The following is a 226,745-nucleotide window of genomic DNA, read 5'->3' on the forward strand; positions in this document are numbered from 1 at the left end:
ACGACGCGCTCAAGGGCGGCGTCATCAAGGCCGCCGGCCTCGACGTGCTCGACAAGGAGCCGCCGACGGAGGTCCACAAGCTGTGCTCGCTGTCCAACATCGTGATGGCGCCGCACATGGCGGGGGTCACGGCGGAGGCGTCGGCGCGCATGGCGCAGGCCACGGTGCAGAACGTGCTCGACGTGTTCGACGGCAAGCCGAACCCGGACAACGTCGTGAACAAGGAGGTCCTGAAGCGCTGACGTCGGCGCCGCCCCGGGGCGGCGCGGCGGCGCCCGGGACGGTCCGACCCGGGCCCGCGCCGCGAACCCGCCGTCACTGCGGCTTGTAGCCGATGCCGTCGATGATGCCCTTCCATCGGGCGAGGTCCGTGGACATGCGCTCGCGCACCTGCTCGGGCGTCGACGTCTCGACGTCGAGGCCGAGCCCGACCAGCCGCTTGACGATCTCCGGCAGGGCGAGCACGGCGCCCAGCTCCTTGTTCCAGGCCTGCACGATCGCCGGCGGCGTCTTGGCGGCGGCGAGGAAGACGTACCAGCCGAGGATGTTGAGCTTCGGGTAGCCCAGCGCCGTGCCGGTCGGAATCTCCGGCGCCGCCTGCGTCGGCTTGAGGCCGGACGTCATCAGCACCTTCACCTTGCCGGCGCGGTGGTGCTCCAGGAAGTCGGTGATGCCGCCGCAGCCGGCGGCGATGTGGCCGCCCTGCAGATCGGCGATCAGCGGCGCCGCGCCGCGGTAGGGAACCGGCTCCAGCGGAACGCCGATCTCGCGGCCGACCATGACGCCGAAGAAATGCGTGAACGAGCCCAACGCCGTCGTGCCGAAACTCTGGCGCGTCGGGTTCTTCTTGAGCCACTCGATGTACTCGGCGAAGGTGTTGACGCCCAGCGTCGGCGACACGCAGAACGCGGTCTGCACCGTGCCCGCGAGCGTCAGCGGCGCGAAATCCGTCAGCGGATCGAACGGCACCGACGCCATCGTCAGCTTCTGCACGATCGTGGCGCTGGGGATGTAGATGATCGTCGCGCCGTCGGGCGGCGAGTTCTTGACCGCCTCCGCCGCGATCGTGCCGCTGGCGCCCGCCTTGTTCTCGATCAGCACGTTGCGGCCGGTCCGCTGCTTCAGCGGCTCGGCCAGCAGGCGCGCCATCACGTCGGTGCCGCCGCCGGCAGGGAAGCCGACGAGGATTTTCAGCGTGCCTTCCGGCAGACCGGTCTGCGCCGCCGAGACGCTCGGCAGCAGCGGCGCGGCCAGCGCGCCGCCGACGATCGGCAGCGCGCGGCGCCGGGTGATTCTGTTCGCCATCGTCCGTTTCCCCTCCAGTCGTTCTTCCCGTCGTCCGACGTCGGCGGCTCAGCCGACGAGGCTCCAGGCCAGCTCCGCCCGCTCGCGCGCGGCGCCGCCCATCTTGATCGACTCCGGCGACGAGGCGTTGCCGTCGAGTCCGCGCCGGTAGACGCCCTGCGCGATCGCCGCGAGGCGGTACAGCGAGAAGGCGAGATAGAAGTTCCAATGGTCGATCCGCGCCCGCCCGGTGCGCCGGCAGTAGGCGGCGACGTACTCGGCCTCGGTCGGATGGCCGCTGGCCGCGAAATCGACCCGCGCGTAGCCGTGCGGCGGATCGGCCAGATGATAGCCGAGGCAGTTGTAGGCGAGGTCGCACAGCGGATGGCCGAGCGTCGACAACTCCCAGTCCAGCACCGCCACGACGCGCGGCTCCTCGGGGTGGACCACGATGTTTCCGAGCCGGTAGTCGCCGTGCACGATCGTCGTCGGGTCCTCGGCCGGGATGTTCTCCGGCAGCCACGCCGAGAGCCTCTCCATCGCCGGGATGTGCTCGGTCTTGAGCTGCTCGTACTGCTTGCTCCACCGCGCCACCTGGCGCTCGACGTAGCGGCCGGCGCGGCCGTAGTCGCCGAGTCCGACCGCGGCGGGATCGACCTTGTGCAGCCGCGCCAGCACGTCGTTCATCGAGTCGAAGATCGCGCCCCGCTCCGCCGGGCTCTGCGCCGCCATCGCCGGATCGCCGAAGATGCGGCCTTCGACCGCGTCCATGACGTAGAACATCTGGCCGATGACCGACTCGTCCTCGCACAGCAGCCGCGCCGGCGCGACCGGCACGTCGGTCGCCGCCAGCGCGCTGATGACGCGGAACTCGCGGTCGACCTGGTGCGCGGAGGCGACCAGCGCCCCCGGCGGCTTCTTGCGCAGCACCAGATCGTGCCGGCGGCCGCCGATGTCGGCGGCGAGGAAGAACGTCGGATTGGAGTGGCCGCTGTCGAACTGCCGGACCTCCAAGCCGCCGCGGTAGCCGTCGATGCGGCGGCGGAGATACGCGTCCAGCGCCGCCGCGTCGAAGCGGTGCCGGTCCATCACGGGCATGGTCGAAGCGTAGACGGGCACCGCCACCTCGGTCGCGCGCGCCGGCGGGAGGCCGACGGCTGCGGCACGCTACGGGTCGGCGACGACGGCGGCAAACGCCACGAACGCCGACCCAGCCTGCGCCGGACGCACGGCATCGGCCGGACGCCGCGCGCGGCCGTTGACGCTTTCGGCTCCCTGAGCGGGTCGCGGCAACCATGCCGGAAGCGCCGCAACATGGGTCTTCGGATGGTTGGGCTCGCGCGTCGAGGCCGCGACCGTGACGCTCGACAGCGAGCAGGCGCTGGCCTGGACGTCGGCCTATCTCGACGCCGGCCACCGGCCCGACGCGCTGGTGCGCGCTGGCGTCGGCGGCGTCGCGGTTGGGCAACGACCCCCACAATCAGGAGATCGCGCTCTGCATGCTGGAGGATTTCGGCAGGAGCCGCGCGCCCGACAAGCGCCGCCTCGCGCTGGCCGCGGCGAAGCACACCGCGCGGCACCGCAAATACGGCGATCCGCTGGACTGCGCCCGGCGTTTCGGCGCGGCGATGGGCGTCGGGGGTCTGGGCTGACCGGGGTTGGTGAGCGCGGAGGGGATCGAACCCTCGACCCTCTGATTAAAAGTCAGATGCTCTGCCGCTGAGCTACGCGCTCGTCCGGACCGGCGCGGGCGGCACGCCGCGCGTCGGGCGCTGCCGTATAGGGTCCCGGCGCCGATTGGTCAATGCGCCGGCCCGAGGCGCCGGCGGGCGTCAGTTGACGCCGGTGCCGCCGGCGAATTTGGCCTTCAGCCGCGCGAACACCTTGGGCGAGACGAAGCTCGACGTGTCGCCGCCGAGCCGCGCGATGTCCTTGACCAGGCTGGAGGAGATGAACTGGTGGCGGTCCGACGCCATCAGGAACACGGTCTCGACGCCGGGCTCCATGCGGGCGTTCATGTTCGCCATCTGGATCTCGTACTCGAAATCGGACACCGCGCGCAGACCGCGCACGATCACGGTGGCGCTCTGGGCCTTCGCGAAATGCACCAGCAGCCCGGTGAACGGCACGATCGAGATGCGCGCGCCGATCTCGGCCGGCTGGTCGGCGATGACCTCGCGCAGCATCTCTACCCGCTCCTCGAGGCTGAACAGCGGACCCTTGCCGATGTTCATGGCCGGCGCCAGAACCAGCCGGTCGACCACCCTCATGGCGCGGCGCACGATCTCGGCGTGGCCGCTGGTGATCGGATCGAAGGTCCCCGGATAGATGCCGATACGGTCGCCCGCCATGTTTCCCCCCGCCGTGTTCCGGCGATTTATGATGCGCTGCGGGACGGGACGTTAGCCGCAATCGCGGGCTTCCACCAACCCGTTTGCGGCGACGCAGCATGCGGGGAACGCAGGGCCGGACGCGCCGATGGCCGCCGGAATCAGGCCTCGGGGGCGTCCTCGGCGGGAGCCGCCGCCTCGCCGTCGTCGACGATGCGCGCCACCGACACCACCTTCTCGTCGTCGGCGACGTTGACGATGCGCACGCCACGGGTGTTGCGGCCGGCGATGCGGATGCCGTCGACGGGGCAGCGGATCAGCGTGCCGCCGTCGGTCATCACCATGATCTGGTCGCGCGCGTCGACCGGGAAGGCCGCGGCGACCGTGGCGCCCCTCGGCAGGTTCATGAGATCGACGCCCTTTCCGCCGCGTCCGGTGACCCGGTACTCGTAGGCCGAGGTGCGTTTGCCGAAGCCGTTGGCGGCGACCGTCAGCACGAAGTCCTCGCGCGCCGCCAGCTCGGCGTAGCGTTCCGGCGTCAGCGTGACCTCGGCGGCGGCGGCCTCCTCCGCGCCCTCCTCGCCGGCGCCGTTCACGGGCTCCTCGACGGCCGCCTCGTCGCCGTTCTCCTGCTGCCGCGACAGGCGGGACTGGCGCAGATAGGCGTCGCGTTCCTCCGTCGTCGCCCGGCCGCTGTCGAGCAGCGTCATCGAGATGACCTCGTCGCCGTCTGCCAGGGCGATGCCGCGCACGCCGGTCGAGGCGCGGCTGGCGAACACGCGCACGGCCGAGACGGGAAAGCGCATCGCCTTGCCCAGCCGCGTCGCAAGCAGCACGTCGTGCCCGTCGCCGCACACCTGCACGCCGATCAGGCGGTCGCCGGCATCCTCGCCCTCGAACTTCATGGCGATCTTGCCGCCCTGGTTGACGCTGGTGAAGTCCGACAGCTCGTTGCGCCGGATGCCGCCGCGCGCCGTCGCGAACATCACCTGCGACGTGCCCCAGCTCGCCTCGTCCTCCGGCATCGGCATGACGGCCGAGATCGCCTCGCCGTCCTGCAGCGGCAACAGGTTGACGAACGCCTTGCCGCGCGCCTGCGGCGCGCCCAGCGGCAGGCGCCACACCTTGAGCTTGTGCACGATGCCGCGGCTGGTGAAGAACAGCACCGGCACGTGGGTGTTGGCGACGAACACCGTCGACACGAAATCGTCGTCCCGCGTCGCCATGCCGGAGCGGCCCTTGCCGCCGCGGCGCTGCGCCCGGTACGCCGCCACCGGCACGCGCTTGACGTAGCCGCCGTGGGTGACCGTGACGACCATGTCCTCGCGCTGGATCAGCTCCTCGATATCGGTCTCGAGCTCGTCGTCGACGATCTCGGTGCGACGGGGCGTGGCGAAGCGCTCGCGGATCTCGACCAGCTCCGAGCGCATCAGCGCGTAGAGCTTCTCGCGCGACGCCAGCAGCTCGAGGTACTCGCGGATGTGGCCCGCGACCTCCTCCAGCTCGGCCGCGATCTTGTCGCGCTCCAGTCCGGTGAGGCGCTGCAGGCGGAGCTCGAGGATGGCGCGGGCCTGCGCCTCCGACAGGCGGTAGGTGCCCGCGTCGGACACGACGCGGCCGGGCTCGTCGATCAGCGCGATCAGCGGCCCGACGTCGCGCGCCGGCCAGTCGCGCGCCATCAGCCGTTCGCGCGCGGTCTGCGGGTCGGGGGCGCGGCGGATGGTGTCGATCACCTCGTCGATGTTGGCGACGGCGATCGCCAGACCGACCAGCACGTGGGCGCGGTCGCGCGCGGCGGCGAGATCGTGCTTGGCGCGCCGCGTGATGACGTCCTCGCGGAAGCGGATGAACGCCTCCAGCAGCTCCTTCAGCGTCATCAGACGCGGACGGCCGCCGTCCAGCGCCAGCGCGTTGACGCCGAACGTCGTGCGCAACGAGGTGTGGCGGAACAGCTGCTTCAGCACGACGTCGGCCATCGCGTCGCGCTTCAGCTCGATGACGACGCGGACGCCGTCGCGGTCGCTCTCGTCGCGCACCTCGGAGACGCCCTCGACCTTCTTCTCGCGCACCACCTCCGCGATGCGCTCCATCAGGCGCGCCTTGTTCTCCTGGAACGGCACCTCGTCGACGATGATCGCCTCGCGGCCGCCGCGCATCTCCTCGATCCGCGTGCGCGCCTGCACGACGATCGAGCCGCGGCCCAGCTCGTAGGCGGCGCGGATGCCGTTGCGGCCGACGATCAGCGCGCCGGTCGGGAAATCGGGGCCGGGCACGATCTCGATCAGGCGCGACACCGGGGTCGTGGGGTCGTCGATCAGCGCGCAGCAGGCGTCGATCAGCTCGCCGAGATTGTGCGGCGGGATGTTGGTCGCCATGCCCACGGCGATGCCGCCGACGCCGTTCGCCAGCAGGTTCGGGAACCGCGCCGGCAGCACCGTCGGCTCGCGGCCCTGGTCGTCGTAGTTCGCCTGGAAGTCGACGGTGTCCTTGTCGATGTCCTCGAGCAGCGCCTCGGCGGTCTTGGCGAGGCGCGCCTCGGTGTAGCGCATCGCCGCCGGCGGATCGGCGTCCATCGAGCCGAAATTGCCCTGCCCGTCGATCAACGGCAGGCGCATCGAGAAATCCTGCGCCATGCGGACCATGGCGTCGTAGATCGCGCTGTCGCCGTGCGGATGGTATTTGCCCATCACGTCGCCGACGATGCGGGCCGATTTGCGGAACGGTTTGGTCGAGTCGTAGCCGCCCTCGCGCATCGCGAACAGGATGCGGCGGTGCACCGGCTTGAGACCGTCGCGGGCGTCCGGCAGGGCGCGCGCCACGATCACGCTCATCGCGTAGTCGAGGTAGCTGCGCCGCATCTCCTCTTCGATCGTGATCGGCGCGATATCGCCACCCGGCGGCGGTGAGGGCGGCGGATCTTTCGTATCTGTGGCGTCTGTCACGAGGCGGGCAACTCGGCTGATTCTCGGGCCGTCGGCGCGGCGTTCCGGGGGTCGCGGCGCGGTCGGCGGATGCCGTTCACGACGAACGCCGGCAACCTAGCAAATCCCCCTATCCAAGCAATCGAATTCGGCGCTCGAAGTTGGAATATAAGACTTTGTTTTCACTGATAAATTCGGCCTCTTTTCGCGGCCTTTCCACCAGCCCGGAACAGCCGGTCAAAACCGCCGTTTGGTGACCCCCCGGCGCGCGTCGCCAAGTCGTGAATCCGCCTTACGTCACGGGTCGTTCCGTGTAGCCTCCGCACCCGGGATCCATGGAGCCAGAATGCCCTCGCAGCCCCCCACCATCGTCGTGTTCGATCTCGGCGGCGTCATCGTCGACTGGAACCCGCGCTACCTGCTGGAGAAAGTCATCCCCGAGCCGGTCCGGCTGGACCGCTTCCTGCGCGACGTGCTGTCGACGCCGTTCTTCCATGTCCTCGACAAGGCGCGCGACTCGCGCGCCGCCGTGGCGCCGGCGATCGCCGCCTTCCCCGAGTTCGCGGCCGAGATCGCGGCCTATGTCGACCGCTTCCCCGAGACGATCCTCGGCGAGATCGCGCCGATGGCGGCGTTGGCGTTGCGGCTGCGCGACGCCGGCGTGCCGATCTACGGGCTGACGAACTGGGCCGGCGACACCTACGACCGCTGCCGGCCGCACCTGCCGACGCTCGACGCGATGCGCGACATCGTCGTGTCGGGCCACGAGGGGATCGCCAAGCCCGATCCCGCGATCTTCCGGCTGAGCTGCGCGCGCGGCGGCTTCGCGGCCGCCGACGCCGTCTTCATCGACGACAACCGGGTCAACGCCGAGGCCGCCAGCGCGTTCGGGATGCGCGGCGTGCACCACCGCGCGCCGGACGCCACGATCGCGGCGCTGCGCGCGTTAGGACTGCCGGCGTAGGCGTCGGCGCCGCGCCGACGGGCAAGGCGATTACGTCCCGCGTAATTGCCTGCATCCGCCGTCCACGACACGATCGCCGCGTCCATGCAGGAGATCGCGCATGTCGGGAACCGCCAACATCGTCGTCGTCGCGCTGCTCATCGCGATCGGCGGGCTGAACGTGCTGCCGGGCGTGGTGCTTTTCGCGCCGGGGCGCGCCGCCGACCTCTACGGCATCGACCTCGCCGACGACGCGCTGTCGGTCGTCATGCGCCATCGCGCCGCGCTGCTGGCGCTGGTCGGACTGGCGTTGCTCTACGCCGCCGCCGAGCCGTCGGCGCGGTGGCCGGCGATGGTCGCCGCCGTGGCCAGCAAGCTCGTGTTTCTCGGCCTCTACGCCGGCGCGGCGGCGCCGGCGTTGCGCAAGATCGCCGTCGCCGACGCGGCAGCGCTCGCCGGCCTCGCCGTGGCCGCCGCGCTGATGGTGTTCGCGGGTGCGTCCGCCGGCGCCGCGAAGGCGTCCTAGAACGGGATATCGTCGTCGAGGTCGCCGCCCTTGCCGCCGCCCCGCGCCGGCGCGGGGCGCCCGCCGCCCGACGACGATCCGCCGCCGCCGGACGCGCCACCGTACTCGTCGCCGCCGCCACCCGCGCCAGCGCCCTCGGCGCGGCCGTCGAGCATGGTGAGCTGGCCGCCGAAGCGCGGAATGACGACCTCGGTCGTGTAGCGCTCCTGGCCTTCCTTGTCGGTCCATTTGCGGGTCGCGAGCTGGCCCTCGAGGTAGACCTTCGAGCCCTTGCGCAGGAATTTCTGAGCGACCTCGCCGATCTTGTCGTTGAAGATCACGACGCGGTGCCACTCCGTGCGCTCCTTGCGCTCGCCGCTCGCCTTGTCGCGCCAGTTCTCCGACGTGGCCACCGACATGTTCACGATCATGCCGCCGCTCTGCATCGTCTTGATCTCGGGGTCGCGCCCGAGATTGCCGATGAGAATCACCTTGTTGACGCTGCCGGCCATCACCGCCTCCGCATTCCCGGAGCGACGCCGCGCCGCTCCTACCGCACGGCGCGCACCCTACGCCGGACGCCCTGTGGGCAACCACCGATTTCCGGTTGCGGCCGCCGGTGCGGCGCGGAGCCGGCCAAGCCCCTGGACCGGCACGATTTCCGTCGTCCGCGATCCGGGCGCGCCGCGGAACGGGTGGCGCCGGCAGACTTCCGCGACGGCGACATCGCACACAAAATGCGCACGGCTGCCGCGCGATCGGACGGGGTGACGCGGCCCGACGGCGGCCCTTAATCTCCGATCGACGCGACCCGCTCTCATTCGCAGGATCCGATGGCCGCTTCCGACCGCGCACCGTTCCACTCGCCGCTGGCGACCCGCGCCGAGGCCTACGTCATGCTTGGCGGCGCCGCGCTGATGATGACGCTGGCCATGGGCATGCGTCAGAATCTGGGCCTGTTCCAGACGCCGGCCTCGAAGGACCTCGGCATCGCCATCGCCGATTTCGCGCTGGCGATATCCGTCCAGCAGGTGGCGTGGGGCCTGACCCAGCCGATCGCCGGCGTGCTGACCGACAAGTACGGCACGCGCTGGGTGGCGTTGACGGGCTGCCTGATGTTCATCGCCGGCCTGGCGCTGACGGCGATGGCGCAGGGTTCCGGCATGATCGTGGTCGGGTCCGGCGTGCTGATCGGCGCGGCGCTGTCTTGCACCTCCTCCGGCGTGACCGCCAACATCGCCGCCCGGGTCGTGGCGCCGGGCCGCCGCACCTTGGCGTTCGGCATCGTCTCGGCCGCCGGCTCGGTGGGCAGCCTCGTCACCGCGCCGCTGGCGGCCTACATCATCGATGTCGACGGCTGGCGCGCAGGACTGTGGGCGTTCGCGATTCTGGCGCTGGCGATGCTGCCGGCGGCGTGGATGGGCGGCCGCGCCGACCGCCTGCCGACCGGCTTGCCGCAGGACAAGGCGCTGACGCTCGGTGGCGCCTTGAACGAGGCCCGCCGGCACTCCGGCTACGTGGTGATGGCCGCGGCCTATTTCGTCTGCGGCCTGCAGCTCGTGTTCCTGACCACGCATCTGCCGACCTACCTCGAGGCCTGCGGCATGGACCGGTCCTACGGCGCCACGGCGCTGATGCTGATCGGCGGCTTCAACATCGTCAGTTCGTGGGGCTGCGGCTACCTCGGCGACCGCCTTCCCAAGCGCTACCTGCTGGGCACGCTCTACATCCTGCGCTCGCTGACCCTGGGCGCGTTCTTCCTGTTCCCGCCGACGCCGGTCACCGTCGTGATCTTCGCGATCACCATGGGCGTGCTGTGGCTGGGCGTCATCCCGCTGGTGAACGGCCTGGTCGTCGACATCTTCGGCCTGCGGTATCTGTCGACGCTGACGGGCATCGCCTTCCTCAGCCACCAGACCGGCTCGTTCCTCGGCGCCTGGGGCGGCGGCTACATCTTCACCGCGCTGGGCTCCTACGACATGGCGTGGAAAATCGGCGTCCTGATCGGCCTGCTCGCCGGCACCATGCAGCTGCTGATGAACGACAAACCGACCCCGCGCATGGCGGCCCAGCCGGCGGAGTGACCTTCCGCGTCCAAGAGCGGCAGGACAGGCCTGTTTCACCAACTTCCAAAGTGGACGATCCTGCATTATAATCGACATTATAATGTGAGGAGTGTCGCCATGCTCAAGGTCAAGGTCACGACAGTCGGCAGCTCGATCGGAATCGTGCTGCCGCGTGAGGTTTTGAACCACCTGAAGGTCGGCAAGGGGGACACGCTGAGCGTGGTGGAGACCTCGAAGGGCGTAGAACTCAGCGCCTACGATCCCGAATTCGAGGCGATCATGGAATCCGCGCGGAAGGGCATGCGCAAGTACCGCAACGCCCTGCGCGAACTGGCGAAATGACCGGAATCGTCCGGATCTGGCGTTGGCTCACGCTCGAGAGCGTCCTCGCGATGCACGATGAACAGATCGCCGATCACGGTGGCGGGACCGGCCTGCGCGACGCGGGCCTGCTCGAATCCGCCCTCGCCAAGCCGATGCCTCTCGCCACGTACGGCGATCCGGACGCGGCGGCGCTGGCCGCCGCCTACGCGTTCGGCGTCACGCGCAACCACCCCTTCGTGGATGGCAACAAGCGCACGGCGTTCGTCGCGGCGTACGCGTTCCTAGCCCACAATGCCCACGATCTCGACGCGACCGAGGTCGACGCCGTGCTCGCGTTCACGGAACTGGCGGCCGGCCGGATCGACGAGGAAACGCTCGGCGCCTGGTACCGCAAGCACATCCGACCCGCGACGTAACCGTCTGTGGATAGCTTCCGCGACAAGAACATGGCGCGAACGGCCGGCGCGCGGATAATGCGCGTCCCCGTCCTCCGCCCCAGGCCGCCCGCGTCCCGATGAGCAAACAACCGCCGGCTTTCCGCAGCGCCGCCGAGCCGCACCGCTTCATCTCCGTGCGTGGCGCGCGGGAGCACAACCTCAAGGGCGTCGATGTCGACCTGCCGCGCGACAAGCTGATCGTGATCACCGGCCTGTCGGGATCCGGCAAGTCGTCGCTGGCCTTCGACACGATCTACGCCGAGGGCCAGCGGCGCTACGTCGAGAGCCTGTCGGCCTACGCGCGGCAGTTCCTCGAGCTGATGCAGAAGCCCGACGTCGACTCGATCGAGGGCCTGTCGCCGGCGATCTCGATCGAGCAGAAGACGACGTCGCGCAACCCGCGCTCGACCGTCGGCACCGTCACCGAGATCTACGACTACCTGCGCCTGCTCTACGCCCGGGTCGGCGTGCCCTACTCGCCGGCCACCGGCCTGCCGATCGAGAGCCAGACCGTCTCGCAGATGGTCGACCGCATCAAGACTCTGCCCGAGGGCACGCGGCTCTACCTGACGGCGCCGGTCGTGCGCGGCCGCAAGGGGGAGTACCGCAAGGAGCTCCTGGAGTGGCGCAAGCGCGGCTTCCAGCGCGTCAAGATCGACGGCAGGTTCCACGAGATCGACGCCGCGCCGGCGCTCGACAAGAAGCTCAAGCACGACGTCGACGTCGTGGTCGACCGCATCGTCGTGAAGCCCGACCTCGGCAACCGCATCGCCGATTCGCTGGAGACCGCGCTGGAGCTGGCCGAGGGCCTCGCCGTCGCCGAGAACGCCGACACGGGCGAGCGCACGGTGTTCTCCGCAAAATTCGCCTGCCCGGTCTCCGGCTTCACGATCGAGGAGATCGAGCCGCGGCTGTTCTCGTTCAACGCGCCGCAGGGCGCCTGCCCGGCCTGCGACGGACTGGGCGTGAAGATGTTCTTCGATCCCGACCTCGTCGTGCCGGACGACCGGCTGTCGCTGTCGGAGGGCGCGGTCGCGCCATGGGCGGATTCGTCGTCGCAGTACTACGCGCAGACGCTGGAGAGCCTCGCCAAGCACTACAAGTTCAAGATGACGACGGCGTGGCGCGAGCTGCCGGCCAAGGCGCGGCAGGCGATCCTGCACGGCAGCGGCGCCGAGGCCGTGGTCATGCGCTACGACGACGGCATCCGCCAGTACCAGACGACCAAGCCGTTCGAGGGCGTGATCCCGAACATGAGCCGCCGCTGGAAGGAGACCGACTCGTCGTGGGTGCGCGAGGAGCTGCAGCGCTTCCAGAACGAGCAGCCCTGCGAGACCTGCGGCGGCGACCGTCTGCGACCGGAGGCGCTGGCGGTCAAGATCGGCGGCCTCAACGTCAGCCAGGTGACCCGCTTCGGCATCGGCGACGCGGTCGAATGGTTCGCCGGCCTGCCGGAGAAGCTGACCTCGAAGCAGCGCGAGATCGCCGCCCGCATCCTCAAGGAGATCAACGAGCGGCTCGGCTTCCTCAACAACGTCGGCCTGTCCTATCTCAACCTCAACCGCGCCTCCGGCACGCTGTCGGGCGGCGAGAGCCAGCGCATCCGGCTGGCGTCGCAGATCGGCTCCGGCCTGACCGGCGTGCTCTACGTGCTGGACGAGCCGTCCATCGGCCTGCACCAGCGCGACAACGACCGGCTGCTGAAGACGCTGACGCGGCTGCGCGATCTCGGCAACACGGTGATCGTGGTCGAGCACGACGAGGACGCGATCCGCGCCGCCGACCATCTCGTCGATATGGGACCGGCCGCCGGCGCCCATGGCGGCCGCATCGTCGCCGAGGGCACGCCCGCCGAGGTCATGCGCAACCCCGAGAGCCTGACCGGCCAGTACCTGTCGGGGTTCCGCCAGATCGAGGTGCCGCGCCAGCGCCGCCGGGGCGATCCCAAGCGCACGCTGACGATCCGGGGCGCGTCCGCCAACAACCTCCAGGGCGTCACGGCGCGTTTCCCGCTGGGTACCTTCATCTGCGTCACCGGCGTGTCGGGCAGCGGCAAGTCCACCCTGATCGTCGAGACGCTGTACAAGGCGCTGGCCAAGCGGCTGAACGGCGCGCGCGAGACGGCGGCGGCGCACGAGCGCCTCGACGGCGTCGAGCACCTCGACAAGGTGATCGACATCGACCAGTCGCCGATCGGACGGACGCCGCGCAGCAACCCCGCGACCTACACCGGCGCCTTCGGGCCGATCCGCGACTGGTTCGCGCAGCTGCCGGAGTCGACGGCGCGCGGCTACAAGCCGGGGCGCTTCTCGTTCAACGTCAAGGGCGGCCGCTGCGAGGCGTGCCAGGGCGACGGCATCATCAAGATCGAGATGCACTTCCTGCCCGACGTCTACGTCCAGTGCGACGTCTGCAAGGGCCGCCGCTACAACCGCGAGACGCTCGAGGTGCTGTTCAAGGGCAAGTCGGTCGCCGAGGTCCTCGAGATGACGGTCGACGAGGGCTGCGAGTTCTTCAAGGCCGTTCCGGTGATCCGCGACAAGCTGCTGACGCTGCAGCAGGTCGGCCTCGGCTACATCCATATCGGCCAGCAGGCGACGACGCTGTCGGGCGGCGAGGCGCAGCGCGTGAAGCTGTCGAAGGAGCTGTCGCGCCGCGCCACCGGCCGCACCCTCTACATCCTCGACGAGCCGACCACCGGCCTGCATTTCGACGACGTGCGCAAGCTGCTGGAGGTGCTGCACCGTCTGGTCGAGACCGGCAACACCGTGCTGGTGATCGAGCACAACCTCGAGGTCATCAAGACCGCCGACTGGATCGTCGACCTCGGCCCCGACGGCGGCGCCGGCGGCGGTCGTGTCGTGGCCGAGGGCACGCCGGAGGACGTCGCCGGGGTCGCCGAGAGTTTCACCGGCCAGTACCTTGCGCCGCATCTGCGCCGGACCGCGCCGCCCGCGTCGACGCCGGCCCGCAAGCGCGCGTGACGACCGGGCGGCGTCCATGGCCCTCCGCATCGGCGACCTCGATCCGACCCACGCCGGCGCCGCGCACGCGTTGACGACGGCGGTCGGCTGGACGCACCGGCTCGAGGACTGGGTGTCCGCGCTCGCGGTCGGCCGTGGGCTGGGCGCGTTCGACGACGACGGTACGCCCCGGGGCGCGCTGATGTGGTTCCCGTACGGCTCCGCCTTCGCGACGATCGGCATGGTGGCGGTCGATCCCGCGGTCCATCGCGGCGGCGTCGGCCGCGCGCTGATGGACCGGGCGGTCGCCGACGCCGGCGGCCGGTCGCTGATCCTGGTGTCGACCGCCGCCGGCCGCCGGCTCTACGAGTCGCTGGGTTTCCGCGTCATCGGCGCCAACGCCGCGCATGTCGGCGTCGCCGCGGCGACCGCGCCGGCCGATGGCGTCGAGGCCGGCGGCGCCCACGACACTCCCGCGTTGGTCGCCCTCGACGCCGCCGCGCAGGGCTATCCGCGCGAGGCGCTGGTGTCGGCGCTGGCGCGGGACGGCGAGATCGCGGTGGTGCGCGAGGACGGCGTCCCCATCGCCTTCGCGATCTGCCGCCTGTTCGGCAAGGGTCGCCAGGTCGGCCCGGTGATCGCCCGCGACGAGGGCCAGGCGCGCCTTCTGATCGCGTGGTTTCTGGCGCGCCATGCCGGCCGGACGCTGCGGATCGACGTGCCCGCCGACCATCCCGCGCTGGCGGCATGGCTCGTCGGACTCGGATTCCCGCGCGGCGGCGAATCGCCGTTCATGGTGCGCGGCGACGCGCCGTCGCCGACGGGTCCGGCCCGCCGCTACGCGCTGGTCAGCCAGGCGATGTGCTGAGCCGTCGGTTCGATCCGCTGTCGATTCCCTCCGGCGTCGCGCGTCTCTAGGATGACCACCACCGAGGGAGACCGGACATGGCGAAGTTCATGCTGCTGCTGCGCGACGATCCCAAGGCCTTCACCGCGCTGTCGCCGGCCGAGATGCAGGCGATCATCGGAAAATACCGCGCCTGGGCGCAGGGGCTGCGCGAGCGCGGCCAGCTCGCCGGTAGCGACAAACTGCGCGACGACCCCGGCAAGGTGCTGCGCCACGCCGGCACGCGGGTCGCGGTCAAGGACGGCCCCTACGCCGAGAGCAAGGAGCTGATCGGCGGGTACTTCGTCGTCGAGGCCGCCGACTACGCCGCCGCGGTCGAGATCGCGCGGGAGTGCCCGCATATCCGGCCCGGCGCGACGGGCACGATCGAGGTCCGGCAGATCCAGGAGATGTGAGCGTGGCGGGACCGGCGCCGGAGGCCATCGGCGCGCTGGTCGACCGCCTGTTCCGCCGTGAATCCGCCCGCATCGTCGCGACGCTGGCCCGGGCCCTGGGTCCCCGCCATCTCGACGTCGCGGAGGACGTCACGCAGCAGGCGCTCCTGCAAGCGCTGCGGACATGGCCGTTCCGCGGCGCGCCCGACGACCCGGCGGCGTGGCTCTACACGGTGGCGCGGCGCCTGGCGGTCGACGCGGCGCGGCGCGACGCGATCCTCCGGCGCCACGCGGACTCCATCGAGCGGGAGCTGTCGGCGCGCGCGCCGGCGGCGCCGGAGGCGCGATTCGCGGATGAACTCGCCGACGACGAGCTGCGCCTGCTTTTCATGTGCGCCCATCCGGCGCTGTCGGCCGAGATGCGGTTGGCGCTACTGCTGCGCACGGGCTGCGGCCTGTCGACCCGCGAGATCGCCGCCGGGCTGCTGCGCGAGGAGGCGACGGTGGCGCAATGGCTGGTGCGCGCGCGGCGGCGCGTCCACGAGCGCGGGCTGGCGCTCGACATGCCGTCCGCGGCCGAGCTGCCGGCGCGCCTCGCACCGGTCCTCGACGCGCTCTATCTCGCGTTCAACGAGGGCCACGGCGCCAGCGGCGGCGAGGCGCTGGTGCGCGCCGACCTGTGCGGCGAGGCGGTGCGGCTGGCGCGGCTGCTGGCCGGCCATCCCGTCGCCGGCAGGCCGGAGACGCAGGCGCTGGCGGCGCTGCTGCTGTTCCACGCCGCGCGGCTGCCGACCCGCGCCGACGGCGCCGGCGAGATCGTGCTGCTGGCCGAGCAGGACCGCGCGCGCTGGGACCACGCCGCCATCGCCGAGGGGTTCGCCCGGCTGGAACGCGCGGCGGCCGGCGCCCGGCTATCGGAGTTCCACCTGCTGGCGGGCATCGCCGCCGAGCACGCGCGCGCCGCCACCTTCGCGGCGACCGATTGGCGGTCGATCCTCGCCTACTACGACGCCCTGATCGCGGTCGCGCCGTCGCCGGTGCACCGCCTGAACCGCGCCGTGGCGCTGGCCATGGCCGACGGCCCCGCGGCCGGACTGGCCGAGGTCGAGGCGCTGGTGCGCGAGCCGGCACTGACCGGGTACTTCCTGCTGCCGGCGACGCGCGGCGAACTACTGCGCCGGCTCGGCCGGGACGCCGAGGCGGCGGACGCCTTCGCCGAGGCGTCGAGGCTGGCCGCGTCCGCGCCGGCGCGCCGCTTCCTGGACCGCCGGCGCGAGGCGCTCGGCGCCGCCTAGGCCTTGGCCGCGACGATCTCGACCTCGACAAGCATCTCCGGCGCGGCCAGTCCGCTGACCAGCACCAGGGTCGAGGCCGGATACGGATCGTGGACGTACTTGTCGCGCATCGAGCGGTAGGTACCGATGAAACGCCCGTCGGTGAGGTAGGCGTTGACCTTGATGATGTCGGCGTAGCTCATGCCGGCGTTGCGCAGGATCGCGCCGATGTTCTTCCACACCATGTCGCACTGCTTCTCGATGCCGGCCGCGATCTTGCCCTTCGAGTCGACGCCGACCTGGCCGGAGACGTAGAGCAGCCGGCAGCCGGGCGGCAGCTCGACCGCGTGGCTATATTTGCCCGCGAGGGCGACGCCCTTCGGGTTGTGGCGCTTGAACGTCATTTCTGGTTTTCCTCCCCGTCGTCATGAAGGCGGCCGCCGGCTTGGGTCCCGGACTGGTTGCGCCCCGGACTTCGCCGGACTATCTGTGCGCCGTAACGCTCCACCACGCATGACCGAACGGGGATGTAAGCCGTGTCGCGGGCCTTGATCAACCCCGTCCATGTCGTCGGCGGCGGCCTCGCGGGCAGCGAGACCGCCTGGCAGCTGGCGCGCGCCGGCATTCCCGTCGTCATCCACGAGATGCGGCCCGCGCGCGGCACCGAGGCGCACCTCACGGAGTCCCTGGCCGAGCTGGTCTGCTCCAACTCGTTCCGCTCCGACGATTCCGAGCACAACGCGGTCGGGCTGCTGCACGAGGAGATGCGGCGCGCCGGCTCGCTGATCCTGCGCGCCGCCGACACGCACAAGGTCCCGGCCGGCGCCGCTCTGGCGGTCGACCGGCACGGGTTCTCGGCCGCCGTCCAGGCCGCGCTCGAGGCCGAGCCGCTGGTCGAGATCCGCCGCGCCGAGATCGCCGGCCTGCCGCCGGCGGAATGGGACAGCGTCGTCGTGGCGACCGGTCCGCTGACCTCGCCGGCGCTGGCGGGCGCCATCCTCGGGCTCACCGGCGCCGACAACCTCGCCTTCTTCGACGCCATCGCGCCGATCGTCCACAAGGACAGCGATCGACTTCGGCGTCGCCTGGTTCCAGTCGCGCTACGACAAGCCCGGACCCGGCGGCACCGGCGCCGACTACATCAACTGCCCGCTCGACCGCGACCAGTACTTCGCCTTCATCGACGCGCTGATCACCGGCGAGAAGACGGAGTTCAAGCAGTGGGAGAAGGACACGCCGTACTTCGACGGCTGCCTGCCGATCGAGGTGATGGCGGAGCGCGGCCGCGAGACGCTGGCGCACGGACCGATGAAGCCGGTCGGGCTCACCGACCCCCGCACCGGGCGGCGCGCCTTCGCGGTGGTGCAGCTGCGCCAGGACAACGCGCTGGGCACGCTCTACAACATCGTCGGCTTCCAGACCAAGCTGCGCCACGGCGAGCAGACGCGCATCTTCCGCATGATCCCCGGTCTCGAGAAGGCGGAGTTCGCCCGCCTCGGCGGCCTGCACCGCAACACCTTCCTCAACAGCCCGCGCCTGCTCGACGGCGCGCTGCGGCTAAAGGCCGATCCGCGTCTGCGCTTCGCCGGCCAGATCACCGGTTGCGAGGGCTACGTCGAGAGCGCGGCCATCGGCCTGCTGGCCGGCCGCTTCGCCGCCGCCGAGCGCCTCGGGCGACCGGTCGTGGCGCCACCGCCGACGACGGCGTTCGGCGCCATCCTGCGCCACATCACCGGCGGCGCGGTGGCCGACACGTTCCAGCCGATGAACGTGAATTTCGGCCTGTTCCCCGATCTTCCGGCGGTGCCCGGCGCGAAGCGCCCGCTCCGCGGCAAGGAGAAAAAGCTGGCGCTGACGCGCCGCGCGCTGGCCGATCTCGACGCGTGGCTGACGCCGGCGCGGGCGGCGGCGGAGTAGCGGCGCTGCGGACGCGCGGAGGTCGCCATGACGGATGAAGCGCCGGCGCCCCCGCCCAGCGACGTGGCGTTCACGCCGTCGGTCAAGGCGGCGCAGGAGCGGCTGGGATCGCGCGCGCACCATCTGCGGCAGGAGCGCGACCGCCCGTGGGCGACCGGCGTCACGCCGAACCTCGCGGAGTTCCTGGCATTGGTCGACACGTTCTTCCTCGCCACCGCGACGGCCGCCGGCCAGCCCTACATCCAGCACCGCGGCGGGCCGCCCGGTTTCCTGAAGCCGCTCGACGGCCGCACGCTGGGCTTCGCCGATTTCCGCGGCAACCGCCAGTACGTCACGGTCGGCAACCTCGCGGAGAACGACCGCGTCCACATCTTCATCCCCCACCATGCGACGCGGCAGCGCATCAAGCTGTGGGGCGGCGCGCGCATCGTCGAGGACGATGCCGACCTGATGCGCCGCCTCGCCGTGCCGGGCTACGACGCCCGGATCGAGCGCGCGGTGCTGTTCACGGTCGAGGCGTGGGACGTGAACTGCCCGCAGCATATCGTCGCGCGCTACAGCGAGGCGGAGATCGCGCCGGCGGTCGACAAGCTCACCGCCCGCATCCGCGAGCTGGAGGCGGAGAACGCCGCCCTGCGCGCGGCGATGCGCGAACCGGCGCCGTAGCCGACGCCTTCACGGCCCGCCGCGCCGCGTCAGGCGCAGCGCGAGTGGCCGCAGTTGAGGCAGACGTCGCAGCCCTCGCGGTGGGTCAGCGCGGCGGCGCCGCATTGCGGGCACTGCGCGAAGCCGCGCGGCGCGGCGGCGCCTTCCGGGCCGGGCTCGCGCGCGGGGGCGCCGGCGACCAGCGCGATCTTGGCGTCGGCGGGATCGGCGGCGAGCGGCTTCTGGCCCGGCGACAGGAACCCGATCTCGACCATGTGGCGCTCGATCACCGCGCCGATCGCGGCCAGCAGGCTGGGCACGTAGCGGCCGTCCATCCACTGCCCGCCGCGCGGGTCGAACACCGCCTTCAGCTCCTCGACCACGAACGACACGTCGCCGCCCCGGCGGAACACGGCGGAGACCATGCGCGTCAGCGCCACGGTCCAGGCGTAGTGCTCCATGTTCTTGGAATTGATGAAGATCTCGAACGGCCGGCGGCGGCCGTCCTGCACGATGTCGTTGAGCGTGATGTAGATGGCGTGGTCGCTGCCCGGCCATTTGATCTTGTAGGTGCTGCCCGGCAGCTCCTGCGGCCGCTCCAGCGGCTGGGCGATGTAGACGACACCGTCGCGGCTCGCGGGCTTGACCGGGGGCGCGGGCGGCGATCCCGCGGACGGCGCCGCGACGGTCTGCAGCACCGCGCCGGTCACGGCGTTCGGCCGGTAGGTCGTGCAGCCCTTGCAGCCCGCGCGGTACGCCTCGGCGTAGACGTCCCTGAACGCCTCGAACGAGATCGTCTCCGGCAGGTTGATGGTCTTGGAGATCGAGCTGTCGATATGCTTCTGCGCCACCGCCTGCATCGCCAGATGGGCCTCCGGCGTCAGGCCCTGCGCGTCGACGAACGCCGCGGTGGGCACCGCGTCGGCGCCGCGCAGGTGGCGGTAGAGGCGCAGCGCGTAGTCCTCGACCGTCTCCGTCGTCCTCGACCCGTCGGGCTGGATCACGGTGCGGGCGTGCGCGAAGGCGAACACCGGCTCGATGCCCGACGAGACGTTGTCGGCGACCAGCGAGATCGTCCCGGTGGGCGCGATCGAGTTCAGGAGCGCGTTGCGGATGCCGTAGCGGCCGATCGCCGTGCGCACGTCCTCGTCGAGACCGCGCACCGTGGCGCCGGCGAGGAAGCGCGCGCGGTCGAACAGCGGGAACGATCCCTTCTCGGCCGCGAGGTCGGTCGACGCGAGGTACGAAAGGCGCCGCAACGCCGCCAGCCATTCCCCGGTCAACCGCACCGCCTCGGGCGAGCCGTAGGCGACGCCGCACATGATCAGCGCGTCGGCCAGCCCGGTGACGCCGAGACCCATGCGGCGCTTGGCGCGCGCCTCCTCGCGCTGCGACTCCAGGGGAAAGCGCGACAGGTCGATGGCGTTGTCGAGCATGCGCACCGCGAGCGGCACGAGCTCCTCCAGCACCGCCATGTCGAGCGCGGCGTCCGGCGCGAACGGCCGCGCCACGAGCCGCGCCAGATTGATCGACCCCAGCAGGCAGGCGCCGTAGGGCGGCAGGGGCTGCTCGCCGCAAGGATTGGTGGCGCTGATGGTCTCGCAGTACGCGAGGTTGTTGGCGCGGTTGATCCGGTCGATGAAGATCACGCCCGGCTCGGCGACGTCGTAGGTCGCGCGCATGATCCGATCCCACAGCGCGCGCGCCTTGACCGTGCGGAACGTCCGTCCGCCGAAGCTCAGCGCCCAGTCGGCGTCGGCGTCGACCGCCGCCATGAAGGCGTCGGTCATCAGCACCGAGAGGTTGAAATTGCGCAGCCGGCCGGGCTCGCGCTTGGCGTCGACGAACGCCTCGATGTCGGGGTGGTCGCAGCGCAGCGTCGCCATCATGGCGCCGCGGCGGTGGCCCCGCGCTCATGATCGTGCGGCACATCGCGTCCCACACGTCCATGAAGCTGAGCGGGCCCGAGGCGTCGGCGCCGACCCCGCGCACCGGCGCCCCGCGCGGCCGCAGGGTCGAGAAATCGTAGCCGATGCCGCCGCCCTGCTGCATGGTCAGCGCGGCCTCCTTGAGGCTCTCGAAGATGCCGCCCATGTCGTCGGGGATCGTCCCCATGACGAAGCAGTTGAACAGCGTGACGTCGCGGCCACTGCCGGCGCCGGCCAGGATCCGGCCGGCGGGGATGAAGCGGAAGTCGCGCAGCGCGCCGTGGAACCGCTCCGCCCACAGCGCCGGGTCGCGCTCGCCAGTCGCCAGCGCCGTCGCGACGCGCCGCCACGTGTCGTCGACATCGTTGTCCACAGCGGCGCCGTCACCGGCCCGCAGGCGGTACTTCATGTCCCAGATCCGGGTCGCGATCGGGGCCGGGGTCAGAGGGCCGTCGCCCATCGAACGCTCCATGGCGCGGAAACGCGCGACCGGCATGAGTCCGGACGCTTCGTTTCGATGTATTCTAGGTTACGAGGGAGATTAAGCGTACGCCCATGAGGCGGCGTGGTCAATAAAAGTTTCCCGTTTTGTTCTTTTGAGGGCGCGAATTATCAACAGAGTGCGAAGTCGCAACTCGTTGATGAACGGTCGTTTTCCAGAGGCGTCCCCAACGTTTCCCACATCGCGTCGCCGGCTACCGCGTCCCGCTACCGACGTGTCCCGGAACCCGCCGCGAGGCGGCGCGAGCCGGCCTCGATCCGCTCGCGCAGGGTCTCCATGAACGCCTCCCGGCGCAGCCCTGGCGGGATCGGCGGCAGGATTTCGACCTCGATCAAGCCCGGCTTCTTGAGGAAGGTGCGGCGGCCCCAGAACAGCCCGGAATTGAGCGCTACCGGCACGACCGGCAGCTTGAGCTGCGAATACAGCGCGGCGACGCCGGGCTGGTAGGGATGGTCGGCGCCGACCGCCGTCCGCGTTCCCTCGGGAAAGATGAGGATCCGCCGTCCGCCGTCGGCGGCGGCGCGCGCGTCTCGCAGGATGGCGCGCAGCGCCGCCGTCCCCGCCTTGCGGTCGATGCCGACGTTTCCGGCGCGCCACATCATCCAGCCGACGACGGGAATCAGGAACAGCTCGCGCTTGAGCACGATGGCGGCGTCTGGAAACACGACGTTGAACGCCAGCGTCTCCCAGGTCGACTGGTGCTTGGCGGCGACGATGTACGGGCCGTCCGGCAGCCGCCGCGCGCCGTGCACGACATGCCGCAGTCCGCAGGTCCAGCGCAGCAGCAGCAAGGTGCCCCGCACCCAGAGGCGCGCGTAGGCGCGCACGGCCGGCGCCGGCAGCAGCAGCACCGGCAGTCCGACGACGGCCAGCAGCGCCGACCACGCGTAGAAGCCGGCGTTGAAGAGGAGTGATCCGAGATGGTTCATGGCCGTCGCGATCCTAGAGCGCCGGCCGGCGCGCCGCCATCACCCACCGGCGCCGCCGAGATAGGCCGCGACCGCGGCCGCGAGATCGGCGTGGACGGCGACCGGCAGCAAATCGGCCGGCACGCCGGCGGCCTGCGTGGCGGCACCTTTGCCGGTGCGCACCAGAACGCGCGGACAGCCCGCCGCCTTCGCCGCCTGGAGATCGCGCAGATCGTCGCCGATCATCGGCGTCTCGGCCGCCGACGCGCCGAACCGTCGTAACGCCTCGCGCAGCATGCCGGGGTTGGGTTTGCGGCGTTCGCCGGCGCGGTCCGGCGGGTCGACGCATTCGAACACGGCGTCGAGCCGCGCGCCGGCCTCGCGCGCCAGACGTTCGCGCATCTCGAGGTGGATGCGGTCGAGCATGTCCTGGCCGATCACGCCGCGCCCGACGATGGACTGGTTCGTGACGACGGCGACGCGCACGCCGGCCTCGTTCAGCCGCGCGATCGCCGCGGCGGCGCCGGGGATGAGGATCAGCTCGCCCGGCGTCTTGACCGAGTCGGCCCGGTCGACGTTGATCGTGCCGTCCCGATCCAGAAGCACCAGACGGGCCATCCCCGCTCCGTTGTTGTATGGCCATTTCTGGTCATCTACATTCCGGCCAGCAATAAATCTGGTATCGTCGCCCGATGCAAATCACCTGCCCGAACTGCTCGGCGCGCTACATGGTCGATCCGGCGGCGATCGGCGCCAACGGCCGCACGGTCCAGTGTTTCCGATGCGGCCACAAGTGGTTCGAGCGGCCGGCGAGCGCCAAGCCGGCCGACACCGAGGCGGGCGCGACGGCACCGGAACGTCCGGGAGCGCCGCACGCCGCCGAGAAGGCGGTTCCGGACGTCGTCATCCGCCCGGCGAATCCGGCCGAGGCGCCGTCCCTGCCGAGCGTCGCGGTAGAGGAGCGCGGAACGCCGGGTTGGCTCAAGATCGTGATCGGCGCGCTGGTCCTGCTCGCCCTGATCGGCGCCGCCGGCTACCTGCTGCGCAACCAACTCGGACCAACGGGCGGGCAGGCGCCGGGCGCCACGACGGGCAAGAGCGCGAAGACGCCGCCGGGCGGCGGCCCGTGCGCGGCGCCGGGCATCGTGGTCAAAGCCCCCGCCCAGCACGCCTCGATCGAGATCGTCGGCGCCAAGGCGACCGCGATGGCCGGTCCCGACGGCGGACAGACCACGGTGGTCGGCGGCGACATCCTCAACACCGGCGGCGCCGACGTGATGATCTGCCGCCTGTGGTTCGTGTTCAAGGACGGCGCCGGCAAGCCGATCGCGGAGAAGAACTACGCTCTGGCCGAGGGGATCGTGGCGCCGGGCGGCCGCGCGCCGTTCGAGGTCAAGGTCTCCGACGCGCCGAACGGCACCGTGAGCTTCGACCTCGTGGTCGAGGCCGGCGGCTGATCCCAGCCGCGTCCATGCCCGCGCCCGACGCGATCGCCGTCCGCATTCCCGCCGCCGAGATCGCCGCGCGCGTCGAGGCGCTGGCCGGCGAGGTCCGCGCCGCGCTGCCCGACGACACGCTGATCGTGCCGATCCTGACGGGCAGCTTCATCTTCGCGGCCGACCTGGGTGCGCGCGCGCTGGCGCGCGCCGGCGCCGACTGGCCGCTCGATTTCATGACCCTGTCGAGCTACGGCGCCGGCGTGGACTCGCGCGGCCATGTGTCGGTGGTGCGCGACCTGCGCGAGGACGTCGCGGGCCGCGCCGTGCTGATCGTCGAGGACATCCTCGACACCGGCACCACTCTGGCCTTCGCGCGCGACCTGCTGGCGGCGCGCGGCGCGCGCGAGGTGCGGATCTGCGCGTTGCTGGACAAGCCGGCGCGCCGCCGCGTCGAGGTCGCGGCCGATTTCACGGGCTTCCAGATCGGCGACGAGTTCGTGGTCGGCTACGGCCTCGACCACGCCGGCCGCCACCGCGGTCTGCCGTATATCGGGGTCGTCGGGGGCTGAGAGCCGTCGCCGGCCGCCGTCTCAGAACTGGCGCAGCAGGCGGTCGATGTAGTCGAGCTCCGGCTTCGGACGCTCCGGCTCGCCGGCGCGCCGGCGCAGCTCCTCGAGGATCTCGCGCGAGCGCTGGCGGTCGATCCGGTCCGGCACCTTGATGTCGTCGGTGTCGATCGCCTCGCCGTAGTTGCCCTCGGCGCGGCCGAACGGATCGCGGCTCTGCGCCTGCGAGCGCTCCTCGACCTCGCCGCGATCCTGCTGGTTGCCGGGACCGCGCTGCATGCGCTCGGCCATCTCCGACATGCCCTGCTGCAGGTTCTCGAGCGCGCGCCGCTGGGCGCGGGCGGCGCCCTCGAAATCGCCGCGCCGCAGCGCCTGCTCGGCCTCGCGCATCGCGCGCTCGCCGCGGCCCAGCGAGTCCGGCACGTTGCCGTCGCCGAACCGGCCCATGAAATCGCCGAGCTGGCCGCGCAGCGCCTCCTGCTGGCCGCGCTGGCCCTCGCCCTGGCCGCCGCCGGGCTGCTGGCCGGGATCCTGTCCGCGCTGTCCCTGCTGTCCGCGCTGACCCTGCTGCCCGGGCTGCTGCTGGCCCTGCTGTCCGGGCTGGCCCTGCCCGCGCTGCTGGCGTTCCGACTCGTTGAGGAGGCGGTTCTGCTGGCGCGCCATGCGGTCCAGCTCGTTCATCATCTGGCGGTTCTGCTGGCCCTGCTGCCCCTGCTGGCCCGGCTGCTGACGGTCGGACAGCATCGGGCGCATGTTCTCCATGTCCTTCAGCATCTGCTCGAGCATCCGCTTGGCCTCGTCGCGCTGGCCGTTGCGGGCCATCTCGCGCGCCCGGTCCATCTGGCTCTGCATGTCCTGCGAGTTCATCTGGCGGTCGGGATCCATCTGCTCCGCCTCGCGCATCGCCTTCTCGCGCTCGGCCGGATCCTTCATCCGCTCGGCGAACTCCCGCATCATGCGGTCCATCGCCTCGCGCAACTCCTGGATCAGACGCTCGATCTCCGGATCGGGCGCGCCGCGGTCGAGCGCGTCCTTGAGCTCGCGCTGGGCGTCCTTGAACTCGCGTTCGGCGTCGCTCATGCCGACGCCCTCGACGCGCAGCGCCACGTCCCACATCAGCTTCTGCGTCTCGAGGATCGACTCGGCCTTGCGGTCGGTCGCCAGACGGTTCGCGGCCGTGCGCAGTCCGAGATGGACGACGGTGTCGCCCTTGTAGTCGGCCGGCTTCATGTTGAGCAGCAGCAGCCCCTGCGCCGCCGCCATGCGGTTGCCCTTGGGGTCCTGCGACAGGCCCTTGCGCAGCGCGATGATGCGCCGCGCCACGGGATGCGAGAAGCGGCGCTCCGGCAAATTCGCCCGCGCGGTGCCGCTGCGGCCTTCCTGGCCGGCGCCGTCGGTCGCGACCAGCTCGACCACCACCGGAAGGCCGGCCCACGGATGCGCCGTCAGGTCCTGGCGGACCGAATCCTCGATCCGCGCGCGGCCGGCGCCGGCCGCCGGCAGGTCCAGCGCCAGCCATTGCGGCTCGTCATCATTCACGAAGCCGGTCAGGGCGCTGCCGTGCAGCCGCAGGCGCGCGCCGACCGAGGCGACGCCGAAATCGTCGGCGGCGACGTAGTCGATGCGCAGCTCGCGGCGCTCCGTGCCTGCGGGATCGCGCAGGAACTCGACGGTCGGCGGCAGATCGCCCTGCAGGCGCAGCGTCCAGCGCGCGCGCTCGCGGCCGCGCACCACGACGGCGAGCGTCTCGCCCGCGTCGATCGTCGCCTCGACCTGGAACTTGGCGCCCGAGACGGCGGAGAACGCGGTCTCCTTGTCGTCGATGCGCAGCACCGGCGCGTCCTTGCCCGGCACGTTGTCGACGAAGCCGGTGATCTTCGAGCCGGCCGGCACGCGCAGAATCCTGCCCGCGTCCTTGGCGTCGAGATAGATCGGCGCCTTGCGCGTATGGGCCGGCGGCGACACCCAGAGCTCGACCAGGATCGGCGGCGGCGGCGGGAACGCCGGACTGACGGCGGTCACCAGACGGTCGGTGCGCCAGCCTCCGGCCGACACCACCGCGACGATCAGCAGCAGCGCCGGCACGAGGCGCAGCGCGCGCGAATCGAGCGCGGCCACGCCGGGCCGCGGCGCCTTGTTGCGCAGCGCCGCGAGGCGCTCGGCCTCGCGCCGGCGGTGCGCCGCCCATAGCGCCGCCGAGAACGAGTCGTCCTTGCCGACGGCCTGGCTGTCGTCGAGCGCCGTCAGCGGCCGGTGGGCGACGCCGCTATCGACCTCGAGCCGGCGCTGCGCGGCCTCGCGGCCGGGCCAGCCGACGCCGCGGAACAGCCACCACGTGCCGCCGACGAGCGCGGCCGCGAGCGCCACGAGAAGCGCGGTGTGGGTCCATGGTTCAAGGCCGGAGAACAGGTCGAGATGCGCGGCGGCGAGGAACAGGGCGATCGCGGCGAGCGCCGGCAGGATGCGCGGCCACACCGCTTCCCAAGCCAGCGCCCAACGCGCCAACGCCACTTTCCGGGCGACGCCGGAGGGCGGTGTCGGGGGCGACGGGGCGATCGGCATCGCGTCCTACTCCTCGGTCGGCGCCGTCAACTTCCAGTCGATGGACGGCCCAGCCGACTCCGACGCTGACGATCAACCATGGCGCTTCGATGGCATGCAAAATCCGATCCGCACGCCACACGAAAGAGTAACATTTTTGACGACCGCTCGGCCAGCGGTCGCGATCACAAAGAAGTGGCGTCGCGCCGGGGCGATAACGCCAGATATTCCATGGCCTTAGGGAGCCGCCTCGACATCCAGGCGGACGGATCTAGCGGCCGCCGGCGGCGAGTCCAGGACGCGCTCGACGCGCCTGCTGCCACCCGGCGCCAACGGCGGCGCCGCGAGCTCCAATCGGCGCTCGGCGATCGTCCGGTCCTCGCCATCGAGGAACAGGACGCGGATCGCCGCCACGCAGGCCGGCACGAGGCCGGCGTTGATGATCGTGGCCGCGACGCGCAGGCGGGGTGGCGTACCGGCCCGCGGCTCGATCCGGACGCCATCCAGAGCCACGACGGCGATCGTGGACGGCGGATCCGCCAGCGCCTCCGGTGCCGTCGTCTCGACGGCGAATTCGAGCGCCTCGGTAGCCACGACGGGGCTGGAGATCCAGTGCCGGAACGAGGTCCGCGCGCGCGGCGCGATGGCCGCGCCGGCGAGCGGCACCCAGCGTCGGGCGACGACGGCGCCGGTGGCGTCGCGGAAGTCGATCCGCAGCGCGCCCGGCTTCGCCGCGGCCACGCCGACATTGGCGATGTCGCCGACCACGAGCAACGCCGTCGATGGCGGCAACGGTCCCGCCGGCGGCGGCTCGAGCCGGACGCCCTCGAGCTCGAAGCGCGGCCCGACCGCCGCCGGCGCGCTCGACGCCGGCGGCGCGATCTGCGGCGGACCCTGCGGCACCTGCGCCTGCGCCGCCGCGACGGCTCCCGACGCCGCGAGGAGCAGCGGCGCGAGGCGGCGCGCGACGGTGCGGCGCATCGCGTCGCCGGCCTACGCCAGCCAGTCGGGGACGCGGTCCGCGGCGATCAGATCCTCGACGGTCTGGCGCGGACGGATCACGGCGTAGCGGTCGCCGTCGACCAGCACCTCCGGCGCCATCGGCCGGGTGTTGTAGTTCGACGCCATCACCGCGCCGTAGGCGCCGGCGGACTTCACCGCGACCAGATCGCCGGCCGCCAGCGGCGGCATGGGACGCTTCTGCGCGAGGAAATCGCCGGACTCGCAGATCGGCCCGACGATGTCCGTCACGATCTCGGCGGCGCCGGCGCGCGGCTCGGCAACCGGCAGGATGTCGTGCCACGCCTCGTAAAGCGTCGGGCGGATCAGGTCGTTCATCGCGGCGTCGACCACCACGAAGGTGCGCGCCACGCCGGGCTTCACCACCACGACCTCGGCCAGCAGCGCCCCGGCCTCGCCGACCAGGCGCCTGCCGGGCTCGAAGGTCAGCGCGCAGCCCATGCCGCGCGTCTCCTCGCGCGCCATGTCCATGAACGCGCGCGGCGGCAGCGGCTGCTCGGCGCGGTAGCGGATGCCGAGCCCGCCGCCGACGTCGAAGCGCGCGATCGCATGGCCGTCGGCGCGCAGTTCCTCGATCAGCGCGCGCACGCGGCGGATCGCGGCGCGGTAGGGATCGAGCGAGACGATCTGCGAGCCGATGTGCATGGCGACGCCGACCGGCTTGAGGTGCGGGCGCGTGGCCGCGTAGGCGTAGGCCTCGCGCGCCAGATCGATGTCGATGCCGAACTTGTTCTCCTTGCGGCCGGTCGTGATCTTGGCGTGCGTGCCGGCGTCGACGTCGGGGTTCACGCGGATCGCGATGTCGACGTGCCGTCCCAGCGCAGCCGCGACGGCCTCCAGCATGTCGAGCTCGGCGCGGCTCTCGACGTTGATCTGCCGCACGCCGGCCTCCAGCGCCGCGCGCAGCTCCGAGGCCTTCTTGCCGACGCCGGAGAACACGATGTCGCGCGCCGCGACGCCGGCGGCCAGCGCGCGCCGCATCTCGCCCTCGGACACCACGTCGGCGCCGGCGCCCAGCGCGGCGAACGCCTTGATCACCGCCAGATTGCTGTTGGCCTTGACCGCGTAGTGGATCTCGCCGTCGAGGTCGCCCATCGCGGCGGCGAAGGCCCGGTAGTTCCCGCGCAGCGCCGCCAGCGAGTAGACGTAGGCCGGCGTGCCGACCTCGCGCGCGATGCGCGACAGCGCCACGTTTTCGACGACCATCTCGCCGTCGCGGTAGATGAAGGGGTCCATCGGGTGTTCCGGATCAGGTCTTCGGCGTCGCCGGCGGCGGCGCCACCTGCCACGGCGTCGGCTCGGGCGCGGGATAGCTGCGGGTCGGCGCCTGTTTGCCGCTCGGCGGCTCGGGTTCGCCCTTCTTGCCGCACGCCGCCAGCGCCAGCGCCGACAGCAGCAGGAGCGACGCGGTCCGCGGGGTCACGGCGGCGCCCTCAACGCCGCGGCCCGCCGGCGCCGAGGAAGCGCTTGCGCGCCGCCGCCGCCGCCTTGCGGACGTTGGCGGGCGCGGTGCCGCCGAAGCTCGTGCGCGCCGCCACCGAGGCGTCGACCGTCAACACACGGTACACGGCGGGGGTGATCCGCGGCTCGACCGCGCGCATCTCCTCCAGCGACAGGCCGGCGAGATCGACGCCCCGCGTCGACGCCGCCGCCACCAGCCGCCCGGTGACGTGGTGCGCCTGGCGGAACGGCAGGCCGACCGCGCGCACCAGCCAGTCGGCGAGGTCGGTGGCGACCGAGAAATCGGCGCCGGCCGCCGCGCGCATGCGGTCGAGGTTCGGCTTCAGGTCGCGCGCCATGCCCGCCATCGCGGCGAGGCCGAGCTCGAGCGAGTCGGCGCAGTCGAACACCGGCTCCTTGTCCTCCTGCATGTCCTTGGAATAGGTCAGCGGCAGGCCCTTCATCACGACCATCAGCGTCGCGAAGTCGCCGAGGATGCGGCCTGTCTTGGCGCGCACCAGCTCGGCGGCGTCGGGATTGCGCTTCTGCGGCATGATCGAGCTGCCGGTGGTGAAGGCGTCCGACAGCGCGATGAAGCGGAACGGCGCGCTGCACCAGATGAAGATCTCCTCGGCCAGGCGTGAGAGATGAACGGCGCAGATAGACGACGCGGCCATGAACTCCAGCGCGTAGTCGCGGTCCGACACGCCGTCGAGCGAGTTCGCCATCGGCCGGTCGAAGCCCAGCGCCTTCGCCGTCATGTGCCGGTCGATCGGATGCGGCGTGCCGGCGAGCGCGGCGGCGCCGAGCGGGCTCTCGTTCATGCGCGCCCGGCAGTCGGCGAAGCGGCCGCGGTCGCGGCCGAACATCTCGACATAGGCCAGCAGATGGTGGCCGAACGTCACGGGCTGCGCCGTCTGCAGGTGGGTGAATCCCGGCATGACGGCGTTCCAGTGCCGCTCCGCCTGCTCGATCAGCGCCGCCTGGAGGTCGCGCAGCAGCGCCTCGGCGCGGTCGACCGCGTCGCGCACCCACAGCCGCACGTCGAGCGCGACCTGGTCGTTACGCGAGCGCGCGGTGTGCAGGCGCCCGGCGGCGTCGCCGATCAGCTCCGTCAGCCGGCCCTCCACGTTCATGTGGATGTCCTCGAGCCGCGTCTGGAACCGGAACCTGCCGGCGTCGATCTCGGCCTCGATCCGCTTCAGTCCGGCGACGATGGCGCGCCCGTCGGCCGCCGTGACGATCCGGCGCGCCACCAGCATGCGGCAATGCGCGATCGAACCGGCGATGTCCTGGCGGTACATACGCTGGTCGAAGCCGATCGAGGCGTTGATCTTCTCCATGATCTCGGCCGGGCCGGCGGCGAAACGGCCGCCCCACATGGCGTTCGATCCGGCCTTGCCGGCGCGCCCCTTCGGCGCCGCGGCGGCGCGCGGTTTCGTGATCTTGCGGAGGGCTTGTTGCGGCTTACGGGTCATGACGCTTTCGCGGAAAACGCTTAGGATGGGCGTTATGGCACAGCTTGACGGTCGTTTCCTACCTCGCAGGCGGCGCGTCGTGGCCGCGCTCGCCACGCTCTGGGCGGCGCCGGCGCTCGCGTCCGAGCCGACCCGCCCGCCCGCCACCGGCGCCATGTCGCGCTTCGAGGCCGCGTCCGAGCGCCGCCCGGCGCCGGCGTTCGCCTACCTCGACGCCGCCGACCGCCAGGAGTCGCTGGCCGGGCTGCGCGGCAAGGTCGTGCTGGTGAATTTCTGGGCCACGTGGTGCGTGCCCTGCGTCAAGGAGATGCCCGGCCTAGACCGCCTCGCCGGGCGGATCGGGCCGGAGCGCTTCACCGTGCTCGCGCTGTCGCTCGACGGCCCCAGCCGGCCGAAGGTCGCGCCATTCATCGAGAGCAAAGGGCTCAAACGCCTCGAGGTGCGGTTCGACGCGCGACGCGCCGCCTTCACGGCGCTCGGCGTGTCCGTCCTGCCGACGTCGGTGCTGTTCGACGCCGAGGGCCGCGAGGTCGGCCGCTTGGTCGGCGACGCCGAATGGGACTCGCCCGAGGCGGAGGCGCTGGTGCGCCACGTGCTCGACGCGCGTTCCTGAGCGCGGCCGGGAGGCGCGGCGTTGGCGCGCATCCTCTTCGCGTGGGAGCTCGGCGGCGGCACCGGCTACGCCGACCGCCTGCGCGCCATCGCCGACGCCGTCGCGCTGGAGGGCCACGAGCCGGTGTTCGCGATCCGCGACCTGATCGGCACGGCGGAATTCTTCCGCGACCGGCCGTGGATCGTGATGCAGAGCCCGCTGGCGGTCGGCCAGCTGCATCCGACCAATCCCAATTTCGTGCCCGGCAGCTACGCCGACCTGCTGGCGGTGAACAACTTCCTCGACCCCGAGCATCTCTACCGCCTCGTCCACGCCTGGCAGATGCTGTTCCTGGCGCTGCAGCCGTCGTTGATCGTCGGCGAGTACGCGCCGGTCGCCACCGTCGCCGCGCACGGCCGCATCCCGATGATCGTCACCGGCCACGGCTACCTCGTGCCGCCGGTGGAGCGGCCGGAATTCCCGATCTTCGACGCCGGCGCGCCGCGCTTCGCGCCGCAGGAGCGGCTGGTGGAGACGATGCGCGCGGTGCAGCGCCGGCTCGGCGGCGCGGTCGCCGACACGTTGACGGAGGTGATCGGCGGCGCCCGGCACTTCGTGACGTCGTTCGCCGAGACGGATCCCTACGCCGCGTTCCGGCTGCGCGCCCACGCCGGCCCGCTCGAACGCTACGACCCGCCGGAGCCGCCCTCGGGCCCGCCGTCGTTCCACGCCTACCTGTCGGCGTCGCATCCCCGCATCCGCATGCTGCTGGAATCGCTGGTCGAGAGCGGCGTGCGCGGCGGCGCCTACATCAAGCGCGCCACACCGGAGATCCGCCAGTACCTGTCCGAACGCGGCGTCACCGTGTACGATCGGCCGCCGCCGCTGGCCGAGGCGGTCAAGGCGGCGTCGGTCGTCGTGCACCACGGCGGCGCATCGACGCTCGCCGCCGCGATGGGCGCGGGCCGCCCGCAACTGCTGTGGCCGGAGGTCGCCGACCAGCAGGTGTCGGCCAACACCATCGACCGGCTGGGGATCTCGGTGCACGGAAGGCGCCGGCTGCACAACGCCGCGCAGGCGTCGGCGGCGCTGCGCGAGATGGCGCAGAGCGGCGAGGCGACGACCCGCGCCATGGCGTTGGCCCGCGACATCCAGAGCCGCGGCGAGCACGGCAGCCTCGGCGCCATCACCGCCGCGGCGCGCGAGTTCCTCGGCTAGGTCGTTCGTCGCGCGTCTGGATGTTCCCCGTCATCCCCGGCGCAGCGAGGGATTTTTCCGCCGCGCGAAGATCCCTCGCTGCGCCCGGGATGACGGCCGGAAACGAGCGCTTCCGCGCCGGTGGCGCGCGCCCGGCTCAACCCGTCGGCGTGTCCGCCGGCGCGATGGATCGGATGATCGAGGCGTCGAGCGCCTCGTAACCGCCGTAGCCTATCGTCTCGTAGAGCTCACGCCGAGTCTGCATGCGCCCGACCACGTTCTGCGCGCCGTCGTCGCGCGCCAGCGCGGCGTAGAGATCGGCCTGGGCGCGCGCCGCCATCCGCAGCGCGCTGACCGGCCAGATCACCATGCGGTAGCCCATCGCCTCGAACTCGCGCGCGGTGAGGAACGGCGTGCGGCCGAACTCCGTCATGTTGGCGAGCGCCGGCGCGTCGACGGCGCGCGCGAACTCGCGGAACGACTCCGCGTCCGGCAGCGCGTCGGCGAACACGGCGTCGGCGCCGGCGGCGAGGTAGCGCCGCGCCCGCGCGATCGCGCCGTCCAGCCCCTCGCCGGCGGCGGCGTCGGTGCGCGCCACGATCCGCAGATGGCGGCGCGCCTTCGCGGCGGCCGCGATCTTGGCGGCCATGTCGTCGACCGTCGCCAGCCGCTTGTCGTTCAGATGCCCGCACTTTTTCGGCAGGATCTGGTCCTCGATATGGACGGCGGCGGCGCCCGCATCCTCGAACGCGCGCACCATGTGCATGACGTTCAACGCCTCGCCGTAGCCGGTGTCGCCGTCGACGAGCACCGGCAGGCCGGACGCCCGCGCCACCTGGCGGATGAAGAAGCAGACGTCCTCGATGGTGATGATTCCGAGGTCGGGCAGACCCATCGACGCGCTCATCGCCGCGCCCGACAGATACAGCGCCTCGAAACCCGCGGCCTTCGCCTGCAGCGCCGCCAGACCATTATGGGCGCCGGGCAGGCGCAGGATGCCGGGGCGCGCCAGCAGCGCGGCGAACCGGTCGCCGGCCGCTATGGAGGGCGCGTCGGCGCCGACGAGATACGTCATGGGGGCCTCCCGGCGCGGCGTCCGGGCGGCGGTGCGCGCCCGGACGGGACGCGGTGCGCGTTCGCGCGCGGACGCGCCTCAGCGCGTCGGGACCGGCTTTTCGCCGCGGTAGTCGTAGAACCCGCGGCCGGCCTTCTTGCGGCCGAGCCAGCCGGCCTCGACGTATTTCACCAGCAGCGGGCACGGCCGGTACTTGGAATCCGCGAGGCCCTCGTAGAGCACCTGCATGACCGACAGGCAGGTGTCGAGGCCGATGAAGTCGGCGAGCTGCAGCGGGCCCATCGGGTGGTTGGCGCCCAGCCGCATCGCGGTGTCGATCGAGTCGACGTTGCCGACGCCCTCGTACAGCGCGTAGACGGCCTCGTTGATCATCGGCAGCAGGATGCGGTTGACGATGAAGGCCGGGAAGTCCTCGGCGTTGGCCGGGGTCTTGCCGAGGCGGATCGTCAGGTCGCGCACGGCCCGGAACGTCTCCTCCTCGGTGGCGATGCCGCGGATCAGCTCGACGAGCTGCATCAGCGGCACCGGATTCATGAAGTGCATGCCGATGAACTTGCCCGGACGGTCGGTGACCGAGGCCAGGCGCGTCACGGAGATCGACGAGGTGTTGGTGGCGATGTAGGCCGCCGGCGGCAGCGCCGGGCAGAGCTTCTTGAAGATCTCGCGCTTGACCTGCTCGTTCTCGGTCGCCGCCTCGATCACGAGGTCGCAATCCTTGAAGATCGCGAAATCCTCTCCGGCCTCGATCCGGCCGATCGCCGCGTCGCGCTCCTCCGGCTTGATCATCGACCGGCCGATCTGGCGGTCCATGTTGTGGCCGATGGCCTCGATGCCGCGTCTGGCGCGGGCCAGGTCGACGTCGACCAGCTTCACGCTGAGGCCCTTGAGCGCGCAGACATGCGCGATGCCGCCGCCCATCTGGCCGGCGCCGATCACGCCGATCCGCTGGATCATCTTCCTGCTCCCGCGATAGCGGTCCGGGCCGGGCGCCGCGCCCCGTCCGCGGCCGCGCGTCACTTCTTCTCGATGGCCGCCGTCAGCTCCGGGATGATCTGGAACAGATCGCCCACCAGGCCGTAGTCGGCGACCTGGAAGATCGGCGCCTCCTCGTCCTTGTTGATGGCGACGATGGTCTTGCTGTCCTTCATGCCGGCGAGATGCTGGATCGCGCCCGAGATGCCGATGGCGATGTAGAGGTCTGGCGCCACCACCTTGCCGGTCTGGCCGACCTGGTAGTCGTTGGGCACGAAACCCGCGTCGACGGCGGCGCGGCTGGCGCCGAGGCCGGCGCCGAGCTTGTCGGCCAGCGGCTCGAGCAGCTTGTTGAAATTCTCGCCCGAGGCCAGGCCGCGGCCGCCGGAGATGACGATCTTGGCGCTGGTCAGCTCCGGCCGCTCGGATTTGGACACCTCGGCGCCGACGTAGGAGGACAGGCCGGCGGAGCCGGTGCCGCCGACGCTCTCGACGGCGGCCGAGCCCGCGCCGGGCAGCGCCTTGAAGTTGGTCGGGCGCACGGTGACGATCTTGATCTTGTCGGTCGCCTGCACGGTGGCCATGGCGTTTCCGGCGTAGATCGGCCGCACGAAGGTGTCGGGCGACACGACCTGCACCGCCTCGGAGACCTGCGCCACGTCGAGCAGCGCCGCGACCCTGGGCATCAGGTTCTTGCCGACGGTGTCGGCGGCCATCACGACGTGGCCGTAGCCGGCGGCGAGCTTGACCACCAGCGGCGCGATATCCTCGGCCACCCAGTTGGCGTAGGCCGCGTCCTCGGCGTGCAGCACCTTGGCGACGCCCGCGACCGCGGCGGCGGACTGGGCCGCGGCGGCGGCGTTCGAGCCGGCGACCAGGACGTGGACGTCGGCGTCCATCTGCGAGGCGGCGGCGACGGCGTTGGCGACGTTGGCGCGGACGGCGGTGCCGTCGTGCGCGGCGACGACGAGGACGCTCATCTCAGATCACTCCCGCTTCGTTCTTCAGCTTGTCGATCAGCTCGGCGACGGTCTTGACCTTGATGCCGGCCTTGCGCGTCGGCGGCTCCTCGACCTTGAGCGTCTTGATGCGCGGCGCCACGTCGACGCCCAGCGACTCCGGCGTGTGCGCGTCGATCGGCTTCTTCTTCGCCTTCATGATGTTCGGCAGCGAGGCATAGCGCGGCTCGTTGAGGCGCAGGTCGGTGGTGACCACGGCCGGCAGCTTCAGCTTCACGGTCTCCAGGCCGCCGTCGATCTCGCGCTTGACCTCGATCGAGCCGTCGCCGACCGCCAGCTTGTTGGCGAAGGTGCCCTGCGACCAGCCCAGCAGCGCCGCCAGCATCTGGCCGGTCTGGTTGCTGTCGTCGTCGATCGCCTGCTTGCCGACGATGACCAGCCCGGGCTGCTCCTTGTCGACCACGGCCTTCATCAGCTTGGCGACGGCCAGCGGCTGGAGCTCGGCGTCGGTGTTGACGTGGACGCCGCGGTCGGCGCCCATCGCCAGCGCCGTGCGGATCGTCTCCTGGCACTGCTGCGGGCCGGCGCTGAACGCGATGACCTCGGTCGCCTTGCCCTGCTCGCGGAGCCGGACGGCCTCCTCGACGGCGATCTCGTCGAAGGGGTTCATCGACATCTTGACGTTCGCCGTCTCGACGCCCGTCTTGTCGGCCTTGACGCGGATCTTGACGTTGTAGTCGACCACGCGTTTGACCGCGACCAGCACTTTCATCGTTTCGCCGCTCCGGACGGAATTCCAAAGGCGTTTGGTCTAGGACGCCGGCGCGGCGACTGTCAAGCCGATGCGGCGGCGCACAAAGACCCCAGCGCCCCGCGAAAGATCAGGCATATCAACGCTTTGGCCGCGCGCCGGCCGACACGCGCGAATGGCTGACGTTCGCCCGTGGCGGGCGGCCTCAGCGGTTCTGGCCCGGCACCCAGAGCACGTCGGCGGCGCCCTTGTCGTTGAGCCAGCGCGCCATCACGAACAGATGGTCCGACAGACGGTTGATGAACTGGATCGCCTCGGATCCCACCGCCTCGGTCTCGGCCAGCGCCGTCATCTCGCGCTCGGCGCGGCGCACGACGGTGCGGGCCAGATGCAGATACGCAGACGCCGGCGAGCCGCCCGGCAGCACGAACGATTTCAGCGGCGCCAGCTCGGCGTTCATGGCGTCGATCTCGCGCTCCAGCCGCTGGACCTGCGCCGCCACGACGCGCAGCGGCTCGAACTCGAGCTTCGCGCCCTCGTCCGGCGTGCACAGATCGGCGCCGAGGTCGAACAGGTCGTTCTGGATGCGGCCGAGCATGGCGTCGGCCTCGCCCGCGGTGTGCTGCCGCGCCAGGCCGATCACGCCGTTGGCCTCGTCGACCGTGCCGTAGGCGGCCACCCGCGGATCGTGCTTGGCCACCCGCCGGCCGGTGCCGAGCGAGGTCTTCCCCTTGTCGCCGCCCCGGGTGTAGATCCGCGTCAACTGGACCATCGCGCCCTCCGCGCCGTCAGGCGTTCTTGAGGAAGTACCAGAGGATGATGAAGCCGACGGCGGCGAGTTGGAGCCGCACGCGCCACCACATCATCCGGTTGCCGGCGCGTTTGCCCTCCATGCCGTTCTGGCCGGAGCGCGCCATGCCGATGAAGATCGACGCCAGCGCGCCCAGCATGCTCAGCCCGGCGAAGATCAGGGCGATGTAGGACAGGGCTTTGGCCATGCGGCCCTCCGGTGGCGGGACGGGCGGCGTCGCGCGCCGCGCCGTCCGCATATGGCGCTTCGGGGCGGCGCTGGCAATCCGCCCGGGTCAGCCGATCAGGCCCGGCAGCGCGCGCATGTCGTCGAACAGCTCGGCGCCGGCCGCCGCCAGCGCGGCGGCGTCGTTGTTGGGATTGACGTAGCCCAGCACGCGCATGCCGGCGGCGCGGGCGCCCGACACGCCGGGCACCGAATCCTCGACCACGACGCAGTCCGCCGGCGCGTAGCCCATCCGCGCGGCGGCGTGCAGGAACAGGTCGGGCGCCGGCTTGCCGCGCTCGACCATGGCGGCGACGTAGATCCGCTCCGCCCCGAAATGCGGCAGCAGCCCGGTCTCGTCGAGATGGCGCCGCACGTCGTCGTACAGCCCCGACGACGCCACGCATTTGGGATGCGGCAGCGCCGCCAGCGCGTCGGGCACGCCGGCGATCACCTCCAGCCCCTCCGTCGCGAACAGCCGGTCCGTGGCGGCGAACACGCGGGTCAGAAAGTCCGCCGGCAGCTTCGCGCCACGCTCCGCCTCGAGGATCGCGAGGCAGTCCGGCAGCGGCCGCCCCATCAGCCGGCGCGCCACGTCGCCCGGCGTCCACTTCACGCCGACGGCGCCGATCGTCTCCGACCAGGCCCGGTTGTAGAGCCGCTCGCTATCGATCAGCGTGCCGTCGCAGTCGAAAATAATGAGTCCCGCCATCGCCGCTCCTGTCTACAGCACGGCGCGGGTGGCGCAACCGCCGCGCCGATCGGGGCGCGGACGCGCTAGACTTGCGACAATCCAAAGGAGCGACGGGCATGACCGATGTCGTCGAATTGACGGAGGGCCGCGGCGAGCTCGCGCGCGCCGTGCTCTCGGATCTGCCGGAATGGTTCGGCCGGCCGGACGCGCTTTTGGAGTACGTCCGCGCCGCCGACCGCCAGACCATGCTGGCGCTGCGGCTGGACGACGGCCGTCCTATCGGCTTCCTGTCGCTGCGCGCGCATTCGCCGGTCTCCTCGGAAGCCTACGTGCTCGGCGTCATGCGGCGCTGGCACCGGCGGGGCCACGGCCGCCGGCTGTTCGACGCCGCCGCGCGCCTTCTCGCCGCGCGAGGCGTGCGCAACCTCACGGTCAAGACGCTGGCGGCGGACCACCCCGATCCGCACTACGCCGCGACCCGCGCGTTCTACGAGGCGCTGGGATTCGAACCGCTGGAGGTCTTCCCCGATCTGTGGGGCGCCGGCACGCCGTGCCTGCTGATGCTCAAGCGCCTCGAGGCGCCCGCGCGCTAGACGTCCAGCAGGCGCGGCAGCTCGCGCATGTCGGTGAACACCAAGCCGCCGGCCGCCGCGAGCCCGTCCCTGTCGGCGTAGGGCGCGCCGGCGTAGCTCAGCACCCGCATGCCCGCGGCGACGCCGGCCTGCGTGCCGGCGACGGAATCCTCGACCACGACGCAATCCCCCGGGGCCGCGCCCATCTCCTCGGCGGCGAACAGGAACAGATCGGGGAACGGCTTGCCGCGCGCCACCTGCGTGGACGAATGGATGCGGCCCGCGAAGCGGTCCCACAGGCCGGCGGCGCCCAGCGTGATCCGCATCTTGCCGATCTCTCCGGACGAGGCGACGCAGGTCCGGTGCTCCGCCAGCTCGACGGCGTCGATCGCCATCTCCACGCCCGGCACCGCGGCGACGCCCTCGCGCCGGAACGCCTCGAACGTCTCCGCCTGGAGGCGCTCGACGAAATCCGCCGGCAGCGCGCGGCCCAGTTCGCGCTCGACGATCTCGACGCAGGATCTCATCGACCGCCCCACCAGCCGCCGCATCGTCTCGGCCACGTCCCACGCCAGCCCCTCGCGGTTGAGCGCGGCGGCGAAGCAGCGGTTGGAGAGCGGCTCGGTGTCGACCAGAACGCCGTCGCAGTCGAAGATCACGAGCATCGCGGGCCATCCATGGCGGCGGGATGCGGTGGCGGCGGCGTCGACGGCATGGCCCGCTTCTAGCACGACGGCTAGACTCGGGAAATTAAGAGGTGGAGGGATCGTGACCGGGGATCTGAAAACGCGGATCGCGCGCGTCGCGCACGCCGCCTACGCGCAGCACCGCGAGCTGTGCGGGGTGCCGGCGATGGCCGCCGGCGTCGTCGTCGACGGCGAGCTGGTGGCGTTCAGCGGCTTCGGCGCGCGGCGCCACTCGCTGTTCCGCATCGCCTCGATGACCAAGAGCTTCACGGCGGCGGCGGCGCTGACGCTGCGCGACGAGGGCCGGCTCGACCTCGACAGGCCCATCGCCGACTACGCGCCGGAATTCGCCGGCCTGCGCGGCCCGACGTCGGATTCGCCGGCGATCACCACGCGGCATCTGCTGTCGATGGCGTCGGGCCTCGCCACCGACGATCCGTGGGGCGACCGCCATCTCGACATCGCCGACGCCGCGCTCGACGCTGTCGTGCGCGCCGGGCCGCTGTTCGCCGCGACGCCGGGGACGGTGTTCGAGTACTCCAACCTCGGCTACGCGCTGATCGGCCGCGTCATGCACCGCGCGTCGGGCGCGCGGCCGCAGGAGCTGATCACCGAGCGGCTGCTGCGGCCGCTGGGGATGACGCGCACCGTGTGGGAGGCCAAGGACGCGCCCGCCGGCACCGACGTGATCGTCGGCGTGAGGTCGGACGATGGCGCGCCCGAGCCGACGCCGCGCGACGGCGGCCTCGCGCCGATGGGCGGGCTGTGGTCGACCGTCGCCGATCTCGCGAAGTGGGTCGACTTCCTCGCCGACGCGTGGCCGGCGCGCGACGGCGCCGACCGCGGGCCGCTGTCGCGCGCCTCGCGACGCGAGATGCAGCGGATCGGGACGGCGGCCGAGCCGTTCGAGTCGCGCTCCGCCGACGGCACGACGTGGCCCTTCACCGGCGGCTACGGCCTGGGGCTGCAGATCGGCCACGACGCGGCGCTGGGCGAGGTGGTCGAGCATTCCGGCGGCCTGCCCGGCTACGGCTCCAACATGCGCTGGGTGAAGGGCACGCGGCTGGGCCTGATCGCATTGGGCAATTCGACCTACGCGCCGATGCGGCTGGCGACGCGGCGCGCGCTCGCCGCGCTGGCCGCCGCCGGGATCGCGCGCCGGCCGGCGATCACGGCGCCGCCGGCGCTGGTCCAGGCCGGCACGGCGTTGTTCGCCCTGTTGATCGACTGGGACGCCGCCCGCGCCCGCGCCCTGTTCGCCGACAACGTCGCGCCCGACGACAAGCTGGCGCGGCGGCAGCGCCGCGGCGGCGCTGATCACCCGTCATGGCGCGTTGAAGCTCGCGCGTGTCGAGGCCGTGTCGCGCACCAGCGGCCGCATCGTCGCCCACTCGGCGACGAGCGAGATCGTCATCGGCTTCCAGCTCGCGCCCGTGGGAGGCGTGCAAAGATACGACCTGCCCGGCTAGCCGCGTGTGGTAGCGACCTATCGCGCCACCTGCGCGGCCTCGTAGCCGAGGGCGGCCTGAACGCCGGGGCGGGCGGCGCAGCGCGACTGGTAAGCTTCGATCGCGGCGTGCATGGACGTGTCGATCCCGACGCGCGCGGCCAGCGTCAGCCACCAGAACAGATACGCGTCGGCGACCGTGAACGCGCCGCCAACCAGATAGTCGCGGTCTTTGAGGCCGTCGGCGACGATTTCCAGCCGCTTGGGCGCGGCGGCCCGAGCCGCGGACCTGGCCGCGTCGTCGCTCTCGGGCGTGAACATCATGTAGAAGACGCGCTTGTGCATCTCCGTGCCCACGAAATTCAGCCATTCGATGACGCGGTAGCGCTCGTCGGTCCCGAACGCCGGGCACAGGCCGCTCTCCGGCTTCAGGTCGCCCAGATACTGCAGGACGCTCGGCCCCTCGGTCAGCACGCTGCCATCGTCGCGGCGCAAGGTGGGAACCGCCCCCTTCGGGTTGATGTCGAACAGGCTACCGCCGCCCTCGATCTCCTTCGTCGACAGGGTCACGCGCCGGAGCGTCACCGGAATGCCGGCCTCGCGGCAGACGATGTGCGACGCCAGCGAGCAGGCGAACGGCGCGTAGAAGAGTTCCATGACGGCGTCTCCATGATTGGCATATATTATGTTCTTTTTAGTACAAAACTGTTCAGCGCGGGTCAAGAATTATATTCTTACCGGTACAGAATGAGGCGACGACATGGCACGGCCCCGATCCTTCGATTTCGATGAGGCGCTCACCGCGGCGACCCGGGTCTTTCTGGCGCACGGCTTCGATGGCGCCACCCTGGACGACCTGACCGGCGCGATGGGCATCAACAAGCCGAGCCTCTACGCCGCCTTCGGCGACAAGGAGGCGCTCTACGCTAGGGTTCTCGAGGGCTACGCGGCGATGGCGAAGTCGGTCATGGAGTCGGCGCTCGACGCCGGCGACACTCTGGAGCACGCCGGACAGCGCCTGCTGTCGGGCGCCATCGAAGTCTATGCGCCCGCCAAGGGCGACCATCTCGGTTGCCTGATCGCCACGACGGCGACAACGGCCGCGGGCTCGAATCCCGCCGTCAGGGCCGCGCTGTCGGCGTTCCTGTCGGACGTCGACCAGTTGATCAGGGCGGCGATCAAGCGGCGCTTCGGCGGCGAACTGGCCGAAGGAAGCGTGGCGGCGGCGGCCGACGTGCTGAGCGCGGCGATGTACTCGATCGCCATCCGCGCGCGCGCCGGCGCATCGAGACGACAACTCTCGGCGATCGCGGAACGCGCCGTCGCGACGATGGGCATGATCGCGAGAACGCGCGCCTGACCGGGAGGCGCGCCCATCCCGGGGCCGGCGCGAGGAGCGACGAGTCCGACACCGGCGTAGCCCTATCGTCGCGAGCGCAGCGCGGATCTCTTTGGGACCGCCGGCGTCTTCTTGAGCCGGCGAGACGCCGTCGCTCCCAGGAAGGCAGGTGCGTCCGACTAAACGCTCGCTTCTCTAGTTCCGCCCGTCGATCAACCCGCGGCAGACGACCTGGGCCTGGATCTCGGCGGCGCCCTCGAAGATGTTGAGGATGCGCGCGTCGCACAGCACGCGGCTGATCGGATACTCCATCGCGTAGCCGTTGCCGCCGTGCACCTGCAGCGCGTTGTCGGCGTTGGTCCACGCCACGCGCGCGGCCAGCAGCTTGGCCATGCCGGCCTCGATGTCGCAGCGGCGGTCGCCGTCCTTCTCGCGCGCCGAGAAATAGGTGAGCTGGCGCGCCACCATGGTCTCGACCGCCATCCACGCGATCTTCCCGGCCACCCGCGGGAAGGCGTAGATCGGCTTGCCGAACTGCGTCCGGTCCTGGGCGTAGCGCAGGCCCAGCTCCATGGCGCACTGCGCGACGCCGACGGCGCGCGCCGCCGTCTGGATGCGGGCGCTCTCGAACGTCGCCATGAGCTGCTTGAAGCCGTTGCCCTCCTGCTCGCCCAGCAGGTTCGCGGCCGGCACCTCGAAGCCGTCGAATCCCAGCTCGTATTCCTTCATGCCGCGGTAGCCCAGCACCTTGATCTCGCCGCCGGTCATGCCCTTTGCGGGGAACGGCTCGGCCTCGGTACCGCGCGGCTTCTCGGCCAGCAGCATCGACAGGCCCTGGTAGCCCGGCTTGTCGGCGTTGGTGCGCACCAGCATCGTCATGATGTCGGCGCGCGCGGCGTGGGTGATCCAGGTCTTGGCGCCGTTGACCTTGTAGACGTCGCCCTCGCGCGTGGCCCGCGTGCGCAGGCTCGCGAGGTCGGAGCCGGTGTTGGGTTCGGTGAACACCGCCGTCGGCAGGATCTCGCCGCGCGCGATGGCGCCGAGATACTTGGCCTTCTGCGCGTCGGTGCCGCCCAGCCGGATCAGCTCGCCCGCGATCTCCGAGCGCGTGCCCAGCGAGCCGACGCCGATGTAGCCGCGCGACAGCTCCTCGGTGACGACGCACATCGCCAGCTTGCCCATGCCCAGCCCGCCCCACTCCTCCGGGATGGTCAGGCCGAACACGCCCATCTCCGCCATCTTCGACACCACCGGCATCGGGATCAGCTCGTCGCGCAGGTGCCAGCCATGGGCGTGCGGCAGCACCTCCTCGCCGACGAAGCGGCGGAACTGGTCGCGCACCATCTCCAGCGCCTCGTCGTCGAGGCCCAGCGCGCCGAAATCGCCGGTGTCGAGCGCGTCGGTCAGCAGCTCGGCGATGCGCTGGCGCACGACCGCGGTGTTGCCGCCGGCGGCGAGACGGCGCGCCGCGGCCGTCTCGAACGGACGCAGATCGGCGTCGGTCAGGCCGAGATCGGCCGGCCGCAGCACCTCGACCTGGCTGATGGCGATGCCGCCCGCGAGCTGGTTGAGATATTCGCCGAAGGCCGCCTGGAGGATCAGCTTCTCCAGCTCGCCGAGACGGCCGGCCTCGGCCAGCGCGCCGGCCCAGCGCCGCATCTGGCGCAGGCCGGCGACGTAGGTGGCGATCCAGGCATAGCCGTGGGCGGCGAACTGCTCGCGCTCCAGCAGCTTGGCATCGACGCGGCCCTGCGGCGCCACCAGCCGGCGCACGGCGGCGCGGGCGGCGGCGTCGAACGCCTCGGCGGCGCGCTCGGCCTCGGCGCACAGCGCCAGCAGATCGGGAAGGACCGGCGGGTCCATGGCGGCGGGCATCTTCTCGGCGACGGACATCGGCGGACTCCGGAGGCAAAAACGATTCGCGCTGTCGTGCGACGGTCGGGCGCGGGGGAAAGCCCCTCATCCGCCCTTCGGGCACCTCCCCCGAAGACGGGGGAGAAGGGAAAACGCGGCGGCCACCCCTTCCCTTCTCCCCATCGACGGGGAGAAGGAGGGACACGGGCGGCCATACCCTCTTCCCTTCTCGTCCGTCTTCGGGGGAGAAGGTGGCGCGCAGCGCCGGATGAGGGGTCTTCGCGCGCCCTACTCCTCGAGCGCGTCCTCGACGGTGCGCAGGCCGGGGCGGCGGGCGGTGACGAGCACGGCCATGTTCCCGGGCTTGTGCTGGTTCTTCCACATCTTGGTGTGGGCGCGCGGAATGTCCTCCCAGGCGAAGACCTCGCTCATGCAGGGATCGACGCGGCGCTCGATCACCAGCTGATTGGCCTGGCTGGCCTGCAGCAGGTTGGCGAAGTGGCTGCCCTGGATGCGCTTCTGGCGCATCCACACGAAGCGCGCGTCCATGGTGAGGTTGTAGCCGGTGGTGCCGGCGCAGAACACCACCATGCCGCCGCGCTTCACGATGAAGCACGACACCGGGAAGGTCTGCTCGCCCGGGTGCTCGAACACGAAGTCGACGTCGTTGCCCTTGCCGGTGTGCTGCCAGATCGCCGCGCCGAATTTGCGGCACTTCTTCATGTACTCGGCATAGCCCTTCTGGTCGTCGACGTCCGGCAGCTGGCCCCAGCAGTCGAAATCGTTGCGGTTGATGACGCCCTTGGCGCCCAGCGACATCACGAAGTCGCGCTTGCTCTCGTCGGAGATCACGCCGATGGCGTTGGCGCCGGCCGCCGCGATGAGCTGCACCGCCATCGAGCCGATGCCGCCGGCGGCGCCCCACACCAGCACGTTGTGGCCCGGCCGCAGGATGTGCGGGCGGTGGCCGAACAGCATCCGGTACGCCGTCGCCAGCGTCAGGACGTAGCAGCCGCTCTCCTCCCAGGTCAGATGGCGCGGGCGCTGCATGAGCTGGCGCGCCTGCACGCGGCAGAACTGGGCGAACGATCCGTCCGGCGTCTCGTAGCCCCAGATGCGCTGGCTCGGCGAGAACATCGGGTCGCCGCCGTTGCACTCCTCGTCGTCGCCGTCGTCCTGGTTGCAGTGGACCACGACCTCGTCGCCGACCTTCCACCGCTTCACCTTGGCGCCGATCGCCCAGACGATGCCCGAGGCGTCGGAGCCGGCGACGTGGAACGGCTGCTTGTGCACGTCGAACGGCGAGATCGGCAGGCCGAGCCCGGCCCAGACGCCGTTGTAGTTCACGCCGGCGGCCATCACGAGCACCAGCACCTCGTCCTCGCCGATGGTGTGGGTCGGCACGACCTCGAGCTTCATCGAGTCCTCGGGCGGCCCGTGGCGGTCGCGCCGGATGGCCCACGCGTACATGTTCTTCGGCACGTGGCCGAGCGGCGGGATCTCGCCGACCTCGTAGAGGTCCTTCTTCGGACGATCCGCCGTCGGATGCGGAACGGCCGACACGACGGCCAAAGCTGCGCTCATCTACGAACCCTCCGGAACGACAGACGCCGGCTCGAAAATCCTTGAGCAAGGCGTCTTATGCTGCGTTGCACCTTAGCGGGATCAAATTTATGACGCAACGCACAAGATCGTAAAAGATCAAACGCCGCAGTTCGATGATAATATTATTGCGCAGATGGCATTTTTCCGCACCGCGACAATGGGATGCGCCGCGACGCAGCATCGCCGCGCGACCGCCGACCGGCCGTGTCCGCAATTGCACGGCCGCCACCTCGGCGAACTTCTACGATGCCGGCGTGCGCACCATCGAAGACAAAGCCTTCCTGCTCCTGATCGTCGCGGTGTCGCTGGCGTTACTGTGGGTCGTCTGGTCGTTTCTCGGCGCGATCCTCTGGGGCACGATCATCGCGATCCTGTTCGCGCCGCTGTGCCGGCGGCTGACGACGGCGTTCGGGGACCGGCGCAATCTCGCGGCGCTCGCCACGGTCGCCGCCATCGTCGTGATCGTGATCCTGCCGATGACGCTGATCGGCGCGTCCCTGATCCGCGAGGCGTCCGGCGTCTACGGACGCATGCGGACCGGCGAGCTGGATGTCGCCCTATCCATCCAGCGGGTCCTCGACGCCCTCCCCGCGTGGGCGACCGGCCTGCTCGGCCATCTCGGCCTCGAGAGCCTCGACGCGATGCGCGAGAGGCTGTCCGAGAACCTCATGAAGGGCGGCCAGTTCCTCGCCGAACGGGCGCTCGGCGTCGGCCAGAGCGCGTTCGACTTCGTCGCGAACCTGTTCGTGATGCTCTATCTGCTGTACTTCCTCCTCCGCGACGAGGCCGCGCTGTTCGCGCGGATCAAGGGCGCGATCCCGCTGCGCCTCGAACTGCAGCGGGCCCTGTTCCTGAAGTTCACCGTCGTCATCCGCGCCACCGTCAAGAGCGACCTGCTGGTCGCGATGCTGCAGGGCGCGCTCGGCGGCGCGATCTTCTGGGCGCTCGGCATCGGCGCGCCGCTGCTCTGGGGCGTCGTGATGGCGTTCCTCTCCCTGCTTCCCGTCGTGGGCGCGGGGCTGGTCTGGGCGCCGGTCGCCATCTACCTCCTGGCGACCGGGGCGGTGTGGCAGGGCGTGGTCCTGATGGCGTACGGGGCGCTCGTCATCGGCCTCGTCGACAATTTCCTGCGTCCGATCCTGGTCGGACAGGACACCAAGATGCCGGACTTCGTCGTGCTGATCTCCACGCTCGGCGGGCTCGCGACCTTCGGACTCAACGGATTCGTCCTCGGGCCCGTGATCGCGGCCCTGTTCATCGCCGTCTGGGACATCGTCTCCGCGACCCGGCGGGAAGCGCGGTCCGACGCCACCCCCGGCTGAACGACGGCGTCGCCAGCGGCGCGCACCGCGTTGGACCGCGCCGCGCGGCCGCGCCACACTCCCGAGGATGGAGGGTGGCGGCGATGGCGCGCGTTCAACTACAGGAATCCGACATCGTGGCCGCGATGTGGCTGCATCTCCGGCCCGGTCGCGTCCTGGCCGTTCTTCTGCTCGCCATGTCGGCGCTCGTCGTGTGCGCAACGGCGTTCAGCTTCTGGACGTACTACCGGCACGACGTCGATCCGGGCGCCTCCTCGCCATGGGACGCCATGCCCGGCTACGGCGTGGTGCTGGCGCTCGTGGTGGTCCTGATCCTGTCCGTGCGCTGGCGGGCGCGGCGGGCGTTCCGGCAATCGAAGCTGCTGCGCGATCCCGCCGACATCGAGTGGGACGACACCCGTCTCACCTTCCGTTCGGATGTCGCCCGCAGCGCGATCCCGTGGGGCGACTACGTGAAGTGGAAGGAGAACGATCGGCTGTACCTGATCTACATGTCCGACCAGCAGTACCACGTCATCCCCAAGCGGATCTTCGCGACGTCGGAAGTGGAGCGGTCGTTCCGCCAGCACCTCGACCGCATCGGCGCGAAGCAGCGCGCCTAGCCGCGCCGGCGCATTCGGCGATTCTCCGGCTGGCGGCGATGCCCTACGGCGCTTTGGAATCGGGCCTGCGACGCTGGGTCTTTAGCGGGGCGGCGGTCTGGAATATTCGCCGTCTTGGACGCCTTCCTCGCCCGACATGGGAATGAAAATCAGTGTCAGTCCTTCAAAAATTGAGGAGCGATTCCTTCGTTTTTTTCTTTAAGTCGCCTAACGGACTCGGAAATTTCGGCAACTGACTTCGTATTAAACTGATACGCGCGTCCACCCTCGACTACGCCGCGTCGCCATTGTGATTCGTTTGCAGAAACAGGAATTCCAATCACGCTAAAGACAGCGTTTAGCACACAAGAAACCTCGTTCGATTCTAATCTATTCTTGTCTACATATATTACCGCACCATTTATGGGCGGGCCCATAGCGGAGCGAAACTGAAGCGCCACACCGACACATCCTTCGGTGTGGTGAACGACATGAGGCTGCACAGAAAAGAACTCCCTTATGTTCTCCAAGAGCCGCAAGTGATCGACAACAGCGGACGTTTCCAGCGGGCTCATGTACATGACCGCGATCTGAAATCTGATTCGTTCATTTGGGTCGACGCCGCGCGTTCCGGGCACTATCGTCGCACCAAGTGGCGATAGCACCATGTTAACTAAAGGCGCCAACGCGATTGCGCGTTCATTGGCGATTTTCACCCAAACCTCAAGCGGAGCTACCTCAGCTCGGGCGGTCAGCGGATATACTGCAAGAACAAGAGGAGTTCGCCAGGGGGAGATATCGAGGCGCGACGGCTGTGGTGAAGGTATTGTGGTGCTGACTGGCGCTTGAGCTCGCGCGAGCGGGCACAAAGCCATCATGAATATCAGATGATACATTGCGAATACTTTGACGAATCGTCTCATTCTCACTGATGTTCTCCGCATCTGCGTGGACGCCATGTATTTTGTATAGCGTTCCGCTGCCTTCTATTCGCAAATCTCGCCGTTCATGATGTCGGTTCGAATCGTACACATGGCAGGGGCTGACTCACGGTGCGCAATGATGACAACCGTCCGCTCCTTCGCAATCCTCGCCATGTCCTGCCGCATGATCACCCCTGTCTCCACGTGCAGCGCGTTCTTGGCATCGTCGAAGATCAAGGCGCGCGGGCCCATCAACAGCGCCCGCGCGATGGCGATGCGCTGCCGCTGGCCGCCGGGCAGGTTCCTCCCTCGCTCCTCAATCTGCGTGTCGTAGCGTTCGGAAATCTGGAGGATGAACTCGCGCGCGCCGGCCATCGATAGCGGCGTGGATAGCCAAGCATGGGGGCGATGGCGAGCGACCGGGACAACGCGGCCTCCGGGACGGCGGTGCGTGCGGACCGTAGCACCGGCCGATGCATGCGGAGGGCCGCGGGTTCGATCATCGGCGCCCCCGTGGAGAAGCGCCGTCCCGCGGGTCCGGCCCCGATCCTCCCCATCGAAGGACCCGCTTCGCGCGCCCGGCGCCGGGCCCCGCGCGCGAATTGCGGTTTTCCCCGGCGCCCCCGATGCCGTACGGTCGCACGCCATCTTCCAACCGAAGGATCCGACATGACCGCCCCCGAACGTCTCCGCGCCCTGCTCGCCGCCCCCGGCTTCGTCACGATGCCGGCGGTGTGGGACGGCATCAGCGCCAAGCTGGCGGCCGGCGCCGGATTCCAGACGGCGTTCCTCTCCGGCTCCTGCGTCGCGGCCAGCCGGCTGGGCGGACCCGACCTCGACCTGGTGTCGTTCGGCGAGATGTTCGACTCGTTCAACATGGTCCACGCCGCGGCGCCGAACACGCTCGTCCTGGCCGACGGCGACCACGGCTACGGCAACGCCATGAACGTGCAACGCACCGTCGCCGCCTACGGCCGCGCCGGCGCCGCCGCCGTGCTGATCGAGGACAAGATCACGCCGCGCGCGCTGACGGCGGCGGGCAAGCCGTGCCTGCCGCGCGAGGAGGCGCGCATGAAGATCCGCGCCGCCGTCGCGGCCGCGAAGGAGTCCGGCATCTGCGTGCTGGCGCGCACCGACTGCCGGCCGACCCAGGGCATCGACGAGGCCGTGGCGCGCATCGAGATGTACGTCGCGGAGGGCGCCGACATCCTGTTCCTCGACTCGCCCGAGGACGACGCCGAGATCCGCCGCGCCGTCGCCGCCGCCGGCGGCCGGCCGTCCTTCGCCGTGCTGTCGCCGGGCGCGCCGCGGTCGACGCCGTCGCGCGCGCAGGCCGCGGCGCTGGGCCTGAAGATCGGCACCTATCCCACGGGCATGCTGTCGCCGGCCATCGCCGGCATGAAGGCCGGGCTGGCGGCGCTGGTCGCCGGCGAGGCCGCCTCCACGACCGCCCTGCCGCCCGCCGAGCTGCGCGACACGCTCGGCTACGGCGACTACGACACCCACGCCAAGCAGTTCATCGCCAAGGCGTGACGTCGGGGTTCTCGCTCGCCGTCGCCGCGGCGGGATGGATGGCGCCGCATCCTCCCTCTCCACCGCGCAGCGGGGGAGAGGGAAGGGGCCCATGCGAAGCATGGGAAGGGTGAGGTGGTCGCGGGATCGGGCGTGGTCGTGATCGAGTGGCAGCGCGCCTCGATATCGAACGCCTGTGGATCGATGAAACGTCGCTATCTCGGGCAGGTCGACCCGCTATCGGCGCTTCTTCCGCTCCGACCACCACCTCACCCTCCCACGCCTTCGGCGCGGGCCCCGCCCTCTCCCCCGCTACGCGGCGGAGAGGGAGCGCGCAGGGCCGTCCCTACTCGATCTTGACGTCGGCGGCGGTGATGACCTTGCCCCACTTCGCGATCTCGGCGTCGAGGAAGGCGGCCGAGGCGGCGGGGTCGTAGCCGGCGGCGAGCACGCCCAGCTCGACCAGGCGCTTGGCGACGTCCGGCCGCTTCAACGCCTTGGCGGTCTCGGCCGACAGGCGCTCGACGATGTCCTTGGGCGTACCGGCCGGCGCCAGATACATCGCCCAGCTCGACGATTCGATCGGCGGCCCGCCGTTCTCGACGATGGTCGGCACCTCGTCGGCGCCGGGCACGCGCTCCTTCGACAGCATCGCCAGCGCGCGGATCTTGCCGGCGCGGACCTGCGCCATCACGCCGGACGGCGAGTCGATCAGCATGTGCAGGTTGCCGGCGACCAGGTCGGCCAGCGCCGGCGCGGTGCCCTTGTAGGGCACGTGCGTCATCTCGATGCCGCAGACCTGCTTCATCAGCTCGCTGGTCAGGTGCGCGGCGGCGCCGACGCCCGACGAGCCGAACGACACCTTGCCGGGATTGGCCTTGGCGTAGGCGATCAGCTCGGGCACCGACTTCACCGGCAGCGCGTTCGCCACCGTCAGGATCAAGGGCGCGATGGTGACCAGCGAGATCGGCGTGAAGCTCTTGACCGCGTCGAACGGCAGCCTGCCCTTGTACAGCGTGGCGTTGGCGGCGTGGGCCGCGATCACCGTCAGCATCGTGTAGCCGTCGGGCGGCGCCTTGGCGACGATCTCGGCGCCGATGATCGAGTTGGCGCCCGGCTTGTTGTCGACCACGACGCTCTGGCCCAGCGCGTCGGCGACGTGCGCCAGCGGGATGCGCGTCGACAGGTCGGTGAACCCGCCGGCCGTGTACGGCACCACCCAGCGGATCGGCTGCTTGGTCGGCCACGCGCCCTGCGCGCCGGCCGGCGCCGCGCCGGCCATCGCCAGCGCGCCGCCGATCATGATGTCCCGACGCCTCAATCCCGTCATGCCGTCCCTCCCTCGGCACGTGGAGCCCGCGCCGTGTGCGGCGGCGACGATAGCAGACGGCCGCGGCGAGGCGGAAGCGCGGGAACGCCGCCGGTCCGGCGGCGTTCATGGACGACGGCGCGACGCGGGTGTCGCCGCCGGCACGGAGCGAGGACCCCATGGCCCGTCAGAAGAACGAAGGCGAAGGCAACCGCACCGCCGCGCGCGAGTTCAACACCGCGCAGGCCGGCTACGCCGCCTCGGGGAAGTGGAAGAAGGCCGGCAAGGACGCCGCCGCCGCGCTCGACGGTCCCGAGGGGACGGCGCTGCGGGCGGCCGAGACCTCCACCGGCAAACGCGGCGCCAAGCCGCGCAAGCCGCCGGCGCGCGGCTAGGTCCCGGGCGCCGCGCCGGATCGCCGCTCCGCCCGCCGGCGCGTCAGCGGGCTTTGCGGACGCGCAGGAATGCCGCGCGGTCGGCGGGACGCTCGATGTGGCCGGCCAGGCGGCGCCAGAGATCCTCGGCGTCGGCCGCGGCGGCGACCTCGCGCCGCACCAGCACCTTGGCGATGGGTCCGATGGAGCGCGCGAGATCCCTCTGCGCGAGGTCGAGCTCGGCCTGGGCGACGGCGACCGCCGCGCTCGGCGTCGCCACCGCCGACGGCATGCGCACGATCGACGCGGCGGACGCGGCGACCACGCTGGCGCGCATCGGATCGAACATCTCGCGCAGGAACGCCGCCCGCGACTCGGGCTGCTCGATGCTGTCGCTGACGGAGCGGCAGAGCTGCTCGAACGACGTCGCGCGACCGCTGGCGGTGCGCACGATGTGGCCGGCCATCGGCCCGACGTAGCGCGCCAGCCGGCGCTCGACCTCGGCGATCTCCGTGATGGCGGCGGCCGCCGCCGGCATCGCGGCGGGCGCGGGCGCGTGCGGCAGCACCACGGTCTCGGCGTCGCCCCTCGGCGCCACCGGCCGCACGCCGCGCAGCGCCTGGTCCAGCGCCGCCGACATCGCCGCCGCCGTCGGGAAGCGCGACGCCGGGTCGCGCGCCAGCGCCACGTCCATGAACGACACCAGCGCGGGCGAGACGTCCGGCAGATGCCGCCCCAGCGGCACCGGCGCGCCGTTCTGCAGCAGGTGCGCGATCTCGTGGAAATTGCGGCCGGGGAACGGCAGCTCGCCGGTCAGCAGCTCGTAGAGCACGGCGGCGGTCGAGAACAGGTCGCTGCGGGCGTCGACCGCCTCGCCGCGGCACTGCTCCGGCGACATGTAGTTGGGCGTGCCGATCAGCGCGCCGGCCTGGGTCAGCGACGAGCCGCCGATCCGCGAGATCCCGAAATCGGCGACCTTCACGCGGCCGTCCGCCGTCAGCATGACGTTGGGCGGCTTGATGTCGCGGTGCACGACGCCCTGGCCGTGGGCGCAGGCCAGCGCGTCGAGCATCTGGCGCACGATGGCGCCGGCGCGATCGGCCGCCATCGGCCGGCCGCGCTCGATGATCTCGCCGAGGTTGCGGCCGTCGACGAACTCCATCGCGAGGTACGGGTTGTCCTCGTGCAGCGCGAAATCGTAGACGGCGACGATGTTGGCGTGGGCGCAGCGGCCGGCGGCCTGGGCCTCGCGCTGGAAGCGCTCGACGTAGTCGCGCCGCTCGTCGCCCTCCAGCAGGTCGGCGCGCATGATCTTCAGCGCCACCGGCCGGTCGATCATCGGATCGTGGGCGCGGTAGATCACGCCCATCGCGCCGCGGCCGATGGTCGACTCGACGACGTAGCGTCCGATCCGCGCCGGTGCGGGTGCCTGCGCCATCGCCGCCCTAGCCCAGCATCTTCATCGCGTTGGCGAGGCTGCGCCGCATGCGGTTGAACGATTCCGACAGCGAGGCGATCTCGTCCTTGCCGTGGACCTCGATCTCCGGCGCCTCCATGTTGCCGAGGCTGATGTCGTTGGCCGTGGCCGAGATGGCGCGCACCGGCTTCACGATGACGTAGTGGAGCAGCAGGTTGAGCAGCAACGTGACGACGGCGAACACCGCCGCGATGCCGCCGACGTAGAGCACCATCAGCTTGTCGACCTGCCGCGTCGCCGCCGCCATCGGCACCGAGGCGATCTGCGCGCCGATCGTCTCGTTGAGCTTCCAGCCGAAGCCGTTGGCCGAGCCGTAGAGGTCGATCATCGGCTGCGGCGCCTGCGCCGCCGTGGTGTGGCAGGTCAGGCAGGCCGCCGAGGTGATGCGCAGCGGCCGCGACAGCGACAGGATCGCGCCGGTCGGCGTCTCGCGGGTGGAGACGAACTCCTTGAGGTTCGGATCGTTGCGGAACTGCTCGATGATGTCGGCCTCCCAGTCGGTCGCGCGGTCGGCCGGGTTGGTCGGGTTGAGCGCCGCCTCCTTGTAGCGGTAGTCGGGGAACTGCGGCTGCATCGAGCGCCACACCGTCTGCGCGGACCACGACGGCACGGAGTGCGGCAGGAAGCGCGTCTTCAGCTGCTCCTCGAGCAGCGGCGCGACCTCGGTCGAGGTGTAGCCGCGCACCGCCGCCGCCTGGGCCAGGATCATCGCCGCGTCGCGCAGCGCCGCCTGGCGGCCGCTCTCGCGCAGCACCTGGTTGGCCATCAGCGCCGCCAGCCCGAGACCGACCACGAACGCCGCCGCGAGCATCAGGTTGAACTTGGTCTTGAGTCCCATCGCGCGGTCCCTCCTAGCGGGCCGACAGCAGGCGGCCCGCCTGTTCCGGCGTCAGCCGGCCGGTGGGTTGTTCCATGAGCTGCATCTGGTAGCGCCGGATGGCGGCGCGGGTGTCGCCGCCGAACACGCCGTCGACCGGCGCGGCGTAGTAGCCGAGGCGGCCCAGCGCCTCCTGCACCTTGCGGCGGTCCTCCAGCGTCATCGCGTGCTCCTCGGGACCCAGCGGCGCGGCGGCTGGCGCCGGGGGCGCGGCCGGCGCGGGCGTCGGCGCGGTGGCGGGCGGTGTCGACGCGGCGGCGGGCGTTGGCGGCGGGGGCGGCGGCGTCGCGGCGGGCTGGGTCGGCGTCGCGGCCGGCTGGGTCGGCGCCGGGGCCGGCTGGGTGGCGGCGGCCGGCGGTGGCGCGCTCTGGCCGACCAGCGGGCCGGCGACCTTGGGCGCGCGCGCCACCGCGATAGAGGTCGAGGATCCTGTCCCCAGCAGCTCCTGCACCGCCGACACCAGCGCGCCGTTGTCGAGCGTCGGCCGGCCGAGCAGCGCGACCAGCGCCTGCGCCAGCAGCGTGCCGGTCGTGTCGGCGCCGGACTGGATCACGGTGATCGCGGCCAGGCCGTCGATGGCCGCGGCCTGCGCGACGGTGTCGAAGCCCGCCGGCTTGGCGCCGCCCGCCTGGGGCGCGACGTCGAGCGCCACGACGGCGGTGCCCGCCTTGCCGCGCACCAGCGTGTCGTACAGCGTCTTCGCCAGGATGCCCTGCGTGAAGACGTCCGTCGGCCGCTCGAGCGTGACCGACACCGGCAGCAGGAAGGCCCGGTCGTTGAGGCTGGCGCCGCGGGCGCAGACGTAGATGAACGCGGTGGCGCCGGGCGCCTTGGCGAGGCGGGCGCTGAAATCGCCGACGGCGGCGTCGAAGCTGCCGGTCGTCACATCGGTCCGCGTCACCACGTCGTAGCCGACCGCCCGCAGCTTGTCGGCCATCGCCTTGGCCGCCGGACCGCAGGCCGGCGCCGGCGGCAGGGTTGTGTAGGCGCCGTTGCCGATGACCAGCGCGATCCGCGCCGTCTGGGCCGCCGCGGGCGCCGGGATGGCGAGCGCCGCGAGGCCGGCGGCGACGCCCGCCGCGACCCACGATCGGATCGAACCACCAGAGCCCCGTGACATCTGAACCTGTTCCCTCAAAGTTCCGCCGTGTGGCCCCGTCGGACCGGCCGGAATCCGGCATGGCCGATCGGGTACTTCCTCAAGCGCATCAACTATATACAGGATAATTGCTGCTATCGCACTTGAGATACGGAAGACCGCGTGCGGCCGCCGGCCGACCCCGGCGGGGTCGAACGCCAACCGTCGACCGATGCCCGCGGATCATGGCCGCGTGGCGGCTGGATCGCGTCGTGCCGCCGAGTTGGCGATCTTCACGTCGAACACGCCGCAGGCGATGCGTCCGCCACCGCCGCCCAACGGCTGCGGCTTGTCGTCGAAATTGTCGCCGTTGGCGTGGATGATCAGCGACCGGCCGCGCAGATCGGCCACCTTCAGCCGCGGCGCCAGCAGCTTGGCCGAGGCGGCGCCGTCCTTGTCGGCCACGAGCGGAGGCAGATCGCCGAGATGGCCGTCGTGCTGGTGCGGCCCGCGGTGCGCCTTGGTGCCTTTGGGGTCGTAGTGGCCGCCGGCGGCGAGGCCGGGCACCATCTTGCCGTCCTGCGCGGCGGCGGCGCAGCTCGGATTCTCATGGACGTGGAAGCCGTGCGGCCCCGGCGGCAGGCCCTTCAACTTCGGGTCGATCGCGAGGCCGTGCGGGGTGTCGGTGAACACCACCGTGCCGAGCGGCGCGCCGGAACCCTTCTCCGAGATCTCGATCACCGCGACCGTCGTGCTCTGTTGCGCCGACGCGGTCCCGGCGTAGGCCGCGAGCGCGCCCGCGATCAGGGTCGTCATGGAAATGCGCATGGTCGTCTCCTTCGGATCGGACGGGCGTGTCGCGTTCAATGAACACCGGGGACCATCGGATATTCCGCCGGGCCCGCCGCGCCGTCGCGATTCCGGCCGGCGCCGGCCACCTGCGCGCGGCGATGTTCGTCGTCTCCTCCCTTCTCCCTCGGAGACGCGGGAAGACGGGAGGAGAACGCGGCATCTCCGCCGCCGCGGACGCAAACGGGGCGGAAGGCCGTCGCCTTCCGCCCCGGCCGTCGTCGAAGGCGACGCTAGGCCGCGCGGTCGCGGCGCGCGCGCTCGAGCTCGGCGTCCGTCGGCTGGTACGCCGGCGCGTCGGGATCGAACGTCTTCCAGCCGCCCTTCATGTACTCGCCCCGGCGGATGGCCGGGTCGATCGGCTTGTAGCGGTCCAGCGCGGCCTTGGCACGGCCGACCAGGTCGTCGCGGACGCGCGCGGTCACGAGCGTGCCGCCACGACGGATCGACTCCGAGTAGACGTGCGCGTGCTCCTCCGGCTCGCCCGAGTCGATCAGCGCGCCGACGATGCCGCCGGCGGTCGCGCCGGCCGCGACGCCGACCGCGGTCGCCGCCAGCCAGCCCGCCGCCACGACCGGCCCGAGGCCGGGGATGGCGAGCAGGCCGAGGCCCGCGAGCAACCCGGCGCCGCCGCCGATGGCGCCACCGACGCCCGCGCCGGCCGCCGCTTTCGACGTCTCGTCGACGTCGGCGCGGCCGGCGCTGACGTGGCGGTTGGCCACCATGCTGATGTCGGCCGACGGCACGCCGTCGGATTCTAGCGCCTGCACCGCCGATTTGGCCTGCTCGTAGGTGTCGTAGACGCGGCTCACTGTTTTCATGGGTCTGATCCTTTCAGCGCATCGCGCTTGCTAGCTGGCGGGCTGGCCGACGACGTTGCCCTTGAAGTCGACGGCGATCGAAACCGTCTTGCCGTCCTGCGTGGCGGTGCCCCGCCAGATGCCGTCGGCGTCCTTGGCCAGCGCCGACACGCCGGCGTAGCCCTCGGCCGCCGCGCGGTCCCTGGCCTGCGCCTCGGTGAAGCTGTTGGCGCCCTTCAGCGGCGCGCCGGCGTCGACCGTGCGGCGCGCGAAGACGTCGGCCTTGCAGGAATCCATGAACGCGGCCTGCGTCAGCCTGCCGTCGGCCGGCGGCGCGCGGTCGCGGATGCGCATCGCGGCCGTGTAGCGCGTGGTCTCCATGTCGGACAGGACGCCGTCGGCGTTGACGTCGGCCTTCTTCCACATGTCCTGGCACTCCGCGTCGGTCGCGGCGTAGGCGGCCGGCGCGAGGCAGATCGCGGCGACGGCGGCGATTCCGAGAATTCGTCTCATACTTCTTCCCTCCGGTGAGAACGGTCCGAGCGGACAGCGCGGCCTGTGCCCGACCCAACGTCCGGTCGCGCCGGTGGTTCCGGGGCAGGAACCACCGCGGGGACGTGGCGTTTCGATCCAGTGGCGCCCCGCGCCGGCAACCCGAGGGGACGTGAGCGCATGCCCTCCACCGTCGAGCGCGTGGCGAGGAACACCAGGGACGGCGCGAACCAGCGCATCCGTCGGCGCACCGCCGAGCGGCTCGCGCACTACATCGCCCACACGCGCGAGATTCCGCGCCGCCTGCGCGAGCTCGACGCGGAGTGGGACATCGAGCGCGTGCTGGAGGCGAACGCCGCGTCCGTCACCCTGGCCGGCGTCGTCCTCGCGGGCCTCGACCGCCGCTGGCTGGCGCTCCCGGCGCTGGTCGCGGCGTTCCTCTTCCAGCACGCCGCGCAGGGATGGTGTCCGCCGCTGCCGGTGCTGCGCGAACTCGGATTCCGCACCGCGCGCGAGATCGAGATCGAGCGAGTCGCGCTCAAGCTGCTGCGCGGCGATTTCGACGTCGACACGGTCTCCGGCACCACGGCCGAGAACGCCGAGGCCGCGATCGCGGCGGCGACGGCGTGACGCGCGCGACCACGGAGGCTTCGATGGAAGACCGGATTCTCGCGGCCCTCGCCGCGCTCGGCGGACCGGACCGCGGCGTCGTGCGTCAGCAGGCGTTGCGCGAACGCATCGGCGCCGCCGGGGCGCGGTCGGCGCGCCTCCTCAAGGCGCTCGCCGACGACCGGCTGCTGACGATCGACGACGACAGCGGCGACCTGCGCATCACGGCGGCGGGCCTCGCGCGCACCACGCCACCCACCGCCGCCGCCGCACCGCCGCTCGACTCGGGAATCGCCGCGGCGCGGTGCGCGCTACCGACGGCCGGCGGCGGTTCGGCGCGTGCGGCGACCGCCGCGGCCGCGATGCCGGCGGCGGACCCGGTCGCCGCTCCCGCGCTCGGCGCCGGCCTCGCCTCCGCGCCGCAACCGCCGCCACAGGCGACGTGGCCGATGTCGATGATGGACGCCGCGCGGCCAGCGCCGATCCCCGCCCCCGGAACCGAACCCGTGATGGGCCGGCCCGGGCAGACGACGGGGCGCGCGAAGCCGAAGCCGTCGTAGATGCGCGCCACGCGTACGCCCGCGGCGCGTGAGCTCGATTTGCTCGCTCCGCTTGCGGGGCGAGCAAATGGCAACAACCGTGCCAATCGCTTTGACCCACCGCGCACGGCACCTCCGGTTTTTCCGGAGGATGACCCACACCGCTTCCTATAAGACGATTTCCGGTCCTATAGGACGCGCCCGCCGTCCTGCCCGGATCGTGTGACCCGCCTATGGGCGCATCACACGGCGTTCCCGCCACATTTCCGCCACGCGCCGATTGGCCGCCTCGGTCCTACTTGCACACCGCGCGGACGGCGGTCCATTCGCGGGCGGTCATGACCGGCAGGCCGGTCGGCGGCCGGCGCGTCGTCTCCATGCGCTCGCGGGTCGGCGGGTGGGTCGAGAAGATGCCGGCCTCGGCGGCGGCGTCGCGTTCGCGCCGCTCCGTCTCGGCCTTGGTCTCCTTGCCGTCCTTGCCGCTGCCGGGCCGCGCCGGATCGGCCTTGGGATCGGTCTTGCCGCCGGCCTTGACCGGCGGCCGGTTCTGCATGTCCAGCAGCTTGCCGAAGAAGCCCGACAACCCGTCGGCCCGCATGCCCAGCTTGTCGAGCAGCTCCAGCGCCGTCTTGTCGGCCTGGCGCTCGGCCTCGCGGCCGTGGCGCAGCGCCAGCAGCACGCCGCCGGCGCCGCCGACCATCGACAGGTCGCCGGAATAGCCGCCGGTGACGAGGCGCAGCGCCATGTCGAAGCCGTAGGCGCGCAGCAGCGCCTGCATCGAGTGGTGGTGCACGATGTGGCCGAGCTCGTGGCCGAGCACGCCGGCGACCTCCTCCGGCCCGGCCGCCTTGTCGATCAAGCCCGAGAAGACGACCATGCGGCCGCCGGGCACGGCGAAGGCGTTGACGACCTTGTTGCTGACCACGGTGACGTCGACCTTGCGGTCGTAGCTCGAGACCTGCTGCAGGCGGTCGACGAGGAGCTGCAGCGCCGCCAGCCCCTCGGGATTGCGGCACTGGCGCATGTCCGCGATCATCGAATCGACCACGGAATCGCCCAGCGAGCGCTGCCAGGCGTGCGGCACGAACGGCGCGGCGTAGTGCGGCGCGGTCTCGAGGGCCACGGCGAAGGCGCCGATCGTGGCGGCGATTCCCAGGGCGAGGCCGGCCAGCGCCGGCGCGATGCGGGTGCGCCGGGGCGCGACGCGGGCGAGGTTCGCCGTCAGCCCGGCGATCGCGCCGCGCAGCTCGGAATCCTCGACCGCCAGCCGCGCGCCGGGCTGTCCCGCCCACACCATCAGCGCGTGCGGCTCGTGCTCGGCGTCGGAGGCGACCTCGATCTCGCCGGACGGCCAGCGCGCCAGCACCTTGCCGTCGGGCGCGACCGCGAACAGCTCGGTCGGCGTGGCGCGCACCGAGACCTCGTGCGCGACCGGATGGTGGCCGTCGTAGAAGCGGGCGTTGGTCGGAATGGTGTCGGTCATGGCGGCCTCCGCCGCGTCACACGATGCCGGTGTCGAACAGGTCGAGCAGGCCCTCGCCCATCGCCGGTCCCTGCGCCATGGCCTGCGCCACGGCCCCGGTGTCGATGCGGCCGTAGATCCAGAACTGGCTGGCGACCAGCTTGGCCGAACGGTGCAGCACCCACGGCCAGCCGAAGCCCAGGGTGAACAGCAGGATCACCCAGTTGAAGACGATGAAGCCCCACATCTGCCATGTGGTGACGCCGGTGCCGAAATACACCCGGTCGTGCCAGGCGCGCGACACGACGTAGCGCATCGAATAGGCCTGGTACCAGCAGCGCAGCGGCAGGATCAGCACGCCGATCATGGCGTAGAGCGCGATCGCCACCAGGAAGATGACGATCAGCGTCATCGGCGTGGGGTGCGCCAGCCGCTCCTGGATCGCCTCCCATCCGCCGAGCCGCTCGATCAGGTCGGCGAACCCGCCGATGATGGCGATGGTGACGCCGATCAGCACCATCCAGGCGAGGATGTTGAGGAAGTAGAAGCCGATGAAGCGGCCGTAGATGTCGCCGGCGTTGCCGGAGAAGCCGAACTTGAGCTGGCCGTAGGTGGCGTTGGCGACGCGGTAGCGCGTGGTCACGATGTCGACGATCGGCGTCAGCAGGCGCATGCACAGCGCGTTGGCGAATCCGAGGCCGATCGACATGCCGGCGTATTTCCACGCCGAGCCGCCCATGCCGGCGCGGATGCCGCGCCAGCGCGTGCGGCTGAGCTTGTAGCGCATGCCCGCGTACTGGCCGGCGGCCAGCAGCGGATAGCCGACCAGGATCAGCGTCCAGGTGACCACGTCGGCGGCGTCGACCGTCTGGAGGATGTTGTCGCGGCCGAACAGGTAGAGGCCGCCGACCAGCAGGCCGCTGCCGAGCAGCAGGAACCCCATGCCGGTGAGGAAGCCGAGGAACAGTTCGACGCCGCGGCCGCGGTATTCGAACCGGTCGCCGACGATGGAGAAATGCGACCACAGGTACCGCCGCACGCGGGTGCGCGCCCAGAACCGGTAGACGCCCAGTGTCAGCATGGTGAGCAGCAGGGCGCGCAGATAGACGAGGTAGAGCTCGCCCAGCTTGCCGTCGTACTCCAGCTTGACCGCCGGCACCGGCTCGGGCGGCGGCTGCGGCGCGGCGTAGCCGTAGGGATAGGGATACTGGCCGGGGTACCCCGGCCCCTGCGGCGGGTAGTAGCCCATCGGCGGCGCCTGGCCGGGATAGACCGGCGGCGGCACCTGCCCGGGCTGATACGCGGGTGGCGGCGGCACGGCGGGCGGATGCGCCGCGTATTCGGGCGCGTAGCCCGGCGGCGGGGCGGCGCCGGCGTGCGGCTCGGCGGCGTAGGCGTGCGGACCGATGGCGTAGGCCTGACCCGGTGGGGTCCCTGCCCGGCCCATGGCGTGCCCTGCGGGGCGCCCGGCGCGCTCGCCGGCGTCGCGCCCGCCACGCGGGTGGCGGCATCGTCGGCGGGAGCCGCGGCGGCCAGCGTCGCGGCCGAGGCGGACGGCGCGGCCGGCGTCAGCCATTGCGGGCCGGCGGGACCGGCCGGTGGCGGCGTGCCGCCCGGGGGCGTCGATGATGAATCCGTGGTCACGCCCTTGTCCCATTCCGCGAAGCGTCGCGCATGATCGCGCAGGCGGCGCGGCACCACAACAGCGCGTCGCGGGCGGCGCCGTGACGACGCGCGGCCCGCGTCGTCTCCGCCGCACGTGCGAAGGATCGGGAAGTTACAGAATTCGCCATTCCACGGGCAACATATCGCCAATCATGTTGCATCGCAGCACGAATCGACGTAGGCGTGGTGCCGGACTTCTTTCCGACCTTCGGGGCCTGCGACCATGACCGACGCGAAACCCACCGCGGCCGCCGCGACGAAGGATCGCCCATGGTTGATCCGGACCTATTCCGGACACTCGACGGCGAAGATCTCCAACGAGCTCTACCGCAAGAACCTGGCGCGCGGGCAGACCGGGTTGAGCATCGCCTTCGATCTGCCGACCCAGACCGGCTACGACAGCGACCATCCGCTGGCCAAGGGCGAGGTCGGCAAGGTCGGCGTGCCGGTGTCGCATCTCGGCGACATGCGGACGCTGCTCGACGGCATCCCGCTCGACCGCATGAACACGTCGATGACGATCAACGCGCCGGCCGCCTGGCTGCTGGCGCTCTACGTCGCGGTCGCCGAGAAGCAGGGCGTGCCGAGGGCGGCGCTGCAGGGCACGACGCAGAACGACATCGTCAAGGAGTACCTGTCGCGCGGGACGTACATCTTCCCGCCCGAGCCGTCGCTCAAGCTGACCGCCGACACGATCGCGTTCTCGGTGCGCGACGCGCCGAAGTGGAACCCGATGAACGTGTGCAGCTACCACCTGCAGGAGGCGGGTGCCACCCCCGTGCAGGAGCTGGCCTACGCGCTGGCGGACGCCGTGGCCGTGCTCGACACCGTGAAGGCCGCCGGACAGTTGACGGCGTCGGAGTTCCCGCAGGTGTTCGGGCGCATCAGTTTCTTCTGCAACGCAGGCGTCCGCTTCGTGACGGAGATGTGCAAGATGCGCGCCTTCGCCGAGCTGTGGGACGAGCTGGCGCTGAAGCGTTATGGCGTCGAGGATCCGAAGCACCGTCTGTTCCGCTACGGCGTCCAGGTCAACTCGCTGGGCCTCACCGAGCAGCAGCCCGAGAACAACGTCTACCGCATCCTGCTGGAGATGCTCGCGGTCGTGCTGTCGAAGAACGCGCGCGCCCGCTCGGTGCAGCTGCCGGCGTGGAACGAGGCGCTCGGCCTGCCGCGGCCGTGGGACCAGCAATGGTCGCTGCGCCTGCAGCAGATCGTGGCGCACGAGACCGATCTGCTGGAGTTCGGCGACATCTTCGACGGCAGCGTCGAGATCGCGCGCAAGGTCGGCGAGCTGAAGGACGAGGCGCGCGCCGAGCTGGCGCGGATCGACGCGATGGGCGGCGCGGTCGCCGCCGTCGAGGCCGGCTACATGAAGCAGCGCCTCGTCGAGTCCAACATGCGCCGCATCGCCGCGATCGAGAGCGGCGCGCAGACCGTGGTCGGCGTCAACGCCTTCACCGAGGGCGAGACCTCGCCGCTGTCGGCCGGCGAGGGCGCGATCCTCACCGTCGATCCGGACGTCGAGCGCGAGCAGGTCGGCCAGCTCAAGGCGTGGCGCGCGGCGCGCGACGCGGCGGCCGCCGGCGCCGCGCTCAAATCGCTGCGCGACGCCGCGCGCGAGGGACGCAACGTGATGGAGCCGTCGATCGCCTGCGCCCACGCCGGCGTCACGACGGGCGAGTGGGCCCAGTGCCTGCGCGAGATCTTCGGCGAGTACCGCGCGCCGACCGGCGTCGGCCGCGCCGCCGCGCTGGGCGGCGACACGCTCGAGCCGGTGCGCCGCGAGGTCGACGCGGTGTCGAAGTCGCTCGGCCGCCGCGTCAAGATCCTGGTCGGCAAGCCCGGACTCGACGGCCACAGCAACGGCGCCGAGCAGATCGCCGTGCGCGCGCGCGACTGCGGCATGGAGGTGGTCTACGAGGGCATCCGCCTGACGCCCGCGCGCATCGTCAACGCCGCGCTCGAGGAGGGCGTGCACGTCGTCGGCCTCTCGATCCTGTCGGGCAGCCACGTGCCGCTGGTCGCCGAGGTGATGGCGGGCATGCGCGCCGCCGGCCTCGCCGACGTGCCGGTCGTGGTCGGCGGCATCATCCCGCCGGACGACGCCGACGCGTTGCGCAGATCCGGCGTGGCCCGCGTCTACACGCCCAAGGACTACGACATCACCGCGATCATGAAGGACATCGTCGGCGTCGTCGCCGCCGGCGCCCGCAAGGCGGCGTAGCGCGCGGCGTCCGCCGCCCGCTCTTGCCAAAGCCGGCGGGAAGCGGAACCATCGCCGGCGGTGGCGTCGCCGGACCGCCGCCCGCCGGGAGTCCGAGAGCATGACCAGCATCACGCGCCGCGCCGCCCTCGTAGGGACCGCCGCCATGCCCTTCGCGGCGGCCGCGCAGGCGAAATTCCCCGAGCGGCCGATCAAGCTGATCATCCCGTGGGCCGCCGGCGGGCCGGCCGACGCCGGTTTCCGCATCCTGGCGGAGTCCGTCTCGACGGAGCTGGGACAACCCGTCATCGTCGAGAACAAGGCTGGCGCCTCGGGCATCCTCGGCGCGATAGCCCTTCAGGACGCCAAGCCCGACGGGTACACGATCTCGCAGATGCACATGAGCGTGCTGCGCCAGCCGCTGCTCAACAAGTCGCTGACCTACCACCCGATCAACGACCTCACCTACATCCTGCAGATCACCGGCTTCACCATGGGCGTGGTGGTGAGGGCCGACGCGCCGTGGAAGACGCTGCCCGAGCTGCTGGCGCACGCCAAGGCCAATCCCGGCAAGCTGAACTACGGCACCTTGGGCATCGGCTCGACCCAGCACCTCGCCATGGAGCGCGTGGGGATGATCCAGGGCCTGAGCTGGACGCACGCGCCCTACCGCGGCACCGCCGACACGCTGCGCGCCCTGCTCGGCGGCGAGATCGATTTCGCGTCGGAGGCGTCCGGCTGGGCCCCCATGGTCCGGGCCGGCCAGCTGCGGCTGCTCGCGGTCTTCACCGCATCGCGGGCCAGCCGCTTCCCCGACACGCCGACCGTGCGCGACCTCGGCATCGACGTCGCCGTCGACTCGCCGGGCGGGCTGATCGGTCCGCGCGGCATGGATCCCGCCGTCGTCAAGGTGCTGGCCGACGCGTTCCGCGCCGCGGCGCGGAAGCCGGCGCATTTGAAATTCCTCGACAACATGAATCAGCCGCTGCTGTTGCAGGACGGCCCGGCCTACCGCGACCAGATGGCGCGGACGCTCGAGGAGGAACGCGAGCTGCTGCGCCGCCTGAACCTGCTGCCGGCGTAGCGCGAAGAAGGAGGCCGCCATGGGCCAGTCGACGATCCCCGTCCTCGATCTCGCGCCTTTGCGCGAGGGCCGTCCCGGCGCGCTCGACCGACTGGGCGACGAGCTGCGCCGCGCCTTCACCGAGGTCGGCTTCTACTTCGTGCGCAACCACGGAGTCGCGCAGGACCTGCTCGACGCGACTTTCGCCGAGGCCGAGCGCTTCCACGCCCAGCCGCTCGACGCCAAGCTGGCGATGAGGATCGACGAGCACAACATCGGCTACATGGGCATGCGCGGCGCGACGACGCGGGTGAACGCGGTCGGCGCGGTGGCGCTGCCCAACGCCAACGAGGCGGTGTTCTTCAAGCGCGAGCTGCCGGCGGACCATCCCGACCTCGTGGCCGGGCTGCGCTTCCGCGGCCGCAACCGCTGGCCCGCCCTGCCCGGTTTCCGCGAGCGGATCCTGGCGGCGTGCGACGCGTTCGAGGGACTCGCGCTCTCTCTGCTGCCGATCTACGCCCGCGCGCTGGGGCTGCCGGCCGGCCATTTCGCGCGCTTCTTCGTCGATCCGATGTACACGCTGCGGATGACGCACTATCCCGAGCAGGAACCGACCGCGCCCGAGAACGAGTACGGGCTGGCGCCGCACCTCGACACCAGCTTCATGACGATCCTGGCGCAGAACCGGATCCCCGGCCTGTCGCTGCGCCTGCCCTCGGGCGAGTGGATCGACGCGCCGGCGCCCGAGGGCGCGCTGCTGGTCAACGGCGGCATGATGCTGCGCCGCTGGACCGACAACCGGTTCCTCGCCACGCCGCACCGCGTCGTCAACCGCTCCGGCCGCGAACGCTACGCCATCCCGTTCTTCTTCGACGCCAACTACCACGCCACCATGACGCCGATCGCCGCAGATGGCGGCGCCGGCCGCGAGCCGCCCATCACCTATCCGGGCTTCATGACCGGCTACCAGCGCGCCAATTTCCACCACGCCGCGGTCGACGGGAAGAAGCTGGAGCTACAGGGGGCGTGAGCCGCCGCGGAGCGCAGGACGTCCCGGAAGGAGCGCCATGACGCACGGGCACGCGCGCATCTGCCGGGGTTGCTGGGACCAGATCCGCGTGCCGGTGCCGCTGCGCGGCGCGCTGTCGATCCCGTTCCGCGTGTTCGGCATCCGCCCGAGCCGCATGAACCCCGACACCTGCACGATCTGCGAGCTCGGCTTCAAGACGGTGATGCGCGCCCGCAAGGTCACCATCGACGCCACCGTGCTGTTCGCCGACCTGCGCGGCTACACCGCCCTGTCGACGTCGATCTCCGGCGACGCGATCTCCAGCCTGCTCGACGAGTTCTACGACGAGTGCGGCGCCGCCATCTGGAACCACGACGGGCTGCTCAACAAGACGATCGGCGACGCGGTCATGGCGGTGTTCAACTTCCCGATCCGGAACGAGGGCCACGCCCGCCAGGCGGTGCTCGCCGCGCGCGAGATCCAGCGCCGCTGGACCGCGCGGCGGGCGGATCTCGCGGCGGCGGCCGGCGTCGCCGCCACCGAGCTCGGCGTCGGGATCGGCATCCAGACCGGCGAACTCAGCTTCGGCGAGTTCGGCCGCACCCACCGCGACGTGACGGCGATCGGCACCGTGGTGAACACCGCGGCGCGCGCCCAGGCGGCCGCCGACGCCGGCCAGATCCTGGTCACCCAGGCGGTCCGCGACCGCGCGCCGGACGAGCTGGCGGGGTCGCGGGCGAACGCCTACCGGCTCAAGGGCTTCGACGCGCCCCTCGAGCTCTACGCCGCCTGACCGGGTCCGGACGTGCCACCGCGTCTGCAGATCGAGTTCAAAACAGTGTCAAGAAGGCCCGAGCGCTTTCGTTCAGGTCTGCCGCTCCTCACATCTCCAGCACGATCTAGCGGGAGAGGGAGAGCACGGCGCAGGTCGAAGTAACAACTAAGAGCTTTTCCAGAACCGCTGGCGATCCTCCAACCCACAGCATATCGTCATCAACCAAGGCTACGCCGAACGCTTGGCGACACCTGAACAAGATTTCCGGCCGCCACCGGAGGGGTGAACTTTACGGTTGCCGCCTATCGTTTCCCGAACAGCCTCAGCATAGCGGCGAACGCCAGCATCGTAATTCTTAGCCTTCGGCCAATCGTCTAGGATCTTCCCTACCTCCCGAGCAAGAAGCTCTCGATCAGCAAGCGTCGGCTTCTTCGCCATTACGACTCCCCTTCTGTGTACAAATTGTACACCACACTATATGTAGCGTCTACGCTTCGATTGAGGCACTATGCTGGCCGGACTGCGGAGAACTCGTGTCGGCGGAGCGAGCGCTAGCTTGGCGCATCGATCCATCGTGGCAAACTTTTGAGACGCACCGGTCGACAGGCTCCGAGTGTGAATTTTGGAGTTGTACCACCATCTTGCCGCCCATCAAGCGTCGTCTGCTCAGCCACTGACGAGGCCAGCGACAAAACCAATCCATGACACCCAGCAGGCATCTGCAATTCCTTCGCTACATCACCCGCCTGCTTCCACAATGATATGGTGCGTGACATTGCCTCACCCGGCATCGTTGAACGCGCGATCATACCCAAACTGGTGAGAGTGAGGACGGAGCTACCTGGATCATCGGCCAGCACTGACGCGTGTCTGCCCGGCCAGCGGCGCTCAAGCTGCGGTCCGTCCATCAACAAGACCACAACCAAGCTTGGACCGACTGAGTTGATGATCGGAAGTACAGGATCCAGTCGCGCGAGATCCTCACAGATTAAGACTGCGAGGCTCGCCCCCCGCCTGACGACCGAGAAAACGCACTCTCGCGAGGAAACTCCGATTCGTTCCCACCAGTCTAGGTGCGGATCAAGAGTATGCCCCAAATGATAGCGCCGGATCTGCCCTGAATCGAGCCGCCACCGGTGGTGCTTCGATTGAGTCCACCCCTGATACGGCCGATCGTTCACATAGCGCACGGTCAGCGCCGAGTTCTGGCCGGCACTTTTCGAGTTGCGGCCATGCTTAATCTCCGTGGCTCCCGTTACAAATAGTTCCAGACCCTTCACGCGGCGAGGCAATTCGAACGCAACTTCCATCGCAAAATCTGTCGGCAGTGCGCCTTCCGGTAGAACGACACCGTGGATATCACCTGACTCGCGCCGAGCCTCGTCAACAAGCGTCTTGATAAATCTTACAAACTCAACGGGCTTCACCGCTTTCAACCACGTCGGAACAACCTCAAAGAATCCATAACCTCCATCGACGTCAGTCTTTGCTGCCCTGAAGGCGTTTCCCGAGACGACAAATGGATATGGGATCAAGAGCAAGTTTAGAGGTTTCGCCGTTTCATCCGACGGATGACCAAACAGCCACGAAGTGCAAACAGCTGTTTTTGCAGGTAGCAGCGCTAGATTGTGAGATAGCGCACGCAGGGTATATCCTACTCCCGGCGTATTTGTTTTTGGCTGCACACATGCTCTCGCAGGCGGCACCGCCCAACAGAGGCTGTGCGGAATAGGAAGCCATGATCTAGCGGTCCGCCGCCCGTAGTACCTCTGTGTCTGCTCCATGACCGCACGTGCAAACACGAGTCGCCTTGCATGGACTTCCGACAACTTCTTCGGCGAACGATTCGGCGCGCTTCCGCGGATTCGGCTTGGCGTATAGAACCATCCGAGCTTCGTTATCGCAAAGCCAATGCCCTCGCATGCTTCGTCTGCGATTGCGAGCAGTTCAAGCGCGCATCGCGCCAACGGCAGATGTGCATCATCGATATCCGCCCGTCTATACTGGGCAACCAAGCGCTTCCATAGCTTCTGCACGCTGGGAGGAGCAGTCCAAAGAGACTGCCACTTCACAGCGCTGCGCTTAATCCGCCGACGCCACTGATCGTCGAATATACCCGGTCCTTCGCCGCCATCATTTATGCTTGGCGCAGCGTATCCACCAGTAACCTCCAAAATAGAAGCTGCGACAGCAAAGACGTCCGGCGGCCAATCCGGACATGAGTCCCAATCCGATCGCTTGCGATCTGGATTGGTGCCGTTTGGGAGCAGATACGCAATCAAATCAGCCGCAATTGCCATACGATTGTCACCCGCATAGGTTACCCAATCGTGTGACACACAACTTTCATTGTCCAGCAATTTCTGATCGCGCTTGAGATCGACAGCTCAGGTCGCTTCACGCAATCGAGTGCACCGGCGGCCCTACTCACAAGGTATGGTCAGGGCCACACTGCAGTTCGCTCATGTATTCCGCTACGGCGCGATGTCGAGGCCCTTGTAGAGCGCCGCGGCGTAGTTGCCGTGGGCGCGGACGTTCTTGATCGACTTCTTCGCCACGAGATGCAGGCGGCCGTGCACCACCGGCAGCATCAGCGCCTCGTCGTGCACCAGCTGCTGCACCTTGAAGAAATTGGTCCGTCGGTCGGCCTCGGTGATCGAGCCGCGGCCGGCGTCGAGCAGCGCGTCCGTCGCCGGGTCCGCCCACATCATGCGGTTCGGCACCGGGCGGTTCTTGGAGTGGTAGTAGAGGTACATCTGGTCGCCGGCCGAGGTGTACGGCACCGACAGCGTCCAGATGTCGTAGTCCTGCTGCGCGATCTTCTGGAAGAACACGGTCGGGTCCCACATCTGGATCTTGATGTCGACGCCGACCTTGCGCGCCGCGCCCTGCAGCACCTCCGACAGCTTCGGGTTCTGCCCGACGGTGTAGGAATAGAGCAGCAGCTCGAGCTTCTTGCCGTCCTTGTGGCGGAAGCCGTCGGCGCCCATCGCCCAGCCGGCGTCGTCGAGCAGCTTGCGCGACAGCGCGGGATCGTACTTCGTGAGCCCGTCGAGCGTCGCCGGGTTGAAATCCAGCGCCTGCTCGGCGACCAGGGAGCGCGCCGCGACCGCCTGGCCGAAGAAGATCGCCTTGTTGATCTCCTCGCGGTCGATCAGATGGCTGAGCGCGGCGCGCACGCGCTTGTCGCGCAGGTGCTCGCGGGTCGTCTTGAAGCCGTAGTAGTACATCGAGAAATAGGCGTCGGGCTCGTAGACCGACAGGTTCGGCGCCTTGCGGAAGGCGTCGATCGCCTGCAGCGGGTTCCAGTGGCAGAAATCCGCCTGGCCGGCGAGCATCGCGGCCATCCGCGTGGTCTCCTCCGGCACGATGCGCCAGATCATGCGCTCGTACTTGACCGGCCCGGGGTTCTTGTAGACGGCGGTCGGGCCCCATTTGTAGGCGTCGTGGCGCTTCAGCACGAGCTCCTTGCGCGGCTCCCACCGCTCCCAGCACAGCGGCCCGGTGCCGTCGAAGCCCTTGACGCCGAAATCGGCGCCGAGCGCGTCGACGTTGTCCTTGTTGATGATGGTGGCGGCGAAGTTCGTCAGGTCGACCAGCAGCTCGGCGTGCGGCCGCTTGAGCTTGTAGACCAGCGTGTGCGGATCGGGCGCGGTCAGGGAGTCGATGTCGCCGAGGCGCCAGTAGAACGGGTACCTGGCGTCGGGGTTGGCCAGCCGGCTGAACGAGTAGATGACGTCCGCCGCGGTGAACTTCTTGCCGCTGCAGAACGTCACGTCGTCGCGCAGCTTGAAGGTGTAGGTCAGGCCGTCGGCCGAGCGGTCCCACGACTTCGCCAGCAGCGGCTTGACCGCCTTCAGATCCCAGTCGAGCGCCACCAGCGTGTCGCCCATCATGTACATGGGATGGCCCATGCCGCTCGACGTGTTGGTGTGCGGATCGTATTTCGGCGCGTCCTGCGTGCGGATGTTCACGAAGGTCTGCGCGGCGGCCGCGGTGGCCGCGAGGGACAACCCGAGCGCCACCGACGCGGCCTTGATCATGCGCGTGATCGACATTCCCAACCCCTTCGACATCGTTCGACCGGCGCTTCCGGCGCGCCGTTGCCGCCAGCCTAGAACGGCCGGCGGATTCCGCAAAGCGGCGGCGGAGCGCCCGCCGTCAGCGCAGGAAGTCCGGCGAGATCAGCGACGGCAGGAAAAGCGACGCCGCCGGCCACGCGATGACCAGCGCCAGCACCAGCAGCATCGGCACCAGCATGATCATCGTGTCCTTGATGGCGTCGCGCACGCGCATGCCCGCCACCGAGCAGGCGATCATCAGGCACAGCCCGTAGGGCGGCGTCACCAGCCCGAAGGCCAGCGACACGATGCCGATCATCGCGAAGTGCACGGGGTCCATCGCGACGCCCTTGGCCAGCGGCTGCAGGATCGGGCCGCAGATGATGATCGCGGGGATCGCGTCGAGGAAGCAGCCGACCACCAGGAACACGAAGGCGATGAAGAAGCCGACGCCGTAGAAGCCCATGTTCCACGAGCGCACGTCGGTGAGGATCGCGTCCGGGATCTTGTAGTAGGCCAGCAGCCAGCCGAACATCGAGGCGGTGCCGACGCAGAACAGCGCGACGCCGGCCAGCTTGCCGGTGTCGAGCAGCGCGCCGTAGAGGCCCTTGAGGTCCATCTCGCGGTAGACGATGAACGACAGCGTGCCGGCGTAGAGCACGGCGATGGCCGCCGACTCGGTCGCCGTGAACCAGCCGAAGATCTTGCCGCCGATGATGATGACCGGCGTCATCAGCGCCAGCGACGAGTGCGCCAGCGCGCCGGTGAACTGGCTCCACGTCGCGCGCGGGTAGGTGGGGTAGCCGCGGCGGACGGCGTAGGCGTGGACGGTCGCCATCTGCGCCAGCCCGATCAGCAGTCCGGGCACGATGCCGGCGAGGAACAGCGCGCCGATCGATGTCGTCAGGATGCCGCCCCACACGATCATCAGGATCGACGGCGGGACGATCACCGCCAGCACGGCCGACACGGCGGTGATGGCGACGGAGAAGCTGTCGTCGTAGCCCTCCTTGCGCTGCGCCTCGATGAAGAGCTTGGACTGGCTGGCGGCGTCGGCGGTCGAGGAGCCGGAGATGCCGGCGAAGAAGATCGACAGCACGACGTTGATCTGCGCCAGCCCTCCGGGGAAGTGCCCGACCATGGTGCGCGACAGCTTCATCAGCCGGTCGGTGATGCCGCCGGTGTTCATCAGGTTGGCGGTCAGCAGGAAGAAGGGCACCGCCAGCAGGATGAAGGAATTGTAGGCGTTGAAGGTCTCCTGCGCGAGCGACATGACCGACAGGCGCGGCTCGATCGCCAGGATCGGCAGGCACGCCAGCCCGAGCGCGAAGGCCACCGGCACGCGCAGGAACATCAGCAGGAAGAACAGGCCGAAAAGGACGATGGCCGCCTGGCCGGGCGACAGGACCGCGCCGGTCACGCGCGCGCCCCGGCGATGACCGCGAGGTCGTCGCGCATCTGCGGTCCGAGGAACACCAGCCACGTGAAGCCGGCCACCGGCCAGGCGACATGGATCAGCCACAGCGGCAGCTCGGCCAGCTCCGAGATCCGGTTCCACGCGAATTTCGTGAACTCGTAGCCGGCGACGATGAACACCAGGGCCAGCGCGAGCACGCCGATCCGGCCGAGCAGGCGCGCCACCGCCTCGCCGCGCGCGCCCATGCGCGGCCAGACGTCGACCTCGAAATGGGCGCTGTCGCGCACGCCGACCATGGTGCCGATCATGATCGTCCAGATGAACAGGAAGCGCGCCATCTCCTCGGTCCAGATGTAGTGCGGAATGATCGCGGTGAAGCGCGAGAAGATCTGCAGGCTGACCGGCAGCACGAGGATCGCGACCGCGAACACCAGCGCGTGGTCGAGGGCGCGGCCGTAGACGGCGGCGACCCGGCGCCAGAGGCCCGGCGGCCTGGGGACTTGGATTGTCATGGGGTTCCGGAGCGCGGACGCGGTGGCGCGGCCCCGCCGCGCGGGCGGCGGGGCCGGCGGCGCGGCGTCAGACGGCGTTGATCTGCGCGTAGATGCCCTCGGCGCCGATCTCCTTGGCGTAGGTGGCCATCACCGGGTCGACCAGCTTCTTCATCGCGTCGCGGTCGGTGAACGGCACGCGCTTGAGCTTGCCGGCCTTCTCGAGCGCGTCGAGCTTGGTCTTCTCCTCGCTCGACTCCAGCGCGCGGCCGAAATCGCCGGCCTCGGCGCCCGCCTTGACGATCGCTTCCTGGAGCTCCTTCGGCAGCGTCTTGAGCGTCTTCACCGAGAAGCAGATCGGCCGGATCGAGACCGCGTGCTCGGTCAGGTTCAGGTGCGGCGCGACCTCGTAGAACTTCATCGCCTCGACGCCGGCGGCCTCGTTCTCGCCGGCCTGGATGACGCCGTTCTGGATGGCGTTGTAGACCTCGTTGTAGGCGATGACGGTCGGCGACATGCCGGCGGCGGCGAAGGTCTTGGACCAGATCGGCGCGCCCTGGACGCGCACCTTCAGGCCCTTGATCTCGGCCAGGTTCCGCACCGGCTTGTTGGCGAAGATGTTGCGCACGCCGCCGCCGGCGTGGCCGATCAGCATGACCTCGGCCTTCTGCGCGATCTCGTCGGCGATCGGCTTGAGCAGGTTCTTGCCGACCACGGCGTTCATGTGCGCGATGTCGCGGAACACGAACGGCGCGTCGATGAACGGCGCGGCCTTCGCGAAGGTCGACATGTGGGCCGGCGAGACGATGGCGTAGTCGACCGCCTTGCCCTGCGCCATGTACTCGAAATACTGCTTCTCGAGCCCGAGCGAGGAGTTCTTGTGCAGCGTGAAGTTGACGGGCTTGCCGTAGTACTTGACCACGAGCTCGCTGAAGCGGACCAGCGCCTTGGTGAAGGCGTGGTCGTCGTTGAACTGGACGGCGCCGTTGAGCGTCACCGGAGTCTGGGCCCGGAGCACGGCGGGCGCCGCGATGGCGGCCGCGCCGGCGGCCGCGAGAATTTGTCTGCGCTTCATCTGGTGTTTCCTTCCCGGGTGGCGTGCCCGTTCGCGGGCGGCCTTGCCGGCAGTCTGGTCCGAAGCGCGAACCATTCGCAAGCCGAAACGCGCGCGTGCGGCGCGCTCACGGGTCGCGCAGGACGCAGGTCGCGGTGGCGTGCAGCACCGGATCGACCACGGCGTGGCTGAACAGCCACGCCTCGGCGTGCAGCGAGGCGCGGCCGCGGCGGATGACGCGGGCGATGGCGAGGGTATCGGCCGGCTGGGCCGGGCGCAGGAACGTGGCGTTCAAGGTCGAGGTCAGCGCCAGCCGCGCGCCGCCGGTCGCGGCCACGGCGGCGGCGAAGACCGCCGTGTCGGCGAAGGATAGCAGCAGCGGGCCGGAGAAGATTTCGCCGGGGCCGACGAAATCGGCCGCGAACGGAAACCGCAGCCGGACGTCCTGGTCCTCCGCCTCCTCGACGACGACGCCGTGCCGGTCGCGCGCCGGCAGCGCGCGCTCGAGCAGGGCCTGGAGCTCGTCGGCGGTCATGGCCGCCGATATCGCATGGAAAGACCGCGGCGCGCCATCGTATGGTGCGCGCCGCCCCGACGGATCCCCGCCGATGTCCTTCCTCGACCACATCGAACGCTGCAACGCGCACGACCTGTCGCAGTTCGCGCCATGGCGCATCGGCGCCACGCCGGCGGGGTGGGTGCACCGCGATTTCGCGCCCCATCTGGCGTCGCCGGGCTCGCCGTTCCGGCGCGACGGCGCCGGCTGGCGGCTCGACGACGCGTTGACGACGCCGGTGGCGCGCACCCGCGCGGTCGAGGCGTTCCTGCTGACGCTGCGCGACCGCGGCCTGGTCGAGGCGTGGCGCGGCGAGCGCTATCCCGTCACGCCCGATCTCAAGGCGACGCCGCTGATGGACATCGAGCGCGCCGCCGCGCCGCTGTTCGGCGTGCGCGCCTACGGCGTGCACCTCACCGGCTTCACGCGGCGCGCCGACGGGCTGCGCATCTGGGTGCCGCGCCGGGCGCGCGACAAGCCGACCTACCCCGGCATGCTCGACAACACCGTCGCCGGCGGCCAGCCGACCGGGCTCGGGCTGATGGAGAACGTCGTCAAGGAGTGCGGCGAGGAGGCCTCGATCCCGCCGGAGATCGCGCGCCGCGCCGTGGCCGTCGGCGCCATCACCTACTGCCACCAGTCCGGCGCGCAGCTGAAGCCCGACGTGCAGTACGTGTTCGACCTCGAGCTGCCGGCGGACTTCACCTGCGCCGGCAACGACGGCGAGGTCGAGTCGTTCGAGCTGTGGCCGGCGCGGTCCGTGTACGAGCGCGTGCGCGACACGATGGACTTCAAGTACAACTGCAACCTCGTGCTGATCGACTTCTTCGTGCGCCACGGCCTGATCGAGGCCGACGACCCCGACTATTTCGCGATCGTCTCCGGCCTGCGGCGCAACGCCCATGGTCCCGGAAGGTGAGCGGCGCGGCGCCGCGGCCTATGGACTCGCGCCGGAGCGCGCGCGATAAGCGGCCGGTTCCTCCGACCGCCCGGACATGACGACCGCACGACGCGCCACACCCGACACGACGACGCCGCGGCGGGCGCTGGCGTCGTGGCTGGCGCTGTTCGCGCTGACGCTGCAGGTCTTCGCGCCGGTGGCGCACGCCCGTGCCCTGCTCGGCCTGAGCCAGGCCGCGCCCGACGGCTACATGGTGGTGTGCTCGGCCGATGGGCTGAAGGTGGTGCGCACCGACATATCGGCCGCGCCCCAGGACGACGACGGCCGCATCGTCGGCTTCCACCTGCCCTACGACGTCCACGCCAAATCGGCCAAGCACACCTGCTGTCTCGCCGCCGCGATCGCGGCGGTCGCGCCGGAAGCGCCGGCCGCCATCCGGTCCGACGACGGGCCGTCGAGCGCGGCGGCGATCCCGGCCTCCGCGGCGACGGCCGATCGCGGGCCGGCGCCTGAGCGTCCCGGCCACCCGCGCGATCCGCCCGCCGTCCATCCCACGAGCCCTTCGTAGCGCCACCGGCGGGAGCATCCGGCGGGGCGCGCGTCCCCCGTCCGATGGAGATCCACCCATGTCGCCGCTCCTTCCGCGCGCGCTTTCCGCCGCCGTCCTGTCGTCGTCGCTCGTCCTCCCCGCCGCCGCCCATGTCGTCGCCCATCCCGATGAGGGCGTCGCCGGCGGCTATTTCCGCGCCGCGTTCGCCGTCACCCACGGCTGCAAAGGCTCGCCGACCGTCGCGGTGACGATCCGCGTTCCCGCCGACGTGCTGTCGGTGAAGCCGCGGCCGAAGGCCGGTTGGACGATCGAGATCGTCAAGCGTCCCGTCGATCCGCCGGTCGAATCCGGCCACGGCTCCGCCATCCGCGAGACGGCGGCCGAGGTGACCTGGCGCGGCGGTCCCCTCGACGACGCGCATTTCGACGATTTCACGCTGTCGATGCGCCTGCCCGCGAAGCCCGGCGAGACGCTGTACTTCCCGGTGGTCCAGACCTGCGCCTCCGGCGCCCACAACTGGACGACCATCCCGGCGGCCGGCCAGGGCTGGCACGACGTGCCCGAGCCCGCTCCGTTCGTGAAGCTGCGCGCGCGTTGAGCGTGCCGCCGGCCATCGCCTCGGACCAACCCCATCGCCGGACGACACGCCGCCCGTGGCCAGGCGCGACGCACGTCCCTACCCGCCGGTGTCAGTCCGCATGTCCGACCAACCGTACGCCCCGCGGCGCGCCAGCGGCGACGTCCGCGCGATGATCGCCGGCGTCGTGTCGCTCGGCGCGCCGGCGGGCGCCCAGGCGGGCTGGGCGTTCGACAAGGGGCCGGGCCTGCGCCTCGACGCGCGCGATCTGTTCAAAAAGGCCCACGTGTCGAACACCGGCGTCCGGCCCGTGGCCCTGGCGACCGACGCGCTGTACAATTCCGTCGAGGGTCGCGCGGTGTTCGTCGGCCTCGGATTCAAGTGGTGACCGCGATTCCCCTGGGTGAAGCCCCGCTCGACGGACGCGCCGTCCGTCCGGTCGAGACCTCGTTCGCCGCCTATCTCGCGTCGGCGGGCGCGGCGCATCTCGTCGTGGCCGCGGCGCTGCTGGCGGCGCCATCGCCACGCGTGACGGCGACGCCCGGCGACGAGCCCGCCATCGAGGTCGTGATGGCGGAGGCGCCCGCCGAGCGCGCGCCCGCGCCGTCGTTGGAGGCGGCGCTCCGCGAGGTCGCCACCGAGACGCCGCCGCCGGTCGACCTGACGCCACCCCCGCCGCCGGCGGCGCCCGTGGAGCCGCCACCGCCGCGCGCGGACATCCAACTACCGCCGCCCGTGGAGCCGCCGCCGCCGGTGTTCGAGCGCGTCGAGCCGCCGCCACCGCCATCCGCGGAGATCGATCCACCGTTGCCCGAGCCGCCGCCACCGGTCGCGTTCGAGCCGCCGCGGCCGCGGACACCGCCACCTGCGCGGCCGCCGGTCGCCGCCGCGCCGCCACCCAGACCGGCGCCACCACGCGCGGCCGCCGCGCCGGCGCCCGCGACGACGCGCGAAACCGCAGCGGCGCCGGCCACGAGCGCCGGGACGCCGACCGTCGCGCCATCGGCCGAGATCCAGATGAACTACGCCGCGCTGCTGCTGCAACGGCTGCAGCGGTACCGCGAGTACCCGCGCGCCGCGCGCCAGCGCGGCGAGGAGGGCCGCGTCACGCTGCGCGTCGTGATCGGCGCCGGCGGCGCGCTGGTCGACGTCCAGGTCCAAGGCGGCAGCGGCTTCGCCGCGCTCGACGCCGCCGCGCTCGACATGGCGCGGCGCGCGGCGCCGTTCCCGCCGCTGCCGCCGGCGCTCGGCGCGGCGCAGGCGACCTTCGTCGTGCCGGTGGTGTTCGCGCTCAACCGGTAGACCACGAAAAAGGGCCGCGCGAGGCGGCCCTTTCCGGTCGGGACGTCGCCGCCCCTCCTAGTTGTGCTTGGCCACTTCCATGCGGCCGATCTGGTCGCGGTGCACCTCGTCCGGACCGTCGGCCAGACGCAGCGTGCGCTGGTGGGCGTACATGTTGGCGAGCTTGAACACCTGGCTGACGCCGCCGGCGCCGTGCAGCTGGATGCAGCGGTCGACCACCTTCGACGTGATGTTCGGCACCGCCACCTTGATCATCGCGATCTGCTGGCGGGCTTCCTTGTTGCCGAACTTGTCCATCGCCCACGCCGCCTTGAGCACCAGCAGGCGCGCCATGTCGATCTCCATGCGCATGTCGGCGAAGTGGGCGCGGCTGACGCCCATCTCGGAGATGCGCTGGCCGAACGCGACGCGCGACTTGGCGCGCTTGATGGCCATCTCCAACGCCCGCTCCGCGACGCCGATGGCGCGCATGCAGTGGTGGATGCGGCCCGGCCCGAGCCGCCCCTGCGCGATGTCGAAGCCGCGGCCCTCGCCCAGCAGCATCGCGCTCTTGGGCACGCGCACGTTGTCGTAGATGACCTCGGCGTGGCCGTGCGGCGCGTCGTCGTAGCCGAACACGTGCAGCATCTGCACGATCTTGATGCCGGGCGTGTCACGCGGCACGACCAGCATCGACTGCTGGCGGTACGGCGGCGCGTTGGGGTCGTTCTTGCCCATGAAGATGATGACCTTGCAGCGCGGATCGCCCATGCCCGACGACCACCACTTGCGGCCGTTCAGCACGTAATGGTCGCCGTCGCTCTCGATGCGCGACTCGACGTTCTTGGCGTCCGACGACGCCACCGCCGGCTCGGTCATCGCATAGCTCGAACGGATCTCGCCGGCGAGCAGCGGCTTCAGCCACTTCTCCTGGTGCTCCTTGGTGCCGTAGCGCGCCAGCACCTCCATGTTGCCGGTGTCCGGCGCCGAGCAGTTCGTCGCCTCCGACGCCAGCTTGGAGCGGCCGAGGATCTCGCACAGCGGGGCGTAGTCGAGGTTCGACAGGCCCATCGTGCCGTGCGCGTCGCCGGTCTCGCGGTGGGCCGGCAGGAACATGTTCCACAGGCCGCGCTTGCGCGCCTCGGCCTTGAGCTCCTCCATCACCGGCGGCAGGTTCCAGCGGTCCTTCGCCTTCTCCATCTGCTCTTCGTAGACGGGCTCCGCCGGATAGACGCACTCGTCCATGAACTTGGTGAGCTTCTCGGCCAGCTCCTTCGTGCGGTCCGAGTATTCGAAATCCATCGCCATCGTCGCTCTCCTCCCGGCCGATCCACGCGGTCCACACGACCGCCGGCCGATCCTCTCTGTTCTCAACGGCCGGACTTTATGCCGAATCCCCACGCTAAATGAACGATGATTTTTTGCAGGGGTGCCTCCGGGGAGACGCTCCGGACCGTCACGCGGATGCCACGTACCGCGTCGCGGAACGAGGCCACCAGGGATGCCTACGCCTCGCGCACCGGACGATGCGCCAGCCACAGCCCCAGCGCGAGGCAGGCGAGCGCGGCGGCGAACAGCGGCGACAGCCGCTCGCCGAGGAAGATCCAACCGAGCGCGGCGGAGGTGACAGGGCCGAGCGCGATGAACACGGTCACCCGCGTCGGCGTCGTGTGGGCGAGCGCCCACAACCACAGAAAGTAGCCGACGCCGCTGGCCAGCCCGATGAACAGCACCGCCAGCCATGCCGTCGTCGTGAACCGCGGCCAATGGTCGAAGAACCCCTCCAGCCCGGCCAGCGGCGCCAGGAAGGCGATCGACGCCAGCATCGCGAAGGCGCCGACCTGCAGTGTCGGATATCGGCGCACGTAAGGCCGGTAGAGGACGCTGCACACCGCGCCGCACAGCGCGCTGGCGAACACCGCCGCCTCGCCCCACCAGCCGCCGCCGCCCGGCGCCAGCGCCTTGTCGCCCAGCGCCAGGCCGACGCCGGCGAAGGTCAGCGACACGCCCAGCGTCTTCGCCAGCGTCAGGCGCTCCATGCCGGCGGCGGCGGCGATCACCATGGTCAGCAGCGGAAACGTCGCGAAGATCAGCGCCGCGCGGCCCGACGGCATGAACCGCAGGCCCCAGTTCAACAGCGCGATCAGCACGCCGAACTGGACGATGCCGAGCAGCGCCACCGGCACGATGTCGCCGCGCGCGAAACGCGTCCGCGGGATCGCCGCCGCCATCGGCAGCAGGCAGAGGACGCCGACGACGTAGCGCAGCAGCGCCAGCGCCGCCGGGGTCGTCTGGTCGATGGCGTGGCGGCTGGCGACCATGGCGGCGCCGACCAGCACGCCGCTGCCGGCGGCGGCCCACGCCGCGCGCGCGGCGCTCACAGCGGCTTGTCCCAGGTCTCGCCGACCAGGTCGCAGCCGAACTTGTGGTAGGGCTCCTCCGCCACCAGCGCGTAGCCCTCGCTGGCGTAGATCGCGCGCGCCGCCAGCAGCACGTTGTTGGTCCACAGCGTCATCTTGCGGTAGCCCGCCGCGCGCGCGAACCGCTCCGCCTCGCGCACCAGCCGGCGTCCGAGGCCGGTGCCGCGCGCCTCCGGCTCCACCAGCACCAGCCGCAGCCGCGCCACCTCGTCGCTGTCGCGCACGACGAAGGCCGAGCCGATCTGGCGGCCGTCCTTCTCGGCGATCCACGACGCCTCCCGCGCCGGGTCGAAGCTCAGGATCAGCTTGGCGGCGATCTCCGCGACCAGCGCCTCGAACTCGTGGTTCCAGCCGAACTCGCGGTGGTAGAGCGTGGCGTGGCTGGCCACGACCCAGCCCATGTCGCCGATTCGGTGCGGCCGCAGCACGAAGGGCTCGCGGGCGGGCCCACCGCCCAGCAGGCGCTCGATCGTCGCCATCGCGTCCAGCAGCGTCCGCTGGTCGCCCTCGGCCAACGCGCCGAGCACGGCCGTGAACTCGCGCTGCGAGGCCTTGTCGAGCGGCGCGAAAGCCTTGCGACCGGCGCGGGTCAGGGTCAGCAGGCTGCGGCGCGCGTCGTCGGCCGCCGGACGCCGCGTCAGCAGCCCGCGCTGCTCGAAACCGCCGAGGATGCGGCTGAGGTAGCCGGCGTCGAGGCCGAGATCGCGCGCCAGACCGGTGGCGGTGGTGTCGTCGCGGTGCGCCAATTCGTAGAGCACGCGCGCCTCGGCCAGCGGGAACGGGCTGTCGTTCAGCCCCTCCTTCAGCACGCCGATGCGCTGCGTGTAGAAGCGGTTGAAACGGCGCACGGCGCGGGCGCGCGCGTCCAGCATTTCGGCGTCCATGACGGGCCTCCCGACCGTGGGATGGCGACTGTCAATCGATCATTTGACTATGTCAACTATATGCGGCCCGGCGGCTTCCGCCTTCCGGCCGCGCGCCGGGGCGGCTGGACGACGGGCGCGGGCGCCCGCTAAATGCGGCGGAACGAGAACGAGCGATCCCGGGAGCGACGAATCCATGACCGCGGCCGATCTGCGCCAGGTGCCCTTCAAGCCGATCGATTTCCTGCCGCGGGAGATCGACGTCGACCGCCGCGACGACGGCACGCTGGTGGTGCGCCACCGCCATCCGCTGATGCCCTACGAGCGGCACGTGACGGCGTTCCTCGCCAAATGGGCCGCCGAGGCGCCGGACCGCGTGTTCCTTGCGCAGCGCCGCGGGCCGGACCGCCAGTGGCTGAAGCTCGCCTACGCCGAGGCCAAGCGGCAGGTCGACGCCGTGACGCAGGCGCTGCTCGACCGCGGCGTCGGGCCGGACAAGCCCGTCATGATCCTGTCCGGCAACTCGCTGGAGCACGCCGTCCTGACCTTCGCCGCCATGCAGGCGCGCGCGCCGGCGACGCCGGTGTCGCCGGCCTACGCGCTGCTGAGCAAGGACTACGTCAAGCTCAAGCACGTGTTCGAGCTGGTGCGGCCGGGCCTGATCCTGGTGCAGGACGGCCCGCCCTTCGCCGCCGCGCTCGACGCGCTCGACCTGACCGGCGTGGTCGTCGTCCATGTCGACCGGCCGGTGCCCGGCCGCCAGTCGGTCGCGTGGGACCAGCTCGTGGCGACGCCGCCGACCGACGCGGTGCGCCGCTCGGTCGAGGCGATCACGCCGGACACGGTCGGCAAGTTCCTGTTCACCTCGGGGTCCACGGGGATGCCCAAGGCCGTGATCAACACCCAGCGCATGATGTGCGCCAACATCGCGATGGGCCAGCAGGTGCGGCCCGACCGCGGCAAGGAAGAGCCCGGCGTCGGGCTGGCGTGGCTGCCCTGGGCGCACACCATGGGCGGCAACGCCGGGCTTCACGCCGCGCTGGCCGACGGCTCGACGCTCTATCTCGACGACGGGCGGCCGCTGCCGGGCCAGTTCGACGAGACCATCCGCAATCTGCGCGAGATCGCGGTGACCGGCTTCTCGAACGTGCCGGCGGGGTACGCCGCGCTGGCGGTCGCGCTGGAGCGCGACGAGGCGCTGGCGGCCAAGTTCTTCAGCAAGCTCAAGATCCTCGCCTATGGCGGCGCGACGCTGCCCGACGACCTCTACGAGCGCATCGAGCGGCTGGCGGTCAAATACACGGGCTACCGCATCCCCTTCATCACCGGCTGGGGCAGCACCGAGACGGCGCCGACCGCGACGCTGACCTATTGGGCCAGCGAGCGCGTCGGTCTGGTCGGCCTGCCCTTCCCCGGCGTCGAGCTCAAGATGGTGCCGGTGGGACCACCGGATTCGCGCGGCCAGCGCTACGAGATGCGCCTGAAGGGCCCGCTGGTGATGCCGGGCTACCACAAGCGCCCCGACCTGACGGCGGCGGCGTTCGACGAGGACGGCTTCTACAAGATCGGCGACGCCGGCCGGCTGGTCGATCCCGGCGACGTGGCGCAGGGCATCGTGTTCGACGGCCGCGTGGTCGAGGATTTCAAGCTGATGAGCGGCACCTTCGTGCATGTCGGCTCGCTGCGCACCGCCGCCGTCGGCGCCGCCTCGCCGGTGCTGCAGGACGCCGTCGTCGCCGGCCAGGACAAGGAGTACGTGGCGCTGCTCGGCTTCCCCAACGTGATGGCGTGCCGCCAGCTCGCCGGCGATCCGGAGGGCAAGCTGTCGATCCCCGAGCTGCTGCGCCATCCCGCGGTGGTGACCCGCGCGCGCGACGGCCTGCGGGCGATGAACAAGGCCGCGACCGGCTCGTCGCTGCGCGCGCAGCGCCTGCTGCTGATGGCCGAGCCGCCGTCGATCGACGGCCACGAGATCACCGACAAGGGCTACGTCAACCAGCGCGCCGCCCTGGAGCGCCGCGCCGCGCTGGTCGACGCACTGTACGCCGATCCGCCGGGCGAGGGCGTGATCGTGGTCGGGTGAGCGGCGCGAAATAGCCGCGCCGCGCGGCTTGCGGGGGCGGCGGGCGGCGGCTATAAGGCCGGCCGCTCCGGGTACCAGGACCGGCGCGGACGATGCCGGAGTGTAGCTCAGCCTGGTAGAGCACTAGCTTCGGGAGCTAGGGGCCGGAGGTTCGAATCCTCTCACTCCGACCAATCGCGAAAACGCCGCGTGGATCGCTCCGCGCGGCGTTTTTCGTCGGCCCGGCGCCCGAACCGGCGCGTCAGCGCCCTTCCGGCCGGTAGGACGCCACGACGTTGCGCATCAACGGCATGGCGCGGTCGTAGGCGGCGCCGTTCGAGGCGTCGAGCAGCTGGTAGGCGTGCGCGCCGGGCTCGGAGATCACCGCCACGATCACCGCGCCGCCGCCGGAGCGCCGGGGCACCGAGAACACCTCGGCGCGGCGGCCGCCGCCCATCTGCAGCGGGATCGGCGCCAGCCGGTTCGGCGCGCCGAGCCCGTCGCCGACGCCGGCGCGCGCCGCCAGGCGCGCCGCCAGCCGGTCGGCGCTCTCGGCGGTGCGCGCGACGCCGATCTCGGCCGTCGCCTGGCCGCCGCCGCTGCCGGCGTTGAGCCGCGCAGGCGACCGGGCGCCGGTCGCCGACCCCGTCCAGTCCGACGGCGTCATCACGGAGTAGCTCAGCACGCCGGGCTCCGAGACCATGACGCGGTTGTCGGGTCCGCGCGTCCAGGCGCCCGCGCCGGATTCGGAGCCGGTCGCGCAGGCGGCGAGCGCGCCCGACGCGAGGATGGCGGCGAGCGCGCGGCGGCGGAACATCATGGGCATACTCCGATGCGGACGCGGCGCGGTCATCGTGTCGGGTCCAGCGCCGCCTTGCCGACGACCTTGCGGTCCTCGATCAGGCGGAAGGCCGCGACCCAGTCGGCGAGCGGGAAGATTCCGGCGGCCCTGGGCTTGAGCTTGCCGGCCTCGAGCCAGCCGAACATCTCGCTGAAGGCGTCGCGCACCATGCCGCGCCGCCGGTCGAGGTCCGGGTCCGGGCCGCCGCCGCGGCCGCTCCAGCCGTTGTAGTAGCCGTAGTAGAAGCCGATCACCGTGATGTTCTTGACCAGCAGGATGTTGGCGGGGATCTGCGGCACGCGGCCGCTGGCGAAGCCCATCGGGATGATCCGCGCCTCCGGCGCCACGCAGCGCATCGAGGCGTCGAACACCTCGCCGCCGACCGGATCGTAGACCACGTCGACGCCTCTGCCGCCGGTGATCTCCAGCACCCGGGCGCGGATGTCCTCCGACCGCGAATCGACCACGTGGTCGGCCCCGTGGGCGCGCGCGACGGCCAGCTTGTCGGCGCCGCCGGCGGTGGCGATGACCGTGGCGCCCATCGCCTTGCCGACCTCCACCGCCGTCAGACCCGAGCCGCCGCCGGCGCCGTGCACCAGCAGCGTCTCGCCGGGCCGCATGCGCGCCTTCCAGCGCAGCGCGCCGTAGGCGGTGGGATAGAGCGTCGGGAAGTTGGTCGCGGCGGCGAAATCCAGCGAGTCCGGGATCCTCTGGAGATTGTACGCCGGCACCACGACCTCGGCGCCGAACGCGCCACTCGACGTCGGGCCGCAGACGCGGTCGCCGGCCTTGAAGCCGGCGACGTCGTCGGCCGCGTCGAGGACGATGCCCGCCATCTCGTTGCCCGGGATGTAGGGCAGCGCCGGCTTGTTCTGGTGCTTGCCCTGCACGCCGAGGATGGTGGCGAAGCTGACGCCGGCGGCGCGCACCGCGACGCGCACGTGCCCCGGCGCCATCGCCGGCACGGGCATCTCCTGGATCTTGAGGCTGTCGATCGGGCCGTATTCCGTGCAGACGAGCGCGCGCATCCTGAGAAATCCACCAAGCTTCGGAACGGCCCCTAACCTAGCGACGATGGTGCCGCTGGCAACCTTTCCGTGGCCGGCGGGGGCGGCGCCTCGGGGCGCCACTGGTGCTTGGGCGCCGGCATCAGCCAGTCCATGACGGGCACCAGCGGCGTGGCGATGATCAACGCCCAGATCAGGCCGTTGGTGCGGAACAGCACGAAGTGCCAGGCGAAGGCGATGACGGCGACGATGAAGGCGTAGAGGTAGCGCATGATCCGCCGGTTCGGCGTCGTCATGGGGTCGGTGATCATGAAGAACGTGAACAGGATCAGCGCGCCGCTGGCGAGCTGGTTCTCGAGCACGGCCCAGCGCGCGCCGAGGTAGACGATGCGCAGCGCCAGCAGCCCGACGTAGAAGGCGAGGAACGCCCAGGCGATGTCGAAGCGCCGCGCGCTGCTGGAGACGGTGACGCCCAGCACCGCCACCCACAGCGCCAGCGACATGTCGTTGCCCCACTGGCCCGGCGAGATCCACGCGCCGGGCAGGAACAGCAGCGCGACCATGGCGCCGAGATTGGCGGGATTGAAGATGTGCTTGCCGCGCACGCGCACCGTGAACTTGGCGCCGATCGCCAGCGTGGCCACCAGCGGATGCACCCACAGCGAGTCGGCGCGCACGAGGATCGAGAGCCCGAAGCACGTCACCACGGCGCTGAGGATCCCGTGCGCCGGCAGGCCGAGCCAGCGCGCGCCCAGGGCCTGCGTCGTCAACCCGAACGCGAAGGTCAGGACGACCTGCTCCCAGCGGATGGCGAAATCGCGCATGAACGCGCCGGCCAGCAGCAGCGATCCGAGGAACAGGATCTGCAGCACGCGCGCGTCGAGCCGGCTCCACGCGTCGCGCAGGCGGACGAGCGGCGGGACCGGACCGGGCGCCGGCGCGAGATCGATGGAGGCCATCGCCCCCCCCGCGCCGGCGCGCTACCGGCGCGGCGTCGCGGCGGGCGCCTCGCGCTGGCGGCGGCGGACCTCGTCGATGTTCCAGCCCGTCAGATTGGAGAGGGTCTGGACCTCGCGCTCCTGGCGGGCGCGCAGCGCGCGGCCGTATTCGACGGCGGCCGGGCACTGCGCCGTCGCGCCGGTCGGACCGCTCCACGGATGGCGCAGCACGTAGCGGGTCTGGAAGTTCTGCCGGTCGCCGGTCTCCTGGAGCGCGAGGTCCTCGGGGAAGCTCTCGCGGGTGTAGCGCACGTGCAGCCGCGTCAGCGTCACGGGCGCGGCGCCCGGCGGCATCGGCGTCGGGCGGACCCTGCCCTGCCCGCCGGTCTGGCCCGCCGGCCCCTCGCCCAGCCACGTCACGCCGGCCGCCAGCAGCTCGTCGCGCGACAACGGATCGGCCGCGCAGGGATCGCACCACGCCATGTCCCAGACGTACTCCGTGAACACGGCGCGGAAGCCCTCGTCGCGCGCGCGGCGGTCGAACATCGCCTTGTAGAAATCCTTGAACCGGCCGGGATCGCGCAGACAGGTCGGCAGATCCATGTTGGCCGGCAGCTTGACCGTGCGGTAGTTGGTCGACTCGACGCGCCCGGTCTTGCTGAGGACGTAGACGATCATGTCCTGCGGGCCCTGGGCGTTGATCATGCCCAGCCGCATCGGCAGCATGAACTTCTCGCTCTCGAAGGTGAACTGGATCGGCCGCAGGAACTGCCCGCCGGTCTTGGCCTGCTCCTTGAGGTTCACCTTGGCGACGAAGAACTTCATGCCCTGCAGGATGTAGGGCCGCAGCGCCGGCGCGGCGCCGGCGGGGATGCGGTAGCCGTTCTGCGTCAGCCAGGTCTCCAAGCCGTCGGATTCGGTGGCCGAGAGGATGACGATGTCGTACTCGCCGACCGAGAAGCTGTCCTCGACGGTCACGCCCAGCGCCTTCTCGCCGCGCCGGGGGGCGCCGCCCGCCATATCGCGCGACGAGGAGGGCGCCATCGCCACCATCGGCGGCCGCGGCGCGCACGGATCCTCGTCGAAATACTCGGCCAGCCGCGGCGCCGAGTAGGAGTCGAGCCGCTCGAACGTCTTCTTCTCGATCACCTTGACCTGCTCGCGCCGCAGCACGACCGGCACCGGCACCACCAGCGCGAACTCGGTCAGCGCGCCCTTGTAGTCGTTGAGCATGGACAGCGTCGTGCGCCGCCCGTCGCGCGCCAGGATCACCTGCGAGGCCTCGTTGAACAGCGAGCTGTCGGCCTTGCCGACGTAGAACCCGCAGAACGCCGAGGCCGGCGCGCCGGGCGCCAGCGCGAGCGGAACGGAGAGCGCGGCGGCGGCGATGGTGGCGCGTAGGATCATGGGCGTCCTCCCTGGATGCGGCGGCGCGAGTGTCCGGACCGACCGTGGCGCGGTGTGGCCGCGATCATGGCGGAACCGGGGCTGGCGGCGATCCTAGCCGGCGGCGCGCGCCTACGTCAGGGTTTCCAGCAGCCCGGCCATCAGGCGCGCCCGCGGCTCCAGCGAGGAGACCAGCAGGTGCTCCTCGTGCGTGTGCGCGCCGCCGCCAAGCACGCCCAGCCCGTCCAGCGTGGGGACGCCCAGCGCACCGGTGAAATTGCCGTCGCTGCCGCCACCGAACTGCCCGTGCGCGAGGTCGACGCCGACGCCGCGCGAGATCTCGCGGGCGCGCTCGTAGAGCGCCATCGTGCCGGGATGCGGCGCGAACAACGGCCGCACCGGCCCGCGCGCGACCTCGACGCGCACGCCGTCGCGGTCGCCGGCGAGGCCGGTCATGAACGCGACCACCTCGTCGAACGCCTCCGGGGTCGGCGCCACGGCCAGCACCTGGGCCGAGCACTCGATCGGGATGACGTTGACCCAGCGCCCGCCGGAGACGACGCCGACGCTGTAAGTGACGCCGCGCGCGAAATCCGAGCGCCGCTCGATCGCCTCGATCAACCCCGCCATGGCGCGGATCGCGCTGCGGCCGTCTCGGTTGGTCGAGCCGGCGTGCGCCGGCCGGCCGTGGGTGGTCACGGTGAAGCGCAGGAAAGCGTGGCGGCCGGTCACCACGGTGTTGCCCGGCCGGCCCGGCTCCGGCACCAGCACGTGGCGGTGCGCCCGCGCCTCGGCCTCGATCAGCGCCCGGGTCGACGGGCTGCCGACCTCCTCATCTGGCACGAACATGAACGTCACCGGCAGCTCCGGCCCGCCGCCCTGGCGCTGGGTCTCGCGCAAGGCGTGGACCGCGAGGTACATGCCGCCCTTCATGTCGAAGATGCCCGGCCCATAGACCCGGTCGCCGTCCCGCCGGATCGGCAGCGCGCCGTCGACGGTGCCGACCGGATGCACGGTGTCGAGATGGCCGAGCACGAGGATTCCCGGCCCCGCGCGGCGGCCCGGGACGCGCGCCAGCACGACGTCGCCGTAGCCGTCGACGCCCGCGACGCGCTCGATCGCGGCGCCGAGGCCGCGCATCGTCGCGGCGGCCACGTCCATCATGGCGTTGACGGCGCCGGCGTCGAAGGTCGGGCTCTCGCGCCCGACCCAGTCGAGGATGCCCGCGAGGATCTCCTCGGGGTCGAACGCGTTGGACCGGCGCGGCGTCATCGCGGGGCGGCGGTCACTCCGCCTTGATGCCCTTCTCGCGGATCAGCGTGCTCCAGCGCTTCTCCTCGCGGTCGATCAGCGCGGCGAGCTCGGCAGGGGTCGAGCTCTTGAGGTCGACGCCGCGCTCGGCGAAGGATTTGACCATGGCGGGATCGGCGCAGATCTTGGCGATCGCGGCCTGGAGCCGGTCGATGACCGGCTGCGGCGTGCCGGCCGGCACCACCATCGCCTGCCAGAACACCGCGTCGAAGCCCGGCAGGTTTCCGGCCTCCGCCACGGTGGGGATGTCGGGGAACGCCGGCGCGCGGGTGCCGCTCGAGATCGCGATGGCCCGCGTGGCGCCGCGTTGAAGCAGCGGCGCCGCCTCGAGCGAGGCCGAGAACATCATCTGCGCCTGGCCGCTGGCGAGGTCCTGGGCCGCCGGCGCGCCGCCGCGGTAGGGCACGTGCGTGATGTTCAGCCCAGCCATGTCCTTGAGCAGCTCGGCGCACATGTGGTTGACCGCGCCGATGCCGGAGCTGGCGATGTTGAACTTGCCGGGATTGGCCTTCACGTGCGCGATCAGCTCCTTCAGGTCCTTGGCCGGGAACGCGGCGTTGACCTGCAGGATGAACGGCGTGACCGACATCAGCGACACCGGCGCGAAGCTCTTCTTGGCGTCGTACTGGACGTTGCCCTGCAGCGTCGGGTTGATCACCAGCGAGGTGCCGGCGGCGTAGATCGTATGGCCGTCCGGCGGCGCCTTGGCCGAGAAATTGGACGCCACCGTGGTCGCGGCGCCGGCCTTGTTGTCGACGATCACCGACTGGCCGAGATCGGCGGTCATCTTGTCGGCGAAGCCGCGGGCCACGACGTCGTTGAGGCCGCCCGGCGGATACGGCACCACCATCGAGACGGGTTTCGCAGGCCACGCCTGGGCGCGCGCGCCGCCGGCCGCGAGCGCCGCGCCCGCCGCCAGCGCCATGCCCGACGCGGGCCGCCTGCCGAGATCCCTCATCGCCGTCCTCCCTCGAAGCCGGCGCCTGTGCGCGCCGTCGACGCCAGCATGCCCCGGCCGCCGGCCGGCGCCAAGCGCGCTACGCGGGATGGTAGGCGGCGAACACCTTGTTCGAGTTGAAGATCGAGGTCTCCACCCAGTCGCTCCAGTCCAGCCGCGCGCCCAGCGCCTCGACGGCGCCCATCAGCGCGAACCAGTTCAGCACCTCCTGCTGGCCCGCGTCCTCGACCTCGCGCAGCGACGTGCGCCGCCAGGCGTCGAAGTCGCCGGCGCGCAGCGCGTCGTAGAGATGGCGGTCGGCCGGCGTGTCGGGCCGCAGGCGGTGGGTCTTGTCGCACAGGAAGGCGTGCGACCAGCTCGACGAGGCCACCAGCGCCACGCGCCACGGGCTGGCGCGCAGGACGCGCGCGGCGGCCGCCCCCATCTCCATGAAGCGGCGGGGCGATGGCGACGGCGGATCGAACTCCACCGGATCGCCCATGCGTGTCAGGAAGCCTTTGCAGCTGATGACGCGGCGGCCGTAGCAGTTCAATGGAAACGTGACCACGGGATGGTCGAAGCCGCGCCGCCCGTAGTCGAGGAACAGGACGGCGTTGAGGAACGCGTGCGCCACGCCGTGGTGGTGCAGCGGCTTGTAGGCGTAGGCGACGTCGATTCCCGATTCCAGCAGGCCGGTCGCGAGGTGGCGCGCGATGTCCGGCCGTCCGCGCAGGGTGAACGCATGGTCGGGCCCCTCGCCCCAGACGTTCGCCTTGCCGCGCATCGCCGAGGAATCCTTGGCGTCGGCCCAAGGCCGCACGACCATGTCGGGATAGGCGCAGACCGTGAACGGCGGGATCACGTCCTCGCGGAAATTCTCGTACTGGTCGTCGCCCCAGATCAGCACCACGTCCGGGTCGAACGCGTCGAGCGCGGCGCGCACCCGCCGAAAGCCCGCGACCAGCGCCGCGCGGTGCGCCGCCGCCGCGCCGTCGTCGCCCCACTCCCGGCGCATCGCGTCGGGCCAGTTCGCCGGATCCTTCAGGGCCGGTGGAATCGCGGGATCCTGGAGCGTCCAGCGCAGGATGCCGGCCATGTCGTCGTCGGACCCGCAGAGCGGCGGGTAGTGGGTCAATCCCAGCGCGAGAATCTCCGCCATCGCCATCGCTCCACGCGCAGGAGGGCGTCGGGTCGGCGCCATCCGATCCGCGGAACCGCCCATGCCAACATCCGCACTCTACGCCGTGCGCACGGCCTCCCAGCGCGGCACGCCCGCCGCGCGCATCGAGCGCCCGGAGGCCGCCGCACCGACTCGAAAAAGAACAGGCCGGGTCGTGGGACCCGGCCTTAAGTCAAACAGGGAGGCTTCACGTCTGGGAGACGTAGGATCCGAAGATCCCTGCCCGAGGGATCGCCCCGGGCCCACCGCTAGCGGCGCTTGGAAGCGTCGCGCCAGCGACCTCCATAAGATGGGGTTCGCGCGGCCTGGAAACCACAGGGAATTGATCATCACAGCCATGCGACAGGGGCAATACCCTTGTCGCAACACGGGAATGCGCCCGCCAGCGACATCCTGTCGCCGCTAAAACCGGGTCTCCGCGACCTTGCGCAGCAGGAAATCGCGGAACACCGCGATCCGCTTGGAATGCCGCAATTCCTCGGGGTAGGTGAAGAAGACGTCGGTGGTGCGGGCCGCGAGTTCCGGCAGCACCTGGACGAGCTTGGTCGACTGGCGCGCGAGGTAGTCGGCCAGCGAAGCGATGCCCAGACCGTTCTCGACGGCGCGGAAGATGCCGTAGGTGTTATTGACGCGCAGCACGACCTTGCGCGCCTTACCGTCGGTGCCGCCGGCGGTCAGCAGCCAGTTCACGTCCTGCACCGGGGCGCGGGCGTCCTCGCCGAACACGATCAATCTATGGTTGTCCAAATCGGCGGGCTTGAGCGGTTTGCCGTATTTCTCGACGTAGGATTGCGAGGCGTAGACGTGGCTGTGCACGGTCATCAGGTGGCGCTGCACCAGTCCGGGCTGGCGCGGCGCGATCAGCCGCAGCGCCACGTCGGCCTCCCGCATGCCGAGGTCGAGCTCGTTGTCGGACAGGATCAGCGAGACGTCGATCTCCGGGTAGGTGTTGACGAACTCGTGGATCTGCGTGGTCAGCCAGGTCGAGCCGAAGCCGACCGTGGCCGTGATCTTGAGCCGCCCGACCGGCTTGTCCTGGTTGGCGTGCAGCAGCGCCTCGGCGGTCGCCACCTTGCCGGCCATCTCGCGGGCGGTGCGATAGAGCAGTTCGCCCTGCTCGGTCAGGATCAGGCCGCGGGCGTGGCGGTGGAACAGCATCACGCCGAGCTGCTCCTCGAGCGCGCCGATCTGGCGGCTGATGGCCGACTGGCTGAGATTCAGCTGCTCGCCGGCATGCGTGAAGCTGCCGGCCTCCGCGACCGCGTGGAAGATGCGCAGCTTGTCCCAGTCCATGATGCGCTCCCGTCCCTCTCTTCTTTCCTTGCCGCGCCGCGCGCGGTCGGGTCGCCGGCTATTCCGCCGCCTTGGCCGGCGCGTGCTCGTGCGCCGCGATGAACTTCTCCGCCTCCAGCGCCGCCATGCAGCCGGTACCGGCGGCGGTCACCGCCTGCCGGTAGATCTTGTCCTGCACGTCGCCGGCGGCGAACACACCGGGCACGTTGGTGCGCGTCGATCCGGGCACGGTCCGCAGATAGCCGTCGGCATCCATGTCGAGCTGCCCCTTGAACAGCTCGGTGTTCGGCGCGTGGCCGATCGCGACGAAGACGCCGTCGGTGGGAAGGGTCCGCGCCGCCCCGCTCAAGGTGTCGCGCAGCCGGACGCCCTTCACGAGAGGATGCGGCGCGGTCTCGCCGACGATCTCCTCGACGACCGCGTTCCACACTACCTCGATCTTCGGACTGCGGAACAGCCGGTCCTGCAGGATCCGCTCGGCGCGGAACGAGTCGCGCCGGTGGACCACCGTGACCTTCGTGGCGTGGTTGGTCAGGTACAGCGCCTCCTCGACCGCGGTGTTGCCGCCGCCGACCACGACGACCTCCTTGCCGCGGAAGAAGAAGCCGTCGCAGGTCGCGCAGGCCGACACGCCGCCGCCGCGGAACGTCTCCTCCGACGGCAGGCCCAGCCAGCGCGCGGTGGCGCCGGTGCAGACGATCACGCAGTCGCCGACATAGGTGTCGCCGGAGTCGCCCTTGGCGACGAACGGCCGCTTGGACAGGTCGATGGCGGTGATGATGTCGAACGCCACCGTGGTGCCGACATGCTCGGCCTGCTTCTGCATCTGCTCCATCAGCCACGGACCCTGGATGACGTCCGCGAAGCCGGGGTAGTTCTCGACATCGGTGGTGATCGTCAGCTGTCCGCCCGGCTGGAGGCCCTGCACCAGCAGCGGCTTGAGACTGGCGCGCGCGGCGTAGATCGCGGCCGTGAATCCGGCCGGACCCGATCCGATGATCAGGACCTTGCTGTGGTGCGTCTTCGTCATAGCCGCTATCCCTGCTTCGCGCGCATGCATAGAATAGAGAAGCAATGCGTCGAGCGCGAGGCTCTTTATTAAACACATACCGATTGGAGAATATGCCCAGATCGCTTGGAATCGGGACGAGTTCATAGGCGGAGCCGCGCAAGCGCATGGCGAAAAATGCGACAACCCGAAAAAGGGCGTAATTTTATTGCTATCGACGGCTGGGATGCCCTAGAAGGCGTGCCGAGACGGAGACCCGCACATGCCCAATCGCGCCAAGCTCGACCAGATCGACCGCCGCATCCTGTCGGACCTGCAGGATGATGGGCGCATGACGAACGTCGATCTCGCCAAGCGCGCCGGAATCTCCGCGCCGCCTTGCCTGCGGCGCGTGCGCGCCCTCGAGAAGGAGGGCGTGATCCGCGGCTACCATGCGGATATCGCGCCGGAGACGCTGGGCTTCACGGTCACCGTGTTCGCGCTGGTCGGGCTGAACAGCCAGGCCGAGGCGGACCTGAAATCGTTCGAGGAGCTGATGGCGTCGTGGGACAACGTCCGCGAATGCCACATGCTCGCGGGCGAGGCCGACTTCCTCGTCAAGATCGTCGCCGAGGACTGGGACTCCTACCAGCGCTTCCTGACGACGCGGCTCACCTCGGCGCCGAACGTGAGCCACGTGAAGTCGCTGATGGTCTTCCGCACCGCCAAGCAGAAACCGGGCGTGCCGATTCCGGCGGCGTGAAGCGGCCGGGCCGGCGTTGACTCGATCCTCCGGGCGTGCGCGTCTTGCTCCCAACACCGCGGTGAAAGCGGCGACCGGAGAGCGAAATGTCCATGACCATGAACGAGGCCGGCGGCGCGGCCGAGGGCTCGATCCCGCTCGATAAGATCGACGTCAGCGATCCCGCGCTGTACCGCGACGACACCTGGGCCCCGCTGTTCGCGCGGCTGCGGCGCGAGGATCCCGTCCACTTCTGCCCCGCGAGTCCGTTCGGACCCTACTGGTCGGTGACGCGCTACGACGACATCATGGCCGTCGAGCTGAACCACGCGGTCTACTCGTCGTCGTCGGAGTTCGGCGGCATCCAGATCACCGACGTGCCGATCGGCCGCGAGACGGTGAGCTTCATCCGCATGGACCCGCCGGAGCATCCGACGCGGCGGCGTACCGTCAGCCCCATCGTGGGCCCCAGCAACCTCGTCAACATGGAGGGCACGATCCGCGAACGGACGTCGGCGGTGCTCGACGGTCTGCCGCGCGGCGAGGTGTTCGACTGGGTCGACCGCGTCTCGATCGAGCTGACGACGATGATGCTGGCGACGCTGTTCGACTTCCCGTGGGACGACCGCCGCAAGCTGCCGTTCTGGTCCGACGTCGCCGTCGCCAACATCGACGCGCCGGACTCGCCGGTGCGTTCGGAGGAGGAGCGCTGGGCCGAGCTCGGCCGCATGGGCGCGTATTTCAGCAAGCTTTGGAACGAGCGCGTGAACGCGCCGCCGCGCTTCGACCTGATCTCGATGCTGGCGCACGGCGAGTCGACGCGGAACATGACGCCGGCCGAGTTCGTGGGCACGCTGGCGCTGCTGATCGTCGGCGGCAACGACACGACGCGCAACACCATGACCGGCGGCCTGCTCGCGCTCGACGCCAATCCCGGCGAGTGGGCCAAGCTGCGCGCCAACCCGGCGCTGGTGCCGAGCCTGGTCGCCGAGACGATCCGCTACCAGACGCCGGTGATCCACATGCGGCGCACCGCCAAGGAGGACGCGATCCTCGGCGGCAAGCGCATCCGCAAGGGCGACAAGGTCGTGATGTGGTACGTCTCCGGCAACCGAGACGATTCGGCGATCGAGCGGCCGGACGATTTCGTCGTCGACCGCGCCAAGCCGCGCCAGCACCTGTCCTACGGGGCCGGCATCCACCGCTGCGTCGGCGACCGGCTCGCCGACCTGCAGCTGCGCATCCTGTGGGAGGAGATCCTCAAGCGCGACCTGCGCGTCGAGGTCGCCGGCCCGCCGGTGCGCGTCTACTCCAACTTCCTGCGCGGCTACCGCTCGCTGCCGGCGCTGATCCGCGCCTGAGGCGTCAGCGGCCCTGGAAGAGCGGCTTGCGCTTCTCCATGAAGGCGCGGCGGCCTTCCTTGTAGTCCTCGCTGTTGAAGCAGGTCTCCACGGCGGCGTCCATCGCGGCGTGGTCGCGCTTGTCCGGGTCCTTGGCCGTGGCGTTGATGATCATCTTCGCCGCCTTCACCGTCAGCGGCGCGTTGCCGGCGATGATCCCGGCGTAGTCGGCGACGAACTTCTCCAGCTCGGCCTTGGGCACGACCCGGTTGACCAGCCCCATGGTCCGCGCCTCCTCGGCGCTGAACAGGCGGCCGGTGAAGAAGATCTCCTTGGCGAAGGACGGGCCGACCACGTCGGCCAGGTTCTTGATGCCGCGGTAGCCGTAGCCGAGGCCGAGCTTGGCGGCCGGCACGGCGAAGCGCGAATCGTCGCCGCAGATCCGCATGTCGGTGGTCAGCGCGATGCCCATGCCGCCGCCGACGCAGACGCCCTTGATCATGGAGATGGTCGGCTTGGTCGCGTGCGTGATGGCGCCGTGCGCCTTGTCGCCGGCGGCGTTGTAGACGGCGATCGCGTCGGGCGTGCCGCGGCGCTCCTCGAACTCCGAGATGTCGGCGCCGGACACGAAGGCCTGCTCGCCGGCGCCGGTCAGCACGATCACGCGCACCGCCGGGTCGGCCTCGAAATCGCCGATGATTTTCGGGATGGCCAACCACATGTCGTACGACACGGCGTTGCGCTTCTCCGGTTGGTTGAAGACCATCCAGCCGATGCCGTCGGCCTTGCGCGCGATCATCTTGGGCGTGCCGGTGTCCATGTCCATCGCTCCTCGATCCGTGTATGGCCGCCGGCCCGCGGGGCGGCGGCGTGGAATGTCAGACGACCTTGCGGCCGCGCAGATCGGCGATCCCGGCGGCGTCGAAGCCGAGCGCGCGCAGGATCTCCTCGGTGTGCTCGCCGCGCTCCGGCGTCGGCCGGTCGATCACCGCCGGCGTGCGCGACAGCTCTATCGCCTGGTTGACGACGCCGACCTCGCCACGCTCGGGATGGTTCAACGGCGTCGCGGCCTTGACGTGGCGGACCTGCGGATCGGCGAACATCTCGTCGATGGCGTAGATCGGCCCGCACGGCACGCTGGCCTTGTTGAGCCGGTCGATCAGCTCGGCGCTGGTGTATTTCGCCGTGTACGACGCGATCTCGGCGTTCAACTTGGCCCGGTTCCGGGAGCGGTCGGCATCGCCCTTGTAGTCGGGGTTGTCGAACATCGCCTGGGCGTCGAGGCAGGCGCAGAAGCGCTTCCAGATGTGCTGGCCCGACGCCGCGATGTTGATGTTGCCGTCGCTGGTGGGGAACACGCCGGTGGGGATGCTGGTCGGATGGTCGTTGCCGGCCTGCTTCGGCACCTCGCCGGCGACCAGCCAGCGGGCGGCCTGGAAATCGAGCATCGCGATCTGGGCCTGCAGCAGCGACGTGCGGACCCACTGGCCCTCGCCCGACACCTCGCGCTCGAGCAGCGCGATCAGGATGCCCATCGCGGCGTAGTTGCCCGACGACAGGTCGGCGATCGGGATGCCGACCCGCACCGGCCCCTGGCCGACGAGACCGGTGATCGACATCAGGCCGCCCATGCCCTGCGCCACCTGGTCGAAACCCGGCAGCAGCGCGTAGGGGCCGTCCTGGCCGAAGCCGGAGATGCTGGCGTAGACCAGCCTGGGGTTGATCGCGCGCAGCGTCTCGTAGTCGACGCCGAGGCGCTTCTTCACGTCGGCCGGTAGTTCTCGACCACGACGTCGACGTCGGCGACCAGCCGCTTGAAGATCGCGACGCCGTCGGGCTCCTTCAGATTCAGCGTCAGGCTGCGCTTGTTGCGGTGCAGATTCCAGAAATCGGGACCGTGGCGCGGGCCGCCCATGCCGTCGCTGTCGTCCAGCCCCGGCGGCATCTCGACCTTGACGACGTCGGCGCCCCAGTCGGCGAGATGGCGCACGCAGGTCGGGCCGGCGCGCACGCGCGTCAGATCCAGCACCTTGAAGCGCGCCAACGGTCCCCTGCCCGGCATCCGATCGTCCCCCTGCCCTTCGCGGCGCGCACCCTAGCGCCGGACCGCCGCCGGCGCGAGCCCGGCCGCGGCATGGCCGGCCTTCGTTCCGGTCAGGTCCGGCGCAGCATGAAATCGCGGCCGACGACGCGGAAGCCCAGCGCCACGATGCCGATGGTGATGACCAGCAGCACGCCGCCCAGCGCCGCGAGCTGCTCGAGGTTGCCCTGCTCGCTGAGGTCGAGCAGCACCACGGAGATGACGCGGGTGTTCGGCCCGGTCAGGAAGATGGCGGTCGACAGCTCCTGGCTGGCGGGGATGAACACCAGCACCCAGGCGCCGACCAGCGTGCGCTTGAGCAGCGGCGCCACGACGCGCCGGATCGCGGTGAAGCGGCCGCCGCCGAGGATGCGGACCGCCTCCTCCATCTCGGGATGGATGCTGGAGACGCCGGCGGCGGCGCTGCCGTAGGCGATCGGCAGCAGCCGGGTGGCGAAGGCGAGGATCAGGATCGTGGCCGTGCCGTAGAGCAGCAGCGGCGGCGGCGCGTAGGCGGCGTAGAAGCCGATCGCCAGCACGATGCCTGGGATCACGAAGGGCGCCATGCAGAGGAAGGCCAGCGCGCCGCCGAAGCGCACCAGCTTGCGGTGCACGATGTAGGCGATCGCCAGCGCCAGCGCGATGGCGAGGAACGCCGCCGTCGCCGAGTACCAGACGGTGTTCCAGATCGACTGCCGGGCCGAGACGTTGTCCACCAGCACGTACTTGAAGTTCGCCAGCGTCAGGTTGTCGAACGAGAAGCCGCGGCCCCACGCCTTGGCGAACGCCGCCTGCACCAGCACGATCATCGGCATGACGACGGAGAGCGCGCACACGAAGGCGGCGTAGCCCAGCATCGGCCAGCGCCACCGCCCCAGCGCCACGATCCGCCGCTCGCCGCCCTTGCCGGTGACGGTGACGAACCCCTTGCGGCGCAGGATCAGCCGCTGCAGCGCCAGCATGCCCATGGTGACCAGCAGCAGCGGGATCGCGTAGGCGGCGGCGACCTCGACGCGCACGGGATGCTCGAAGAACTGCCAGAGCTGCGTCGTGACGACGGGATAGCGCGCCGGGATGGCGATCAGCGCCGGCACGCCGAACAGCGCCAGCGACTGCAGGAAGACCACGATGACGCCGCCGATGATCGCGGGATAGACCAGCGGCAGGGTGATCGAGAACGCCGTCCGCAGCGGACCGGCGCCCAGAACGTTGGCCGCGTCCTCCATCTCCGACGACACCAGCTCCAGCGCCGAGGTCGTGAACACGAAGATGAAGAAGAACAGGTTGCAGGCCATGATCAGGATCAGGCCGCCGAGCGTGAAGACGTTGACCAGCGGCTCGCCTGCGCCCGTGACCGCCACCCACGCGCGGTTGATCCAGCCGGCGTTGGGGCCGGCCAGCAGGATCCAGCCCACCGCGCCGAGATAGGGCGGCATGATGAAGGCCGCCAGCACGCCGAGGCGGATCAGGTTGCGGCCGGGCATGTCGGTGCGCGAGCAGGCCCACGCCAACGGCACCGCGAAAACCGCCGACAGCGCCGCGACGCCGGCGCCCATGACCAGCGTGTTGACCAGCGCCTGGACGTAGCGCGGCCGGCCGTAGGCGGCGAGGTAGTTGTCGAAGGTGTAGCCGGCACCGTCGCGCACCTCGAAGCTGGACAGCACGAGGCGGGCCAGCGGATTGACGACGACGAACAGCAGGATGGCGATCAGCGCCAGCCACAGCAGCATCGACCAGTCGAAGACCCGGCGCGCGGCCGGCGCCGGCATCGCGGCGTCCGTCATCGCCACGGCTCCGCGACGCGACGCCGCTCAGTTGCCGAACGTGTCGCGCCACTTCTCCTTGACGTCGGCGACGCCCTTGAGGATCTCGTCGGGCTTGAGCACGAGCGTCTTGAGCTCGGCCGCCGACTTGGCGCCCTTGCCCTTGACCGAGGCGTGCAGCGGCTCGCCGAAATCCTCGGCCTGCACGGCGCTGCACTCCGCGCTCAGCATCCATTCCTGGAACAGCTTGGCGGCGTTGGGGTGCTTGGAGCCCTTGATGATGCCCTGCGGCGCGATGATCATGACGGTGCCGTCGGTCGGGTAGACCACGCCCATCGGATCGCCCTTGGCGGCCGCCTCGTAGGCCGGCGGGTACGAGCCGGCCGCGACCGTCCGCTCGCCCGCCTTCAGCATGGTCTGGGTGTCGAGGATCGAGCGCCCGATCTGCGGCTTGTTCTTCTCGAGCTTCTCGAAGTACGACCAGCCGTAGAGCTTGGTCATGGTCAGCGTCCAGATGCCGACGTAGCCGCTGAACGCGGGATGGCCGAGCGACACCTGGTTGCGCCATTTCGGATCGAGCAGGTCGGTCCAGTTCTTCGGCGCGTCCTGCGGCTTCACCTTCTGGGTGTTGTGGGTGATGCCGATCAGCCCGATCGAGGCGACGTGGTACATGCCGTCGGGATCGATCCCCTGCAACGACGCGATGACCGTCGCGGCGTTGGCGGGCGTGAACTTCTCCAGCAGGCCCTTCGATTTCAGCTCGACGTAGTGGCCGATGTCGGTCGACGCGAAGACGTCGACCTGCGGCCCGCCGGCGCGCAGCTCCTGCGTCAGGCGCTGGTAGGCGACGTGGGCGGTCGTGCGCACGACGTTCACCTTCACGCCGGGATAGCGCTTCATGAAGACGTTGCCGATCTTCGCCGCCGTCTCGCCGGTGAAGTGCGCCGTGTACCAGGTCAGCTCGCCCTCGGCCTTGGCGGCCTCGTACAGGGCCTTCTCGGCCTCGGCCGACAACTGGGCGGCGGCGGGCGCCGCCGCGAGCGCGGCGGCGACGATGAGCGCGGACGCGCTCCACCCGATCTTGCTGGTCATGGCTTCCTCCGGTCGACGCCGCGTCGGCCGGCACCGCCGACCCGCCCGTCCTTGTTTGACCGGAACCTTACCAGCCGGACCGGGGGAATCAAATTCGCCGCCGACCGCCGGAACGGAAACGCCCGGCGCGCGGCCGGGCGTCTGGACGTCGCGGCGGCGCTCTACTTGAAGAGGACCGACATCACCTCGTACGACTTGGCGCCGCGCGGTGTCTGGACCTCGACGCTGTCGCCGACGGTCTTGCCGATCAGGGCGCGGCCCAGCGGCGCGGTGATCGAGATCTTGTGCTTCGTCAGGTCGGCCTCGAACGGACCGACGATCTGGTAGCGAACCTCGTCCTCGGTGTCCTCGTCCGACAGTTTCACGGTGGCGCCGAACTTGATCACCTTGCCGCCCTTGAGCTTGGCGACGTCGATCACGTCGGCGCGCGCGATGACGTCCTCGAGCTCGGCGATCCGGCCCTCGATGAAGCCCTGCCGCTCGCGCGCGGCGGTGTACTCGGCGTTCTCGGAAAGATCGCCATGGGCGCGGGCCTCCGCGATCGCCTTGATCACGTTGGGACGCTCGACTCCCTTGAGGTTCCGCAGCTCGTCCTCGAGCGACTTGAACCCCGCCGGCGTCATCGGGACCTTGTCCATGGCTTCTTCCGTGCCCAAAAAACAACGGCCGGCGCGGACGCCGGCTCTGGGGATACTTTACCGTAATCTGGGGGCGCAGGGAACCCGATGCAAGGCGCGGCGGCGTCGCGTCGCGGCGGCGCCGACGTTCCCGTCAGATCCGGATTATATCCAGTCTTTATAGATACTTACGGCTTCGTCACGATCTCGGCCGACCGTATCTGGGCGCGCCGCACCGCCTCGCGGTGGGAGATGTACATGGCGCTGGCGAAGATCACGGCGGCGCCGATGAAGGTCCATTCGCTCGGCGTCTGGCCGAAAAGCCACAGCCCGAACAGCGTGTTCCAGATCAGCGACAGGAAGCCGATCGGCTGCAGCGCGGAGATCTCCGCCACCTGGTAGCCGCGCTGCATCACGAGGTGCCCGGCGGTGCCGAAGAATCCCGCCAGCAGGAACCAGCCGACATGCTCCAGCGACGGAGTCTGCCAGTTCAGGAGCGCGAACGGCGTGGCGCACGCGACGATGAAGACCGACTGCCAGATGACGATGCCCTCGGCGTTGTCGGTGCGGGCCAGCGATTTCGCCATCAGGTTCGACGCGGCGAACAGCGGGGTCGACGCCAGCGCCGCCAGCGCGCCGATGCCGATGGCGGTGAACCCCGGGCGGATGATGATCATCGCGCCGATGAAGCCGACCGCGACCGCGATCCAGCGGCGCATGCGGACGTCCTCCTTGAGGAACAGCGCCGCGCCGATCGTGACGAAGATCGGCCCCGTGAAGCCCAGCGCCGTCAGATCGGCCAGCGTGATCAACGGCAGCGCGATGAACCAGAGCTGCATGCCGGCGCTGTGGAAGGCCCCGCGCACGGCGTGGAGCCCCAGCCGCTGGGTCCGGAACGGCGCGATCAGCCCGTGGCGCATGAAGACGTGCAGCAGGAACACGGCGCCGAACAGATAGCGGCAGAACGCCATCATGTAGGAGTTCAGCTCGCGCGCGGGGAAGATCGTGGCGACGTTGAGGCCGGCGAACAGGACGCCGGAGATGGCGACGAGGATGATGCCGCGGAGGTTCCCTGATTGCGCGTTCCACCACGCCTTGAGCGCGGTCACCGCGACCCCTCGCGCACCTTCAGGACCTCGGTCTCGAGCGACTCGATGTAGGGATCGCGCACGCCCAGCCCGCGAAGCTGGTCGGCGCACTCGAACAGGTACTCCCGGCAGGTGCCGCGGCGGCCCTCGGCGAAGGCGATGTGCTCGCACTTCAGCGGCCGCTCCAGCGCGCCGCAATACTGCGGATGCTCGGGGTTGACCACGAACGCCACGGCGCGCAGCCGCTCGCCGGTGGGATCGACCACCTCGGCCCAGATCGCGTCGTAGACGCCGCTGAGCATCTCGCGGTTGTAGAGGATCGCGAACTCGGTCGTCACCGCGTCGGCCGCGACGCGGTAGGCCATGCCGTCGCAGGCGCCACCCGGCTCCAGCCCCAGCATCAGCCCCGGCTTCTCGGGCGTGCCGCGGCCCAGCGGCGTCCAGAAGCAGAAGCTGCGCCGGTAGCCGTCGAGCCGGGCCGGCCGGCGCTCGACGAAGTTGAACGCGGGGTTCCACATCAACGAGCCGTACGCGAACACCCAGGCGTCGGTGCCCGGCGTCCAGGTCTTCAGCGTCTCGTCCAGCCGGCGGCGGCGTTCGGCGTGCGAGATGAAATAGTCGAAGCCCGCCGCCTTCGCCTCGGTGATGAGGCGGTCGATCCGCTCCGGCGTCAGCTCGTCGCGCTGCAGCACGATCCCCCCGCGATCCCCGTGCGCCCGGCGCGTCGGCGTCAGGCCGCCGCGTAGGCGATGCCCATGGTCTCCGCGACGCAGGCGGGACGGTCCTTGCCCTCGATCTCGATGGTCCACTCGTAGGTCATGCGCACGCCGTTGTTCGGCATGTCATCGGCCGCCAGCAGCTTCACGCGGCCGCGCAGCTTCGATCCGACCGGCACCATGTTGGTGAAGCGCACCTTGTTGCTGCCGTAGTTGATGCCGTTGCGCACGTTGTTCACGTGCAGGACGTTGTGGCTGAAGGTGGGGATCAGCGACAGCGTGAGATAGCCGTGCGCGATCGGCTTGCCGTCGGGCATGTCCTTCTTGCAGCGCTCGACGTCGACATGGATCCACTGGTGGTCGCCGGTGGCGTCGGCGAAGGTGTTGACGCGCTCCTGGCCGATCTCGACCCAGTCGCTGACGCCCAGCTCCTGGCCGACCAGCGCCTTCATCGCCTGCGGATTCTCCACGGTGCGCTTCGCCATCGTTCCCTCCCTCATTTCCGTTCCAGATACGCCTTGGTCTCCGGGCGGGCCTTCAGCCAGCCCGACCACTTGTCCATCACCTTCGCCATGCGCGCCGGGGCGACGCCGAGCTGAGCCATGGCGACGCCGCCGTTGACCGACTCCGCGTAGTCCACGATCAGGCCGCCGCGCAGGCGGAAACGGCTCATGCCGTCGATGACGACGCGCTTGCCGGCGAACTCCGCGCACCGTGGACGTGAAGGCCGACAGCGACCAGGCGTAGGCGAGATCGCCGTCCACCACCGGGTCGAAGAAGCGCCAGCGGTAGTCGGCCGCGTCGCGGTGGAAGTAGTTCTCGAGCATGTCGGCGATGCCGTCGCGGCCGGCGTGATCGCCATAGATGTAGTCGTGGTAGACGCCGTCGGGCGCGAAGCAGGCCGCGAAGGCGCGCCCGTCGCCGGCCTCGGCGGCGGTCGTCATGCGGTCCAGCAGGGCTGCGAATTCGGCGCCGGTCATGGGGCTCGGTCCATCGGGGCGGGCTTGTCGGCCCGTTCCGCCACCATCACAATGGCGGCGTCGTAAATCAACGCCAATCCACGCAACGCCCCCATACCGGGCGCGGCGGCGGCACCGGAAGGGGAAACGCCATGGCCTACGCCAACATCCTGGTCGACACGAAGGACCGGATCCGCACCATCTCGCTGAACCGGCCGGACCGGCTCAACGCCTGGACCCGCGACATGCATGTCGAGCTCAAGGACGCCATGCACGAGGCCGGCGACGACGCCGACGTGCGCGTGATCGTGCTGACCGGCGCCGGACGCGGCTTCTGCGCCGGCGCCGACATGGGCGGCCTGCAGCAGATCGGCGCCGCCGGCGCGGCCAGCGACCGGGCCACCAAGGCGCGCCCCGTCCCGGCCGGCGGGAGCGCCAGCGCCGAGTTCAAGATGACCTATTCGTATTTCCCGTCGATCCCCAAGCCGATCATCGGCGCGATCAACGGCCCCTGCGCCGGCCTCGGGCTGATCATGGCGCTCTACTGCGACATGCGCTTCGCCGCCGAGAGCGCGGTGTTCACCACCGCGTTCGCCGCCCGCGGCCTGATCGCCGAGCACGGCGTGTCGTGGCTGCTGCCCAAGCTGGTCGGGCTGCCCAACGCCATGGACCTGCTGCTGTCGGCGCGCAAGTTCCGCGCCCCGGAGGCGCTGTCGATGGGCGTCGTCAACCGCGTCATCGCCGACGCGCAGTTGATGACCGACACTCGCTCCTACGCCCGGCTGCTGGCCGAGACCGTCTCGCCGCGCTCGCTGGCGGTGATGAAGCGGCAGCTCTGGGAGGCGCAGTTCCAGACGCTGGCGCAGGCCACCACGGCGGCGAACCACGACATGGAGCTGAGCTTCGTCACCGATGACTTCAAGGAAGGCGTCGCCCATTACGTCGAGAAGCGCGCGCCGCGTTTCACCGGCCGCTGACGGCGTCCGGACCGGCCACGGCCGCGCCGTCATCCGGCGACAGCCCTGCCGTCATCCCGAGCGCAGCGGGCGATCTCGGAGCCGCCGCCGCGTCAGGTCGGCTCGGTCTCGCTGGCCTTGGGCTGCCAGACCATCAGCCGTCGCTCGACCGCGCCGACGGCGGCGTCGAGCGCCAGCGCGAACGCCGTCAGCACGAGGATGCCGGCGAACACCGTGTTGATGTCGAACGTGCCCTCGGCCTGGAGGATCAGGTAGCCGACGCCGCGGGCCGAGCCGAGGTACTCGCCGACCACGGCGCCGACGAACGCCAGGCCCACCGCGTTGTGCAGGCTGGCGAACACCCAGCTCATGGCGCTGGGCACGTAGATGGCGCGCAGCAGCTGGCGCCGGTTGGCGCCGAGCATGCGGGCGCTGGCGATGACGTTGGGGCTGACCTCGCGCACGCCCTGGTAGACGTTGAAGAACACGACGAAGAACACCAGCGTCACGCCGAGCGCGACCTTCGACCATATGCCCAGCCCGAACCACACCGCGAAGATCGGCGCCAGCACGACGCGCGGCATCGAGTTGAGGCCCTTGATGTAGGGGTCCATCACCGCCGACGCCGTCGGCGACAGCGCCAGCCACAGGCCGATGACGAGGCCGGACGCCGCGCCGATGGTGAAGCCCAGCGCCGTCTCCAGCAGCGTGACGGCGAGATGGCCGAAGATCTCGCCGCTGGCGAACCACTCGACCACCACCTGGAACACCTTGTGCGGCTGGCCGAAGAAGAACGCCGCCCGGTTGTCCTGCTCGAAGTAGAACGGCGGGATCAGGCCGGGCTGGGTCATCGCGTGCCAGAACAGGATCAGCACCACCAGCACCAGGATCTGGAGCGCGCGCAGCCGCATCTCAGGCCACCTTCTGCGCGGCGTAGGCCTTCAGGACCTCTTCCTTCATCGCGTTCCAGATCTCGCGGTGGACCTCGATGAAGCCGGGGCTCATGCGGATTTCCGACACGTCGCGCGGCCGCGGCAGGTCGATGCGGAAATCGGCGATCGGCCGCGTCGCCGGGCCGGCCGACAGCACCACCACCCGGTCGCTCAGCGCGATCGCCTCCTCGAGGTCGTGGGTCACGAACATCACCGATTTGCGGTCGGCCGCCCACAGCGCCAGCAGCTCGTTCTCCATCAGCTGGCGCGTCTGGACGTCGAGCGCCGAGAACGGCTCGTCCATCAGCAGGATGTCGGGATCGACGATCAGGGTCTGGGCCAGCGCCAGCCGTTTGCGCATGCCGCCGGACATCTGGTGGGGATAGCGGTCGCCGAATCCCGCCAGCCCGACGCGGCGCAGCCAGTCGTGGCCGCGCGCCACCGCCTCCGGCCGCGCCACGCCGCGGAACTCCAGGCCCGCCACCACGTTCTCGATGCCGGTGCGCCACGGCATCAGCGCGTCCGCCTGGAACATGTAGCCGGCGCGCCGGTTCACCCCGTCGGCCGCGGCCAGCCGTTTGCCGAACACCTCGACGACCCCGGACGACGGCGCGAGCAGGCCGGCGGCGACGTTCAGGAGGGTGGATTTGCCACAGCCCGTCGGTCCGACCACCGAGACGAACTCGCCGTCGGCGATCGACAACGACGCGCCGCCGACGGCCGTGTAGCCGCCGCCGCCGTCACGCGCCGCGAAACGGCACGTGACGTCGCGGAACGTCAACGCGTCGACCACGATCCGGTCGCTCTCAGGCGCGCTTCCCGGCGCGTTGCGCGAACTCGTTGGTCCACGTCAGGTCGAGCTTGCCCTCGGCCGCCTTGATCTTGTCGTCGGTGTCGGCGAGGAACTTCAGGCAGTTCTTCGGGCCGTCCGGCGGCATCATCCCGTCGGGCGAGATCGTGTCGCGCACGTTGGCGAACGCCTTCTCGTAGATCGCGCGGTCGCCGAGCAGGTAGCCCTCGGGCACCGCCTTGGCCACCTCCGACGGCGGCGCGGTCTGGAGCCACTGGTTGGCACGCACGATCGCGGTGGCCAGCGCCTGCGCGGTGTTCGGCGTCTTCTTGACCAGGTCCGGCTGGGCGTACAGGCAGGCGGCGGGCATCGACCCGCCGAACAGCTCGGCGTTGCACTTCATCGTGCGCGTATCGAGCACGATCTGGATCAGGCCCTTCTCCTGCAGGATGGTCAGGGCCGGATCGGACTGCGCCACGGCGTCGAGCTCGCCCTTCTCGATGCCGGCCACGACCGAGGCGCCGGCGCCGACGCCGATGACCACGATGTCGCTCGGCTTCAGGCCGCCCTTGGACGCCCAGTAGTTGGCCAGCATGTGCGTCTGCGAGCCCGGCGCGGTGACGCCGAACTTCAGGCCCTTGACGTCGGCCGGCCCCTTGACCTTGGCGGCGACCTCCTTGCGCAGGCCGATCGCGAGCTGCATGCCGCGGCCGATCAGCGCGAAGCCGATGATCGGCTGGCCGCGCTGCTGCATGCGGATGGTGTGCTCGTAGGCGCCGGCGACGACGTCGGCGCTGCCGCCCATGAGCGCCTGCAGCGACTTGGCGCCGCCCTGGAAGTCGTTGATCTCGACGTCGAGACCGGCCTCCTTGAAGTATCCCCGCCGCTCGGCGATGGTCAGCGACAGGTAGTACAGGGCCGACTTGCCGCCGACGGCGAGCACGACCTTGGTCTTCTCCGGCTTGCCCTGCGCCCGGGCCGAGCCGATGTAGGCCGTGGCGCCGAGCGCGCCGGCGGCGGCCGTGGTCGCGAGCATGCCGCGACGCGCGATGCGTTTTTCCGTCATTGTCTCCTCCGGTGCGTGCCGGCGCTCTTGGTGGCGCCAGTCGGCCGGGAGAATGCAGCGAACCGGGCGCAGCGTCCACCGCCGCGACGCGCGCGGCGCCGGTGGCGAGCCGGTTACTTGAACGTCCGCTCGGCCCACCACGGGAAGTAGGACGGCATGCCGTCGCTGACCTTCATCGGGAACCGGGCCGGGCGCTTCTCCAGGAACGCGACCACGCCCTCCTTGACGTCGGCCGACTTGCCGCGCGCGTAGATGCCCTTGGAATCGACCTTGTGGGCCTCCATCGGGTGGTCGGCGCCCAGCATCTTCCAGATCATCTGCCGGTTCAGAGCGACCGAGACCGGCGCGGTGTTGTCGGCGATCTCGCGCGCCAGCGCGTAGGCCGCCGGCAGCAGGTCGGCGGATTTGTGGACCGAGCGCACCAGCCGCCCCGCCAGCGCCTCCTGGGCGGGGAAGACGCGGCCGGTCATGACCCATTCCAGCGCCTGCTGCGGGCCGACCAGGCGCGGCAGGAACCAGCTCGAGCAGGCCTCCATCACGATCGCCCGGCGGGTGAAGACGAAGCCGTAGCGCGCCTCCTCCGACGCCAGCCGCACGTCCATGGCCAGCTGCATGGTGATGCCGACGCCGACGGCGGCGCCGTTGCAGGCCGCGATGGTCGGCTTGAGGCTCTCGTACAGGCGCAGCGTCAGCAGACCGCCGCCGTCGCGGTGGCCGTCCAGGCCGGGATCGACCGGTCCGCGGTTCTCGGCGTTGAAGGTGTTGGCGCCGCCCGACAGGTCGGCGCCGGCGCAGAAGCCGCGGCCGGCGCCGGTGAAGACGATGGCGCGCACGTCGTCGTCGCGGTCGGCGCGGTCGAGCGCGTCGAGCAGCTCCGACAGCATCTTGCCGGTGAAGGCGTTGAGCTTGTCGGGGCGGTTCAGCGTGATGGTGAGGATCCCGTCCTTCACCGCGTACTGGATCTGCTCGTAGGTCATGTCCGCTCCTGGTCCGTGGTCCCGCTCAGGCGGCCGCCTTGAGCAGATCGGCGCATTTCTCGCCGATCATGATCGCGGCCGCGTTGGTGTTACCCGATACGACCTGCGGCATGATCGAGCAATCGGCCACGCGCAGAGCGGCGACGCCGCGCACGCGCAGCTGCGGGTCGACCACGGCCATCGGATCGTGCTCCGGGCCCATGCGGCAGGTGCCGGCCTGATGGTGCACGGTGCTGCCCGTCCGCTTGGCGTAGTCGAGCAGCTCGTCGTCGCTCTGGACGCCGGGGCCGGGCACGACCTCGGCGGCGATCCACTCTCTCAGCGCGGGCTGCTCGGCGATGCGCCGCAGCAGGCGCATGCCGGCGACCATGGTCCGCCGGTCGACCTCGTCGGCGAGGTAGTTCGCCACCATCGACGGCGCCTCGCGCGGATCGGCGGAGCGCAGCCTCAGGCGGCCGCGGCTCTGCGGCCGCGACTGGTTCACGATGGCCGAGAAGCCGGGGAAGTCGTGCAGCTCGGTGATCTTGCTCGCGGTCGAGAACGGCATGTAGTGGATCTGCACGTCGGGATCGGCCAGCTCCGGCCGGGTGCGCGCGAACGCGCCCGCGACGCCGGCGCCGATCGCCATCGGGCCGGACCGCGTCAACGCGTAGCGCGCGCCCATCGCCAGCCTGCCCAGCCAGTTGCGGTTGAAATCGTTGATCGTCACGGCGCGGGTGGCGCGCCACGCGATGCGCGCCAGATAGTGGTCGTGCAGATTCTCGCCGACGCCCGGCAGGTCGCGCACCGGCGTGATCCCCATCTCGCTGACATGCGCCGCCGGTCCGACGCCGGACAAGAGCAGGATCTGCGGCGAGTTCAGCGCGCCGCCGCACAACACCACCTCGCGGCCGGCCTTCGCGACGTGCGAGGCGCCGGCGGCGCTGTAGCGCACGCCCGTCGCGCGGCCGTCGACGATCTCGACCTTCTCGGTCAACGCGCCGGTGACGATCCGCAGATTGCGGCGCCCGCGCGCCGGGCCGAGATAGGCGCGCGCGGCGGAGCAGCGGCGGCCGTGGCGCTGGGTCTGCTGGTAGTAGCCCGCGCCCTCCTGCGCCGGTCCGTTGAAATCGTCGTTGCGCGGCAGACCGGCCTCGACGGCGGCGTCGACATAGGCGTCGGCCAGCGGATGGCGCCAGCGCGTGTCGTCGACCCCCAGCGGGCCGCCGCCGGCGTGCAGCGCGTCGTCGCCGCGCACGTTGCCCTCGGCCTTGCGGAAATACGGCAGCACGTCGTCGAAGCCCCAGCCGGTGTTGCCGAGCTGGCGCCAGTAGTCGTAGTCGCCGGGGACGCCCCGGATGTAGATCAGGCCGTTGATCGAGCTGGAGCCGCCCAGCGTCCTGCCGCGCGGCCAGTACACCTTGCGCCCGCCGAGATGCGGCTCGGGATCGGTCTCGTACTTCCAGTTGACGCGCGGGTCCTCGAAGGTGCGCGCGAAGCCGATCGGCACGTGGATCCAGACGTGGTTGTCGGGCGGGCCGGCCTCCAGCAGCAGCACCTTCCACGCCGGGTTCTCGCTCAGCCGGGCGGCCAGCGCACAACCCGCCGATCCCGCGCCGACGACGATGAAATCGTAAATCTCCTCAGCCATCGCCGCTTCTCCTCCCCCCGCGGCCGCGCCGCGCCGGGGGACAATAGCGCATCCCCGCCACGGGGCCGCAAGCGCGCGCCGGCGTCGCCTCAGGGACAGTCGGCGACGACCGTCGAGGTCGCGTCGGACACGAGACGGTAGTACGCCGCCCGCCCGGGCACGGGGTGGAAGCGGTCGAACGCCGCTTTGGTCGTCGCGAACCGGGCGGCAAGCCGATACACCCGCGCATTGCCGTCGCACCCCCAGGCGACCGCGCCGAGCGCGACGGGCGACGTCGTCACGACCGCGATGGCGTCCGGCGCCAGAAGCTCGATGGCCAGCGGCGCCCGCCCCTCCCGGCGATAGGCGCCGCCGCCCGCGGCGGAGCGTGGCGGCCGCCGGCGCGCACGCCTATGCTGGGCGCGCGCCAACCGCCGGAGACCCGACCATGCCCGCCCATGTCCGCTTCATGCTCCGCCACGCCGGCATCGGCTTGACGCTCGCCGCGGTCACCGTGGCCGGCATGCTGTGGTTGGACGTGGCGCATCTGCGCGCCTTGACGCTGGGGACGGCTCACGGTCCGCTCGGACTGGCGCTGCTGACGTTCTTCATGGGCCTGACCTTCGGAAGCGTGCAGATCGGCGCCGCCGTCATGCTCACGTCCGACGACGACCGGCCGCGCGGCCATGGGCGCCGCGTCGCCGCGATCCCCGCGCCGTCGATGCTCGGCGCCCTCGGCCGTCGGCGGTAACGGAGGGCCTCCGTCGGCGCGCGCCGGCGGAATGGCGCCGCTCGCCATCGGCGTGGTCGGCTGCGGCGTCGCGGGCCAGGCGGCGGCGATCCTCGCGGCCGGCGACGGCCACGACGTCACGCTGTTCGAGCGCTTCCCCACGCCGCGCCCGGTCGGCGCCGGACTCCTGCTGCAGGCCACCGGCCAACGCGCGTTGCAGCGCCTGGGGCTGCTCGACGGCGCGCGCGCCCTGGGCGAGCGCATCGACGGCATCGACGCCCATACGAGGCGCGGCCGCGTCGTGCTCCACCTGCGCTACGAGACGCTGGCGCCGGGCATGGCCGGCCTCGGCATCCACCGCGGCGCGTTGTTCCAACTCCTGCACGACCGCCTGCGCGCGACACCCACGCGGCTCGAACTGGGCGTCGAGATCGCCGGAATCGAGGAAACGGCGCGGCCGCGCCTGCGTCTCGCGGATGGTGGCGCGCGCGGTCCGTTTGACGTGCTGCTGGTCGCCGACGGCGCGCATTCGGCCTTGCGGGCGGCGCACGCGCCGCGCCACGCCGCGCGGCTCTATCCCTGGGGGTGCCTGTGGGCGACGGTGCCCGACCCGGAGGGACGGTTCGCCGGGCGCCTGCGCCAGCGCGTGCGCGACACGCGGGTCATGCTGGGCGCGCTTCCGGTCGGCCGCCGGCCCGGCGATCCCGCCGCCGCCCGCGAGGTCACGCTGTTCTGGAGTCTGCCGGTGGCGGCGATGGACGCGTGCCGCGCGCGCGGGCTGGACGCCCTGAAAGCCGACATGCGGGCGGAATGGCCGGACCTGGCCGGGCCGTTGGAGCGCGTCGCCTCGTTCGACCAGCTCAGCATGGCGACCTACCGCGACGTCCGGCTGTCGCGCTGGCGCGCGGGCCGAGCGGTGTTCATCGGCGACGCCGCGCACGGCACCTCGCCGCAGCTCGGCCAGGGCGCCAACATGGCGCTGCTCGACGCGCTGGCGCTGACCACGGCGTTGCGCCAGCGCGACGGCGACGGCGAGGCGGCCATCGACGCCGCGCTGGACCGCGCCGAGGCGTGGCGCCGGCCGCACACCGATGCGTTCGGGCGCATCAGCCAAATGCTGACGCCGTTCTACCAGTCGCGCCTGACGCCGCTGGGCTGGGCGCGCGACCTCGCCTTCGGCCCGTTCTGCGCCTTGCCGCCGACTAGGAACCTCATGCTGTCGGTCCTTGGCGGCGTCCGGCGCGGCTGGATCGGACGCTTCCCGATGGCGGCGGACGGAATGCCGGAGCTGCCGTATTAGCGGCCCCCCCCCTCACCCCGCCATGTTGTTGCCTCCGTGTCCAAAGCGCGGCACCTTGCGGCCAAGGCCGCCGCGTCGGCCGCGCCCCTCGTGGATCTGGAGCCCCTCCGCATGCAGACGCCCATCGGCAGATCATTGTCCGCGCCGGCCGCGTCGCGGCGTCTGGGCAGCGGCTGGCTCAGCGGCACCGTCGCGTTGTTCCTCGGGCTCGTGTCGCTCGGCGCGGTCCTGTGCGTGCGCTATCCCGCGCTGCTGACGATGCCGGAGCTGCGCGAGCTCTATCCGCTGGCCTCGATCCGGGCGGCGATGCACGTCGTGATGATCGTGGCCTTCGCGCTCGGGCTGGTGAACATCATGCTGGGCCGGCACGCCGCGCTGGGCGGCGCGGCCATGGCCTGCGTGCTGGCGGCGGTCCTGCTCGGCGGCTGGAAGGTCGAGCCGGTCGGCGAGCTGACCAGCGGCGTCTACCTCGGCCTCGACTGGTTCCTGCTCAACCTGATCGCCTTCTCCGTCGTCTGGATACCGATCGAGCGGCTATGGGGGCGGCTCACCGACCAGGCGGTGTTCCGCGAGGAATGGAAGGTCGATCTGTTCTATTTCTTCCTCAGCGGCCTGGCGATCCAGTTCCTCGCCTACGTCACGCTGAAGCCGGCGATGACCCTGTTCGAGAACACCGACTGGCGGCTGCTGCACGAATGGGTCGAGTCGCAGTGGCTGCCGCTGCAGTTCCTCGAGATCATGATCGTCACCGACCTGGTGCAGTACGGCGTGCACTACGCCTTCCACCGCGTGCCGTTCCTGTGGCGGTTCCACGCCGTGCACCACTGCGCGGCGAACATGGACTGGCTGGCGGGTTCGCGCCTGCACCTGCTCGACATGCTGACGGTGCGCGCGACCACCGCCATACCCATGATCATGCTGGGCTTCGCCGACACCGCGGTCTACGCCTACCTGAGCTGGGTGACGTTCCAGGCGACCCTGGCGCACGCCAACGTGCGGTGGAATTTCGGGCCGTTGAAATACGTGCTGACCACGCCGCAGTTCCACCACTGGCACCACGCCGCCGACCAGGAAGGCATCGACAAGAACTTCGCCATCCACCTGCCGATGATCGACAAGGTGTTCGGCACGTTCTACCTGCCGGAGGGCAAGTGGCCGACCGCCTACGGCATCGCGCCCGATCCTGTGCCCAAGGGCTTCTTCAAGCAGTTCCTCTACCCGTTCTTCCCGCGCGCGCTGGAACGGAAATAGGCGGCGGGCGGACACGGCGCGATCAGATCGGGTCGTCCCGTCATCGCACCTGCCGGCGACCTGTCCATTCTGTCATCCCGAGCGCGGCGAGGGATCCAGGGTCCGCGCCTGGATCCCTCGCCGCGCTCGGGATGACGGTGAGAGAACGGAAGGCCGAAGGTGTAGCCGGGCGAAACGCGTCACCCGAACTTCGGGATCTGCAGCGCCTGGCAGGCCATCAGCGCGTCGATCTCGCCCTGCGCGTAGCCGTATTCGCGCAGCACGTCGGGACCGTCGGCGCCGATCCGCGGCGCGTGCCGGCGGAACGAGGTCGGGGTTTTCGAGAAATCGAGCGGGCTGCCCACCGTCGTGATCGGCCCCTCGGTGGGATGCTCCCGCCGGGTGAAGAAACCCGTCGCCTTGAGGTGCTCGTCCTCCAGCACCTCCTCCAGCGTGTTGGCCGGCATGGCGGGAATGTCGGCCTCGTCGAACAGGCGCAGCCACTCCGCCGTGGCCCGCGGCTTCAGCAGCTCGGCCAGCACCTGGTAGAGCTCGTTGTAGTGCTGCGCGCGGGTGGGTCCGTCCTTGAAGCGCGGGTCGGCCGCGAGATCGGGCCGCTCCGCCAGCTCGAAGAAGCGCTCCCAGTGCTTGTCGGTGTAGGGCAGCGCGCAGATGTAGCCGTCCTTCGTGGGGAACGGCAGGCGGAACTTGTTGATGATGCGGTCGTAGCCCATCGTGCCGGTCGGCGGATCGAAGGTGCGGCCGAACAGGTGGTCGGTCAGCCAGAACGAGACCAGCGTCTCGAACATCGGCACCTCGACCATCTGGCCCTCGCCGGTCTTCTGGCGGTGCACCAGCGCGCCCAGCACCGCGATGGCGAGATGCAGGCCGGTGGTCTTGTCGGCCACCAGGCTGGGCATGAAGCGCGGCGGGCCGCCGTCGACCCGCGACTGCAGCGAGGCGGCGCCGCTGGCGCCCTGCACCAGATCGTCGAACGCCGGCTTGTGGCCGTACGGGCCGGAGCGCTTGTAGCCCAGCGAATAGGCGTAGATCAGGTCGGGCTTGACCTTGCGCAGATCGTCGTAGCCCAGCCCGAGCCGCTCGATCGCCTGCGGCCGGCTGTTGTGGATGAAGATGTCGGCGGTCTCGACCATCCGCTTCACGACCGCGACGGCCTCCGGCTTTTTCAGATCGAGGCACACCGAGCGCTTGTTGCGACCGGCGGCGATGTAGATCGGCCCCATCTTGGGCGACGGGCCCTTGCCGGAGTTGCGCAGCAGATCGCCCTCCGGCGGCTCGATCTTGACCACGTCGGCGCCCATGTCGGCGAGATGCTGCGTGGCGAACGGCCCCAGCAGCACCGCCGTCAGATCGACGATCTTGATCCCATCCAACGCGCCGGGCATGTCCCGCATTCCTTTCACTCAATGACGCATCACGGACGACCCAAAAGAAAGCGACGTCAGCGCCTCAGAGGTTAGTCGACCAATTCACTTCGTCGAAGCGGCCAGCACCGCGACTTCACCGATCGTAAGCACTCCATTCGAACGGCGGGCGTCGATCGGTATGCCCGATGACGAGAATGCGCGGCCGACGCGGCGTCGGGTCAACGACCTCCGTAACCTCCGGTGGGAAGTCCTCAACATCGCGCGCCCAAATTGCGATGCCGCAGATGACTGCGGCGATGGCGAAGGCAACGATGAGAGGTTTGCGCATATCGTACCGCCGCCCTCAGTACGATTTCGGCAGGCCCAGCACGCGCTCGGCGATGTAGCAGAGCACGAGCTGCTCGCTGACCGGCGCGATGCGCGCGATCATCACCTCGCGCAGGAAGCGCTCGACATGGAACTCCTTGGCGTAGCCGTAGCCGCCATGGGTCAGCACGGCGCGCTCGCAGGATTCCCACGCGGCGCGGCCGGCCAGCAGCTTGGCGGCGTTGGCCTCGGCGCCGCATTCCTTGCCGTTGTCGTAGAGCCACGCCGCCTTGAAGGTCAGCAGGTCGACGGCCTCGAGCTGGGCCCAGCTCTCGGCCAGCGGATGCTGGATCGCCTGGTTCTTGCCGATCGGCCGGCCGAACACCACGCGCTCCTTGGCGTACTGCGTCGCCTTGGCCAGCGCGGCGCGGCCGATGCCCACCGCCTCGGCCGCGATCAGCACGCGTTCCGGGTTCAGGCCGTGCAGGAGGTAGTGGAAGCCCTTGCCCTCCTCGCCGATGCGGTCCTCGAGCGGCACCTTCAGCCCGTCGATGAAGATCTGGTTGGTGTCGATCGCCTTGCGGCCCATCTTGTCGATCTCGCGCACCTCGATCTTCGAGCGGTCGAAATCGGTGTAGAACAGCGACAGCCCGTCGGTCGATTTGCGGCACTGCTCCTTCGGCGTGGTGCGCGCGATCAGCAGCATCTTGTCGGCGATCTGCGCGGTGGTGGTCCACACCTTCTTGCCGGTCACGATGTAGCCGTTGCCGGCGCGCTCGGCCTTGGTCTCCAGCGCCGTGGTGTTGAGGCCCGCGTCCGGCTCGGTGACCGCGAAGCAGCCTTTGACCCGGCCCTTGATGATGTCCGGCAGGATGCGTTTCTTCTGCTCCTCGGTGCCGAACACCACGATCGGATTGGGTCCGAAGATGTTGAGGTGGATGGCGGAGGCGCCCTGCAGGGCGGCGCCCGACGCGGCCACGGTCTGCATCAGCAGCGCCGCCTCGGTGATACCCAGCCCGCTGCCGCCGTACTCCTCCGGCATGGCGATGCCCAGCCAGCCCGCATCGGCCATGGCCTTGTAGAAATCGTGCGGGAAGCCGCCCTCCTTGTCCTTCTTCAGCCAGTACTTGTCGTCGAACTGCGTGCAGAGCTTGGCCACGCTGTCGCGGATAGCGAGCTGCTGCTCGTTGAAGCCGAATTCCATGGCGTCGTCCCTTCCCTACGTCCGTTCCGCCGCGCGCCTCAGCGCCGCGCCCACAGGAACGACATCATCGCCTTGTTGAACGCCGCCGGCCGCTCGACGTTGGGCAGATGCCGCGCGTCGGCGATCTCCACGTAGGCCGCGCCGGGGATCTTCGCCGCGATGAAGCGGTTGCGGTCCGGCGGCGTGCCGGGATCGTCGTCGCCGCAGACCACCAGCGTCGGCACCGCGATGGTCGGCAGCCGCGCCTCGAAGTCGAAATTCTGGATCGCCGCCGCGCAGCCGAGGAAGCCCTGCGCCGTGGTGCCGACGATCGTGTCGCGGATCTGCTTGAAGCGCGCCGGGTTGGCCGTCTTGAACGCCGGCGTGAACCAGCGGTCCATCGAGCCGTCGGCCAGCGTCGACAGCCCGCCGGCGGCGCGCACCGCCGCCTTGCGCTCCTCCCACGACGCCGCCGCCCCGGCCGGCGAGGCCGGCAGCGTGTCGCACAGGATCATCGACAGCAGCCGCCCGCCGTGCTCGAGCGCGAACGCCTGGCCGATCATGCCGCCGATCGACAGGCCCATGTAGTGGGTTCTGGCGATACCGAGCGCGTCGAGCGCCTTGACCACGTCCTCGGCGAGCGCCGCCATGGTGTAGTCGCCGGCCACGGGATCGCTGCCGCCGTGGCCGCGCATGTCCAGCCGCAGCACGCGGAAGCCGGCGGCCAGCAGCGCCGGCATCTGCTCGGCCCACATGCCGCCGTCGGATTGCAGCGAGTGCGTGATGGTGATCGTCGGCGCGTCCGCGTCGCCCACGAGGTCGCAGTAGATGCGCCGGTCGTCGATGTTCAGGATCATGGCGTTTCCTCGTGATTCTTGGTTCGTCCGTCGTCGGCGCGGCCCGCGCCGTTCACATCGCGCTGAGGCCGCCGTCGATGATCACCTCCGAGCCGGTCATGAAGCTCGATTCGTCGGACGCCAGGAACACCAGCGCCCAGCCGACCTCCTCCGGCCGGCCGAGTCGGCCGATCGGCACCTGCCGCCCCAGCTTCTGCTGCATGACGGCGTCGCCCATGCGCACGCGGTGGCGGTCGAGGATCGGGGTGTCGATGAAGGTGGGGCACGGAGTTGCAGCGGATGTTGTAACCGCTCTTGGCGCAGTGCAGGGCCACCGATTTCGACAGCAGCCGCACGCCGGCCTTGGCCGAGTTGTAGGCCGCCATGTTGGCGCCGGCGATGATGCCGGAGATCGACGAGATGTTGATGATCGAGCCGCCCAGCGCGCCGGTGTGCCTCTTGATCTCCTTGACGCCGTGCTTGCAGCCGAGGAACACGCCGTCGAGGTCGATGGCGTGGACCCGGCGCCACTCCTCCAGCTCGATGTCCTCGACCGTCTTGGTCAGGCCGATGCCGGCGGAGTTCAGCAGCACGTGCAGCGCGCCGAACCTGTCGACCGCGCCGGCGATCGCGGCCTTCCACTGGTCCTCGCTGGTCACGTCGAGCGGCAGGAAATGCGCCGCCGCGCCGATCTTCGCCGCGACCGCGCGGCCCTTCTCCTCCTGGATGTCGGCGACCACGACCCTGGCGCCCTCGCGCGCCATAAGGACCGCGGCGCATTCGCCCAGCCCCGACGCGCCGCCCGTGATCAACGCCACCTTGCCGTCGAGCCGTCCCGCCATGCGTCCGTTCCTCCCGATGCCCGTGTCAGCGCGCCGGACAGCGCCGCTGGATCTCCGTCAGGATCCGCGTCTGCGCCTCGCCGGCCTGGTTCAGCGCGATCTTCTCCGACACCGGCAGCGGCCGCACCACATCGTAGGCGCAGTCGCACTGGCGGCGGACGACCGCCTCCTGGGCGCCGGGCCGCTTCAGCGCGGCGTCGACGCAGCTCGAGCGGAAGCTCTTCTCGAACGACGCCTCGAAGGCCGGGCCGCCGGCCTCCATCGCGCTCTTGACGATGAAGTACCCGCCGACCAGCAGGAGGCAGACGACGCCGACCGCGGCCGGCACGACGAACTTCGCGCGCATCCCCATCTCCCCCGCGCCGCGGCGGACCGCCCGGCGGCCGGCATTTAAGGCGAAATCGCCGGGTCGAGGAAGCCGGCGCGCGCATGGCCGCCGCGTTGCCGGCGCGCCTCCGCTCCGCTAGAGAATGCGCCGCGCGCGCCACGGGGCGCGGGCGGGACCGCCGGAGCGACGAAATGGCCGCGTATCAGTACGTCTACGTGATGAAGGGTCTGTCCAAGACCTATCCCGGCCGGCAAGCAGGTCCTCAAGGACATCTGGCTGAGCTTCCTGCCCGGCGCCAAGATCGGCGTGCTCGGGCTCAACGGCGCCGGCAAATCGACCCTGCTGCGCATCATGGCCGGCAAGGACGACAATTTCACGGGCGAGGCGTGGGCCGCCGAGGGCGTCAAGGTCGGCCACCTGTCGCAGGAGCCGGAGCTCGACGCCTCGAAGGACGCGCTGGGCAACGTCATGGACGGCGTCGGCGAGCTGGCGCAATGGCTGAAGCGCTTCGACGAGGTCTCCAACGCCTTCGCCGACCCCGACGCCGACATGGACAAGCTGCTGGCCGAGCAGGCCGATCTCCAGGAGAAGATCGACGCCGCCGAGGGCTGGGACCTGCAGCGCACCGTCGAGATCGCCATGGACGCGCTGCGCTGTCCGCCGGGCGACGCCGACGTCACCAAGCTGTCGGGCGGCGAGCGCCGCCGCGTGGCGCTGTGCCGCCTGCTGCTCAGCAAGCCCGACATGCTGCTGCTGGACGAGCCCACCAACCACCTCGACGCCGAGTCGGTGGCGTGGCTGGAGCGCTTCCTCGCCGAGTTCCCCGGCACGGTCGTCGCCATCACCCACGACCGCTACTTCCTCGACAACGTCGCCGGCTGGATCCTCGAGCTCGACCGCGGCCAGGGCATCCCGTGGGAGGGCAACTACACCTCGTGGCTGACGCAGAAGGAGCAGCGGCTGGCGCAGGAGGAGTCCAAGGCCGACGCCAAGCGCCGCACCCTGCAGCGCGAGCTCGAGTGGATGGGCCAGAGCGCCCAGGCGCGGCGCAGCAAGAGCAAGGCGCGAATCGCGGCCTACGAGCAGATGCTGGCCGAGGGCGAGCAGCAGAGCCTGGAGAAGGCGCAGATCGTCATCCCGCCGGGTCCGCGCCTGGGCGATCTGGTGATCGAGGCCGAGAAGGTCTCCAAGGGCTTCGGCGACCGCCTGCTGATCGACGGGCTGAGCTTCAAGCTGCCGCCGGGCGGCATCGTCGGCGTGATCGGCCCCAACGGCGCCGGCAAGACGACGCTGTTCCGCATGATCACCGGCCAGGACAAGCCGGATGGCGGCTCGTTCCGCGTCGGCCCGACGGTGAAGCTGGGCTACGTCGACCAGTCGCGCGACTCGCTCGACCCGAACAAGAGCGTCTGGGAGGAGATCTCCGACGGCCTCGACGTCCTCAAGATCGGCAAGAGCGAGATGCCCAGCCGCGCCTACTGCGGCGGCTTCAACTTCAAGGGCGCCGACCAGCAGAAGAAGGTCGGCCTGCTCTCGGGCGGCGAGCGCAACCGCGTGCACCTCGCCAAGATGCTCAAAAGCGGCGCCAACGTGCTGCTGCTCGACGAGCCGACCAACGACCTCGACGTCGACACCCTGCGGGCGCTGGAGGAGGCGCTGGGCGACTTCGCCGGCTGCGCCGTGGTGATCAGCCACGACCGCTGGTTCCTCGACCGCGTCGCCACCCACATCCTCGCCTTCGAGGGCGACAGCCAGGTGGTGTGGTTCGAGGGCAACTTCCAGGACTACGAGGCCGACAAGAAGCGCCGCCTCGGCGCCGACGCCGACCAGCCCCACCGCATCAAGTACAAGCCCCTGACGCGGGGCTAACGACGCGTTCCCTCGATCGATCCAGTCGTCCCGGCAATTTCTGTCATCCCGAGCGACGCGAGGGATCCAGGAGCGGCGCCTGGATCCCTCGCGTCGCTCGGGATGACATTTGGAGAAGGACAGGCGGCACGGTCGATCGGCGGAGCCGGGCGCCCGTCGACCCGAAATGAAAACGGCCGGTCGCGGGGACCGGCCGTTCGTTCGAGTCGCGGGCGGCGCGCGCCGCCCGCGCGGCGATCAGATGCGCTGGTCCATCTCCAGCGCCGGCTCCGGCACGTCGACGCAGCCGACGATGCGCGCCGGCACGCCGGCGGCGGTGCACCCGGCCGGCACCGGATCGAGCACCACGCTGCCGGCGGCGATCTTGGCGCAGACCCCGATCTCGATGTTGCCCAGCACCTTGGCGCCGGCGCCCAGCAGCACGCCGCGGCGCACCTTCGGGTGGCGGTCGCCGCGCTCCTTGCCGGTGCCGCCCAGCGTCACGCCGTGCAGCATCGACACGCCGTCCTCGACCACGGCCGTCTCGCCGATCACGACGCCGGTGCCGTGGTCGATGAAGATGCCCTTGCCGATGCGGGCGGCGGGGTTGATGTCGACGCCGAACAGCGAGCTCGAGCGGCTCTGGAGGAACAGCGCCATGCCGCGGCGGCCACGCCCCAGCAGCCAGTGCGCGACGCGATGGGTCTGGAGCGCGTGGTAGCCCTTGAACCACAGCACGGGGTCGAGATGCGACGTGCAGGCGGGGTCGCGCTCGTAGACGGCCATGACGTCGGCGCGGGCGGCCACGCCGATCGACGGGTCGGCGTCGAACGCCTCCTCGATGCTCTGGCGCACCAGCATCGCCGGCGTCTCGTTGGTGCCGACGGTGCGCGCGAGATGGTAGCTCAGCGCGGATTCGAAACGCGGCTGGCTCAGGACCGTGGCGTGCAACAGGCTGCCCAGGGCCGGCTCGGCGCGCGCCATCTCCTGCGCCGCCTGGCGCACCGCGTCCCACACCGGATCGACGCTCGCGACCTTCTTCAATGCGGACTGGTCCATGATCTACTCCCGAATGCCCGGCCCAAGACGCCGGCTACCACGCCCCAGCAGACGCTTCCGGGGCCCGGCGGGCAATAGACCCTCGCGCGAATTTTACGCGCGCTCGGGCGAGGTGGATTTGCGCGAACGCCTCAGCCGGAGCGGCGCTTCAACTCGGCGATGAGGCCGTCGATGCCGTTGCGCTGGATGTAGGCGTTGAAATCCGACCGGCGCGTGATCGCCATGCTGATGCCTTCGACCGACACGTCGACGATGCGGCCCCCGACCAGCTCCCAGACCAGCTTGATCGGCGGCCCGTTGACCTGGATGATCTGGGCGTCGACCAGCTGCGCGCCGCCGTTCTGCGTGACCTTGCCGACCTGCAGCGACTGGCCGCCGTACTCCTTGAAGCGGTTGGAATAGGCCCGCACCTCGGCGCGTTCGAACGCCTCCATGAAACGCTGGCGCTGCTCCTCGGTCGCGGCGTTCCAGTGCCGTCCCAGCACGGTGCGCGCGATCGACGGAATGTCGAAGCTGTCGCGGAACACCGCCGTCAGCGTGCGCTCGCGCTCGGCGTCGGTGACGCCCGCCTTGACGGCGGCCAGCACGCGGTCGGCGGCGCCGTTGATCACGCCGGCGGCGTCCTGGGCTAACACGGTCCGCGCGCCCACCGCGGCGCCGGCGACACCAAACGTCAGGCGCGCCATGCCGCGGCGCGTCATCAACGTCCTCGACACGATCCCCTCCGGATATGAATCAGCGCGCGAGCCCAAGCTCGGCGCGGCCGCCCACCGACAGCGGCAGGGCCGCGGTCGCGACCACGCCGCGCTGGCGGATCTGCGCGGCGCGGCGCTGCGTGTAGGCGCTGCGGATCGCCGTGTAGTAGTCGACCGAGTTCTTCTCGATGTCGTCGAGCGCCTGCAGCGTGCGCGACCGGCTATCGATGGCGTCCGCGCCGGTGCGCACGTAGAGCAGCCAGTCGACGTCGAAATGGTGCGCGGCGACGCGGAACGGGTCGACCAGATGGTCGACCAGAAGGCCGACGGCGTCGCGGGCGTTGGACGGTCCGACCAGCGGCAGCACCAGGTACGGACCGCCATCCTCCGGCGGCGCCTTCGCCCAGACGCCGATCGTCTGGCCGAAATCCTCCTTGGTCGGCGGCAGGCCGATATCCTTGGCGACGTCGAACAGGCCGAGCAGGCCGATCGTGGAGTTGACGATGAAGCGGGCGACCGTCTGGGCGGCCCGGGTCGCCTCGCCCTGGGCGAGCTCGTTGATCGCGGTGACCGGCTCTCCGAGATTGTTCAGCGCGTTGCGAACGCCGCGCTGCGCGCCGTTCGGCGTCAGGTCGCGGTAGGTCACCGCGAGCGGCCGCAGGATGAACGTGTCGAGCGTCTTGTTGATCGCGAACATGAACCGGTTGGGCGTCTCCAACGGATCCCACGCGTCGCCGGATTCGGGCGCCGACGCGCAGCCGGAAACCAGCATGGCGGCCACCGCGATCGCGGCGACGCCGCGACGGATCCCCGTTACACAACCACCGAACATGCCGATTGTTCCCGCCAACAACCCGAGGGCGCGCGGCACAAACGCCGCGCGGTTCGTTCCTTCGGTCGCGTAACGCCTTCCTCGCCCGGCGCATCGCCGCCGGTCGAGGCGGCAAAACCACGCCCCGGGCATGTCTATAGCACGCCCGGCGGCGATCCGTCACTGCCGGACGTTTGGGCGATGTGGCTAACCTTGAGAGATTTCTCTTGTGGTAGATATAAGAATATATTTATATGTAAAGCATGGAAGAGACACTCGCTGTGCTCAGAGCGATGGCCGAGGAAACGCGACTGCGGATTCTTGCGTTGGCCGCGCGTGACCAGCTCACGGTGAGCGAGATTGTCGACGTGCTCGGCCAGTCGCAGCCGCGCGTCTCGCGCCATCTCAAACTCATGGTGGAGGCTGGCCTGCTCGAACGGGCGCGCGAAGGCCAGTGGGCGTATTTCCGGCTGGCGCGGGCCAGCGGCCATGCCGCGACGCTGGCGCGCGACCTCGCCGCGCGGCTGCCGATGGACGATGGCGTGCTCGCCGCCGACCAGGCGCGGCTCGACGATCTGAAGCGACGGCGCGAGAACCGGGCGGTCGCCTATTTCCGGCGCAACGCCGAGCGCTGGGACCAGCTGCGCGCGTTGCACGTCGCCGATGGCGAGATCGAGGCGGCGCTCCTGGCGCATCTGCCCGGACGGGGCGAGACCCTGCTCGACATCGGCACCGGAACCGGCCGCATCCTCGAGATCATGGCGCCGCGCTTCGACCGCGTCATCGGCATCGACCAGTCGCGCGAGATGCTGGCCGTCGCCCGCGCCAACCTGGCGCGTTCCGGCTTGGCCAACGCCGAGATCCGGCGCGGCGACATGTACGCCCTGCCGCTGCCGGCCGCCGCCGTCGACGTCGTGACGATCCACCAGGTGCTGCACTACGCCGAGGATCCCGCGGCGGTGCTGCGCGAGGCGGCCCGCGTGTTGGCGCCGGGCGGCGTCGCGTTGGTCGTCGATTTCGCGCCGCACGACCTCGTCGAGCTGCGCCGCGAGCACGCCCACGTCCATCTCGGCTTCGCCGACAACCAGGTCGAGGGCTGGCTGACGGCGGCCGGCTTCGCTGTCGAGCCCCCCACCCGTCTGCCCGGCCAGCGTCTGATGGTCGGCGTCTGGCGGGCGCGCCGCCTCCCGGCCGCGCCCGCGATCACCAACGCCGCCCGGACGTCCGCCGGCGACCCGGCCGCCGCGAGGAGCTCCGCGCCATGACGCCCGATCAAGGCGTGTCGCCCGCGCCGGCGACGCCGTCCACCTTCCCCGCGCGCGCGCCGTCGTCGCTGGCGGTGTCGTTCGAGTTCTTCCCGCCCAAGACCGACGCGATGGCCGAGACGCTGTGGCAATCCGTCGAGCGGCTGGCGCCGCTGCGGCCGGCGTTCTTCTCGGTCACCTACGGCGCCGGCGGCTCGACCCGGCAACGCACCCACGAGACGGTCGTGCGCATGAAGCGCGAGACCGGTATCGATCCCGCCGCCCACCTGACCTGCGTCGGCGCCACGAAGGGCGAAATCGACGACGTGGCGCGCGCCTATTGGGACGCCGGCATCCGCCACGTCGTGGCGCTGCGCGGCGATCCACCGTCGGGCATGGGCGGCAAGTACACCGCGCATCCCGGCGGCTACGCCAACGCCGCCGAGCTGGTCGCCGGCCTCAAGCGCATCGGCGATTTCCAGATCAGCGTCGCCGGCTATCCCGAGCGCCATCCCGACTCCGCGGACACCGCCGCCGATCTCGCCAACCTCAAGCGCAAGGTCGACGCCGGCGCCGACCGCTGCATCACGCAGTTCTTCTTCGAGGCGGACGATTTCCTGCGCTTCCGCGACCAGGCATGGACCGCCGGCGTGCGCGTGCCGATCGTGCCGGGGGTGGTGCCGGTGAGCAATTTCACCCAGGTCCGACGCATCGCCGGACTTTGCGGCGCGCGCGTGCCGGACTGGCTGGCGGACCTGTTCGAGGGCCTCGACGACGACCTCGAGACCCGGCGCATGATCGCCGCCACCGTGGCCGGCGACCTGTGCCGCCGGCTCCAGTCCGAGGGCGTCGGCGCGTTCCACTTCTACACGCTCAACCGCGCGGACCTGACGTTCGCGATCTGCCATCTGCTGGGCGTGCGCCCGGCCAAACGGACACTCCAGGCATGAACCGCGAAGAGAAGGCCGAGCTGCTGCTGGCCGCGGCGCGCGAGCGCATCCTCGTCAAGGACGGACCCTACGGATCGATGATCCAGGGCTACCGCCTCGACGAGGAGGGCTACCGCGGCGGCCGCGCCTTCAACCACGACCAGAAGGGCGACAACGACCTGCTGAACGTGACGCGGCCGGAGATCGTCGGCGAGATCTGCGACGCCTATCTCGCGGCCGGCGCCGACATCGTGGCCACCAACACCTTCAACGCCAACGCCATCAGCCTGTCCGACTACGGCATCCAGTCGATGGCCCGCGAGATCAACCTCGCCGCCGCCGCGATCACGCGCGAGCACGCCGACCGCTGGACGGCGCGCGACCCGGCGAAGCCGCGCTTCGTCGCCGGCGCGCTCGGGCCGACGCCGAAGACGCTCTCGATCTCCCCCGACGTCAACAACCCCGGCTACCGCGCCGTCGGCTTCGACGAGATGAAGGGGGTCTACCGCGAGCAGATCGACGGGCTGCTCGACGGCGGCGTCGACTTCATCCTGGTCGAGACCGTGTTCGACACGCTCAACGCCAAGGCCGCGCTGGTGGCGGCCGACGAGGCCGCCGAGGAACGCGGCGAGACGCTGCCGGTGATGGTGTCGATGACGCTGACGGACCTCGCCGGCCGCAACCTCTCAGGCCAGACCGTCGACGCCTTCTGGCACTCGATCCGCCACGTGAGGCCGTTGACCATGGGCCTGAACTGCTCGTTCGGCGCCACCGAGCTGCAGCCCTACGTCGCCGACATGAACGGCCGCGTCGACAGCCTTGTCTGCGTCTACCCCAACGCCGGTCTGCCCAACGACATGGGCAGCTACGACGAGCCGCCGGAGCTGACGGCGAAGCTGGTGCGCAAATGGGCCGAGGCCGGCTGGATCAACGTGGTCGGCGGCTGCTGCGGCACCACGCCGCCGCACATCAAGGCGATCGCCGACGCCGTGCGCGGCCTGCCGCCGCGCCGTCCGCCCGTGCTGCCGCCGGCGCTGCGGTTGTCGGGCATGGAAGCCGTGAGTTTCATGTGATGACCGGAAAACGCACCGCCTCCTTCATCAACATCGGCGAGCGCACCAACGTCACGGGCTCGGCGCAGTTCAAGAAGCTGATCCTGGCCGGCGACTACGCGGCGGCCGTCGAGGTGGCGCGCCAGCAGGTCGAGAACGGCGCGCAGATCATCGACGTCAACATGGACGAGGGCCTGCTCGACTCCGAGCTGGCGATGGAGACGTTCCTCAAGCTGATCGCCGCCGAGCCCGACATCGCCCGCGTGCCGGTGATGATCGACAGCTCGAAGTGGAGCGTGATCGAGGCCGGCCTGAAATGCGTCGCCGGCAAGCCGATCGTCAACTCGATCAGCATGAAGGAGGGGCTGGAGCCCTTCATCGCCCAGGCGCGGAAGATCCGGCGCTACGGCGCCGCCGCCGTCGTGATGGCGTTCGACGAGAAGGGCCAGGCCGACACCGCCGACCGCAAGGTGGCGATCTGCGAGCGCTCCTACGACGTGCTGGTGAACCAGGTCGGCTTCCCGGCCGAGGACATCATCTTCGATCCCAACATCTTCGCGGTCGCGACCGGAATCGAGGAGCACGACAACTACGGCGTCGACTTCATCGAGGCGACGCGGCGCATCAAGGCGTCGTGCCCGCACGCGCGCGTCTCCGGCGGCGTGTCGAACCTGTCGTTCTCCTTCCGCGGCAACGAGCCGGTGCGCAAGGCGATGCACTCCGTGTTCCTCTACCACGCCGTCCAGGCGGGCATGGACATGGGCATCGTCAACGCCGGACAGCTCGAGGTCTACGACCAGATCCCGGCGGAGCTGCGCGAGGTCTGCGAGGACGTCATCCTCAACCGCGGCAAGGACGGCACCGAGCGGCTGCTGGCGCTGGCGCCGAAATACAAGGCAGCGGCGGCGCGGTCGAGACGATCGACGCGGAGTGGCGCTCGTGGCCGGTCGAGCGGCGGCTGGAGCACGCGCTCGTCAAGGGCATGGACCAGTGGGTCGTCGACGACACCGAGGAGGCGCGCCTCGGCGCGGCGCGGCCGATCGAGGTGATCGAGGGGCCGCTGATGGCCGGCATGAACGTGGTCGGCGACCTGTTCGGCGCCGGCAAGATGTTCCTGCCGCAGGTGGTCAAGAGCGCGCGCGTCATGAAGAAGGCGGTCGCGCACCTGATCCCCTACATCGAGGCCGGCAAGTCGGCGGGCGCGCGCGCCAAGGGCCGCATCGTCATGGCGACGGTCAAGGGCGACGTCCACGACATCGGCAAGAACATCGTCGGCGTCGTGCTCCAGTGCAACAATTTCGAGGTCATCGACCTCGGCGTCATGGTGCCGTTCCGCGACATCCTCAAGGCCGCGAACGAGAACAAGGCCGACATCGTCGGACTCTCCGGCCTGATCACGCCGTCGCTCGACGAGATGGCGACGGTGGCCGAGGAGATGACGCGCGCGGGCCTCACCATCCCGCTGCTGATCGGCGGCGCCACGACGTCGAAGGTGCACACCGCGCTGCGCATCGCGCCGCGCTACAAGGGCACCACGGTGCACGTGCTCGACGCCTCGCGCGCCGTGGGCGTGTGCTCGACGCTGACCTCGGGCACGCTGGCCGTCGACTTCGCCGCCAAGGTCGCGGCCGAGTACGAGGCGATCCGCGTCGAGCGCGGCGACGGCCGCAAGGAGAAGGTGGCCCCGCTGGCCGCCGCGCGCGACAACGGGTTCAAGATCGACTGGAGCGCCTACGCGCCGCCGAGGCCGACCTTCACCGGCACGCGCGTGTTCGCCGAGTACCCGCTGCACGAGCTGGTCGAGCGCATCGACTGGACTCCGTTCTTCCGCGCCTGGGAGCTGGCCGGCAACTACCCCGCCATCCTCGAGGATCCCGTCGTCGGCGACAGCGCGCGCAAGCTGTTCGCCGACGCGCGCCGCATGCTCGAGCGCGTCGTGCGCGAGAAGTGGCTGACGGCCAAGGGCGTGGTCGGCTTCTGGCCGTGCCGGCGCGAGGGCGACGATGTCGTGCTGTTCACGGACGAGACGCGGACCAAGGAGCTGTCGCGGCTGCACTTCCTGCGCCAGCAGGTCGAGAAGCGCGCCGGCCGCGCCAACATGTGCCTCGCCGACTTCATCTCGCCCGACGCCGACTGGATCGGCGGCTTCGCGGTCACGGCGGGCCACGGCATCGAGGCGCATCTCCAGCGCTTCAAGGCCGACCACGACGACTACTCCGACATCATGCTGAAGGCGCTGGCCGACCGTCTGGCCGAGGCCTTCGCCGAGCGCCTGCACGAGCGCGCGCGCAAGACGCTGTGGGGCTACGCGCCGGAGGAGGCGCTGGGCAACGAGGAGCTGACGCGCGAGAAGTACCGCGGCATCCGGCCGGCGCCGGGCTACCCCGCCTGCCCCGACCACTCGCAGAAGCCCGAGCTGTTCCGCCTGCTCAACGCCGGCCAGAACGCCGGCATGACGCTGACCGAGAGCTTCGCGATGCTGCCGACGGCGGCGGTGTCGGGCTACTACTTCGCGCATCCCGACGCCGCCTATTTCGGCGTCGCCCGCATCGGCCGGGACCAGGTCGAGGACTACGCCCGCCGCCGCGGCGTCAGCGTCGAGCAGGCCGAACGCTGGCTGCGGCCCAATCTCGGCTACGAATCGTAGGTTCCGGTCGCTCCGGCGGCGTTCGCGGGGCGGTGGATTTCGAGACCCGCGCGCCGCGCGCCGGACAATTTGGAATCACGCCGCCACGGCATCGGATCGTTTTCGGGCGGCCTCCGCGAAGCCGGATTCGCGTTTTGTATATTGTATTTTGTATACAATATGCAAAATCGCGCTTTTTGACGCTGTGAGCGCTCCCTTTCGACGATCCGCCCCCAAACGCACCCTACGGGCGACCGGCGCCGAGCGCCGGCCACAGCTCCGTCAACGTGGCGCGGCGACGAGGTGTTTGCGGCCCGACCACTCCCACGCGACCGTCGTGCGCGAGACGCCCAGCAGCAGGCCGCCGAGCTCCTTCGGATGCACCCAGCCGCCGTCGCGCTCGGTGGCGGCGTCCTTGCCGCGCGGCGTCCAGCGCGATTTCGAGTCCATCAGCGCGGCGTGGACGCCCGGCCAGTCGTGGACCTCGACATAGGCCATGTAGAGCGAGTCGCCGCGGCGGGCGGTGAAGCGGCCCATGGCGCTGTCCGGCCCGGTGACCTGCGACAGCTCGATGCGGTCCAGCCGGTTGGGCGGATCGAACAACGTCAGCGTGCCCTCGTAGGCGAAGCGGTGGCTGCCGATCTTCGAGAAGCGCGACGGGTCGAGGCCGAACAAACCGCTGTAGATCGCCGCCGCCGTCCGCCAGTCGCTGACCAGCGTGTTGGTCGTCTCGTACAGGAACGAGGCGCGCCCGACGCGCGGCCGGTAGGTGCTGGGCGAGATCACGAATGGCACGCCGGGCGTGTGCGGCGGGCCGAAGTAGAGCTGCTCGCCCTCGCGCGCGGTGGTCACGCCGAGCTGGTCGAGCCGGCGTTCGAGCGCCGCGACGTCGACCGTCGAGTAGCCGGCGGTCATCAGCGATTCGCCCCACTTCGCCAGATGGTCGCCGACGCGGCCGGCGCCGTCGGGCTCGCACAGCTCGATCTCGCTCTCGCCCAGCGCCAGGATCAGACGCTTCGCGCCGAGATGGCGGCTGGAATCCTCGCGCGCGGTCTCGGCGCCGAAGATACGGCGGTATCCCTCGGCGGCCTTGTGGCGGTCGATGACCGCGACCTGAACGCGGTCGCAACGGTCGAGCATGGCGTTCCGTCCCCCGGATCGGCGTTGGCTATTTCCGCAGCGGGCGGAACGAGTCGAGGAAGCCCTTCACGCTGGGTTCCGCCTCGGCCCAGCGCGCCGAGGTGATGAAGGCCTCTACCTTGTAGACGTTGTCGGCGGTGACGCAGACGCGCGCGGCGTAGACCATCTCGTCGGCCAGTCGCGCCTGGATCGACTTGCCGATCGCCTCCTGGGGGCAGCCCTGCGCCTCGTCGCGCTCGACCTTCTCCGGCTTCGCGGCCTCGAGCATGCGCTTGACCGAGAGGCCGAGGATCTCCTCGGCGGCGATGCCGGTGCGCGTCGACGCGGGGATGCGCACCGCCGTCACGCTGTAGGTCTCCTCCGGATTGCCGGTGACGTAGTGGCGCGCCGGCAGGCCGCCGTCCTTCCAGTCGCGGCCCTTCACGACGTTGGGCACGCGCACCGCGAAGCCGTCCTCGGTGGCGACGTGCTCCTTCCACTGGTCGAACGGCGGCAGCGCGCCGAGCTGGGCGTGGGCGGCGCCGACGGCGCCGAGGACCGCGGCGAACGCCGCCGCGCGCGCGGGACGCGGGATCATGCCGGGTCTCCGGCCGGCGTTTCGCGGCGCTGGCGTTGCGCCTGCAGCGCGACGTCGTCGGGGCCGGACACGGCGCGCATGTTGCGGATCTCCGCGCCGTCGCCCTTCGGCAGGCCGAGCATGTTGCACGACACCGTGTTGCCGAACACGTTGTTGGCGTTGCCGGCGAAGTTGCGCGGGTTGAACAGCGGCGGCGTGTGCCAGAACAGCCGGTAGCCGAGCCCCAGCAGATGCGAGATCAGCGCCGGCGAGCCGGCGCCGCCGTTGTTCTCCAGATAGAGCCGCGGCTGGTGGCGCGCGATGGTCGCGGCGGCGCCCTTGAGCACCTCCAGCTCCATGCCCTCGACGTCGGCCTTGATCAGCGCGCAGCGCGGCAGCTCGAACGAGTCGATGGTGGCGACCGGCACGCGCTCGCCGGCACCGTCGCGGCGCAGCGCGATGCCGCCGTAGTTGCCGGCGCGCGCGTAGTCGAGCGGCGGCACCACCGCGACGCCCGGCTCGGCGCCCAGCGCGCACCACGGCGTGACCACGTTGGCGAGACCGTTCATGGCGACGTTGGCGCACAGTGTCTGGTGCACGAGGCGCTGCGGCTCGACCGCCAGCAGCCAGCCCTGGGGCCCGAGATGGCGCGCCAGCGGCACGGTGTCGGCGCCGATATTGGCGCCGGCCTCGACCACCATGTCGCCGGGCTTGGCCAGCTTGGTCAGGAACTGGACCTCGACCTCGCCGTACTCGCCGTAGAGATCGAGGCTGCGGCCGATATAGATGTCGCGGGCGTTGTAGAGGAACTGGCCGTAGCGACAGGCCTTGACGCGGTACTCCAGCCCGGCGGCGACCGCGGCGGGCGGCGCCCCGGCGGACGGCGCCCCGGCGGACGGCGTGCCCGCGGCGGGAGCGGTGGCCTGCTTGGCGGCTTGCCGGTGCGCCGCGGTCTCGCCGAGCCGGGCCGGCGGCGCCTCCTTGGGCAGCGGCACGCCGTACGACAGCTCCTCCGGCGTGAGGCCGATCTCCTGCTCCAACGACATGCGCCGACGCCTTCCGATCCGTTACGCGACTGAGGTCATCGTACCGCATCCAAGCCGCTGCCGCGAGGGGCGGGACTTTTGCACCCGGGTCATGCGGCTTGTTCCCTCTCCGCCGCGCAGCGGGGGAGAGGGTGGGGCCCACGCCGAAGGCGTGGGAGGGTGAGGTGGTGGTCGGACAGGTAGGGACGCCGACAGTGGGTCGACGAGCCCGACACACACGGCATCGACCGAAAGGCGTTCGATACCAACTCATGCGATCGTCCCATCGCGACCACACCCGATACGACGACCACCTCACCCTTCCCGCGCTCCGCGCGGGCCCCTTCCCTCTCCCCCGCTGCGCGGCGGAGAGGTGTCTGGATCGGGGTGATGGTTCACAGAAAAGTCCGGGCGGATGGGTAACAGTGGGGGCATGCGATGGAGGTGTGCATGCCGTGGTCGGAGACGAGCGCGATGGAGAGCAGGGAACGTCTGGTGAGGGACTGGCTGAGGGGCGACGCGACGGTGAGCGAGCTCGGTCGGCGGCACGGTGTGAGCCGGCGGACGGTGTACGCGACGCTGGCGCGGTACGACGCGGAGGGCGTGGCGGGTCTGAAGGAGCGTTCGCACGCGGCGCGCCACCATCCGAACGCGATGGGCGAGGCGGTGGAGCGGCGGCTGGTGGAGCTGCGCGGGGAGCGTCCGACGTGGGGACCGAAGAAGCTGCTGGCGTGGCTGTCGGCGCGCGAGCCGGAGGTCCGGTGGCCCGGGCGGAGCGCGGCGGCGGCGGCGTTGTCGCGGCACGGTCTGACGGCGAAGCGGCGGACGGAGCGGAGCTGGCGTCCGCAGGGCGACGATCTGGGGACGGGCGAGCGTCCGAACGACGTGTGGTGCGTGGACTTCAAGGGGCTGGTGGCGGACGCGCGACGCGCGGCGGCTGGATCCCGCTGAGCCTGAGCGACCACCGCAGCCGCCGCCGTGCTGCGGCTGGTGGCGGTGGAGCGCTGCGACTTCGCGACGGTGCGGACGGTGCTGTCGGGGGCGTTCCGCGAGCACGGGCTGCCGCTGTCGCTGCGCTCGGACAACGGGCCGCCGTTCGCGGGCCAGCGGGATGGGCGGGATCGGGCGCCTGGCGGTGTGGCTGGTGCGGGCCGGGGTCCGGCCGGAGCGGATCGCGCCGGGCCGGCCGCAGCAGAACGGCCGGCACGAGCGGCTGCATCTGACGGTGCAGCAGGACACGGTGCTGCCGGTGGCGCGGGACCGGCGCGAGCAGCAGCGCCGGTTCGCGGCGTTCACGCGGATGTTCAACGAGGAGCGGCCGCACGAGGCGCTGGACATGGCGACGCCGTCGAAGGTGTGGAGCCCGGAGCCCGCGTCCGTGGGACGGCGAGCTGCGCGCGCCGGAGTATCCGGCCGGATGGGAGGCGCGGGCGGTCAGGAGCAACGGCGAGGTTCGCTGGGGCGGGGAGATGGTGTTCCTGAGCGAGACGCTGGCCGGCGAGACGGTCGGCTTCGAGCCGACCGCGCGCGACGGCGTGTGGGTGGTGCGCTATGGTCCGATGCGTCTGGCGGCGATCGACGCCAAGAAAAGTGAGCCGCCTGCGCCAGGGTTAACCCCCGGCGCAGGCGCGGCCCGGCCCTCCAGCCGGGTGATGTGTTAGCCATCCGCCCGGACGCTTCTGTTACCCATCCGCCAGTTCGCACAGAGGGAGAAAACGCGCCGATCAGTAGGCGTACGCCTCGTACAAGCGGGAGGGGTCGCCTCCGAAGTCGCGGGCGACGCGGGTGCGCTTCTCGTCGGCCAGCGTGACGCCGCTGTCGGCGATGCGGCGTAGCGGGTCGAGATGGATGGTCTCGTCGCGGCCGTCGGCGTCGAGGCGCGCGCGCGCCTTGAGGCCCGCGTCGGCGATGGCGACGACCTGCTTCGCCAACTCCTGGAGCGGTCGGCCGCGGAACATCGTGCGCAGGCCGTGGCGCGGATTGTCGGCGCGCAGGGCGGCGTGCTCCTCGATGGTCCAGTCCTTGACCAGGTCCCACGCGGCGTCGAGCGCGGTCTGGTCGTAGAGCAGGCCCATCCACAGCGCCGGCAGCGCCACGATCATGTCGCGCGGGCCGGAATCGCAGCCGCGCATCTCGAGATAGCGCTTGAGCCGCACCTCGGGGAACGCCGTGGTGACGTGGTCGGCCCAGTCGGTGATGCGCGCGATGTCGCCGACGTCGTTGTGGTAGTCGCCGGCCATGAACTTGCGGAACGACCGGCCGCTGAGGTCGAGGTACTCGCCGCCGCGGTAGACGAAATACATCGGCACGTCGAGCAGGTAGTCGACGTAGCGCTCGAAGCTGAAGCCGTCCTCGAACACGAAGGGCAGGATGCCGCAGCGGTCGGGATCGGTGTCGGTCCAGATATGGCTGCGGCGGCTGGCGAAGCCGGTGTCCTTGCCCTCGACGAAGGGCGAGTTGGCGTAGAGCGCGGTGGCCACGGGCTGCAACGCCAGCGACACCCGGAATTTCTTGACCATGTCGGCTTCGCCGCCGAAATCGACGTTGGTCTGCACGGTGCAGGTGCGCAGCATCATGTCGAGGCCCATCGAGCCCTTCTTCGGCATGTAGCCGCGCATGATCTTGTAGCGGCCCTTCGGCATCCAGTCGAAATCCTCGCGCCGCCAGGTCGGCGTGAAGCCCATGCCGGTGAAGCCGATGCCGAGCGGGCCGGCGACGGCGCGCACGTCGTCGAGATGCGCGTCGGTCTCGACGGCGCATTCATGCGCCGTCGCGAGCGTCGCGCCGCTGAGCTCGAGCTGCCCGCCCGGCTCCAAGGTGATGTTGGCCTTGCCGCGCAGCAGGGCGATGACGTTGCCCTTCTCCTCGACGCGCTCCCAGCCGCGCGCGGCGATGCCGTCGAGCATCGCGCGCACCCCGGTCGGGCCGGCGTACGGGATCGGAAGCAGGGTCGCGCGCGAGAAGCCGAACTTCTCGTGCTCGGTCCCGGCCTTCCACTCGTCGCGCGGCTTGCTGCCGGCGGCGAGGTAGTCGACGAGCTGACGCCGATCCGTGATCGGAGCGCCGCCGCCGCTCGGCGGTGCCGACATGATGATTCCCCCCAAATCCAGCCGTCGCGGTCCCGCGCGCCAGCCGGTGCGTTCGTCGTGGTCGGGCCGTCCGGCCCGGTGTCGCGCCGTTGCTAGCAAGCCGCGACGCCGCGCTCAACCTTCCTCGCCGCGGCGGTCATTAGGTTTCCTCGCGCGATGGCGCAAGGTATCTCATCCGAGCCGAGGCGCTACGAGCCCGGATTGCCGCGCGACGCGGCGTAGTCGGGCCACAGCCGCGGTGTCGAACGGCGCCAGTCGCCGACGGTGGACTGCCACACCGCCAGCGCCGCCAGCGCGGCGGTGTCGGCGCGCAGGATGCGCGGCCCGAGGCCGACGGCGAGCACGCCGGGCACGTCCGCGATCCGGTCGAGCTCCTCGCGCGCGAAGCCGCCCTCGGGGCCGATAAGCGCCGCCCATGGCGCGGCGCGCGCCGACTCGTCGAGCGCCGCCAGCGCGTCGTGGATCGGCGGGCCGCCGCCGGTCTCGTCGCACACCAGCAGGCGACGCCCGGCCGGCCAGGCGTCGAGCAGACGCTCCAGCTTCACCGGCTCGCGCATCTCGGGCACCGACAGGCGCTCGGTCTGCTCGGCGGCCTCGGTCGCGGTGGCGCGCAGACGCGCCGTGTTGACGCGCTCCGCGATGGTGCGTCTCGTCAGCACGGGCTGGAGCGCCGAGACGCCCAGCTCGGTCGCCTTCTCGACGATGAAATCGGTGCGCGTCTTCTTGATGGGCGCGAAGCACAGCCACAGATCGGGCTCGGCCGCCGGTCCGCGGCGGCGCGCGCCGACGCGCAGCGAGGCGCCGCGGCGGCCGACCGTGTCGATAGTGGCGGCGAATTCGCCGTCGCGGGCGTTGAACGGATGCGCCGCCGCGCCGGCGCCCAGCCGCAGCACGTCGCGCAGGTAGTGCGCGCGGTCGCCGTCGAGCTCGACGACGGCGCCCTCCGCCAGCGGCGCGTCGATATGGAGGCGCGGGGTCATGCCCGACGCTGTAGCACCACGGCGCGCCGGAGGCGACGGGGGTGGCGCTTCCGACCCCGGTCGTCATCCCCTCCCCGTCGTCATTCCGAGCGTAGTGAGGGATCCATGGACCGCGCCTGGATCCCTTGCATGGTGTTTCCGCCTCGCTGGCGATGCCAGAGTGGCGGTGACGCGCGCCGGGGGTGGCCACCCCCGGCGCGCGTCGGCGGCGCGTAGCCCGACGGATATCCGGCGGCCCCCAGGGACCCCGACAGCGAGCATGGTGCGCGCGTCGCCTTCTTCCGCAAAGCCCGAACGGTTGGCTGGTCGCAAACCGCATGCAAGATGGGGTCACGAAGATGGACACGACGATAGCAGTGGCCGGCATCGACGTCAGCAAAGGCGAAGCTCGACGTCGTCATGCCGGATGGCGGCGCCTTCGTGGTGCCGCGCGACGGGCGCGGCCTGGCGGCGCTGCGCGGGCGCTGCCGGGAGGCGGGCGTCACGGACATCGCCTTGGAGGCCAGCGGCGGGTACGAGCAGGAGGTGCTGGACGGCCTCGCCGACGGCGACTGGCGGATCCACCTGCTCAACCCGCGCCGCGTGCGGCGCTTCGCCGAGGCCGCCGGCGTGCTGGCCAAGACCGATCCGATCGACGCCCGGGTGATCGCCCTCTTCACCCGGCACTTCCCGAGGCCGGCGTCGTCCGCCGGCCGCCCGGGGCGCGCCGCCTGGCCGAGTTCCTGCGCGTGCGCGCGATGCTGCGCAAGGCCGTCGACGACGCACGCAACCAGCTCGAGCACCTGCGCGAGCCGGCGTTGCGCGAACTCGTCCTCGCGCACCGCGCCGGCCTGGAGGGCCGCCTCAAGGCCCTCGACGCCGACATCGCCGCCGCGATCGAGGCCGACGGCGAATGCCGCCGCAAGGCCTCCCTCATGCGCTCGATGTGCGGCGTCGGCCCGGTGCTCGCCGCCAGCGTGCTCGCCGTGCTGCCCGAGCTCGGCTCCCTGACCCGCCGGCAGGCCGCCCATCTCGCCGGCACCGCCCCGCCGACCGCAGGAGCGGCGCCGGCCGCGCCCGCGCCACCGTCCGCGGCGGCCGCGACGGTCTCGTCGAGGTCCTCCACATGGCCGCCCTCAACGCCATGCGCTTCAACCCCGACATCAAGGCCTTCGCCGAGCGGCTCCGCGCCGACGGCAAGCCCTTCCAGCTCGTCTGCATGGCCTGCGCCCGAAAGATCGTCGTCACCCTCAACGCCATGATCCGCGACGACATCCCGTGGACGCCCCGCCTCGCCGCTTGACTTCGACCACGGTTGCTCGCTGCGCTCGGGATGACAGTGGGGGCGAGGCCCGCGGCGTCGCGACGGTTGAGTGGGCGGCGCGCGCCGACCATGATGCGGGCGCGATGACCGCCACGCCCGCCGCCGGCCACACCGACATCGATCCGCTGCACTGGACGCTGCGGCGGCTGCCGGCGTGGGCGCGGCCTTACGGGCGGCTGGCCCGCTGGGACCGGCCGATCGGCGTGTGGCTGCTGCTGTTTCCGTGCTGGTGGAGCTGGGCGCTGTTCATGCCCGACCCGCGGGCCTGCGCCGCCGGCGCGCTTGCGGCGTGCGGCGGCATGCTGGCGGGCTTCGCGCTGTTCGCGCTGGGCGCCGTCGCGATGCGCGGCGCCGGCTGCACGTGGAACGACTACCTCGACCGCGACATCGACGCGGCGGTCGAACGCACCCGCGGCCGTCCGCTGCCGACCGGCGAGGCGACGCCGCGGCGGGCGCTGGTCTGGGCGGCGGCTCAGTCCGCGGTCGGCGCGCTGGTGCTGGCGACGTTCAACGGCTTCGCGATCGCCGTCGGGCTGGCGTCGCTGCTGGTGGTCGCGGTCTATCCGCTGATGAAGCGCGTGACGTCGTGGCCGCAGCTGGTGCTGGGCTTCGCCTTCAACTGGGGCGCGCTGATGGGCGACGCGGTCGCCAACGGCCTGGTCTCGCCCGCCGCCGTCGCGCTCTACCTCGGTGGCGTCGCGTGGACGCTGGTGTACGACACGATCTACGCCATGCAGGACCAGCGCGACGACGCCATCGTCGGCGTGCGCTCGACGGCGCGGCGGTTCCAGTTCCACCCCAAGGCGTGGCTGAGCCTGTTCGCCGCGCTGACGGCGATCGGCTTCCTCGCCGCGGGATGGCTGACCGGGCTCGGCCCCCTCTTCCACGTGGCGCTGCTCATCGTCGCGGCGCATCTCGCGTGGCAAATCGCGACGGTGAAGCCGCACGATCCGGCGGACTGCCTGCGCAAGTTCAAATCCAACCGCTGGATCGGATGGATTCTGCTCGCCGGCATCCTCGGCGGCCGCTTGGTCTGACCTTCGGCCGTTCCCAAGCCGCGTCGCGGCCTGTATCAGGCGCCATGCCGAGATCGCCCGCCGACCCCGAATCGTTCATCCGCGAGCACACCGCGCTGGAGGCGCCGGCGATGGTGCCGGAGCTTCGGCTGTGGCTGGCGGCGGAGTACCTGCCGATCTGGCAGGCGACCGAGGCGTGGCTGGAGGAGCGCAACGTCGATCCGCCGTACTGGGCGTTCTGCTGGCCCGGCGGCCAGGCGATGGCGCGCTACCTGCTCGACAACCCCGACACCGTCGCCGGCCGGACGGTGATCGATTTCGCGGCGGGCTGCGGCGTCGCCTCGCTGGCGGCGATGAAGGCGGGCGCGGCGCGCGCCACCGGCAACGACATCGATCCGATGGCCGTGGCGTCGATGCGGCTGAACGCCGAGGCGAACGGACTCGGGATCGAGACCAGCGCCGACGACTGGCTGGCCGGCGCGCCAGCGACGCCCGAGGCCGAAATCGTGATCGCGGGCGACGTCTGCTACGAGCGCGAGATGACGGCGCGGGCGATGGTGTGGCTGCGCGGCCACGCCGCCGCCGGCCGGCTGGTGCTGCTGGGCGATCCCGGCCGCAACTACTTCACCGCCGACCGGCTGGTCGAGATGGCGCGCTACCAGATCCCCACCTCGCTGCAGCTCGAGAACCGCGGCCTGCGCGAGACGGTGGTGTGGCGCGTGCTGCCGTGAGCGGCGCCCGCGCCACGCGGGATAACCGCGCCAACATGACGCTCGCCATTCCAGCCCTCGCCGCCTAGATTCCACATCGCATGACCAAGATCTCCCCCGACGATTTCGCCGCGATCTACAAGGACTTCAACGCCTCGGTGTCGAAGTTCGACTGCGGCAAGAAATGCTCCCCCCTCAACGGCGGCTCGCCGGTGTGCTGCTCGACGCAGGACGCGGTGCCGGTCGTGCACAAGGCCGAGTTCAAGCTGCTGAAGGGCCGCACCGACCTGTGGAAGCGGTTCAAGCCCTACGACGCCGCGACGAAGAAGATCGTCGAGGAGCTGACCGACGCCGCCTGCGCCATCGAGTGCAAGGGCGCGGCGTTCTGCGAGCGGAACAACCGCACCATCGCCTGCCGCGCCTTCCCGTTCTATCCCTACGTCACGCGCGAGAAGAAGGTTCTCGGGCTCAGCGTCTACTGGGTGTTCGAGGACCGCTGCTGGATGATGTCCAACATGGCGCTGGTCGAGCGCCCGTTCGTCGACGAGTTCCTGCGCGCCTTCGAGGCGATCTTCGCCAAGGACGAGGAGGAGTGGGAGACCTACGTCGATTTCTCCGCCTCGATGCGCCGCGTGTTCAGCCGCTGGAAGCGCAAGATCCCGGTGATCGGCCGCGACGGCGGGCTGCTGCTGGTCGATCCCTCGACCGGCAAGGCGCGGCCGGGCGGCGCGCACGAGTACCCGAAATACGGCCCCTTCCGCACCGAAGCCGGCTACCGCCGGGCGATCAAGGAAGCCAAGGGCGTCGTGCCGCCGCAGGGCCTGCGGCCGGTGTGACGCATCCGTCGCGAGGCTGACACGGCGGCGGAAAGCCTGTAGGCACGCGGCGCCATGCCGCCCTCGATCCGCGTCCCCCTCGCCTGGGCGATGCTCCTCGCCATGCCGGCGTTCTTCGCCGTCAACCAGCTCGCGGCGCGCTGGGTCGATTTCGTGCCGCCGCACGCGCTGGCGCTGGGCCGCTGGGCGCTGGCCTCCCTGTTCCTGCTGCCGTTCGTCGGCGCGACCCTGTGGCGGCAGCGCGCCGCGGCGTGGCGCGAGGCGCCCTATCTGCTGGTGCTCGGCGCGCTGGGCATGTGGGTGTGCGGCGCCTTCGTCTACATCGGCGGGCGCGAGACCACGGCGACCAACATCGCGCTGATCTACGCCGCCTCGCCGGTCGGCATCGTGGTGATCGCGCGGCTGTTCCTGGGCGAGCGGCTGTCGTGGGTCCGCGCGGCGGGCGTCGCGCTGTGCCTGGCGGGGCTGCTGCTGATCATCGTCAAGGGCGAGCCGTGGCGGCTGGGCGCGGTGCGGTTCTCGACCGGCGATCTGTGGGTCGCGGTGGCGGCGTCGTGCTGGGCCGCCTACTCCGTGCTGCTGAAGCGCTGGCCGACGGCGTTCGACCCGACGGCGCGGCTGGCGCTGATCTCGGCCGCGGGCTGCGTCGTGCTGCTGCCGTTCACCGTGGCCGAGGCGGCGCTGGTCGGCCCGCCGAGAATCGACGGCGCCACCCTGCTGACGTGGGTGACGCTGGCGATCGTGCCGGGGATCGGCGCCTACGCCTGTTTCGCCTTCTGCCTGCGCGAGCTGGGCGCCGGGCGCGCCGCCGTCGGCATGTACCTGGGGCCGCTCTACACCGTGGCGATGGCGTGGGCGCTGCTGGACGAAGCGCCGCGCTGGTACCATATCGCGGGCGCGGGGCTGGTGTTGCCCGGCGTGTTCCTCGCCACGCGCGCGCCCAAAGGCTGACCCGGCCGGCGGCGCGGACTCCCCCGGAGATCGCCATGCGCCACGCCATCGTCCCCGTCCTCGCCGCCGCCCTGCTGGGCGCCGCCGGCCTCGCCGCGCCGGCCGCCGCCGAGGAGATCGGCACCGCCAGCTACCAGTTCAAATGGTTCGGCCCCAACGACAAGATCCGGGTCGAGGCGTTCGACGATCCCGAGGTGCCGGGCGTCGCCTGCTACCTGTCGCGCGCCACGTCGGGCGGCGTGTCCGGCGCGCTGGGCCTGGCCGAGGATCCCGGCGAGGCCTCGATCGCCTGCCGCCAGGTCGGGCCGATCGACCGCGAGAAGGCCAAACGCCTGCGCAACGGGCGCGAGGTGTTCGAGCGCGGCGCCTCGATCGTGTGGAAGAAGACGCAGGTCGTGCGCTTCTACGACTCCAAGCGCGACGTGCTGGTCTACCTCGCCTACACCGACCGCCTGATCGACGGCAGCCCGCGCAACTCCGTCAGCGTCGTGCCGCTGGGCTGGCCGCGTTAGGGCGCGGCCTGGAGGCGAGCGGCCCTGTGTCATCCCGAGCGCAGCGAGGGATCCAGTAGTGGCGCCTGGATCCCTCGCTGCGCTCGGGATGACAGTGGGGAACCGGGACGTCCACGACGCCCGAAGCGCGCGAGGGGGAGGCGCGTCCACCACGACGGCGCGCGCGAGGGGGAGACGGGGGGCGCGGGCGATGGTAAATTCGCCGTTCCTCCCACCGCGCGGTCCCGCCGCGCCCGAGCCGAGCGATCCAACAATGACCTACCGCGCCTTCGCCGCCACGCTCCTCGCCGGATTCCTGTGCGCCGGCGTCGCCTCAGCCCAGCTGCCGCCGCCCGGCGGCTCCCGCCGCGCCGCCATGGACGTGTCGGCCGAGGATCTCGCCACGATCCTGCGCGCGGAAGGCTACCAGGCGAAGATCGGCGTCGACTCCGACGGCGATCCGAAGATCGACAGCTCGATGGACGGCACCAACTACGAGATCCTGTTCTACGACTGCACCAAGGGCGACGGCGCGCGCTGCAAGAGCTACCAGTTCTCGACCACGTTCAGCCGGCTGAGCCCGGCGCCGACCGCCGAGAGCATGAACGTCTGGAACGAGCAGAAGCGTTTCGCCCAGGCCTCGGTCAACGACCGCGGCCGCGCCCGGCTGACGATGAACTGCAGCCCGCGCGGCACGGTCGGCGACGACAATTTCAAGCACGTGCTGAGCTGGTGGAAGGTCGCGACCCGCGAGTTCAAGCAGCACATCGGCTTCAAGTAGGAGCGCGGCGCCGGCCGCGCCGCCTCCACGCGCGGCCCGCGGCCCGGCCGCGCGGTCGCGGCGCTCGACGTTTGCGTCAGCCGCGCCGGCACGGCGCGGCGCGGGCGGCTTTGGCGCGGCGGCGCCCGGTTTCGCGTCGGCGTACAGGAACGTCACCAGCAGCACCCAGCGCCGGGCGCACGACGGGGGCGGCGTCAGCCGCGCCGTCGCGACGCGCGCGGCTGCGGCGCGGCGGCGCCCGGTTTCGCGTCGGCGTAGAGGATCGTCACCAGCAGCACCCAGCGCCGGGCGCACGACGGGGGCGGCGTCAGCCGCGCCGTCGCGACGCGCGCGGCTTCGGCGCGGCGGCGCCCGGCTTCGCGTCGGCGTAGAGGAACGTCCCCAGCAGCACCCAGCGGCGCGCGCCGGCCTCGCAGCCGCGGCGCGCCACCAGCGGCGTGACCTGGTGCCAGAACGGCAGGCGGTAGGCGGTGATCGTGCCCGCGCCGCAATCGCCGCCCGCGACCTGCGCGATCTCGGTGAAGTGGCCGGCGCGGGCGTAGACCAGCCATTGATGCGCCACCATCGGCGACGCCAGCGACAGGTGGACGTCGAGATAGCCGCCGCGCGCGCGCGGGTTCTCCGGATGGTGGTCGTTGTGCGGACCGCTGTAGTCGCCGGCGCGGTAGCACAGCGCCTGGATCCCGTGGCCCGGCGCCAGCGCGCGGCCGGCCAGCGCCGTGGCGAAGGCGGTGAAGCTCGCCGAGCGCAGCATCGTCGTCAGACCGGTCTCGCGCGCCACCCGGGCGCCGCGTTCGCGCGCGGAGTCGAAATACACCGTGCCGACGCGCGCCGCCTTGGGCAGCGTCTCGGCATAGTCCTCGGTCATCTCCCAGATCGATTCCGGCGGGATCGGCCGGTCGATCATCTCCAGCGCCGCCAGCAGATGACGGTCGAGCAGGCCGCGCAGCCGCGTCGCCTTGCGCTCGTCGACCAGATCGTGGGCGACGACGAAGCGCGTGCGCGGATCGGCCAGCGCGCCGCACAGCGGATCGCTGCCGCCCAGCAGATGGCGGCCCCTGGGCGTCAGGATGTCCTCGAACTCGTCGGGGAAACGCTCGCGCGGCGGCAGGCCGACGGCGGCGGCGCGCGCCGGCCGCGAAGCGCCCGCTTTGGCGGCACGCGGGGCGCCGGCGGACCGGGACGTGGATCGCGGGGGCATCCCGGCGGCCTCTAGCCGCCGGCCGAGCTGTCGATCTCGATGCGGAAGCGGCACAGCGCGTCGTCGACCGTGGCCCAGGCGCGGCCGGCCCACGCCTTCTGCGCCTCGGCCTCGGTCGCGAACGGCCCGTGCCGCTCCAGCGTCTTGCCCGGCGCCAGCCGCGTGAAGGTCGAATCGGCGTATTCACCGCCGACCACCCAGTAGCGCGGCGCGGTCGAGGTCGTGGCGTCCTCGGTGAGGATCGAGAACCGGCTATGGGCGTCGTCGACGGTCGACCAGGCGCGGCCCGACCACGCCTTGAGCGCGTCCTCGTAGTTGGCGAAGGGGCCGTGGCGTTCCTCGGCCTTGCCGGGGGCGAAGCGCGTGAAGCTGGTGTCGCTGTATTCGCCGCCGATCACCCAGTAGCGCTTCATCGTCCGTCTCTCCCAGCAACCGACCAACGACGCCGGAGGGACTCGATACCGCGGACACCGCTACGGTTCAATGACGCGCGTGGTCGCAGCGCCGGCGGGATCACGGATCAATCCAGCGCGCGGCGCGCCAGCTCGACCCAGGCCTTGTCCTCGAAGCTGATCTCGCGCCGCCGGCCAGGGCCCTTGACGATGTCGGCGTAGAGAAGCCGCGCGCGGGCGGAATCGCCGGCCGCCGTCAGCAGCTGGGCGAAGCGCGCCTTGGCCTCGGGACCGGGGTAGACCGGCACCAGCGCCTCGTACTCCTCGGCCGCCTTGGCGGTGTCGCCCAGCGCCTCCAGCACGCGGGCGTAGAGCAGATGGCCGGAGCGCGACTCGAAGCCGGGATGGTGCGTCTGGACCAGCTCGAGCGAGGCTCTTGCGGCGGCGAAATCGCCCATCCCGAACTCGGCCCGCGCCCGGCCGATCAGCAGCGGCGCGTCGAATTCATAGAGGCCGGTCATGACGGCGGCGTAGAGCGCGCGCGCCTCGGCGAAATTGCCGCGCTCGACAAGCTCCTCGGCGAGGTCCTTGGCGTTCTGCGGCGTGTCGGCGTCGGCGTAGGCTTCGCGCTTCAGGCGCAGCGCCTTGTCGGGATCGAGCGCCGTCAGCACGCCGGCCTCGATGCGCCGGGCGCCCGGCGTGCCGCGCATCTCCGGCAGCAGCACCATCACGAAGTACAGCGCCGAGCCGATGCCCGGCGCCAGCACGAGGATGTAGAGCCAGTTGCTGTTTCCGCCCTTGCGGACGCAATGCAGGAGGCACCCCATGTTCAGCGCCCACAGGAACCCCAACAGCACCGGCACGCGCACATCTCCCGCTCGATACCCGTCCACAGTGTACAACGGATCGCCCCGCCGGGGAATCGGATGGCGGGAGACCGCGGAGATTCGCATTCGTACTTCTGCGATGGCGACCCATTCCCTCTCCGCCGCGCAGCGGGGGAGAGGGCGAAACGCGCCGCAGCGTGCCATCCGGCGCCGCCTCGGCTAGAACGGCGGACGCCGCCTGACCCGTCCACGGCCCACGCCCAGGTCCACCATGCCCTACGCCTCGCTGCGCGATTTCATCGACCGTCTGGAACGCGACGGGCGGCTGGTGCGGGTGACGCGGCCGGTGTCGCCGAAGCTGGAGATGACGGAGATCCAGACGCGGCTGCTGGCGACCAAGGGCCCGGCGGTGCTGTTCGAGAACGTCGTGCGCGACGACGGCACGCGCTACGACATGCCGGTGCTGGTCAACCTGTTCGGCACGGTCGAGCGCGTCGCCTGGGGCATGGACCGCGAGCCGCACCAGCTGCGCGAGGTCGGCGAGACCCTGGCGTTCCTGCGCCAGCCCGAGCCGCCCGGCGGCTGGCGCGAGGCGCTGGACATGCTGCCGCTGCTGCGCACGGTCATGGCGATGAAGCCGCGCACGGCGGCGGCATCCTCGGCGGTTCGGCGCCGTGCCAGGAGGTCGTGCTGACCGGCGACGACATCGATCTCGGCGCGCTGCCGATCCAGACCTGCTGGCCGGGCGAGCCGGCGCCGCTGATCACCTGGCCGCTTGTGGTGACGCAGGGCCCGAACCCGAAGGGCGACAAGCAGGACAGCTTCAACCTCGGCATCTACCGCATGCAGGTGCTGAACAAGAACCAGACGCTGATGCGCTGGCTCAAGCACCGGGGCGGCGCGCAGCACCATCAGCGCTGGAAGCAGTCGGGCAAGCGCGCGCCGCTGCCGGCGGCCGTGGTGATCGGCGCCGATCCCGGCACCATCCTCGCCGCCGTCACGCCGGTGCCGGACACCTTGTCGGAGTACCAGTTCGCGGGGCTGCTACGTGGCCGCAAGGTCGACCTCGTCGACTGCAAGACGGTGCCGCTGAAGGTGCCGGCCGAGGCGGAGATCGTGCTGGAGGGCCATGTCAGCCTCGACGAGCACGGCGACGAGGGGCCCTACGGCGACCACACCGGCTACTACAACAGCGTCGAGCGCTTTCCGGTGTTCACGATCAGCGCGATCACCATGCGCAAAAAGCCGATCTATCTCTCGACCTTCACCGGACGTCCGCCGGACGAGCCCTCCGTGCTGGGCGAGGCGCTGAACGAGGTGTTCATCCCGCTGCTGCGCCAGCAATTCCCGGAGATCGTCGATTTCTGGCTGCCGCCGGAGGGCTGCTCCTACCGCATCGCCGTGGTGTCGATGAAGAAGGCCTACGCCGGCCACGCCAAGCGCGTGATGATGGGCGTGTGGAGCTACCTGCGCCAGTTCATGTACACGAAATGGGTGATCGTCGTGGACGACGACATCGACGCGCGCGACTGGAAGGACGTGATGTGGGCGATGTCGACGCGCATGGACCCGGCGCGCGACATCACGCTGATCGAGAACACGCCGATCGACTATCTCGACTTCGCCAGCCCGGAGTCGGGCCTGGGCAGCAAGATCGGCCTGGACGCGACCAACAAATGGCCGCCCGAGACCAAGCGCGAATGGGGCACCAAGATCGCGATGGATCCGGACGTGGTGGCGCGCGTCGACGCGATGTGGGCGGAGCTGGGGTTGCCGGGCGGCGCGGCGCCGAAGCGCTGAGGCGGCGGCGACGTCAGGCGCGCGGACGCAGCAGCCACCAGCGGATCGCGAGCAGCACGGCGGCGATCAACAGCGCGAAGACGGCGCCGATGCCGGCGAAGTACGGGATCATCCCGGCCATCTCGTCGTAGGCGCGCCGGCCGGCGGCGGTGAACAGACCCCACCAGCAGAACGCGGCGAGGGCGAGGGCGACCGCGACCAGCGCGATGGCGACGCCGACGAGCAACGGTCGGCCGGACGGCACTTGAGCAGGTCGCATCGGTCCAGCATCCAATGGTGTCGGCCACCACTCATGGACCGTCCCGGCGCGCCCGGCAAATCCACGGCGGCCGGTCGGCACGGCTGCGCGCGTGCCAGGTCGTCATGGTATAGTCCGATCATGCCGGCCCGCGATCTCACCCTCGTCCGCGAGTTCAAACGGCGCGCCGAAGCGGCGCTGCCGGGGCGGATCGCGCGCGTCGTTCTGTACGGCTCGCGCGCCCGCGGCGACGCGCGGGCGGACTCGGACTGGGACATCGCGGTGTTCACTCCAGGCGATCCGACGCCGTCGGAGTGGAGCGAACTCGGCGACATCAGTTTCGAGCTCTCGACCGAGACCGGCCTGCCCATACACCTGATCGTGCTCCCGCAACGACGGGCGGACGACGGATCGGCGATCTCCGTCAGCGTCGCGGCCGACGGGATCGCGGCGTGACACCGGCGACGACGCTGGCGTTCGTGCGGGCCGTCGAGTCATTGGCGATGGCGCGCGCCAATCTCGCGGCCAACCGCCCGGAGACGACGATCCACGACGCCTACTACGCCATGTTCCGGGTCGCCCGCGCCTTCGTCGCCGAGCGCGCCGGCGCGCGACCGAAGACGCATCGCGGACTCGGGATCGCATTCGGCCAGTTGACGCGCGATCTACCTGCGGAGGAGCGGCGGATCGCCCGGAGGCTGGGCGTCGCGCTCGACCGTCGCGTCATGGCCGACTACGACGACGTGGCGTCCTTCGATCTTTCGCACGCGGCGGTGGCCCTCGACGAGGCCGACGCGTTCGTCGAGCTCTGCCGGAGGCTGATGGCCGGCTAGCGGCGGCCCCGGGACCCGCGACGGCGCGTGCGCCGGACCCCTCCGCCATGTTAAGAGCCTTAACATGAGCAGGAAGGACCGCGAGGCCTCCGACCGGAGCTACCACCACGGCAATCTGCGCGAGGCGCTGATCGAGGCGGCGCGCGCGTTGATCTCCGAGAAGGGGCCGGCGGGCTTCACCTTCGCCGACGCCGCGCGCTGGGTCGGCGTCAGCGCGGCGGCGCCCTACCGGCACTACCGCGACCGCGAGGCGCTGCTGGCCGACGTGGCCCTGCGCGGGTTCGAGCGCTTCGAGGCGGCGCTGGCGAAGGCGTGGGACGCTGGCCGGCCGAGCCCGATGCGGGCCTTCTCCAACCTCGGCCACGCCTATCTCGATTTCGCGCGGCGCGAGCACGCCTACTACACCGCGATGTTCGAGGCCGGCCTGCCGCCGGACGCGACGCCGGAGCTGCGCGCCGCCGGCGACCGGGCGTTCGCGGTGCTGCGGCTGGCGTCGGAGACGCTGTGCGCGTCGCTGCCGCCGGCCAGACGGCCGCCGTCGCTGATGATGGCGCTGCATGTCTGGTCGATGTCGCACGGCGTGGCGTCGCTGTTCGGACGCGGCGATTCCGGGCGGCGGGCGATGCCGATGACGGCCGACGAGCTGCTGGAATCGGCGGTGCTGGTCTATCTCCAAGGATTGGGATTCGGCGCCCCCTCTTGACATCCACAGGGGGAATCGCCAATGTTAATGTTGTTAACATTTACATGGAGGCCGTGATGGGCCTGGTGGGGAAACTCGACGACCTCGGCAAGCCGGCGTGGATCGCCCTGATGGTCGTCGCCTTCGTCCTGTTCTGGCCCGTCGGGCTGGGGATTCTCATCTACCTGAAATGGAGTGGACGCATGTCGTGCTGGAAACATCAACGCGCCGGCCACTGGTACCGGCCCGACGAGAGCCGCGACGCCCGGCATGAGGGCCGCCCCGATGGCCGCCATGGCGGCTTCGGCGATTGGGTGAAGCGCGGCTGGGACGGCCGGCGCGGGCCGGAATCGAGCGGCAACCACGCCTTCGACACCTACCGCGAGGACACGCTGCGCCGCCTCGAGGAGGAGCAGCGGGAGTTCCGCGAGTTCCTGGAGCGGCTGCGCTACGCCAAGGACAAGGCCGAGTTCGACCAGTTCATGGCCGACCGCCGCGCCGCGCCGCCGGCCTCGCCCGAGGGCCCGCACGCGCCGTCCGCCGGCGGTCCGACGCCGACCCCGCCGGCCCCCTCGGCGCCGTTCTCGCCGACGATCTGACGCCGGCCGCCACCGCGCGAAGATGGAAACGGCGGGCCTCGGCCCGCCGTTTTCGCGTCCGGCCGGCGGCGGGCGCCGCGGTCGGGGCATTGCCGACAGCGCGTCGTTCATCCATATTTCCGGTAACTTTTTCCGGATATAGCGATGACCAAGCGCACCAGCTCCAGATCAACCGCCACCGCGGTGCGGGCGCATCGCCGCCGGCTCAAGTCGCGCGGCATGGCGCGCGTCGAGTTGAACGTCGACCGCCGCGACGTCGCGCTGGTGCGGGACGTCGCGACCGCCCTCGCCGACCCGGCGCGCCGCGACGCCGCGCGCTCCGTCCTCGCGCAACTTCGGCGCGCCGGCGGCGCCGAGCCTCAAGGCGCTGCTCGCGTCCGCGCCGCTCGACGACGTCGATCTGACGCGCGACCGCGACCCGCCGCGCGAGACCGGTCCATGGGTTTCCTGATCGACACCAACGTCATCTCGGAGATCCGCAAGGGCGCCCGCTGCGACCGGCGCGTCGCGGCGTGGTACGCCGGCCTCGCCGACGACGACCTCCATCTCTCGGCGCTGACCCTGGGCGAGATCCGGCGCGGCGCCGACCGCCTGAGGCCGACCGCGCCGGAACGCGCGGCCGCGCTGCTGCGCTGGCTGGACGCCGTGCGTGCCGCGTTCGACGCGCGCGTGCTGCCGATCGACGGCGCCGTCGCCGACGCGTGGGGGCGCATGACCGCGCACCGCACGGTGCCGACAGTCGACGGGCTGATCGCCGCGACGGCCCTGGTCCACGGCCTGACGCTCGCGACGCGCAACCTGCGCGACGTCGCCGATCTCGGCGTGCCGCTGCTCGATCCGTTTCGCGCCGCCGCCTCAGTGCGCGAACAGCACGGGGATCGGCGAGGCCGTGATGAGGTGGCGCGTCAGGCCGCCGAAGATGAGCTGGCGCAGGCGGCTCTGGGTGTAGGCGCCCTTGATGATCAGGTCGGCGCCGACCTCCTGCGAGGCCTCGACCAGCGTGTGGCCGGTGCTGCGCGCCACCACCGGATAGTGGCGCACGGTGACGGTCAGCCCGTGGCGGCGCAGCGACAGCGCCAGCTCCTCGGCCGACGGGCCCGGCACCATCGCGCCCTCGACGCTGATCACCGACACCGCCTCGGCGCTCTTCAGCAGCGACGAGGCCATGGCGATGGCGCGCGCCGTCTCGGTCGAGCCGTTCCACGCCACCACGACGCGGCGGCCGACCTCGGCCGGCGCGCCCTGCGGCACCATCAGCACCGGCCGGCCGGACTCGAACAGCGCGCCCTCGAAGATGCTCTCCGGCATCTTCGGCGGCCCGCCGGGCTGCGGCACGATCATGATGTCGGCGGCGCGGCCGTTGGCGCCGATCGTGGCCGGCGCGGCGTGGTCGGAATCGGCCCAGCAGGCGCCGCCCTCGAGCGCGCCGGCGGCGACCTTGCCGATGCCGGCGGCGGCCATGCGGGCGTCGAACGCCTGGCGCAGGCCCTCTATGCGGCGCTTCTCCTCCTCGTCGTCGTCGAGCATGTCGAACGGCGCGCCCATCCCCGCCTCCGCCCAGGCGACGCTGACGGCCCGGAAGGACGGCGGCGCCAGCCCGATGACGTGCGAACCGTGGCGCTTGGCCAGCGAACCGGCGACGTCGAACGTCGTGGTGTCGTCGGCGCTCCACGCCAGTGCGAGGATGGTTTTCATGACGTACTCCCTCCGGTGAACGTTCCACGCCTACGCGCGCCGCGCGGCCGTCGTTCGGGGGGAGATCGGCGAACCGAGCGTCCGCCCCGGGGCGGTTTCGTTGTCGCGGCGTCCCTGTCGGACGCGAGGATACGCCGCTGACGGCGCCACGGGGAACCGCAAAGATGCGCCCGCGGATCCGCCGTCCCTCTCGAGAATCCGGGGCAACGAGCGCCTGGAACGATCCCCCGCGTTCGCGCGCGCCGTCTTTTTTTGGCCACCTTCCGGACAGAGGGTGGACACGCCGAGACAGACCCATCCCGAGGAGGCCGTCCATGTCCGACACCACCGTTCCAGCGATGATCGCGCGCGGCGCGACCCTCGGTCTGACGCTGGCCGCCGCGGTGGCGTTCGCGGCGCCCGCTTTCGCGGACCCGGGACGCGGCCGGGGCCACTACCATGGCGGCGGCCACTACAACGCGCCGCCGCACAAGCACCACCACCACTACGCGCCGCCACCGGTCGTCTACCACCCCGCGCCGGTCTATTACGCACCCGCGCCCGTCTACTACGCGCCGCCGCCGGTCTACTACGCCCCGCCGCCCGCGTATTACGGCCCGCCGCCCGGCTACTACGGCCCCGCCCGCGGATCGCTGAGCATCGGCGCCACGATCCCTCTGCGCTGATCCACGCCATCGCGACACCGACGGCGCCGCGGGGATGCGCGGCGCCGTTTTCGCGCGCGCGCCGAGCGCATCGACAAACCCGCCGCGCGGGGGCACGCTACGTCGGAGAAGGAGCGCCACCGCGACCATGACCACGCCGTACAACGCGCCTCAAGATCCTGTCGTCCGCGGCGGCGACGGCAGCGGCGGCGGCGCCCTCAAATTCCTCGCCGTGCTGGCGGTCCTCGGCGCGCTGGGCGGCGGTGGCTACTACGCCTACCAGACGCTGGTCGTCGACGCGCCGGCGCGGCCGGCGCCGACGCGGCCCGCCAAGCCGCCGACCGCCACGCCACCCGCGCGCACCGCGCCGGCCGAGCCGCAGGCGACGCGGCGGACCGAGCCCCGGCCGACGTCGCCGTCCTCGACCACGGCCGAAGGCGAGAGCATCGGCAAGCGGCGCAGCGCCGTGGACACGCCGTCGCCGCCGAACACGACGCCCGCACCGGCCGCGCGGACGACGCCGTCGACCGGCGGCGGCGCCAAGGGCGGCCCGCCCGAGAACGTCTTCATCTGGGTGTTCGTCGGCTTCATCGTGATCACGACGCTGGTCCTCATCGCCGTCAACATCCGCATTCTGCGCGCCCGCGCGGCGCGGGCGGCGGCCGCCGGAGGGGGCGGCCCGTGGGGCGCCTCGCCGGTCGCCGTCGATGGACGCGGCCAGGCGAAGGCGTCGTCGGGTGGAGGCTTCCTGTTCCGCGTGATCTGGTTCCTGTTCCTGGCCGGCATGATCGATTTCACGGTCCTGGACGGCGCCATCTTCAACTGGCTGAAGATCTTCACGATGGCCTTCCTCGCGCAGTGACGCGCCCGGCGGCGGCTTGACTTCGCGGCCGGTTCGGGCAAATTGCCGCGATGACGTGGCGACTGCCCCTGCTTCGACTTATCGGCGCCGGCCTCTGAAGGTCGGCGGCGCGCGTCTGCGCGCCCCCTGTCGAAGCACCGCCAACGTTCCCCGGGTCCACGTCATGACTTCCCAAGATTTTCCGCGCCGCCGCCCGCGCGCGTCCACGCCGTCCGCGGCCGCCGCCGGCGGCGCGCGACTTATCACCGGCTCCGGGGCCTGAGCGTCGCCGCTCGCCCGGGAGCGCGGCCGGCCGCCATCGCGGCGCCAGCCATCGTTTTCGCCGTTCCCATCATGGCCCGCCCCGCGCCCGGACAGGCGCCCGAGGCGGCGCGCCGAGGAGAGTAGAGATGACCCAGAAACCGATGATGCCCGGCGCGAAGGACAAGTACGCGCCGTTCAAGCCGGTGGCGATCGCCCACCGCGAATGGCCCAACAAGGTGATCACCAGGCCGCCGATCTGGTGCGCCGTCGACCTGCGCGACGGCAACCAGGCGCTGATCGAGCCGATGGATTCCGACCGCAAGACGCGGATGTTCAAGCTGCTCTGCCAGATGGGCTACAAGGAGATCGAGGTCGGCTTCCCGGCGGCGTCGGAGACCGATTTCGAGTTCGTGCGCGAGCTGATCGGCAAGCGGATGATCCCCGACGACGTCACCATCCAGGTGCTGACGCAGAGCCGGCCCGAGCTGATCGAGCGCACCTTCGAGGCCTGCCGCGGCGCCAAGCGCGCCATCGTCCACCTCTACAACTCGACCTCGACCCTGCAGCGCCGCGTCGTGTTCGGACTCGACCACGCCGGCATCATCGACATCGCCGTGTCCGGCGCCAAGCTGGTGAAGAAGCTGGCCGACGCCGATCCGGCCACGGAGTGGGTCTACGAGTACTCGCCGGAGAGCTTCACCGGCACCGAGCTGGAGTTCGCGCGCGACATCTGCGCCGCCGTCGGCGACGTCTACAAGCCGACGCCGGCGAAGAAGATGATCGTCAACCTGCCGGCGACGGTCGAGATGGCGTCGGCCAACGTCTACGCCGACCAGATCGAGTGGTGCCACAAGAACTTCAAGTACCGCGACTCGATCATCCTGAGCCTGCATCCGCACAACGACCGCGGCACCGGCGTGGCGGCGGCCGAGCTCGGCTTCATGGCCGGCGCCGACCGCATCGAGGGCTGCCTGTTCGGCAACGGCGAGCGCACCGGCAACGTCGATCTCGTGACGCTGGGCCTGAACATGTACACCCAGGGCGTCGATCCGGAGATCGACTTCTCCGACATCAACGAGATCCGCCAGACGGTCGAGTACTGCAACCAGCTGCCGGTGCACCCGCGCCACCCCTACGGCGGCGATCTGGTGTTCACCGCCTTCTCCGGCTCGCACCAGGACGCGATCAACAAGGGCTTCAAGGCGCTGGAGGCGTCGAACAGCAAGCTGTGGGAGGTGCCCTATCTCCCGATCGATCCGGCCGACCTGGGCCGCAGCTACGAGGCGATCATCCGCATCAACAGCCAGTCCGGAAAGGGCGGCATCGCCTACATCCTCAAGAGCGACTACGGCATCGACATGCCGCGGCTGCTGCAGGTCGAGTTCTCGAAGGTGATCCAGCGGATCGCCGACGAGACCGGCAAGGAGATCCAGCCGGCGCTGATCTGGGAGACCTTCCAGCGCGAGTATCTCGGGCGCGTGTCGCCGGTCGAGTTCTTCGAGCACACCACGGTGCCGAACCCGGCCAACCCGGAGCAGCGTCTGCTCGACGCCAAGGTGAAGTTCAACGGCTTCGAGAAGACGATCACCGGCGCCGGCAACGGCCCGATCGCGGCCTATGTCGACGCGCTGGGCAGGAACTGCGGCATCCGCCTGAAGGTCCGCGACTACCACCAGCACGCCGCCGGCGCGGGATCCGACGCGACGGCGGTCAGCTACATCGAAGCGGAGACGGCCGACGGACGGGTGCTCTGGGGCGTCGGCATGGACTCCAACATCGTCGCCGCCTCGCTCAAGGCGGTGACCAGCGCCGCCAACCGCGTCGCCTCGCCGGTCAAGGGCGGCGCCGACTGAGGCGCGGCCTCGCCTTCCGACGGGCGCCCGCGCGGGGATGGTCTTGGCCGTCCCCGCGTAGGAGGCATAGAGTGAGCGCGCGGTCCGTTCCGGACCGGCCACTCTTGGAGGGAGAGCGAATATGACCACCCGGATCGCCGGCTTCGCCCGGCTCAGCGGAGTCGCCACCGTCGCCGCCATCGCCGGCGCGCTGGCCGTCTATCTGCCGACGCGCGAGGCGGACGCCGAGAACCAGCCGCACATGCGATCGGCGTTGAACTCGCTGCAGACCGCGCGCAGCCAGCTCCAGCAGGCCTCGGCCGACAAGGGCGGCCACCGCGCCCAGGCGATCAACCTCGTGAACTCGGCGATCGACCAGGTCCAGAAGGGCATCGCCTACGACAGCCGACGCTAGAGGCCCGTCCACCGCCGCCGGCGCCGCCCGGCGGCGCCGGTGGATCGACCGGGATCGCGCGTCGCGCCGGTGCGCCGGCGCTGCTATACCCGGCGCATGTCCGATCCATTCGACATGACCGACGAGCCGGCCGAGCCGGCGACGCGCGCGCGCCGTCCGGCGCCGCCCGCGCCGCCGGTGGCGACCGACGGCGCCTACCTCGCCGGCCTCAACGAGACCCAGCGCGAGGCCGTCGAGCACACCGAGGGGCCGCTGCTGGTGCTGGCCGGCGCCGGCACCGGCAAGACCCGCGTGCTGACCACGCGCATCGCGCACATCCTCGTCTCGCGCCGCGCCTTCCCGAGCCAGATCCTCGCCGTCACCTTCACCAACAAGGCGGCGCGCGAGATGCTGGGCCGGGTCGGCGCCGCGCTCGGCCACGCCGCGGACGGGCTGTGGCTGGGCACCTTCCACTCCATCGGCGTGCGCATCCTGCGCCGCCACGCCGAGCTGGTCGGGCTCAAGAGCAACTTCACGATCCTCGACACCGACGACCAGGTGCGGCTGATCAAGCAGCTGCTGGAGGCCGAGGGGATCGACGACAAGAAGTTCCCCCCGCGCGTCCTGAGCGGCATCATCCAGCGCTGGAAGGACCGCGCGCTGACGCCGGACAGGATCGGCAATTCGGACGACTCGGCGGAGTTCGCCGACGGCCGGGCCGTCGACATCTACCGCCAGTACCAGGAGCGTCTGGCCGCCCTGAACGCGGCCGATTTCGGCGATCTGGTGATGCACTGCGTGACGATGTTCCAGGCGCATCCCGACGTGCTGGCCGACTACCACCGCCGCTTCCGCTACATCCTGGTCGACGAGTACCAGGACACCAACGTGGCGCAGTACCTGTGGCTGCGGCTGCTGGCGCAGGGCGTCGGTGGCGGCGCAGGGGCGCCCGGCGGCGGCCGCAACATCTGCTGCGTCGGCGACGACGACCAGTCGATCTACGGCTGGCGCGGCGCCGAGGTCGGCAACATCCTGCGCTTCGAGAAGGACTTCCCCGGCGCCCGCATCGTGCGCCTCGAGCGCAACTACCGCTCGACGCCGCACATCCTCGCCGCCGCCAGCCACGTCATCGCCCACAACGAGGGCCGGCTGGGCAAGACGCTGTGGACCGATCTGACCGAGGGCGACAAGGTCCGGCTGCGCGGCGTGTGGGACGGCGACGAGGAGGCGCGCGCGATCGGCGACGAGATCGAGGCGCTGCAGCGCGAGAAGCACCGACTGGGCGAGATCGCGATCCTGGTGCGCGCCTCGTTCCAGACGCGCGAGTTCGAGGAGCGTTTCATGACGCTCGGCGTGCCCTACCGCGTGATCGGCGGGCCGCGCTTCTACGAGCGGCAGGAGATCCGCGACGCGCTGGCCTATCTGCGGGTGGTGGCGCAGCCCGACGACGACCTCGCCTTCGAGCGCATCCACAACACGCCCAAGCGCGGGCTGGGCGACTCGACCCTGAAGACGCTGCGCGACATCCACCGCACGCAGCGCGTCAGCCTGTTCGAGGCGGCGCGCCGGGCGCTGGAGACCGATGAGTTGAAACCCCGCGCGCGCAAGTCGCTGGGCGACCTGGTGCGCAATTTCGAGCGCTGGCGCGCCATGCTCGACGGCATGGGTCACGTCGAGGTGGCGGAGACCGTGCTCGACGAGTCCGGCTACACCGAGATGTGGCAGCGCGACCGCGCGCCCGAGGCGCCCGGCCGGCTGGAGAACCTCAAGGAGCTGATCAACGCGCTGCAGGAGTTCGAGAACCTCCAGGGCTTCCTCGAGCACGTCGCGCTGGTGACCGAGGGCAACCAGAACGCCGACGGCGACATGGTCAACATCATGACCATCCACGCCGCCAAGGGGCTGGAGTTCGACACGGTGTTCCTGCCGGGCTGGGAGGAAGGCCTGTTTCTCAACCAGCGCGCGCTCGACGACAAGGGCCTGTCCGGCCTCGAGGAGGAGCGGCGGCTGGCCTACGTGGCGCTGACGCGGGCGCGCAAGCGGGCCTACGTGTCGTTCGCGGCCAACCGCCGCGTGTTCAACCAGTGGCAGGCCGCGATCCCGTCGCGGTTCGTGCAGGAGCTGCCGCCGGCGCATGTCGAGGCCAGCAGCGACGCCGGGCTCTACGGCAACGCCTCGACCGGGCATTTCGGCTCGATGCGCGGCGGCGGCCTGACCGACGTCGACGTCGACACAGAGGCCGACTGGGGGCCCGACTGGGCGCGGGCGCGCAAGCTCGGCGCGGCGACGCGGCCGGGCGCGACCAGCGTCTATTCGCAGGGCGCGTTCGGAGGCCGGGGCGCGGCGCGCAACGGCCGCGGCCGCGGCGCGTCGGGGACCGTCGAGACCTTCGACGACCGCCGCGCGGCCGGCGACCGGCCCGCGGACGCCCTCGCCGTCGGCCAGCGCGTGTTCCACCAGAAATTCGGCTACGGCCGCGTCGCCGCCATCGACGGCAACAAGCTCGACATCGAGTTCGAGAAGGCCGGCCCGAAGAAGGTGTTGGACAGCTTCGTCCAGGCCGCGTGACGGCGCGCCCCGCTCCCCTCGATACGCGCGAGTCCACATGACCGCCTGGAAGCTCTCCACCACCGTGCCCGCGCCGGCCGCCGCGGCGTTCGACGCGGCGCTGTCGGACGCGCTGGTCGACGACGGGCTGGTCGTCTCGACCGTCGAGCTGTCGCGCGACGGGCCGTGGCGCAGCGACGTGTTCGGCGAATGCGCCACGGTCGACGGGCCGGACGCGGCGACGCGCGCGCGGCTGGCCGACGCGGTCGCCGGCGCGGCGCGCGCCGCCGGAATCGCCGCGCCGGACTGGTCGATCGAGACGCTGCCCGACACCGACTGGGTGGCCGAGAACCAGCGCTCGTTCCAACCTTTCGCGGTCGGCCGGTTCTGGGTGCATCCCTCGCACGATCCCGGCGCGCCGCCGGCGGGCGCGATCCCGCTGCGGATCGACGCCGGACTGGCCTTCGGCACCGGCACGCACGCCACCACCAGCGGCTGTCTCGAGGCGATCGGCCGGCTCGACCCGGCGGCGCACGCCCGGGCCGTCGACATCGGCTGCGGCAGCGGCATCCTGGCCATCGCCATGGCCAAGCTGTGGAACCGCCGCGTACCCGGCGGCGACAACGATCCCGAGGCGGTCGACGTGGCGCGCGAGAACGCCGCGCTCAACGGTGTGGCGGCGCTGTGCGATTTCCACGTCGCCGACGGCGTCGACTCGGCGGCGCTGGCGGCGCGCGGGCCGTTCGATCTGATCGTGGCCAACATCCTCGCCGGCCCGTTGGTCGACCTGGCGCCGTCCTTCGCCGCGGCGGCGGCGGCGCGCGCGACGATCGTGCTCGCCGGCCTGCTGGCGGAGCAGCGCGACGAGGTCGCGGACGCCTACGCGGCGCTCGGCTTCCGGTTGGTCGACGAGATCGTCCGCGAGACCGGCGGCGCGCTGTGGCCGACGCTGACGCTGCGCCGCGGCTGAGCCGTCGACGCGAAAAGGGCCGGCGCTCGCGCGCCGGCCCTTCCGGAATGCGGTGGTCCGCGGAACGCCTAGGCGGCGCGGCTGGCGTGATCGTCGTTCAACGACGGGGCGGTCGAGCCGCCGCGGATGCGCGGGGCCACGCCGGACGCGCCGGCGACGGCCGAGGCGATCTCGCCGCGCGAGATGCCGATATCGGCGAGCATGCGCGAGTCCAGCGACTGGAGTTCGGCCATCGCGGCCCGGCGCCGGGCGGCGGCGCGGAGCGCGAGAACGATGCCGCCGATGGCGTTGCCGATCCAGCCGCCGACGATCGCCGCGCGATGCACGCGCGCCTGGCGCTCAAGGGCGCGCAGCTCATCGTTCGACGGCATGATGAAGGACGGTCCGTTTTTCGGCGCAACCGCCGCGGCGCGCAGCACGCCGGCGTCACTGGCCAGGGTCGCGAACACGGGATGGTGCGGTGCGGTCAACATGACGATCCTGCTCTTTCTGTTCTCTGCCGACGGGCGCCAGCGGCGTCCCGATGGGCCTTGAGGCCCTCGCGGAAATGATTTCCACGACACCTTCGTAAGATAGTCCTTTGATTTGCATTGTTAATCGCAAACATCGGAAATCAGTCATGCGTTTTTGGAGGAGATATGAAATTTGTCACGATTGTGCCGACGCAAGGTTCTGTCGGCCGATCAGGCGAGGACGATTGAACATTGCGGCCAGCCGGATGAACCCCTAGGTTTGTTGCCGCTTGGACCCGATTTGGCGTCAAGCGAGACAATCTTGAGTATCGATTAGCAACTCGCTGCCATGGAGATTTGCGCATGTCCGCGCCCGACGATGGCCTGATCGCGCTCGCCCGGCGGCTGTCGGACACCGGGCGGCCGACCTCGGCCCCGGCGCTCGCCGAGCTGATGGCCGGGATCGCCGCCGCGCCCGGCGGTCTGGCCGGTCCGGAATGGATCGAGCTGGTGGCGCCGGCCGCCGACGCCACGCTGCGCCGAGACCTCGAGGCCGAGCGCGCCCGGCTGGCGGCGCGCCCCGACGGCATCGACGACAGCGTGCCGCCGCGCGCCCGGCTCGACGCGCTGCGCGCCGAACTGCGCCGCCGCGGCCTGGACGGCTTCATCGTGCCGCGCGCCGACGAGCACCAGGGCGAGTACGTGCCGCGCGCCGCCCAGCGTCTGGCGTGGCTGACAGGTTTCAGCGGCTCGGCCGGCTGGGCCATCGCGCTGACCGGGCGGACGGCCGACGGCGCGCCCGATCCGGCGCGCGACAAAGGCGCGGTGTTCGTCGACGGCCGCTACACGCTGCAGGTCCGCGACCAGGTCGACGTCGCGGCGTTCGAGCCGCAGAGCTATCCCGAGACCACGCCCGACGCCTGGCTGGCGGCCAACCTGCCGGCCGGCGCGCGGTTCGCGTTCGATCCGTGGCTGCATTCGCTGGCCGAGTCGGAGCGGCTGGCGGCGGCCTGCGCCAAGGCCGGCGCGACGCTGGTGGCCGTCGACACCAACCCGCTCGACGCGGTGTGGACCGACCGGCCGCCGCGGCCGCTGGCGCCGGTCCTGCCGCATCCCGTCGAGCTGGCGGGCGAGGCATCCGACGTTAAGCGCGCGCGCATCGCGTCGCTGGTCGCTGCCAAGGGCGCCGACGCCGCCCTGCTGACCCAGCCCGATTCGATCGCCTGGCTGCTCAATTTGCGCGGCGGCGACGTGCCGCGCACGCCCTTCGCGCTGTCCTTCGCGCTGCTGGCGCGCGACGGCGCCGTCGACCTGTTCATCGATCCCCGCAAGCTGACCGACGCCGCCCGCGCCCATCTCGGCAACGGCGTGGCGCTGCGCGCGCCCGACGCGCTGGGCGGCGCGCTGGAGGCGCTGGGCAAGGCCGGCCGCGCGGTGTGGCTGGATCCCCAGACGGCGCCGCGCTGGGCGCTGGACCGGCTCGGCGACGGCGCCAAGGTTGTGCGCGAGACCGATCCGGTGGCGCTGCCGAAGGCCTGCAAGAACGAGGTCGAGCTCGCGGGCGTGCGCGCCGCGCACCGGCGCGACGGCGCCGCTGTGACGCGCTATCTCGCGTGGCTGGCGGCCAACGCCGCGACCGGCGGCGTCGACGAGATCGCGGCGTCCGACCGCTTGCAGGCGCTGCGCGAGGAGACCGGCGCCATCCGCGACCTGAGCTTCGACACGATCAGCGGCGCCGGCCCCAACGGCGCCATCGTCCACTACCGCGCCACGCCGCGCACGGCGCGCCGCCTCCAGGCGGGCGAGCTCTATCTCGTCGATTCCGGCGGCCAGTACCGCGACGGCACCACCGACATCACGCGCACCGTGGCGATCGGAACGCCGAGCGCGGAGATGCGCGACCGCTTCACGCGCGTGCTCAAGGGGCACATCGCGCTGGCGACGGCGCGGTTCCCGGCCGGCACCACCGGCAGCCAGCTCGACGCCCTGGCGCGCTACAGCCTGTGGCAGGCCGGGCTCGACTACGACCACGGCACCGGCCACGGCGTCGGCGCCTATCTCAGCGTCCACGAGGGCCCGCACCGCATCTCGAAGCTGCACAACGCCGTGGCGCTGCGGCCCGGCATGATCGTCAGCGACGAGCCGGGCTACTACAAGACCGGCGCCTACGGCATCCGCATCGAGAACCTGATCGCGGTGCGCGCCGCCGAGATCGCCGGCGCCGACCGCGCCTATCTCGAGTTCGAGACGCTCACCCTGGCGCCGATCGACCGGAACTGCGTCGAGCCGGCGCTGCTCGACCAGCGCGAACGCGACTGGCTGGACGCCTACCACGCCCGGGTACGCGACACGGTCGGCCCGCTGGTCGACGCGGAGACCCGCGCCTGGCTGGACGGCGCGACGCGGCCGCTCTGAGGCGCGGCCGGATTCCGCCATGGCCCGCGCGTCCCGCGATTCGACGCAGTCGGCCGTCCCGCGCAAGCTCGCCGACCACCGGATCGCGCGGCCGGAGATGCCCGGCGTGGCGCTGCGCGCGCTGTCGCTCGGCGACCTGCGCCAGGTGATGCGCTGGCTCGAGCGGCCGCACGTCGCGGAGCGCTGGGGACCGCCGCACACCGCGCTGGCGTCGATCGCGGCGGGCATGGACGCGCCCGGCGTCTCGCCGTTCATCGTCATCGGCGCCGGCCGGCCGGTCGGATTCCTCCAGATCCACGCCGCGTGCGACGATCCGTTCTGGCGCGGCCACGACCTGCCGCGCGAGACCTTCGGCCTCGATCTGTTCATCGGCGAGACCGACGCGCTGCGGCGCGGCCACGGCGGCGCCTGTCTGGCGCTGGCGGCGACGCACCTGCTCGACATCCCCGGCATCGTCCGCGTCCAGGGCGATCCCGCGCCGGACAACGAGCCGGCGCTGCGCGCGTTCGAGCGTGCCGGATTCAGAAGCCTCGGCCTGATCACCACCCCGGACGGCACGGCCGTCCACATGGCGGTCGAGCGACGGACCCGGTAGACCCGATCCCGATCAGATGGCCGCGCGCCGTCGCGCCTCGCGTTCAGCGCGCGTGCCGGTCCAGCGTCGAGCGCGCGTGCGCTCCTGGGCGTCGGCCGGCCTGTAGCCGGTCTTGACGCCGCCGTTGCGCCGCAGCTCCCGCGACACGCTCGACGGCGAGCGCTCCAGCGCCGCCGCGATCTGGCGGATCGACTGCCCGGCCTTCTGAAGGCGGGCGATCGCTCGCCGCTCCTCGATATCGAGTTGGCTGTAGTGCGCGCCCATCACGACACCTCGAACCGCGTTTCGTCAGGAACCCGGACGGATCCTACGTTCAGCTCCGTGGACCGGAATAGCCCTCGCGGCGTCGGAAGCGACGGGGTAGGCGCCGTCGCTCCCGACGCCCGCCGATCAGTACCGCGACGCGTCCGACGCCCCGACGTGGGCAAGGGTCCGACGCTTGGCGTCACCGTCGTCAGGACGCCGGCGCGGGCGCGCGCTCGCCGACCTCGATGTCGACCGAGACGCAGTCCCGGCAATCGATGCGCGCGCCGACCGGCACGTGGAAATGGACGAAGACGCGGTAGTCCGCCGCCGCGACCACGCGCTGGCGCGCCGCGTCGGCGTAGCGCGTCTCGCGCAGGGTCCGGACGTAGACGCAGAGCTGCTCGTTGACCGGGGCGCAGCCCTGCGACTGGAGATAGGCCATCATCCCCGGCGCGCCGCCGCGCTCGCGGAACTCGCGGTTGACGATCTCCTCGAAATAGCCGCGCGGCACGCCCTCGTGGAAGCGCGCCAGGCGCGCATCGATGAAGTTGTCGCGGCCGTCGAGCACACGCGTCTCCACCACGCCGCCGCCAGGCGGAGGCGCCGCGCACGCCACCGCGCCCAGCCCGCAGGCGAGCGCCGCCGCGAGGCGTGCCCGCCGTTCCCAGATCCGATCGATGAGGCTCATGCGCCGACCCTACCCGCATCCCGTCGCGGCGTCGAACGATCCGCGCCGGCGACGGGGGCGGCATTGAGATGGCGCAACGGCGGTCAGGCCGGCGCCCCGCCCATCGCCACCCACTCCTCCTCGGAGAGGATGCGCACGCCGAGCTCGGCGGCCTTCTTCGCCTTCGAGCCGGCGTCGGCGCCGACCACGACGAAATCCGTCTTCTTGGACACCGAGCCGGCGACCTTGGCGCCCAGCGCCTCGGCCCGCGCCTCGGCGGCGTCGCGCGTCATCGTGGTCAGGGTGCCGGTGAACACCATCGTCCTGCCGGCGAACGGCGAGTCGACCGGCGCCACGGCCGCCCGCGCCGCCTCGACCGCGACCTCGCGCATCAGGTCGCGCACGATCTCGACGTTGTGGCCCTCGCCAAAGAACGCCGCGACCTTGTCCGCGGTCGTCACGCCGATGTCGACGACGTTGCACAGACGCCCGAACGCCGGGCCGATCTCGGCGGCGGCCTTCTCCTTCTTGACCGGCGCGGGATTGGCGCGCCGCTCGTCCCTCGCCGCCAGCATCGCGGCCAGCCACGATTCGGCGTCGGCGTACTCGCGCGCCAGCGCCTTGGCGGTGGCCTCGCCGATGCTGGGGATACCCAGCGCGTTGATGAAGCGTTCCAGCGCGACCGTGCGGCGCGCCTCGACCGCCGCCAGCAGCCTGGCGACGGACTGGTCGCCCCAGCCCTCGCGGGCCGCGATCTCGCGCTCGCGGTCCTTGAGCCGGAACATATCGGCCGGTGTCCTCAGCAGACCATCGCGCCAGAAATTCTCGATATGGACGCCGCCCAGCCCGTCGATGTCGAAGGCCTGGCGCGACACGAAATGGCGCAGCCGCTCGACCTGCTGGTACGGGCATTCCAGCCCGCCGGAGCAGCGCCGCACGACGCCGTCCTCCTCGCTCTTCACCGGCGTCGCCAGCGGGCATGGACAGCGCTCCGGGAACGCGAACGGCGCCGCGCCGGCAGGACGGGCGTCGAGCACGACCTCCAGCACCTGGGGGATGACGTCGCCGGCGCGCTGGATCACGACGGTGTCGCCGGGACGCGCGTCGAGCCGCGCGATCTCGTCGGCGTTGTGCAGCGTCGCGCGCGACACCAGCACGCCGCCGACGTTGACCGGCTCGAGCTCGGCCACGGGCGTCAGCGCGCCGGTGCGGCCGACCTGGATCGAGATCCCCTTGAGCGTCGTGCGCGCCTTCTCGGCGGGGAATTTATGCGCGATGGCCCAACGCGGCGAGCGGCTGACGAAGCCCAGCGTCTCCTGCCAGTCGACGCGGTCGACCTTGTAGACGACGCCGTCGATGTCGTAGGGCAGCGCCGCGCGCCGCGCGCCGATGTCGCGGTAGAAGGCCAGCGTCTCCTCGAGCGAGCGGCAGGTCCTGGCCTCCGGATTGACCTTGAAGCCCCAGCGTTTCAGCGCGTGCAGGAACGCGCTCTGGGTGTCCCACGCGCGCGGCTCGGCCTCGCCCCACGCGTAGGCGAAGAACGACAGCGGCCGACCGGCGGTGATCGACGCGTCGAGCTGGCGCAGCGATCCGGCCGCGCCGTTGCGCGGATTGGCCAGCGGCTTCTCGCCCGCGGCCATCTGGCGCTCGTTGAGCGCGATGAAGTCGGCGCGCGCCATGTAGACCTCGCCGCGGACCTCGAGCACGGCGGGCGCGGCGCCGCGCAGCGTCGCGGGGACGTCGGCGATGGTGCGGACGTTGGCGGTGACGTCCTCGCCCTCGGCGCCGTCGCCGCGCGTCGCGGCCGTCGTCAGGGCGCCGGCCTCGTAGCGCAGCGACAGCGAGACGCCGTCGATCTTGGGCTCGCAGGTCAGCGCGATCTCGGCCTCCGGCGCCAGCGACACCTCGCGCTCGAGGAATCGGCGCACGCGGTCGAGGAACTCGCCGACCTCGGCGTCGTCGAACGCGTTGTCGAGCGACAGCATGGGGCGCGCGTGGCGCACCTTGGCGAAACCCTGCGACGCGGCGGCGCCGACCTTCATCGACGGGCTGTCGAGCCGCACCAGCTCGGGATAGCGCGCCTCGATGTCGCGCAGCCGGACCCGCAGCGCGTCGTACTCGGCGTCGGAGATCTCCGGCCGGTCGTCGCCATGGTAGAGCTTGTCGTGGCGCGCCACCTCCTGCGCGAGGCGCGCCAGCTCGGCGTCGGCCTGACGCCTCGTCAGGCGCTCCACCGGCACCGTGGCCACGACCTTCGCCTGCCGCGACATCGCCTCCCCCGCCTCAGCCGCGCGCGGCCAGGAGCTGCGTCGCCGCCGCCCGCGCCGCGTCGGTGACCTTGGCGCCCGACAGCATGCGCGCCACCTCCTCCAGACGCGCCGCGTCGTCGAGCGGCACGACCTCGGTGGCGGCGCGGTCCTTGCGCGCGGTCTTGCGGATCAGCCAGTGATGGTCGGCCAGCGCCGCGACCTGCGGCGAGTGCGTCACCACCAGCACCTGCAGGTCACGCGCCAGGCGCCGCAACCGCTCGCCGACCGCCGCCGCCGTCGCGCCACCGATGCCGCTGTCGACCTCGTCGAACACCAGCGTGCGCGCGTCGCCGACCTTGGCCAGCGCCACCTTGAGCGCCAGCATGAAGCGCGACAGCTCGCCGCCCGAGGCGATCCGGCCGATCGACGCCGGCGGCGCGCCGGGATTGGTCGACACGAGGAAGTCGACGCGGTCGATCCCGTGCGCGCCCCAGTCCTTCTCGAGCTGGCGCTCGATCCGGGTCGTGAACTTGGCGCGCTCCAGCTTCAGCGGCGCCAGCTCGCCACCCACCGCCTTGTCGAGCTTCACCGCGCCCTTGCCGCGGCCGGCCGACAGCGTCTCGGCGGCGACGGTGAACGCCTCGCGCGCCTTGCGCGCGGCGGCGGCGAGCTCGCGCTGCCGCGCGTCGCCGTCGTCCAGCGCCGCGAGCTGCTCCGACAGACGCGCGCGCAGGCCGGCGAGGCCGGCGACCGGCACGCCGTGCTTGCGGGCCGCCGCGCGCAGCGCGAACAGCCGCTCCTCGACGCCGTCGAGACGCGCCGGATCGCCGTCCAGCGCGTCGCGCGCCTGCTCGAGCTGGGCCGCCGCCTCGGCGGTCTCGGATTGCGCGCGGTCCAGCGCCGCCAGCGCCGCGTCGAGCCGGCCGCCGGCCTGCGTGGCGTTGCGCTCGATGGCGCGGTGCGCGGCGCGCAGCGCCGCCGACGCGCCCTTGTCGCGCTCGAGCTCGTCCAGCGCCGCGGCCACCGCTTCGCCGACCGCCGCGCCATGGCGCAGGAGCTGGCGCTCGGCCGCGAGCCGCTCCTCGTCGTCGGCCCTGGGGTCCAACTTCACCAGCTCGGCCACGGCGTGGCGCAGGTACTCCTCCTCGCGCTGCGCCTGCTCGAACGCCAGCGCCGCCTCAGCCCGCGCCGCCTCGGCCGCGCGCCACACGTCCCACGCCGCGGCCACCGCCGCCGCTTCCTTGCGCAGGCCCGCGAAGGCGTCCAGCGTGGCGCGGTGGTTCACCGGCACCAGCAGCCCGTGCTGCTCGAACTGTCCTTGGATCTCGACCAGCGTCTCGCCCAGCCGCTTGAGCAGCGCCACCGAGGCCGGCTGATCGTTGACGAACGCCCGGCCGCGGCCATCGGCGCCGACCACCCGGCGCAGCACGAGAGCGGCGCCCTCCGGCGCGACGCCCTGCTCGGCGAGGATGGCGTGGGCGGGATGGTCCGGCGCCAGCGCGAACTCGGCCGCGACGGTGGCCTGCGCGGCGCCGGCGCGGACGACGCCCGGCGCGACACGGCCGCCCAGCGCGAGGCTGAACGCATCCAGCAGGATCGACTTGCCGGCCCCGGTCTCGCCGGTCAGCGCCGCCAGACCCCGGGCGCCGCCGCGGACCGGCTGCGGAAAGCCGATATCGAGCTTCTCGATGAGGACGAAATCGCGGATCGAGAGGCCGAGCAGCATCGACGCGCCCGCGTCCTCAGAACACCGACTTCCACATGCGGTTCAGCCACGACCCCTCGGAACGTTCCGGACGCAGATCGACGCCCTCGAGCAGCAGGTAGGCGTCGGCGTACCAGTCGCTGCCCGGGAAGTTGTGGCCGAGCACCGCCGCGGCCATCTGCGCCTCCTGGCGCACGCCCAGCGCCAGATAGCACTCGACCAGGCGCAGCAGCGCCTCCGGCGTGTGCGTCGTGGTCTGGTACTTCTCCAGGACCCGGCGGTAGCGGTTGATCGCGGCGACATACTGGCGCTGGCGCTGGTAGAAGCGGCCCACGTCCATCTCCTTGCCGCCGAGATGGTCGATGGCGAGGTCGACCTTCAGCCGCGCGTCGCGCGCGTAGGGCGTGTCGGGATAGCGCTTCACGACGTCGGCCAGCGCGTTGAGCGCCAGCTCGGTGATGCGCTGATCGCGGCCTACGTCGGCGATCTGCTCGTAGTAGCAAAGCGATTTCAGGTAGTAGGCGTAGGTCACGTCGCGGTGGCCGGGGTGGAGCTGGATGAAGCGGTCCAGCGCCAGGATCGCGTCGTCGTACTTGTTGCCCTGGTAGTACGAGAACGCCGCGAGGATCTGCGCCTTGGTCGCCCACACCGAATAGGGGTGCTGGCGGTCGACCTCCTCAAAGGCCTTGGCGGCGGCCTTGTAGTCGCCCTCGCCGAGGGCGTCGAGCGCGGTGTTGTAGAGGCGGTCGACGGGCTGCTCGACATACGTGGTGTTCTCGTCCTCCTTGCCGAAGATCCCGCACGCCGACAGCGCGAGCGCCGCCGCGACCGCGAGGGCGCAGGCGCCCAGGGTCCGGGGCAGGAACGACAGGGTCGAACGCGACGTCATGGGCGGGCTCCGCCGAAGGATCGGGGCGACGATGTAGCTGGTTATATCACGCGGGGAAAGCGCGCCGGAACCGCCGCGGCCGGCGGGTCCGGACGAAAAACGGGGGCCGCGAGGCCCCCGGAAGTCGTCGGTGTGGATACCGGTTGATGGCAATCGACCGGCGGGACGGGCCCGCCGGGCCGTGTCAGTTGGCCTGCCGCCGCAGGAAGGCCGGGATCTGGAGATCATCCTCCTCGCGCGAGGCTTTCACACGCTCCGCCGGCTCCAGCCCGGCGATCTTCGGCTGGGCCGGCGCGCCGGCGACGGCGCGCAGCGGCGTCGGCTCGGCCGCGCGCGGCGGCTCGGGCTGCGGCGCGGGCGCCGGACGACCGCCGCCGATCAGACCGGTCATGCGCTGGAACAGGCTGTTCGGACGCTGGGCGTCGGACTTCGCGGCGGCCGGACGGGCGGCCCCCGGACGCTGCGAGACGCGCCAATCGTGCGATCCCGTCGAGGTCAAGGCGGCCGCCGGCATGACGGCGGGCGGCGCGGCCACCGGCGCGGGCGCGGGCGCGGGTTGCGCCAGCGGCAGTTCGGCGATCGCCGGCGCGGGCGCCTCGGCCACTATCGGCGCGGGCTCGGGCGCGGGCGGCGCCGCGACGACCGGCGGCGGCTCCGCGACGGCGATCACGGGCTCGGGCGCGGCCATCACCGGCGCCGGGGCGGGAACCGCCACCGGCGCGGGCGCGGGCGCGGGCATCGCCACCGGGGCGGACGCCATCGACGGCATCGTGTACGGGGTCGCCGGCGCCGTGCGCAGCGGCACCGCCGGGGCCACCTTGTTCAGGTGTGGCTGGCCGGTCTGGCCCGGCTTGTCGATGCTGAGGTAGGTCGGCGCGGGCTGGTGCATCACCGCCGCCGAGATGCCGGTGGCGACCACCGACACGCGCATGCGGCCGTCCATCGCGGCGTCGAAGGTCGAGCCGAAGATGATGTTGGCCTCGGGATCGACCTCCTCGCGGATGCGGTTGGCGGCCTCGTCGACCTCCAGCAGCGTCATGTCGAGGCCGCCGGTGATGTTGATCAGGACGCCCTTGGCGCCCTTCATCGAGGCGTCCTCGAGCAGCGGGTTGGAGATCGCGGCCTCGGCCGCCGACTTGGCGCGGTCCGAGCCCTCGGCCTCGCCGGTGCCCATCATCGCCTTGCCCATCTCGCCCATGACGGTGCGGATGTCGGCGAAGTCGAGGTTGATCAGGCCGGGCATCACCATCAGGTCGGTGACGCCGCGCACGCCGGAGTAGAGCACGTCGTCGGCCATCTTGAAGGCGTCGGCGAAGGTCGTCTTCTCGTTGGCGATCTTGAACAGGTTCTGGTTGGGAATGATGATCAGCGTGTCGACGTACTTCTCGAGCTCGCTGATGCCGTCGTCGGCCATCACCATGCGGCGGCGGCCCTCGAAATGGAACGGCTTGGTCACGACGCCGACGGTCAGGATGCCCTGGTCGCGCGCGGCCTGCGCGATCACCGGCGCGGCGCCGGTGCCGGTGCCGCCGCCCATGCCGGCGGTGACGAACACCATGTTCGAGCCCTCGAGGGCCTGCATGATCTCGGGCAGCGCCTCCTCGGCGGCCTGCTTGCCCACGGCCGGCCGGGCGCCGGCGCCGAGGCCCTGGGTGATGCTGATTCCGAGCTGGATGCGGCGGTCGGCCAGCGACTGGCCCAGCGCCTGCGCGTCGGTGTTGGCGACCACGAACTCGACGCCCTCGAGCGACGAGCTGATCATGTTGTTCACGGCGTTTCCGCCCGCGCCGCCGACACCGATCACGGTGATGCGCGGTTTCAGGTCGGACTCCTTCTGGGGGAGCGACAGGTTTATCGTCATTGGCATCTCCACACGTAGACGAGGGGGTTATCCGCGTTTGGAGCCGCCGCGATCCCGTTGTTTTGGGAAGGATCTTCGACGACGCCCGCTTTTTGTTTTGTACGGCTTGGGGGATTGCCAGCCCCGTCGCAGATTCTAGACTAAAAATTCTCCCTGATCCAACTGCCAATTCGCCCGAAACGCCCCGCCGTGTGGGAATCCGCGGCGTCGGCGGTGGATTGCGTCGTCGCCTGCGCCTGGCGGGCCGCGTACATCAACAGGCCGGCGCAGGTCGCGAAGCCGGGCCCGGCCGTCGAGTCGGCCAGGCCCGCGACCTTGAGCGGACCGCCCAGCCTCACCTTCTTGTTGAGGATGTCGGCCGCGACCTCCGAGACGCCGTCCATCTGGCTGGCGCCGCCGACCAGCACGGCGCGGCCGCCGGCCAGCCGGTCGACGCCGCTGGCCTCCAGCCGGCTGCGCACCAGCTCGAAGGTCTCCTCGATGCGCGGCCGGATGATGCCGACGAGGATGCTGCGCGGCACGTGGTTCGGCGTGGTGCGCTCGTGCTCGCCGATCAGCGGCACGTCGATGATGTCGTACTCGTCGTTGGGCCGCGCCTTGGCGCGTCCGATCAGCGTCTTCATGCGCTCGGCGTCGGCCACCGGCGTCGACAGGCCGCGGGCGATGTCGCTGGTGACGTGGCCGCCGCCGATCGGGATCGAATCGACGTGCACGAGGTGGCCCTCGTAGAACACGGCGATCGACGTGGTGCCGCCGCCCATGTCGATCAGCGTCGAGCCGAGGTTGCGCTCGTCGGCGACCAGCGCCGACAGGCCGCCGGCGTAGGGCGCCGCGACGCGGTCGGCGAGGTCGAGATGGGCGCGCTTGACGCACATCGAGAGGTTGCGCATGGCGCCCGAGGCGGCCGTGACGAGATGGATGTCGACGCCCAGCCGCTCGCCGTACATGCCGCGCGGCTCGACCACCGGGCTGCCGTCGACGGCGTAGCCGACCGGCAGCGTGTGGATAAGGTCGCGGTCGGCGGTCTCGGCCGGCAGATGGGCCTGCGACAGCAGCCGGCGCACGTCGCGCTCGCCGATCTCGTGGTGCCCGACCTGGGTCTCGAGCGCCTGGCTGTGCGAGGCCGGCTGGCCGCCGCCGACCCCGACGATGACCTCGCGCACGGTCTCGCCGCACATCTCCTCGGCGGCGCCGACGGCCGAGGAGATCGCCCGCGTGGCGGCCTCCATGTCGACGATGTTGCCCGACCGCACGCCGGTCGACGGGTGGTGGCCGATGCCGATCACCCGCAGCCCCGACCCGTCGACCCGGGCCACGAAGCACACGACCTTGCTGGTGCCGATGTCGAGGGCCGCGACGATTCCGTTCCTTGCCTTGACCACGGTACGCACTCCACTCAGATCCGCTGGCCGGCCGGGGGGGCGCCGGTCTTGCCGCGGAGGTTGTCGTTGGGGCCGGTGGCCGGCGGACGCGCGGCCGCCGGCGGTCTCGCGCCCGGCGCCGTGCCGGGCGCCGGTTGCGGTTCGGGACGGGCCGGCGCACGGGCGCCGACCGACTGGATGGGATCGGGCGCGCCGGACGGGCGCAGCACCAGCAGGTCGGGCAGCCGCACGTCGACCACCGAGACCTCGCGCGACAGCAGGCGGTCGGAGGCGTCCAGCGCCACCACCCGCGCCAGCGCCGCGCCGGCGTCGTCGGCCGGCAGCTTGAGCGTGATGCCGCCGTCGAGGATCAGGTTCCAGCGCCGCCCGCCGACGTACACCGCCGAGCGCAGCCGGTCGCGCACCGGCTTGGCGTCCTGCAGCAGCAGCAGCAGCTCGCCGAGATGCTCGGGCGCGCCGTCGCCGGCCAGCAGCAGCCGCACCTGCGACTCGGCCGGATCGACGGCGCGCACGCGGCGTCCGAAGCGGTCGATCAGCACGTATTCCAGCGCACGCGAGCCGTCGGCGCGGGCCACGACCGTCTGCCACAGCGCGACGGCCGAGCGCTCGCGCAGCGCGACGTGGATCGAATCGGGCCAGCGCCGCTCCACCGCGGCGTGCTCCACCCACTCGATGCGCTCCAGCCGGTCGCGCGCGCCCTGCAGATCGACCGTCAGCAGCGACTGTCCGCGGCGGACGTCGAGCGCCTTGAGGATCGCCTCCTGGCTGACGTGCTTGCGGCCGTCGACGCTGACGTCCTCCAGCGGGAACGGCGCGAAGGCGGCGACGCGCTCGCGCCAACCGTCGATCCGGGCGCGGGCCTCGTCGATGGCGCCGCTCTTCCACACGGCGTAGCCCGCGATGCCGCCGGCGCCGAGGACCGCGATCGAGAGCCCCAAGACCACGGCGCCGCGCCACGCCAGCCAACGACGGAGGCCCGACGCCTGCTTCTTCCGGCTCGCGGCCGGACGCGGCGCGCCGGGACGCGTCGAGCCGGCCCGCCGCGCGCCGCCGCGCCGGGGGCGGACGTCGATGTCCTTGCCGTGGGGCGACGTCACGACGGGCATCGCGCGCGCTCCACCATCCACGACATCAGCTCGGGAAACGACATGCCGGCCCAGCCGGCCTGCTCGGGCGCCAACGACAGCGGCGTCATGCCGGGCTGGGTGTTGGTCTCCAGGATGTGGAGCCCCTCGGTTCCGGGTCGCGAATCGTCCCACCGGAAGTCGGAGCGCGTCAAGCCTTCGCAGCCCAGCGCGCGGTGCGCCGCCAGCGCCCAGTCCATCGCCGCGTCGTAGACCGGCCGCGGCACCGGCGCCGGCACGATGTGCTCCGTGACGCCGTCGGTGTACTTGGCCTCGTAGTCGTAGAACTTGACCTTGGGTCGCAGCTCGGTGACGGCGATGGACCTGTCGCCGAGCACCGCCACGGTGAGCTCGCGGCCCGGCACGAAGCGCTCGACCAGCACGCGGTCGCCGAACCGCGCCTCCGCCGATTCGACCGCCGCCAGATTGTCGCCGGCGCCGACGATGTGGACGCCGATGCTGGAGCCCTGGTCGACCGGCTTGACGACGTAGGGCCGGGGCATCGGATCGCCCGCAAGAAGCGCGCGCCGCTCGATCACCATGCCCTCGGCGCAGCGCAGGCCGATCGAGGCGTAGACCTTGCGCGACATCTCCTTGTCCATCGCCAGCGACGAGGCGAGCACGCCGGAATGCGTGTAGGGGATCGCGAGGATCTCCAGCACGCCCTGGATGCAGCCGTCCTCGCCCCAGCGCCCGTGCAGGGCGTTGAAGACGACGTCCGGACCGCCGCCGGCCAGCGGCCGCAGCGCGTCGACGAGCGCCCGCAGATCGCGCGTCACGTCGATCTCGACCACGTCGTAGCCGGCCTCGCGCAGCGCGTCGGCGCAGGCCGCGCCGCTGGCCAGCGAGACCTCGCGCTCGGGCGACCAGCCGCCTTTCAGGAGCGCCACCCGCTTGCTCACGACGGCGCTCCCGCGGCGATCGGGGCGTCGCCGGGACGCGGCGCGCCGATCCGCCGGATCTCCCACCGCAGCGCCACGCCGCTGTCGGCCAGCACGCGGCGGCGCACCTCCTCGCCCAGCGCCTCGATGTCGGCGCGCCGTGGCCTCGCCGGTGTTGATCAGGAAGTTGCAGTGCTTCTCCGACACCTGCGCGCCGCCGATGCGCAGACCGCGGCAGCCGGCGCGGTCGATCAGCTCCCACGCCTTGTGGCCGGGCGGGTTGGTGAAGGTCGATCCGCCGGTGCGGCTGCGCGGCTGGCTCTCGCCGCGCGCGCGGTCGATCTCCTCGATGCGGGCGCCGATCGCCGCGGCGTCGCCGGGCGCCGCGCGCAGCGTCGCCTCGACGAAGATCCAGTCCTCCGGCACGGCGCAATGGCGGTAGGTGAAGCCCAGGTCGGCGGGCGCGAGCGCGTGGCGCCCGCCGCGCCGGTCCAGCGCCACGGCGGAGCGCACCACGTCGCGCATCTCGCCGCCATAGGCGCCGGCGTTCATCCGCAACGCGCCGCCGATCGTGCCGGGCACGCCGCAGGAACTCCAGCCCGCCCAGCCCGGCATCGCGCGCCGTCAGCGCGACGTTGACGTCGAGGGCGGCGGCACCGGCGGTGACCGTCGTGCCGTCCACCGCGATCTCCGCGAAGCCGCGGCCGAGCCGGATCACCACCCCCGGTACGCCGCCGTCGCGCACCAGCAGGTTCGACGCGACGCCGATCACGGTGACCGGCACGTCGTCCGGCAGGGCGGCGAGGAACTGCGCGAGATCGTCGGCGTCGGCGGGGCGGAACAGCGCCTCCGCCCTGCCGCCGACCCGGAACCAGGTGACGGACGCCAGCGGCGCATGGGCGGTCAGCCGGCCGCGCACCGGCGGCAGCCGTCGCCATGGCCGCTGTCGCGCCGGGCTGCATGCCGCCATCCCGCCCGCGTCGCCGGCGCCGCGCGCGTCGACGGCTCGGCGCGCCCTGCGTCCAGGGGAGCGCATGCCCACGTCGTGATGTTGCCGGCGCCCAGGCAGACCACGAGGTCGCCCGGCCGCGCGATCGTCCGCCCAGCGCCGGCAGCGCGGCCGGGTTCGCAGCGCCACCACGCTGCGGATGGCCGGGCGCGCAGCCCTCGACCAGGGCATCCCGGTGACGCCCTCGATCGGCTTCTCGCCGGCGGCATAGACGTCGGCCACGATCACCGTGTCGGCGTCGTTGAAGCAGGAACAGAACTCCTCGAACAGGCTGGAGAGGCGCGTGTAGCGGTGCGGCTGCACCACCGCGATGACGCGCGCCCTGCCACCTGGCTGGCGCGCCGCCTTGAGCACGGCGGCGATCTCGACGGGATGGTGGCCGTAGTCGTCGATCACCGTGATGCCGTGCGCCTCGCCGGTGCGGGTGAACCGCCGTTTCACACCCGAGAAATTCGCCAGCGCGCGCCGTATCACCTCGTCGTCGACGCCCATCTCGGTGGCCACGGCGATGGCCGCCAGCGCGTTCTGACGTTGTGGTGGCCCAGCATCGGCAGGCGCAGGCCGCTGGATCGTGCGCGCCGCTGGCCACGCGGTCGCGACCAGGCCACGTCGAAGTCGGCGCCCTCCGGCGTCAGGACGCAGGTTGATCGCGCGCACGTCGGCCTTGGCGCGGACGCCGTAGGTGACGATCTTGCGGTCCGACAGGCGCGGGATCATCTGCTGCACGGCGGGATGGTCGATGCACAGCACCGCGAAACCGTAGAACGGGATGTTCTCGACGAAGGTGACGAAGGCGGCGCGCAGCGCGTCGAAGTCGCCGTAGTGGTCGAGATGCTCGGGATCGATGTTGGTGACGACGGCGATCGTCGCCGGCAGCTTGACGAAGGTGCCGTCGGACTCGTCGGCCTCGACCACCATCCACTCGCCGCGGCCGAGCCTGGCGTTGGTGCCGTAGGCGTTGATGATGCCGCCGTTGATGACCGTGGGGTCGAACTGCGCGGCGTCGAGCAGCGCGGCCACCATCGACGTGGTCGTCGTCTTGCCGTGCGTGCCGCCGACCGCGATCGACCATTTCAGCCGCATCAGCTCGCCCAGCATCTCGGCGCGGCGCACCACCGGCACCAGCCGCGCGCGCGCCGCCAGCACCTCGGGATTGTCCTTCTTCACGGCCGACGACACGACCACGACCTGCGCGCCGCCGACGTTCTCGGCGCGGTGGCCGATCGCCACCTTGATGCCGAGCGACGCCAGGCGCTTGCAGTTGGGGCTGTCGGCGATGTCGCTGCCCTGCACCTTGTAGCCGAGATTGTGCAGCACCTCGGCGATGCCGGACATGCCGATGCCGCCGATGCCGACGAAGTGGATGGTGCCGATGCTCAGCGGTAGCGCCCTCATGCGGCGGCTCCTTGGACGGGCGGTTGCGGGGCGGCGGCGCCGTTCCCGGCGGCCGCCCCCATGGTCGCGACGACGAGGTCGGCGAGCAAGCGCGCCGCGTCCGGCCGGCCGGCGCCGCGCGCCGCCGCCGCCATGGCGGCGAGGCGCGCCGGATCGCCGAACAGCGCCTCCAGACGGTCGCGCAGCGCGTCGGCGGTGAACGCCTCGTGAGGCAGCAGGATGGAAGCGCCCACCTCGTCGACCGCGCGGGCGTTCGCGCGCTGATGATCCTCGGTTGCGTGGGGGAAGGGGACGAGGATCGATGGCCGCCCGGAAGTTGAGAGCTCGGCCACCGTCGACGCACCCGCCCTCGCGACGACGAGGTGGGCCCCGGCAAGACGGGCCGGGAAATCGGGAAAGAACGCGCGGCATTCGGCGTCGACGCCGTTGGCCGCGTAGAACGCCGTCACGCGCTCGAGATCGTCGGCGCGGCATTGCTGCGCCAACCGCAGCCGGCGGCGGACCGCCTCGGGCAGCGCCACGACCGCCTCGGGGATCACCTTCCCGAACGATGCCGCGCCCTGGCTGCCGCCGATCACCACCATGCGGATGAGCGCGTCCCCGCCCGGCGGCGCGTAGGGGATGTCGCGCACGGCGCGCACGGCGTCGCGCACGGGGTTGCCGACAAGGCGCACGCGCGGATCGGCGGCGTCGAGATGGCGGACCTCGGCGAAGGCGGTGGCGATGGTCGTGCGCGCGCCGGCCACGAGGCGGTTGGCGCGGCCGAACACGGCGTTCTGCTCGTGCACCAGCGTCGCGATGCCCCGCGCGCGCGCCGCAAGCAGCGGCGGCACCGAGGCGTAGCCGCCGAAGCCGACCACCAGCGCCGGCGCGAGCCGGCCCAGCAGCGCGTAGGCCTGGACGCAGCCGACGCCCAGCGCCGCCACGTTGGCGATCCGGTTCGCGATGCCGCCGGCGCCGGGGCTGCCCGACCTCACGCTGTGGACGGGATGCTCCGCCAAGGCGCCTTTCCACTGCCGGCCGCGGTCGTCGGTGACCAGCGCGATCGGCACGCCGCGCGCCGCCAGCTCGCCCGCCAGCGCCTCGGCCGGGAACACATGGCCGCCGGTGCCGCCGGCGGCGAGGACCACGGGTCGGTTGGACGCGCCGGTCACGACGCCTCCCCCAGCCCGACGCGCTCGCGCGTCAGCGCCAGCAGCATGCCGACCGACAGCGCCATCGCGATCGCCGACGAGCCGCCATAGGAGATGAACGGCAGCGTCATGCCCTTGGCCGGCATGAGCTGCACCGTCGAGGCCATGTTGATGAAGGCCTGCAGGCCGAACTGGATGGTCAGCCCGGCGCCGGCGAGCATGATGAACAGGCTGGTCTCGGTGGCGACGCGGGACATCGAGCGCAGCGTCACGAAGGCGAACAGCGCCAGCACCATGAGGCAGGCGATCAGGCCGAACTCCTCGCCCGCGACCGCCATCACGAAGTCGGTGTGCGCGTCGGGAAGCTGCGCCTTGACCGTGCCCTCGCCCGGGCCGCGGCCGAACAGCCTGCCGTTCATGAACGCGTCGAGCGCGGTGTTGACCTGGAAGTTGTCGCCCGCCTCTGGGTTGAAGAACCGGTCGATCCGGCTCTGCACGTGGCCGAACATGAAATAGGCCGCGACCAGCCCGACGCCGGCGACCAAGACGCCGATCGCGACCAGCCACGCCGACAGGCCGGCCAGCACGAACTGGGCCGCCCAGACCGCCGCCACGACCACCGACATGCCGAGGTCGGGCTGCATCAGCAGCAGCGCCATCGTCAGCAGGAACAGGCCGGTCGACAGGGTGTAGCCGGGGAACCTGGGATTGAGCTTGCGCTGCGCGAACAGCCAGGCCGAGATCACCGCGAGGCTCGGCTTGACGAACTCCGAGGGCTGCACCGAACCGAAGCCCGGCACGGAGATCCAGCGACGCGCGCCCTTGATCTCCGCCCCGATCACGAAGGTCGCCGCCAGCGCAACGAGGCCGCCGGCGAACACCAGCAGCGCCAGCCGGCGCACGTAGCGCGGCGGCGCCAGCGAGACGCCCAGCATCACGACCAGCGCGACCGGCAGGAACACGAGCTGGCGGCGCACGAAATGGAACGAATCGGCGCCGATGCGCTCGGCCGCCGGCGGCGATGCCGCCATCGTCAGCATGACGCCGGCGCCCATGATCAGAAGCACGGCGCCGAGCGACCAGCGATCGACCGTCCACCACCACCTGCCGACGACCGACGTGTCGTTGCGCGGAACGACGATCATGCGGCGCCCCCCGTCTCGACCACCGCGCCGGGCAGCCCGCGCCATGGCGCGGAACGCGTCGCCGCGGCCTCGAAGCTGGGCCACTGGTCGTAGGAGGCGCAGGCCGGCGACAGCAGCACGACGGCGCCCGGCCGGCGGTCGCGGCCCGCCATGGCGTGCGCCTGCGCGAGCGCGGTCGCGAGGTCGCCGCTGCGGGTGTGCGGCACCGCGGCGCCGAGCGTCGCGGCGAACGCGTCGCTCGACTTGCCGACGAGGAAGGCGTGCACGACGCGGTCGAACAGCGGCGCCAGTGGCGCGATGCCCTCGGCCTTCGGCGTGCCGCCGACGATCCAGTAGATGGTCGGATAGGCCGCCAGCGCCTTCTCGGCGGCGTCGGCGTTGGTGGCCTTGCTGTCGTTGACGTAGACGACGCCGTCGACCACCGCGACGCGCTCCTGCCGGTGCGCGAGCCCGGGGTAGGTGGCGATGCCGCGGCCGATCGCGTCCGGCGCGAGGCCGAGCGCGCGGCAGGCGGCGTAGGCGCAGGCGGCGTTCTGGCCGTTGTGCGCGCCGGGCAGCGTCTTGACCGTCGCGAGGTCGATCTCCGCCCCGTCGCGCGCGTCGCGCAGTCTTCCGTCGACGACATGGACGCCGCCGTCGACGGCGCGTCCGACCGCGACCGGCACGACGGCGCGCCCGGCGGTGCGCAGCGATCGCGCGACGGCGGCGGATTCGGCGTCGTCGACGCCGACCACGGCGGTGTCGCCGGGGCGCTGGTTGTCGAACACGTGGCGCTTGGCGGCGACGTAGCCCGCCAGATCGCCGTGGCGGTCGATATGGTCGGGCGTGAGGTTGATCCAGACGGCGACGTCGAAGCGCAGCGACGGCACCAGCTCGAGCTGGAAGGACGACATCTCCAGCACGTAGACGCCGTCGGCGCCGAGCGGGCGCGAATCGAGCGCCGCGGGGCCGAGGTTGCCGCCGACCTCGCGGTCGATTCCCGCTGTCTTGAGGATGTGGCCGATCAGCGCCGTCGTGGTCGATTTGCCGTTGGTGCCGGTGATCCCGACGAAGCGCGCTTTCGGCCGCGTGCGGGCCAGCAGCTCCATGTCGCCGATCACCGGCCGGCCGGCGGCGCGCGCGGCGGCGGCGGCGGGATGCGGCGCGGGGAAGGTGTGCGGGATGCCCGGGCTGATCACCAGCGCGTCCCAGCGGTTCCAGTCGACCGACGCCGGATCCGCCAGCCTGTAGCCGTGGCTCTGCGCCTGCGCGCGCTTGCCCGCGTCGTCGTCCCAGACCGCGAAATCGACGTCGGCCGCCTTCAGCGCGCGCGCCGCCGCCAGACCGCTGCGGGCGAGCCCGAGCACGGCGAAGCGCGAACCGCGGAGCGACGAGAGGTCGATCATCGCCGCCTCACCTCAGCTTCAGCGTGGAGAGGCCGACCAGCGCGAGCACCGTGGCGATGATCCAGAAGCGGATGACGATGGTCGGCTCGGCCCAGCCCTTCTTCTCGAAGTGGTGGTGCAGCGGCGCCATGCGGAACACGCGCCTGCCCGTGAGCTTGAACGACAGCACCTGGACGATCACCGACACCGTCTCCAGCACGAACAGGCCGCCGACGATGGCGAGCACCACCTCGTGCTTGATGATGACGGCGATGGCGCCCAGCGCGCCGCCCATGGCCAGCGAGCCGGTGTCGCCCATGAACACCATGGCCGGCGGCGCGTTGAACCACAGGAAGCCGAGTCCGCCGCCGATCAGCGCCGCGCACAGCACGATCAGCTCGCCCGAGCCGGGGATGGCGTGGAGCTGCAGGTAGGTCGTGTAGACCGAGTTGCCGACGATGTAGCTGATGATCCCGAACACCGCCGTGGCGATGATCACCGGCACGATCGCCAGCCCGTCGAGGCCGTCGGTGAGGTTGACGGCGTTCGAGGCGCCGACGATCACCAGCGCGGCGAAGGCGAGGAACCCGATCGCGCCCAGCGGCACCAGCAGGCTCTTGAAGAACGGCAGCGCCACCTGGTGGCGCAGCGCCGCCGGCGAGGCGTCGGCGATCAGCGCCGCCGCCGCCATCGCGATGGCGACCGCGACCAGCAGCTTCAGCCGCCCCGACATGCCCTTCGGGTTGCGCTTGCTGACCTTGAGGTAGTCGTCGAGGAAGCCGATGCCGCCGAAGCCGAGCGTGACCAGCAGCACGATCCAGACGTAGCGGTTGCGCAGGTCGGCCCACAGCAGCGTGCCGACCACCAGCGCGATCAGGATCAGGAACCCGCCCATCGTCGGCGTGCCCTTCTTGGTCAGCAGGTGCGCTTCGGGCCCGTCCTCGCGGATCGGCTGGCCCTTGCCCTGCTTGCTGCGCAGCCAGTCGATCAGGCGGCCGCCGAACATGAAGGCCAGCAGCAGCGCGGTGATGAAGGCGCCGCCCGACCGGAACGTGATGTACCGGAACAGGTTCAGCGGACTGAACTGGTCGGCCAGCGGCGCCAGCAGATGGAACAGCAACTCAGACTCTCCCCGTCGCGCGCGGCGCCGTTCCGCCCAGCGCCAGTATCGCGTCGACCACGACCTTCATCCGCGACCCCAGCGATCCCTTGACCGCCACGACGTCGCCCGGACGCAGCGCCTCGACGACGCGCTGCGCGATTCGCGCCGAGTCGGGCGCGTGCGCTGCCCGCAGGCCGGCGGGCAGCGCCCGCGACAGCGCCGCCATGTTGGGGCCGGCGGTGAACACCGCGTCGACCCCGGCCGCCGCGATGTCCGGCGCCAGCCCGACATGCAGCGCCTCGGCGTCGGCGCCGAGCTCGAGCATGTCGCCCAGCACCAGCAGCCGGCGGCCGCCCGGCCCCGGCGTCGTCGTCGCCAGCACCGCCAGCATGGCGCGGACCGCGACCGGGCTGGCGTTGTAGCTCTCGTCGACCAGCTCGATCTCGCCGCCGCCGAACGCCACCCGCCGGCGCGCGCCGCGGCCGGCGGGCGCGCTGACCGATTCCAGCGCCGCGGCCGCCGCCACCGGATCGGCGCCCAGCGCCGCGACCGCCGCCAGCACCGCCTGCGCGTTCATCGCCCAGTGGGCGCCGGGGGCGCCGACGCGATAGCGGAGTTCGCGGCCGTCCACCAGCGACCGAACGTCGCTACCGGCCGCGTCCAGCGCGCAATCCAGCAGCCGGAATTCGGCGTCGGCGTGGCGGCCGAAGCCCACCACCCGGGCGACGCCCTCGGCGCGGGCCCGCGCCGCCAGCGTCCCGAAGTGTGGATTGTCGCGCGGCAGCACGGCGGTGCCGCCGGCCATGCCGGCGAAGATCCGCGCCTTCTCCTCCGCGATCGCCGCCTCGGTGCCGAAATGCTCGAGATGGACGCCGGCGATGGTCGTGATCACCCCGACATGGGCCGCCGTCATGCGCGCCAGGGGCTCGATCTCGCCGGGATGATTGGTGCCGATCTCGCACACCGCGTAGCGCGTCGATGGCGGCAGCCGCGCCAACGTGAGCGGCACGCCGATATGGTTGTTGTGGCTGGCGTCGGCGCCGTGGGTGGGGGCCTGCGCCGACAGGACGTGTCGCAGCGCGTCCTTCGTGCTGGTCTTGCCGACGCTGCCGGTGACGGCGACGATCCGCGCCGTCGCGCGCGCGCGGGCCGCGCGGCCCAAACCGACCAGCGCCGCCAGCGTGTCGTCGGCGACCAGCAGCGGGCCGGTCGCGTCCAGAGCCTCGGCCTGCGACGCCGCGACCAGCGCGGCGGCGGCGCCGGCCGCGAAGGCGCGACCCACGAAGGCGTGGCCGTCCATGCTCTCGCCCCGGATCGCGACGAACAGGTCCCCCGGACGCAGCGTGCGCGAATCGATCGAGACCCCCGCCGCCTCCCAGCCGGCGGCGCCGACCGCGCGCGCGCCCGAGGCGGCGATCGCGTCGCGCGCGGTCCACAACGGCGGGCGCGGCGGCATCGCGGTCATGCGGCGGCTCCGCGCGCGCCGGACGCCAGTTCGCGCGCGACCGCGGCGTCGTCGAACGGCAGCGTGACGCCACCGATGGTCTGGCCGCGCTCGTGGCCCTTGCCGGCGACGACCACGACGTCGTCGGCCGAGCGCGCCGCCTCGAGGCCGGCGGCGATCGCGGCGCGGCGGCCCTGGGCGATGTCGACGACATGCGCGGCGCCCACCGGCACGCCGGCCATGATCGCGGCCCGGATCGCCGCGGCGTCCTCGCCGCGCGGGTTGTCGTCGGTGACGAAGGCGGCGTCGGCCAGGCGCGCGGCGATCGCGCCCATGATCGGCCGCTTGCCGGCGTCGCGGTCGCCGCCGCAGCCGAACACCACGATCAGCCGGCCGCGCACGTGCGGGCGCAGCGCCTCCAGCATCTTCTCCAGCGCGTCCGGCTTGTGGGCGTAGTCGACCAGCACCGCCGCGCCGAGCGGATGCGTCGCCACGCGCTCGAGCCGGCCGGGCGCGCCGGTCAGGCGCGACAGCGCCGCCGTCGCCACGTCGGCCGTGACACCGCCGGCGACCGCCAGACCGAGCGCCGCCAGCGCGTTGCCGGCCATGAACGCGCCGATCAACGGCAGGTCGACCTCGTGCCGCCGGCCGAAGATCTCGACGTCGAGGACCTGTCCGGCGCCACGCGGCCGCGATGCGCGCAGACGCAGCGCGTCGCCCGCCGCGCCGTAGCGCCACACCGGCAGGCCGCGCCGTCGGCAAATCTCGAGCAGCGCCGCGGTCTCCGGCGAATCGGCGTTGAGCACCGCGGTCGCACCCTCCGGCAGCAGCTCGGAGAACAACCGCGCCTTGGCGGCCAGGTAGGCCGCCATGTCGGGATGGTAGTCGAGATGGTCGCGCGACAGGTTGGTGAAAGCCGCCGCCGTGAAGCGGATGCCGTCGAGCCGGAACTGGTCGAGCCCGTGGCTCGACGCCTCGACGGCGGCGCGCGACACGCCGGCACGCGCCAGCGCCGCCAAGGTCTGGTGCAACGCCACCGGATCGGGCGTCGTCAGGCCGGGCGGGCTGGCCAACGCGGGCGACACGACCCCGAGCGTGCCGAGGCTGGCGGCGCGCAGGCCGGCGACCTCGAAGATCTGACGCGCGAACTCCACCGTCGAGGTCTTGCCGCTGGTGCCGGTGACGGCGACGACGACCTCGGGCTGCGCGCCGGCGAACACCGCCGCCATGCGCGCCAGCCGCCGGCGCGGCTCGGCGTCGCGCACGACGGCGACACCGGCGGGCACGCCGTCGAGCGTAGCGGTCGTCGACGCCAGCACCGCGACCGCGCCCGACGCGGCGGCTTGCGCCGCGAAGCGCGCCCCGTCGACGCGTCCGCCCGGCAGCGCCGTGAACAGCCAGCCCGGCCGCACGGCACGCGAATCGGCGGTGATGCCGGCGATCTCGGGATCTGACGCCAGCGGCGGCGATGCCGCGCCGCGCGGCGCCGAGAGACCGACCAGCTCGGACAGGCGCATGTCAGCGCTCCCCCGAGGTGGCGGCCTCGACCAGCTGGCCGATGGTCGGCGTCGCCGCGGCGACGCGCGGCCCGGCCGGCGCGGTGGCGACGACGGGCGCGCTCTGGGCCGGCGCCTGCGGCGACGCCGGCGCGGGCGCTTGCGCCAATGCCTTGGCCACCGCCGCCGGATCGACCGGCGCGATGCCGTACAGCGTCGTCATGTGCGTGATGATCGCCTTGACCGACGGCGCCGCGACCACGCCGCCGGTGGCGTAGCCGCCGGTGTCCTTGGTGCCTTTCGGCTCGTCGATCGAGAACACCACGACGTACCTGGGATCGCGCATCGGGAACGCGCCGACGAACGAGCTGATCAGCGCCTTCTCGCGGTAGCCGTGCTTGCCCGGCTTCTCGGCCGTCCCGGTCTTGCCGCCGACCTCGTAACCCGGCACCTCGGCCGCCTTGCCGGTGCCCTCGGTCACGGTCAGGCGCAGCAGGTCGCGCATCTGGCGCGACGTCTTCTCGGAGATCACGCGCTTGCCGTTCTCGCCCTTGCCGGGCTCGCGGCGCAGCAGCGTCGGCTTGTAGAGGACGCCGCCGTTGATCATGGCCGTCGTCGCCGAGGCGACGTGCAGCGGCGTCACCGACATGCCGTGGCCGAACGCGATGGTCAGCATGTTGATGCGCCGCCACTGCTTCGGATACAGCGGATGTCCGACCTCCGGCAGCTCGACCTGCACCGGCCGCAGCATGCCCAGCTTCTCGAAGAAGGCGCGCTGGCCCTCGACGCCGACCTCGGCCGCCATCTTGGCCGAGCCGATGTTCGAGGAGAACCGGAACACGTCGGCCACCGTCATGGCCCGGTTCTGCCCGTGGTAGTCCTTGATCGTGAAGCGGTCGATCTTGATCGGCTGGCTGGCGTCGAACACCGACGCCGTGGTGAAACGGCCGGTGTCGAGCGTCATCGCGGTGTTGAAGATCTTGAAGGTCGAGCCCTGCTCGTAGACGCCCAGCGTCGAGCGGTTGAACAAAGCGTCGTTGCTGATGGTGCGGTGCTTGTTGGGGTCGTAGGCAGGCAGCGACGCCAGCGCCAGCACCTCGCCGCTGGAGGCGTCGATCACCGCCGCCGTGGCGCCGATCGCGCTGAAGCGCTGCGTGGCGCGCACCACCTCCTGCTCGACGAAGCGCTGCAGCCGCACGTCGATCGACAGCCGTAGCGTCTCGCCCGCCTTCAACCGCTCGTCGAACTGCTTCTCGACGCCCGCCAGCCCGACGTTGTCGACGCCGGTGTAGCCGAGGATGTGCGGCGCGATCGCGCCCTGCGGGTAGAAGCGCCGCTCCTCCGGCTGGAACTCGAAGCCCGGCAGGCCCAGCCGCATGACCGCCGCGTGCTCGCGCGGCGACAGGCCGCGCTTGATCCACACGAAGCTGCGTCCCGACAGCAGACGCTCGCGGATCTCCTCGGCCTTCAGGTCAGGAAGGGTCGCCGAAAGCCGCTGGACGGCCTCCTCGACGTCGAGCACCAGCTTGGGCGTGGCGAACAGCGACATCACCGGCAGAGAGGTGGCCAGCACGACGCCGTTGCGGTCGACGATCTCGGCGCGCTCGCCCTGGATCTGGCCGCCATTGACCGCCCGGGTCACGCCCGGCTCGCCGCCCTCGCGCAGCAGCGACACGTAGGCCATCCGCAGGCCGACCGCCACGAACAGGCAGGTGAACAGCACGGCGCCCACAGCCAGCCGCGCCCGCGCTAGATCGAGCGCGTCGGCCGCCGGCGGAAGGTCGCGGCGCGCGGCCTCGGCCGGCGGCGGCTCCAGCGGATCGCGCTTCGGGGCGCGACGGAAGAGGCGGCCGATCACCGGGGCCCCCCGCGCATGGCGGCCGAACCCGCCGGCCTCTCGGATGCCTCGCCCTCCTCCAGCGGTCCGGCGGTGATCGGCTCGGGCGGCAGGTCGCGCGCGCGCCCCGGCTGGGGGCGGGTCTGCGCGGAGGCCGGCGCTGGGGCGCCGGCCTCCGGTCGCGCGGCGGTCCGGGGCGTCGTCGACGCCGAGGGGGCGTCGGTAGACGAGGGGCTCCGGTTCCGGGCCCCTTTTGTGGCGTCGTCTTGTTGCCGTCGACGATCGCCCCGCCGCCGCGGCGGATGGGAATCTGGTCTATGCGGCCGATCTGGCGCGCGCCGATCGGCTGCAGATGCACGTATTTGTCGTTCAGCCGCTCGATGCGCTGCAGCTCGCCGAGATGCGCCCACTCGACCCGCAGCACGTGGGTGGCGCGCTGGTTGTCGACGATCTGGCGGTTGATGCCCTCGATTCGCTCCTTCACCTCCTCGACACGGTACTTCACGAGGAAAAGCCCGATCCCCGTGGAGATCGCCGCGACGACCCAGAAGGCGACGCCGCGGTTGATCATGCGGCGCCTCCGGCGGCCGCCAGCCGCTCGCCGACGCGCAGCCGCGCCGAGCGCGCGCGCGGATTGGCGGCGACCTCGGCCTCGCCCGGCGTGACGGGGCGGCGCGTGACGACGCGCCACCGCGGCGCGCGCGCCGCGGCCGCGGCAGGCGGCGCGTGGCGCGACGGCCGCGGGCCGGAATCGGCGCCGTCGCGCAGGAACGCCTTGACGGCGCGGTCCTCGAGCGAATGGAACGACACCACCGCGAGGCGGCCGCCGGGCGCCAGCAACTCCTCGGCGGCGGCGAGACCGCGCTCGAGCTCGCCCAGCTCGTCGTTCACGTGGATGCGCAGCGCCTGGAAGGTCCGCGTCGCGGGATCGATCTTGTCGCGCGCGGCGGCGGGACCCAGCGCGCGGCGCACCACGTCGGCCAGCTCGGCGGTGCGCTCGAACGGCTTCTCGGCGCGGCGCGCCACGATGGCGCGCGCCACGCGGCGCGACTGCCGCTCCTCGCCGTAGGCGTAGATCACGTCGGCCAGCTCGCCGGCCTCGGCGCGGTTGACGAACTCCGCCGCCGTCGGGCCGTCGCCGGACATGCGCATGTCCAGCGGCCCGTCGTTGCGGAACGAGAAGCCGCGCTCGGCGCGGTCGAACTGCATCGACGACACGCCGAGATCCATCGCCACGCCGTCGACGGCGGCGACGCCGCGCGCGCCCAGCAGCCCGACCATGTCGCCGAAGCGTCCCTCGAGCACCGCCAGGCGGCCGCCGGACTCCGCCTCCATGGGCCGCGCCGCGCGCACCGCGTCCGGATCGCGGTCGATGCCGAACACGCGTCCCGCCGCGGTCGCCAGCAGCGCGCGGCTGTAGCCGCCGGCGCCGAACGTGGCGTCGACATAGGTGCCGCCGGCCTTCACCGCGAGCGCGTCGAGCACCTCGGCGGCCATCACGGGGACATGCGGCGCGCTCATGCGGCGCCGCCGCGCGCCGCGCGCACACGGCCGTCGAACGCCGCGCGCTCCGTCGCCTGCTGCGCCGCCCACGCCTCGGCGCTCCAGATCTGGAAGAAGTTGTTGCGGCCGACGAACACCAACTGCTCGCAACCCGCCCCGACCACGTCCTTCAACGACGCCGGCAGCGACAGGCGGCCTTCGCCGTCGAACCCGACATCGACCGCGACGCTCGCGAGGTAGCCGGCGGGGTTGGCGCCGTCCGTGAACAACTCGGCGTCGAACGCGCCCGCCTTGGTCTCGGCGGCGGCGCTGAGCTTGGCCATCAGCGCCTGGAACGCGCGCATGCCGCGCGCGTCGATCGCGTCATGGGTGGCGGAGCGGAAACCGATGAAGCCGTCGAAGCCGTCGGCGGAGAGATGGGCGCGCCAAGAGGCCGGCAGTGAAACCCGCCCCTTCTTGTCCACTTTCATGGTGTACGTGGACAGGAACATGCGCCGTCCCGTGCGCCTGTGCCGTCGCTGCCGCCCCACGCGGCCGTGACCCCCATGGCCTATTTGGTGGCTTTTGGGTATCTACGGGATATCACGGGAATTTACGGGACGTCAATTCATTCAGGGCCGAAAACCGGATATTTGACAGGAACTTAGGCCCGTTCTGCCTCCGTTTCCGGGAATCCACCGCCAGAGGCGGCAGGTTTGCCTGCACCACAATATGCAGTAGTCGCATCCGCGTCATGCTTGGCGCGAATTTACCATGGGGCGCCGTTATCCACAAAGCGGTTTGGATAACCCCGCCCCGGCCGTTTGGCGGGCCGAAATCAGCCTCGATCCGACGTCCGAACCGCCCTGCCGGCCCCCGGGGCTGGCGACCGACCGCCGGGCGCGGCATCATCGGCGGGTGAACGGAGGATGCCTCGCGATGACGGCGCGGATGAAACTGACCGATCCCAGCGTCTGGCTGGGTAGCGAGATCGCGCGTTCGTCACGCTGGATCCGCGATCTGCCGGCCGGCGCCGCCGCCGAGATCGACGCCGCGCTCGACGGCGTCAAAAGCCGCGGCCTGGCGTGGTCGGACATCACCCGCGGCGATTTTCCGCTGCCGTCGCTGGCGCCGCTGTTCGCCGACATCGCCGACGAGCTGGAGAACGGCAGCGGCATGGTGAAGCTGCGCGGCTTCCCTGTCGGCCGTTACGACGAGGCCGAGCTACGCCAGATCTATTTCGGCTTCGGACAACATCTGGGCACGCCCGTGTTCCAGAACCGTAGCGGCGAGTTGATGCGCGCGATCCGCGACGAGGGCGCCGCGGTCGGGCGGCTGTACGGCCAGGTCCAGACCGAAGGCGCACCAGGCGCCGGCGGCAAGACGTTCCTGTCGTCCTACGCGCGCACCCTGACCAACAACCTGCTGCGTTTCCACACCGACCGCACCGACGTCGTCGGACTGCTCTGCGTGCGCCAGGCCCGCGCCGGCGGCGTCAGCCGGCTCTGCAGCACCGGCGCGATCCACAACGCCTTCCTCGAGCGCCGGCCGGACCTGCTGGAGGTGCTGTTCCAGGATTTCTGGCGCAGCCGGCTGGGCGAGGAATCGAAGGACCCCTCGACCGTCTATCCGCTGCCGATCCTCGGCCTGCGCGACGGCAGGCTGACCAGCCACTACTCGCTGACCTTCATCGAGGCGGCGGAGCTGGTGCCCGGCGTGCCGAAGCTGACCGCGGCGCAACGAGAGGCGATCGACATGCTGATGGCCGTGGCCGACGAGTTGTCGTTCGAGATGACGCTGGCTCCCGGCGATCTGCAGCTCATCAACAGCCACGTCACCTACCACGGCCGCACCGCGTTCGAGGACGACGCCGCGACCGGGCACGACCGGCTGCTGCTGCGGCTGTGGCTGACCGTGCCGAACAACCGGGCGCTGCCGGAAGGCCACGAGGTGCTGTGGCGCGAGATCGCCGCCGGCACCCCGCGCGGCGGCATCGCCCAGGTCCCGGCCTGACGGCGCCCTAATCCCCGACCGGCCTGGCGGCCGGCGGCGCCAGGCCCGTAGCGGGGCCGGGCGGCCATCGACGCATGGCAGCCCGCCCTGCCGACCGCGCGCACCGCGGCGGCTTCGACGCCGGGGCCGCGACATTCCTCCTACGCCCGTCGCGGCGACCGGTGCATCGACGACGCGAGCGGCGCTTCGTGGTGGATCACGCCCATGGCCCCGGTCGCGGGCGTCTCCGGGCTATCCGCGCGCGCGGCCCGATTCGTCGCGCCGCCTGACCGCCGGACCCGCCTCGTACCAGCCGCGGGTGCGGTTCACGATCCACACGACCGACAGCATCACCGGGACCTCGATCAGTACGCCCACGACGGTCGCCAGCGCCGCCCCGGAGTTGAATCCGAACAGGCTGATCGCCGCAGCCACGGCGAGCTCGAAGAAATTGCTGGCGCCGATCAGCGCCGAGGGACCCGCGACGCAGTGCGCTTCTCCGGTGGCGCGGTTCAGCAGGTAGGCGAGCCCGGAATTGAAATAGACCTGGATCAGGATCGGCACCGCCAGCAGCGCGATCATCAGCGGCTGCGCGAGGATCTGCTCGCCCTGGAACCCGAACAGCAGCACGAGGGTCGCGAGCAGCGCCACGAGCGAGAGCGGCTGAAGTTTCCCGAGCAGTCGAAGCAACGCCGGCTCGCCGCCGCCCGCCATGATCGACCGGCGGACGATCTGGGCGAGGACGACGGGCACGACGATGTAGAGCGCGACCGACAGGAGCAGCGTCTCCCACGGCACGGTGATCGCCGAGAGGCCAAGGAGGAGCCCTACGATCGGCGCGAAGGCGACCACCATGATGAGGTCGTTGAGCGCGACCTGGCTCAACGTGAAATGCGGCTCGCCATCCGACAGACTGCTCCAGACGAACACCATGGCGGTGCACGGCGCGGCGGCGAGCAGGATAAGGCCGGCGATGTAGCTGTTGATCTGGTCGGCGGGGAGATACGCCTTGAACAACCAGCCGATGAACAGCCAGCCGAGCAGAGCCATGGAGAACGGCTTGACGCCCCAGTTGATGAACAGCGTCACCCCGATGCCGCGCCAGTGCGCCTTCACTTGCCCGAGCGCCGCGAAATCGATCTTGATGAGCATCGGGATGATCATCAGCCAGATCAGCGCCGCGACGGGCAGATTCACCTTGGCGACTTCGGCGGCGCCGACGGCCTGGAAAAACGCCGGAAAGAAGTGACCGAGCGTGACGCCGGCGACGATGCAGAGCGCGACCCAGACGGTCAGGTAACGTTCGAATGTCGACATACCGCTACTCCGGCTGCGCGGGGGGCAACCCGGCATCGATGGGTTCGGGGAACGATGCGGGGGAGGCGCCCCCCGGAGCGAGCGAATCGCAAATCCGCGGTCGGACGGTTTCACCGATCTCGGAGCCGACGACGGCGGCGACCAGGAACGCCTCGGCGGCGACGGGCTTCGCGAGGGTCCTCACGTCCATGTCTCAGCGCACCCGGCGGCCGGACTCGTCGATCACCGCCTCGCCGTCCTCCTTGCGGAACGCCTGACGCGGCGCCGCCGGCAGGAGGTCGAGCACGGCCTCCGATGGCCGGCACAGCCGCGCGCCGGCGGGCGAGACGACGATCGGCCGGTTGATCAGGATGGGATGCGCCATCATGGCGTCGATCAGCGCGTCGTCGGTCAGCGACGCGTCGTCGAGCCCGAGCGCGGCGTAGGGTGTGCCCTTCTCCCGCAGCAGCGCGCGCGGTGTCATCTCCATCCGCGCCAGCAGTCCGACGAGCATCGCCCGGCTCGGCGGCGTCTTCAGGTACTCGACGACGTGCGGTTCGATGCCGGCGTGCCGGATCAGCGCCAGCGCGTTGCGCGACGTGCCGCAATCGGGGTTGTGGTAGATCACCACGTCGATGGACGCGTCCGTCATCGCCGGGCTCCCGCTTTGCGCCGCGTCAGCGTCCCCTCCGCCGGGTCGCAAATCGGCGCCGCGCACGCGGCGGCGTCCCCGGCGCAGCAATTCTCGGTCAGAAATCCCATGAGCGCGTTCATCGCGTCGTAGTCGACGGCGTAGATCAGCGATCGCCCGTCGCGCCGCGCATGGACCAGACCGGCGTTCTTGAGCTGGCTGAGGTGGAACGAAAGCGTCGGCGCCGGGATGCCCAGATCATCCGCGATCCGGCCGGCCGGGACGCCGTCGGCGCCGGCGCGCACCAGATGCCGGAACACGTCGAGACGGTTCTCCTGCGCCAGACTCGACAACGCGACGACCGCATGTTTTGCTTCCATAGTTGTGAAACTATGGAAATATGCGCTCGTGTCAAGCCGAGGCCGGACCGCGCGATGGAGAAGATGTCAGACGGCCTGTAAGCCGGGTTCTGTTCCCGCTCGCGCGGGCGACGACCATTCCTCTGGGACGCCCGTTGCCGGACGCCTCGCGCGACCTACCCGGATGGCGACGCGGAAACGCGTTTCGACCGGTTTCCCGGCCAGTGCCATCCCTATTTGGTCTTGCTCCCGGTGGGGTTTACCTTGCCGCTTCCGTCGCCGGTCGCGCGGTGCGCTCTTACCGCACCCTTTCACCCTTGCCGCGGGCCGAAGCCCGGTTGGCGGTCTGCTCTCTGTGGCACTTTCCCTGGGGTCGCCCCCGCCGGCCGTTAGCCGGCACCGTGTTTCCGTGGAGCCCGGACTTTCCTCGACGCGTCGAGCGCGCCGCGGCCGTCCGGCCGTCTGACGCCGCGACTGGTACGCGCGCGCGCGCGGTCGGTCAACAGCAGCGCGGCTCAACCGCCCGCGAGCGTCAGCAGAGCGCGCGCCAGAGCCAAGGTTTCGGAATCGGCGCCGCCGCCGAGGCGATGCGGCTGGTATCGACGCTGGAACGCGGCGACGATGTCCTCGCGCCTCACCTCGACGACATCGGTGACGCCGTCGTCCGCCGGCCCCTCGGGCACGAGGACGAAGCGCCCGTCGCGCCGGCCGTAGCGGTGCGGCGGCGGATAGCCGATGCGGCGCAGCAGCGCATCGAGCGCACCGGCGTCGCTGCCGGCGGGGAGCTCCTCGACCGCCGGCGGCCACAGACCGACTCCGGCCGCCGCCAGCTCACGCCAGAAGAACAGCGCGCCGGGGTCGTCCTTGCGCCTCGGCGCGATGTCGGAATGGCCGACGACGTCGCGCGGCGCGATCGGGTGGCGCGCGACGATCCCGCGGCAGAGCTCGATCACCGCCGCCCGTTGCGCCTCGGGGTATGGATGGACGTTGCCGTCGAGGTTGACGATCTCGATCCCGATCGACGTGGCGTTGAGGCCGCGACGGTCGCGCCACCACGAGAGTCCCGCGTGCCAGGCGATCCGCGAGTCTTCGACCAAACGGTGGACCGTACCGTCGACATCGACGACGTAGTGCGCGCTGACGGCGCCGAAGCGTAGCAGCTCCAGCGACACGTCGAGCGGCTGCGCGGTGTGGTGCAGCACCAGCGTGTCGACGGCGCCGGCACGCGGCGCCGAATTCCGGGAGGGCGCGTCGATCAGGCGGAGCATGCGCGCAGCCCTGGCGCGCCGCGCCGCGCTCGGGCCAGCGCGCGCGCAGCCACCGACGCGCCGGCGCCTCGACCGCGGCGTGCAGCGCGGACGCGGCGAGGATCGAGAGCGCGACCATCGCGGCGAAGAACGGCCACCCGAGCTCGCCGCGGCGGCGGCGCCGGAGCGGTGCCAGAACGACCACAGCGCCTCGAAGACCAGCCAGTGGACGACGTAGAGCGCGTAGGAGGCACGGCCGAGCGCGACCATCGGCGCCGCGGACAATGCCCCCGGTATCGCGCCCCCTCCGCGCGCGGCGGCGACCACCAGCGCGCCGGCGCCGGCGACGAGCAGGTGATCGGCCCAGATCTGGCGCGGCAAGCCGGCGACGATCAGCCCGATCGCGGCCGCCGCGACCCAGGCGCGCCCGGCCGGCGACACGCCGCCGGGCGCCGGCGGACGCGCGGGCGTCGTCGACACGGGCGCCAACGTCCACGCGCGGCACAGCGCGGCGCCGGCTGTGAACTCGGCGGCGATGCGCGCGGCACCGTGCGCGGCGCCGGTGTGCAGCGTGGTCAATCCCGCGACGTGCGTGTAGGCGGCGTGCGCGAGCAGCGCCGCGGCGGCGAGCGCGAACGCGACCACGGCGCCGCGCGTCCATCCGACCAGCGCGAGGACCAGCGGGAACAGCAGATAGGCCGCCCATTCGTAGCTCAGGCTCCAGCCCGGCGGGTTGATCGCCTCGGCGGGGGTCCAGCCCCAGCTCTGCATCAGCGCGGCGTAGGTCGCCCACACCGCCGGATCGAACACCGGCGCCGAACCCGGCGCGCGCCAGCCCAGCGCCGTCGAGACCACCGGCTTCAACGCGAACAGCGCCAGCACGAAGAGCCACGCCGGCCACAGCCGCGCGACCCGGCGCCACACGAATGACGGCCACGCCGCCAGTCCATCGCGCGCGAACCGCGCGGCGTAGACGTGCGTGAGCGTGAAGCCGGAGAGGACGAAGAACAGGTCGACGCCGAGATAACCGCGGTCGACGACGGGCGGCATCGCGTCGAGGAACGCCGTGGCGTGGAACGCCACCACCCACAACGCGGCGACGGCGCGCAATCCGGTCAGCGCGGGAAGATCGTCCGGCGCGTCGCGCGCATTCACGCCGGGGCGTCCGCCGCCGCGCGCGCCGCGGCGCGTTCCGCGCGCACCCGGTCGTGCGCGGCGTTGATGGCGGCGAGGCGGCGGTTGGCGAGCGCCACCGCCTCGGAGGGCATGCCCAGCGCCACCATGCGGTCGGGATGGTGCAGGCGCGCGAGGCGGCGGTGCGCGGACTTCACCTCGTCGTCAGTGGCGCCGGGATCGACCTCCAGCAACGCGTAGGGGTCGTCCCCCAGGCGGGCGCCGGCGACCGACGCCACGCGCCGGAACCGCGCCTCGTCGAGCCCGAAGATCGCGGCCACGGCGCGCAGATAGGCCAGCCGGGCGTCGTCGAGCGCCTCTCCACCATCGGCGAGCGCGATCAGGAACAGGCCGGTCAACACGTCCTCGAGCACGGCGGGATGGTCGGGGAACAACCCCGCCAGCTGGCGCGCGTAGGGCTCGAAGCCTCGGGCGTCGCGCTTGGCGAGGTCGAAGAAGCGGCCGACGTTGTCGACCTCCTCCGGCGGCACCTCGAAGAACGAGCGGAACGCCGCGACCTCGCGCCGCGACACGACGCCGTCGACCTTGGCCAGCTTGGCGCCGAGCGCGATGACGCCGATGGTGAAGGCGATCTGCCGCGTCGCCGCCGGCCGCTCGTGCTCCGGCAGCTCGCGCGCGGCGGCGTCGAGCCACCACGGCCGCCGCGTCGTTCCGCCGGCCGCGCCCGCGACCTCGTCGACCGCGCCGGACTCGGCCAGCGCGTCGTAGGCGTGGCCGGCGGCGGCGCCCAGCAGCGCGCCGATCGGACCGCCGATCATCAGTCCGGCGGCGCCGCCGAGGATCTTGCCCCAGACGCTCATCGCCGCCTCAGATCGCCGCGCGGTCGAGCAGCGGCTCGACCACGGCCTCGAGCGAATCCGTGGTCACCAAGTAGCTGCTGCACACCACGAAATAGCCGGCCCGGCCGTCGAAGAATGCCGCCTCCAGGCGGTCGGCATCGAGATCCGTGGTGTCGAACAGGCTGCGCCGATCCGTCAGACCGCCGCCGCTCGCCGCGGAGCGCACGACGTGGCAGCGCGCGATCAAGTCCTCGTGGCGGCCGACCGCCTCGTACAATCCCTGCTCCGACCATCCCGGCGGCTTGGTGCGCGCGGCCAGCGCGATCCACCACGGCACGCGGTAGAGCGATTCGACGCGCGCCCACATCGCCTCGAGGATGTCGCGGCAGTACAGCACCGGGGTCACCCCCATCGAATTGCGCGCGGATGGACGCGGATAGCAGAGCAGCGCGGCCGAATCGTGGATCCATCCGCGGATCATGTCGGACAACACCGGCGCGCGCGCCATCTTGCCGCGTCCGCGCACGATCAGGTCCGATGGCGACCAGCGGCGCAGGCACAGCAGATCGGCGTCCAGCGTCATCCACCAGCGCGCGTCCGACAGCCGCGGCGCCCCGAGCTTGACGAGCTGCTGGCGGTGCCAGCCGCCGCAATCCAGCGTGCCGAGGCCGGGGATCACCGCGCCCTCGTCGACCACGGCGATGTCGAGCGTGTCGCCGCCGTAGCGCGCCAACGCCTCGCGCGTCATCTCGACGTCGCCGCCGGGCGTCGCGATCCAGATGCGCAGCGGCGCCGGCCCGTCGAACCGCGCCCGCAGCGAGCGCAGCAGCATGGCGGCGCGCCGCAGGTCGTCGGACTCCTTCGACCCGCGCGTCGTCAGCGGCATGATCGCCTCGAGGTCGTTCCCCGCCATCGTCCTTTCCGCCGGTGGATCCCCTCGCCCCGCCACGCGGCGCAGAGAAGGGGAGGAAGCCTTTGCTGCGCGATATCGGATGCCGTGGTCCGGCGCAAGCACGCCAGACGCCGCGGCCTGTTACGGCGCGGCCTTCAGATGGCGTCCGAGGAACGCGAGGATCCGCCGCTCGTACTCGGCGCCGGCGATGTCGTGTAGATCCCAGTGGTGCGCGCCCGGCACGATCCACATCTCCTTCGGCGATCGCGCGGCGTCGAACAGCGCCCGCGTCTCGGCCGGCGGCGTGTAGGGATCGCGTTCGCCGCCCAGCACGAACACCGGCGCCGCCGCGGCGCCGATGCGTTCGACCGGCCGCAGCGCGCGGTGGGACACCCCGAAGCGCAGCGGCATCTGCGCGTAGAGCAGCCACGGCAGGGTCGCGCCGACGGCGGCGCCCATGCCGGCCGCCACGCGGTTGCGCGCGGAGTCCTCCAATGTCGCGTAGACGGCCTCGACCACCAGCGCGTCGAGCGGCGCCGGCGCGTCGCCGAGCAGCAGCGCGGCGCCGCCCAGCGAGAAGCCGATGGCGGCGACCCGCTGGCCGGGGAAGCGCCGGCGCGCCTCGGCGATCACGGCGCGGGCGTCAAGGCTCTCGCGGCCGCCGAAGGTCGTGAACGCGCCGTCGCTGCGCCCGTGCGCGCGCATGTCGACGAGGATCGACGAATAGCCGGCGCGGTGAAGGAAGCGGGCGCGGGACAGCATCGATTCGCGCGTCCCGGCAGAGCCGTGCAGCAGCACCACGACGCCGCAGGCGCAGGGGTTGGCGACGGCCCAGCCGCGGATCACGATCCCCGGCTCGCCGTCGACCGCGATCTCCACCACTGGCAGATCGGTCGGCGGCGCGCCGACCGGCCAGCGCGGCACCGACACCGCCCCGCCCGCCGCCACCCATGCCGCGACCAGGACGCCTATCGCCGACAATCCGAGCGCGATCCGGCTGAGCCGCATATCTTTGATCCAGTAATGAGCAAATACTCAATACTGGATTCGGCCCGCGGCGGCAAGCGCTCACAGCAGCGGCGCGGCCACGGCGACGGCCGCCAGCACGGCCAGCGCGAGACGGCGGAAAAACGTTTCGCTGGCCAACGGGAACAGCTTCTCGCCGATCAGGCCACCGGCGATGTACGGCGCCGCGAGCAGAGCGGCGAGCGCGACGGTCCGGCCGGTCAGCAGACCCCCGAGCGCCAATCCGGCGAGCGCCACCAGATCGACGGCGCTGAAGTAGACGATGAAGCTGGCGCGGATGGCCGCCGCGGCCTCGGCGCCGGCGAGGAAGAAGAACACCACCGGCGGCCCGGCCATGCCGCACAGCCCGTTGAGGAAGCCGCTGGCGGCGCCGGCGCCGAGCGTCGCGGCGATCCCCGGGCGGCCGGCGAAGCGCCAGCCCAACGCCAGAATCGCGACCGCCAGCAGCACCACGGCCGAGATCGCCCAGCGCAGCGCGGCGGCGTCGAGCGCGAGCAGCGCCCAGACACCGAGCGGCACCGCCAGGGTCGCGGCGGCCAGCAGGATGGCGATGCGCCGCCAATCGACCAGTCCGGCCACGCCGCGCAGCAGCGGCAGGGCGATGGCGAACTCCAGCAGCAGGCACACCGGCACGCCGACCGCCGGGCCGTACAGCGCCGCGAAGGCCGGCGTCATGATCATCGCCGCGCCGAAGCCGGCGAAGCCCCGTACGACGCCGGCGGCGAGCGCCACCAGCGCCGCGAGCGCGAGGGACGGGGTCAGCAGATCGGCCATGGCGCGCGACCATACGCGGCGGCCGGTGACGACGCACGCCGCTCGTGGATCGGCGGCCGCTGAAAGCGCGCGACGGCGCGCAAAGGCAGAACTACCCATTGGGCGCGGCGCCGCTATCGGATGCGGCGCCGCGTCCGATAGCGGCGCAACGCCCCCACGCTACGGCCGAAGGCGAGGCAACTTCCTGCGAAGCTTCGCGTTGAGATCGTCGGGCAGCACGTGGCGCATCGCCCGATCCGCGCGCGCGACGCGCTCGCGCCACCCCGACAACGCCGGAGGCCCCGTGCCGATCATCGAAGGCTACGCGATCGTCTCGCGCGACGGCATGATCGCGAACGCCGACGGGTCCCACCCCGAAACCCTCAAGATCGAGGCCGACCAGAGCTTCTTCCGAGCGGGACTGCAGCGGTCGCGGGCGATCGCGCACGGCCGCCACTCAGGCGGCGACGGCGCGGAGCTCTCCAGCGGCAGACGGCTGATCGTCACGCGGCGCGTCGACACGCTGTCCATCGATCCCGTCAACGCCAAGGCGGTCCTGTGGAATCCGGCCGGCGCGTCGCTCGCCGAGGCCTGCCGCCTGCTGTCGCTAGGCGACCGCGACGCGCTGGCCGTGGTCGGCGGCACCGACGTGTTCGGCGTGTTCCTGGCGATGGGCTACGACGCGTTCTTCCTGTCGCGCGCGGCCGGCGTCGAGATTCCGCGCGGCCGGCCCGTCTTCCCCGGTGGCGTCCCGCCGCAATCGGCGCTGACGCGGCACGGCATGGCGTTGCGCGAGAGCCGCGTGATGGACGCGGACAAAGCGCTGGTGCTCGAGGTCTGGAAGCGCGTCTGACGCGCGGCGCGCCCCGCGGACGCCTGGGTACACCTCACTCCAGCGGCACGCCGCGTCTGGCGCGGTCGTAGTCGGCCTTCGCCATCATGGCGACGAGGCCGGCGAAATCCGTGCCGGGCGTCCAGCCGAGATCGGCGCGCGCACGCGCGGCGTCGCCGAGCAGCAGATCGACCTCGGCGGGCCTGTAGAATTTCGGATCGACGCAGACCACGAGCTTGCCCGACTTCGCGTCGCGTGCCGTCTCCCGCTCGCCGGCGCCGGACCAGTCGAGCTTGATGTCGAGCGTCGCCGCGGCGAGCTCTACGAATTCGCGCACGCTCGACGTCCTGCCGGTCGAGACCACGTAGTCGTCCGGCGTCGCGGCGACGACCATGGCGTGCATGGCGCGCACGTAGTCGCCGGCGAAGCCCCAGTCGCGTCGGGCGTCGAGGTTGCCCAGCCGCAGCACCACGTCCTCGCCGTTGGCGATACGCGCCAGCGTCGCCGTCACCTTGCGGGTGACGAACTCCAGGCCACGCAGCGGCGATTCGTGGTTGAAGAGGATGCCGCACACCGCGTGCATGCCGTAGGACTCGCGGTAGTTCACGGTGGCGTGGTGGGCGAAGGCCTTGGCGACGGCGTAGGGACTGCGCGGATGGAATGCGGTGGTCTCGCGCTGCGGCGTCTCGCGCACCTTGCCGAACATCTCCGAACTGGAGGCCTGGTAGAAACGGATATCCGGGTCGACGTGGCGGATCGCCTCGAGCAGGCGCAGCGCGCCCAGACCGTCGACGTCGGCGGTGTAGATCGGCTGGCCGAAGCTGGCGGCGACGAAGCTCTGGGCGGCGAGGTTGTAGACCTCGGTCGGCCGGACCGTCCGCAGCATGTCGATCAGGTTGGTGATCTCGAGCAGCTCGGCCGAGACCATCGACACGCGGTCGACCACGCCGACCTCGCGCAAACGCCACAGATTGGCCGAGGAGGTCCGGCGGATGGCGCCATGGACCTCGTAGCCGCGTTCCAGAAGATGCTTCGCGAGATAGGCCCCGTCCTGGCCCGTGATCCCCGTGATAAGCGCCCGCTTGACCATCACAATCTCTCAAAAATACAGCGAATTAAATGACTTAGTGGCATATTCTATATCAATATTTTCACTCCGGCGCAACCTGTGGGCGGACGGCGCGGCGAAGGACGCATTCATCACCCGGAGCGGAGCGAGGGATCTTTACGCCACCTAAGGACCCCTCGCTGCGCTCGGGATGACGGTTGGGGGCGACGCGACGGCGCGGGTTGGTCGAAAACGACGATGGGAGCTCTTCCCACGCGGTCTCGGCACCCGCCCGCCCCTCACATGTCGCCGACCACGGGATCGAGCAGTTCGCGCAGATGGCCGTGGCGCGCGAGCACGGCCGCGGTGTCGACGTCGGGCGCGGCGAGGTGGCGGGCGAGCGCGGTCGACTGCACGCCGCGCGCCAGCGCCGTCACGACCGTCGCCAGCTCGTCGACGCGGATCGACACCGGCACGTGCCGGGAATGCCGCAGCACGTGCATCGGGGTCTTGCGAGCGACGAACTCGTAGGTCGCGCCGGCGTGGCGCCACTTGTCGCGCGGCATCAGCTCGACGAAGGCGGCCGCGTGCGCCGCCGGCAGCAGCATGCCCGAGCCGTGCACGCCGCAGACGACGTGGCTGGCGGCGTAGCGCCGCAGCCACGCCTTCTCGTCGACCGGCGCGCCGGGGGCGATGCGCAGGTCGGCGACGCCGCCGGGCAGCACGCCGGTGACGCCGAAGCCGGCGACGGCGATGTCGGCGTCCGGCAGGCCGGCGCGGATCGCGGCGCAAAGCTGGGTGAACAGCATCGCTTGCTCGATCGCGTCGGTCGGCGGTGGCCGGTCCTGGCCGCCATAGGTCCAGCAGCGGTCCTCGCGCCAGATCAAAGTGACCACCGGCGGCCCCAGCGCCGCCGTCGAATCGAGGTCGAAGGGCGCGACCCGCGTGAAGGCGGCGATGTCGACGGAATGGGACCACACCCGGCCGGCGACCGAGGCGCGGCCACGTCGCGCCAGACGGCGCGCGATCGACGCCGCCAGCTTCGGGTAGCAGCGCGCGCCGTCGCGCAACGGCAGATCGACGGTCCAGATCTCGGCAACGCCGTCGGGCACCAGCCAGCGCTGCGCGCGCTGCACGAGGACGACGACGTCCCGGTCCGGATTCTCGGCGACGATGCGCGGCACGTCGAACAGCTTCTGCAGCGTGTGGCCGTAGAGGAAATCGACGCAGTCCACGAGGATCGGCGCGCGCACCGGCCGCAGCCGCTCGACCTTGACCGCCGGAATCCGTGGATCGGGCCGGCGCAACGCGTCGCCCATCGCCCGCTCGAACCACTCCCCGGCCAGCGGCCCGACCACGCGCGCCTCGGCGCGGTCGAACATCGCGGACCGCCCGGCGCCGTAGCCGACATCCAGATGCGCGTAGTAGCGGCGGCCGCAACCGGAACAAACCGCGTCGGCGCAGACGAACATGCCGGACACGAACGGCGCCACCGCCCGCAGCGCCGCGCCGCAGGCCGGGCAGGCCGCGTCGAGCGTCGGCACGGGATGGAGGTCGATCATCGCGGGACAGGGCCTCGGGCAGCGTGGCGCGGCGGACCATATCGGAGCGTCCGCCGGCTGGCGACAGGCGCCGGGCGCCGCCGTCGACAACGCGCATCCCCGGCGAAATCGGGGTTGGCGGCGGAGGTGCGGCAGCGCCATATATCCGCCATGCCCGACTCGCCGATCCTCGCGAATCCGCCGATGCCCTGGCTCCAGCGCCGCCCGCGCCTGGCGGACGGCAAGCCGTTGCGCGTGGTCTCCGACTACAAACCGGCCGGTGACCAGCCGGCGGCGATCCGGCAGCTTCTCGAGGGCCTGTCGCAGGGCGAGCGCGACCAGGTGCTGCTGGGCGTCACCGGCTCGGGCAAGACCTTCACGATGGCCAACGTGCTGGCGACCATCAACCGGCCGACCCTGGTGCTGGCGCCCAACAAGACGCTGGCGGCGCAGCTCTATGGCGAGTTCAAGAGGTTCTTCCCCGACAACGCCGTCGAGTATTTCGTGTCGTACTACGACTACTACCAGCCCGAGGCCTACGTGCCGCGGTCGGACACGTACATCGAGAAGGATTCGTCGATCAACGAGCAGATCGACCGCATGCGCCACAGCGCCACCCGCGCGCTGATGGAGCGCAACGACGTGGTGATCGTGGCCTCGGTGTCGTGCATCTACGGCATCGGCCCGCTCGAGAACTACCAGGCGATGACGTTCCGGCTGTCGGTCGGCGACCGCATCGACCGCGCCGACCTGCTGCGGCGGCTGGTCGAGATCCAGTACAAGCGCAACGACGCCGCCTTCCAGCGCGGCGCCTTCCGGGCGCGCGGCGACACGGTCGAGCTGTTCCCGGCCCACTACGACGACAAGGCCTGGCGCATCTCGCTGTTCGGCGACGAGATCGAGGCGATCGCCGAGTTCGACCCGCTGACCGGCGAGAAAACCGCCGGGCTGAGCGACATCGTGGTCTACGCCAACAGCCACTACGTGACGCCGAAACCGACCATGACCGGCGCCATCCAGCGCATCAAATCGGACCTCAAGGTCCGGCTCGAGGAGTTCACGCGCGCCGGCAAGCTGCTGGAGGCCGAGCGGCTGGCGCAGCGCACGCAGTTCGACCTCGAGATGCTGGAGACGACCGGCTCCTGCGCCGGCATCGAGAACTACTCGCGCTACCTCACCGGCCGCAATCCCGGCGAGCCGCCGCCGACGCTGTTCGAGTACTTCCCCGAGGGCTCGCTGCTGATCGTCGACGAGAGCCACGTCACCGTGCCGCAGATCGGCGGCATGTTCAGGGGCGACTTCAACCGCAAGAGCGTGCTGGCCGAGTACGGCTTCCGCCTGCCGTCCTGCATCGACAACCGGCCGCTGAAATTCGAGGAATGGGACGCGATGCGGCCGGAGAGCGTGTTCGTCTCGGCCACGCCCGGCCCGTGGGAGATGGAGCGCACCGGCGGCGTGTTCGTCGAGCAGGTCATCCGCCCGACCGGGCTGATCGATCCGCCGACCATCATCCGTCCCGTCGAGAAACAGGTCGACGACCTGCTGGCGGAGTGCCGCGACTGCGCCGCCAAGGGCCAGCGCGTGCTGGTCACGACGCTGACCAAGCGGATGGCGGAGGACCTGACCGAGTACATGCACGAGGCCGGCATACGCTGCCGCTACCTGCACTCCGACATCGACACGCTGGAGCGCATCGAGATCATCCGCGACCTGCGGCTGGGCGCCTTCGACGTGCTGATCGGCATCAACCTGCTGCGCGAGGGGCTCGACATCCCGGAATGCGCGCTGGTGGCGATCCTCGACGCCGACAAGGAGGGCTTCCTGCGCTCGCCGACCTCGCTGGTGCAGACCATCGGCCGCGCGGCGCGCAACGTCGACGGCCGCGTCATCCTCTACGCCGACCGCATGACCGACGCGTTGAAGTACGCCATCGGCGAGACCGACCGGCGCCGGCGCAAGCAGCAGGCCTACAACGAGGCCAACGGCATCACCCCGGCCTCGATCCGCAAGAACATCAACGAGGTGCTGCAGTCGATGTCGGAGCGCGACCACTACACGGTCGACACCGGCGTCTCGGGCGATCTGCACCTGGTCGGGCACAACCTCAAGACCCACGTCGCCGAGCTGGAGAAGCGCATGCGCGAGGCGGCGGCCAACCTCGATTTCGAGGACGCCGCCCGGCTGCGCGACGAGATCCGCCGGCTCGAGGCCAACGAGCTCGGCCTGCCGCCGGGCACCGCCGGCACCGGCCGTCAGGGCCTGTCCGAGGCGCCCAATCCCTACGGCAAGGCGCAGAACTCGCGCACCTTCCGCGGCGCCAAGACCGGCTCGGGCTCGCGCGGCCGCCCCGCGCGCAAGAGCGGCCGGCGCTGAGCCGCCGCGCCGGGGCCGGCGGCGCATCGCAGACCTGCGCGCCCCGGCCTAGGCCGCGACTCCGGGCCGGCTACAGTCGCCGCCGATGACGCCCCCGCCCGCGACATGACGACCGCCGCCACCGACGACCGCCGCGACACGCGGCTGTACGTGGTCGCCGTCGTGTCGCTCACCGCCGTGCAGACGCTGTCGACGATCGCCTTCAACATCGCCGCCGTGCTGGCGCCGGCGGCCGCGCCGGCGCTGGGCGTCGCGGTCGACGACCTCGCCTACTACATCTCCATCGTCTACCTGGTCTCGATCGTCTCGGCGATGGCCGGCGGCGCCATGGCGCTGCGCTTCGGCCCGATCCGCTACACGCAGTACGGCCTGGTCGTCTCGACGGCGGCCTGCGCCCTGCTCGCCTGGGGCCACATCGCGCCCGCGCTGCTGTCGGCGGTGCTGATCGGCCTCGGCGGCGGCGGACTGACGGTCGCCAGCTCGCAGATCCTCGCGCGCGTCACGCCCAGGCGGCTGTCCAACGTGACCTTCTCGATCAAGCAGAGCGGCGTGCCGCTGGGCTTCGCGCTGGCCGGCGCGCTGGTCCCGCCGGCCGTCGAGCGCTTCGGCTGGCAGGCGGCGTCGCTCGGCATCGGCGGCCTGTGCCTGCTGACCGCGCTGGCGATCCATCCGCTGCGGCAGCTCTACGACGGGGACCGCGCGCGCGGCGGGCCGCTGCTGCCGACGCTGCGCCAGACCCTCGATCCTCTCGCGCTGGCGTGGCGCGATCCGGTGCTGCGGCCGCTGTGCCTCGCCTCGATCGCGTTCTCCTCGATGCAGACGACGATGGTCAATTTCGCCGTGCTCTACGGCATCGCCGACCTGCGGCTCGACTACGTCGCCGCCGGCGTGCTGCTGTCGGTCGCGACCACGGCGGGCATGTTCGGCCGGGTCGTCTGGGGCGCCGTCGCCGACGCCACGCGCCGGCCGCTGGGCACGCTGATGCTGCTCGCCGCGGTGATGTCGTTGTCGGGCTTGGCCATGGCGGCGGCGCGGGCGGACTGGCCGGGTTGGCTGCTGTACGGCGTCGCCGCCGCGCTCGGCGGCACGGCGATCGGCTGGAACGGCGTGTTCATCTCGGAATGCGCGCGCCGCGCGCCGCCGGGCCGGGCCGGCGAGTATGTCGGCGCCACGTCGTTCTTCGTGTTCCTCGGCCCGGTGCTGTGGCCGATCCTGTTCCGCGGCATTCTCTACGCCACCGACTCCTACGCCGCCGGCTTCATCGTCATGGCCGTCGCGACCGGCGCCGCCGCCATCGGCATCGCACGGCTGATGCGACGCGGCGAGCGCTGAGCCCGTGACGCCGGCCGCCGCCCTTCCCGGCACGCGCGTCTACGCGACCGCCGTCGCCTCGATGCTGGCGGTGCAGATCCTGTGCTCGCTGGCGACGCAGTCCATCCCGGTCATGGCGCCGGTGGCGGCGCCGGCGCTGGGCGTGCCGAAGGAATGGGTCGGCTACTTCACGGCGCTGACCTACTGCACCGCGATCCTGTCGGCCGCGGCCGGCGGCCTGCTGGCGACGCGCTACGGCACGATCCGCGTCAGCCAGGCCAGCCTCGTGCTGTGCGGCGGCGCGCTGGCGCTGTTCGGCGGCGGCAGCATCTGGCTGCTGGCGCCGGCGGCGCTGGTGATGGGCATGGGCGTGGGCCCGCCGACGCCGTCGAGCTCGCAGGTGCTGGCGCGCGTCACGCCGGCACGGTTCGCCAACATCACCTTCTCGGTCAAGCAGACCGGCGTCCCGCTGGGCAACGCGCTGGCCGGCGTGCTGGCGCCGGCGCTGATCGCGCTGTGGGAATGGCGGTCGGCGTCGCTGGCGATGTGCGCGATGTGCGTCGCCCTGGCCGTCCTGCTCCAGCCGCTGCGCGCGACCTTCGATTCGACGCGCGAGGGCGACGGCAGCCTCTACGCCGCGATCTCCGGCCTGTTCGGACCCGTCGGCAGGGTGTGGCGGGCGCCGGATCTGCGCCGGCTGGCGCTGGCGTCGTTCGTCTTCACCGCCTCGCAGGTCGGGTTCGGCGCCTTCCTCGTGGTCTATCTGGTCGAGCGCATCGGCCTGTCGCTGGCGAGCGCCGGCCTGACCTTGTCGATCGGCCTGGTATCGGGCGCCGCCGGCCGGATCTTCTGGGGCCTCGTCGCCGACCGCTCGCGGCGGCCCGTGGCGACGCTGGCGGTGATGACGATCGGCATGGTGGCGGGCGCGCTGGCCTTCGCGTTCTCGGCGCCGGGCTGGCCGTGGGCGGCGATGGTCGCCGCGGCGGTCGTGTTCGGCTCGACGGCGGCGGGCTGGGGCGGCGTATTCTTCGCCGAGATCGCGCGCCGCGCCGGACCGGGCCAGGTCGGCGCGCTGACCGGCGGGGCGCAGTTCTTCACCTTCTCCGGCGCGCTGCTGGTGCCGCCGGCCTTCAGCGTCCTGCTGGCGTCCACGGGATCGTACATGGCGTTGTTCGCGGCGCTGGCGGCCATGAACCTCGTGGCCGGTCTGTCGCTGCTGCCGCTGGCCCGCGTGGAGAAGGCCTGAGATGCCGGACGCCGGGGCCACGGAGAAACCGTTCGACGCCGCGGCGTTCTGGACCGCCTTGTCGTCGACATTGGCGACGCAGTCGCTGACCTCGATGGCGGCGCTGACGGCGGCGATCCTCGCGCCGGTGGCGGCGCCGGCGCTCGGCGTCAACCGCGACGACATGGGCCTCTACACGGCGGCGATCTACCTGTTCTCGATCCTCTCGGCGGTCACGGGCGGGCCGCTGGTGGCGCGGTACGGACCGATCCGGGTCTGCCAGGTCTGCCTCGCGCTGTGCGCCGGCGGCGTCGCCTGCCTCGCCAGCGGCTCGGTGTGGCTGCTGCTGCCGGCGGCGGCGATCATCGGGATCGGCTACGGGCCGGTGACGCCGTCGAGCTCGCAGCTGCTGGCGCGGGTCACACCGACGCGGCTCGCCAATCTCGTCTTTTCGGTCAAGCAGAGCGGCGTGCCGCTGGGCGCGGTGCTGGCCGGCGTGGCGCTGCCCTGGGCCGAGGCGCGCTGGGGCTGGCAAGGGGCCGCGCTGGTGTCGACGGCGCTGTGCGTCGCCGTCGCGCTGGCGATCCAGCCGACGCGCCGCGGCCTCGACATCGAAAGCCGCGCGCCGCGCGGCGGCAGGCTGTTCCCGTCGTTCGGCGCCGTGTTCGCGCCGGTCGGCGAGTGCTGGCGCATCCCCGACATCCGGCGGCTGGCGATCGTGTCGATGGCGTATTCGACGGCGCAAGTCTGCTTCCTCTACTTCGCGCCGCTGCACCTCACGGGGCGCCTCGGATTCGATCTCGCCTCCGCCGGCGCCCTGATCGCCGTCGCCAACGTCGCCGGCGGCTTCGGACGCGTCGGCTGGGGCGCGGTCGCCGACGCCACCCGGCGGCCGTTCGCGATCCTGATCTTCCTCGCTCTGACGATGGCCGCCGGCACCGCGACCCTGGCGCTGGCCGACGCGTCGTGGCCGCGCTGGAGTCTGTTCGCGGTCGGGTCGCTGATCGGCGGCACCGCGATCGGCTGGAACGGGATCTTCTTCGCGCAGGTCGCGCGGCTATCGCCGCCGGGACGCGCCGGCGCGGTGACCGGCGGCGTGTCGTTCTTCACATTCGGCGGACCGCTGCTGGCGCCGTTGCTGTTCAGCCTGCTGCTGCGGCTGACGCAGGACTACACCGTCGGATTTCTGCTGGTGGCGGCCGCGACGCTCGCGACGATCCCGGCGCTGGTGCCGCTGATGCGCGACCGCGGCGTCAGCTGAGGCGCTTGCGGGCGCGCCAGTCGTCCGCGAGCATTCCGAACAGCACGTGGTCGTGCCAGCGGCCGTTGATCTTGAGGTAGTGGCGCGCCAAGCCCTCCTCGGTGAAGCCGGTCTTGCGCAGCACCGCCTTGCTCGGCTCGTTGGACGGCAGGCAGGCGGCCTCGAGGCGGTTGAGCCGCAGCTCGTCGAACACGAAGGGCAGCAGCGCCGTGAGCGCCTCGGTCATGACGCCGCGGCCGGCGTAGCCCTCGCCCATCCAGTAGCCGACGCTGGCGCATTGCGCGACGCCGCGGCGCACGTTGCTCAGCGACACGCCGCCCGCGAGACGGCGCGTGTCGCTCATGCAGATGAAGAAGGTGAACCCCTCACCGGCCCGCCACTCCTGCATGTAGTGGCGCAGGCGGCGGCGGTAGTTGTCGCGCGTCAGCGCGTCGTCGCCCCAGCTCGGCTCCCACGGCGTCAGGAAAGCGCGGCTGGCGGCCCGCAACTCCGCCCATTCGCGCCAGTCGTCGGCGGCCGGCGCGCGCAGGAAGACGGTCTTCCCTTGGACGCGCGGCGTCGACATCAGGGCCAGCGGGACGTCGGAGAAGCGGAACATCGGTCGGAGCGGCTCCGGGCGGATAGCGGAACCATACTACACGAGAACCAAGCCGCCGTCGCCCCGCCGGCAGGCGGTGGCGGGCGCGGTCGAATCCGCCTAGAGGGTGGCGATGGCGCGGGTCCACATCCTCGGGGCTTCCGGCTCGGGCACGACGACGCTGGCGGCGGCGCTCGCGGCCCGTCTCGGGGTGCCGCACGTCGACGCCGACCGGCTGTTCTGGACGCCGACCGACCCGCCGTTCACGACGCGACGGCCGGCGGCGGAGCGCCTGGCGATGCTGACGCGGCGGCTGCCGATCACGGCGGACTGGGTGTTCTCGGGATCGGCGACGGGCTGGGGCGCGCCGATCGAGCCGTTCTACGATCTGATCGTGCTCACGCGCCTCGACCCGGCGGCGCGGATGGAGCGGCTGCGACGGCGCGAGCGCGAACGCTATGGCGCGCGCATCGCGCCAGGCGGCGATATGGAGGCCGCGAGCGCGGCGTTTCTCGAATGGGCGGCGGCGTACGACACCGCCGGCCTGGAGCAACGCAGCCGCGTGGCGCACGAGGCGTGGCTGACGTCGCAGACCGCGCCCGCGCTGCGTCTCGACGCCTCGGCGCCGGTCGACGATCTGGTCGCGGCGATCCTCGGCAGGCTCGCCGCCGACGCCGGTCGACGCCAGGTCGACGGCGTCGAGGGCTACGTCGAGCACGCCGACACGCTGGCCGCGCGCTTCGAGAGCGTCGCTTTCGCCGACGTGCACCGCGTCGTGCTTCCCCTGCTGCCCGATCCGCCGCGCGACGTGATCGACGTCGGCGCCGGCACCGGCCGCGACGCCGCCGCGCTGGCAGCGATGGGACACCGCGTCGTGGCGGTCGAGCCGGTGGCGGCGCTGCGGGCGCATGGCCGGCGCCTCCATCCGTCGCCGGCGATCGCGTGGCTCGATGATTCGCTGCCCGACCTCCGCGCGACGCTCGCGCTCGGCCGATCCTTCGACGTCGTCCTGGTGTCAGCGGTCTGGATGCATCTCGACGCCGGCCAGCGGCGCCGCGCCATGCCGCGGGTCGCGGCGCTGCTACGTCCCGGCGCGATCGCGATCGTCTCGCTGCGGCACGGCCCGGTGCCGGCCGGCCGGCGGATGTTCGCGGTGTCGGCCGACGAGACCTGCGCGCTGGCCCATGCGCATGGGCTGGAGACGCTCCACCGCAGCGAACGCGACTCCGCCTACGGACCGAGCGACGTGCGCTGGAGCGTGCTGGCGTTCCGGCGCGGCGCGTAGGGCATCCGCCTCCCACGAAGCCGCACGACGGGAACGAGGCCCCTCGCCCCGACCCTCTCCGCGCGACCGGCGCGAAGGGGCACGACGCACGCTTTCCTCCTCGCCCCGCTCGCGAAGAGAGGAAGGGCGCACGCACGGCGTGGGAAGGTGAGGGGCTTCCGTCGCCGCGTCAGAGCCGCAGGCGGCGGCCGATGGCGTCGTAGCTCTCGAGCTTCGCCAGTGGACCGACGGCGCAGACCGTCGGCTTCGAGCCGAGCAGCCGGCGCGCGACGCGGCCCACCGCGTCGCGGTCGACCGCCTCGATGCGCGCCACCGTCTCGGCGATCGGAATCACCCGGTCGTAGGTCAGCAGATGGCGCGCCGCCTGCTCGCAGCGGGCGTGGCTCGATTCCAGCGCCATCAGCGTGCCGGCCTTGAGCTGGGCCCGGGCGCGCGCGATCTCGGCCTCGGTGACGTCGGCGGCGACCTTGAGGAACTCCTCGCACACCATCGGCACCAGCTCGGGCAGGCTGTCGCCGGCGGTGCCCGCGTAGATGCCGAACAACCCGCCGTCGCGGTACTGCGAGGCGAAGCTGTAGATGGAGTAGACCAGCCCCTTGTCCTCGCGGATGCGCTGGAACAGGCGCGAGGACATGCCGCCGCCGAACAACGTCGAGAACACCGCCTGGGCGTGGTGGTCGGGATCGAGATAGCCGAACGCCTCGCCGCCGATCACGAGATGGACCTGTTCGAGATCGTCCTCCTCGCGGCCGTCGCCGCCGGCGTAGACCGGCGCCACGGGCGGTGTCGGCGCGCCCGCCGCGGCCTCGCGCGGCACCGCGCCGAACGCGGCGCGCGCCAGATCGACCACGCGCGCGTGTTCGACGGCGCCCGCCGCCGACAGCACCATGCGTCCGCCGGTGTAACGCCGGCCGAGCCAGTCGAACAAATCGGCGCGGGAGATGCCGTTGACGGTCGCCTCGGTGCCGAGCACCGGCCGGCCGAGCGGCTGGTCCGGGTAGCAGACCGCCTGGAAGCGGTCGAAGATCACGTCGTCGGGCGTGTCGAGCGCCTGGCCGATCTCCTGGAGGATGACGCCGCGCTCGCGCTGCAGCTCCTCCTCGACGAAGGTCGATTCGAGCAGGATGTCGGCGACCAGGTCGATCCCCAGCGCCACGTCCTCCTTGAGCACGGTGGCGTGGTAGGCCGTGAGCTCGCGCCCGGTGTAGGCGTTGAGGTTGCCGCCGACGGTCTCGATCTCCTCGGCGATGCCACGCGCGGTGCGCCGCCGCGTGCCCTTGAACGCCATGTGCTCGAGCATGTGCGCGAGGCCGTTGAGCCCGGCCGGCTCGTGGCGCGCGCCTGCCGCGACCCAGACGCCGAGCGCCGCCGTCTCGACGTGCGGCATCGCGTCCGTGACGACGCGCAGGCCGTTGTCGAGGGTGGTGATCTCAAGAGCCATGGTCCGCCCTCCGGGGCGCGGGTCAGGACGTGGAATCCATCAGGCGCTGGAGCGCCGCGATGTCGTTCGGCAGCGCCGCGCAGCGCTCGGGCCGGTCGTACAGATCCGCCAGCCGCGGCGGCAGGGCCGGCCGCCGGCCGGTCGCCTTCTCGACGGCGTCGGGGAATTTCGCGGGATGCGCCGTCGCCAGCACCACCATCGGGATCGAGGGATCGCCGCGCTTCGCGCGCGCCACGGCGTAGCCGACGGCGGAATGCGGATCGAGCGTCTCGCCGGTGTCGCGCAGCGCCTCGGCGATCACGCGCAAGGTGCCCGCGTCGTCGAGACGGCCCGCGTCGAACACCGCGCGCATCCGCGCCAGCCGCTCCGCCGACACCGCCATGCGGCCAGTCGCGCGGAACGACTCCATCGCGGCCGCCAGCGCCACGCCGTCGCGGTCGAACAGGTCGAACAACAGGCGCTCGAAATTGCTCGATACCTGGATGTCCATGCTGGGCGACAGGGTCGGCTCGACGCCCTGCATGGTCTGCGTCCCGGTCTCCACGAAGCGCGCCAGGATGTCGTTGCGGTTGGCGGCGATGACGAGACGCGCCACCGGCAGGCCCATCGCGCGCGCGGCGTAGGCGGAGTAGATGTTGCCGAAATTGCCGGAAGGCACGCAGAACGACACCGGTCGCTCCGGCGCGCCCAGCCGCAGGGCGGCGTGGAAGTAGTAGACGATCTGCGCCGCCAGCCGCGCGAAGTTGATCGAGTTCACCGCCGTCAGATGGTGGCGGTCGCGGAACGGCAGGTCGTTGAAGCAGGCCTTGGCGAGGTCCTGGCAGTCGTCGAACGTGCCGTCGATCGCGACGTTGTGCACGTTCGGCGCCAGCACCGTCGTCATCTGCCGCCGCTGCACCTCGCTGGTGCGGCCCCTGGGATGCAGCATGAAGATGTCGATGGCGGCGCGGTCGCGCACCGCCTCGATCGCGGCCGAGCCGGTGTCGCCGGAGGTGGCGCCGATGATCCGCGCGCGCCGGCCGCGCGTGGTCAGCACCTCGTCGAGCATGCGGCCGAGAAGCTGCAGCGCCACGTCCTTGAACGCTAGGGTGGGGCCGTGGAACATCTCGAGCAGATGCAGGTTGTCGACGCCCAGCGGCTTGAGCGGCAGCACCTCGGGATGGTCGAAGGTGGCGTACGCCTCGCGCACGAGGCGCTCGAACACCGCCGGCGCGAAGGTGCCGCCGATGAACGGAGTCATGACGCGCACGGCCAGCTCGGGATAGGACAGCGCCCGCATCGCCGCGATCTCGGCGGTCGTGAAGACCGGCCAGGTCTCGGGCACGTAGAGGCCGCCGTCGCGGGCGAGGCCCGCGAGCATGACCTGCTCGAACTCCAGCCGCTCGACCGGCTGGCGCGAACCCTGGCGTGTGCTGATGTAGCGCAAGATCGACGCCCCGCTTGGAAAGCGCCGGACCATAGTGACCGCTCCCCACCACCGCAAGAGAGGCGGCGGCTCAGTCCGGCGCCGCCAGACGGCCCACGGCGTCGCGGAACACGCGGTCGAGGCCGGGCGCGAGCCGTCCGGGCAGGCCGAACAGCGGCATGAACCCGTCGACCTCGTAGCCGCCGCGCGGCCGCTCGGAATCCGGCGGCCAGTAGCCGAACGCGTCGCCGACATAGCCGACCGGCGTGATGCCGGCGGAAGACACCATCGGCGCGAGGCCCTGCAGCGGCTCGGCGCCAACGCCCACGAGGTCGAGCGCGTCGCCGATCCGCAGGCGCCGGAACGGCACGACACGGCCGGCTTCGGCCGCGGGCGCCAGCGCGGTCAGTTCCACGTCGAACGCCGCCGACGCGATGGTGCCGGACAGCGCGGCGGCGGCGCGGGAGCGCGCGTCGTCGACCGCGCGCATGACGTCGTCGGACAGCGCGCCGGCCCAGCGCTCCCAGCCGGCACGGTCGAATTCCGCGAATTTCGGACCGACCACCAGTCGCCGGAAAGCGTGGACAACGCCGGCGTCGCGGTCGGGCACACGCGGTCGGACGTCGCCGGCGAATCCCTGCAAGAACACCACTGGCAAGCCCGCGCCGAAGCGCGCGCGCAACGCGGCGCGGACGATCCCCGGAAACTCGGCGGTCACGGCGTCCGGGTCCGGCGCGCCGGTGGGATGGCAGGTGAAATGCCAGACCACGCCGACGACCGCGCCGGCGGCGTCCGTGAGCAGCCAGACCGTGATCGCCGGATCGCTCGGGCCGGCCTGGTTCGGCGCCATCGCCGCCGTGCCGAAGGTCGGACGGATCGACGGCCCGACCAAGCGCCAGCCGCCGGCGCCATCGGGCTTCAATGCGAAGTGCCGTCGCAGATAGGGCAGCGGCCAGTCTCGGCGGCGGTTGATTCCGGCGCGCGAGCCGCCGCCGCCGCGGCGCGCGTGGCACGCGGCGAAATCCCGGGTCACCTCGTCGATCAGCCGTCCGCCGCGCGCGGCCACGAAGTCGATGTAGGCGTCCGACGGGCGTCCAAGCATCGACTTGGTCGGATCGACCGACGGCGCGAAATGCGTGTGGGTGGCGGCGACGAAGATATCGCTCCGCCGCAGGCCGCGCGCGACGGCGCGCTCGACCAGCGCCGCCTCGAGCGTCGGCCCGACGAACAGCAGATCGGCCGAGACGACGACGGCGCGGCGCCCCGACGCGTCGCGGAAGCCCACCGCGTTCATCTCGATCGGCGAATCGATCCGCGTCCAGTCCACGCGACGACCGAAGCCGGCGAGCGGCGCGGCGTGGTCGGGCGTTATGTCGACGGCGGCGGCGGCGACGGCGATCACGCCGGAGGCGGTCACGCGGCGCGCTCCGACGCCGGGCGTCGCGGTCGCGGCGCTACTCGGCCGCCGCGACGCAGGGCGCGTGCGCCTTGTTCACGCGCTTGGTCGAGGCGGGATGGCGCGCCAGCATGCGCTCCGGCCGGGTCGGGCGCTTGACGAGGTCGCCGCCGCAATTCGGGCAGCTTCCGCCCAGCCGCGTGTCGGCGCAGGCGGCGCAGAACGTGCACTCGTAGGTGCAGATCCGCGCGTCGGGCGCGCCGTTCGGAAGGTCCTTGTCGCAGCATTCGCAATTCGGCCGCAGCTCGAGCATGGCGTCGTCTCCGCGATGGAGCCGTCATGCTAGCATGACGGCGACGGCGCGACTCGGCCGTCGTTCCGGCGGACGGTCAGCCGACGGCGGCCTTCGCGACCGGCGGCCTCTCCGTCTCGACCGGCTTCGCCGCGTCGAGCGCGGCGACGGCGAGCGGCGCACCGAGGGGGACCGGCCCGGCCGGCGCGGCCTCGGTACCGGACGGCGGCGCGACGGCGGCCGTCTCGATGGCGACCGGCTCGGCCTCGGCGGAGGACGGCGGAACCAAAGCGGCGGTCTCGATGGCGACCGGCGCATCGGTCGCAGGCGGCGCGAATTCAGCCGACGTGACGGCCGGCGGCGGCTCGGTGGCCGCGGTCGCCTCGTCGATCGCCGAGCGCACCGATGCCAGCTCCTTCTCGGCATCGATCGCGCCCTGGTCGACCAGCGACTTGATCTCCTTCGTGGGGTCGAGGCCCTGGAGGTCGAGCACGGCGTCCTTGGTGCCGTCCTCGATCTGCTTCTTGACCTCGTCGAGCTCGGACTGGCGCACCATGTCGTCGACGTGGCCGCGGAACTCGGCCGCCAGCCCGCGCGCGGTCGCCATCCATTTGCCGACGGTGCGCAGCATCCCCGGCAGCTCTTTGGGGCCGATGAAGATCAGCGCCACCACGGCGATCAGCAGCAGCTCCGGGCCGTCGATGCCGAACATTCTCTCGCGTCTCCGCCGGCCGCCGGCCGATCGCCCCGTGGGCGGCCGCGGCCCGTCCGTGCTTGAACCGACGTGCGCACGTCCCCGCGACGGGGCCGGGCGCGGCGTCCGGTCAGGTCTTGGCCTGCTCCTTCGGGGCGCCGGCCGGGGCCGTGGTGCCAGCGGCCGCCGTCGCGGTGGCGCCCTCACCGATGATCTTGGCGCCCTCGCCTGTCTTGGCCGCCTCGGCCGCGGCGGCGTTCTCGCCCGACACGCCCTTCTTGAACGCGCTCAGGCCCTTGCCGAAATCGCCCATCAGCTGCGAGATCTTGCCCCGCCCGCCGAACAGCAGCAGCACGATCGCCAGCACGATGATCCAGTGCCAGATGCTGAAGCTACCCATGGTCCGCCTCCTCGACGCTTTGTGGCCGGACTCAGGTCCGGGAACGTGGCCACCTTATGGCACTGTCCGGCGCCACGCCGCAACACGGCCGGCCGCGCCGGCACCGCTCATTTGGGGTCGCCGACCGCGAAAACAAAGGCCTGCGCCGGATTGAGCGACACCCGCAGCTCGGCGCCCTCGGCCGGCAGGAACTGGCCGGGCACGCGGATGTGCCAGTGGCTGTGCTCCTCGCCCGTGCCGCCGGAGTCGTGGCGGTGGGTCGGATCGGTGTTGAGGCAGACATGGACCCAGCTGGTGCGGCCCAGCAGGCGGGAGGTCAGCACCGTGGCCGGCTGCGCGCCCTGGACCGGGCCCGCTCCGGGCCCCGGATCGGCGCCCGCCACCTTGAGCGCCTCCGGCCGGATGAGCACGTGCACGGCCTCGCCGTCGGCGTGTCCCGGCGCGGCCACCGGCCCGAACGGCGTGCCGACGGCGCCGGCGTCGACGCGGCTGTCGATGCGGTTCACCTCGCCCATGAACTCGGCGACGAACTCCGTCGCCGGCCGGGTGTAGACCTCGGTCGGCGTCCCGATCTGTTCGAGCCGGCCTTCGCGCATCACCGCGATGCGGTCGGCCATGAACATCGCCTCCTCCGGATCGTGGGTCACGACCAGCGTCGTCACCCCGTCGGATTTCAGCAGGTGCAGCGCCTCGTCACGGACGGCCGAGCGCAGGCGCGTGTCGAGCCCGGAGAACGGCTCGTCGAGCAGCATGGCCCTCGGCGCCGGCGCCAGCGCGCGCGCCAGCGCGACGCGCTGCTGCTGGCCGCCGGAAAGCTGGTGCGGCCACGCCGCGCCGAATCCCTGGAGATGGACGCGCCGCAGCAGCGCGTCCACGCGCTCCCGGCGCGCGGCGGTCGAGAGGTTGCGCAGGCCGAAGGCGATGTTGTCGGCGATGTCGAGATGCGGGAAGAGCGCGATCTCCTGGAACACGAACCCGACGCCGCGCGCCTCGGGCGCGAGATCGCGGCCCGGCTCGGCGACGACGCGGCCGTCGACCGAGATGCGCCCCGCCTGCAGGGGTTCCAGACCGGCGACGAGGCGCAGCACCGTGGTCTTGCCGCAGCCCGAAGGACCGAGCAGGCACACGAGCTCGCCCGGCGCCGCCGAGAGCGAGAAATCGCGCACCACGGGCACGCCATCGTAGGCGTGCGTGATGTTCTGGAGTTCTAGTCCGGAGCCGGAGGCCATCGCGGGGTGTCATAGCGGCTGGCGCCGGCTTGTCAAAGCGGCGCCGGCGCGACGGGCGCCGGCCACCTATTCCGCCGCGGCCTTCGGCGCGTCGCCCGCGTCCGCCTCGAGCGGCGGCGCGGCCTCCTCCTCGTCGTCGTTCAGTGGCAGGTCGGGCTCGTCGGGGCGGTAGACGGCGACGTCGGCGCGCACGTCGAGCAGTCCGGCGGCCTTGAGCTCGTCGAAGCCCGGCAGATCGTCGACCGCCGCCAGCCCGAAATGCTCGAGGAAGAACGCCGTCGTGCCCCACGTCACCGGCTTGCCGGGCGCGCGGCGGCGGCCGAGCGGCTGGATCCAGGTCTGCTCGAACAGGAAATCCAGCGTGCCCTTGCTGAGACCGACGCCGCGGATCTGCTCGATCTCGGCGCGCGTCACGGGCTGGTGGTAGGCGATGATCGCCAGCGTCTCGACGGCGGCCCGCGACAGCTTGCGCGAGACCTGGGTCTCGACCCGCATCTTGCGCGCGAGGTCGGGCGCGGTTCGGAACTGGTAGCCGCCGGCGACCTTGGCGACGTTGACGCCGCGGGCGGCGTAGATCTCCGCCAGCTCGGCCACGATCGCCTCGACGTCGGTGTCGTCCGGCAGGCGCTCGGCCAGCGCCGCGGCGTCGAGCGGGGTGGCCGACGCGAACAGCAGCGCCTCGACGAGACGGAGATTCTGCGCGTGCCGCTCCTCGGGCGAGGCCTCGGCGGCCGGCTCCGGCGCGGCGGGGGCGTCGGCGTCGAAAGGCTCGCGGTCGGTCGGATCGATGTCGGTCATGGCGGCACTCGCTCAGGCGGCCGGGGTGGCGACGGGGCCACCGTCGACCTGTGTCGTCTCGGCCGTCTCGGCGCGGCGCAGCATCAAGGGCCCGAAGGGCTCGGTCTGCCGGAGCTGCAGCACGCCGTCCTTGGCCAGTTGCAGGGTCGCGACGAAGGTCGAGGCCAGCGCCGACCGGATCTTCAAAGGCTCGGTGAGGCCGGGCGGCAGGAACGCCGCGAGGCTCGACCAGTCGATGGCGATGCCGAGCAAGCGCGACAGGCGCTCCGCCGCCTCCTCGACCGAGAAGAACTCCATCGGCGCGACGTGGTAGGCGTCGGCGTCCTTGGGTCGCTGGATCTCGCCGTACGTCTTCAAAAGCTCGTAGAGCTGCACTTCCCAGATCGACTTGCGCACGACCAGAACGCCCTCGGCCTTGCCGCGGCCGAACGTGTCGATACCCAGCCTGGGTCGCGCCATCAAACGCGTGCCGGCCTCCTGCATCGCCTCCAGCAGACGCAGCTGCCGTTGCAACGCCTCCGCCATCTCCTCGCCGCTCGGCTCCTCGCCCTTCGGCGGCTCCGGCAACAGCAGCCGCGATTTGAGATAGGTGAGCCACGCGGCCATCACGAGGTAGTCGGCGGCGAGTTCCAGACGCAGTTTGCGCGCGCGATGGACGAACGCGAGGTACTGGTCGACCAGCGCCAGCATCGAGATGCGCCGGAGATCGACCTTCTGGTCCCGCGCCAGGTTCAGCAGGATGTCGAGCGGGCCCTCGAAGCCTTCGAGGTCGAGGATCAACTCACCCTCGCCCGGCGCCACGACATCGGCTTCGCCGCGGTCGAACGCCGCCGCACCGTGATCCTGGGGGATCGCGCTGTTGGGGGTCTCGACCGGAATCGGATCGTCGCTCGGTGTCATCGCGGTTTCGCAGTATCCGACACAAGATGTAGGCTACAGCAACCCCGCGCCGCCACAATATTCGGGGTGACTTATCCCCAAAGGATTCCGGCAAGTCACTGGAAAATCAACGACTTAGTGCGGATCGACGCCAAGCCGCCCGGGCGATCAGGCGACAGGGCGGTCCATCAAGGCCGCCATCCGCCGGCGGATCGCCTCCAACGTCTCCGCATCGGCGTGATCCGCGCGGGACCGTCGCAAGGTCTCGCCGCGCGCCAGCCGGTCGATCGCGATGGCCGTCAACGGCCGCAGCGCCCCGGCGACCGCCACCATCTCGTCCATCGCGCCATTGCAGTGCAGCACCACGTCGCAGCCGGCGTCGAGCGCGGCGGCGGTGCGCTCCTCGAACGCGCCGCCCAGCGCCTTCATCGACAGGTCGTCGGAAATCAACAACCCGTCGAAGCCGATATGGCCCCGGATCACATCGCGCACGACCGGCGCCGATGTCGTCGCGGGCTGGTTGCCGCTCAGCCCGCGGTAGAGGACATGCGCCGTCATCGCCCACGGCAGATCGGCCAAGGCCCGGAACGGGGCGAAATCCGTCGCCTCCAGTTCGGCGCGCGAGGCGTCGACCGACGGCAGCTCGAAGTGGCTGTCGGCGCGCGCCCGCCCGTGGCCGGGGATGTGCTTGATCACGGGGATGACGCCGCCGGCCAGCAATCCATCCGCCTGCGCGCGGCCGAGCGCGGCCACGGTCGCGGGCGCGTGGCCGAACGCGCGGTCGCCGATCACGCCATGCGCGCCGGCGACCGGCACGTCGAGCACCGGCGCGCAATCGACGTCTATGCCGAGCGGCGTGAGATCGGCCGCGAGCAGGCGGCCATTGAGACGCGAGGCCTCCACGGCGGCGGCACGGTCGTGGTCGTACAGTTCACCGAACACGGACGCCGGCGGCGCCACGCGCCAGTACGGCGGCTTGAGGCGCGCCACGCGGCCGCCCTCCTGGTCGATCAGCACCGGCGCGTCGGCACGACCGACGCAGCCGCGCAGTTCCGACGTCAACGCGCGGACCTGCGCCGGCGTCTCGACGTTGCGCGCGAACAGGATGAAGCCGAGCGGATCGACGTCGCGGAAGAAGGCGCGCTCGTCCGCCCCGAGCCGCGCGCCTGCGCATCCGAAGATCGCCGCGGCGGGCACCGTCATCGACGGAACGTCCGCCGCGTCGGCGGCCGCCGGGAGCGAGTTCGCGGCAAACGGGATTCCACCGTCATCTCGCGCGCGGGGTTCGCGACGACGGCGCGGGACGGCGTCGCCACGCCAAGGAGAAACGCCCTAGCCGCGTGACGGGGGAAGGACGACACAGTCCTGGCCGCGGGCCTTGAGCTTGGCGCAGGCGTCCTTGGCCTGCCGCTCGTCCAGCGGCCCGGCCTGCACGCGGTACCACACGCCCTTGGCGGCGCCCTGGTCCACCCGGGTCGCCTGCATGCGCAGCGGGCCCAGCACGTCGCCATTGGTCTTCTGCAGGCGGGCCCAGGTCGCTTTGGCGCCGTCCTCGGATTTCTCGGCCGCGACTTGGATGCGGTAGCCGCCGCCGGTGGCGGCCGCGCCGCCCAGTCCATCGATGATCGAGGCGATCGCCGACGGCGAGCCCGTGTCGCTGATCTTCGGCTGCGCCGTCGCCTCGGCCGGCTTGGCTTCCGGCGGCCGGGCCGGGGCGGCGGTCGCGGGCGGCGCGGTCGATGGGACGCGTTCGGCCGTGGTCGCGCTCGCGGCTGGCGATGGCGTGGCGGTCGGGGCCGGTGGCGCGCCGGCCGGCGCCGGCGGCGCTCGTTCAGCCGTCGCGGCGGGCATCCGGGGCGTCGCGGGCGGCGGCATCAGACGCTCGGCCGGCACGGGCACGGCGTTCGGATCGACGCGGCGGTAGGCGTCGATGTCCTGGTTCGGGATCACCTGTCCCCTTGGGATCGTCCGGCTTGACCTTGTGGGGCGTGTCCGGCGCCTTGATCTCGATGGGCAGGCCGGAGCCGCCGGCTTCTATGTTCTGGCGGTGCGCCCAGTAGACGACACCGACGAAGCTGGTGATCGAGGCGACGGTGATCAGCGCCGTCACGACGGCGTTGCGGCGCTGGGCCACCCGGTGCAGCAGCGACGGCGATTCGTCGGCCGCGCCGTTCTGGGCGGCGATCTCGTCGAGCGACAGCGCCCGGTAGGCTGGTTGGGCCGGCGCCATGATCGGCTGGCCGGGGTGGTAGACGACGGGCCCGCCGGCAGGCAGCGGGGTACGCTGGAACATTTTTTGTCCCTATCTCATTTCCTCGGCGGGGGGTACGCCGAACACAGCGAGACCGGATTGTATCACAATTCCAACGCCTTGCACCAACGCGATGCGGGCGATCGTCAGTTCAGGATCACCTTCCACGACGAAGCGTAACCCCGGCTCCTCCTTGCCCCGGTTCCAATGGGCGTGGAACTGCGACGCCAGTTCGTAGAGGAAGAAGGCGATCCGGTGCGGTTCGTGGGCGATGGCCGCCGCCTCGACCTGCCGCGGCCACTGCGCCAGCAGCTTGATCAGCGCGAGCTCGCCCGCGTCGGAGAGCCGCCCGAGCGCGGCGTCCGCGAGATCGGCCGCCGCAGGCACGACGACCCCGGCGTTGGCGGCCTGCCGCATGACCGAGCGCGTGCGGGCGTGGGCGTACTGGACGTACCAGACGGGGTTGTCGCGCGACTGCTCGGTCGCCTTCACGAGGTCGAAGTCGAACGCCGCGTCGTTCTTGCGCGTCAGCATCGTGAACCGCACGACGTCCGGTCCGACCTCGTCGAGCAGATCGCGCAGCGTCACGAACGTGCCGGCGCGCTTGGACATGCGCACCAGCTCGCCGTTCTTCAGCACGCGCACGAGCTGGCACAGCTTGACGTCGAGCGCGCCCGCGCCGGCGGTGATCGCCTTGACCGCAGCCGTCATGCGCTTGACGTAGCCGCCGTGGTCGGCGCCCCACACGTCGATCATCTCGGCGAAGCCGCGGCGGTACTTGTCGAAGTGGTTGGCGATGTCGCTGGCGAAATAGGTCCAGCCGCCGTCGCTCTTCTTGAGCGGCCGGTCGACGTCGTCGCCAAACTGGGTGGCACGGAACAGCGTCTGCTCGCGGTCCTCCCAGTCGTCCGGCTTCTGGCCCTTGGGCGGCTCGAGCCGGCCCTGGTAGATCAGGCCCTGGCGCGACAGCGTCTCGAACGCGGCCTCGACCGCGCCGCTCTCGACCAGAGCGCGCTCCGACGTGAACACGTCCATGCGGACGCCGAGCGAATCGAGATCGGTCTTGATGTCGGCCATCAGCTCGGCGATGGCGAAATCGCGCACCGGCGCGAGCCATTCCGGTTCGGGTCGGTCGAGCCACTTGCCTCCATCGCGCGCCGCCAGCTTGGCGCCGACGTCCTTGAGGTACTCGCCGGGATAGAGGCCCTCGGGAATCGCGCCCACGTCGTGGCCCAGCGCCTCGCGGTAGCGCAGATGCGTGGAGCGGCCGAGGATGTCGACCTGCGCGCCGGCGTCGTTGACGTAGTACTCCTTGGTGACGGCGTAGCCGGCTTTCGACAGGAGATTGGCGAGCGCGTCGCCGACCACCGCGCCGCGGGCGTGCGCGACGTGCAGCGGTCCGGTCGGATTGGCCGAGACGTACTCGACGTTGACGCGCCGGCCGGCGCCCGCCGCGCTGTCGCCATAGGCCGGTCCCGCCGTCAGCAGCTCGGCGAGGCGGGCGCGCCAGAATCCATCGGCGAGCCGCAGGTTGATGAACCCCGGACCCGCGACCGACACCTCGGTCACGTCGGCGACGGCGCGCAGACGCGCGGCCAGCGCCTCGGCGAGATCGCGCGGCTTCAGCTTCGCGGCCTTCGCCAGCACCATCGCGGCGTTGGTGGCGACGTCGCCGTGGGCGGCGTCGCGTGGCGGCTCGGCGGTCACGCCCGCGAGGTCGAGGCCGCCGGGCAGCTCGCCCGCCGCCGCCATGGCGCGGAGCGCGCCGGTGATCTCGCCGGCGACGTGGGAGAACAGGTTCATGTCGGAAGGGTCACTCGTACAGGTCGAACAGGCGGCGGTGCTCGTCGAGCGCGTAGCGGTCGGTCATGCCGGCGATGTAGTCGGCCACGATCCGCGCCCGGGCGCGCTCGTCGACCGCCAGCGCGCGGGCGCGCCACTCGTCCGGAAGGCACTCGGGCTCGCGGAACAGCAGGTCGAACAGGTCGGCGACGACGCGCCGGGCCTTGGACGTCATGCGGTTCACGCGCCAGTGGCGGTACATACGCTCGAACAGGAACCGCTTCAAGGCGACGTTCGCCGCCGCCATCGGCGCCGAGAACGCCACCACGGCCGTCGGCAGGCGGCGCAGCGCGGCGGCCGATTCCGGCGCCGCCGCGGCCAGCCGCCGGCGGGTCTCGGCGACGACGTCCTCGACCATGGCGTTGATCAGCCGCCGCACCGCCTCGTGCGTCAGCCGGCCGGGATCGATCGCGGGATACCGCCGGCGCACCTCGCGGAACATGTCGCCGACGAGCGGCAGATCCAGAAGATCGTCGACCGCGAACAGACCGGCCCGGAGCCCGTCGTCTATGTCGTGGTTGTTGTAGGCGACGTCGTCGCTGATGGCGGCGACCTGCGCCTCGGCGCCGGCCCAGGTCGCCAGCTCGAGATCCCACTCGGCGCTGTATTCGACGATCGCGGCCGGCAGATCGGCCAGCGCGACGCCGGGCTTGAGCAGCGGCCCGTTGTGCTTGACCGCGCCCTCCAGCGTCTCCCAGGTCAGGTTCAAGCCGTCGAACTCGGCGTAGCGGTGCTCGAGCTTGGTGAGGATGCGCAGGGTCTGGGCGTTGTGGTCGAAGCCGCCGAAGGCGCGCATCGCGGCGTCGAGCGCCTCCTCGCCGGCGTGGCCGAACGGCGTGTGGCCGAGATCGTGGGCCAGCGCCAGCGCCTCGGCCATGTCCTCGTCCAGCCCCAGCGTGCGGGCGATGGAGCGCGCGATCTGCGCCACCTCGAGCGAGTGGGTCAGGCGCGTTCGGTAGTGGTCGCCCTCGTGGTTCACGAACACTTGGGTCTTGTGCTTCAGCCGCCGGAACGCGGTGCAGTGGATGATGCGGTCGCGGTCGCGCTGAAAGGGCGATCGCGTGGCGCTCTCCGGCTCGGGGCGCAGCCGCCCGCGCGTGCTGGCCGCCAGCGTCGCGTACGGCGCCAGCGCGCCCCGCGCGCGGAGTTCCGGAACGCCGTCGGCCATGCGATCCTCCCGTCCGGCCGGCGCGCCCGGACGATTCAAGCGGCCCGACGGGCCGGGCCGCTCATTTCACCAGGCACAACGGGACGTCGACGTGCCCGATCACGTCCTGCGCCACCGAGCCCATCACCATGCCGGCGATCCCGCCGTGTCCGCGAGTGCCGATCACGACCTGCCGCGCCCCCAGCTTGCGCGCGAAATCCGCGACGATCTGGCCGGGCCGGCCGACACCGATATGCGGCTCCGCCTTCACGCCCGCGTCGGCGCAGAGCTTGAGGGCGGACGCGATCGCCTTCTCGCCCTCCTCGCGGTGGTAGGCGTCGATGTCGGCGCGCGCGATGAACGTCGACACCAGGCTGCCGACGGAGGGCTGGACGTTGAGGATGTGCAGCGTGTCGGCGAACCCCGCCTTGGCGAGCGCGACGGCGTGGAGGACCGCGCGGTCGGAGTTGGCGGAGCCGTCGACGGGAACCAGGATCGATGCGGTGGCGGCCATTGCCCTCTCCTACTTTTACTTTTCGTCGCGCGGACGCGCGAGGTCGACGAGTTCCGTCTTGGCGTCGGCATGGGCCCGCCCGCGGCGCGCCAGCCACAGGCCGAGCCCGACGACGAAGACCGCGCCGACGGCGGCGCAGACGTGCTCGGCGTGCGGAATCCACGCATCGAGGAAGGCGGCGATCGTGCCGGGTGGCGCCACCGTGGCGTTGGGCGGCCTGCCGTCCGTCGCCATGACCTCGCCGCCGATCCAGCCCAGAAGCGCGCCGCCGGCGATGACGAGGACGGGATAGCGCTGCAGCACCGAGGTCAGCAGCGTGCTGCCGAAGACGATGATGGGGATGCTGATGACCAGGCCGAGCATGATCAGCACGCCGTCGTTGTTGGCGGCGGCGGCGATGGCGATCGCGTTGTCGAGGCTCATCACGGCGTCGGCGACGAGGATCGTCCACACCGCGCCCCACAGGCTGCCGCTGCTCTTGATGTGGCCCTCGCCCTCCTCCTCCTGGTTGACCAGCTTCACGCCGATCCAAAGCAGCAGCGCGCCGCCGATCAGCTTCAGGTAGGGCACGCTCAGCAGCCAGCTGATCATGAACACGAAGATGATGCGCAGCACGATGGCGCCGAGGCTGCCGCCGATGATCGCCGGCCGCCGGTGCTGGTCCGACAGGTTGCGGCAGGCCATGGCGATGACGACCGCGTTGTCGCCCGACAGGATGATGTTGGCGACGATGATCTTGCCAAGCGCCGCCCAGAACACCATCGAGCCCAGATCGGGCATCACGAAATTCATCAATCCCCCCAGCGGAATCGGCCCGGCGCGCGCGGACCGGCGGTCGGCGGCAACATAGCGGCCGCGACCGCGCTGGCAACACCCACGTGCGCGCCCTCAGGCGCGGGTCCGGCGCTTCCTGACGGGCGCCGGCGGTGGTACTGGGGGCGGCCGCCGCTAGCCGGCCGGCCCACCCGATGGAGCGCGCGATGGCGTCGACGGCGGCCTACAGGAAGATGTTTCCCGTCTCCTGGACGGAGCTGCACCGCGACGCCAAGGCGCTGGCGTGGCGGCTGGCCGACCTGGGGCCGTTCAAGGGACTGGTCGCCGTCACCCGGGGCGGCCTCGTCCCGGCGGCGATCGTGGCGCGGGAGCTGAATTTGCGGCTGATCGACACGGTGTGCTGCTCGACCTACGAGAAGACCAAGCGTGGCGCCAAGGTCGAGGTGTTGAAAGGCACGCTGGCGGAGACCGAACGGGGCGACGACTGGCTGATCGTCGACGATCTGGTCGACACCGGCGTCACCGCCGAGCGGGTGCGCGAGATGCTGCCCAAGGCGCATTTCGCCACGGTCTACGCCAAGCCGGCCGGCAAGCCGATGGTCGACACCTTCGTGACCGAGGTGAGCCAGGACACCTGGATCCTGTTCCCGTGGGACCAGGAGGCGGTGATGTCGACGCCGATCGCGGAGCTGAAGCGCGGCGGCAAATAGGCGCGCCCGTCAGCCGACCTGGCGCGACTGGCCGGCCCAATAGGTCGCGCGCAGGACCTTCTTGTCGACCTTGCCCACCGCCGTCAGCGGCAGCGTGTCGACGAACTCCACGCTCTTCGGCGCCTGGGCCGCGCCCTTGCGCTCCTTGACCAGGCGCATCAGGGCCTCCGGATCGGGCGTCGCGCCGGGCTTGCGCACCACCAGCGCCTTGACCGCCTCGCCCCATTTCACGTCGGGCACGCCGATGACGGCGGCCATCGCCACGCCGGGATCGGAGGTCAGCACGTCCTCGACCTCGCGCGGGAAGACGTTGAAGCCGCCGGTGACGATCATGTCCTTCTTCCGGTCCACGATGTAGAGGTACCCCTCGCCGTCGGCGCGCGCGACGTCGCCGGTGCGGACCCAGCCGCCCTTCATCGTGTCCGCCGTCTGCTCCTCGCGCTTCCAGTAGCGCTCCATCGCGTAGGGCGCGCGCACGCAGATCTCGCCGGGCGCCACCTCCGCCATGTCGTCGTCCATCAGCTTGACCTGGCAGCCGGCGACCGGCGCGCCGCACGAGGCGAACAGCTCCGGCCGCTTCGCGTCGTGGTCGGCCTTGCGCAGCACGCTCACGGGGTAGCATTCCGTCTGCCCGTAGAGCTGCGAGAACACCGGGCCGATGCGCTGGAGCCCCTCGACCAGCCGCGTCGGCGACATCGGCGAGGCGCCGTACAGCAGCAGCTCCAGCGACGACAGGTCGGTGCGCTCCAGCGCGGGATGGTCGAGCAGCATGTAGATCATCGTCGGCACCAGCAGCGTGAAGTTGATGCGCTCGCGCTCGATGATCGACAGCACCTTCGCCGGATCGAACCCCTTCACCAGCCGCGTCGTGCCGCCGAGCATCAGCGTCGGCAGCACCTTGGTGCCCGCGACGTGGGTGATCGGCGCCACCGCGAGGAAGCGCGGATCGCGCGGGAACTCGAAATCCGCGAGGATCGTCGCCGTCGCCGCGCCGCTGGAACGGTGGCGGCGGATCGCGCCCTTGGACTTGCCGGTCGTGCCGCCGGTGTAGTTGAGGATCGCGTAGTCGTCCGGCGCGGTGAGGTCGCGCGGCGCGCTCTCGCCCGCGGCCTCCGCCGCCGCCAGCAGATCGACGCCGTAGGACGCACGGCCCAGCGTGAACACGGTGCCCAGGCGCGCGACCTTCACCGCCAGCTCGCCGCCGCGGTCGGCGTAGGCCGGCGTGTCGACCACCAGGGCGTCCATGTCGGCGTCCTCGAGCTGGTCGACGTGGTCGGCCAGCGAGCCCATCGGATGCAGCCAGGTGACCACCAGCCCGAGGCCCGACGCGGCGATTCCGGCGCACCAGCCCTCGGCCCGGTTGGCGCTGAGGAAGCCGACGCGCATGCCGTGCGACAGTCCGGCCTTCGCCATCGCCGCCTGCATGCGTCCGATCAGCGCCGAGACGCCGGCGTAGGTGATCGCGCCGTCGTCCCACGCGAACGCGGTCCGCGCCGGGAAGCGCCGCAACGCGCGCAGCGTCAACGCGACGCCGGTCGGGCCGTCGAACACGGGCGAATTCATGTCGTCTCCATCTCTGCGCGCATCCGCCGTCAGGCCGGCGGATGCTGCTTGATCCAGTGCCGCGCGATCTCCTCGCGCGTGGCGACCCAGACATGGTCGCGGCCGCGCACGTGGTCGAGGAAGCGCGCCAAGGTGGCGGCGCGTCCCGGCCGCCCGGCGAGCCGGCAATGCAGCCCCACCGACATCATCCGGGGCGCCGTCGCGCCCTCGGCGTAGAGCGTGTCGAAGGCGTCCTTCATGTACTGGAGCCAGCCGTCGCCCGACGAGAAGACCGGCGCGACGGCGAACTTCATGTCGTTGACGTCGAGCGTGTAGGGCACGATCAGATGCGGCTTGCCGTCGACGCGCGTCCAGTAGGGCAGGTCGTCCGCATAGGAGTCGCTCGAGTAGAGGAAGCCGCCCTCCTCGACCACGAGCCGCAGCGTGTGGTCGCTGAAGCGGCCGGTGTACCAGCCGACCGGACGCCTGCCGCACGCCGTCTCGATGGCGCGGATCGCGCGCGCCATGTGGTCGCGCTCCTCGGCGGCGCTGAAATCCTTGTAGTTGATCCAGCGGTAGCCGTGGCTCGCGACCTCGTGGCCGGCGTCGACCATGGCCCGGCCGGCGGCCGGGTTCAGCTCCAGCGCGCGGCCCACGGCCCACGACGTGAACCGCATGCCGCGCTCCGCGAACAGCCGCATGACCCGCCAGAAGCCCGCCCGCGCGCCGTACTCGTAGACCGACTCGGTGCTGAGGTCGCGCATGCCCGCGAACGGCGCGCCGCCGGGCGTCTCGGTCAGATAGACCTCGGAGCCGGGATCGCCGTTGAGCACGGTGTTCTCGCCGCCCTCCTCGTAGTTGACGACGAAGCTGACGGCGATCCGCGCGCCGCCCGGCCAGCGCGCGTGCGGCGGGTTGGCGCCGTAGCCCACGAGGTCGCGGGCGGGAAGATCAGGCATGTCGCGCTCTCCGCGTCATCGGCGCCGATTGTCGCGCCGGTTCCCCGCCTGTATAGCAGCGGCGGAGGCGAATCTCACCGGACGGAGCGCGGGGATGGACGACGTCGAGCGGGCGGCGGCGGCGGTGCGCGAGGACCGGCTGTGGTCCCGGCACGCCGATATGGCGAAGCTCGGCGGCACGCCCAAGGGCGGCGTCAACCGCCAGGCGCTGTCGGCCGAGGACGCCGCGGCGCGCAATCTGCTCATGGATTGGGCGAAGTCGCGTGGATTCGCGGTGTCGACCGACCCGATCGGCAACCTCTTCGTGCGCCGGCCGGGCACCGATCCCGCCGCCAAGCCCGTGTTGAGCGGCTCGCACATGGACAGCCAGCCCACGGGCGGCCGGTTCGACGGCATGTATGGCGTGCTCGCGGCGTTCGAGGCGCTGGAGGCGCTGGAGGATTCCGGCGTGCGGACCAAACGCCCGGTCGAGGCGGTGGCCTGGACCAACGAGGAAGGCAGCCGCTTCCAGCCCGGCGCGATGGGCTCCGGCGTGTTCGCCGGCCACTACGAACTCGCGCCCATGCTGGCGATGAAGGACTGGGACGGCGTCGCCTTGGCGGACGCGCTGCGCGAGACGTTGAAGGCCGCGCCGGCGCCGGCGCGCGCGCTGGGCTCGGCGCTGGACGGTTACGTCGAGGCGCATATCGAGCAGGGCCCGCGGCTGGAGGAGGCGCGGCGCACGATCGGCGTGGTCACCGGCATCCAGGGCAGCCGCCGCTACGTCGTGACCATCCTCGGCGAGGAGGCGCACGCCGGCACCACGCCGCGCGCCGCGCGCAAGGACGCCTTCGCCGCCGCCACCCGGATCGCCGCCGCGATGTACGCCGCGACGACCGACGAGGCCGACGCGCTGCGCTTCACCATCGGCCGCGTCGAGGTGGCGCCGGGCTCGCCCAACACGGTGCCGGGCCGCGTCGTGTTCACGATCGACATGCGCCATCCCGAGACCGCCGTCCTCGAGGCGCACGAGGCCAAGCTTCTGAGGATCGTCGAACGCGATGCCGCGCCGTGTCCGGCCACGATCGAGCGCGTCACCGACGTGGCGCCGACGGTGTTCGATCCGGCCGTGATCGACCTCGTGCGCGCCGCCGCCGACCGGCTGGCGCTGCCGAACATGGACATGCCGTCGGGCGCCGGCCACGACGCCATGCACATCGCCGGCCTGTGCCCGACCGGCATGATCTTCGTGCCGTGCGAACGCGGCATCAGCCACAACGAGATCGAGAACGCCGCCCCGGCCGACCTCGCCGCCGGCGCGCGCGTGCTGGTCGAGACCCTCGTGCGGCTCGCCAACCGCTGAACCGCCTTCCCGACGGAATCCCCATGCCCGCCCTCGACAAGACGCTCGTCGCGATCCTCTCCGACCTGATCGCGATCCCCAGCCCCTTTCCGCCCGGCGAATCGGCGGCGATCTGCGCCTACGCCGCCAAGCGGCTGAAGGCCTGCGGCTACAAGGTCGAGACGGTGCGCCGCAAGAAGGGCGTCGACAACGTCGTCGCCCGGCTGAGGGCGCGCGCCAAGGGGCCGAGCGTCGCGTTCAACGCCCATGTCGACACGGTCGGCGTCGGCGAGCGCGCCAACTGGAAGACCGATCCCTACCGCGCCGTGGTCAAGGGCGGGCTGGTGTACGGACTGGGCGCCGGCAACTGCAAGGGCAGCATGGCGGTGCAGCTCTGGCTGGCGGAGGAGATCGCCCGCCGCGGCGGACCGGCGCGCGGCGAGATCGCCTTCACCTTCGTGGCCGACGAGGAGAATCTCGGTCCCGACGGCATGGATTTCCTGCGCGCCAGCGGCCGCGTGCGGCCCGACGCGCTGATCCTCGGCGCCCAGACCGAGAACAACCTGATCGTCGCGGAGCGCGGCGTGATGTGGGCGCGGATCACCACCAGGGGCCGCGCCGCGCACGCCGGCAACCCGGCCGCAGGCGACAACGCCATCCTGCGCATGATGCGGCTGGTCGGCGCGCTGCAGGCGCACTACGACAAGGCGCTGCGCACGCGCGTGTCGGGCGCGATGCGCTCGACCGTCAACGTCGGCATGTTCCACGGCGGCCACAACACCAACGTCGTGCCCAGCGCCTGCGTGGTCGAGATCGACCGCCGCCTGCTGCCCGACGAGAAGGTGAAGGCGGCGTTCACCGAGCTGAAGCGCGTCGTCGACGCCGCCGGCGCGCGCGAGCCGAAGGGCAGCTACGCCGTCGAGTTCCTGACCGGCACCAACGGCTTCTTCGCGCCCGAGAACGGCCAGGCGGTCGGCGCCTTCGAGGCCGCGGTCCGCAAGCGGGAGAGGCGCGCGGTGAAATTCCTCAACGCCACCGGCGTCAGCGACGGCCGCTACTACGCCGACGACGGCATCGAGATCATCAATTTCGGCCCCGGCTCCGGCGCGCAAGGCCACGCCGCCAACGAGAGCGTGCCGATCAAGCAGATGGTCTCCGCCGCCCACATCCAGCTCGACGTCGTCGAGCGGCTGGTCGGCTTCGCCGGGTAGGACGCCGGCCGCAGCGCGCCGCCGGCATGAACGCGCCCCGGCCCTGGCCGTCATCCCGAGCGTAGCGGGGGATCTTGAGGCGGCAGAAGGATCCCTCGCTGCGCTCGGGATGGCAGCGAGCGACGACAAGACCCGCCGCGGGCGCCGTCGCCGCCGCGCTCCCGATGACGG

207 protein-coding genes, 2 tRNA genes, 1 other RNA gene and 10 pseudogenes (1 of these 220 only partly in view) are annotated in these 226,745 nt (G+C 71.3%); 82 read left to right on the top strand and 138 right to left on the bottom strand.

The features are described 5' to 3' along the window. On the top strand, positions 1-242 hold the 3' portion of the coding sequence (locus IPK81_04835) for a hydroxyacid dehydrogenase (GenBank protein ID QQS13569.1). It extends 739 nt beyond the left edge of the window; only the last 242 of its 981 coding nucleotides appear in the window; the start codon falls outside the window, past its left edge; it ends in the stop codon at positions 240-242. Between the two features lie 73 nt (positions 243-315). Here the strand turns inward: IPK81_04835 and IPK81_04840 are convergent, their stop codons facing one another. Both IPK81_04840 and IPK81_04845 read right to left on the bottom strand, forming a co-directional pair. Next, positions 316-1,305 carry a hypothetical protein gene (locus IPK81_04840; protein ID QQS13570.1) on the bottom strand — a complete coding sequence of 330 codons (990 nt, stop codon included), beginning with the start codon at positions 1,303-1,305 and terminating at the stop codon, positions 316-318. A 48-nt stretch (positions 1,306-1,353) separates the two neighbouring features. Beyond that, positions 1,354-2,382, bottom strand: coding sequence for a phosphotransferase family protein (locus IPK81_04845; protein QQS14956.1), 1,029 nt, complete (start codon positions 2,380-2,382; stop codon positions 1,354-1,356). A gap of 362 nt (positions 2,383-2,744) precedes the next feature. Here IPK81_04845 and IPK81_04850 point away from each other — a divergent pair, with 362 nt between their 5' ends. Then, positions 2,745-2,936, top strand: coding sequence for a hypothetical protein (locus IPK81_04850; GenBank protein ID QQS13571.1), 192 nt, complete (start codon positions 2,745-2,747; stop codon positions 2,934-2,936). A 7-nt stretch (positions 2,937-2,943) separates the two neighbouring features. Here IPK81_04850 and IPK81_04855 read toward each other — a convergent pair. The 3 genes from IPK81_04855 to gyrA all read right to left on the bottom strand — a co-directional run bounded on the left by IPK81_04855 (position 2,944) and on the right by gyrA (position 6,472). Further along, positions 2,944-3,018 (bottom strand) — tRNA-Lys (locus IPK81_04855). A 98-nt stretch (positions 3,019-3,116) separates the two neighbouring features. After that, a complete protein-coding gene (coaD, locus tag IPK81_04860) occupies positions 3,117-3,635 on the bottom strand; it encodes a pantetheine-phosphate adenylyltransferase (protein QQS13572.1) in 519 nt (172 codons plus the stop codon). Positions 3,636-3,775: 140 nt separating this feature from the next. Beyond that, entirely contained in the window at positions 3,776-6,472 is a 2,697-nt protein-coding gene (gyrA, locus tag IPK81_04865; GenBank protein QQS13573.1) for a DNA gyrase subunit A, read from the bottom strand. Between the two features lie 409 nt (positions 6,473-6,881). Here gyrA and IPK81_04870 point away from each other — a divergent pair, with 409 nt between their 5' ends. Next, entirely contained in the window at positions 6,882-7,499 is a 618-nt protein-coding gene (locus IPK81_04870; GenBank protein ID QQS13574.1) for an HAD-IA family hydrolase, read from the top strand. A gap of 100 nt (positions 7,500-7,599) precedes the next feature. Continuing rightward, positions 7,600-8,004 carry a hypothetical protein gene (locus tag IPK81_04875; protein ID QQS13575.1) on the top strand — a complete coding sequence of 135 codons (405 nt, stop codon included), beginning with the start codon at positions 7,600-7,602 and terminating at the stop codon, positions 8,002-8,004. Here IPK81_04875 and ssb read toward each other — a convergent pair. Continuing rightward, positions 8,001-8,498, bottom strand: a complete 498-nt coding sequence (gene ssb / locus IPK81_04880; GenBank protein QQS13576.1) for a single-stranded DNA-binding protein — start codon at positions 8,496-8,498, stop codon at positions 8,001-8,003. The genes IPK81_04875 and ssb overlap by 4 nt on opposite strands. 402 nt (positions 8,499-8,900) lie before the next feature. Between ssb and IPK81_04885 the strand changes: the two genes are divergently transcribed. From IPK81_04885 to IPK81_04915, 7 genes are all read left to right on the top strand, one after another. Continuing rightward, positions 8,901-10,067, top strand: coding sequence for an MFS transporter (locus tag IPK81_04885; GenBank protein ID QQS14957.1), 1,167 nt, complete (start codon positions 8,901-8,903; stop codon positions 10,065-10,067). Positions 10,068-10,166: 99 nt separating this feature from the next. Beyond that, complete coding sequence (locus IPK81_04890; GenBank protein QQS13577.1) at positions 10,167-10,391, top strand: AbrB/MazE/SpoVT family DNA-binding domain-containing protein; 225 nt, start codon at positions 10,167-10,169, stop codon at positions 10,389-10,391. Beyond that, positions 10,388-10,789 (top strand): type II toxin-antitoxin system death-on-curing family toxin, encoded by a 402-nt coding sequence (locus IPK81_04895; protein ID QQS13578.1) that lies wholly within the window; start codon positions 10,388-10,390, stop codon positions 10,787-10,789. Before IPK81_04890 ends, IPK81_04895 begins: the two co-directional genes overlap by 4 nt. Positions 10,790-10,887: 98 nt before the next feature. After that, entirely contained in the window at positions 10,888-13,794 is a 2,907-nt protein-coding gene (gene uvrA / locus IPK81_04900; GenBank protein ID QQS13579.1) for an excinuclease ABC subunit UvrA, read from the top strand. A gap of 16 nt (positions 13,795-13,810) precedes the next feature. Further along, complete coding sequence (locus tag IPK81_04905) at positions 13,811-14,641, top strand: GNAT family N-acetyltransferase (GenBank protein QQS13580.1); 831 nt, start codon at positions 13,811-13,813, stop codon at positions 14,639-14,641. Between the two features lie 77 nt (positions 14,642-14,718). Next, positions 14,719-15,075, top strand: a complete 357-nt coding sequence (locus tag IPK81_04910; protein QQS13581.1) for a transcription initiation protein — start codon at positions 14,719-14,721, stop codon at positions 15,073-15,075. 26 nt (positions 15,076-15,101) lie between these two features. Then, a complete protein-coding gene (locus tag IPK81_04915) occupies positions 15,102-16,349 on the top strand; it encodes a sigma-70 family RNA polymerase sigma factor (GenBank protein QQS14958.1) in 1,248 nt (415 codons plus the stop codon). Here IPK81_04915 and IPK81_04920 read toward each other — a convergent pair. Further along, positions 16,346-16,732 carry a RidA family protein gene (locus tag IPK81_04920; GenBank protein QQS13582.1) on the bottom strand — a complete coding sequence of 129 codons (387 nt, stop codon included), beginning with the start codon at positions 16,730-16,732 and terminating at the stop codon, positions 16,346-16,348. The two genes, IPK81_04915 and IPK81_04920, sit on opposite strands and share 4 nt — an antisense overlap. Before the next feature lie 240 nt (positions 16,733-16,972). Between IPK81_04920 and trmFO the strand changes: the two are divergent. Both trmFO and IPK81_04930 read left to right on the top strand, forming a co-directional pair. Then, positions 16,973-18,245: pseudogene (trmFO, locus tag IPK81_04925) on the top strand (methylenetetrahydrofolate--tRNA-(uracil(54)-C(5))-methyltransferase (FADH(2)-oxidizing) TrmFO). A gap of 27 nt (positions 18,246-18,272) precedes the next feature. Then, positions 18,273-18,911, top strand: coding sequence for a pyridoxamine 5'-phosphate oxidase family protein (locus tag IPK81_04930; protein ID QQS13583.1), 639 nt, complete (start codon positions 18,273-18,275; stop codon positions 18,909-18,911). A 29-nt stretch (positions 18,912-18,940) separates the two neighbouring features. On the opposite strand, the pseudogene IPK81_04935 reads toward IPK81_04930, so the two are convergent. From IPK81_04935 to IPK81_04945, 3 genes and pseudogenes are all read right to left on the bottom strand, one after another. Then, positions 18,941-21,278: pseudogene (locus IPK81_04935) on the bottom strand (adenosylcobalamin-dependent ribonucleoside-diphosphate reductase). 248 nt (positions 21,279-21,526) lie between these two features. Continuing rightward, positions 21,527-22,249, bottom strand: coding sequence for a 1-acyl-sn-glycerol-3-phosphate acyltransferase (locus IPK81_04940; protein QQS13584.1), 723 nt, complete (start codon positions 22,247-22,249; stop codon positions 21,527-21,529). 39 nt (positions 22,250-22,288) lie between these two features. Then, positions 22,289-22,846 carry an HAD-IIIA family hydrolase gene (locus IPK81_04945; protein QQS13585.1) on the bottom strand — a complete coding sequence of 186 codons (558 nt, stop codon included), beginning with the start codon at positions 22,844-22,846 and terminating at the stop codon, positions 22,289-22,291. Positions 22,847-22,920: 74 nt separating this feature from the next. Here IPK81_04945 and IPK81_04950 point away from each other — a divergent pair, with 74 nt between their 5' ends. Beyond that, positions 22,921-23,685 carry a zinc-ribbon domain-containing protein gene (locus tag IPK81_04950; GenBank protein QQS13586.1) on the top strand — a complete coding sequence of 255 codons (765 nt, stop codon included), beginning with the start codon at positions 22,921-22,923 and terminating at the stop codon, positions 23,683-23,685. A 14-nt stretch (positions 23,686-23,699) separates the two neighbouring features. Then, a complete protein-coding gene (hpt, locus tag IPK81_04955) occupies positions 23,700-24,236 on the top strand; it encodes a hypoxanthine phosphoribosyltransferase (protein QQS13587.1) in 537 nt (178 codons plus the stop codon). 21 nt (positions 24,237-24,257) lie between these two features. Here the strand turns inward: hpt and IPK81_04960 are convergent, their stop codons facing one another. The 5 genes from IPK81_04960 to argH all read right to left on the bottom strand — a co-directional run bounded on the left by IPK81_04960 (position 24,258) and on the right by argH (position 30,616). Then, entirely contained in the window at positions 24,258-26,795 is a 2,538-nt protein-coding gene (locus tag IPK81_04960) for a TIGR02302 family protein (GenBank protein ID QQS13588.1), read from the bottom strand. A gap of 216 nt (positions 26,796-27,011) precedes the next feature. Further along, positions 27,012-27,755 carry a hypothetical protein gene (locus IPK81_04965; protein ID QQS13589.1) on the bottom strand — a complete coding sequence of 248 codons (744 nt, stop codon included), beginning with the start codon at positions 27,753-27,755 and terminating at the stop codon, positions 27,012-27,014. Positions 27,756-27,767: 12 nt separating this feature from the next. Beyond that, positions 27,768-29,030, bottom strand: coding sequence for a diaminopimelate decarboxylase (lysA, locus tag IPK81_04970; protein QQS13590.1), 1,263 nt, complete (start codon positions 29,028-29,030; stop codon positions 27,768-27,770). A gap of 13 nt (positions 29,031-29,043) precedes the next feature. Beyond that, positions 29,044-29,217, bottom strand: a complete 174-nt coding sequence (locus IPK81_04975; GenBank protein ID QQS13591.1) for a hypothetical protein — start codon at positions 29,215-29,217, stop codon at positions 29,044-29,046. A gap of 10 nt (positions 29,218-29,227) precedes the next feature. Further along, the gene (gene argH / locus IPK81_04980) at positions 29,228-30,616 is read right to left on the bottom strand and encodes an argininosuccinate lyase (protein QQS14959.1); all 1,389 of its coding nucleotides are present in this window, start codon (positions 30,614-30,616) and stop codon (positions 29,228-29,230) included. 175 nt (positions 30,617-30,791) lie between these two features. Between argH and IPK81_04985 the strand changes: the two genes are divergently transcribed. After that, positions 30,792-31,325 (top strand): TlpA family protein disulfide reductase, encoded by a 534-nt coding sequence (locus IPK81_04985; protein ID QQS13592.1) that lies wholly within the window; start codon positions 30,792-30,794, stop codon positions 31,323-31,325. Between the two features lie 21 nt (positions 31,326-31,346). Further along, the gene (locus IPK81_04990) at positions 31,347-32,522 is read left to right on the top strand and encodes a hypothetical protein (GenBank protein QQS13593.1); all 1,176 of its coding nucleotides are present in this window, start codon (positions 31,347-31,349) and stop codon (positions 32,520-32,522) included. A gap of 136 nt (positions 32,523-32,658) precedes the next feature. On the opposite strand, the gene prpB is transcribed toward IPK81_04990, so the two are convergent. From prpB to IPK81_05025, 7 genes are all read right to left on the bottom strand, one after another. Next, complete coding sequence (gene prpB / locus IPK81_04995; GenBank protein QQS13594.1) at positions 32,659-33,576, bottom strand: methylisocitrate lyase; 918 nt, start codon at positions 33,574-33,576, stop codon at positions 32,659-32,661. Between the two features lie 78 nt (positions 33,577-33,654). Further along, on the bottom strand, positions 33,655-34,530 hold the full coding sequence (locus IPK81_05000; protein ID QQS13595.1) for a 3-hydroxybutyryl-CoA dehydrogenase: 876 nt from the start codon (positions 34,528-34,530) through the stop codon (positions 33,655-33,657). Between the two features lie 59 nt (positions 34,531-34,589). After that, positions 34,590-35,528, bottom strand: a complete 939-nt coding sequence (locus IPK81_05005; protein ID QQS13596.1) for an FAD-binding protein — start codon at positions 35,526-35,528, stop codon at positions 34,590-34,592. Position 35,529: 1 nt separating this feature from the next. Then, complete coding sequence (locus IPK81_05010) at positions 35,530-36,279, bottom strand: electron transfer flavoprotein subunit beta/FixA family protein (protein QQS13597.1); 750 nt, start codon at positions 36,277-36,279, stop codon at positions 35,530-35,532. Between the two features lie 184 nt (positions 36,280-36,463). Then, positions 36,464-37,030, bottom strand: coding sequence for a cob(I)yrinic acid a,c-diamide adenosyltransferase (locus IPK81_05015; protein ID QQS13598.1), 567 nt, complete (start codon positions 37,028-37,030; stop codon positions 36,464-36,466). Between the two features lie 16 nt (positions 37,031-37,046). After that, entirely contained in the window at positions 37,047-37,256 is a 210-nt protein-coding gene (locus IPK81_05020) for a hypothetical protein (GenBank protein QQS13599.1), read from the bottom strand. Between the two features lie 87 nt (positions 37,257-37,343). Further along, the gene (locus IPK81_05025) at positions 37,344-37,985 is read right to left on the bottom strand and encodes an HAD-IA family hydrolase (protein QQS13600.1); all 642 of its coding nucleotides are present in this window, start codon (positions 37,983-37,985) and stop codon (positions 37,344-37,346) included. Positions 37,986-38,083: 98 nt separating this feature from the next. Between IPK81_05025 and IPK81_05030 the strand changes: the two genes are divergently transcribed. After that, entirely contained in the window at positions 38,084-38,560 is a 477-nt protein-coding gene (locus tag IPK81_05030) for a GNAT family N-acetyltransferase (protein ID QQS13601.1), read from the top strand. Here IPK81_05030 and IPK81_05035 read toward each other — a convergent pair. Continuing rightward, complete coding sequence (locus IPK81_05035) at positions 38,557-39,204, bottom strand: HAD family phosphatase (GenBank protein QQS13602.1); 648 nt, start codon at positions 39,202-39,204, stop codon at positions 38,557-38,559. The two genes, IPK81_05030 and IPK81_05035, sit on opposite strands and share 4 nt — an antisense overlap. Before the next feature lie 103 nt (positions 39,205-39,307). Between IPK81_05035 and IPK81_05040 the strand changes: the two genes are divergently transcribed. Together IPK81_05040 and IPK81_05045 are read left to right on the top strand one after the other, a co-directional pair. Continuing rightward, a complete protein-coding gene (locus IPK81_05040; protein QQS13603.1) occupies positions 39,308-41,464 on the top strand; it encodes a beta-lactamase family protein in 2,157 nt (718 codons plus the stop codon). After that, the gene (locus tag IPK81_05045; protein ID QQS13604.1) at positions 41,433-42,032 is read left to right on the top strand and encodes a TetR/AcrR family transcriptional regulator; all 600 of its coding nucleotides are present in this window, start codon (positions 41,433-41,435) and stop codon (positions 42,030-42,032) included. Before IPK81_05040 ends, IPK81_05045 begins: the two co-directional genes overlap by 32 nt. Before the next feature lie 174 nt (positions 42,033-42,206). Here IPK81_05045 and IPK81_05050 read toward each other — a convergent pair whose 3' ends face one another. Together IPK81_05050 and ccrA are read right to left on the bottom strand one after the other, a co-directional pair. Continuing rightward, the gene (locus IPK81_05050; GenBank protein QQS14960.1) at positions 42,207-43,874 is read right to left on the bottom strand and encodes an acyl-CoA dehydrogenase family protein; all 1,668 of its coding nucleotides are present in this window, start codon (positions 43,872-43,874) and stop codon (positions 42,207-42,209) included. Positions 43,875-44,153: 279 nt separating this feature from the next. Beyond that, entirely contained in the window at positions 44,154-45,449 is a 1,296-nt protein-coding gene (gene ccrA, locus IPK81_05055) for a crotonyl-CoA carboxylase/reductase (GenBank protein ID QQS13605.1), read from the bottom strand. Between the two features lie 275 nt (positions 45,450-45,724). Here ccrA and IPK81_05060 point away from each other — a divergent pair, with 275 nt between their 5' ends. Beyond that, entirely contained in the window at positions 45,725-46,792 is a 1,068-nt protein-coding gene (locus IPK81_05060) for an AI-2E family transporter (GenBank protein ID QQS13606.1), read from the top strand. Between the two features lie 83 nt (positions 46,793-46,875). Continuing rightward, entirely contained in the window at positions 46,876-47,394 is a 519-nt protein-coding gene (locus tag IPK81_05065) for a YcxB family protein (GenBank protein QQS13607.1), read from the top strand. 155 nt (positions 47,395-47,549) lie between these two features. Here the strand turns inward: IPK81_05065 and IPK81_05070 are convergent, their stop codons facing one another. Together IPK81_05070 and IPK81_05075 are read right to left on the bottom strand one after the other, a co-directional pair. Continuing rightward, positions 47,550-48,296 (bottom strand): hypothetical protein, encoded by a 747-nt coding sequence (locus IPK81_05070; GenBank protein QQS13608.1) that lies wholly within the window; start codon positions 48,294-48,296, stop codon positions 47,550-47,552. A 63-nt stretch (positions 48,297-48,359) separates the two neighbouring features. Next, entirely contained in the window at positions 48,360-48,944 is a 585-nt protein-coding gene (locus IPK81_05075; protein ID QQS13609.1) for an ATP-binding cassette domain-containing protein, read from the bottom strand. A 21-nt stretch (positions 48,945-48,965) separates the two neighbouring features. Here IPK81_05075 and IPK81_05080 point away from each other — a divergent pair, with 21 nt between their 5' ends. Further along, positions 48,966-49,829 carry an isocitrate lyase/PEP mutase family protein gene (locus tag IPK81_05080; protein QQS13610.1) on the top strand — a complete coding sequence of 288 codons (864 nt, stop codon included), beginning with the start codon at positions 48,966-48,968 and terminating at the stop codon, positions 49,827-49,829. 325 nt (positions 49,830-50,154) lie between these two features. Here IPK81_05080 and IPK81_05085 read toward each other — a convergent pair whose 3' ends face one another. Beyond that, positions 50,155-51,138, bottom strand: a complete 984-nt coding sequence (locus tag IPK81_05085; GenBank protein ID QQS13611.1) for a tripartite tricarboxylate transporter substrate binding protein — start codon at positions 51,136-51,138, stop codon at positions 50,155-50,157. A 158-nt stretch (positions 51,139-51,296) separates the two neighbouring features. Between IPK81_05085 and IPK81_05090 the strand changes: the two genes are divergently transcribed. Next, entirely contained in the window at positions 51,297-51,512 is a 216-nt protein-coding gene (locus tag IPK81_05090) for a hypothetical protein (protein QQS13612.1), read from the top strand. Between the two features lie 43 nt (positions 51,513-51,555). Here IPK81_05090 and IPK81_05095 read toward each other — a convergent pair whose 3' ends face one another. The 6 genes from IPK81_05095 to IPK81_05120 all read right to left on the bottom strand — a co-directional run bounded on the left by IPK81_05095 (position 51,556) and on the right by IPK81_05120 (position 57,085). Continuing rightward, positions 51,556-52,929, bottom strand: coding sequence for a serine/threonine protein kinase (locus IPK81_05095; GenBank protein ID QQS13613.1), 1,374 nt, complete (start codon positions 52,927-52,929; stop codon positions 51,556-51,558). Positions 52,930-52,936: 7 nt separating this feature from the next. Further along, positions 52,937-53,806, bottom strand: a complete 870-nt coding sequence (locus tag IPK81_05100; GenBank protein QQS13614.1) for a DUF3365 domain-containing protein — start codon at positions 53,804-53,806, stop codon at positions 52,937-52,939. Positions 53,807-53,819: 13 nt separating this feature from the next. Continuing rightward, entirely contained in the window at positions 53,820-54,965 is a 1,146-nt protein-coding gene (locus tag IPK81_05105) for a peptidoglycan-binding protein (GenBank protein ID QQS13615.1), read from the bottom strand. A 201-nt stretch (positions 54,966-55,166) separates the two neighbouring features. Then, positions 55,167-55,751 carry a superoxide dismutase family protein gene (locus tag IPK81_05110; protein QQS13616.1) on the bottom strand — a complete coding sequence of 195 codons (585 nt, stop codon included), beginning with the start codon at positions 55,749-55,751 and terminating at the stop codon, positions 55,167-55,169. Positions 55,752-56,005: 254 nt separating this feature from the next. After that, positions 56,006-56,593, bottom strand: coding sequence for a hypothetical protein (locus IPK81_05115; GenBank protein QQS13617.1), 588 nt, complete (start codon positions 56,591-56,593; stop codon positions 56,006-56,008). A 30-nt stretch (positions 56,594-56,623) separates the two neighbouring features. Then, on the bottom strand, positions 56,624-57,085 hold the full coding sequence (locus tag IPK81_05120) for a hypothetical protein (protein QQS13618.1): 462 nt from the start codon (positions 57,083-57,085) through the stop codon (positions 56,624-56,626). Between the two features lie 159 nt (positions 57,086-57,244). Here IPK81_05120 and IPK81_05125 point away from each other — a divergent pair, with 159 nt between their 5' ends. Both IPK81_05125 and IPK81_05130 read left to right on the top strand, forming a co-directional pair. Further along, positions 57,245-57,694, top strand: coding sequence for a DUF2892 domain-containing protein (locus IPK81_05125; GenBank protein ID QQS13619.1), 450 nt, complete (start codon positions 57,245-57,247; stop codon positions 57,692-57,694). 23 nt (positions 57,695-57,717) lie between these two features. Continuing rightward, a complete protein-coding gene (locus tag IPK81_05130; GenBank protein QQS13620.1) occupies positions 57,718-58,233 on the top strand; it encodes a hypothetical protein in 516 nt (171 codons plus the stop codon). A 274-nt stretch (positions 58,234-58,507) separates the two neighbouring features. On the opposite strand, the gene IPK81_05135 is transcribed toward IPK81_05130, so the two are convergent. Both IPK81_05135 and IPK81_05140 read right to left on the bottom strand, forming a co-directional pair. Further along, positions 58,508-59,695 carry a M48 family metallopeptidase gene (locus IPK81_05135; GenBank protein QQS13621.1) on the bottom strand — a complete coding sequence of 396 codons (1,188 nt, stop codon included), beginning with the start codon at positions 59,693-59,695 and terminating at the stop codon, positions 58,508-58,510. 16 nt (positions 59,696-59,711) lie between these two features. Further along, positions 59,712-61,121: a DUF898 family protein gene (locus IPK81_05140; protein QQS13622.1), complete on the bottom strand. Its 1,410-nt coding sequence runs from the start codon at positions 61,119-61,121 to the stop codon at positions 59,712-59,714. A gap of 441 nt (positions 61,122-61,562) precedes the next feature. Here IPK81_05140 and IPK81_05145 point away from each other — a divergent pair, with 441 nt between their 5' ends. The 4 genes from IPK81_05145 to IPK81_05160 all read left to right on the top strand — a co-directional run bounded on the left by IPK81_05145 (position 61,563) and on the right by IPK81_05160 (position 66,407). Then, positions 61,563-63,563, top strand: a complete 2,001-nt coding sequence (locus tag IPK81_05145) for a protein meaA (GenBank protein ID QQS13623.1) — start codon at positions 61,563-61,565, stop codon at positions 63,561-63,563. 100 nt (positions 63,564-63,663) lie between these two features. After that, positions 63,664-64,626, top strand: coding sequence for a tripartite tricarboxylate transporter substrate binding protein (locus IPK81_05150; protein ID QQS13624.1), 963 nt, complete (start codon positions 63,664-63,666; stop codon positions 64,624-64,626). Between the two features lie 19 nt (positions 64,627-64,645). Continuing rightward, positions 64,646-65,635 carry an isopenicillin N synthase family oxygenase gene (locus IPK81_05155; GenBank protein ID QQS13625.1) on the top strand — a complete coding sequence of 330 codons (990 nt, stop codon included), beginning with the start codon at positions 64,646-64,648 and terminating at the stop codon, positions 65,633-65,635. Between the two features lie 37 nt (positions 65,636-65,672). Next, positions 65,673-66,407 (top strand): adenylate/guanylate cyclase domain-containing protein, encoded by a 735-nt coding sequence (locus IPK81_05160; GenBank protein QQS13626.1) that lies wholly within the window; start codon positions 65,673-65,675, stop codon positions 66,405-66,407. Positions 66,408-66,940: 533 nt separating this feature from the next. Here the strand turns inward: IPK81_05160 and IPK81_05165 are convergent. The 6 genes from IPK81_05165 to IPK81_05190 form a co-directional block, all read right to left on the bottom strand. Further along, positions 66,941-68,749, bottom strand: coding sequence for a hypothetical protein (locus IPK81_05165; GenBank protein QQS13627.1), 1,809 nt, complete (start codon positions 68,747-68,749; stop codon positions 66,941-66,943). A 114-nt stretch (positions 68,750-68,863) separates the two neighbouring features. Next, positions 68,864-70,447: an ABC transporter substrate-binding protein gene (locus tag IPK81_05170; GenBank protein QQS13628.1), complete on the bottom strand. Its 1,584-nt coding sequence runs from the start codon at positions 70,445-70,447 to the stop codon at positions 68,864-68,866. A 103-nt stretch (positions 70,448-70,550) separates the two neighbouring features. Then, on the bottom strand, positions 70,551-71,870 hold the full coding sequence (locus tag IPK81_05175) for a TRAP transporter large permease (GenBank protein QQS13629.1): 1,320 nt from the start codon (positions 71,868-71,870) through the stop codon (positions 70,551-70,553). After that, the gene (locus IPK81_05180) at positions 71,867-72,379 is read right to left on the bottom strand and encodes a TRAP transporter small permease subunit (protein QQS13630.1); all 513 of its coding nucleotides are present in this window, start codon (positions 72,377-72,379) and stop codon (positions 71,867-71,869) included. The genes IPK81_05175 and IPK81_05180 overlap by 4 nt, the downstream gene beginning before the upstream one ends. Before the next feature lie 67 nt (positions 72,380-72,446). Continuing rightward, positions 72,447-73,433 (bottom strand): TRAP transporter substrate-binding protein, encoded by a 987-nt coding sequence (locus IPK81_05185; protein QQS13631.1) that lies wholly within the window; start codon positions 73,431-73,433, stop codon positions 72,447-72,449. Positions 73,434-73,539: 106 nt separating this feature from the next. After that, positions 73,540-73,947 carry a PaaI family thioesterase gene (locus IPK81_05190; GenBank protein QQS13632.1) on the bottom strand — a complete coding sequence of 136 codons (408 nt, stop codon included), beginning with the start codon at positions 73,945-73,947 and terminating at the stop codon, positions 73,540-73,542. Positions 73,948-74,020: 73 nt separating this feature from the next. Between IPK81_05190 and IPK81_05195 the strand changes: the two genes are divergently transcribed. The 5 genes from IPK81_05195 (at position 74,021) to IPK81_05215 (ending at position 77,298) form a co-directional block, all read left to right on the top strand. Continuing rightward, entirely contained in the window at positions 74,021-74,887 is an 867-nt protein-coding gene (locus IPK81_05195; protein ID QQS13633.1) for a DUF4743 domain-containing protein, read from the top strand. 76 nt (positions 74,888-74,963) lie between these two features. Then, positions 74,964-75,437 carry a hypothetical protein gene (locus IPK81_05200; protein ID QQS13634.1) on the top strand — a complete coding sequence of 158 codons (474 nt, stop codon included), beginning with the start codon at positions 74,964-74,966 and terminating at the stop codon, positions 75,435-75,437. Between the two features lie 58 nt (positions 75,438-75,495). Beyond that, entirely contained in the window at positions 75,496-76,017 is a 522-nt protein-coding gene (locus IPK81_05205; GenBank protein ID QQS13635.1) for a YcnI family protein, read from the top strand. Positions 76,018-76,117: 100 nt separating this feature from the next. After that, positions 76,118-76,384, top strand: coding sequence for a hypothetical protein (locus tag IPK81_05210; GenBank protein QQS13636.1), 267 nt, complete (start codon positions 76,118-76,120; stop codon positions 76,382-76,384). Further along, positions 76,381-77,298, top strand: coding sequence for a TonB family protein (locus IPK81_05215; protein QQS13637.1), 918 nt, complete (start codon positions 76,381-76,383; stop codon positions 77,296-77,298). Before IPK81_05210 ends, IPK81_05215 begins: the two co-directional genes overlap by 4 nt. 57 nt (positions 77,299-77,355) lie before the next feature. On the opposite strand, the gene IPK81_05220 is transcribed toward IPK81_05215, so the two are convergent. From IPK81_05220 to IPK81_05230, 3 genes are all read right to left on the bottom strand, one after another. Continuing rightward, on the bottom strand, positions 77,356-78,579 hold the full coding sequence (locus IPK81_05220) for an acyl-CoA dehydrogenase family protein (GenBank protein QQS14961.1): 1,224 nt from the start codon (positions 78,577-78,579) through the stop codon (positions 77,356-77,358). 203 nt (positions 78,580-78,782) lie between these two features. After that, complete coding sequence (locus IPK81_05225) at positions 78,783-79,598, bottom strand: DMT family transporter (GenBank protein QQS14962.1); 816 nt, start codon at positions 79,596-79,598, stop codon at positions 78,783-78,785. Between the two features lie 56 nt (positions 79,599-79,654). Next, on the bottom strand, positions 79,655-80,581 hold the full coding sequence (locus IPK81_05230) for a MarR family transcriptional regulator (GenBank protein ID QQS13638.1): 927 nt from the start codon (positions 80,579-80,581) through the stop codon (positions 79,655-79,657). Positions 80,582-80,756: 175 nt separating this feature from the next. On the opposite strand from IPK81_05230, the gene IPK81_05235 reads away from it, so the two are divergent. Beyond that, positions 80,757-82,643: an AMP-binding protein gene (locus IPK81_05235; protein QQS13639.1), complete on the top strand. Its 1,887-nt coding sequence runs from the start codon at positions 80,757-80,759 to the stop codon at positions 82,641-82,643. Between the two features lie 96 nt (positions 82,644-82,739). Then, positions 82,740-82,816: transfer RNA gene (locus tag IPK81_05240), tRNA-Pro, on the top strand. Positions 82,817-82,884: 68 nt separating this feature from the next. On the opposite strand, the gene IPK81_05245 is transcribed toward IPK81_05240, so the two are convergent. The 9 genes from IPK81_05245 to trxB form a co-directional block, all read right to left on the bottom strand. Continuing rightward, on the bottom strand, positions 82,885-83,442 hold the full coding sequence (locus IPK81_05245; GenBank protein QQS13640.1) for a hypothetical protein: 558 nt from the start codon (positions 83,440-83,442) through the stop codon (positions 82,885-82,887). A 29-nt stretch (positions 83,443-83,471) separates the two neighbouring features. Further along, complete coding sequence (locus tag IPK81_05250; GenBank protein QQS13641.1) at positions 83,472-84,491, bottom strand: NADPH:quinone oxidoreductase family protein; 1,020 nt, start codon at positions 84,489-84,491, stop codon at positions 83,472-83,474. Positions 84,492-84,523: 32 nt separating this feature from the next. Beyond that, positions 84,524-85,429, bottom strand: a complete 906-nt coding sequence (locus tag IPK81_05255; protein QQS13642.1) for an RnfABCDGE type electron transport complex subunit D — start codon at positions 85,427-85,429, stop codon at positions 84,524-84,526. 21 nt (positions 85,430-85,450) lie between these two features. Continuing rightward, positions 85,451-86,815, bottom strand: a complete 1,365-nt coding sequence (locus tag IPK81_05260) for a DUF2330 domain-containing protein (GenBank protein ID QQS13643.1) — start codon at positions 86,813-86,815, stop codon at positions 85,451-85,453. A gap of 111 nt (positions 86,816-86,926) precedes the next feature. Next, the gene (locus tag IPK81_05265) at positions 86,927-88,066 is read right to left on the bottom strand and encodes a M20/M25/M40 family metallo-hydrolase (protein ID QQS13644.1); all 1,140 of its coding nucleotides are present in this window, start codon (positions 88,064-88,066) and stop codon (positions 86,927-86,929) included. Positions 88,067-88,079: 13 nt separating this feature from the next. Then, positions 88,080-89,063 (bottom strand): tripartite tricarboxylate transporter substrate binding protein, encoded by a 984-nt coding sequence (locus IPK81_05270; GenBank protein ID QQS13645.1) that lies wholly within the window; start codon positions 89,061-89,063, stop codon positions 88,080-88,082. 79 nt (positions 89,064-89,142) lie between these two features. Continuing rightward, positions 89,143-90,201 carry an extradiol ring-cleavage dioxygenase gene (locus tag IPK81_05275; GenBank protein ID QQS13646.1) on the bottom strand — a complete coding sequence of 353 codons (1,059 nt, stop codon included), beginning with the start codon at positions 90,199-90,201 and terminating at the stop codon, positions 89,143-89,145. 423 nt (positions 90,202-90,624) lie between these two features. Further along, positions 90,625-91,515 (bottom strand): LysR family transcriptional regulator, encoded by an 891-nt coding sequence (locus IPK81_05280; GenBank protein QQS13647.1) that lies wholly within the window; start codon positions 91,513-91,515, stop codon positions 90,625-90,627. A gap of 58 nt (positions 91,516-91,573) precedes the next feature. Further along, positions 91,574-92,545, bottom strand: a complete 972-nt coding sequence (gene trxB / locus IPK81_05285; GenBank protein ID QQS13648.1) for a thioredoxin-disulfide reductase — start codon at positions 92,543-92,545, stop codon at positions 91,574-91,576. A 241-nt stretch (positions 92,546-92,786) separates the two neighbouring features. Here trxB and IPK81_05290 point away from each other — a divergent pair, with 241 nt between their 5' ends. Beyond that, positions 92,787-93,266 (top strand): Lrp/AsnC family transcriptional regulator, encoded by a 480-nt coding sequence (locus IPK81_05290; protein ID QQS13649.1) that lies wholly within the window; start codon positions 92,787-92,789, stop codon positions 93,264-93,266. Positions 93,267-93,352: 86 nt separating this feature from the next. After that, entirely contained in the window at positions 93,353-94,606 is a 1,254-nt protein-coding gene (locus IPK81_05295; GenBank protein QQS13650.1) for a cytochrome P450, read from the top strand. 4 nt (positions 94,607-94,610) lie between these two features. Here the strand turns inward: IPK81_05295 and IPK81_05300 are convergent, their stop codons facing one another. The 9 genes and pseudogenes from IPK81_05300 to IPK81_05340 all read right to left on the bottom strand — a co-directional run bounded on the left by IPK81_05300 (position 94,611) and on the right by IPK81_05340 (position 102,921). Next, entirely contained in the window at positions 94,611-95,411 is an 801-nt protein-coding gene (locus tag IPK81_05300) for an enoyl-CoA hydratase/isomerase family protein (protein QQS13651.1), read from the bottom strand. Between the two features lie 52 nt (positions 95,412-95,463). Continuing rightward, positions 95,464-96,647: pseudogene (locus IPK81_05305) on the bottom strand (CoA transferase). A gap of 92 nt (positions 96,648-96,739) precedes the next feature. Next, positions 96,740-98,449 carry an iron ABC transporter permease gene (locus tag IPK81_05310; protein QQS13652.1) on the bottom strand — a complete coding sequence of 570 codons (1,710 nt, stop codon included), beginning with the start codon at positions 98,447-98,449 and terminating at the stop codon, positions 96,740-96,742. Positions 98,450-98,476: 27 nt separating this feature from the next. Beyond that, the gene (locus IPK81_05315; GenBank protein QQS13653.1) at positions 98,477-99,520 is read right to left on the bottom strand and encodes an extracellular solute-binding protein; all 1,044 of its coding nucleotides are present in this window, start codon (positions 99,518-99,520) and stop codon (positions 98,477-98,479) included. A gap of 161 nt (positions 99,521-99,681) precedes the next feature. Beyond that, complete coding sequence (gene greA / locus IPK81_05320; GenBank protein QQS13654.1) at positions 99,682-100,158, bottom strand: transcription elongation factor GreA; 477 nt, start codon at positions 100,156-100,158, stop codon at positions 99,682-99,684. A gap of 167 nt (positions 100,159-100,325) precedes the next feature. Then, a complete protein-coding gene (locus IPK81_05325; GenBank protein QQS13655.1) occupies positions 100,326-101,246 on the bottom strand; it encodes a DMT family transporter in 921 nt (306 codons plus the stop codon). Beyond that, the gene (locus IPK81_05330; GenBank protein QQS13656.1) at positions 101,243-101,917 is read right to left on the bottom strand and encodes a gamma-glutamylcyclotransferase; all 675 of its coding nucleotides are present in this window, start codon (positions 101,915-101,917) and stop codon (positions 101,243-101,245) included. Before IPK81_05330 ends, IPK81_05325 begins: the two co-directional genes overlap by 4 nt. A 38-nt stretch (positions 101,918-101,955) precedes the next feature. After that, positions 101,956-102,426: a MaoC family dehydratase gene (locus tag IPK81_05335; GenBank protein ID QQS13657.1), complete on the bottom strand. Its 471-nt coding sequence runs from the start codon at positions 102,424-102,426 to the stop codon at positions 101,956-101,958. An 11-nt stretch (positions 102,427-102,437) separates the two neighbouring features. After that, positions 102,438-102,921 (bottom strand): annotated as a pseudogene (locus IPK81_05340) (nuclear transport factor 2 family protein). A 131-nt stretch (positions 102,922-103,052) separates the two neighbouring features. On the opposite strand from IPK81_05340, the gene IPK81_05345 reads away from it, so the two are divergent. After that, positions 103,053-103,877 carry an enoyl-CoA hydratase gene (locus IPK81_05345; GenBank protein QQS13658.1) on the top strand — a complete coding sequence of 275 codons (825 nt, stop codon included), beginning with the start codon at positions 103,053-103,055 and terminating at the stop codon, positions 103,875-103,877. A gap of 92 nt (positions 103,878-103,969) precedes the next feature. Here the strand turns inward: IPK81_05345 and IPK81_05350 are convergent, their stop codons facing one another. The 6 genes from IPK81_05350 to IPK81_05375 all read right to left on the bottom strand — a co-directional run bounded on the left by IPK81_05350 (position 103,970) and on the right by IPK81_05375 (position 109,661). Next, complete coding sequence (locus tag IPK81_05350) at positions 103,970-104,767, bottom strand: ABC transporter permease (GenBank protein QQS13659.1); 798 nt, start codon at positions 104,765-104,767, stop codon at positions 103,970-103,972. A gap of 1 nt (position 104,768) precedes the next feature. Further along, positions 104,769-105,584: an ABC transporter ATP-binding protein gene (locus tag IPK81_05355; protein ID QQS14963.1), complete on the bottom strand. Its 816-nt coding sequence runs from the start codon at positions 105,582-105,584 to the stop codon at positions 104,769-104,771. 10 nt (positions 105,585-105,594) lie between these two features. After that, positions 105,595-106,644: an ABC transporter substrate-binding protein gene (locus tag IPK81_05360; protein ID QQS13660.1), complete on the bottom strand. Its 1,050-nt coding sequence runs from the start codon at positions 106,642-106,644 to the stop codon at positions 105,595-105,597. Positions 106,645-106,757: 113 nt separating this feature from the next. Next, on the bottom strand, positions 106,758-107,621 hold the full coding sequence (locus IPK81_05365; GenBank protein QQS13661.1) for a crotonase/enoyl-CoA hydratase family protein: 864 nt from the start codon (positions 107,619-107,621) through the stop codon (positions 106,758-106,760). A gap of 25 nt (positions 107,622-107,646) precedes the next feature. Further along, the gene (locus IPK81_05370; GenBank protein QQS13662.1) at positions 107,647-109,251 is read right to left on the bottom strand and encodes a choline dehydrogenase; all 1,605 of its coding nucleotides are present in this window, start codon (positions 109,249-109,251) and stop codon (positions 107,647-107,649) included. Between the two features lie 89 nt (positions 109,252-109,340). Then, positions 109,341-109,661: a hypothetical protein gene (locus IPK81_05375; GenBank protein ID QQS13663.1), complete on the bottom strand. Its 321-nt coding sequence runs from the start codon at positions 109,659-109,661 to the stop codon at positions 109,341-109,343. A gap of 17 nt (positions 109,662-109,678) precedes the next feature. On the opposite strand from IPK81_05375, the gene IPK81_05380 reads away from it, so the two are divergent. The 3 genes from IPK81_05380 to IPK81_05390 all read left to right on the top strand — a co-directional run bounded on the left by IPK81_05380 (position 109,679) and on the right by IPK81_05390 (position 112,511). After that, entirely contained in the window at positions 109,679-109,981 is a 303-nt protein-coding gene (locus tag IPK81_05380) for a hypothetical protein (GenBank protein QQS13664.1), read from the top strand. 31 nt (positions 109,982-110,012) lie between these two features. Next, the gene (locus tag IPK81_05385; GenBank protein ID QQS13665.1) at positions 110,013-111,260 is read left to right on the top strand and encodes an FAD-dependent monooxygenase; all 1,248 of its coding nucleotides are present in this window, start codon (positions 110,013-110,015) and stop codon (positions 111,258-111,260) included. A 111-nt stretch (positions 111,261-111,371) separates the two neighbouring features. After that, complete coding sequence (locus tag IPK81_05390) at positions 111,372-112,511, top strand: sterol desaturase family protein (protein QQS13666.1); 1,140 nt, start codon at positions 111,372-111,374, stop codon at positions 112,509-112,511. Between the two features lie 179 nt (positions 112,512-112,690). Here the strand turns inward: IPK81_05390 and IPK81_05395 are convergent, their stop codons facing one another. The 5 genes and pseudogenes from IPK81_05395 to IPK81_05415 all read right to left on the bottom strand — a co-directional run bounded on the left by IPK81_05395 (position 112,691) and on the right by IPK81_05415 (position 117,391). Beyond that, on the bottom strand, positions 112,691-113,896 hold the full coding sequence (locus IPK81_05395) for a CoA transferase (protein ID QQS13667.1): 1,206 nt from the start codon (positions 113,894-113,896) through the stop codon (positions 112,691-112,693). 325 nt (positions 113,897-114,221) lie between these two features. Next, complete coding sequence (locus IPK81_05400) at positions 114,222-115,388, bottom strand: acyl-CoA/acyl-ACP dehydrogenase (GenBank protein ID QQS13668.1); 1,167 nt, start codon at positions 115,386-115,388, stop codon at positions 114,222-114,224. A 38-nt stretch (positions 115,389-115,426) separates the two neighbouring features. Beyond that, positions 115,427-116,224 carry a 3-oxoadipate enol-lactonase gene (gene pcaD, locus IPK81_05405; GenBank protein QQS13669.1) on the bottom strand — a complete coding sequence of 266 codons (798 nt, stop codon included), beginning with the start codon at positions 116,222-116,224 and terminating at the stop codon, positions 115,427-115,429. Positions 116,225-116,276: 52 nt separating this feature from the next. Then, a pseudogene (locus IPK81_05410) lies at positions 116,277-117,045 on the bottom strand (glucose 1-dehydrogenase). 25 nt (positions 117,046-117,070) lie between these two features. Continuing rightward, positions 117,071-117,391 (bottom strand): hypothetical protein, encoded by a 321-nt coding sequence (locus IPK81_05415; protein QQS13670.1) that lies wholly within the window; start codon positions 117,389-117,391, stop codon positions 117,071-117,073. 173 nt (positions 117,392-117,564) lie between these two features. Between IPK81_05415 and ettA the strand changes: the two are divergent. Next, positions 117,565-119,242: pseudogene (gene ettA, locus IPK81_05420) on the top strand (energy-dependent translational throttle protein EttA). Between the two features lie 237 nt (positions 119,243-119,479). Here ettA and cysE read toward each other — a convergent pair. The 3 genes from cysE to IPK81_05435 form a co-directional block, all read right to left on the bottom strand. Continuing rightward, a complete protein-coding gene (cysE, locus tag IPK81_05425) occupies positions 119,480-120,280 on the bottom strand; it encodes a serine O-acetyltransferase (GenBank protein ID QQS13671.1) in 801 nt (266 codons plus the stop codon). A 131-nt stretch (positions 120,281-120,411) separates the two neighbouring features. Further along, entirely contained in the window at positions 120,412-120,996 is a 585-nt protein-coding gene (locus tag IPK81_05430) for an ABC transporter substrate-binding protein (protein QQS13672.1), read from the bottom strand. Between the two features lie 19 nt (positions 120,997-121,015). Next, positions 121,016-121,747: a VacJ family lipoprotein gene (locus IPK81_05435; protein ID QQS13673.1), complete on the bottom strand. Its 732-nt coding sequence runs from the start codon at positions 121,745-121,747 to the stop codon at positions 121,016-121,018. 302 nt (positions 121,748-122,049) lie between these two features. Here IPK81_05435 and IPK81_05440 point away from each other — a divergent pair, with 302 nt between their 5' ends. From IPK81_05440 to metH, 4 genes and pseudogenes are all read left to right on the top strand, one after another. After that, entirely contained in the window at positions 122,050-123,051 is a 1,002-nt protein-coding gene (locus IPK81_05440; GenBank protein ID QQS13674.1) for a metalloregulator ArsR/SmtB family transcription factor, read from the top strand. Beyond that, entirely contained in the window at positions 123,048-123,980 is a 933-nt protein-coding gene (metF, locus tag IPK81_05445) for a methylenetetrahydrofolate reductase [NAD(P)H] (protein ID QQS13675.1), read from the top strand. Before IPK81_05440 ends, metF begins: the two co-directional genes overlap by 4 nt. Then, positions 123,977-125,032 (top strand): homocysteine S-methyltransferase family protein, encoded by a 1,056-nt coding sequence (locus tag IPK81_05450; GenBank protein ID QQS13676.1) that lies wholly within the window; start codon positions 123,977-123,979, stop codon positions 125,030-125,032. The genes metF and IPK81_05450 overlap by 4 nt, the downstream gene beginning before the upstream one ends. After that, a pseudogene (metH, locus tag IPK81_05455) lies at positions 125,032-127,658 on the top strand (methionine synthase). Before IPK81_05450 ends, metH begins: the two are co-directional and overlap by 1 nt. Positions 127,659-127,919: 261 nt before the next feature. Here the strand turns inward: metH and IPK81_05460 are convergent. Genes IPK81_05460 through IPK81_05470 form a run of 3 tightly spaced genes read right to left on the bottom strand, consistent with a single transcriptional unit; the run spans position 127,920 to position 130,379 of the window. Further along, on the bottom strand, positions 127,920-128,777 hold the full coding sequence (locus IPK81_05460; GenBank protein QQS13677.1) for a hypothetical protein: 858 nt from the start codon (positions 128,775-128,777) through the stop codon (positions 127,920-127,922). 28 nt (positions 128,778-128,805) lie between these two features. Next, a complete protein-coding gene (locus tag IPK81_05465) occupies positions 128,806-129,354 on the bottom strand; it encodes a hypothetical protein (protein QQS13678.1) in 549 nt (182 codons plus the stop codon). Further along, a complete protein-coding gene (locus IPK81_05470) occupies positions 129,351-130,379 on the bottom strand; it encodes an FkbM family methyltransferase (GenBank protein ID QQS13679.1) in 1,029 nt (342 codons plus the stop codon). The genes IPK81_05465 and IPK81_05470 overlap by 4 nt, the downstream gene beginning before the upstream one ends. A 453-nt stretch (positions 130,380-130,832) precedes the next feature. Between IPK81_05470 and IPK81_05475 the strand changes: the two genes are divergently transcribed. Then, positions 130,833-131,309 carry a helix-turn-helix domain containing protein gene (locus tag IPK81_05475; GenBank protein ID QQS13680.1) on the top strand — a complete coding sequence of 159 codons (477 nt, stop codon included), beginning with the start codon at positions 130,833-130,835 and terminating at the stop codon, positions 131,307-131,309. A gap of 160 nt (positions 131,310-131,469) precedes the next feature. After that, positions 131,470-131,952, top strand: a complete 483-nt coding sequence (locus IPK81_05480; protein QQS13681.1) for a transposase — start codon at positions 131,470-131,472, stop codon at positions 131,950-131,952. Positions 131,953-132,082: 130 nt separating this feature from the next. Here the strand turns inward: IPK81_05480 and IPK81_05485 are convergent, their stop codons facing one another. Both IPK81_05485 and IPK81_05490 read right to left on the bottom strand, forming a co-directional pair. Next, entirely contained in the window at positions 132,083-133,447 is a 1,365-nt protein-coding gene (locus tag IPK81_05485; GenBank protein QQS13682.1) for a glutamate--cysteine ligase, read from the bottom strand. Between the two features lie 188 nt (positions 133,448-133,635). Continuing rightward, entirely contained in the window at positions 133,636-134,427 is a 792-nt protein-coding gene (locus tag IPK81_05490) for a 16S rRNA (uracil(1498)-N(3))-methyltransferase (GenBank protein ID QQS13683.1), read from the bottom strand. Positions 134,428-134,826: 399 nt separating this feature from the next. Here IPK81_05490 and IPK81_05495 point away from each other — a divergent pair, with 399 nt between their 5' ends. The 8 genes from IPK81_05495 (at position 134,827) to IPK81_05530 (ending at position 140,515) form a co-directional block, all read left to right on the top strand. Then, complete coding sequence (locus IPK81_05495) at positions 134,827-135,417, top strand: transposase (protein ID QQS13684.1); 591 nt, start codon at positions 134,827-134,829, stop codon at positions 135,415-135,417. 115 nt (positions 135,418-135,532) lie between these two features. Then, complete coding sequence (locus IPK81_05500) at positions 135,533-135,709, top strand: hypothetical protein (protein ID QQS13685.1); 177 nt, start codon at positions 135,533-135,535, stop codon at positions 135,707-135,709. Positions 135,710-135,813: 104 nt separating this feature from the next. After that, positions 135,814-136,767 carry a 4-hydroxybenzoate octaprenyltransferase gene (locus tag IPK81_05505; GenBank protein QQS13686.1) on the top strand — a complete coding sequence of 318 codons (954 nt, stop codon included), beginning with the start codon at positions 135,814-135,816 and terminating at the stop codon, positions 136,765-136,767. 44 nt (positions 136,768-136,811) lie between these two features. Beyond that, positions 136,812-137,477 (top strand): methyltransferase, encoded by a 666-nt coding sequence (locus IPK81_05510; GenBank protein ID QQS13687.1) that lies wholly within the window; start codon positions 136,812-136,814, stop codon positions 137,475-137,477. Between the two features lie 80 nt (positions 137,478-137,557). After that, positions 137,558-138,292: a hypothetical protein gene (locus IPK81_05515; protein QQS13688.1), complete on the top strand. Its 735-nt coding sequence runs from the start codon at positions 137,558-137,560 to the stop codon at positions 138,290-138,292. A gap of 54 nt (positions 138,293-138,346) precedes the next feature. Next, positions 138,347-139,243 carry a DMT family transporter gene (locus IPK81_05520; GenBank protein QQS13689.1) on the top strand — a complete coding sequence of 299 codons (897 nt, stop codon included), beginning with the start codon at positions 138,347-138,349 and terminating at the stop codon, positions 139,241-139,243. 35 nt (positions 139,244-139,278) lie between these two features. Continuing rightward, positions 139,279-139,755 (top strand): CreA family protein, encoded by a 477-nt coding sequence (locus IPK81_05525; protein QQS13690.1) that lies wholly within the window; start codon positions 139,279-139,281, stop codon positions 139,753-139,755. Between the two features lie 253 nt (positions 139,756-140,008). Further along, on the top strand, positions 140,009-140,515 hold the full coding sequence (locus IPK81_05530) for a YbjN domain-containing protein (GenBank protein QQS13691.1): 507 nt from the start codon (positions 140,009-140,011) through the stop codon (positions 140,513-140,515). A gap of 307 nt (positions 140,516-140,822) precedes the next feature. Here the strand turns inward: IPK81_05530 and IPK81_05535 are convergent, their stop codons facing one another. The 3 genes from IPK81_05535 to IPK81_05545 all read right to left on the bottom strand — a co-directional run bounded on the left by IPK81_05535 (position 140,823) and on the right by IPK81_05545 (position 142,971). Then, entirely contained in the window at positions 140,823-141,626 is an 804-nt protein-coding gene (locus tag IPK81_05535) for a hypothetical protein (protein QQS14964.1), read from the bottom strand. Between the two features lie 101 nt (positions 141,627-141,727). Then, positions 141,728-142,129 carry a DUF4170 domain-containing protein gene (locus tag IPK81_05540; GenBank protein QQS13692.1) on the bottom strand — a complete coding sequence of 134 codons (402 nt, stop codon included), beginning with the start codon at positions 142,127-142,129 and terminating at the stop codon, positions 141,728-141,730. Between the two features lie 107 nt (positions 142,130-142,236). Further along, positions 142,237-142,971, bottom strand: coding sequence for a hypothetical protein (locus tag IPK81_05545; protein ID QQS13693.1), 735 nt, complete (start codon positions 142,969-142,971; stop codon positions 142,237-142,239). A 235-nt stretch (positions 142,972-143,206) separates the two neighbouring features. On the opposite strand from IPK81_05545, the pseudogene IPK81_05550 reads away from it, so the two are divergent. Next, positions 143,207-144,735, top strand: a pseudogene (locus IPK81_05550) (UbiD family decarboxylase). Positions 144,736-144,748: 13 nt separating this feature from the next. Here the strand turns inward: IPK81_05550 and IPK81_05555 are convergent. Continuing rightward, positions 144,749-144,994: a hypothetical protein gene (locus IPK81_05555; protein ID QQS13694.1), complete on the bottom strand. Its 246-nt coding sequence runs from the start codon at positions 144,992-144,994 to the stop codon at positions 144,749-144,751. Between the two features lie 120 nt (positions 144,995-145,114). Here IPK81_05555 and IPK81_05560 point away from each other — a divergent pair, with 120 nt between their 5' ends. The 5 genes and pseudogenes from IPK81_05560 (at position 145,115) to IPK81_05580 (ending at position 147,930) form a co-directional block, all read left to right on the top strand. After that, positions 145,115-145,429, top strand: a complete 315-nt coding sequence (locus IPK81_05560) for a nucleotidyltransferase domain-containing protein (protein QQS13695.1) — start codon at positions 145,115-145,117, stop codon at positions 145,427-145,429. Beyond that, on the top strand, positions 145,426-145,806 hold the full coding sequence (locus tag IPK81_05565; protein ID QQS13696.1) for a HEPN domain-containing protein: 381 nt from the start codon (positions 145,426-145,428) through the stop codon (positions 145,804-145,806). Before IPK81_05560 ends, IPK81_05565 begins: the two co-directional genes overlap by 4 nt. Before the next feature lie 64 nt (positions 145,807-145,870). Further along, positions 145,871-146,509, top strand: a complete 639-nt coding sequence (locus IPK81_05570) for a TetR/AcrR family transcriptional regulator (GenBank protein QQS13697.1) — start codon at positions 145,871-145,873, stop codon at positions 146,507-146,509. Positions 146,510-146,565: 56 nt separating this feature from the next. Then, complete coding sequence (locus tag IPK81_05575; GenBank protein ID QQS13698.1) at positions 146,566-147,087, top strand: DUF2852 domain-containing protein; 522 nt, start codon at positions 146,566-146,568, stop codon at positions 147,085-147,087. A 438-nt stretch (positions 147,088-147,525) separates the two neighbouring features. Continuing rightward, positions 147,526-147,930: pseudogene (locus IPK81_05580) on the top strand (type II toxin-antitoxin system VapC family toxin). A 12-nt stretch (positions 147,931-147,942) separates the two neighbouring features. On the opposite strand, the gene IPK81_05585 reads toward IPK81_05580, so the two are convergent. Further along, the gene (locus IPK81_05585) at positions 147,943-148,782 is read right to left on the bottom strand and encodes a universal stress protein (GenBank protein ID QQS13699.1); all 840 of its coding nucleotides are present in this window, start codon (positions 148,780-148,782) and stop codon (positions 147,943-147,945) included. Between the two features lie 314 nt (positions 148,783-149,096). Here IPK81_05585 and IPK81_05590 point away from each other — a divergent pair, with 314 nt between their 5' ends. The 6 genes from IPK81_05590 to IPK81_05615 all read left to right on the top strand — a co-directional run bounded on the left by IPK81_05590 (position 149,097) and on the right by IPK81_05615 (position 156,274). Next, a complete protein-coding gene (locus IPK81_05590; protein QQS13700.1) occupies positions 149,097-149,447 on the top strand; it encodes a hypothetical protein in 351 nt (116 codons plus the stop codon). Positions 149,448-149,574: 127 nt separating this feature from the next. Then, a complete protein-coding gene (locus IPK81_05595) occupies positions 149,575-150,288 on the top strand; it encodes a hypothetical protein (protein QQS13701.1) in 714 nt (237 codons plus the stop codon). Positions 150,289-150,695: 407 nt separating this feature from the next. After that, positions 150,696-152,384 (top strand): 2-isopropylmalate synthase, encoded by a 1,689-nt coding sequence (gene leuA, locus IPK81_05600; protein QQS14965.1) that lies wholly within the window; start codon positions 150,696-150,698, stop codon positions 152,382-152,384. Positions 152,385-152,562: 178 nt separating this feature from the next. Further along, positions 152,563-152,778, top strand: a complete 216-nt coding sequence (locus IPK81_05605) for a hypothetical protein (GenBank protein ID QQS14966.1) — start codon at positions 152,563-152,565, stop codon at positions 152,776-152,778. A gap of 96 nt (positions 152,779-152,874) precedes the next feature. After that, a complete protein-coding gene (locus IPK81_05610; protein QQS13702.1) occupies positions 152,875-155,325 on the top strand; it encodes a UvrD-helicase domain-containing protein in 2,451 nt (816 codons plus the stop codon). Positions 155,326-155,362: 37 nt separating this feature from the next. After that, the gene (locus IPK81_05615) at positions 155,363-156,274 is read left to right on the top strand and encodes a 50S ribosomal protein L11 methyltransferase (protein ID QQS13703.1); all 912 of its coding nucleotides are present in this window, start codon (positions 155,363-155,365) and stop codon (positions 156,272-156,274) included. 68 nt (positions 156,275-156,342) lie between these two features. Here IPK81_05615 and IPK81_05620 read toward each other — a convergent pair whose 3' ends face one another. Then, complete coding sequence (locus IPK81_05620; GenBank protein ID QQS14967.1) at positions 156,343-156,645, bottom strand: DUF1127 domain-containing protein; 303 nt, start codon at positions 156,643-156,645, stop codon at positions 156,343-156,345. Between the two features lie 534 nt (positions 156,646-157,179). Between IPK81_05620 and IPK81_05625 the strand changes: the two genes are divergently transcribed. Together IPK81_05625 and IPK81_05630 are read left to right on the top strand one after the other, a co-directional pair. Next, positions 157,180-159,141 carry an aminopeptidase P family protein gene (locus tag IPK81_05625; protein ID QQS14968.1) on the top strand — a complete coding sequence of 654 codons (1,962 nt, stop codon included), beginning with the start codon at positions 157,180-157,182 and terminating at the stop codon, positions 159,139-159,141. A gap of 19 nt (positions 159,142-159,160) precedes the next feature. After that, the gene (locus IPK81_05630) at positions 159,161-159,736 is read left to right on the top strand and encodes a GNAT family N-acetyltransferase (protein ID QQS13704.1); all 576 of its coding nucleotides are present in this window, start codon (positions 159,161-159,163) and stop codon (positions 159,734-159,736) included. A 12-nt stretch (positions 159,737-159,748) separates the two neighbouring features. Here IPK81_05630 and IPK81_05635 read toward each other — a convergent pair whose 3' ends face one another. The 19 genes and pseudogenes from IPK81_05635 to IPK81_05725 form a co-directional block, all read right to left on the bottom strand. Next, entirely contained in the window at positions 159,749-160,000 is a 252-nt protein-coding gene (locus tag IPK81_05635; protein QQS13705.1) for a helix-turn-helix domain-containing protein, read from the bottom strand. 190 nt (positions 160,001-160,190) lie between these two features. Then, the gene (locus IPK81_05640; protein ID QQS13706.1) at positions 160,191-160,670 is read right to left on the bottom strand and encodes a hypothetical protein; all 480 of its coding nucleotides are present in this window, start codon (positions 160,668-160,670) and stop codon (positions 160,191-160,193) included. A gap of 83 nt (positions 160,671-160,753) precedes the next feature. After that, on the bottom strand, positions 160,754-162,919 hold the full coding sequence (ligA, locus tag IPK81_05645) for an NAD-dependent DNA ligase LigA (GenBank protein ID QQS13707.1): 2,166 nt from the start codon (positions 162,917-162,919) through the stop codon (positions 160,754-160,756). A 13-nt stretch (positions 162,920-162,932) separates the two neighbouring features. Continuing rightward, a complete protein-coding gene (gene recN / locus IPK81_05650) occupies positions 162,933-164,624 on the bottom strand; it encodes a DNA repair protein RecN (protein ID QQS13708.1) in 1,692 nt (563 codons plus the stop codon). A 16-nt stretch (positions 164,625-164,640) separates the two neighbouring features. Next, complete coding sequence (locus IPK81_05655; protein ID QQS13709.1) at positions 164,641-165,492, bottom strand: outer membrane protein assembly factor BamD; 852 nt, start codon at positions 165,490-165,492, stop codon at positions 164,641-164,643. Between the two features lie 184 nt (positions 165,493-165,676). Then, the gene (ftsZ, locus tag IPK81_05660) at positions 165,677-167,353 is read right to left on the bottom strand and encodes a cell division protein FtsZ (GenBank protein QQS13710.1); all 1,677 of its coding nucleotides are present in this window, start codon (positions 167,351-167,353) and stop codon (positions 165,677-165,679) included. Between the two features lie 140 nt (positions 167,354-167,493). Next, a complete protein-coding gene (gene ftsA, locus IPK81_05665; protein QQS14969.1) occupies positions 167,494-168,753 on the bottom strand; it encodes a cell division protein FtsA in 1,260 nt (419 codons plus the stop codon). Further along, complete coding sequence (locus IPK81_05670) at positions 168,750-169,841, bottom strand: FtsQ-type POTRA domain-containing protein (protein ID QQS13711.1); 1,092 nt, start codon at positions 169,839-169,841, stop codon at positions 168,750-168,752. The genes ftsA and IPK81_05670 overlap by 4 nt, the downstream gene beginning before the upstream one ends. Continuing rightward, on the bottom strand, positions 169,829-171,265 hold the full coding sequence (locus IPK81_05675) for a D-alanine--D-alanine ligase (GenBank protein ID QQS14970.1): 1,437 nt from the start codon (positions 171,263-171,265) through the stop codon (positions 169,829-169,831). The genes IPK81_05670 and IPK81_05675 overlap by 13 nt, the downstream gene beginning before the upstream one ends. Before the next feature lie 378 nt (positions 171,266-171,643). Next, a pseudogene (locus IPK81_05680) lies at positions 171,644-173,144 on the bottom strand (UDP-N-acetylmuramate--L-alanine ligase). Next, positions 173,141-174,298, bottom strand: a complete 1,158-nt coding sequence (locus tag IPK81_05685; GenBank protein QQS13712.1) for a UDP-N-acetylglucosamine--N-acetylmuramyl-(pentapeptide) pyrophosphoryl-undecaprenol N-acetylglucosamine transferase — start codon at positions 174,296-174,298, stop codon at positions 173,141-173,143. The pseudogene IPK81_05680 and the gene IPK81_05685 overlap by 4 nt, the downstream one beginning before the upstream one ends. Further along, on the bottom strand, positions 174,295-175,422 hold the full coding sequence (locus tag IPK81_05690; protein QQS13713.1) for a cell division protein FtsW: 1,128 nt from the start codon (positions 175,420-175,422) through the stop codon (positions 174,295-174,297). The genes IPK81_05685 and IPK81_05690 overlap by 4 nt, the downstream gene beginning before the upstream one ends. Continuing rightward, a complete protein-coding gene (locus IPK81_05695; GenBank protein ID QQS13714.1) occupies positions 175,419-176,807 on the bottom strand; it encodes a UDP-N-acetylmuramoyl-L-alanine--D-glutamate ligase in 1,389 nt (462 codons plus the stop codon). Before IPK81_05695 ends, IPK81_05690 begins: the two co-directional genes overlap by 4 nt. Positions 176,808-176,814: 7 nt before the next feature. After that, positions 176,815-177,906 carry a phospho-N-acetylmuramoyl-pentapeptide-transferase gene (locus IPK81_05700; protein QQS13715.1) on the bottom strand — a complete coding sequence of 364 codons (1,092 nt, stop codon included), beginning with the start codon at positions 177,904-177,906 and terminating at the stop codon, positions 176,815-176,817. A gap of 1 nt (position 177,907) precedes the next feature. Further along, positions 177,908-179,344: a UDP-N-acetylmuramoyl-tripeptide--D-alanyl-D-alanine ligase gene (gene murF / locus IPK81_05705; GenBank protein ID QQS14971.1), complete on the bottom strand. Its 1,437-nt coding sequence runs from the start codon at positions 179,342-179,344 to the stop codon at positions 177,908-177,910. A gap of 5 nt (positions 179,345-179,349) precedes the next feature. Further along, positions 179,350-180,849, bottom strand: coding sequence for a UDP-N-acetylmuramoyl-L-alanyl-D-glutamate--2,6-diaminopimelate ligase (locus IPK81_05710; GenBank protein ID QQS13716.1), 1,500 nt, complete (start codon positions 180,847-180,849; stop codon positions 179,350-179,352). Between the two features lies 1 nt (position 180,850). Next, positions 180,851-182,686 carry a penicillin-binding protein 2 gene (locus tag IPK81_05715; protein QQS13717.1) on the bottom strand — a complete coding sequence of 612 codons (1,836 nt, stop codon included), beginning with the start codon at positions 182,684-182,686 and terminating at the stop codon, positions 180,851-180,853. Positions 182,687-183,232: 546 nt separating this feature from the next. Then, complete coding sequence (gene rsmH / locus IPK81_05720; GenBank protein QQS13718.1) at positions 183,233-184,186, bottom strand: 16S rRNA (cytosine(1402)-N(4))-methyltransferase RsmH; 954 nt, start codon at positions 184,184-184,186, stop codon at positions 183,233-183,235. After that, positions 184,183-184,659, bottom strand: a complete 477-nt coding sequence (locus IPK81_05725) for a hypothetical protein (protein QQS14972.1) — start codon at positions 184,657-184,659, stop codon at positions 184,183-184,185. The genes rsmH and IPK81_05725 overlap by 4 nt, the downstream gene beginning before the upstream one ends. Before the next feature lie 427 nt (positions 184,660-185,086). Between IPK81_05725 and IPK81_05730 the strand changes: the two genes are divergently transcribed. Next, positions 185,087-186,160, top strand: a complete 1,074-nt coding sequence (locus IPK81_05730) for a TauD/TfdA family dioxygenase (protein ID QQS13719.1) — start codon at positions 185,087-185,089, stop codon at positions 186,158-186,160. 231 nt (positions 186,161-186,391) lie between these two features. Here the strand turns inward: IPK81_05730 and arsB are convergent, their stop codons facing one another. From arsB to IPK81_05780, 10 genes are all read right to left on the bottom strand, one after another. Beyond that, positions 186,392-187,456, bottom strand: a complete 1,065-nt coding sequence (arsB, locus tag IPK81_05735) for an ACR3 family arsenite efflux transporter (protein ID QQS13720.1) — start codon at positions 187,454-187,456, stop codon at positions 186,392-186,394. Between the two features lie 4 nt (positions 187,457-187,460). Then, complete coding sequence (locus IPK81_05740) at positions 187,461-187,646, bottom strand: hypothetical protein (GenBank protein QQS13721.1); 186 nt, start codon at positions 187,644-187,646, stop codon at positions 187,461-187,463. 3 nt (positions 187,647-187,649) lie between these two features. Further along, a complete protein-coding gene (arsC, locus tag IPK81_05745; protein QQS13722.1) occupies positions 187,650-188,087 on the bottom strand; it encodes an arsenate reductase (glutaredoxin) in 438 nt (145 codons plus the stop codon). Next, positions 188,084-188,446, bottom strand: coding sequence for a helix-turn-helix transcriptional regulator (locus tag IPK81_05750; GenBank protein ID QQS13723.1), 363 nt, complete (start codon positions 188,444-188,446; stop codon positions 188,084-188,086). The genes arsC and IPK81_05750 overlap by 4 nt, the downstream gene beginning before the upstream one ends. Positions 188,447-188,508: 62 nt before the next feature. After that, an RNA gene (gene rnpB / locus IPK81_05755) (RNase P RNA component class A) lies at positions 188,509-188,891 on the bottom strand. Positions 188,892-188,940: 49 nt separating this feature from the next. Continuing rightward, positions 188,941-190,827: an N-acetylmuramoyl-L-alanine amidase gene (locus IPK81_05760; GenBank protein QQS13724.1), complete on the bottom strand. Its 1,887-nt coding sequence runs from the start codon at positions 190,825-190,827 to the stop codon at positions 188,941-188,943. Continuing rightward, positions 190,824-191,666 (bottom strand): TerB family tellurite resistance protein, encoded by an 843-nt coding sequence (locus IPK81_05765; protein QQS13725.1) that lies wholly within the window; start codon positions 191,664-191,666, stop codon positions 190,824-190,826. Before IPK81_05765 ends, IPK81_05760 begins: the two co-directional genes overlap by 4 nt. A 7-nt stretch (positions 191,667-191,673) precedes the next feature. Then, positions 191,674-192,558, bottom strand: a complete 885-nt coding sequence (locus IPK81_05770) for a hypothetical protein (protein ID QQS13726.1) — start codon at positions 192,556-192,558, stop codon at positions 191,674-191,676. Between the two features lie 120 nt (positions 192,559-192,678). Beyond that, complete coding sequence (locus IPK81_05775) at positions 192,679-193,545, bottom strand: alpha/beta fold hydrolase (GenBank protein QQS13727.1); 867 nt, start codon at positions 193,543-193,545, stop codon at positions 192,679-192,681. 60 nt (positions 193,546-193,605) lie between these two features. Continuing rightward, positions 193,606-194,337, bottom strand: a complete 732-nt coding sequence (locus IPK81_05780; GenBank protein ID QQS13728.1) for a TSUP family transporter — start codon at positions 194,335-194,337, stop codon at positions 193,606-193,608. 283 nt (positions 194,338-194,620) lie between these two features. Here IPK81_05780 and IPK81_05785 point away from each other — a divergent pair, with 283 nt between their 5' ends. Further along, on the top strand, positions 194,621-195,169 hold the full coding sequence (locus IPK81_05785; GenBank protein QQS13729.1) for a dihydrofolate reductase: 549 nt from the start codon (positions 194,621-194,623) through the stop codon (positions 195,167-195,169). A gap of 34 nt (positions 195,170-195,203) precedes the next feature. Here the strand turns inward: IPK81_05785 and gmd are convergent, their stop codons facing one another. Then, complete coding sequence (gene gmd / locus IPK81_05790) at positions 195,204-196,238, bottom strand: GDP-mannose 4,6-dehydratase (GenBank protein ID QQS13730.1); 1,035 nt, start codon at positions 196,236-196,238, stop codon at positions 195,204-195,206. A 257-nt stretch (positions 196,239-196,495) separates the two neighbouring features. Next, positions 196,496-197,758 (bottom strand): hypothetical protein, encoded by a 1,263-nt coding sequence (locus IPK81_05795; GenBank protein QQS13731.1) that lies wholly within the window; start codon positions 197,756-197,758, stop codon positions 196,496-196,498. A gap of 150 nt (positions 197,759-197,908) precedes the next feature. Between IPK81_05795 and uvrB the strand changes: the two genes are divergently transcribed. The 4 genes from uvrB to IPK81_05815 all read left to right on the top strand — a co-directional run bounded on the left by uvrB (position 197,909) and on the right by IPK81_05815 (position 203,907). Beyond that, positions 197,909-200,110, top strand: a complete 2,202-nt coding sequence (gene uvrB / locus IPK81_05800; protein ID QQS13732.1) for an excinuclease ABC subunit UvrB — start codon at positions 197,909-197,911, stop codon at positions 200,108-200,110. A 105-nt stretch (positions 200,111-200,215) separates the two neighbouring features. Further along, positions 200,216-201,442 carry an MFS transporter gene (locus IPK81_05805; GenBank protein ID QQS13733.1) on the top strand — a complete coding sequence of 409 codons (1,227 nt, stop codon included), beginning with the start codon at positions 200,216-200,218 and terminating at the stop codon, positions 201,440-201,442. A 4-nt stretch (positions 201,443-201,446) separates the two neighbouring features. Further along, on the top strand, positions 201,447-202,667 hold the full coding sequence (locus tag IPK81_05810; protein ID QQS13734.1) for an MFS transporter: 1,221 nt from the start codon (positions 201,447-201,449) through the stop codon (positions 202,665-202,667). 1 nt (position 202,668) lies between these two features. Next, the gene (locus tag IPK81_05815; GenBank protein ID QQS13735.1) at positions 202,669-203,907 is read left to right on the top strand and encodes an MFS transporter; all 1,239 of its coding nucleotides are present in this window, start codon (positions 202,669-202,671) and stop codon (positions 203,905-203,907) included. On the opposite strand, the gene IPK81_05820 is transcribed toward IPK81_05815, so the two are convergent. Then, complete coding sequence (locus IPK81_05820; protein QQS14973.1) at positions 203,900-204,472, bottom strand: GNAT family N-acetyltransferase; 573 nt, start codon at positions 204,470-204,472, stop codon at positions 203,900-203,902. The genes IPK81_05815 and IPK81_05820 overlap by 8 nt on opposite strands. A 499-nt stretch (positions 204,473-204,971) precedes the next feature. Between IPK81_05820 and IPK81_05825 the strand changes: the two genes are divergently transcribed. After that, positions 204,972-205,769, top strand: coding sequence for a methyltransferase domain-containing protein (locus tag IPK81_05825; protein ID QQS14974.1), 798 nt, complete (start codon positions 204,972-204,974; stop codon positions 205,767-205,769). Between the two features lie 169 nt (positions 205,770-205,938). Here the strand turns inward: IPK81_05825 and IPK81_05830 are convergent, their stop codons facing one another. The 16 genes from IPK81_05830 to IPK81_05905 all read right to left on the bottom strand — a co-directional run bounded on the left by IPK81_05830 (position 205,939) and on the right by IPK81_05905 (position 220,837). Beyond that, positions 205,939-207,210 carry an insulinase family protein gene (locus IPK81_05830; protein QQS13736.1) on the bottom strand — a complete coding sequence of 424 codons (1,272 nt, stop codon included), beginning with the start codon at positions 207,208-207,210 and terminating at the stop codon, positions 205,939-205,941. Positions 207,211-207,232: 22 nt separating this feature from the next. Next, on the bottom strand, positions 207,233-208,636 hold the full coding sequence (locus IPK81_05835) for a threonine synthase (GenBank protein ID QQS13737.1): 1,404 nt from the start codon (positions 208,634-208,636) through the stop codon (positions 207,233-207,235). A gap of 70 nt (positions 208,637-208,706) precedes the next feature. Continuing rightward, positions 208,707-210,032, bottom strand: a complete 1,326-nt coding sequence (locus tag IPK81_05840) for a hypothetical protein (protein QQS13738.1) — start codon at positions 210,030-210,032, stop codon at positions 208,707-208,709. 37 nt (positions 210,033-210,069) lie between these two features. Beyond that, positions 210,070-210,324 carry a DUF1272 domain-containing protein gene (locus IPK81_05845; protein ID QQS13739.1) on the bottom strand — a complete coding sequence of 85 codons (255 nt, stop codon included), beginning with the start codon at positions 210,322-210,324 and terminating at the stop codon, positions 210,070-210,072. Positions 210,325-210,400: 76 nt separating this feature from the next. Continuing rightward, positions 210,401-211,015, bottom strand: coding sequence for a twin-arginine translocase subunit TatB (gene tatB, locus IPK81_05850; GenBank protein QQS13740.1), 615 nt, complete (start codon positions 211,013-211,015; stop codon positions 210,401-210,403). A gap of 112 nt (positions 211,016-211,127) precedes the next feature. Continuing rightward, positions 211,128-211,397: a twin-arginine translocase TatA/TatE family subunit gene (locus tag IPK81_05855; protein ID QQS13741.1), complete on the bottom strand. Its 270-nt coding sequence runs from the start codon at positions 211,395-211,397 to the stop codon at positions 211,128-211,130. Between the two features lie 107 nt (positions 211,398-211,504). Next, positions 211,505-212,626, bottom strand: coding sequence for an ABC transporter ATP-binding protein (locus IPK81_05860; protein QQS13742.1), 1,122 nt, complete (start codon positions 212,624-212,626; stop codon positions 211,505-211,507). A gap of 66 nt (positions 212,627-212,692) precedes the next feature. Then, positions 212,693-213,424: an SMC-Scp complex subunit ScpB gene (scpB, locus tag IPK81_05865; GenBank protein QQS13743.1), complete on the bottom strand. Its 732-nt coding sequence runs from the start codon at positions 213,422-213,424 to the stop codon at positions 212,693-212,695. A gap of 12 nt (positions 213,425-213,436) precedes the next feature. Next, on the bottom strand, positions 213,437-214,324 hold the full coding sequence (locus IPK81_05870) for a segregation/condensation protein A (protein QQS13744.1): 888 nt from the start codon (positions 214,322-214,324) through the stop codon (positions 213,437-213,439). A 147-nt stretch (positions 214,325-214,471) separates the two neighbouring features. Then, on the bottom strand, positions 214,472-215,506 hold the full coding sequence (nagZ, locus tag IPK81_05875) for a beta-N-acetylhexosaminidase (protein QQS13745.1): 1,035 nt from the start codon (positions 215,504-215,506) through the stop codon (positions 214,472-214,474). 129 nt (positions 215,507-215,635) lie between these two features. After that, a complete protein-coding gene (locus tag IPK81_05880; GenBank protein QQS13746.1) occupies positions 215,636-216,253 on the bottom strand; it encodes an SPOR domain-containing protein in 618 nt (205 codons plus the stop codon). Further along, complete coding sequence (locus IPK81_05885; protein ID QQS13747.1) at positions 216,135-216,596, bottom strand: hypothetical protein; 462 nt, start codon at positions 216,594-216,596, stop codon at positions 216,135-216,137. The genes IPK81_05880 and IPK81_05885 overlap by 119 nt, the downstream gene beginning before the upstream one ends. A 9-nt stretch (positions 216,597-216,605) precedes the next feature. Beyond that, positions 216,606-218,357, bottom strand: coding sequence for an arginine--tRNA ligase (locus tag IPK81_05890; GenBank protein ID QQS13748.1), 1,752 nt, complete (start codon positions 218,355-218,357; stop codon positions 216,606-216,608). Positions 218,358-218,367: 10 nt separating this feature from the next. After that, a complete protein-coding gene (locus tag IPK81_05895) occupies positions 218,368-219,564 on the bottom strand; it encodes a deoxyguanosinetriphosphate triphosphohydrolase (GenBank protein QQS13749.1) in 1,197 nt (398 codons plus the stop codon). A 61-nt stretch (positions 219,565-219,625) separates the two neighbouring features. Beyond that, complete coding sequence (locus IPK81_05900) at positions 219,626-220,057, bottom strand: universal stress protein (protein ID QQS13750.1); 432 nt, start codon at positions 220,055-220,057, stop codon at positions 219,626-219,628. 15 nt (positions 220,058-220,072) lie between these two features. Then, on the bottom strand, positions 220,073-220,837 hold the full coding sequence (locus IPK81_05905) for a TerC family protein (protein QQS14975.1): 765 nt from the start codon (positions 220,835-220,837) through the stop codon (positions 220,073-220,075). Between the two features lie 200 nt (positions 220,838-221,037). Here IPK81_05905 and gpt point away from each other — a divergent pair, with 200 nt between their 5' ends. Continuing rightward, complete coding sequence (gpt, locus tag IPK81_05910; GenBank protein ID QQS13751.1) at positions 221,038-221,541, top strand: xanthine phosphoribosyltransferase; 504 nt, start codon at positions 221,038-221,040, stop codon at positions 221,539-221,541. Between the two features lie 9 nt (positions 221,542-221,550). On the opposite strand, the gene IPK81_05915 is transcribed toward gpt, so the two are convergent. Beyond that, on the bottom strand, positions 221,551-223,104 hold the full coding sequence (locus IPK81_05915) for an AMP-binding protein (GenBank protein ID QQS13752.1): 1,554 nt from the start codon (positions 223,102-223,104) through the stop codon (positions 221,551-221,553). A gap of 29 nt (positions 223,105-223,133) precedes the next feature. Next, entirely contained in the window at positions 223,134-224,042 is a 909-nt protein-coding gene (gene puuE / locus IPK81_05920) for an allantoinase PuuE (GenBank protein QQS13753.1), read from the bottom strand. Positions 224,043-224,136: 94 nt separating this feature from the next. On the opposite strand from puuE, the gene IPK81_05925 reads away from it, so the two are divergent. Together IPK81_05925 and IPK81_05930 are read left to right on the top strand one after the other, a co-directional pair. After that, positions 224,137-225,384, top strand: coding sequence for a Zn-dependent hydrolase (locus tag IPK81_05925; protein ID QQS13754.1), 1,248 nt, complete (start codon positions 224,137-224,139; stop codon positions 225,382-225,384). 23 nt (positions 225,385-225,407) lie between these two features. After that, a complete protein-coding gene (locus IPK81_05930; protein ID QQS13755.1) occupies positions 225,408-226,574 on the top strand; it encodes an ArgE/DapE family deacylase in 1,167 nt (388 codons plus the stop codon). The last annotated feature ends 171 nt before the right edge of the window (positions 226,575-226,745 follow it).

The organism is Rhodospirillales bacterium (assembly GCA_016699855.1).
In the GTDB taxonomy this organism is placed as follows: domain Bacteria; phylum Pseudomonadota; class Alphaproteobacteria; order Reyranellales; family Reyranellaceae.

What these genes read in the sequence shown, in the direction of transcription:
- IPK81_04840 (QQS13570.1), bottom strand. Translation starts at nt 1,305, where the DNA reads ATGGCGAACAGAATCACCCGGCGCCGCGCGCTGCCGATCGTCGGCGGC.
- IPK81_04845 (QQS14956.1), bottom strand. Translation starts at nt 2,382, where the DNA reads ATGCCCGTGATGGACCGGCACCGCTTCGACGCGGCGGCGCTGGACGCG.
- coaD (QQS13572.1), bottom strand. Translation starts at nt 3,635, where the DNA reads ATGGCGGGCGACCGTATCGGCATCTATCCGGGGACCTTCGATCCGATC.
- gyrA (QQS13573.1), bottom strand. Translation starts at nt 6,472, where the DNA reads ATGCGGCGCAGCTACCTCGACTACGCGATGAGCGTGATCGTGGCGCGC.
- IPK81_04870 (QQS13574.1), top strand. Translation starts at nt 6,882, where the DNA reads ATGCCCTCGCAGCCCCCCACCATCGTCGTGTTCGATCTCGGCGGCGTC.
- IPK81_04875 (QQS13575.1), top strand. Translation starts at nt 7,600, where the DNA reads ATGTCGGGAACCGCCAACATCGTCGTCGTCGCGCTGCTCATCGCGATC.
- IPK81_04885 (QQS14957.1), top strand. Translation starts at nt 8,901, where the DNA reads ATGATGACGCTGGCCATGGGCATGCGTCAGAATCTGGGCCTGTTCCAG.
- IPK81_04890 (QQS13577.1), top strand. Translation starts at nt 10,167, where the DNA reads ATGCTCAAGGTCAAGGTCACGACAGTCGGCAGCTCGATCGGAATCGTG.
- IPK81_04895 (QQS13578.1), top strand. Translation starts at nt 10,388, where the DNA reads ATGACCGGAATCGTCCGGATCTGGCGTTGGCTCACGCTCGAGAGCGTC.
- uvrA (QQS13579.1), top strand. Translation starts at nt 10,888, where the DNA reads ATGAGCAAACAACCGCCGGCTTTCCGCAGCGCCGCCGAGCCGCACCGC.
- IPK81_04905 (QQS13580.1), top strand. Translation starts at nt 13,811, where the DNA reads ATGGCCCTCCGCATCGGCGACCTCGATCCGACCCACGCCGGCGCCGCG.
- IPK81_04910 (QQS13581.1), top strand. Translation starts at nt 14,719, where the DNA reads ATGGCGAAGTTCATGCTGCTGCTGCGCGACGATCCCAAGGCCTTCACC.
- IPK81_04920 (QQS13582.1), bottom strand. Translation starts at nt 16,732, where the DNA reads ATGACGTTCAAGCGCCACAACCCGAAGGGCGTCGCCCTCGCGGGCAAA.
- IPK81_04930 (QQS13583.1), top strand. Translation starts at nt 18,273, where the DNA reads ATGACGGATGAAGCGCCGGCGCCCCCGCCCAGCGACGTGGCGTTCACG.
- IPK81_04940 (QQS13584.1), bottom strand. Translation starts at nt 22,249, where the DNA reads ATGAACCATCTCGGATCACTCCTCTTCAACGCCGGCTTCTACGCGTGG.
- IPK81_04945 (QQS13585.1), bottom strand. Translation starts at nt 22,846, where the DNA reads ATGGCCCGTCTGGTGCTTCTGGATCGGGACGGCACGATCAACGTCGAC.
- IPK81_04950 (QQS13586.1), top strand. Translation starts at nt 22,921, where the DNA reads ATGCAAATCACCTGCCCGAACTGCTCGGCGCGCTACATGGTCGATCCG.
- hpt (QQS13587.1), top strand. Translation starts at nt 23,700, where the DNA reads ATGCCCGCGCCCGACGCGATCGCCGTCCGCATTCCCGCCGCCGAGATC.
- IPK81_04960 (QQS13588.1), bottom strand. Translation starts at nt 26,795, where the DNA reads ATGCCGATCGCCCCGTCGCCCCCGACACCGCCCTCCGGCGTCGCCCGG.
- IPK81_04965 (QQS13589.1), bottom strand. Translation starts at nt 27,755, where the DNA reads ATGCGCCGCACCGTCGCGCGCCGCCTCGCGCCGCTGCTCCTCGCGGCG.
- lysA (QQS13590.1), bottom strand. Translation starts at nt 29,030, where the DNA reads ATGGACCCCTTCATCTACCGCGACGGCGAGATGGTCGTCGAAAACGTG.
- argH (QQS14959.1), bottom strand. Translation starts at nt 30,616, where the DNA reads ATGTGGGGCGGCCGTTTCGCCGCCGGCCCGGCCGAGATCATGGAGAAG.
- prpB (QQS13594.1), bottom strand. Translation starts at nt 33,576, where the DNA reads ATGACGTATCTCGTCGGCGCCGACGCGCCCTCCATAGCGGCCGGCGAC.
- IPK81_05000 (QQS13595.1), bottom strand. Translation starts at nt 34,530, where the DNA reads ATGATCCAGCGGATCGGCGTGATCGGCGCCGGCCAGATGGGCGGCGGC.
- IPK81_05005 (QQS13596.1), bottom strand. Translation starts at nt 35,528, where the DNA reads ATGAGCGTCCTCGTCGTCGCCGCGCACGACGGCACCGCCGTCCGCGCC.
- IPK81_05010 (QQS13597.1), bottom strand. Translation starts at nt 36,279, where the DNA reads ATGAAAGTGCTGGTCGCGGTCAAACGCGTGGTCGACTACAACGTCAAG.
- IPK81_05015 (QQS13598.1), bottom strand. Translation starts at nt 37,030, where the DNA reads ATGGTCCAGTTGACGCGGATCTACACCCGGGGCGGCGACAAGGGGAAG.
- IPK81_05020 (QQS13599.1), bottom strand. Translation starts at nt 37,256, where the DNA reads ATGGCCAAAGCCCTGTCCTACATCGCCCTGATCTTCGCCGGGCTGAGC.
- IPK81_05025 (QQS13600.1), bottom strand. Translation starts at nt 37,985, where the DNA reads ATGGCGGGACTCATTATTTTCGACTGCGACGGCACGCTGATCGATAGC.
- IPK81_05030 (QQS13601.1), top strand. Translation starts at nt 38,084, where the DNA reads ATGACCGATGTCGTCGAATTGACGGAGGGCCGCGGCGAGCTCGCGCGC.
- IPK81_05035 (QQS13602.1), bottom strand. Translation starts at nt 39,204, where the DNA reads ATGCTCGTGATCTTCGACTGCGACGGCGTTCTGGTCGACACCGAGCCG.
- IPK81_05045 (QQS13604.1), top strand. Translation starts at nt 41,433, where the DNA reads ATGGCACGGCCCCGATCCTTCGATTTCGATGAGGCGCTCACCGCGGCG.
- IPK81_05050 (QQS14960.1), bottom strand. Translation starts at nt 43,874, where the DNA reads ATGGACCCGCCGGTCCTTCCCGATCTGCTGGCGCTGTGCGCCGAGGCC.
- ccrA (QQS13605.1), bottom strand. Translation starts at nt 45,449, where the DNA reads ATGAGCGCAGCTTTGGCCGTCGTGTCGGCCGTTCCGCATCCGACGGCG.
- IPK81_05065 (QQS13607.1), top strand. Translation starts at nt 46,876, where the DNA reads ATGGCGCGCGTTCAACTACAGGAATCCGACATCGTGGCCGCGATGTGG.
- IPK81_05070 (QQS13608.1), bottom strand. Translation starts at nt 48,296, where the DNA reads ATGAGACGATTCGTCAAAGTATTCGCAATGTATCATCTGATATTCATG.
- IPK81_05075 (QQS13609.1), bottom strand. Translation starts at nt 48,944, where the DNA reads ATGGCGTGCGACCGTACGGCATCGGGGGCGCCGGGGAAAACCGCAATT.
- IPK81_05080 (QQS13610.1), top strand. Translation starts at nt 48,966, where the DNA reads ATGACCGCCCCCGAACGTCTCCGCGCCCTGCTCGCCGCCCCCGGCTTC.
- IPK81_05085 (QQS13611.1), bottom strand. Translation starts at nt 51,138, where the DNA reads ATGACGGGATTGAGGCGTCGGGACATCATGATCGGCGGCGCGCTGGCG.
- IPK81_05090 (QQS13612.1), top strand. Translation starts at nt 51,297, where the DNA reads ATGGCCCGTCAGAAGAACGAAGGCGAAGGCAACCGCACCGCCGCGCGC.
- IPK81_05095 (QQS13613.1), bottom strand. Translation starts at nt 52,929, where the DNA reads ATGGCGCAGGCACCCGCACCGGCGCGGATCGGACGCTACGTCGTCGAG.
- IPK81_05100 (QQS13614.1), bottom strand. Translation starts at nt 53,806, where the DNA reads ATGGGACTCAAGACCAAGTTCAACCTGATGCTCGCGGCGGCGTTCGTG.
- IPK81_05105 (QQS13615.1), bottom strand. Translation starts at nt 54,965, where the DNA reads ATGTCACGGGGCTCTGGTGGTTCGATCCGATCGTGGGTCGCGGCGGGC.
- IPK81_05110 (QQS13616.1), bottom strand. Translation starts at nt 55,751, where the DNA reads ATGCGCATTTCCATGACGACCCTGATCGCGGGCGCGCTCGCGGCCTAC.
- IPK81_05115 (QQS13617.1), bottom strand. Translation starts at nt 56,593, where the DNA reads ATGAAAACAGTGAGCCGCGTCTACGACACCTACGAGCAGGCCAAATCG.
- IPK81_05120 (QQS13618.1), bottom strand. Translation starts at nt 57,085, where the DNA reads ATGAGACGAATTCTCGGAATCGCCGCCGTCGCCGCGATCTGCCTCGCG.
- IPK81_05125 (QQS13619.1), top strand. Translation starts at nt 57,245, where the DNA reads ATGCCCTCCACCGTCGAGCGCGTGGCGAGGAACACCAGGGACGGCGCG.
- IPK81_05130 (QQS13620.1), top strand. Translation starts at nt 57,718, where the DNA reads ATGGAAGACCGGATTCTCGCGGCCCTCGCCGCGCTCGGCGGACCGGAC.
- IPK81_05135 (QQS13621.1), bottom strand. Translation starts at nt 59,695, where the DNA reads ATGACCGACACCATTCCGACCAACGCCCGCTTCTACGACGGCCACCAT.
- IPK81_05140 (QQS13622.1), bottom strand. Translation starts at nt 61,121, where the DNA reads ATGGGCCGGGCAGGGACCCCACCGGGTCAGGCCTACGCCATCGGTCCG.
- IPK81_05145 (QQS13623.1), top strand. Translation starts at nt 61,563, where the DNA reads ATGACCGACGCGAAACCCACCGCGGCCGCCGCGACGAAGGATCGCCCA.
- IPK81_05150 (QQS13624.1), top strand. Translation starts at nt 63,664, where the DNA reads ATGACCAGCATCACGCGCCGCGCCGCCCTCGTAGGGACCGCCGCCATG.
- IPK81_05155 (QQS13625.1), top strand. Translation starts at nt 64,646, where the DNA reads ATGGGCCAGTCGACGATCCCCGTCCTCGATCTCGCGCCTTTGCGCGAG.
- IPK81_05160 (QQS13626.1), top strand. Translation starts at nt 65,673, where the DNA reads ATGACGCACGGGCACGCGCGCATCTGCCGGGGTTGCTGGGACCAGATC.
- IPK81_05170 (QQS13628.1), bottom strand. Translation starts at nt 70,447, where the DNA reads ATGTCGATCACGCGCATGATCAAGGCCGCGTCGGTGGCGCTCGGGTTG.
- IPK81_05180 (QQS13630.1), bottom strand. Translation starts at nt 72,379, where the DNA reads ATGACAATCCAAGTCCCCAGGCCGCCGGGCCTCTGGCGCCGGGTCGCC.
- IPK81_05185 (QQS13631.1), bottom strand. Translation starts at nt 73,433, where the DNA reads ATGAAGCGCAGACAAATTCTCGCGGCCGCCGGCGCGGCCGCCATCGCG.
- IPK81_05190 (QQS13632.1), bottom strand. Translation starts at nt 73,947, where the DNA reads ATGACCGCCGACGAGCTCCAGGCCCTGCTCGAGCGCGCGCTGCCGGCG.
- IPK81_05195 (QQS13633.1), top strand. Translation starts at nt 74,021, where the DNA reads ATGTCCTTCCTCGACCACATCGAACGCTGCAACGCGCACGACCTGTCG.
- IPK81_05200 (QQS13634.1), top strand. Translation starts at nt 74,964, where the DNA reads ATGACGACCGCACGACGCGCCACACCCGACACGACGACGCCGCGGCGG.
- IPK81_05205 (QQS13635.1), top strand. Translation starts at nt 75,496, where the DNA reads ATGTCGCCGCTCCTTCCGCGCGCGCTTTCCGCCGCCGTCCTGTCGTCG.
- IPK81_05210 (QQS13636.1), top strand. Translation starts at nt 76,118, where the DNA reads ATGTCCGACCAACCGTACGCCCCGCGGCGCGCCAGCGGCGACGTCCGC.
- IPK81_05220 (QQS14961.1), bottom strand. Translation starts at nt 78,579, where the DNA reads ATGGATTTCGAATACTCGGACCGCACGAAGGAGCTGGCCGAGAAGCTC.
- IPK81_05225 (QQS14962.1), bottom strand. Translation starts at nt 79,598, where the DNA reads ATGGTCGCCAGCCGCCACGCCATCGACCAGACGACCCCGGCGGCGCTG.
- IPK81_05230 (QQS13638.1), bottom strand. Translation starts at nt 80,581, where the DNA reads ATGGACGCCGAAATGCTGGACGCGCGCGCCCGCGCCGTGCGCCGTTTC.
- IPK81_05235 (QQS13639.1), top strand. Translation starts at nt 80,757, where the DNA reads ATGACCGCGGCCGATCTGCGCCAGGTGCCCTTCAAGCCGATCGATTTC.
- IPK81_05245 (QQS13640.1), bottom strand. Translation starts at nt 83,442, where the DNA reads ATGATGTTCCGCCGCCGCGCGCTCGCCGCCATCCTCGCGTCGGGCGCG.
- IPK81_05250 (QQS13641.1), bottom strand. Translation starts at nt 84,491, where the DNA reads ATGCGCGCGCTCGTCTGCACGGAATACGGCCCGATCGACAGCCTCAAG.
- IPK81_05255 (QQS13642.1), bottom strand. Translation starts at nt 85,429, where the DNA reads ATGGCCTCCATCGATCTCGCGCCGGCGCCCGGTCCGGTCCCGCCGCTC.
- IPK81_05260 (QQS13643.1), bottom strand. Translation starts at nt 86,815, where the DNA reads ATGATCCTACGCGCCACCATCGCCGCCGCCGCGCTCTCCGTTCCGCTC.
- IPK81_05265 (QQS13644.1), bottom strand. Translation starts at nt 88,066, where the DNA reads ATGACGCCGCGCCGGTCCAACGCGTTCGACCCCGAGGAGATCCTCGCG.
- IPK81_05270 (QQS13645.1), bottom strand. Translation starts at nt 89,063, where the DNA reads ATGAGGGATCTCGGCAGGCGGCCCGCGTCGGGCATGGCGCTGGCGGCG.
- IPK81_05275 (QQS13646.1), bottom strand. Translation starts at nt 90,201, where the DNA reads ATGGCGGAGATTCTCGCGCTGGGATTGACCCACTACCCGCCGCTCTGC.
- IPK81_05280 (QQS13647.1), bottom strand. Translation starts at nt 91,515, where the DNA reads ATGGACTGGGACAAGCTGCGCATCTTCCACGCGGTCGCGGAGGCCGGC.
- trxB (QQS13648.1), bottom strand. Translation starts at nt 92,545, where the DNA reads ATGACGAAGACGCACCACAGCAAGGTCCTGATCATCGGATCGGGTCCG.
- IPK81_05290 (QQS13649.1), top strand. Translation starts at nt 92,787, where the DNA reads ATGCCCAATCGCGCCAAGCTCGACCAGATCGACCGCCGCATCCTGTCG.
- IPK81_05295 (QQS13650.1), top strand. Translation starts at nt 93,353, where the DNA reads ATGTCCATGACCATGAACGAGGCCGGCGGCGCGGCCGAGGGCTCGATC.
- IPK81_05300 (QQS13651.1), bottom strand. Translation starts at nt 95,411, where the DNA reads ATGGACATGGACACCGGCACGCCCAAGATGATCGCGCGCAAGGCCGAC.
- IPK81_05310 (QQS13652.1), bottom strand. Translation starts at nt 98,449, where the DNA reads ATGACGGACGCCGCGATGCCGGCGCCGGCCGCGCGCCGGGTCTTCGAC.
- IPK81_05315 (QQS13653.1), bottom strand. Translation starts at nt 99,520, where the DNA reads ATGACCAGCAAGATCGGGTGGAGCGCGTCCGCGCTCATCGTCGCCGCC.
- greA (QQS13654.1), bottom strand. Translation starts at nt 100,158, where the DNA reads ATGGACAAGGTCCCGATGACGCCGGCGGGGTTCAAGTCGCTCGAGGAC.
- IPK81_05335 (QQS13657.1), bottom strand. Translation starts at nt 102,426, where the DNA reads ATGGCGAAGCGCACCGTGGAGAATCCGCAGGCGATGAAGGCGCTGGTC.
- IPK81_05345 (QQS13658.1), top strand. Translation starts at nt 103,053, where the DNA reads ATGGCCTACGCCAACATCCTGGTCGACACGAAGGACCGGATCCGCACC.
- IPK81_05350 (QQS13659.1), bottom strand. Translation starts at nt 104,767, where the DNA reads ATGCGGCTGCGCGCGCTCCAGATCCTGGTGCTGGTGGTGCTGATCCTG.
- IPK81_05360 (QQS13660.1), bottom strand. Translation starts at nt 106,644, where the DNA reads ATGACGGAAAAACGCATCGCGCGTCGCGGCATGCTCGCGACCACGGCC.
- IPK81_05365 (QQS13661.1), bottom strand. Translation starts at nt 107,621, where the DNA reads ATGACCTACGAGCAGATCCAGTACGCGGTGAAGGACGGGATCCTCACC.
- IPK81_05370 (QQS13662.1), bottom strand. Translation starts at nt 109,251, where the DNA reads ATGGCTGAGGAGATTTACGATTTCATCGTCGTCGGCGCGGGATCGGCG.
- IPK81_05380 (QQS13664.1), top strand. Translation starts at nt 109,679, where the DNA reads ATGCCCGCCCATGTCCGCTTCATGCTCCGCCACGCCGGCATCGGCTTG.
- IPK81_05385 (QQS13665.1), top strand. Translation starts at nt 110,013, where the DNA reads ATGGCGCCGCTCGCCATCGGCGTGGTCGGCTGCGGCGTCGCGGGCCAG.
- IPK81_05390 (QQS13666.1), top strand. Translation starts at nt 111,372, where the DNA reads ATGCAGACGCCCATCGGCAGATCATTGTCCGCGCCGGCCGCGTCGCGG.
- IPK81_05395 (QQS13667.1), bottom strand. Translation starts at nt 113,896, where the DNA reads ATGCCCGGCGCGTTGGATGGGATCAAGATCGTCGATCTGACGGCGGTG.
- IPK81_05400 (QQS13668.1), bottom strand. Translation starts at nt 115,388, where the DNA reads ATGGAATTCGGCTTCAACGAGCAGCAGCTCGCTATCCGCGACAGCGTG.
- pcaD (QQS13669.1), bottom strand. Translation starts at nt 116,224, where the DNA reads ATGATCCTGAACATCGACGACCGGCGCATCTACTGCGACCTCGTGGGC.
- IPK81_05415 (QQS13670.1), bottom strand. Translation starts at nt 117,391, where the DNA reads ATGCGCGCGAAGTTCGTCGTGCCGGCCGCGGTCGGCGTCGTCTGCCTC.
- cysE (QQS13671.1), bottom strand. Translation starts at nt 120,280, where the DNA reads ATGGACCAGTCCGCATTGAAGAAGGTCGCGAGCGTCGATCCGGTGTGG.
- IPK81_05435 (QQS13673.1), bottom strand. Translation starts at nt 121,747, where the DNA reads ATGCTGGTTTCCGGCTGCGCGTCGGCGCCCGAATCCGGCGACGCGTGG.
- IPK81_05440 (QQS13674.1), top strand. Translation starts at nt 122,050, where the DNA reads ATGGAAGAGACACTCGCTGTGCTCAGAGCGATGGCCGAGGAAACGCGA.
- metF (QQS13675.1), top strand. Translation starts at nt 123,048, where the DNA reads ATGACGCCCGATCAAGGCGTGTCGCCCGCGCCGGCGACGCCGTCCACC.
- IPK81_05450 (QQS13676.1), top strand. Translation starts at nt 123,977, where the DNA reads ATGAACCGCGAAGAGAAGGCCGAGCTGCTGCTGGCCGCGGCGCGCGAG.
- IPK81_05460 (QQS13677.1), bottom strand. Translation starts at nt 128,777, where the DNA reads ATGCTCGACCGTTGCGACCGCGTTCAGGTCGCGGTCATCGACCGCCAC.
- IPK81_05465 (QQS13678.1), bottom strand. Translation starts at nt 129,354, where the DNA reads ATGATCCCGCGTCCCGCGCGCGCGGCGGCGTTCGCCGCGGTCCTCGGC.
- IPK81_05470 (QQS13679.1), bottom strand. Translation starts at nt 130,379, where the DNA reads ATGTCGTTGGAGCAGGAGATCGGCCTCACGCCGGAGGAGCTGTCGTAC.
- IPK81_05475 (QQS13680.1), top strand. Translation starts at nt 130,833, where the DNA reads ATGGAGAGCAGGGAACGTCTGGTGAGGGACTGGCTGAGGGGCGACGCG.
- IPK81_05480 (QQS13681.1), top strand. Translation starts at nt 131,470, where the DNA reads ATGGGCGGGATCGGGCGCCTGGCGGTGTGGCTGGTGCGGGCCGGGGTC.
- IPK81_05485 (QQS13682.1), bottom strand. Translation starts at nt 133,447, where the DNA reads ATGTCGGCACCGCCGAGCGGCGGCGGCGCTCCGATCACGGATCGGCGT.
- IPK81_05490 (QQS13683.1), bottom strand. Translation starts at nt 134,427, where the DNA reads ATGACCCCGCGCCTCCATATCGACGCGCCGCTGGCGGAGGGCGCCGTC.
- IPK81_05495 (QQS13684.1), top strand. Translation starts at nt 134,827, where the DNA reads ATGCCGGATGGCGGCGCCTTCGTGGTGCCGCGCGACGGGCGCGGCCTG.
- IPK81_05500 (QQS13685.1), top strand. Translation starts at nt 135,533, where the DNA reads ATGGCCGCCCTCAACGCCATGCGCTTCAACCCCGACATCAAGGCCTTC.
- IPK81_05505 (QQS13686.1), top strand. Translation starts at nt 135,814, where the DNA reads ATGACCGCCACGCCCGCCGCCGGCCACACCGACATCGATCCGCTGCAC.
- IPK81_05510 (QQS13687.1), top strand. Translation starts at nt 136,812, where the DNA reads ATGCCGAGATCGCCCGCCGACCCCGAATCGTTCATCCGCGAGCACACC.
- IPK81_05515 (QQS13688.1), top strand. Translation starts at nt 137,558, where the DNA reads ATGACCAAGATCTCCCCCGACGATTTCGCCGCGATCTACAAGGACTTC.
- IPK81_05520 (QQS13689.1), top strand. Translation starts at nt 138,347, where the DNA reads ATGCCGCCCTCGATCCGCGTCCCCCTCGCCTGGGCGATGCTCCTCGCC.
- IPK81_05525 (QQS13690.1), top strand. Translation starts at nt 139,279, where the DNA reads ATGCGCCACGCCATCGTCCCCGTCCTCGCCGCCGCCCTGCTGGGCGCC.
- IPK81_05530 (QQS13691.1), top strand. Translation starts at nt 140,009, where the DNA reads ATGACCTACCGCGCCTTCGCCGCCACGCTCCTCGCCGGATTCCTGTGC.
- IPK81_05540 (QQS13692.1), bottom strand. Translation starts at nt 142,129, where the DNA reads ATGAAGCGCTACTGGGTGATCGGCGGCGAATACAGCGACACCAGCTTC.
- IPK81_05555 (QQS13694.1), bottom strand. Translation starts at nt 144,994, where the DNA reads ATGCGACCTGCTCAAGTGCCGTCCGGCCGACCGTTGCTCGTCGGCGTC.
- IPK81_05560 (QQS13695.1), top strand. Translation starts at nt 145,115, where the DNA reads ATGCCGGCCCGCGATCTCACCCTCGTCCGCGAGTTCAAACGGCGCGCC.
- IPK81_05570 (QQS13697.1), top strand. Translation starts at nt 145,871, where the DNA reads ATGAGCAGGAAGGACCGCGAGGCCTCCGACCGGAGCTACCACCACGGC.
- IPK81_05575 (QQS13698.1), top strand. Translation starts at nt 146,566, where the DNA reads ATGGGCCTGGTGGGGAAACTCGACGACCTCGGCAAGCCGGCGTGGATC.
- IPK81_05585 (QQS13699.1), bottom strand. Translation starts at nt 148,782, where the DNA reads ATGAAAACCATCCTCGCACTGGCGTGGAGCGCCGACGACACCACGACG.
- IPK81_05590 (QQS13700.1), top strand. Translation starts at nt 149,097, where the DNA reads ATGTCCGACACCACCGTTCCAGCGATGATCGCGCGCGGCGCGACCCTC.
- IPK81_05595 (QQS13701.1), top strand. Translation starts at nt 149,575, where the DNA reads ATGACCACGCCGTACAACGCGCCTCAAGATCCTGTCGTCCGCGGCGGC.
- leuA (QQS14965.1), top strand. Translation starts at nt 150,696, where the DNA reads ATGCCCGGCGCGAAGGACAAGTACGCGCCGTTCAAGCCGGTGGCGATC.
- IPK81_05610 (QQS13702.1), top strand. Translation starts at nt 152,875, where the DNA reads ATGTCCGATCCATTCGACATGACCGACGAGCCGGCCGAGCCGGCGACG.
- IPK81_05615 (QQS13703.1), top strand. Translation starts at nt 155,363, where the DNA reads ATGACCGCCTGGAAGCTCTCCACCACCGTGCCCGCGCCGGCCGCCGCG.
- IPK81_05620 (QQS14967.1), bottom strand. Translation starts at nt 156,645, where the DNA reads ATGCCGTCGAACGATGAGCTGCGCGCCCTTGAGCGCCAGGCGCGCGTG.
- IPK81_05625 (QQS14968.1), top strand. Translation starts at nt 157,180, where the DNA reads ATGGCCGGGATCGCCGCCGCGCCCGGCGGTCTGGCCGGTCCGGAATGG.
- IPK81_05630 (QQS13704.1), top strand. Translation starts at nt 159,161, where the DNA reads ATGGCCCGCGCGTCCCGCGATTCGACGCAGTCGGCCGTCCCGCGCAAG.
- IPK81_05635 (QQS13705.1), bottom strand. Translation starts at nt 160,000, where the DNA reads ATGGGCGCGCACTACAGCCAACTCGATATCGAGGAGCGGCGAGCGATC.
- IPK81_05640 (QQS13706.1), bottom strand. Translation starts at nt 160,670, where the DNA reads ATGAGCCTCATCGATCGGATCTGGGAACGGCGGGCACGCCTCGCGGCG.
- ligA (QQS13707.1), bottom strand. Translation starts at nt 162,919, where the DNA reads ATGTCGCGGCAGGCGAAGGTCGTGGCCACGGTGCCGGTGGAGCGCCTG.
- recN (QQS13708.1), bottom strand. Translation starts at nt 164,624, where the DNA reads ATGCTGCTCGGCCTCTCGATCCGCGATTTCGTCCTCATCGAGAAGCTC.
- IPK81_05655 (QQS13709.1), bottom strand. Translation starts at nt 165,492, where the DNA reads ATGACGTCGCGTTCGACCCTGTCGTTCCTGCCCCGGACCCTGGGCGCC.
- ftsZ (QQS13710.1), bottom strand. Translation starts at nt 167,353, where the DNA reads ATGACGATAAACCTGTCGCTCCCCCAGAAGGAGTCCGACCTGAAACCG.
- IPK81_05670 (QQS13711.1), bottom strand. Translation starts at nt 169,841, where the DNA reads ATGCCCGTCGTGACGTCGCCCCACGGCAAGGACATCGACGTCCGCCCC.
- IPK81_05675 (QQS14970.1), bottom strand. Translation starts at nt 171,265, where the DNA reads ATGCGCGACGTGGTGCGCTCCGCCGTGGCGCTGGACCGGCGCGGCGGG.
- IPK81_05690 (QQS13713.1), bottom strand. Translation starts at nt 175,422, where the DNA reads ATGATCGTCGTTCCGCGCAACGACACGTCGGTCGTCGGCAGGTGGTGG.
- IPK81_05695 (QQS13714.1), bottom strand. Translation starts at nt 176,807, where the DNA reads ATGATCGACCTCTCGTCGCTCCGCGGTTCGCGCTTCGCCGTGCTCGGG.
- murF (QQS14971.1), bottom strand. Translation starts at nt 179,344, where the DNA reads ATGCCGCCGCGCCCGCCGTTGTGGACCGCGCGCGACGCGATCGCCGCC.
- IPK81_05710 (QQS13716.1), bottom strand. Translation starts at nt 180,849, where the DNA reads ATGCGCCTGTCCGAGCTGGTCGGTCTCTCGGCGCCGCGCGGCGCGGCA.
- rsmH (QQS13718.1), bottom strand. Translation starts at nt 184,186, where the DNA reads ATGAGCGCGCCGCATGTCCCCGTGATGGCCGCCGAGGTGCTCGACGCG.
- IPK81_05725 (QQS14972.1), bottom strand. Translation starts at nt 184,659, where the DNA reads ATGTTCCTGTCCACGTACACCATGAAAGTGGACAAGAAGGGGCGGGTT.
- IPK81_05730 (QQS13719.1), top strand. Translation starts at nt 185,087, where the DNA reads ATGACGGCGCGGATGAAACTGACCGATCCCAGCGTCTGGCTGGGTAGC.
- arsB (QQS13720.1), bottom strand. Translation starts at nt 187,456, where the DNA reads ATGTCGACATTCGAACGTTACCTGACCGTCTGGGTCGCGCTCTGCATC.
- IPK81_05740 (QQS13721.1), bottom strand. Translation starts at nt 187,646, where the DNA reads ATGGACGTGAGGACCCTCGCGAAGCCCGTCGCCGCCGAGGCGTTCCTG.
- arsC (QQS13722.1), bottom strand. Translation starts at nt 188,087, where the DNA reads ATGACGGACGCGTCCATCGACGTGGTGATCTACCACAACCCCGATTGC.
- IPK81_05750 (QQS13723.1), bottom strand. Translation starts at nt 188,446, where the DNA reads ATGGAAGCAAAACATGCGGTCGTCGCGTTGTCGAGTCTGGCGCAGGAG.
- IPK81_05765 (QQS13725.1), bottom strand. Translation starts at nt 191,666, where the DNA reads ATGAGCGTCTGGGGCAAGATCCTCGGCGGCGCCGCCGGACTGATGATC.
- IPK81_05770 (QQS13726.1), bottom strand. Translation starts at nt 192,558, where the DNA reads ATGGCGGGGAACGACCTCGAGGCGATCATGCCGCTGACGACGCGCGGG.
- IPK81_05775 (QQS13727.1), bottom strand. Translation starts at nt 193,545, where the DNA reads ATGCGGCTCAGCCGGATCGCGCTCGGATTGTCGGCGATAGGCGTCCTG.
- IPK81_05780 (QQS13728.1), bottom strand. Translation starts at nt 194,337, where the DNA reads ATGGCCGATCTGCTGACCCCGTCCCTCGCGCTCGCGGCGCTGGTGGCG.
- gmd (QQS13730.1), bottom strand. Translation starts at nt 196,238, where the DNA reads ATGGTCAAGCGGGCGCTTATCACGGGGATCACGGGCCAGGACGGGGCC.
- IPK81_05795 (QQS13731.1), bottom strand. Translation starts at nt 197,758, where the DNA reads ATGATCGACCTCCATCCCGTGCCGACGCTCGACGCGGCCTGCCCGGCC.
- uvrB (QQS13732.1), top strand. Translation starts at nt 197,909, where the DNA reads ATGCCCGACTCGCCGATCCTCGCGAATCCGCCGATGCCCTGGCTCCAG.
- IPK81_05805 (QQS13733.1), top strand. Translation starts at nt 200,216, where the DNA reads ATGACGACCGCCGCCACCGACGACCGCCGCGACACGCGGCTGTACGTG.
- IPK81_05815 (QQS13735.1), top strand. Translation starts at nt 202,669, where the DNA reads ATGCCGGACGCCGGGGCCACGGAGAAACCGTTCGACGCCGCGGCGTTC.
- IPK81_05820 (QQS14973.1), bottom strand. Translation starts at nt 204,472, where the DNA reads ATGTCGACGCCGCGCGTCCAAGGGAAGACCGTCTTCCTGCGCGCGCCG.
- IPK81_05825 (QQS14974.1), top strand. Translation starts at nt 204,972, where the DNA reads ATGGAGGCCGCGAGCGCGGCGTTTCTCGAATGGGCGGCGGCGTACGAC.
- IPK81_05830 (QQS13736.1), bottom strand. Translation starts at nt 207,210, where the DNA reads ATGGCTCTTGAGATCACCACCCTCGACAACGGCCTGCGCGTCGTCACG.
- IPK81_05845 (QQS13739.1), bottom strand. Translation starts at nt 210,324, where the DNA reads ATGCTCGAGCTGCGGCCGAATTGCGAATGCTGCGACAAGGACCTTCCG.
- tatB (QQS13740.1), bottom strand. Translation starts at nt 211,015, where the DNA reads ATGTTCGGCATCGACGGCCCGGAGCTGCTGCTGATCGCCGTGGTGGCG.
- IPK81_05855 (QQS13741.1), bottom strand. Translation starts at nt 211,397, where the DNA reads ATGGGTAGCTTCAGCATCTGGCACTGGATCATCGTGCTGGCGATCGTG.
- IPK81_05860 (QQS13742.1), bottom strand. Translation starts at nt 212,626, where the DNA reads ATGGCCTCCGGCTCCGGACTAGAACTCCAGAACATCACGCACGCCTAC.
- scpB (QQS13743.1), bottom strand. Translation starts at nt 213,424, where the DNA reads ATGACCGACATCGATCCGACCGACCGCGAGCCTTTCGACGCCGACGCC.
- IPK81_05870 (QQS13744.1), bottom strand. Translation starts at nt 214,324, where the DNA reads ATGACACCGAGCGACGATCCGATTCCGGTCGAGACCCCCAACAGCGCG.
- nagZ (QQS13745.1), bottom strand. Translation starts at nt 215,506, where the DNA reads ATGACGGTGCCCGCCGCGGCGATCTTCGGATGCGCAGGCGCGCGGCTC.
- IPK81_05885 (QQS13747.1), bottom strand. Translation starts at nt 216,596, where the DNA reads ATGTTCCAGCGTACCCCGCTGCCTGCCGGCGGGCCCGTCGTCTACCAC.
- IPK81_05890 (QQS13748.1), bottom strand. Translation starts at nt 218,357, where the DNA reads ATGAACCTGTTCTCCCACGTCGCCGGCGAGATCACCGGCGCGCTCCGC.
- IPK81_05895 (QQS13749.1), bottom strand. Translation starts at nt 219,564, where the DNA reads ATGGCCGACGGCGTTCCGGAACTCCGCGCGCGGGGCGCGCTGGCGCCG.
- IPK81_05900 (QQS13750.1), bottom strand. Translation starts at nt 220,057, where the DNA reads ATGGCCGCCACCGCATCGATCCTGGTTCCCGTCGACGGCTCCGCCAAC.
- IPK81_05905 (QQS14975.1), bottom strand. Translation starts at nt 220,837, where the DNA reads ATGCCCGATCTGGGCTCGATGGTGTTCTGGGCGGCGCTTGGCAAGATC.
- gpt (QQS13751.1), top strand. Translation starts at nt 221,038, where the DNA reads ATGGCGTCGACGGCGGCCTACAGGAAGATGTTTCCCGTCTCCTGGACG.
- IPK81_05915 (QQS13752.1), bottom strand. Translation starts at nt 223,104, where the DNA reads ATGAATTCGCCCGTGTTCGACGGCCCGACCGGCGTCGCGTTGACGCTG.
- puuE (QQS13753.1), bottom strand. Translation starts at nt 224,042, where the DNA reads ATGCCTGATCTTCCCGCCCGCGACCTCGTGGGCTACGGCGCCAACCCG.
- IPK81_05925 (QQS13754.1), top strand. Translation starts at nt 224,137, where the DNA reads ATGGACGACGTCGAGCGGGCGGCGGCGGCGGTGCGCGAGGACCGGCTG.
- IPK81_05930 (QQS13755.1), top strand. Translation starts at nt 225,408, where the DNA reads ATGCCCGCCCTCGACAAGACGCTCGTCGCGATCCTCTCCGACCTGATC.